The following is a 225891-nucleotide window of genomic DNA, read 5'->3' on the forward strand; positions in this document are numbered from 1 at the left end:
CAGTTTTGCAAAAAATTAAAACAGATAAATTTTATTCGAAATCTAAATCAGACGGGTCCTATCTACTCTGACCGGGAAAGTCTAACAACAGCGTTTACCAGTTACTAATGTCCGCCTCTGGCACAAAGCGGACTGATACACTGTCCGCTATGAGCGAGAAGCGGATATTGTGTTTAAGATAATATCGCCTGTCTCAAACGACCACCAGAACCTAACGCTCAAGTAGATGTGTGGCAATTCCCCATCTGAGCGCAGTGCATTTTCCATCCAAAAAATCGAAAACGGAGTAACTCGCATTGGGATGAGCGTACCGGGTAAAGTTATCGATAGTCCCTTCTTTAAGTATTGCCAGCACTCCCTGACTTACATGCCCATGCGACACGATACATACGCACTGATGTTCTTTGGTGCCTTGGAGATTTTGTAAGAAACTTATTACTCGTTGAGTTGCCTGTGCCAGTGACTCTCCCTCTGGCGGACAATACTCTGCATCAAATTTGAATAACGCATTTGCATCTTTCGGATGGTGTTGAAGGAGTTGTGCCGTTGACATGCCTTCAAACTGACCAAATGCTTGTTCTTTAAGGGCTGTTTCAGCTACCAGTGAGCAACTAAAGCACTCAGACAGGCTCTGTCCCATTTGCCAGGTACGACCAAGTGGAGAAGCGTAAACACGTTCAACCTGGTAATTATTCGCGTCAAATGCTGCCACTAAGGCTGAGGTTTGGCGCTCCCCCCGGAGGGTCAACGCACTATCGCTATGCCCCTGAATAAAACCGCTCTCATTCCACTCTGTTTCTGCGTGCCGAACAAGAATCACTTTCATTGTTAGTGGACCATGCATGTTTTTGATTTAAATGTCCCGATTCAAACATACCAGCCAGCTGCAGCGGAATGCTTTATGTTCCGGACGAAAAACAGGAAAAAGTTTAGCTGAATGCAAACCGGAATGGCCTGTCTCACGAAGGATGCATTGAGCGTAGATAATTTCCGCTCCTGGCACAAAGCGGACATGTGCAATAAACAATGTTCGCTTTGTGAGGAAATGAATGTTTTGTGTCTTTCATTCATAAATTGTGAATAAACACTGGAGATAAGTGCGTTTTACTGAATGATAAATAGCATCATTGGGTTTTAACGATAGCCAGAACGAAACCATCCCATCCCTTTTCCCCCACAGTCTGAACTGCCGTCGCTTCAAGGCGCTCATCCTCAGAAAGCATTTCGACAAATTTTCGCAGGCCTATAACGTTCGGATCTTCACTACCAGATTCGATGACATTGCCACCGCGCACGGTGTTATCTCCTACGATAACAGTGCCTGGTTTCGACAATCTGATAGCCCATTCAAGGTAGTGGGGGTTATTCACTTTATCGGCATCGATAAAAATCAGGTCAAAAGGCGCATCAAGCGTGGGTAAGACCTCAAGCGCAACTCCCCTGTGCAACGTGACGCGTTCAGCCAGCCCCGCTTTATTGATGTTCTGGCTGGCCACTTCTGCATGATGCTCGTTGAATTCAATTGTCGTTATGCTTCCATGGGGTGGAAGAGCTTTGGCCATCCATATGGTGCTATACCCCCCAAGCGTGCCTATTTCAAGAACACGAACGGCACGTGACATTTGCATGAAAATAGCCAGCATTTTTCCCTGCAAAGAGGATACGTCATGTGTCGGCAAACCTTGAGCTGAGTTATTAGCGAGAGCGTATTTTAAATCTGAATCTTCAGGGGCTAGCTTTTCAGAAAACCATGCATCTACCTGGGCCCATTTATCGGAATCTTGTGAAGGGTAATCCGGAATACGCATATGAATTTACTCTCCTTAAAAAACTTCAGTAATGAGCCAGCCCGCCATCTACAGCATACTGGCTGCCGGTAACATAGGATGCGTCATCGGACAGCAGGAAAAGTGCAACTGCAGCGGCCTCTTCTGCTGTTCCGGTTCGGCCTAAAGGAACCTGGCTTACCACAAAATCTTCAAACTGCTGACGTGACTCTTCTGGCATAAAGTGCCTGAAGTTGGTTTCAATCGGACCCGGCACCAATGTGTTAGCGCGGATACCGCGTTCAGCCAGCGCTGATGCCCAGCTTTTGACCATAGCGATAATGGCACCTTTAGTCGCTGCATACAGACTTGTCATCGCCGCACCTTCATAGACAGAGGAGGAAGAAGTTACCAAAATGGACGCGCCTGAATTGAGCGATTCGGACAGGGCTGCCAGCTGTAGCATTGGGCCTCGCACATTAACGTTCATCATACGATTGAAAGAATCTGCCGTTACAGATTCCGGGGAGCCTACTTCAGCATAACCGCCATTTAGCCATAATCCATCAAGTGAACCCCAGTCGTTAATAGCCTCACCAAGCCCGTGTATATCAGCTTCGCTTGCAGCATCGCTTTTCAGAATAAGCGAAGCTGCAGGAAGCAGACTGCGTGCACGCTCCAGTCTTTCTTCATTAAGACCGGTAAGGGCTACATGGCCACCTTCCGCGACAATACGCTGAGCGCCTGCCAGCCCCATGCCACTCGTGCCTCCAGTAATTAGTATCCGCTTGCCCTTAAATCTGCCCACGCTCACTCCCTTTCTCTGGTGGTGAAACCTGCATTTACCTTACGTAAATAAAACATGATTTGTCATCAGTTTCATCACGCAAAGATTGGCACAGCTGATAGCTGCTTGAATGTCTGCTTTTGGCACAAAGCGGACCGATACTTGCCAGTCCGTAGAGGGGGGCGGATCAGAATATCAGCGTGTCTCCGCACATGTAGGCAAGACTGCTGATGAAGGATGAAACGGGAAGTTTTTTCTTTAGCGGGAAGTTGATTAGCTTGATCCCATTAAGAAGGTGCACGTCGCAACGCCCTTCTGCTGTATGCAGAAACAGCTTATCTATGTGTCGGGCGGCGTAGTCACGGCATCGTTCACGGTTGCGCCTGTCGGCGAGGTTCAATGCGGCGATCCAATCTTTGGAACCTGCTACACCTCTGCTTCTGAGGGCGCGCAACTTCAGTTCACCCGCCCGTAGCTCTTTGCTCAGTTCCCGCACTTTCATTGCCAGCTCCGGAACGTCCGGAGCAATCTGGAGCGCGGCGATAAGCCGGTTGATGCTAAAGTTGAGTTCGACCAGACGGTTTTCTAGCCGACTGGCGGTGCCCACGACGGTTCCGTTTGCCTGCAGCATATCCATGCTGCACAGCAGGACGTCCACTAGGGCAGCATCAACGTGATCACGGCGTATGGCCGGTTCGTTGCAGCGTTTCAGGCGCCTCATTGGACAGGCGTAATAGCCCCGGCCCTTTTTGTCGACGCTGGTCAAAATGATGGAGTGCCCGCACGTTCCGCAGTACATCAGCGATCTGAAAATATTAATGAGGTAAGGATTGTCGCTGACGCCAGGGTTACCGAATCGGGCGAGACGGACGCCCTGCACGTCGTGGAAGAGTTTGTCCGGAACCACCTGAGGAAAATACCCGCTGATTTCGCTTACTCCTTTTGCCATCGTCTGATAAGACGGAGTAAACGTGCCTGTCAGGGCCTTATTGCCAAGCAGACTTTCAATGGTGCTGGGATTCCATCGCCCGATTTCCCCCGTCAAGGTTGGAACGCCGCGTTCATTGAGCGTTTTCGTGATGCCATTGAGTGAGGAGCCTTTAAGCCTGAGCCTGAATATCACATTAATGGTTCTGGCATGTTCTTCAATCACCTCAAACTTCTCACCGTCAGGCGAAACAGTCAGCCAGCGCGGGCAGCTGCGCGTAATGAGCTTTCCGGTTGCCGCCGCATCTTCCCGTTTTTTCTGCCAGGCGGCACGCATGCGTCGTGACTTCGTCTCGCTCTCTTCATTCGCACGTTGTGCGATGAGGATAGCTTTAATAAGGACATAGGGGTCATCAAGCGAGTCGATGCTGTAGTGGGTATGATCGCACAGCGTGACTACTTCGACGCCGGACCGCAGGATGCTCTTCAGCCGCTCGGTGGCATCGCTGATTTTTTCACGTGAAAGCCTGTCCAGGCTCTCTACCAGAAGAACGGTTCCTGCAGCAATGTAGCCGTGCTCTACAGCGTCCAGAAAGTCGTAAAGCGCGCCGCGGGTGGCGTTCATACCGCTGTAAGCACTGAGCCCCAGATCCTGGTAGGTTGTGTCATCGAGCTCATAATCCGGATGCTGGGACAACCACTCAGAAATGAGTGCGTTCTGACGCCGCAGGGAGTCACCGTACTGCTGGGAAGCATTTGAAAATCTCACATAAGCTATGGCTTCTTTATCATGATGATCTCCTTCATATCGTGACAGCATGACACTTGTGTCGCTCAGGTTATGTGAAGGCAGGCACATCATCAGTTTTAATAGTCTGGCGTTTTTATCGTTAAGGATGGCCTTGCAGGCGAGGACGGGACTTCTCTCTCTTGCACGGCTTAAACAAAGCTGGTTCACGAAGGCGGTCGTCGACATTTATAAACGGGTTTCTAACATGTCAGTCAAGTCGATGGCGAGGTGGTTTCAGCCGCTGCATATTCCATTAGTCATGAGTCAACGCTTGCTATCTACAGTCGAATTACCCCAAACGGGATAACTTAATGCCGGCCTGGTGCTTAACCGCTGCGAAAAAATTGAATGGCATTATATTAATAAAAGGAATGATATGGGCCAGTGTCTGCTTTGAGCGAGGAGCGGACCTCACGATCCTGTCTATAAACTCCTGAGCCCATTAATCCATGGCTATCCTGTATATTGAAACAGGCAACTCAGCGTACTAATGCACTAAATCATAAAAAAGATATTTACAATCAATGTGATACCCGAGTAAAACTTTATTAAATTATTGGAAAAGTCGCATAAACAGGAGAGGTATGAAGATTTCAAAAGAAAATGCAGAGCATTATGTCTGGGGCGAGGATTGCGACGGTTGGTATCTGGTAAACCGACAAGACATGTTGGTCATTCATGAAAAAATGCCGTCGGGTACTGCTGAAAACCGACACTGGCACGCCATCTCAAGACAGTTTATCTTTGTCCTCAATGGTGTTTTATCTATGGAGTTAGAGGGTGAAATGCACGATATTAAGCCCCTGCAAGGATTAGAGATTCCCCCGGGGGCAAAACATCAAGCCAGAAACGACACGGAGTCTCCCGTGGAATTTATTGTGATTTCTCATCCCACGACACGAGGGGATCGCACTGACCTTCTTTAATCCTGCTGCGAACTCACGAAAAATGGCTACGGCTTGTCATAACGTAGGTGACGCTAACGTACCTGAGTATTGGCAACGTCCACTTCTGGCACAAAGCGGATATTCTGCCCGAGCTTTCCTTAGTGAGCCTTAATGTCAGGTCAGCAGTGTATAAGCACGACCATTTAAACCTCTCTTGCCTCTCCCCACTTGCTACCCACTTTTTCAGTTCCCCACTTGCTCCCCACCTGTTTTTTTCAAAAACCTGCTCAGCCCAGTATTGATGCGGGTTTCAGGGGTTCTCCCCACTTTCCGCATATATACAGGGAAAAAGTGGGGAATCCGGGGGCACGCTCCCCACCTTCCCCACCGCCTCCCCATTTTTTTACCCACTTTTATGATGTGAATGGAGCGTAAGGTGATCACCGTTCTGGATAATCAGATCATCATCAGTCAGCTTCTGCAGCCAGCGGGTAAAGTGTTTGGTATTAATCCCCATTGCTTTAAGGTCGTCGCGTACAATCATTTTTGTACATGCCTCCTTGCTGGCAATACGACTGCGAATAGCCTGCCAGAGTGCCATATGATTTCCCGTAATATTCGGCACGCCGGCCAGTTCTGGTTCGCGCTCATCAGCCTCACGGGCAACATCCTGCACGGCCAGCGAATGGATTTCCTCTCCCTCTTCGTCCGTGAACAGCCTGACCGGCTGCAGGTCGTACGCCCGGCGCTTCGGCTCCTCCGCGTCCTTCATTTTGGTACAGGAAAGTATCAGGGCGATGTTCTCATCCTCGCGCTTCACCTGAAACTCAGCGTCCAGCGCCGCGCGGAACGCGCTGGAGCCCCGCGCCCCTCTGGCCTCGTCTTTCCCTGAGTGGTGAACCACCAGCACCGTGGCGCCGGTCTTCCGCTTGATATCGTCACAGCCCTCAATGAACGCCCCCATATCGCGGGCGTCGTTCTCATCGTTGCCGCCAAAGCAGCGCGCCAGGGTATCGATGACAATCAGCCGCACCGGCAGACCGCCCTCTGACGCAATCTGCCCCGCCGCCAGGATGACCTCCTGCACCTCTGACTGACGCACCGGAAAGACGGGGCGGTTTACCAGCCAGACGTTTTCCACGCGCTGCTGATAAACCTGCTCCCAGGCGCGGATGCGGCGCGGCACGCCGATGCCCCCCTCACCCACGATATACAGCACCGCGCCGCGGTTAACCCTGTGGCCTGCCCAGGGGAGGCCCGCCGAAATATGGCAGGCCCAGGAGACGGCGAGAAAGCTTTTGAACGAGCCGCTGGGGCCGTAGATGCTGCACAGCGCCTGCGCGGGCAGGACGTGCTTCATCACATAGTCCTGCCGGGCGTCGAAGCCCTCAGAGCCGCGCGACAGCGGCAGCCGGGTCCTCGTCGCGTCTGCCGCAGGAAAGACGCGCTGAATGCGCCCGGTGTCGCGCAGGCAGGCATTCAGCGCCTCCGTGCCGAGGATTTCCGCCACGACCGAGCGGCGGAGCGCCTTCACCTGCTCAGCGTCCGTGCCCAGGTAACCGGCGTCGCACAGGTCTTCGTAGGTCATGCCGTGCAGCTGCATCAGGCGCACCACCAGCCTGCCGCAGCGGGTTGCCGGGTCGTGATGCTGGCGGGCGGCCTTTTCCAGCTCAGAGCGGCAGCAGGGGCGTCCGTGCGCCCACAGATAGACGCAGGCAAAGAGCGCGTCGGAAAGCGGCTCAGTGAGCCGCAGGGGATGGCTCATTTCGGCAGGCCTCCGCTCATCTGGAATTTGCCAATCAGCGGGTGGTACCAGTACGCCGAGCCGTACTTCCGTTTGGCCGCACGCAGCACCAGACGGGCCGCTTCACGGAATTTCTCGTCCGGCACCAGGTAACCTCCGGCCCTGTGCCGCACCAGCATCACGCCGGCGTTTTTTGCCAGCTCCTCCGCCTTTTTGGTCGAGATGCCAAACTCCGCCGCCAGCGTGCTGACCGGCGCCATGCCGGGCGGAATGGTGCCGCCCTGTGAATCCACCAGCGCGTTCAGGCTGGCCTCCAGGTCCCCGACGCGCGCAGTGAGCGCCTCCACCCGGCTGGCCAGCTCGTTAAACTTCACGTTACTGATCATGGTGCTTTCCTCCGTCAGCCCTGAGCGCGCGGTAGATCTCAAAGTTGATGTCACAGGCCAGGCTGATAAGGTGACGCAGCTGGGGCGAGCACTCCTGACAGGCCTTGTCCATAATCACCTCAAACAGCGAGGTGGCCATCTCGGCCTGGAATTCAGCCTGATCTAAATCCATGGGCTCACGCATTTCGGGCCTCCTGAACGGGCAGCGGGTCCGCGGGGGAGAGGGTAAGGCAGCGGATATTCTGCTCTGAGCCGGCACCGGTGCAGAGACGGAACGGGGGCACAGACCGGTCCTGACGCGAAACGGCCAGGAAGCGGTGCTGATATCTGGGACGAGTTTGGGTATGCTTGTTCACAGCCATAACTGTTACTCCTATTAACGGTTTGGTCAGACGCCTCGGTACTGCTCCAACAGTCCGGGGCGTTGTCTCAATAGGTGCACACATGTTAGTGTGTACACCTAAAAGAGAACCTACATTCATAGGTGTGCACATGTCAACACGAGATAGCCAGTCCAGAGGTAACGGAAAGTCACCTCCATTCCATATGCGAATTAATCCGGAACTAAAAGAACAGCTTGAGGCTGCCGCTGCAAAAGATGGAACAAGCCTGGGGAACTGGTTTAAAGAACTGGCAAGGAAAGAATTGAAGCGACAGGGCATTGAGCCCAAAGGCTGACCCTGACAGAAAACACCAGCAAGTGCGTATATCCCGAAGCCATAACAAACTTATCCCGGATCATCTCAACGTTAGCTGAGACAGCTCAGATACATTCACGCGGTCTGAGTAAGGCGTGCAGACGTCAGAATTGCATCTAAACCTGACTGAACAGGTAAGGTTCCGCCAGCCGTAATGTCGGGTTATGCGAAAAGATTTGTATATTCACTGCACACATTTCTTTCTCTGCCGAAAATCCTTTTAAAGAGAGGGGAGCACAGATGAAGTGTGATGAGAAAGACGGTGAATTACCTGGAAAACCCGCACGCACCCATAACAGTAACAGAACAGACATGCAGCACGTTGAACAGGATAATGACTGGCTTACAGAGCTGGAACACGAGATGGAGGAGATGGCAAAAAAATGGCCTGGCTCAGGCCACGCATACTAACCCGCAGGCGTTATAGGGGATCATAACGCGCTATAAGTTATGACCAGCCGAAAAGACGGATACGGGCGGGCTTTGGAAGCCGGCCCCGGATTCTCCTCTTTAATCCAGCGTGCCTACGTCTCTTCACTGACCTGTCCTTTCAGACGTGGGAATTTGAACTTAGTTTGCTACGTCATATCCCGAAATGTTCAGGAGTATGATGTTCTGAAACAGAATACGGAAAAGTTCACATTATTAAAAAGTCATTTAAGAACTGAAATTATCTCATTTCTTCTTTATGTTTATGCTCAGTGTAAGTTCAACAATATTTAATGGTCCACCTTAAGAAGGTTCTTATAAAATAAAAACATCGATACAACCGGATGCGACAAGATGAAAAAAATTATTATTGGTAATGGTGTGGTTTTTTATCCTGGGAAAAGGGAAATTAAAAGTCACAACACAAATCTAAAGCTGCACTCTTCAGCCTCATATTGTTTTGAATTATTGATCGCGCGGCAGGGTGAAATTGTCGATCATGAAGCGTTTTATCAGTACGCCTGGCGTCGGTTTGGGATGGAGGTCAGCGCCAATGCGTTATATCAAAGTATTTCTCTAATCAGAAAAGCTCTGCTGGCATGCGACATTTGTCAGGATGTAATCAGGACAATTCCACGCCGCGGTTTTATGCTTTCCAATGCCATTCTCATTGAAGAGTCTGCAATTACACCTGAAGATTTGATTACGGATGAAGAAAGAGCGACTGGAGAAGGCGAACAGAAAAACGAAAAATGCAGTTTCGCCATAGATCCCGCCAATAAAAACGTGCTTTCAAAAAAGAATAAGGATCCAGAAACTCATAACACTGATGAGATTACAGACACCCTGATTAGTAACAAGCAGCATTCTGAAAAAGAATCTAAAATCACCAGCGGTAATCTTGAGCCTCCTGTATTGACTCTCAAAAAAGGTGTTAAGCGCCATACGATTTCTCTGCGCCATTTTTTTAACACAGGATTGGCAATGATGACAGTTCTGGTTTGCGGCTTTTCTATTATGACCTTTTCACTTTATCGCCAAAAAATGGATTTTGTTAAACGATTTGATATGAATGGATGCGAAATATATGGTAGTAAAAAAGCGGACAACAGCCTGATCGTGCGTGTTGCTAAAGGTATTCATACGGAATGTAGTGAGCGGCGAAATGTTTTCATCACAGCTTTTACTAATGGTGAGCGCATTTCAGTCTTACAGTGTAAGACCCCCCTCTCTCTTTTAGGTTCCCCGGACTGCATTTCGTATTATTACATAAGGAGAAAGTGGTGAGGTTAATGTTTTTACTAGCAGTAATGATAATGACAGCAACATGCATTGGTGAGTTTATTTTCCGACAGGATTCGATCCATTGCATTGCGAATATTAATTACATCAGAAGCAGCGATACTTTTTCAGCAATCGCCTCTCACGATATGCATGATGGTCAGGGTGTAATCTCCCTGACAGGACGTCTGGTTGATTCCGAGCATAATATGATTAGCCTGAGTAAAATTATCCGCTTTACTTACCATCGTGAGGGGGATTTATATTTAGCAAAATCAATATTTATAGAGTCCTCACCGGATAATCAAATGTCTCAGTACGTACAAAAAAAGTGGTTGCCCGACTTTTTCATTGATGTAGGGGCAACACTTCCATTTATTATTAAAAAAACCGGCATTAGTACGTGGGTTTTTTATTCAGGCCCGGTCCCCCTCTATCTTTGTGAAAAATAATTATTCAAAAGCAACAAATGCCGCCATAGCATGGCACTCCTGACCTGCCGTTATCTCAGGAATGCTCTTTCGCTGCAAAAAAGGGAAAACCTCATCCCATTGAAATAAAATAATTTTTTACTTGAAAGCCCCTTATTCAGATAAGGTCAGAACACTTCACACATGGTTCCTTCCTCTTACCCCTATAATTCCCGCCGCCAATGAGCATGTTTATTAACCAGATTCATAAGAGGGAATCAATGAAAGCCAGTTCTTTATCACTTTTTATGACACTTGCTTTGTGCAGTGCGAGCGTCATTACTTTTAATACGTTTGCAGCATCACAAAATACAATTCGCTTTCAGGGCGAAGTGAATGCGCAAACCTGTAACGTAAATGTTAATGATGCAACAGGCAGTCCGATCATCCTTCTGCCTACGGTTTCAACGGCGGCGCTGAGTACGGCGAAATCAACTGCCGGAAAAACCCCTTTTACGATTAATTTAACCGGTTGTGTCGCACCGACATCCGGATCAACGCAGGCAATTAATATCAATCTGGTTGGTAACAACATCTCTTCAACTGGCGATTTACTGAATACCGGGACCGCCAAAAATGTCACACTACGTTTGCTGGACAGCGGTGACAAAGCGATCAGTTTATCAGGCGGCTCTGCGACAGTAACAGGTATGAAACTGGCCAGCGGAAGCACCAGCGCATCGCAGGATTTCTCCGTTGAATATTACAGCGACTCAGGAAACGCGGGCGCCGGTACGGTTTTAAGCAGCGTTCAATATTCTGTCAGCTATCCATAATTTTCAGCCCCCCTTATTTTAGGGGGGCAGGAGAAACCTGTGTTTAAGCCTCTTTTTTTTCTATTCGTGACGTGTTCTGCCACGTTTTGTCAGGCAAGCGTCGTGTTGAATGGCACGCGCGTCATTGTAGACGGCACGAAAAACGAGAAAACACTTCAATTTACTAATGCTGGAGACCATCCAACACTGGTTCAGATTCAGGCGATCGATTTCAATAATCACTCTATCCCTCCATTTGTGGCGTTGCCGCAAATTTTCAGGATCGCCCCTGAAGCGGGTCAAACCGTGAAACTCAACGTGACCAATAATAATCTCCCTCAGGATCGAGAGTCACTCTTTTATATGGACTACACCGAGATCCCGTCGTTAAAAAAAGGGCTGGAAGATAAGAACAAACTCTATTTGATAATTAAAAACAGAGTAAAGGTTATCGTTCGCCCAACGGGCCTCAACTTCTCCATGGATAAACTGAAAAACGCGCTGTCATACCACTTTCAGGGACGGGAAATTGTCTTCAGAAATGCCTCACCTTTTTACGCCAATATTCGCGCGTTTACGTTGTTTAAAGGGAATAGCACCCTTCCCTGGAACGATGCTGTCACGCTGGCACCATTTAGTGAGCAGCGCATCACGTTGCAAAGCCGCTCATCACTCTCCGGATACGCGCTTGACGCCGTCCTGATAAATGATTTTGGCGCCGATGAAAAAATAAACGTGAACGAAAAATCGTAGAAATGAATAAAGCCTCCTTATTCTTATTGTTCGCTTTGAGTCTCATTCCCTCACGGGAGAGTCAGGCGGATGCGGGTCAGGATGACTATGTCTTTGATCCTGCTTTGGTGCGCGAAGTGATGCCTGGACAGATTGCGATGCCTGACAATGCGCAGGATGCCTGGTTTCAAGCCGGCCGTTATGATATTGAGCTTTACCTGAATGGTAAATTTCAGCAGTCCACGCCAGTTGAAATCATACGTGCCGACGGGCAGCTATCCGTTTGTCTTCCCCTGTCCTTTTATCACGCGTTTGGCGTTAAGGCGCACTATCTGACTGCGCTCAGCGAGAAAGGCTGTGCCAGGCCCGATACACTTTTAATGGGCGCGTCAGTTAGTGTGAATACGGGTAGCCTGCGTGTAGACGTTACCATCCCACAGGCGATGCTGATTCACCGGCCCGTCGGCTATATCGCGCCCGAAAACCTGACAGCGGGCACGACCATGGCGTTCGCAAATTACAATCTGAACCAGTTTTACTCCGATTATAAAAACGCGCAGCGTTTTGAATCCACCTATCTGGGCATCAACAGTGGCATCAATGCGGGCATGTGGCGTTTTCGTCAACAGGGAAACTTTAGTCATGATGATACCGGCAATCGCTGGCAAAGCGCCCGGGCATGGGTTCAACGTGCGTTGCCGTCATTACGAAGTGAGGCGGGCATAGGCGAGCTTTTCAGTAACGGCGACCTGTTTACTGCTGTGAGTTTCAACGGTGTCAGTCTGGACTCTGATGAACGTATGCTGCCGGATTCTGTTCGCGGTTATGCGCCGCTGGTGCGCGGTGTGGCGAACAGCAATGCCCGCGTGACGGTCTGGCAGGACAAACAGCGGCTATATGAGACAACCGTGCCGCCGGGGCCGTTTACGATTAATGACCTGAGCCCGGTTAGCTATGGCGGCGATCTGAGCGTGGAGGTCCAGGAGTCTGATGGTAGTCTGCATCGCTTTAGCGTGCCGTATGCGGTCTTACCGCAGTCACTGCGTCCAGGCCGGACAGATTACAACTTTGCGGTCGGTAAAGTCAGGGATTACAGCAAAGACAACGCATTTACCGAGCTGACCATGAAGCACGGCCTGACGAACGCCATCACGCTTAATGGCGGCGTCAGGTTGGGTGAACGCTATCATGCCATTCTGGCTGGTGGCGTCTGGGCCTCAGACCTGGGCGCGGTGGGATTTAACAGCGCATACTCTGACGCCATTCTGAATGGCGGCGAGTCGACTCAGGGATGGCGCTATGCTCTGAGTTACAGTCGAACCTTCCAGCCCACGAATACGACATTGACGTTTGCCGGCTACCAGTATTCCACACAGGGATACCGGGATCTGAATGACGTAATTGCGTTGAATAATGCAAAAACACCGGGTCTCAACAGTATCACCAGCGAGTATATGCAGCGTAACCGAGTGCAGATGACGCTTAATCAGACGCTGGGAAAGGCGGGCAATATCTATGTCTCTGGCTCGAAACAAAATTATTATGACAGCCGCTCGCACACGACCCAGTTTCAGGTCGGCTATGGCACGGTATTGCCCAATAACATTGCACTGAATGTTTCCCTGTCTCGCCAGTATTCGCGCAGATCGTCCCCCCGTGAGCCGCGGAGGGCCGTCATGACCCACTATGCAGACGAGACTTTTTATAAAGATACCCAACTGCAGGTCAGTGTCTCTGTACCGTTGGGCTCGGATGCCACCTCACCCTATCTGGCACTTAGCGGGATTCGGGGAAGCCAGAACGGCAGTAACTACACGGCCTCGCTCAGCGGGCTGAGCGGTGAGAGTGGCACCAGCTACAGCGTGAATATAAATCGCGATCAGCAGCAACGTGATACGACCCTCAGTGGCAGCCTGGGCAAAACTTTCTCAGAAGCCAGCGTGACTGGCACAGCGTCGACCTCTTCACGGTTTAATCAAATGTCCGTCAATGCGATGGGCGCGGCGGTGATCCATAGCGGTGGCGTGACGTTAGGCAATTATCTGGGCGATACATTCGCCCTCGTCGAGGCGAAAGGAGCCAGGGGGACACGCATCCTGAACAACCAGAGAAGTGAAATCGATCGCTTTGGTTATGCGCTGGTCCCTTCGCTCAACCCGTACCACTACAACACCATTACGCTAAGTGCCAGCAGCAGCGACGGCAATGTTGAGGTTCAGGATAGCGAAAAAAGTATCGCGCCCTATGCCGGCGCAATGGTGAAAGTGACCTTCCGGACATTGCGCGGTTATCCCGTGATGCTAAAGACCCGTACTAATCGTAATGACACAGTGCCGGTTGGTGCGGATCTGCTGGACGAAGCGGGCAATCGCGTGGGTACGTTTGGTCAGGGTGGCAATGCCTATTTACGTGTGGTGAAAACGCACGGTCGGCTGAAAGCCGTCTGGGGTGACAATGCGGAATCGTCCTGCTTGATGAATTACAGCATACCTCAACCGAAACCCGATGCGGTGATGACGTATGCGGATGCCGTTTGTCGTTTTTAAACTCAGAGATGTTATCAATGAAGCGCTATTTAGCAGCAATCATATTATTTTTTCTGGCGGCAGGATTCCCGGCTTTTGCGACATGCACTCGGATAAAGCCGGTGGATCATGGCTGCGATGCCTGCGGTGCGCCACTAAACCTCGGGAATATCGGATTGATGAATCTGCGTTATCAGCCTGCAGGTACGGTGCTGGCCCGCTCAGTCTTTCAGGTGGTACCGGCTGTCAAAAATGCCGATCCGGATCGCGTTTTGTACGAGTGTGATCTGGCGGATAAAGATCAGCTGTTTGAGGTCTTCGCCACCAATGGTGACAGTAACGTTGGCGGTGCCTGGGACATGGGCAACGGCTATTTCCAGACCTACTTTCCTTATACCGCATTAAAACTGGTTCACGTGCGCAGCGGTAAGCCTTTTACCCGTATCTGGCAAAAGGTGCCGCTCACACAGTATGAAATAAAGGGCAATAAAATCGAGATCAGGGGACGCGACTTCAGCCCCATCAGTGCGGAACTCATTCGTACAGATAAAAATAACCGCTCGCCCGGTTATAACACCTTTGGATGTTCCAGTGCTGCCGCAGATAACTACACTGGCGCGTATAATTGTAACCAGCCGAATGGCTATGTAGTGTTTATGGGGCCAGGCATGAATGTCCCCGAAGCAGGCCAGGACAGCTGGAATCATTACGATACATGGGGAACAGGTCGCTACATGGCCTTTGGAATGAATACCGCGCCGGTCGCAACCCTGACACAAAACATGACGCAGGGCTGCCGGGTAGAAAATTATACCGCAAACGTCATTTTTCCTGGCATCAGCATCAATGCTCTCAATGAAGGTCATGCTGTGACGGCACCGCTTACCATTACTCTGGCCTGTGCGAGTGAAACCGAAAATTTGTCTGGTATCAACTCAGGCCAGCTCTCTCTGGGCTTTCAGCCAAGCTACGCCGCGTGGCTGCAGGTCCAGCAGTTGGGGTTGACGTCAGGAGACGGACTTTCGCGCTACCTGGTGTCCGATCACTATGACAGCCAACCTTCGCTGGCGAAAGGCGTCGGTATTCAATTACAAACATCGAGTGGTCAGCCAGTGTCCTTTTTAAGCTGGAGCAGCTTTAGCGGTAATGCGGGCTGGCGACCGGTGCTGGAGGATGCGCAGGCTATCAGCGGCAGCCAGCAGAGTGACGAAAAGCTCTATCAGCGCAGGTTCAGTGCCCGTCTTACAAAGCTTCCCGGTCAGACCGTTACGGCTGGCCAGGTTGATGCAACAGCATCCATCCTGATTCGGCTGCAATAATATGAAAACGCTCTTTGGGTTATTTGTGTGCCTTTCGATTAACGCCCAGGCTGCGGTGATTCCGCAGCAAAGCCGACTGTTCTTCTACCCGGGCGAGGTGAAAATTCCGTTACTGCTGATCAACAGCGGCGATGCACCCGTTCTCATACAGACCTGGGTTGATGGAGGTTCACCGGAAAAATCGCCCGGCAGTAAAGCTTTTCCCTTTGTTGCACTTCCTGGCGTTTTTACGCTGAACAAAAACGAAAAAAAACAGATTGCGGTGCTACGTACCGAACTGGCCGCACACCTGCCAAACGATCGTGAATCTCTTTACTGGCTCAATCTTTACGAAATCAGCGCCGTAAAAAAAAGAACGGTACAGCAGGGCAACGATAAGATCAGCATGGCGCTGAATACCCAACTCAAGGTAATTAACCGACCGTTCAGGGAAGTGATGCCATTTGCGGCACGTGTCAACGCGGTGACCTTTTTGATCAGAGAAAAGCAGGGGCAGGCGTTCATTCATGCCACTAATGGCAGCCGCTATTTTTTCACCCCAGGCGAAATGACTATAGCAGTGGGAGGAAAACGTTACCCCGTTTATCTGGATGGTGATAAGACGCTCGCCCCGTTTTCCAGTAAAGATTATCCCCTTATTGGAAAATCGCCTCTGCCGGCGAGTCATATCCTTCTGGATTACACGGCACTGGACGATGAGGGCAACCCGCAGGCCTTCTCTGCCCGCGTTGGTACGCCGTCAGTATCATGGTAAAACAGACGTGCGGGTGCCCGTTGACAAGTTCCCGCAAGCGTCATCAGTAAACCGACGAATTTGAATAAATTGAATTAACACAAAAGCGCCTCGCGCCACTGCCGTTCTTTTGCAGCAGCTGATTTTTCCCTTTTCGATATCCGGTCATAACTGAAATAATTATGGACACCTAACGTACAACCATAAGGTCGCGCAGAAAATGGATGACAAATCAGGAATTCATGGACTTACACATTTCCCCTTCATCTGCAGGCTGCTGCCCCAACAAAGAAAGGATAAAGTATGGGGCCAGAATGCGGCGGGCTTCCTGTTCTGAATCCGCATCAATACAAAGACGGAACGGGAGAGCGGACCGGTCCTCGCGTGAGACAGCCAGAAAGCGATACTGGTACTTAGGGCGCGTCTGGATAGGTTTGTTCATAACCACAACGGTTGCTCCGGTTGACGGTCGGACAATTGGCCTGATGGCGATGGCCATACCTGCAAGCGTCACTGTTTTGAATCACATGTACTGGGTTTATGGTATCGACTCCCTGGAATAAAATCACCCCATCCCCCCTCCCGCGAAAGTCAAAAATCAGACGCACATTGCTGATTCGAACAGGACTGAAGCACTGCTGTCTGATGATGACACCGGGTGCAAATCGATGCGGATTTCCACAGCATTGCTAACACAGGCGTTAGCACATGCGTGATAATAATGACGGTATCGCACAGGCCCTAATGAATGTAAAAGGTCTTTCCAACAGTTATGTCATAGGGATCCGTCCCTTCCCGCGGGCACCCCGTTGATGGGCTCCCGCTTATTAACGGGGCTCAAGAACAGTGCCTTAATGGTGCAGCCAGCCAGTCATTCACGAATTAGCCAGATATTGTACGACGATCACCCTAATGATAATTAACCATGGGGGTGAATATCTATCTCCTGAGAGTCCGGTTATAGTCTACGGTCGTGCCGTTAAAGGTTGTTTCCACTTGCGCCGATAATGTAAGTCAGATCACCTGAACGTATAGCGTGCTACAACTCACTCTCACTCATCACTGCGGGTAGAATTTACGGCTGCAAGAGTGAGCAAACAGAATGCAGAATACGTCATTGCTCCTGCCGGAGCGTCACATAAAGAAAAATCCTCCCGCTCTTCCCATCTGGTTTTGGGGCAGCAATGCGGGTTACCGACGGCGGCACTGACGGAAATTGAGCGCGTTTAGTTTCGTCAACAAACATCGGAGACGATCATCCTGGACACTGTTATCACATCAACTTTTTCCGCTGTTTGGACCACGGACGACCAGGGCGTTTGCATTACCAGCCAGGAATACCCTGAAGGTCTGATACCCGCATTGAAAGGTGTCACGCTCAGCGCATGGCTGAAGTTTGCGCAGGCAGACGATGATGCAAAAATTGCACAGCAATTAACGGCTGCGCTTGAAGGCATTGCCCCGTTTCATATTGAAGTACCGATCCGTTGTCTCGACGGAAAAATGCGACGGGTGATTTTTTCTGGCCTTCCACATTGTCAGCCTTCGCCTGATTACTCTCATTATCAGGGGTTTATTCTGGATATAACCGGTCAGCGCAAAGCGCTTGAGGACGCACTGCGCACGGCAGCAGAATACCGCCTGTTAATTGAAAACAGTACTGACCTTATTGCCCATTGCGATGCCAGCGGCAGGTACGTATCTGTCTCACCGTCATACAGCGCAATGATGGGCTGGTCAGCAGATGAAATGAACGGGCAGCGGGTAATTGATTTTCTGCATCCTGACGATCGGGGCCCCGCGACAGAAGCACTGGAACACATCTTCAGTGGAGGTATCCTGCCAGACGTGGTGGAGGTCAGAAAACGGCATCGGGACGGTTACTATCTTACCCTTGGCACCAAAGCCTGCGGTGTCAGTAATCCGTCGACGGGCAAGAACATCGGCGCAGTGCTGGTCTCACGTGATATCACTCGCGATAAAGAGCGGATGGAAAGGCTGGAGAAAATGGCAACCCGCGACATGCTGACCGGGTTACCCAATCGTGCGTGGATCAATGCCCGAATTGAGCAGATGCTCGCACAACCCGAAGATGCAGACTACACAACCGTCCTTTTTCTTGATCTCAATGGGTTCAAGGCAGTCAATGATACGATGGGGCACGCCGCGGGCGATACGTTATTGCAGCAGGTCAGTAAGCGACTAAAGCAATGCATGCGCCCGGGCGACGCTGTGGCGCGCCTGGGAGGCGATGAGTTTGTCATAGCCGCGAGGTGCACTAACCGCAAGGCGGCATCCTCCATTGCCCAGCGTATTATTGAGAGCCTGGCAGAACCTTTCACTATCAATAAAATGGAAGTGCGCGTGGGAGCCGCAATTGGTATCAGTCTTGCGCAATTCGGCACGGCATCAGCAAAAACGTTACTGGATAACGCCGATGTCGCGATGTACCAGGCGAAAGCACGTCGTGATGGGTCTTATCAGTTTTTTGATGCTGCGCCACAGATTACGAATGTGCAGAAGTCAGACTGACATCCCTTATTCGTACCTGCCACTCAGCTCCTCTGCAGAAGAGCCCTTTCGCAACGTACAGGCAATAAGACGGCGAGAAAACGCGTTGATTTAACTACGGGGGGTCACGGTGACCTCCCGCCTCCTGTCTTAACGATGGTGGTTAACACACGCTTAAATGCACAGACAGAACCAGGATAACCCACCAGCCGGACCTGCCATGGCTGGCCCGTAATTATCACAGCATCACGTTGATATGGGGAAACGTCTGACTGGATGAACTGCATAACGGGTGAATGTTGCCATAATCATCCGACTCCCCTGTCCGGGCTGGGGCGGATAGTAGGCGTTTAATGTGACAGGTGGGAGTGAAAATCTTCAGCGTAAAAACAGGCAGCGCAAAAAAAACCCGCGCTGAGCGGGCTGTAAAGAGAGTACTGAAGGTCCATCATGCTTATCACTGCGGCATGGTATCTGAATAATAGTTCAGGCATGAAAACTGTCCAGCTCTATCCCCGAATACCGCCATGCCGGAGATTGCCAGGGACTCTCCATTATTTACGATTTTTCATACGTCCCGCTTTTCTCTCTGGGGCAAAACACTCAAATAAATGCTGCGTTTTAAACGGTAACTCAGGTTTAGACATTCGCTGTATGCTGGACCGGTCGTTTGTCCGTTATCTGTCCATCGCGACGACATCATTTATGTTCATATCCCTCTCAGCTATGATGATTCCTCTCCTCCGTTTTAATAATCTGCCTGCCGTAGTACACGCCGGATTTTGCTCTCCAGACGCATCAGCCACTGAAGGATTAAACGCAGATTCAGGGCACATTGGGGTAAATGGGATGACGGTCAGAAATCAAATTTTCTCTAGCTTTCAGTTTTTACTTTCATGAACTGATCGCAGGCAAACGGCACTAACCTTCCGGGACAAAGGCTTTATGGCCGGTATGCTCCTGAATCTGGCAACGTGTATTACGCCTTGCAGTGAGGGGGACTGGAGGCAAAAAAGGCCCGCCAGGGGCCGAAGTGGGGTGAAACATATTTTTGCTTTCACCGTTAATATTTGCTGCGTTGTTTATTTTGACAAGCGTAAGCGGTAAAAAAATGCGATTAGACGTTCACTTTGTCATGCTGAGTACCGTCAGTTACGTTCAGCCCAGGTCAACATCGCATAACTCTTCCCTGAGGTGCCTTATGCCGGGTCATCACATTTGCAAGCGCACAGCACCAGATGGTGGAAGCCATACAAAAATATTGCAACGGGTTCCGCGCGGTACGGGACAGTAATTGTTTGGCTATAACCTGACGCATGATTGCTCAGGTCTCTGAGGTCGTTACCGTACACCCTATTCTCACAACCGCACTAATCTGCAAGAGATCAATACCTCAGTGTCACATCCGGGTTGTGAGCGCGACGTAAATCGTAAGCCCCTGCCAGAGAAGTTGTGAAGTCATGCCCCCTCCCGGATATGAGATGGTCTGTGTCTATCCTGTAGGCAGTCCAGTCAGACCCACTGTTTATTGAAGTCTGCCGGTGAGTAGGCAGGAAAATCAGTATACCCCTGACCGTCACCGCCAAAGAAAGCATCACGGTTGTACGCAGCGAGAGGAAAAGCGTTTCTTATACGCTCTGGCAGGTCCGGATTGGAGGTAAAGAGACGACCAAAAGCAATCAGGTCGGCCTCACCTTTTTGCAGCGTAATTCCGGCATCCTCTGGTTTAAAGCCGCCCGCCGCAATAATTTTCCCCTGATAAAATGCGCGCAAATCGCGGCTGGCTACCGGCTCTGCATAATAGCCCGCCTCCCTGTCTTCCGGCCCCACGATGCGGGGTTCGATAACATGCAGATAGGCCAGGTCAAACACGTTCAGCTGCCCGACCAGATAACGGAAAGTAGCTGTCGGATCGCTGTCATGCATATCACCGTATATCCCGCTGGGAGAAATGCGCACAGCAACGCGCCCCGGCCCCCAGACATCAGTCAGGACGCTAACGGACTCAAGCAGAAAACGCGCACGGTTTTCAAGGGAGCCGCCATAACTGTCATTGCGCTGATTGCTGCCATCCAGCAGAAACTGTTCAGGTAAGTAACCGTTGGCGGCATGGAGCTCAACGCCATCGAATCCTGCGGTTCTGGCCCGAATGGCTGCCTGCCGCAACTCCACCATGAGATCATGAATTTCATCCAGTTCCAGAGCGCGAGGAACGGGAAAAAGCTTACCCTCATAGGATCCCAATTCATTTTTCACCACGCCATAAGTATCTCTGGCGATGAGCGCTGAAGGCGCGACGGGCTGACGTCCCGCTGACAGTTCAGGCAGGGACTGGCGACCCGGGTGCCACAACTGCAGTACAATCTGAGCGCCTCTGGCATGCACGGCTTCCACCAGACGCTGCCATCCAGCCTGTTGCTCGTCAGTAAAGATACCCGGTGCATCTTCGTAGGCATTCGCATAGGGCGAAACCGCCGTGGCCTCAGCGATAAGGAGCCCTCCGAGACTCGCTCGCTGGCGGTAATATTCTTTCATCAACTTGCCGGGAACACCGCCCGGTTCGGTCCTCATGCGCGTGGTGGGCGCCATAACGACGCGATGGTTCAGATGCAGTTTTCCTGCAGTCACAGGTGAGAATAAAGGGTTCATTAAATCTACCTCACGTTGAGCCAGAGCACACATGGGGGCCCTGGCGCAATATCAAATGAATTCAGTAATGCCAAATCTGAGTCAATATCCGACAGGCTTACTGCCGGGCCAGTGTGTGGGCAACCTGCGCGGCACTGATACCTTCCAGCGCCAGGCCATAACCCAGCCCCTCATCTACCAGACGCTTAAGACGCTGAGTCAGTGCAATCCGGGTGTAGCGCGAGGTCAGTGACGGAAGTGCAGCAATCCCGTCGGCAATTTCGTGAGCGCGGGCCAGCAGCTTATCAGCGGGCACAATTTCATTTACTACGCCCCAGTCTTTCGCCGTTTCCGCATCAAGCACCTGGCGGGTCAGCAAAAAGTGGCGGCCCCGGAGCGAGCCGATGACTTCTGGCCACAGAATGTGCACGCCGTCACCGGGGACGATCCCGAATTCGAAATGCGGTTTATCCTGAAAAACGGTTTCCGGGGTGGCCAGAATGGTATCCGTCAGCAGGGCATATTCGCTGTGAAGCAGCACCGGGCCGTTTAGCGCGGTAATCATCGGAACTTCGATATCCAGAATGTTGTTCAGCACCTTTCTGCCTTCGCGCAGAATTTTGTCGAAACCTGCCGGGGTGAAGAAATCAAATCCTTCCGGACTGATCGCGTCCATAAAGGCATCACCCGAACCGGTCAGGATCACTGCGCGGTTTTCACGGTCTTCGCCGATGGCATGGAAGAGCTCGACGAACTGCTCGTGGGTATGGCCATCGAAAACCAGTTTTTCACCGGCAGTATGGAATGTTACCTCCAGTACGCCATTGGGTTTACGGATCAGGCGGGCATTAGGAAAAGCATTTCGATAAGTTTCAAACGTAGACATGGTGGCGATCCTTGTTGTTACCAGTCCGGAGTGGCTGGCCATGAAACAACCATATTCCATTCCAGTAACATTGGGATCGCTTATAAATCAGATAACAGCTATTCCTGAATGGAATATCATGGTCTACCCTCCTCCCATAATGGTTTCAACAAAACCAGCAAACTGCCGGGCTTTGGCACTCGCCAGACGTCCGTTAGGGAATACGGCCCACAGGTCGATGTCAGGCAGTTGCCATGACGTCAGCACCTTCTGAACGGTTCCGTTTCTTAATTCCTCGGCAAACATCCAGTCGGAGGCAATACACAACCCCATATGGCTCAGCACGGCAGCTCGCTGACCTTCAGCGGCGCTGACGCGGATGCGACCGCTCACGGCGGTGGACACAACGGCACCCTGCCGGGTGAATGACCAGAGGCTGGGCTGTGGGTTATAGAGAATTGCCTGATGTTCTGCGAGTTCAGCCGGCGTTTTCGGCTCTCCCCTTTCTGAGAGATATTCCGGCGTGGCAATCACTGAGCGGGGTCCTGTTGCCAGCTTTCTGGCGACGACACCTGAGTCGGGCAGATTTCCCATGCGCAGTGAGATATCAATACCTTCAGCAATCAGGTCGATCACTCGGTCATCCAGGATCACGTCCACATCCAGCTCCGGATGCTCATCAAGGAACGCCGGGAGGCGGGGAATGATATGCAGCCGTGCAAAAGTGGTTGCGGCTGAAATCCGCAGCTTTCCGGACAGGCCTTTTCCTGCTCCCCGGGCGGCCAGTTCAGCCTCTTCGGCTTCCTGCAGGGCGGCCCGCGCACGTTCATAATAGCGCTGCCCGGCCTCAGTGGGCGTCAGGCCGTGGGTTGATCGGGTCAGCAAACGGGTCTGTAATCGCGACTCCAGCTGAGCAACAATTTTGGAGACCGCAGGCTGGCCCACGTTTAGCTGTCTGGCAGCTGCAGAGAAGGAGCCCGTATCCACAACCCGAACGAAAGTGGCCATTGCCTGAAAGCGATCCATTTTATTCCTCTGAAGAATAGATGTTATCCGTATAGCATATCTACCATTCCTGTCTCATGCCAGCCATTATCATTTTCAGCTTGCCGGGGCTGGCCCGGCAAACATCTCAGCAGGAAATGACCATGATTGATATTTATGCTTTCGCCACGCCTAACAGCATCAAGGTGCCTGTCGCGCTCGAAGAACTCGGTCTTGAATATGTTTTACACCCGGTGAACGTTCGTAAAGGGGAACAGAAGTCAGCTGAATTTCTGGCCTTAAACCCCAACGGCAAAGTCCCTGTGCTTGTTGATACTGACGCCTTATCTGAGCCGCTGGTATTGACGGAGTCGGCCGCCATCCTTATCTATCTTGCTGAAAAAACGGGGAAGCTTTTACCGGCTTCAGGCCCGGCCAGGTCTCGGGTGTTTGAGCAGCTGTTCTTTCATGCTTCAGGGCTGGGACCGGCATTCGGTCAGGCAGGTTTTTTCCAGCGTCAGGCATCCGAACCACAGCCGCTGGCAATTCAGCGTTTCACTACTGAAGCAGACCGCACCCTCAAGGTGCTGGATACCCTTCTGGCTGACCGCCAGTTTGTTGCCGGAAAGGAATACAGCATTGCTGATATTGCGCACTTCGGCTGGCTGTGGCGTCGGGAGTTTGCCGGGGTGAGTTTTGAAAACACACCCAATGTGGCTCGCTGGTTTGATGAAATGATTAACCGGCCCGCCGTACAGCGCGCCACAGAACGTATTAACGCGCTTGTCCCCCGGTAACTGACTGTTGTAAAGCCGCCCGAAAATAAAGAGATCACCCTAAATAACTTTTCAGAGAAATATCATGATGCTGCAGGCAAAGCTTGACGCTTTTAAGGCGGATTTTGAAGCAGGTAAGCCCCCCTATAATATCCCTCAACCGGTGGCGGAAATTATGCGCCGCGCGACGGATGAACTGATTCAGTCCGGCGCAGCTGCGCATGCGCTGAAGGCGGGAGATAAGGCGCCTCTGTTTACGTTAAACGATCCGCAGGGCCATGCCGTTTCCTCTGCAGGATTGCTGTCAAAAGGTCCACTTGTGTTGAGTTTTTACCGTGGAGTCTGGTGCCCTTATTGCAATATGGAACTGCAGGCGCTTAATGAAGCGCTTCCCGCATTTCAGGCGCTGGGCGCAGCGCTTGTCGCCGTCTCCCCCCAGACGACGGCTAACAGCCGTAAATCCATGCGTCACAATAACCTCAGCTTTCCGATTCTGTCTGACCCACACAACAGCGTGGCGGATGCCTTTGGGCTGCGTTTTAACCTGCCGGATTATCTGATTGAACTGTACAAAGGACTGAAGAACGACCTGCCTCTTTTCAACGGAGATGAGAGCTGGACGCTTCCTATGCCTGCCCGCTATGTCATCGATCAGAAAGGCACGATTATTTATGCTGAAGTGAATCCCGACTATACGCGCCGGCCGGAGCCGGAAGAGATGCTGCCCTCACTGCGTCGCATGCGCAGCATGTGAAATCATCGTGACCTCTTGCAAAAAAATGCCGGAGCGAATTAACAGGAGTCAAAAATGAAGAGAACATTTTTAATCACAGGCGCCAGCAAAGGCATCGGGCTGGCGCTTGCCCGCCGTCTCGCCAGGGCAGGTCATGAGGTGGTCGGTATAGCACGAGGTTCCCGGGACGATTTCCCTGGCACCTTAATCAGCGCAGATCTTTCCAACGCCAGACAGACACAACAGACTTTCGAAGAGTTAAGTCAGCGATTCGCATTTGACGGGATCGTCAACAATGTGGGTCTGGTTAAACCTCAGCGTCTCGGCGACATAGATTTAGCGACTTTCGAAGACGTTATACGCGTCAATCTCTATCCCGCTGTACAGGGAACACAGGCCATTCTCGCCGGCATGAAAGACCGGGGCTGGGGGCGAATCATTAATATTTCCAGCCTGACGGTGCTTGGCAGTGTTGAACGGACAGCTTATGCCGCTGCAAAAGCGTCTCTGATCAGCTTCACCCGTAACTGGGCACTGGAACTCGCTCAGACAGGTATTACGGTGAATGCGGTGGCGCCGGGGCCGACTGAAACGGAGCTTTTTCGGGCGAATAACCCGCCAGGCAGCGCAGGTGAAGAGCGCTATCTCAGGGGAGTGCCAATGAGGCGATTTGGCAAGCCAGACGAAATTGCGGCTACTGTTGCTTTTCTGATGTCAAAGGATGCCGGCTTTATAACCGGCCAGACCCTATATGTCGATGGCGGGGCATCAGTGGGTCAGCAGCTCTTTTAACGCGACAGTCATAAGGATTGAGTTTACTAAAACGCTTAAGGTGAGAAATGGCACCTGAAACTTTAGACGTTGCCGTTCACATCAGTCTCTAAGCGGGCTGACACCTAAGGCCTCTGATATTCGTAAAATTCAGAGCAGCAACGTTTTTCAAACGCACGAAAAAAAAGAATAGTGGTTTAAGTGTTCACCTGTTCACCTTTGCTGTTTTTATATTATTTATCAATAAATTAAATGGTGACGACTTTGAGTAATAGTATTCACCAGGTGTTCACCCTGGTGGTCACCCTGGGAGGCTTAAAGGTGAACAGGTGAACACCTGGTGAATACTTAAAGAAAAAGTATTCACCCCTTATACTTATGATAAATAGTCATTTTTTTGCAAGGTGAACACTGATGAACACTTTTTTAATTAACTTAATTTTTCTCCTGTTTTATCAATGCAACAAGGCAACCATTCTTCAGCCTCGGGTGTAAGCAGCAGGTTTGACCGCATGCCCTGCTTTGTCCTTTTCTTCTCATACAGTTTTCCATGTTCGGCAAGGGCGCCAGGCATGTCTGTGCCAAACCGCATGAGCGATACCGGCTTGCTCAGCGCGTTCGCCCGCATGTAAGCCATGTAGGCGTGATAGAGATAGCGACGCGGGCTGAACGGAACAATTTCTGCGTTGCCGATAAACATGCCGTCACACTGCGATGAAGCCGTCAGGTAACCGCAGAAATCCACCAGCGAATCGCACTCGCGCTTGATGGTCAGGGCCTCCTCAGACGTCTGCTGTTCAGACAGCAGCTGACGCGCCTCCTGCTGGTCCGTAAAGCGGGTAAGAAGGTGGCGGATGATGACCGGCAGCTCAGCCTCTATCTTTGCCGTCATCAGCGGATCGCGTTCGTCTTCCGGGATGACCCGTGAAAAGTTAAAAATGACCCGGCGCCGCGATATGCCCCCGCTGCGATCGCTGAAGGTCATGGCGTTATTGTTGACGGCCAGAATGACGGCCGGGATGCGCGTGGAGTACGGTGGCTTATGCTTGGGGTCGATCGCCACCTTGTCCCCGCCCGTAATGGCCTTGATGCCGGCACCGTCACCGGCATAGCGGGTCATGTCCGGCATGATGATGAGCGAGTACCCCACGATGAGCGCGCGCTCACGCGGGTTCTCCAGCGCGGCCATGCTGGCTGAGACGGTGTTGCCCTTACCCGCCAGCATGGTGCAGATTTCGGCCATCACGCTTTTCCCGCTTCCCCCCGCCCCCGTGACCTCAAGGAACAGCTGCCAGTCGTAGCGGTTGGCCATCACCATATAGAGGGCGGCCAGTATCCGGTCGGCCTTGCGCGGATGATGCCCGGCGCACCCGTTCAGCCACTGGTGAAAAACAGGCGCGTGCCCGGCCAGCGTCTCGTTCTGCACCGCCGCCGTGAAGGTGACGTCGCTGGCGATAAGCAGCCAGTCACCGGGGTCGTGCGGACGGAAAATCCCCTGCCGGGTGTCAAACACCCCGTTACGGAAACCGATAAGATGGCGGGACGTCACGCCCATCACCGGCAGGCTCAGCTTCATGGCGTCGACGGCATTCTTCATGGCCGGCATGGAGTAGGCCGTTTCGCTGTCAATAAAAATGGCCGCCATCTGGCGCGCCAGCGCCCGGTCGCTCAGCGGCTGCCAGACGATGCCGTTATAGTGATGCACCACGTCTGAATCAGCATCCAGCGCCAGCTGCCCGCTGTAATGCTCAAGAAGCACCCCGCCGCGCTGGCTGGGCCCCATCTGGGAAAGGGACAGCCCCGCCTGGCGGGGAGCTGCCGGCTGCTCTTTACCGGCGGGAAAAAGGCGGTTGATACGTTCTGAATCACACAGCAGCGCCTTAACGGCCTCCCCGCCCGTGTAACCGGCAATCAGGTTCATCCGCGTCTGACGCTGCTTCTTTGCGTCTGTCTGGCAGAAGCCTGCCTCACACAGGGCTTCATAGCTCATGCCGCTGCCCGGCACAAAGTCTTTCATTTTCTGCGCCAGCCGGCCGTAGCAGGAATGTTTATCGCGGTGCCGTGAAGCGGCCTCACGGGCCGCTTTTTTATCAACGGGATGACCGTTCACCCACAGGTAGATGCAGGTGAACAGCGCGTCAGACAGGGTTTCCGTTTCCGTCACGCTCATTTCGGTATCCCTCCGCTCATCTGGAACCTGCCAATCAGCGGGTGGTACCAGTACGCCGAGCCGTACTTCCTTTTGGCCGCACGCAGCACCAGACGGGCCGCTTCACGGAATTTCTCGTCCGGCACCATGTAGCCTCCGGCCCTGTGCCGCACCAGCATCACGCCGGCGTTTTTTGCCAGCTCCTCCGCCTTTTTGGTCGAGATGCCAAACTCCGCCGCCAGCGTGCTGACCGGCGCCATGCCGGGCGGAATGGTACCGCCCTGTGAATCCACCAGCGCGTTCAGGCTGGCCTCCAGCTCCCCGACGCGCGCAGTGAGCGCCTCAACCCGGCCAGCCAGCTCGTTAAACTTCACGTTACTGATCATGGTGCTTTACTCCGTCAGCCCTGAGCGCGCGGTAGATCTCAAAGTTGATGTCACAGGCCAGGCTGATAAGGTGACGCAGCTGGGGCGAGCACTCCTGACAGGCCTTGTCCATAATCACCTCAAACAGCGAGGTGGCCATCTCGGCCTGGAATTCAGCCTGATCTAAATCCATGGGCTCACGCATTTTGGACCTCCTGAACGGGCAGCGGGTCCGCGGGGGAGAGGGTAAGGCAGCGGACAGCCTGCTCTGAGCCGGCGCCGGTGCAGAGACGGGACGGGGGTACAGACCGGTCCTGACGCGAAACGGTCAGGAAGCGATACTGATATTTAGGGCGAGTTTGGGTATGCTTGTTAATAGCCATAACTGTTACTCCAACTAACGGTTTGGTGAGAAGCCCGGTTAGTGATCCACCACTGCCGGGCTTCGTTGTAATGACATTACTTTCGATATAACATGTAATGACACATAAATTATAGTAGTTAGGTGTAATTATCATGTCAACACAGAAGGACACGCGTAGGGGCAGCCAGCCTTTCCAGTTAAGGCTCGATAGTGATTTACGCTCAGCAATGGAAAAAGCACAAAAACAGGACGGCGACGAATCTTTAGCAGCCTGGATGAAGCGCATCATTCGCAAAGAGCTCCAGTCCAGAGGTATAGAAACCAAAGGCTGACCAGTTCTGGCAGCTGCCTTGATAACTGCAATGTTCTCTGTTGTGTCCTCCGGAGCCGCCTTATGGCTGGATGAAGGGTGAGTCTGGGCACTGCCAGTCAAGGCAGTCATTTTTTTACCAATCATTTCTTTTGCTCCAAATCAGTCTTTAATCAGAGCCGCCGCGACAGCGAGGGTGATAGTGCAATTAATTCATCGCAAGAGCGCGCAAGTTATTTTCATTCTGATTTAGAAGAGGCTTTGCATGCATTTGCGCTCCCGTTGTGTTGGGTTTTATCGGCGTTTAAAGATGGTGTAGCTGAGCGTGACGCATTGATGCGCTCTTCAATCCACGCATCGATCTCGCTTTCGATAAACGCAATCGCGCGGGCGCCAATTTTGACTGGCAAAGGGAAACGTTTTTCACTCATCAGGCGATACAGCCAGGCTTTGCTGTAGCCCGTGCGACGCTGAACTTCTGACAGGCGGATAAGTGATTCAGACATAGTGACTTCCTGATTCCTCGTGTGGTTTACAGGACTATTTCAGCAAGAAAAGAGAGGGAGATGTGGAAGCAGAGGTGAAATAACTGGAAATGGAAACAAGCAAACTGGAAGTGTTCTGCTGGTATTCCCGAAGTGAAAGCCGATTTGGAAGTCTGCATAAACAGTTTTGGAAGTCTCTCCGGCTTGATGAGTCGAAACTGGAAGTGTTCAGGGTTCTGTTTTAACAATATGGCTTTCCAGCGCCGCTCTGAGTAAATCTGTCATCGCTTTACTGGTTATCTCTGTCCCTTTTCCATAGTCATTGATCGCCTTTCTCGCGGCTTCAACGACTGCACTCTTGTTCAGTCTGGCCCCTCTCAAATAACGACCGCCGGATTGTTCAAGGGCTACAGCCAGACCAGCAATCATCATCAACGCCGTTTCCTTACCAGCGAAACGCCCCCATTTCACAGGCTCAGCGGCCAGAGCAGTTATAGCTTCGTCAGCCGACAGGGGATCGGCTGATGTATTATCCGCCCCTTTACGACTCAGTTTCTTATATTGCTCGTAGAGCTTAATCGCAGCAGAGAGACCGTCGGAGAATTCGACGGGAACAGCCATGTCATTATGGAGCAGAAAAAGGATCAGCTCTGTTTTTTTGAAATAGAACCCTTCGTATATCTGGAACCCGTCCACCAGATAAATATCGGGACCAAACCCAGCGGATGCCTGAGGAAACTTACACCCGCTCGCAATTTTGCTGAGAAATTTTAAACTTTTATTTTCCAGGTCTTTATCGGATGTAAAGCCCTGGTCACGCGAATAGCGGTAAAAGCGAAACTCACACAGGTTATGAGGATAATCACCTTTAAAGGCTCGCATAGCCCGCACCATTAACAGTGCACCCTCACACATTGTGCGTTTGCTGGCTTCAGCAATAACCTCAATGGCATCCGTGAAATGCACGGCTTCAGCGTGTTCTTTATCCAGTTCTTCGAAGTTAATCTTTTGCATATGACGCACAGCATTCGTCAGCGATAGTGAGTAGATGAGGGGGCAGATGTTCAAACGTTTTCTGATTTCAGCCACCACACTGTCTGGCTGTTTTTTGTTCTTATAAAGTCTACTATCGTCTACTCAATGGGTCTACGGGTTCGTTCAGAGCCAGCCATCCGTACTCTGAGGCATGCCTGCCGGAATTCGAGCTGTTGCCTTTTCCTGCGATTCGAGAAAGTCGGCATACCACTGAAGCATTGCCCGGCGCCCCTCCAGATACTGGGCATGGTTATAGACCCCCCGGATAGTATTTTTATCAGCATGAGCCAACTGCGTTTCAATCCACGCCGTGTTGTAGCCCCGCTCATGAAGAATCGTGCTCATGGTGTGACGGAAGCCGTGCCCGGTGGCTTTTCCGTGATAACCGATGCGCTTGATCACCTGATTGATACTGGCTTCGCTCATTGTTTTTCCTGCGTCATTACGCCCGGGAAAAACAAAGCGACCGCGCCCGGTCAGCTGTTTTAGCTCTTCAAGCAAAGCCAGCGCCTGACTGGACAGCGGAACGATATGCGGGCGACGCATCTTCATTCGCGCCGCCGGAATCTGCCACAGGGCTTTATCCGGATCGAATTCAGCCCATTCAGCCGCCCGTAATTCAATCGTGCGCGTGCCGGTCAGCATCAGCAGCCTTGTGGCATACTGCGTCACTCTGCTGCCTGTATAGCCGCTGAGCGCGCGCAGGAAGTCACCTAACTGGTCAGCGGTGAGATGAGGGAAATGCTTTTGCTTTGGCGCTTTCAGTGCGCCGGCGAGATCGGTAACCGGATTCTGTTCTGCCCTGCCGGTAATCACTGCATAGGTGAAAATCTGTCGGCATGCCTGCCGGGTTTTCTTCAGCTTATCCAGAACGCCACGCTGTTCCATCTTACGCAGTACGGAAAGCATGTCGGTCGTTTTGATTTCAGTAATGGCACGCCTGCCAATCCAGGGGAAAACATCTTTGCGCAGATATTCGAGAATGTCGTCCGCATAGCCCTGAGACCAGCCCTCACGCTTGTGCGCATGCCACTCCAGAGCCAGCTCTTCGAAACTGTTGGTGACAGCTACACGCTGTGCCTGCTTTTCAGCCTGCTTTACCTCACCCGGATCCTGTCCTGCAGCGAGCAGGCGCTTCGCCTCGTCACGTTTTGCCCGGGCATCAGCAAGAGAGACCTCAGGATATACCCCCAGTGATAACAGTTTTTCTTTGCCTGAGAATCGGTACTTCAGTCGCCAGTAACGTGAGCCGCCGGGATGAACGAGCAAATATAACCCACCGCCATCGGACAGTTTGTAGGGTTTATCTTTGGGTCTGGCAGCGCTGACCTGACGGGCGTTTAGCTTCATTTTGGGGGTATCTCATTTCATTGAACGGGAGATACCCCCAAATGTACCCCCAGAATGATGTAGATTCCAGCAGATAAGGCTATGCCTCAGCAGACGCTGATTTAGATAAGATGCTTGTTTTTAAGGGATTTTGTAGACTTCAGGAGAGGTTAAAAGAAGATAGAATGGCACGCCCTACAGGATTCGAACCTGTGACCTACGGCTTAGAAGGCCGGTGCTCTATCCAGCTGAGCTAAGGGCGCATAGAAGATGCGTCGGATTATACGTCGGCACGCTGGCGCGTCAACGTTTTTGCCGCCAACGGGCGGCAGAGTGTCGAGGGAATGAACAATTCGCCTTAATGACGCTGACGCCACTCGCTCAGCGAGACCAGATTACTCACCTCCGCGGATTCCCCTTCCAGTTCAATCCCCTGCGGCGTAAAGCGCGCATTATACTGCTCGCGTAACGCATTCAGCTCCTGGCTGTCCGGCTCCAGCTGGCGCAAAAAGCCCAGCGCCAGCAACAGCTGCTGACGTGAAATCAGGGCGGAGAAGCCGGCTTTCGTAAGGATGTGGTGCCAGCGCTGGGCGTTCTCATCGCTGCCATCGACAATCAGCACCTGCCAGATTAGCAACACCGCTGCACCGTTATTCAGGTGCACTTCATTGTCGCCGCGAATGTAATCGGTGAATTCGTTTGCCGCCTCTTTGCCCATCTGCGCAAGCAGCGATTCGACATGCACCGGCGGCAGCTGCAGCCGCTTGCTGAGCGCCTGCGCGGCGTGGCGCGAACCGGCGGTCAGCAGCTGAAATCCCACAACAAACACTATCGCCAGCGTGGCGAGCATCAACCAAATCATCACGTGTTCCACATCGTTGCCTGGCGGGCATAATACGCGCTAAGCCTGGCGCGCGCCACGGCGAAAAATCGGGAAACCGATGGCGTAAACGAATCTGTGACTGACAGCCGCACGCGCTTCTGACAGAATAGGCGCCATCCCCGATTCAACTCTCTACAGATGGATTTCCTCTCTGATGGCAGCAAAAATTATTGACGGTAAAACGATTGCGCAGCAGGTGCGCCTTGAGGTTGCCGAAAAAGTGCAGCAGCGTCTCGCAGCCGGTAAACGCGCCCCTGGCCTGGCCGTGGTGCTGGTCGGTGAAAACCCGGCGTCGCAAATCTATGTCGCCAACAAACGCCGCGCCTGCGAAGAGGTCGGTTTTGTGTCGCGCGCTTATAACCTGCCTGCCAGCACCAGTGAAGCTGAACTGCTGGAGGTGATCGATCAGCTGAACAATGACGACGCCATCGACGGCATTCTGGTGCAGCTGCCGCTGCCGGCCGGGATCGACAACGTCAAAGTGCTGGAGCGCATTACGCCGGACAAAGACGTCGATGGCTTCCATCCTTATAACGTCGGTCGTCTGTGCCAGCGCGCCCCTAAGCTGCGTCCGTGTACGCCGCGCGGCATCGTCACGCTGCTGGAGCGCTATAACATCGATACCTACGGCCTGAACGCCGTGGTGGTTGGCGCATCGAATATCGTCGGTCGTCCGATGAGCATGGAGCTTCTGCTGGCCGGCTGCACCACCACCGTCACTCACCGTTTCACTAAAGATCTGCGCCATCACGTTGAGCATGCCGATCTGCTGGTGGTGGCGGTCGGTAAGCCGGGCTTTATCCCGGGCGACTGGATCAAGCCGGGTGCGATTGTGATTGATGTCGGCATTAACCGTCTGGAAAGCGGCAAAGTGGTCGGCGATGTGGATTTTGCGTCAGCCTCTGAGCGCGCAGCTTACATCACGCCTGTACCAGGCGGCGTTGGCCCGATGACGGTCGCCACGCTGATTCAGAACACGCTGCTGGCGTGCGAGCAATATCACGATGTGGAGCAGGCATAATGGCGAGTTTTTCACTGGGTAAACATGCGCACGTTGATCTGTGCGATCTGCTGAAGCTGGAAGGCTGGGTCGAGAGCGGCGCGCAGGCCAAAGCGGTGATCGACGAAGGCGAAGTACGCGTCGATGGTGCCATCGAGACGCGTAAGCGCTGCAAGATTATTGCTGGTCAGACGGTTGAGTTTGCCGGTCAGCGCGTAACGGTTGTGGCCTGATTTTTACCAGGCAAATCCGGACCTGTAGCGGCGCAATTTATTGCGCAATGAATTGCGCCGCTACGATAAGTGCATCAGGTTAATTACCCATAAACAACGGGTTATATTTAACCGAATAAAAAGGGCGAACCGCGGTTCGCCCTTTTTGTTATTTACGGCGCCAGCTTGAGCCCTGCGGGCCATCTTCCACGATGACGCCCAGCTCGTTCAGCTTGTCACGCGCGATGTCCGCCTGCGCCCAGTCTTTCGCGGCGCGTGCATCGGCGCGGGTTTTCACCCAGTGTTCAATCTCTGCCACTTCATCGGCATTGACCTGTGCGCCACTCTGCAGGAATTGCTCCGGATCCTGCTGCAGAATGCCCAGCACATCGGCCAGCTGGCGCAGTTTCGCGGCCAGCGCATCGGCGGCGGCTTTATCTTCACCCTTCAGGCGATTGACTTCACGCGCCATATCAAACAACACCGAGTAAGCTTCCGGCGTATTAAAATCATCGTCCATAGCGGTACGGAAGCGGGCTTCAAACGCCTCACCGCCAGCCGGCGTCGCGCTGGCATCGGTATGGCGCAGCGCGGTGTACAGGCGCTCCAGCGCCGCGCGTGCCTGATTCAGGTTATCTTCGCCATAGTTGAGCTGGCTGCGATAGTGGCCGGACATCAGGAAGTAGCGCACGGTTTCCGCATCGTAGTGCTGCAGCACATCGCGCACGGTGAAGAAGTTGCCGAGCGATTTAGACATCTTTTCGCGATCGACCATCACCATGCCGGAGTGCATCCAGTAGTTTACGTACGGGCCATCGTGTGCACAGGTCGACTGCGCCACTTCGTTCTCATGGTGCGGGAACATCAGGTCTGAACCGCCGCCGTGGATGTCGAAATGAGTGCCAAGCTGTTTGCAGTTCATCGCCGAGCACTCAATGTGCCAGCCCGGACGGCCGTTGCCCCACGGTGAGTTCCATGCCGGCTCATCGGCTTTGGACATCTTCCACAGCACGAAATCCATCGGGTTGCGCTTCACTTCGGCCACTTCCACACGTGCGCCGGCCTGCAGCTGTTCGAGATCCTGGCGCGACAGCGCGCCGTAATCTTTATCGCTCAGCACATCAAACATCACGTCGCCGTTGTCCGCCACGTAGGCGTGGCCGCGATCGATCAGCTTGCCGACCAGTTCGATGATCTCCGTAATGTGGCGCGTGGCGCGCGGCTCAAGATCCGGCGGCAGAATGCCCAGCGCGGCAAAATCTTTGTGCATTTCAGCGATCATCCGGTTGGTCAGCGTTTCGATGCTTTCCCCGTTTTCGTTGGCACGTTTGATGATTTTGTCATCGATGTCGGTGATATTACGCACGTACTTCAGCGTATAGCCCACGTAACGCAGGTAACGCGCGACCACGTCGAATGCCACAAAGGTACGCCCATGGCCGATATGACAGAGGTCGTAAACCGTGATTCCACACACGTACATACCGATTTCACCGGCATGAATGGGTTTAAATTCCTCTTTCTGGCGACTCAGGGTGTTATAGATCTTTAGCATTGAACGATTCCGTTGTTTACGTGTGCGGGATACGCCTTCTTGATGTAGCCGGTTATTGTGCCGTATTTTTCCGACTTGTGCATCGCTCGCTTCGCAACTGCCGTTGCCTTACTGACGCGTTATTGGAAATTGTGATATAAGAGGCGTCTACAAAAATGCCCCGCCGCCTTGCCGGTGCGGCAGTTGATACTGACGACAACCTCCACAGGACGAATATAATGGTCACTTTCCAGACGAACCATGGCGATATCGTAATCAAAACCTTCGATGACAAAGCGCCGGCTACCGTGCAGAACTTCCTGGACTACTGCCGTGAAGGTTTCTACGACAACACCATTTTTCACCGCGTGATCAACGGTTTCATGATTCAGGGCGGCGGCTTCGAGCCGGGCATGAAGCAGAAAGCCACCAAAGCTGACATCCGCAACGAAGCCAACAACGGCCTGAAAAACACCAAAGGCACGCTGGCGATGGCGCGCACCCAGGCCCCTCACTCGGCCACCGCACAGTTCTTCATCAACGTTGCCGATAACGACTTCCTGAACTTCCGTGACGAAAGCCTGCAGGGCTGGGGTTACTGCGTGTTTGCTGAAGTGGTTGAAGGCATGGACGTGGTCGAAAAAATCAAAGCAGTGAAAACCGGCCGCAGCGGCATGCACCAGGACGTGCCGGTTGATGACGTGATCATCCAGAAAGTGACCGTCAGCGAGTAATGTCGCGCACGCTGTTTATCGCAGATTTGCATCTGTGTCAGGAAGAACCGGCAATCACTGCCGGTTTTCTGCATTTTTTGCAGCGGGAAGCACAGCAGTGTGATGCGCTGTACATCCTCGGCGATCTGTTCGAAGCGTGGATTGGCGATGACGATCCCAATCCGCTGCATCAGCAGATCGCTGACGCCCTGCGTGCCCTGCCGGTGCCAAAATTCTTCATTCACGGCAATCGCGACTTCCTGTTAGGTCAACGATTCGCCCGGGCCAGCGGCATGACGCTGCTGCCCGAAGAGCAGGTGCTGGAGCGCTACGGTCAGCGCGTGCTGATGATGCACGGCGACACGCTGTGCACTGACGATCACGGCTATCAGCGTTTTCGCGCCAAAGTGCATCAGCGCTGGCTGCAGCGGCTGTTTCTCGCGCTGCCGCTGCGTCTGCGCATGCGCATTGCCGCGCGGATGCGGGCTGACAGTCAGCAGGCCAACCAGCACAAGTCACTGAGCATCATGGACGTCAACCCGCAGGCGGTAGCCGCGGCAATGACACGCCAGCAGGTGCCGATCCTGATTCACGGCCACACCCATCGCCCGGCGATCCATTCGTTCGACCTCGCCGGCACGCCAGCGCAACGCGCGGTGCTGGGTGCGTGGCATGAACGTGGTTCGATGATTCAGCTGGATGCACAGGGCGTGCAGTTGATCGAATTTCCTTTCTGATTATTTGCGGCGGAAATGCCGGTTTTCCGCCGACGCAACCGTTTTCCTTGCCGTTGTCTCGTGCTATTCTCTGTGCCCTTCTTTACCTGCCCGCCCGGCCAGGTTCGTTTGATTATTCACAGGAGTTGACCGCATGTCATCCAACGCCGCCCCGGCCCGTATCGCCATCGTCATGGGTTCCAAAAGTGACTGGGCTACCATGCAGTTCGCCGAGGAAATCCTTAACAGCCTGGATGTCCCGTTCCACGTTGAAGTGGTCTCTGCGCACCGTACGCCAGATAAGCTGTTCAGCTTCGCAGAGCGCGCGGCTGACAACGGTTATCAGGTGATTATCGCCGGTGCCGGCGGCGCGGCGCACCTGCCAGGCATGCTGGCGGCGAAAACCCTGCTGCCGGTGCTGGGCGTACCGGTACAGAGCGCAGCGCTGAGCGGCGTGGACAGCCTCTACTCCATCGTGCAGATGCCGCGCGGTATTCCGGTTGGTACGCTGGCCATCGGCAAAGCCGGTGCCGCCAACGCCGCGCTGCTGGCCGCGCAGATCCTGGCGATTCAGGATCGCGAACTGGCTGCACGCCTGGCCGCCTGGCGTCAGAGCCAGACCGATGAAGTGCTGAATAATCCGGATCCGCGGGAGGACGCATGAAGCCAGTTTGCGTACTCGGCAACGGTCAGTTGGGCCGCATGCTGCGCCAGGCGGGCGAGCCGCTGGGCATCGCGGTGTATCCGGTCGGACTGGACGCGGAGCCGTCGGCACTGCCGATCGCGCAAAGCGTGATCACTGCGGAAATCGAGCGCTGGCCGGAAACCGCGCTGACGCGCGAGCTGGCTAACCATCCGGCGTTCGTTAACCGCGATATTTTTCCGCGCCTCGCCGATCGCCTGACGCAAAAACAGCTGCTCGACCAGCTTAACCTGGCAACCGCGCCGTGGCAGTTGCTGGCCGACAAAAGCGAGTGGCCGGCAGTATTTAACAGGCTGGGTGAACTGGCAATCGTCAAGCGTCGCACCGGCGGCTACGACGGCCGCGGTCAGTGGCGCCTGCGCGCCGATGAAACCGCAACGCTGCCAGCTGAGTGCTACGGCGAGTGCATCGTTGAGCAGGGCATTAACTTTAGCGGTGAAGTCTCGCTGGTGGGCGCGCGCGGACACGATGGCCGCACGGTGTTCTATCCGCTGACGCACAATCTGCATCAGGACGGCATTCTGCGGACCAGCGTTGCCTTCCCGCAGGCTGATGCCGCGCAACAGCAGCAGGCGGAAACGATGCTGAGCGCGATCATGCATGAGCTGAAGTACGTGGGTGTGATGGCGATGGAGTGTTTTGTCACGCCGCAGGGCTTGCTGATCAATGAGCTGGCACCGCGCGTGCACAACAGCGGCCACTGGACGCAGAACGGCGCCTCAATCAGCCAGTTTGAACTGCACCTGCGTGCAGTGCTCGATCTGCCACTGCCGCAGCCGGTGGTGTTTGCACCATCGGTGATGGTCAACCTGATTGGCACCGACCTCAACACCGACTGGCTGCAGCAGCCGCTGGTGCATCTGCACTGGTACGACAAAGAAGTGCGTGCCGGGCGTAAGGTCGGACACCTGAACCTGACCGACAGCGATCCGGCACGCCTCACCAACGCACTCAATGCGCTGGTGCCGCTACTGCCTGACGCCTACGCGAGCGGTATTGCGTGGGCAGTGGCAAAGCTGTAGTTCTGCGGTGTTCCCCTCACCCTTGCCCTCTTTCACAGGGAGAGGGGATTATGCGGTGCGATTTTCCGTTTGACGCCCACCTTAACATCCTGAAGTTACGGGCTCGATCGACTCCCTCTCCCATGGGAGAGGGAATTATGCGCTGCGATTTTTCCGTTTGACGCTCACCTGAACGTCCTGAATTTACGGGCTCGATCGACTCCCTCTCTCGTGGGAGAGGGAGTTATGCACTGCGATTTTTCCGTTTGACGCTCACCGGAACGTTCTGAAGTGCAGAATCACTCATACGGGCTCGATCGGCTCCCTCTCCCGTGGGAGAGGGCTGGGGTGAGGGCATCATGCCGCGTCAAAGCGCCTGAACAGCGCTTTCCCCTTCAGCAAGCGGACACCCAGCCAGCCGCCGCACAGCGACAGCAGCGCCGCGCCACACAGCGGCAGCGCCAGCCACAGCGTCCAGTCCGGCTGCCACGGGAAATCAAAAATCCGGCGCTGAAGTCCCCACAGTGCCGCTTCCGCCCCCAGCGCCGCCGCGATTCCCGCGACCACGCCAAGCAGCGCAAACTCACACCATAGCGTGCCGCGTAACAGGCGCTGGCTGGCACCCAGCGTGCGATACACCACCAGCTCCTGCCGGCGCTGGCGCATGCCGACCTGGATCTGCGCCAGCAGCAGCAGTACGCCGCAGACCGTCACCAGGATCACCATGATCTCCAGCGCCTGGCTCACCTGCGCCAGCACCTGACCAATCTGCTTCAGCATGCTGCCGACATCCAGCAGGCTCAGCGTCGGGAACGCGCGGTTAAGCTGCGCCAGCAGCGCCGGATCGTTCGCCATACGGAAGCTGGTCAGCCAGGTTTGCGGCTGCTGATCGAGCGCGCCCGGCGGGAAGATAAAGAAGAAGTTTGGCCGCAGACTCTCCCAGTCGACTTTGCGCAGACTGGTGATGGTCGCGCTGAACTGCTGTGTATCGCCGCTAAAGGTCAGCCTGTCGCCCAGTTTTACGCCCAGACGATCGGCCAACTCGACCTCCATCGAGACTTCACCGGCTTTCGGCGGCCAGCTGCCGGCCACCAGCGGATTGTGATCCGGACGCTCAGCCTGCCACGTCAGATTCAGCTCACGGTTCAGCGCATTATCCAGGTTGGGATCGGCCGGCTTGCCGTTCAGTTCCGTGAGTCGCGCCCGTACGATCGGATAGAACGTGCCAGCGTTGACCTGATGCTGATGCAGGAAATCGCGCACCTGCGGCACCTGCTGCTGGGTCAGATTGAGCAGAAAATAGTTAGGCGCATCCGCCGGTAACTGCTGCTGCCAGCGATCGAGCAGATCGCCGCGCATCACCAGCAGCAACGCCAGCAGCATAAAGGAGAGCGAAAACGCCGCAAGCTGGCTCAGAGTCATCACCGGCTGCCGCAGCAGACGATTGATCGCCAGGCGCAGCGCCAGATTACGCACCACCAGCTTACGCAGCAGAAGTAGCGTGCCCCAACCGAGCAGCGCCAGCAGCAGTGCCAGCATCACCACGCCAGCCAGCAGCGCCCACAGCATTTTGCTGCCGCCCATCAGCAGTGCCAGCAATGCCACCACCACCAGCGCCATCACCGGCAGATAGATGCGCAGCGGCCACAGCGTGGCTATCGCGTCACGACGCAGCACGCGCAGCGGCTGTGTGGCCATCAGCAGACGGTACGGACGCAACCCAACCAGCAGCGAGATCACCACCAGCGCGCCAATCGCCCACAGCCACGGCCAGACGCTGGCGGCCGGTAAGCTGGCAGGCAGCACCGGTTTCAGCATCATCAGCAGCGCGATTTCAATGCCCTGCCCCAGCGCACTGCCGGCGATGGCCGCCAGCAGCAGCACGGCCAGCCACTGACCGATAATCAGCCGCTGCAGCGATTTTCGTGTAGCGCCCAGCGTTTTCAGCACCGCTACCAGATCGTAACGGCTGCGGCAGTAATGACTCATGGCGACCGCCACTGCGGCAATCGCCAGCAGCAGGGTCAGCAGCGCCGACAGCAGCAGGAACTGCTGCGCCCGCTGCATTGAGCGGCCCAGTGCATCCTCGGAATTTTCCACGCTGATCCAGCGCTCGCCGGCCTGCAATTGCGGCTGAATCCAGCGGTCATAGCGCGCCAGCGCTGCCGACTCGCCGGAGAATTTGTAGCGCCAGCTCAGACGGCTCCCCGGCTGGATGGCGCCGGTTTTCTCTACGTCGGCAAGATTCATTAACAGACGCGGCGCCGTCTGGAACGGGTTAAATCCACCGTCCGGTTCCTGAATCACTTCGCCGGCAATGCGCAGCGTGGTATCGCCCACGTCAATGCGGTCACCGACCTTCAGGTTAAGCAGCGCCAGCAGACGCGGCGCGGCCAGCACCGTTCCGGCCACCGGACGCAGGCCGGGCGGATCCGTCTGCAGGGTGCCAAACATCGGATACGCATCATCGACCGCTTTGACATCGGCCAGCTGTGGCGTCTCCTGCGCAAAGGTCATGGTCATGAAGCTGAGCTGCCGGCTGACCGCCAGCCCCTCTTCGCGCGCGTTGTCCAGCCACGCTTCCGGTGCCGGTTTACTGCTGCGCAGCGTGCGGTCACCAGCCATAAAGTCACGGCTCTGCTGGCTCAGCCCTTTCTCCATGCGATCGCTGATTGAGCCCAGAGCCAGCACGCAGGCCACCGCCAGCGTCAGCGCCAGCCAGACAATTAGCAGCGAGGGCGAACGCCACTCGCGCCAGAACCAGCGCCAGATCATGCTTCCTCCCACAGCTTGCCGTCGCGCAGCCGCAGGCGACGATCGCAGCGTGCCGCCAGCTGCTCATCGTGCGTGACCAGAATCAGCGTGGTGGCGAAATCGCGGTTGAGCGAAAACAGCAGGTCGGCGATGCGATCGCCGGTTTTGCGATCGAGGTTACCGGTTGGCTCATCGGCAAACAGCAGGCCGGGACGACCACTGAAGGCGCGCGCCAGCGCCACGCGCTGCTGCTCGCCGCCGGAAAGCTGGGCCGGCAGATGATGCAGACGATCTTTGAGGCCGAGCTGGGTCAGCAGTTCCGTGGCCTGCACGCGGCTGTCGCGATCGCTGTCACCGCGCAGCAGCGCCGGGAGCTGCACGTTTTCCAGCGCGTTGAGCGTGGGCACCAGCATAAATGACTGAAAAACAAAGCCCACTTCACGCGCGCGCAGGGCGGCGCGCTGCTCCTCATTCATCTGGTGCAGCGGCTGGCCCAGCAGATGCACTTCGCCGCTGCTGCCATCATCCAGCCCGGCGAGAATCCCCAGCAGGGTCGATTTGCCGGATCCCGACTCGCCAATTAGCGCCAGCGTCTCGGCTGGTTTGACAACCAGCTCAACTCCGGTAAGGATGGTCAGCTGATGCTCTCCCTGACCGACGGACTTAGTAAGATGATGAACTGCAACAATGTTTTCCGCTGGCATTATTCCTTCCTGTTGTTGTTATTGCTGCTGGTGTCGCGCATCGCCGCCGCCGATACCCTGTTGATTCTTGGTGATAGCCTGAGTGCCGGCTATCGCATGTCCGCCACCGCCGCCTGGCCGAGCCTGCTTGGCAAAACCTGGCAGCAGCAGCCTGAAGTGATTAACGCCAGCATCAGCGGTGATACCGCGGGTCAGGGGCTGGCGCGGTTGCCGGGCCTATTAAAACAGCATCAGCCGCAATGGGTGTTAATCGAATTGGGCGGTAACGATGGGCTGCGCGGCTTCCCGCCGCAAAACATCGCCCAGGATCTGAGTAAAATCATCGAGCAGGTCAAAGCCGCTAACGCCCAGCCGCTGCTGATGCAGATTCGCCTGCCGGCTAATTATGGCCGACGCTACACGGAGGCATTCAGCGCGCTCTACCCGCGCCTCGCGCAGCAGTATCACATTCCGCTGGTACCGTTCTTTATGGAGCAGGTTTATCTGAAGCCGGAGTGGATGCAGCAGGACGGTATTCACCCCAATCCGGATGCGCAGCCGTTCATCGCTAACCTGATGGCGGAACAACTGGCTCCGCTAGTTAAGCATGATTAATGCCGGTGCGTGCCCAATGACAGGTAAAGAAATGCAAAAATCGATTTTAATTACCGGCTGCTCCAGCGGCATCGGTCTGGTGGCGGCCAACGATCTGCTGGCGCGCGGCTACCGCGTGCTGGCCGCCTGTCGTCGCGCTGAGGATGTGGCGCGCATGAATGAGCTGGGCTTCACCGGCATTCAGCTGGATCTGGACGATCCCGCCAGCGTGGATGCCGCCGCCGATCGCGTGCTGGAACTGACCGACTGCTGTCTGCACGGGTTGTTCAATAACGGCGGCTTCGGCCAGTACGGACCGCTGACCAGCGTGTCGCGTCAGCAGCTGGAGCAGCAATTCTCCACCAACTTTTTTGGCACCCATCAGCTGACGCTGCGCCTGTTGCCGGCGCTGCAAAACAGCGGTAACGGGCGGATTATTAATACCAGCTCGGTGCTCGGACTGATTTCCACGCCGGGCCGCGGCGCTTACGCCGCCAGCAAATGGGCGCTGGAGGCGTGGAGCGATGCGCTGCGCATGGAAGTGCGTAACAGCGGCGTGCGCGTCAGCCTGATTGAGCCGGGTCCGATTACCACCCGTTTTACTGATAACGTGCAGCAGGGCGAGCGCGACAAGCCCGTGCGCAATCCCGGCATCGCTGCGCGTTTCACCCTGCCGCCGGAGGCGATTCTGCCTAAACTTCGGCATGCCCTGGAGAGTAAACATCCGCGCCTGCGCTATCCGGTGACGCTGGTTGCCTGGACCATGAGTCTGCTCAAGCGACTGCTGCCGGGCTGGATGCTGGATCGCATTTTGCGCAGCAACTAAGCTGCAAGCCTGAATTGAACTTGAAGCCGGGGCGTTTGCCCCCATATCCTCAACACACTTTCTGCCAAGAGACGTATTCATGTCACACGCTTTGATTATCGACATCAACGAATCCAACCTGCAGCAGACGCTGGAGCAATCGATGCAGCTGCCGGTGCTGTTCTACTTCTGGTCGGAGCGCAGCCAGCACTGCCAGCAGCTGACGCCGGTGCTGGAGCGTCTGGCGCAGGAGTACGCCGGCCAGTTCATTCTGGCGAAGCTGGATTGCGATAAAGAACAGCTGGTGGCATCGCAGTTTGGTCTGCGCTCCCTGCCCACCGTCTATCTGTTCCAGGACGGGCAGCCGGTTGATGGCTTCCAGGGTCCGCAGCCGGAAGAGGCGATTCGCGCCCTGCTGGAAAAAGTGCTGCCGCGTGAAGAGGAGCTGAAAGCGCAGCAGGCGATGCAGCTGATGCAGGAAGGCAAGCCGCTGGACGCGCTGCCGCTGCTGAAAGACGCCTGGCAGTTGAGCAATCAGAACAGTGAAATCGGTTTTCTGCTGGCAGAGGTTCTGATCACCCTGAACCGCAGCGATGAAGCCGAAGCGGTGCTGGCGGTGGTGCCGCTACAGGATCAGGATACGCGCTATCAGAGCCTGATTTCGCAAATCGACCTGCTGAAACAGGCCGCCGATACGCCGGAGATCCAGCAGCTGCAGGCTCAGATGGCCAGCGAACCGGACAACGCCGGGCTGGCTGCTAAACTTGCGTTACAGCTGCATCAGGTGGGCCGCAATGAAGAAGCGCTGGAGCTGTTGTTCGGTTTTCTGAAGCGCGATCTCAGCGCCGGTGACGGCGAAGTGCGCAAAATGTTCCAGGAGATTCTGGCGGCCCTCGGCACCGGCGATGCCCTCGCCTCGCGCTATCGCCGCCAGCTCTACTCGCTGCTGTACTGACCGGTACCGCGCGGTAAACGGGCCGAAGCGACTCGGCCCGACAATCTGACAGCCAGGAGGTTATATGTTAACAGTGATTCCCGTCATCATCGTGCTCGCGCTGGTTACCGTGTGGGCCGGTGTCAAAATTGTGCCACAGGGTTACCAGTGGACGGTGGAACGCTTTGGCCGCTACACCAAAACGCTGCCGCCCGGCCTGAATTTAGTCGTGCCGTTCATGGATCGTATTGGTCGCAAAATCAATATGATGGAGCAGGTCCTCGACATCCCGTCGCAGGAGATCATTTCCAAAGATAACGCCAACGTCACCATTGACGCAGTGTGCTTTATCCAGGTAGTGGATTCAGCGCGTGCCGCCTACGAGGTCAGCAATCTTGAGCTGGCGATCATCAACCTCACCATGACCAATATCCGTACCGTGCTCGGCGGCATGGAACTGGACGAGATGCTGTCGCAGCGCGATAACATCAATACCCGCCTGCTGCACATCGTCGATGAAGCCACCAATCCGTGGGGCATAAAAATCACCCGTATCGAAATCCGCGACGTGCGCCCGCCGCAGGAGCTGATTGCGGCGATGAACGCGCAGATGAAGGCCGAGCGCACCAAACGCGCCGATATTCTCGCGGCTGAAGGTGTGCGTCAGGCAGCTATCCTGCGCGCCGAGGGTGACAAGCAGTCGCAAATCCTCAAGGCAGAAGGTGAACGAACCTCCGCGTTTCTGCAGGCGGAAGCGCGTGAGCGTCAGGCCGAAGCGGAAGCCAACGCCACGCGTATGGTCTCAGAAGCCATCGCCGCCGGGGATATTCAGGCGGTGAACTACTTCGTCGCGCAGAAATACACCGACGCGCTGCAAAAAATTGGCGAAGCGAATAACAGCAAAGTGGTGATGATGCCACTCGACGCCAGCAGCCTGCTCGGCTCGGTAGCGGGCATCAGCGAGTTGCTGAAAGAGAGCCGTCAGGAGCGCAAACCGTGATCCTGATGGAGCTGATTGCGCATCCGCACTGGTTCTGGTTCACGCTGGGCGGTTTACTGCTGGCGGCGGAGATGCTCGGCACCAGCGGTTACCTGCTATGGAGCGGGCTGGCGGCGGTGCTGGTCGGGATCATTGAGTGGCTGTTTCCGTTCTCGTGGACCAGCCAGGGCATGCTCTTTGCCGCCCTGACGCTGCTGTGCGTGTTTTTCTGGTACCGCTGGATGCGCTTCCGCGAACGAACGCAGCAGCCCAATACGCTCAATCAGCGCGGCAACCAACTGATTGGCCAGCACCTGACGTTAGACAGCGCGCTGAAAGAGGGGCTTGGCCATGTACGCATTGGTGACAGCAGCTGGCGCGTGCAGGCACAAGAGGACTTGCCAGCGGGCACCCCGGTGATCGTGACCGGCGTAGTCGGCATCACCTTGCTGATTCAGCCGCGTTTGCCGCCATCCTGATGACAGCAGCCCGCCAGGTGATTGATGATAGGACATTCAGCGCCGTCATCGCCCGGGCAGGCCGCCGCCAGTTCCAGCAGGCGCGCGCGCATCGCGTGCAGCTCTTCAATGTGCGCCGCGATCTCATCCGCCTTCTGCAGGGTGCGCGCTTTAACATCGGCACTGTGGCGCGCCGGGTTATTAAACAATGCCACCAGTTCGCGGCACTCCTCGAGTGTGAAGCCCACCTGCCGCGCCTGGCGCAGCAGGTTAAGCTCATCCAGATGGTGTGCAGCGTAACTGCGATAGCCGTTATCACTGCGTAACGGCGGCGTGACTACCCCTTTCTCTTCATAAAAACGAATCGCTTTGCTGGTCAGCCCGGTTTTTTTTGCTACATCGCTAATGTTCATCTCTGCCCCTTGACCTTCCCCTGAATGGAAGGTTTAGGCTCTATAACTAATGCAAACCTTGCAGCGAGTCAAACCTGATAAACGAGGAGTTGATGATGTCACACACACAATTACTGGCTCTGGACGGCTTGTCCTGTGGCCACTGTGTTAAACGCGTCAAAGAGGCGCTGGAGCAGCGCAGCGATGTGGAACAGGCCGAGGTAACGCAGCAGGAAGCGCGCGTCACCGGCGCAGCCAGCGCCAGCGATCTGATTGCCACCGTTGAGCAGGCTGGTTATCACGCAACGCTGAAAAATGAGGCGTCCAGCCCAAAGCCTGATCCGTTGCCAGCAGAGGAGCCGCAGCCGGAGGCGCTGACAACGGAGTCGCAGCCGGCAGAAGAGAATCTTGCGGTGCACCACCTGCTGATTGGCGGCATGAGCTGCGCCAGCTGTGTCAGCCGCGTCGAGCAGGCGTTACAGAAAGTGCCCGGTGTGAGCCAGGCGCGCGTTAACCTTGGCGAGCGCAGCGCGCTGGTGCTGGGCGATGCCGTACCGTCAGCGCTGGTCAGCGCCGTGGATCAGGCCGGCTATTCAGCGGAAGTGATCGAAGATGAACAAACCCGGCGCGAGCGCCAGCAGGTCAGCGCACAGCAGGCGATGCGCCGCTTCAGCTGGCAGGCCGCGCTGGCATTAATCGTCGGTGTCCCGATGATGGTCTGGGGCATGGTCGGCGACAACATGATGCTGAACGATGCCAATCAGACGCTGTGGCGCGGGCTCGGTGCCGTCACGCTGCTGGTGATGGCCCTCGCCGGCGGCCACTTCTATCGCAGCGCGTGGCGCAGCCTGCGGCATGCTACGGCCACCATGGACACGCTGGTGGCGCTCGGTACCGGTGCGGCCTGGATTTACTCGATGAGCGTCGCGTTGTGGCCGGCGTTTTTCCCGCCGCAGGCGCGCCATCTTTATTTTGAAGCCAGCGTGATGATCATCGGCCTGATTAACCTCGGTCATGCGCTGGAGCAGCGCGCCCGCCAGCGCGCGTCGCAGGCGCTGGAGCGGCTGCTGGATCTGACCCCAGCGCAGGCCTGCGTGATCACCGCCGAAGGGGAAAAACAGCTGCCGCTGAGCGAAGTGCAGCCCGGCATGACGCTGAAGCTGGTCACCGGCGATCGCGTACCGGTGGACGGCGAAGTTAGCCGCGGCGAAGCCTGGTTTGACGAAGCGATGCTCACTGGCGAAGCGCTGCCACAGTCGCGCCAGCCCGGCGATAAGATTTATGCCGGTACGCTGGTGCAGGACGGATCGCTGCAGTTTACCGCCCGCGCCACCGGCAGCCACACCACACTGGCGCGCATCATCAATCTGGTGCGTCAGGCTCAGAGCAGCAAACCGGAAATAGGTCGGCTGGCCGATCGCATCTCTGCGGTGTTTGTGCCGGTGGTGGTGGCGATTGCCCTGCTCAGCGGAGCGGTCTGGTATGTTGTCGGACCGCAGCCGCAGCTGGCCTATACGCTGGTGATTGTCACCACGGTGTTGATTATCGCCTGTCCGTGTGCGCTGGGCTTAGCCACGCCGATGTCGGTGATCGCGGGCGTCGGCCGCGCTGCCGAGCTGGGCGTGCTGGTGCGCGATGCCGATGCGCTGCAGCGCGCCAGCGAAGTCGACACCCTTGTGTTTGATAAAACCGGCACCCTGACGCTGGGCACGCCACAGGTCAGCGAAGTGCTGCTGTACAGCGACTGGGATCGTCAGCAGGTACTGCAGGCCGCCGCTCAGCTGGAACAGGGCTCCGGGCATCCGCTGGCGAAAGCGATCGTGGCGGCCGCGCCTGCCGTCGGCGATGCCGGCGTTGCGCAATTTCGTACAATACGTGGCAAAGGCGTAAGCGCTACAGTGGCAGACAGAACGCTGCTGCTGGGCAACACCGCGCTGCTGGAAGAGCAGCACATCGACCTGCGCGCCGCACAGCAGGATATCGCGCGTCTCGCCGCACAGGGCGCCACGCCGGTGCTGCTGGCGGATCGGCAGCAGCTGCTGGGTCTGATTGCTTTGCGTGACCAGCTGCGCCCGGAGAGCCGCGCAGCGCTGCAGCGGCTACATCAGCTGGGCTATCGTCTGGTGATGCTGACCGGTGACCATCAGAGCACCGCCGAAGCCATCGCTGCCGAAGCGGGCATTGATGAGGTGATCGCTGGCGTGCTGCCGGACGGTAAAGCGCAGGCGATTGCGCAGCTGCAACAGCAGGGGCGCAAAGTGGTGATGGTGGGCGACGGCATCAACGACGCCCCGGCGCTGGCGCAGGCGGACGTGGGTATCGCCATGGGCGGCGGCAGCGATGTGGCGGTAGAAACGGCGTCGATGGCGCTGATGCGCAACGATCTGCACTGTGTGGCCGACGCGCTGGCTATCGCCAGCGCCACGCTGCGCAACATGCGGCAGAATCTGCTGGGTGCCTTTGTTTACAATAGCCTGGGTATACCAATTGCTGCTGGCGTGCTCTATCCGTTTACCGGTCTGCTGCTCAGCCCGATTGTCGCCGGTGCCGCCATGGCGCTGTCGTCGATCACCGTGGTAAGTAATGCTAACCGGCTGCTGCGCTTTAAACCGGCGCAGCGGCAATAGCAGCCTCTGCCCTGTTTTTCATGGAGCGAAATCGCTAGCATGGATTTTTAACTTCATAAGGACAGGGCATGAGACGCAGTGTGTGGCACCGCCTGCAACAGCTGGCCAGCAGCCTTTTTCCCGCCAGCTACAGCTGGCCTGCCATGGACATCAGGCTGGGAGATCGCCGCTTGCACCTGGCCGGCAGTATTCATATGGGCACGCGTGATATGCAACCGCTGCCGGCCGGCTTGCTGCGCCAGTTGCAGAAAGCCGATGCGCTGGTGGTGGAAGCGGATATTACCCGCGGAGGTTCACCGTTCAGCCAGGGCGAAGCATATCCGCCGCTGACAACGCGGCTGACGCCCGAGACGCTACAGCAGCTGACGGCGCTGTGCGACGAACTGTCTCTGAACATCGCGCTGTTTGATAGCCTGCCGTTCTGGCAGATCGCGCTGATGCTGCAGGCCCAGCAGGCACAGCGACTGGGGCTGCGACCGCAGTACGGCATCGATTATCAGCTGCTGCAGGCAGCGCAGGCGGCAGGAAAGCGCATTATTGAGCTGGAAGGGCCGGATACGCAGATCGCGCTGTTGAAATCACTGCCGCAGGATGGCCTGGCACTGCTGCTGGATACGCTGGAACACTGGCACACCAACGCGCGGCTGCTGCAAACCATGATCAGCTGGTGGCTGGATGCGCCGCCCGCCAGCCAGCCGGTTGCGCTGCCGACCACGTTCAGTAGTGAACTGAACGATACCCTGATGCGCAACCGAAACCTGCACTGGCGCGATCTGCTGCTGGGTTTGCCGCGCGGGCGCTATGTGGTGGCGGTCGGTGCGCTGCATCTGTATGGCGAAGACAATTTGCCGCAGCTGCTGAAGGCATAAAAAAGAAGGCCAATATTGCTATCGGCCCGTCAAAGAGGAATTTGTTTATGATTTTGGTTATCGCCAGGGTGACTGGCGCCGGCCAATTTTCGCGCAAAGTTCAGAATTTCGCCAGTACTATTCACCAAAACCGAAATAAGAATTTTCGTAGCAAGGATCGAATATGACACCCGCCGTAAAACTGCTGGAAAAACAACAGGTCGCTTTTACCCTGCATCCTTACGAGCATGACAGCCATGAAACCCACTTCGGTGACGAAGCGGTGCGTAAGCTCAATCTGGATGCGCGTCAGGTCTTCAAAACCCTGCTGGTGGCGCTTAACGGCGATGCCAAAGCGCTGGCAGTGGCGGTGACGCCGGTCTCCTCGCAGCTGGATTTGAAAAAAGTGGCCAAAGCGCTGGGAGCAAAAAAAGCCGACATGGCCGATCCGCAACTGGCGCAGCGCGTCACCGGCTATCTGGTCGGTGGCATCAGTCCGCTGGGGCAGAAAAAGCGTCTGCCGACGGTGATCGATCAGCAGGCCAGCGAGTTTCCGACCATTTTTATCTCCGGCGGTAAGCGCGGGCTGGATATCGAACTGGCCGCGCAGGATCTGGCACGGCTGCTGGATGCCACGCTGGCTGACGTGGCGCGCCGCGATTAATCAGGCTGCTGCGCGCACAGCTGGTCGATCATCCAGCGGCCAGCCGGGCCCGGCGGATTGCGCCGCGACCAGATAACATCCACCGCGATATGCTGCGGCCAGCCGGGCACCGGCAACTCCCGCAAGACCTGATGACCAAACTGCTGCACCAGCCAGCGCGGCAAGACGCTCCAGCCAAATCCCTGCTCCGCCATCTCCAGCAATAACAAATAGGTCGGTGCCGACCAGGTACGTCCGGCGGGCAGCGGCTGGCGCGTTTCCACCCAGGTATTGAGCCGCAGCTGCCGCAATTCGCCAAGCTGTGCCTCACTCACCTGCGATCGGGCAGCCAGCGGATGATCCTGATGCAGGAAAATCGCCATTTGCGCTTCAACCTGCAGTCGCGCCACCGCCAGATCCGGCGGCAAACGCGGCTGGGCGCGCACCACGCCGAGATGCACCCGCCCGGCCTGCAGTAAATCCAGCACATCTTGATCTTCCGCAATCATGCATTCGAATTCGATATCCGGATAGCGCGCCTCAAAGCGCGTCAGCAGATTTTCATGGTGATCGGCCTGCCAGAAGTCGGATATGGCCAGACTGAGGCGCGGCTCAACGCCCAGCGACAGTCGAACTGCCAGCTCATCGAGCCGCTGGCTGGCAGCAAGAATTTGCTGCACCTGCGCCAGCGCGCGCTGGCCCTGAGCGGTCAGCACCGGCTGGCGACCGCTGCGATCAAACAGCGCAAAGCCCAGGTCATCTTCCAGATTCGCGACTGCGCTGCTGATGGTGGACTGACTTTTTGCCAGCGCCCGCGCTGCGGCAGAAAACGAGCCGCTGGCGACGGTCTGGACAAATGCCTCAAGGGATTCTGGTGAGTACTTCATGCTGAACCATCGCTTTTATCGATAGGTGATCATTTTATCTTAGCACTGCGCAGTGAGAAAATGCGCGGCATTGCTCAAAAGGAGGTTTATATGCGTACCCGTTCGCTGAAAGAACGTTTTTGTCATGCCGCAGGCTTTGAAGGGTTAGCGATCGTCACGGTTGCGCCGCTGGCCGCCTGGGTCATGGATAAACCGCTGTTTCAGATGGGCGCGCTGGCGATTATGCTGTCGACCGTCGCCATGCTGTGGAACATCATCTATAACAGCGGTTTTGACCGCCTCTGCCCGCCGCAGCGCAAGCGCGGTTTCGGCCTGCGTGCGCTGCATGCGCTCGGCTTTGAGGGCGGTTTTATCCTTATCGGCCTGCCGATTGCCGCCTGGATGCTGCACATTTCGCTGCTGGAGGCTTTCCTGCTGGAAGTGGCGTTCTTTCTGTTCTTTCTGCCTTACACCATGGCTTACAACTGGGCGTGGGATAAACTGCGCCAGCGCTGGGTGAGCCAGAAATCCTGCCGCGCCTGAAAAAGAACGGGCGGCTGATCAGCCGCCCGTATCGTCACTCGTGTGCCGCGCGCGGCCAAATCCACGCCAGAATCATCTGCGGATAGCTGCGCTTCTTTTGCTTCTCCAGCGCTTTGTCGCGCTCCTCAACCTGCTGCGGTGTCAGGTGCACAATCTGCGGTGGCGCATAATCGGCAACGCGCAGCGGTGAGTGCTGGCTGACGTAATCGCGCAGCACATCCGCATCGCGCTTACCGCTGTTGCGGAAACCGGCATGGCCGTCAATCACCGGGTAGCCGTCGCCGCCGCTGGCGTTGAAGCTGTTGGTGGCCATGCGATAGGTTTTATCCTGCTGCAGCGGCTCGCCATTGATTTTCACTGCACTAACGCTTTTACCATCGGCCACCAGGCTGATGTTGCTGAACTGCGCGAAACCGCCGGAATCGGCTTTGATATTCGCCACCGTGGCGAGGTAGTTCAGCAGCTCTTTGCCCGTCAGCGTCACGGACACCACCTGATTGCCAAACGGCTGGATCTGCAACAGATCGCGCCAGCTGATCTCGCCCTGCGCCAGCGAGGTACGAATACCGCCGCCGCTGATAACGGCAAAGTCGGCCTGAGTAGCCGCCATCTGCGCGCGCAGGATCAGCTGAGCCAGCGGCATTTGTTCAAAGCGCACCTTGCTGCGGTCGCCCTCAAACACGCTGTCGCTGCTGCCCACCTTGACCGCCAGCTGTTTGCCGGCGCGCAGCTGATAAGGCGTCAGCAGCTTCATCATCGCGCCGTTCTGCGCAATCGCTTCCTGATATGGCAGCCAGGTTTCGCTACCATCGAGGTTCTTCACCTTGTGCTTAAGGTTAACCGGAATCAGCTGATAGTTATCCAGCGTCAGCTCGCCGTTGCGGAAGGTGAAATCGCCGCGACCGACAAATTTGCCCCACTCCTTCGCCTGCATGATCCACACGCCGTTCTGGCGATCCGGCTGGCACGGCTGTCCGGGCTGATAATCCGCCACGCTGACATTGTCTTTTGCCATACACACCGCATCGTGCGAATGCCCGCCGACGATCACGTTAACCGTGCCCGGCGGCAGGCTGCGCGCCAGTTCAACGTCGCCCGGCGCGTTGCTGCCGTGCTGGCCGTCGTCGTAATGTCCCATGTGCGTCAGCGCGATAATCACATCTGGCTTGTCGCTGGCACGCAGTTCCGCCACCGCTTTTTCCGTCTCTTTCACCGGATCGCGAATCTCTATCTGCGCCACGTTTTGCGGATTGGCGATGCGCAGCGTGTCGGTGGTGGTCAGGCCGATCACCGCAATTTTCAGCCCCATGCGATTGAATATCGCCCACGGCTTAAATAGGCGTTTATCGCTGCCTTTGGCATAAATGTTGGCGGCCAGAAACGGAAACTTCGCCCATTTCTGCTGCTTTTGCAGCACGCTGAGCGGTTTGTCGAATTCGTGGTTACCGAGCGCCATCGCGTCATAGCCGATGAGGTTCATGCCGCGAATGTCCGGCTCGGCGTTCAGCACATCCGATTCCGGCACGCCGGTATTGACGTCGCCCGCCGACAGAATCAGCGCGCCGCCGCCTTTAGCCTGCACATCATAACGCTGCTGATCCATGAGCGTTTTTTGCGCGGCCAGACCATATTCACCCTGCGCGTTGACCCAGAAATGGCCGTGATGATCGTTGGTGTGCAAAATGCTGAAGCGGTAGCTGCGGTCCGGCTGCCACGCCTGCGCCAGTAGCGGCAGCAGTAACATAATCAGCGCCAGCCAGCGCCCTCTGTGCGGTGATAACAACAAAGCCGATCTCCTTATTCTGCATTTTTTACCGGGCGGTGCGCCTGATGTGCTTTTTCGCCCTTCTGTGTCGCACAGTTCGCCCTTTAACTCAAGGCCAAAGGCGAATAGAGTCATGCATGACGTAACAATCTGATAACGATATTCCCGCTCCTTCAGGATCTTTATGGCAAGTGAACAGACGTTAACCCCGCCGCGTCGCGTCGGGCGTACTGCTTTTGGCGTGCTTGGCGCCATCAGTCTCGCGCATCTGCTGAACGATATGCTGCAATCGCTGCTACTGGCGATCTATCCGCTGCTGCAGAAAGATTTCAGCCTCAGCTTTGTGCAAATCGGTCTGATTACCCTGACCTATCAGGTAACGGCTTCATTATTACAGCCGCTGATTGGCTATTACACCGACAAATATCCGAAACCCTGGTCGCTGCCGGTCGGGATGGGCTTTACCCTCATCGGGCTGGTACTGCTGACTTTCGCCAGCAGCTATCCGCAGGTGCTGCTGGCCGCAGCGCTGGTCGGCTGCGGTTCGTCGGTGTTTCATCCGGAATCGTCGCGCGTGGCGCGCATGGCGTCCGGCGGCCGTCACGGCCTCGCCCAGTCGCTGTTTCAGGTCGGTGGCAACTTCGGCAGCGCGCTCGGGCCGCTGCTGGCGGCGATCATCGTTGCGCCCTATGGCAAAGGCCATCTCAGCTGGTTCGTGCTGGCGGCACTGCTCGGCATCATTGTGCTGCTGCAGGTGAGCCGCTGGTACAGCCACCAGCAGCGCGCCACGCCAGCCGGCGCGGCCAGCACGCCGCGTAATACGCTGCCCCGTAACAAAGTGGTGCTGGCCATCAGCATTCTGCTGCTGCTGATTTTCTCTAAGTATTTCTATCTCACCAGCCTGAGCAGCTATTACACCTTCTATTTAATGCATAAGTTCGGGCTGTCCGTGCAGGCCTCGCAGTTCCATCTGTTTGCCTTTCTTGGCGCGGTGGCCGCCGGCACCATTATCGGCGGACCGATAGGCGATAAAATCGGGCGGAAATATGTCATCTGGGGATCGATTCTCGGCGTGGCGCCTTTTACCCTGCTATTACCGCACGCCAGCCTGATGTGGACCAGTGTGCTGAGCGTGATTATCGGCCTGATCCTTGCCTCGGCATTCTCTGCCATTCTGGTTTATGCCCAGGAGCTGTTGCCGGGACGTATCGGTATGGTTTCCGGACTGTTTTTCGGTTTCGCCTTTGGCATGGGCGGCCTCGGCGCGGCGGTGCTGGGCGTGGTCGCCGATCACACCAGTATCGAATGGGTGTATCAAATCTGCGCCTGGCTACCACTTATTGGCCTGTTGACCGCTTTCTTACCTGATCAACAGCAGCGCTGAGTCCTTTCGGGGGGCAACGGTTTTTCCTGGCCCCCCTCTATTCTGCATAAATCCTGCCGATATACTGAGATAACTGAGGAAAATAGCGCTTCGGCTGCGTTTTTGTCTCATTTTTTCAATTTTTTCCCCTTTCACCGCTCAAATGTTTAAACGCGGCGAAGCTTTGTGCATTACACTAGGTTGTTACAAGCGGATACATTTGCACACAAGGAGACTGGCATGCATCACACTACCCCGTTGATCACCACCATTGTCGGAGGTCTGGTCCTCGCGTTTCTCCTTGGTATGCTGGCGAATCGCCTGCGCATCTCGCCGCTGGTCGGCTATCTGCTGGCCGGCGTGCTGGCAGGGCCGTTTACACCGGGCTTCGTCGCGGATACCAATCTGGCGCCGGAACTGGCGGAACTCGGTGTGATCCTGCTGATGTTTGGCGTCGGTCTGCACTTCTCGCTCAAGGATCTGATGTCGGTAAAGTCGATCGCCATTCCCGGTGCCGTCGCGCAGATTGCGGTCGCCACGCTGCTGGGAATGGGACTCTCCTGGGCGATGGGCTGGTCATGGATGACCGGTCTGGTGTTTGGCCTGTGTCTCTCCACCGCCAGTACCGTGGTGCTGCTGCGCGCGCTGGAGGAACGTCAGCTGATTGACAGCCAGCGCGGGCAAATCGCTATCGGCTGGCTGATCGTCGAAGACTTAGTGATGGTGCTGACGCTGGTGCTGCTGCCAGCCATCGCCGGTATGCTGGAACAGGGCAACGCCAGCCCGACGCTGCTGGCGTGGGATCTGCTGCTGACCATCGGCAAGGTCGCAGCCTTTATGGTGCTGATGATGGTGGTCGGCCGCCGCGTGGTGCCATGGATTCTGGCCAAAAGCGCCGCCACCGGTTCACGCGAGCTGTTTACCTTGTCGGTACTTGCGCTGGCGCTGGGTATCGCGTTCGGCGCCGTCGAATTCTTTGATGTCTCCTTTGCCCTTGGCGCCTTCTTTGCCGGCATGGTGCTGAATGAATCAGAACTCAGCCACCGTGCGGCGCACGATACGCTGCCGCTGCGCGATGCATTTGCGGTGCTGTTTTTTGTCTCGGTCGGCATGCTGTTCGACCCGATGATTCTGCTGGAGCAGCCGCTGGCGGTGCTGGGTGCGCTGGCGATTATCGTGCTGGGCAAATCGATTGCCGCCTGGCTGCTGGTCACGCTGCTCGGCCATTCGCGTCGCACCGCGCTGACCATTTCGGTCAGCCTGGCGCAGATCGGCGAATTTGCCTTTATCCTTGCCGGTCTGGGAATCTCGCTCGGCATGCTGAGCGAAGAAGGCCGTAACCTGGTGCTGGCGGCGGCGATTCTCTCCATCATGCTCAACCCGATTCTGTTTACCGTGCTGGAGCGTTACCTCGATAAAACCGAGACCATGGAAGAGCAGACGCTGGAAGAAGCGATCGAAGAAGAGAAACAGATTCCGGTCGATATCTGTAATCACGCGGTGATTGTCGGCTACGGCCGTGTCGGCAGCCTGCTGGGGCAAAAATTAATGGAAGCCGATGTGCCGCTGGTGGTAGTGGAAAACTCGCGCCCACGCGTCGAAGCACTGCGCGAGCAGGGCATCAAAGCGGTGCTGGGCAATGCGGCGCGTGTCGATACCATGGATTTAGCCCGTCTTGACTGCGCGCGCTGGCTGCTGCTGACCATTCCCAACGGTTACGAATCCGGGGAAATTGTCACTGCCGCGCGCGAAAAGCGCGCTGATATTGAGATCATCGCCCGGGCGCATTATGACGACGAAGTGACGTATATCATGGAGCGCGGCGCCAATCGCGTGGTGATGGGCGAGCGTGAGATTGCCAACAGTATGTTGCATGTGTTGCAGGAAGAGATCGCGCAAAACCCGATTGTGCGCGAGTGCCCGATTTAAAGACATTATTACACCGTAGCGGCGCAATTTATTGCGCATACTAAAGCCATATCACGGCTGAAGAATGCGCAATAAATTGCGCCGCTACGGGTTCGTTATTACCTGTCCCAGTAAGACTCTTCTAAACTGTCTTCCCGCTCCGGCAGGCCGCGCGTCAGGCGCGGTGAGTGCTGGTTCAGCACCTGATAACTGACGCGGTTGGCATATTTACACACCTGCGCCAGCGAGGAATAGGTCAGATATTCGCGCGCGTGCTTGCTGGAGTTCGGCACTTTCTGACGGTGGAAATTGTTGGCGGTGATGTCATGCAGCAGCGCCGCCAGCGCACCATCGCCGGCACCGTTGGTGTTCATGATCTTTTCCGGACCGCCCATGTACGGCGCGATGTGCGAGAAGATGCGCAGCGGCTGCTGGCAATCCTGCTGACGCATGGCGCGGCTGAATTCGTACTGGTTGAACTCGGCGATCGCCCCCGGCAATAGCGGATGGTTGGTTTTGCGCTTAAACGCCTCTTCGGTGAAACCGGCCATATAGAGCCCGGTCGGTCCGGCGGTGCACAGCACCAGATCGACCCAGTCCAGCGCCATGTTGGATGCCAGCAGCGGATCCGCTTCGCCGGTCAGCGCGAACGCTTCCTCTTCATTCATCGCCACAATTGATACGTGATCGCGCAGGAAATCGCGCCAGAACTGCGGGTTATCCTGAATCACGTATTTAGTGCCGAGCGTCAGTACCACCGGCACGTTGTGCTTTTTGGCGAACGCAATGGCACGCAGCGTCGCGTCCGGCATCGGTTCGCCTGGCTGGCAGCGCACCAGATAGGACGTCAGCACCAGCGCGGAGGCACCGGCAATCACCTCTTCCGGAATACTGACGGCCTGCAGCTGATTCATCAGGCCGGGGCTGATGGCAAAGGTGCGCTCGCCCTGCTCGCCAATCAGCGTAAAGCAGCGGCCAATCGCGCCGTCGACGCCCTGCAGGAAGTTAAGATCCATGCGGCTGGAGGTGTTGCACAGGTAGCGATAGGCGTAACCGCCAATCTGGATGTTGTTGCACATCACGCCGAGCAGTACCGAACGGTCATCGGCCAGCACCGAGTAGTTGTGCAGGGTATTACCGATGGTACCGCCGGCAAACTGGTGGCTGATCAGCTGCTCGCGCATCAGCTCGTCATACAGCGCTTCGGCGACCGCATCGTCGATCACCAGCGAGTGGCCGGCACTCAGGCCATAGCGCTGCAGGAAGTCATCATCGACTTTGGCTTCGATATCCACCAGCGTCTGGTCGATACCCACCACCCAGCTGCCCTCTTCCTGCTCCTGCTGGGAAGCCTGCAGCAGCGGATCGCGCGCGTTGACGGGGAAATAGTGTTTGGATTTGCGTTTGCCGGGAAATTTCATGAAAGCTGCCGTCAGGGAAAATCAGGCAGAGAATGATATCACATTCTCTGCCACACCCTTAACGGCGCGCTTGCACCAGTTGCACCATCATCTCGATGTGCTCATCATCCGCGTTAAGCGCCGGAATATACTCAAATTTCTCGCCACCGGCGTGCAGGAAAATTTCGCAGTTTTCACCACTGATCTCCTCCAGCGTTTCCAGACAGTCCGCCGCAAAGCCCGGGCTCATCACCTGCACATGTTTAATGCCTTTGGCCGGCAGGCTTTTCATGGTCTCATCCGTGTACGGCATCAGCCATGGCTCGCGACCAAAGCGCGACTGGAAGGTCATCATGATTTTGTGCGGCGCGATGCCCAGCGCGGCAGCCAGGGCGTCGGTGGTGTCTTTGCAGCGCAGCGGATAGTCGTCGCCTTCATTGGCGAAGCGCTGCGGAATGCCGTGGTATGAAAGCACCAGCAGATCCGGCTCACCATGCCGGGCAAACGAGCGCTCCACAGAGGCCTTCAGCGCAGCGATATAGGCCGGATGTTCGGCGTAATCGCGGATAAACGCCACTTCCGGCAGCGAACGCAGCGGTTTAAAGCTGGCCGCCAGGCCATCCCACACCGCCGCCACCGTGGAGCAGGAGAACTGCGGATAGAGCGGCAGCACGATGAATTTGGTGACGCCCTGCGCCAGCAGACGCTCCACCGCGCCATTGAGGCTCGGCTGGCCGTAGCTCATGCCCAGCTCTACCGGCATATCCAGCCGCTGCGCCAGCGCGGCACACTGCCGTTTGCTGAACACCATCAGCGGCGAGCCTTCTTCCATCCATACCGATGCGTACAGCTTTGAAACGCGCGGCGAGCGGAACGGCAGAATGATGAAATTGAGGATCGGCCACCACAGCCAGCGCGGCGTATCTACCACGCGCGGATCGCCGAGGAATTGTTTCAGATAGCGTTTCACCGCAGCAGTGGTCGGTGCGTCTGGTGTACCTAAGTTAACCAGTAAAACCCCGGGCTTATCTTGCCTCATTGTATTTCCTTGATGTCGCAAACAATGGTTCTGAATCGGGGGAAATTGTAGCGGAAAAAGCGGAGGGGGAAAGCAATTGCTGCAAAAGGGCCGGACAACCGACCCTCTGAATCACTTAGCCGAGGATTTCGGCCAGCTGCGCACTCACTTCAGCAACCTGGCGGGTGCCGTCGATTTTGTGGTATTCGGTGTTACCGGCTTCGGCTTCTTTGCTGTAGTAAGCAATCAGCGGCGCGGTCAGCTGATGGTACTCCACCAGACGCTTACGCACGGTCTCTTCCTGATCATCTTTGCGCGTGGTCAGCTCTTCGCCGGTCACGTCATCCTGACCTTCCACTTTTGGTGGATTGTATTTGATGTGGTAAACGCGGCCTGATGGCGCATGCACGCGGCGGCCGACAATGCGATCGACGATCAGTTCGTCCGGTACGGCGAACTCGAGCACGTAATCCACCTTGATGCCCGCCTCTTTCATGGCGTCGGCCTGCGGAATGGTGCGTGGGAAACCATCGAGCAGGAAGCCGTTTTTGCAGTCTTCCTGCGCGATACGCTCTTTAACCAGCGCAATCACCAGTTCGTCCGTTACCAGTTTACCGGCATCCATGATGGCTTTCGCCTGCTGACCCAATTCGGTGCCGGCTTTCACTGCCGCACGCAACATATCGCCCGTGGAGATCTGCGGAATACCGTATTTCTCCATGATGAATTGAGCCTGAGTGCCCTTACCTGCGCCCGGTGCCCCGAGCAGAATAATACGCATTGCGTAATTCCCCTTGCGAATCGCATTGATCAATCTGAGAAGGCCAAGAACATACCATTATGACCCGCACACCACAAGGCAACGGGCACCCCGGCGCTGAAAGGTCTACTTTGACCTGCTTTGACGTCGGGCGCCAGTAGCGCACGCGTTTTTAAGAATTTCGACTGCCTTTCAACACCTCGCGCAGGCGCTTTTTCAGCGTGGCGGTGACGTTCTGCTGCTTGTTACCGTTACCGCGTACGTTAACGGGCAGATACAGGCGGTGCGGTGCCGCCAGCAGCTGCATATCCGCCGGCAGCGGCGGCAGCGCACTACCGGCGGGCAATGGCAACACAGCAAACGGCAGACCAGGCTGCTGGATGGACTGCAGCGTCAGCGGGGCATCGAGCGCCAGGCTATCGACGCTGGCGACGTTAAACGGCAGCCAGTCATCCTGCGCCATGCAATCCAGCGCGCGTTCCGGCGCATCGCCCAGCGCCAGGCCCTGCTCAAACAGCCGCAGTTCGCTACGCACCAGCGTACTGAAATCGTGCGTACGCAGTGCGATCAGCACCAGATCGTCGCTCAGCATCGCATGCTGATTCAGTTGGGTGACAAACAGTCGCGCCTCGCTGATCAGGCGTTTATGCAACACGCTGGCGAAGGAGGCGGAGGCGTGCGTCACGCCCTGACTCTGGCAGGCACTCAGGCTGCGCACCCGGCCCTGCTGCATATCGATGTGATCGACCAGCGCGATATTGCCCGCCATCATCGGCAGCGCAGGCAGCACGCTGAGTTCGCTGACCGGATATTGCGCGGCGTAGCGCGTTTGATTACGCGCCTGCTCCTGGCGCAGAAACAGTTGTGAAAGCAGCACCCGCGCGATGTGCAGTGAAGGGGCAAAAAACAGATCGTAGTTTTCCAGCCGATAGTGACGGGACAGCAAGCCGCGCAGCCGATCGCGCGCCGCCGCCCTGGCAGTAGCCTGTTGTGAAGTCATCACGTGACATTTCTCTGTATTATTGTGCTGTGTGAAGGTGGCGATCGCGGCGGACATCGCCGTTGCTGTACACAGCGAGGCCTGTCCGTCAACCCGCCAGATTAAGCAGGAAAGGTTAGGTTAATGCGGCTGGACATTAAAATGATATAAACTGACAATCCCTGTTAGGTTTTTACACAGGGGATGAGTATGACCGCGCTTCCGTCGTTACGTGCACTGCACTATTTTCATCAGGCGGCGCTGCACTGCAGCTTTAGCGTCGCGGCCGAAGGTCTCCATGTCACCCACAGCGCCATCAGCCATCAGATTCGCCAGCTGGAGAGCTGGATGGGCAAGCCGCTGTTTATCCGCACCAACGGGCGCGTGCGCTTAACCTCACACGGCGAACGCCTGCTGGTGAGCTGCCAGAAAGCCTTCAGTGAACTCTCCACCACCTGTGAAAGCATCCGCACCGGTATGCGCAACCATCTCAGCGTTGCCTGCGCGCCGAGTTTTTTGTCCCAGTGGCTGATTCCACGCATCAGCAGTTTTTACCAGCGCTATCCCGATATTGAAGTGCAGTTTCAGCCACAGGGCGATATCGCTCAGCTGCGCAGCGAGCACAGTGATGTGCTAATCCTCAGCTACGAACAACCGCCCGACGACGACATTGATGCCACGCTCATCAGCGATGATTACATTGGCCCGCTGTGCGCCCCGCAGTATGCGGCGCGTTTTCACAGCGAACAGGATCTGGCTGCGCTGCCGTTGCTGCACGCCGATACCCGTCTGCAGGCCTGGGCCGAATGGGCGAAGATCAGCGGCGCGCGCGGTAATTATTGGGTGGGCAAACATTTCGATAATCTGACGCTGGGTATTCAGGCGGCGAGAAACGGTCTGGGCGTAATTGTGGCGCCGCGTCTGCTGGTACGCCAGGAGCTGAATGACGGCACGCTGATCGCGCCGCTGGGGTTCGTGCGCGTCGATCGTGCCACCTGGATGATGACCAAGCGTTCGCGCCAGCACGATGCCGAGATTACGTTGTTTCGCGATTGGTTGCGGGATGAAGCGCTGAAGTAAGCAAGGGCGGTATAAATAAAAAAGGTCGTCATTAATGACGACCCTACGGATAGATGACCAATAAGGTCGTCATCAATGACGACCTTATGGATGACGGTGAGAGGGTAACCTGCAAGGCCGGCATTCATACCGACCGGTCAGATTACCGCTCCGCGTTACGCCGTCAGCAGCTGATTCATGCGGCGGATGAACTGGTTAGGATCGTCCAGCGTGCCGCGCTCGGCCAGCAGCGCCTGATCCAGCAGCAGCTCGACCCATTCCGCAAAGCGTGCTTCGTCCTGCGTGTCAGCCACGCGTTTCACCAGCGTATGATCCGGGTTGATCTCAAAGATATACTTCACTTCCGGCACGTCCTGACCGGCCGCAGCGAACAGCTTCGCCATCTGCGTGGTCATTTCGTTGGCGTCGGTGGTGACAATCGCCGGCGTGTCGGTGAGGCGATGAGTCAGACGCACCTCTTTGACGCGCTCGCCCAGCAGGGTTTTCACACGATCGACGAACGGCTCCAGCGCTTTTTCCGCTTCTTTCTGCTCTTCCGTCTCTTCGTCCGCCAGCTTGCTCAGCGACTCATCGGCTTTGCTCACCGACTGGAAGGCTTTGCCATCAAACTCGGTCAGATAGCTCATCATCCACTCGTCGATACGATCGGACAGCAGCAGGACCTCGATGCCTTTCTTACGGAACAGCTCCAGATGCGGGCTGCTTTTCGCTGCGGCGTAGCTGTCGGCAGTGATGTAGTAAATCTTCTCCTGCCCTTCAACCATGCGGCTGACGTAGTCTTCCAGCGAAATGGTCTGCGCCGCGCCTTCGCTCTGGGTGGTCGCAAAACGCAGCAGCTTGGCGATCGCCTCCTGATTCGCATGATCTTCCGCCGGGCCCTCTTTCAGCACCAGACCGAACTCTTTCCAGAACTGCTGATATTTTTCTGCGTCGTCTTTCGCCAGTTTTTCCAGCATCTGCAGGCTGCGTTTGGTCAGCGCGGCGCGCAGGCTCTGCGTAACGCGGCTGTCTTGCAGAATCTCGCGTGACACGTTGAGTGGCAGATCGCTGGAGTCAATCAGGCCGCGCACAAAGCGCAGATAGTTCGGCATGAACTGTTCCGCGTCATCCATGATGAACACGCGCTGCACGTACAGCTTCAGGCCGTGCTTGCTGTCGCGGTTCCACATATCGAACGGCGCACGCGACGGAATGTAGAGCAGGCTGGTGTACTCCTGCTTGCCTTCCACGCGGTTGTGGCTCCAGATGGCCGGATCGCTGAAATCATGAGCGATGTGTTTGTAGAATTCGTTGTACTCTTCGTCGCTGATTTCGCCTTTGTTGCGCGTCCACAGCGCCTGGGCTTTGTTGATCTTCTCCCAGGTGACGGTGTCGTTCTCTTCGTCTTTGCTCTCGATCTCCACCGGCAGCGCGATGTGATCGGAATATTTGCTGATCACGTTACGCACGCGCCACGCGTCGAGGAAGTCATCTTCGCCTTCGCGGAAGTGCAGCGTGATTTCGGTGCCGCGATCCGCTTTCTCAATTTCCGCCAGCGTGTACTCGCCTTCGCCAGCGGATTCCCAGAACACCCCTTCGTCGGCTTTGGCGCCGGCAGCACGGGTGCGCACGGTCACTTTATCGGCCACGATAAACGCCGAGTAGAAGCCGACACCGAACTGACCGATCAGCTGGCTGTCTTTCGCCTGATCGGAACCCATCGATTCCAGAAACGCTTTGGTACCGGATTTCGCGATGGTGCCGAGGTTCTCAATCACCTCATCACGGCGCATACCGATACCGTTGTCGCTCAGCGTCAGCGTGCGTTTTTCCTTGTCGACCGAGATACGCACGCGCAGATCGCCGTCGCCTTCGTACAGATCCGGCGTCGACAGCGCGCGGAAGCGCAGCTTGTCAGCGGCATCGGAGGCGTTGGAAATCAGCTCACGCAGGAAAATCTCTTTGTTTGAATAGAGGGAATGGATCATCAGGTGCAGAAGTTGTTTTACCTCTGACTGGAAGCCACGCGTCTCTTGTCCTTTCATGGTCATTGCTACCTCAACAGAATCGGGGTTGATCAATTGTTGAGAGAGAAATGGGGATGGCGGGAAAAATTTCAAGCCGGTATCGCAGCAGGATACCGGCAAGTGGTCAGAATTTAATCTTGTGGCGTCCGGCGAGCGAGTGCGACAGCGTTGTGCCGTCGACCATTTCCAGCTCACCGCCGACCGGTACCCCGTGCGCGATGCGGCTGGCGTCAACGCCATACTGGCCGCACAGCTCGGCGATATAGTTAGCGGTGGCTTCACCTTCCACCGTGGGATTGGTGGCGAGAATCACTTCCTGCAGCGTCTCCCGTTCGAGGCGCTGCTCCAGCCGATCCAGACCAATATCCTGCGGGCCGATGCCGTCGAGCGGCGAAAGATGGCCCATCAGCACAAAGTAGCGGCCGCCAAACTGGCCGGTCTGCTCAATGGCATGGATATCCGCCGGGCTCTCCACTACGCAAATCTGGCCGTTTTGCTGACGGCGCGGATTGGCGCAAATGGTGCAGATCTCCTGCTCGGTGAAAGTACGGCAATCGGCGCAATGGCCGATCTCCGCCATGGCGCGAGTCAGCGCCTGCGCCAGACGCATGCCACCGCTGCGGTCGCGTTGCAACAGATGAAATGCCATACGCTGCGCCGATTTCGGGCCAACGCCCGGCAGACAGCGCAGCGATTCCATCAAAGCTTCAAGCAGTGGACTGGTTTGCATCAGAACGGCATCTTGAAGCCAGGCGGCAGCTGCATACCGGCAGAGACGGACGCCATCTTCTCTTTCTGCGTTTCATCAATACGGCGCGCCGCATCGTTGAACGCTGCAGCGATCAGATCTTCCAGCATCTCTTTGTCATCTTCCAGCAGGCTGGGATCGACTTCCACGCGACGGCAGTTGTGCGCACCGTTAATGGTGACTTTGACCAGGCCAGCCCCTGATTCGCCGGTGACTTCCAGCGCAGCGATCTCTTCCTGAACCTTAGCCATTTTGTCCTGCATCTGCTGGGCCTGTTTCATCAGGTTGCCCAATCCGCCTTTACCAAACATAGTTTTCTCTCTCTGCTGGGGCTGCGCGCAACCTCTGCGCGACAGCATGATCATACGGGTCGGATACTCTCTTCATCCAGGTCCGCATCAAAGAAGCGACGCAGCGTCTGAATGTGGGTATCACTTTCGATCGACTGACGCGCCTGCGCCAGCTTCTCTTCATAAATGGCCTGACGCCACTCCAGCGGCGTCAATACCGCCGGATTATCGTCTTCCACGATGGTCAGTTCAACCGTCTCGCCGGCCGCCTGGCTCAGCGCATCCTGCAGGGTCTGACGTGCCGAAGCGGAGTTGAGATGACGCTGGCTGCTGCGCAAATGCAGCGTCACGCCCTGCGCGTTCACCTCTTTCCACGCGTTCAGCGCGACCTGCTGGACCAGCTTTGGCAGCGTCAGCGTGGCGATTTCCGCCGCCCAGGCATCGCGTTGCAGCGCTTCTTCCGCCAGCCTGAGCGCCAGCTCTGGCGTTTTCTCATGCTCCAGCGCAGAACGCAAGGCTTTTGGCGTCGCCACTGGCTCCGGCTTCACCACTTCCTGCTGCTGCGCTTTCCAGCGATAGGCTTCCGGTTTCGCCGGCGCTTTTACCGCCGGCTCAGACGCGCGCTGCTGCACGCGATCGGTGACGCTAGCCAGACGTTCCAGCGCCGGGTTTGCCGGCCGCGCGGAACGCGCTGCCGGCTCACTCTTTTTTGCTTTGCCGGCTCCCTGACGCAGCAGCTGCGTCCGCGCCTGTAACAGCTGACTGGTGGCATCGGGCAAATGATCGGATGCCGGTGCCATATCGGGATAATCATCAGCCGGTGGCGGCGACTCGCCCATCGGCGGTGCCATCTGCGGCTGCGCGGCAGCAGCGGGTGCGGCTTTGGCACCCGGCGCCGGTGCAGCCGGAGCGGGCGCGGTCACCGCCGGTGCGGCTTGTGGCGTCAGTGACGGACGCGCCACCGGCTCAGCAATGGTGGCCTGTGGATGGAACGCCAGCGCGCGCAGCAGCGTCATCTCCACGCCCAGCCGGCGATCCGGTGCCAGCGGCAAATCTTTGCGCCCCATCAGCAGCGTCTGATAGTAAAGCTGAACATCAGCAGGCGGCAGCACGCGCGCCAGTTCGCGCAGGCGCTGCGCCTGGCTGGCATCGTCTTCACCCAGCGAGCCCGGCAGCAGCTGCACCATGGCGATGCGGTGCAGTAAACGCAGCATCTCCACCAGCAGCGCTTCCCACTCCACACCGCGCGATGCGGCCTGGTTCAGCAGCGCCATCACCTGCTCGCCGTTGCCTTCCACCAGCGCTTCAATCAGCGCCAGCGGCTGTTCGTCATCCAGCGTGCCCAGCATCTGCGCCACGCAGTCGCGCGTGACGCTGCCCTGCCCCATGGCGATCGCCTGATCGGTGAGGCTGAGCGCGTCGCGCATACTGCCGTCGGCGGCGCGCGCCAGCAAATGCAGCGCACGCGGCTCGGCATCAATCTGTTCCTGCTGCAGCACGTGCGCCAGCTGCTGCTGAATCTGTTCGACATCCAGCGCTTTAAGGTGAAACTGCAGGCAGCGCGACAGGATGGTCACCGGCAGCTTCTGCGGATCGGTAGTCGCCAGCAGGAATTTCACGTGCGACGGCGGCTCTTCCAGCGTTTTCAGCAGCGCATTGAAGCTGTGACGCGACAGCATATGCACTTCGTCGATCAGATAGACCTTGAAGCGCCCGCGTGCTGGCGCGTACTGCACGTTATCCAGCAGGTCGCGCGTGTCTTCCACTTTGGTGCGCGAGGCAGCATCGATCTCGATCAGATCGACGAAGCGTCCCTGTTCGATCTCGCGACAGTTATCGCACTGTCCGCAGGGCGTGGCGGTAATGCCGGTTTCGCAGTTGAGGCCTTTGGCCAGCAGGCGCGCAATCGAGGTTTTCCCCACGCCGCGCGTGCCGGAAAACAGATAGGCATGGTGGATTCGTCCCAGCGACAGTCCGTTGGCCAGCGCCGTCAGCACATGTTCCTGACCGACTACGTCGGCGAAAGCCTGGGGACGCCATTTTCGCGCAAGTACCTGATAGCTCATGTGGATTAAATCACTGGAGTTGATTAACCTGGCACAGCAGCGCGCGCAGTTGCGCCGATTCTGCCGTGAGACTTAGGGGAAAAATGCGGTGACGCAAACCCTGTTTATTTTGACAGGAGTGTAACAGCCGTAGCCGGATATGCCTATACCCGTGATACGTTGCGCGCTGCGCTTAAGGGCGTCGTTTGGCTGTCCGGGCGTGCGAAGAGGTGCGCCGCCCGACGCGGAGGTCGGCGGCGCGGTTGCCTTAGTGGCCGGGGAAGTTGACCAGGCTGTAGCAGTCGATACCCAGCGCGGTCAGGCGCGCTTCGCCGCTCAGATCGAACAGGTTAATGACGAACGCTGCGTCTTTTACTTCACCGCCCGCACGACGAATCAGTTTCACCGTGGCTTCAATTGTGCCGCCGGTGGCCAGCAGATCGTCCACCACCAGCACCACATCACCCGGCTTGATGGCATCTTTGTGCAGTTCCAGCGCATCTGAACCGTACTCCAGTTCATAGCTTTCGCTGAAGGTTTCACGCGGCAGTTTGCCCGGCTTGCGCACCGGCACAAATCCCACGCCCAGACCCAGCGCAACGGGCGCTCCGAACAGGAAGCCACGCGCTTCGGTGCCCACCACTTTGGTGATGCCTTTGTTACGATAACGCTCCACCAGAATGGCGATCGCCGCGGCATACGCCTGCGGATCTTCCATCAGACTGGTGACGTCACGGAACAGGATGCCCGGCTTCGGATAGTCAGGAATGCTTTTGATGCTGTTTTTGATCAGTTCAAGCTGCTGCGCAGTTGCGGTCATAAAGGTTACGCCTGGAAAAAAATCTAAAACGCGCAGCTTCAACAGCGCCAATACCCGGAAACCGGGTTAAGCGAAGTCGTTTCTCAAAGGGAAGCCACGCACGAAGATGCCCAAATCTAAGCAAACAGCCGGCTAAATGCAACCCTGACGCTACGGTTCGTGCGGGTTCGCACTTTCTGCCACAACCGGAATGCGCCACAGCATGAGCAGCAACAGCGCCAGCATCCCGCCGAGCAGGATGCGCAGCCACAGCAGTTTTACCAGCCAGATGGAGATCGCAAAGGTGATGACAATCAGCAACATGGCGCGCCCTTTAGCGCCGGGTGGCATGGCGCGATGCTGCTGCCAGTGGCGCAGATAGCGGCCAAACGGCGAGCGCCACAGCAGCCAGTGGTGGAAGCGCGGCGACGAGCGGGCAAAACACCAGGCGGCCAGCAACACAAATGGCGTGGTCGGTAGTAAAGGTAATACAATGCCCAGCGTGCCCAGCACAATCGCCAGCCAGCCAAGGCTTAACAGTAAAATGCGCTGCATGCCGGATGCCTGAATAATCTCACAACAGCGCTACGTTAACACAGACGGAATCGAAGTGATGCCTCAACTGCCCGCCCACCAGCGCCTGCAGGCGATAATCGACACGCTGCGCCAGCAGATTGCGCAGCAGCCGGACGGCGACTGCCGCCAGCCACGCTTTGACGCGCAGCTGTTTCGCTGCAAAGGCACGCGGCTGGCTGACTATCTGCATGAGCTGCAGCACAACGTGGCGCAGCTGGCGGCGGCCGACACCGACACATCGCGTCGCCAGTGGCTGGCGCACAAGGTGCTGGATCAGATTGCCGCGCTGCAGCGTGAGTGCCACAGCCAGCAGCTGCGCGTGGCACGTGAACGGCCGCGCCGCGATCCGCTGCAGCCAAAGCGCGATGAGTACCGCGGCTATGAAACGCGACTGCTGGCGATGCTGCAGCAGCGTGAACAGCATCTGGCTCGCGCCGAAACGCTGAGCGTGCAGCAGCAGCTGATGCGCGAGGTGGAGATTCTGCGAGAGCGCCTGGCGCGCTGCCGCGCCGCGCTGCACAAGCTGGAGATCGCGGCGCAGCCGTAGACCGTTCACTTTCCTCTATACTGGACACAGCATTGACGGGAGAAGCCGCATGACCTTAATCATCTGGATTGCGATTGGACTGGCCGCTGGCTGGCTTAAAAGGATGATATTTCCCGGTCGTCCTGGGGGATTAGTGCCAACGCTGGTGCTGGCGGTGATCGGCGCGCTGATTGGCGGCTACATTGCCACTTACTTTACCACGGGCGACCTCGGTACGCTGCACCCGGCGGGTTTTGCTGTGGCGCTGGCTGGCGCTCTGCTGATGCTGCTGGTCGCCGCTAAACTACGCATTTAGGAGACATTATGACGCTGGACACCGCGCCGGACGACATCAAACTGGCGGTCGATTTAATTCAGCTGCTGGAGGAGAATCAGGTGCCCGCGGCCACGGTGCTGGCAGCGCTGGCGATAGTCCAGCGCGATTATGAACAGAAACTGGCGGCGGAACGCAGCGCTTAGCGCGTGCCGGCCAGCGTCGGGCTGAGGCGCAACATATCAATGAAGGCTTCAACCAGCTGTGGCGCTTCACTCACCAGATCAAAACTTTGCGGATTGAATAACCAGCTTTCCATCATGCCGCTGATGTAGCCACGCATCAGCAGCGCTGCCTGGCGGGTGTTGAGGCTGGCCGGTAGCTGCCCGGCCTCAATACAGCTGCGCAGCACTTCTTCAATGCGGTCATAGCACGCCTGCAACAGCCCCTGCTGCATCGCCATCAACGTCGACATTTCGCCAACGAACTCACACTTATGGAAGATAATCTCCATTAATGCGCGTCTTTGTGGATCCTTTGCTGTGGCTTCAAGGATATAGATCAGCATCGAACGCATTACAGAAAGTGGATCGCCGGGGTATTTTGTCTGATACTCAAGTTCCACATCATCAAGCCCGGCGTCACATCGCAGCCAGATCTCCTGTAGCAGATCGGCTTTATTTTTAAAATGCCAGTAGATTGCGCCACGCGTGACGCCAGCGGCCGTGGCAATATCCGCCAGTGAGGTGGCAGCCACACCGTGTTCTGAAAAGTGAGCTAAAGCGGCATCCAGAATTTGGTGTCGCGTTTCAAGTGCTTGCGCTTTGGTTTTTCGTGCCATAGAGGACTGTTTTTACAAACTGGCAAGTTTACATACATTTGTGAATGTATGTACCATAGCACGACCCGTGTTTTAACGCAGCAATGGGTTTAACGGTTTGTGATCCATTGATCATTTGATATCGGACACTAGAGGTTTATTTATGAATAAAAACAGAGGATTAGCGCCTCTGGCGGCCGCCGTGATGCTTACAGGCAGCTTTTTGTTAACAGGATGTGATGATAATAAATCCCAGCAAGCCGCCCAGCAGCAGCCCCCGGAAGTGGGTGTTGTCACGTTAAAAAACGAGCCCCTGAAAATTACCACCGAACTGCCAGGCCGTACGTCGGCATTCCGCGTGGCTGAAGTGCGTCCGCAGGTGTCAGGTATCATTCTGAAGCGTAATTTTGTTGAAGGCAGTGATATTAAAGCCGGCGAGTCGCTGTACCAGATCGATCCCGCAACCTATCAGGCGGCATACGACAGCGCCAAAGGCGATTTAGCTCAGGCTCAGGCCAACGCGCGCGTCGCTCAGCTGACGGTGAACCGTTATAAGCCGCTGCTGGGGACCAAATATATCAGCCAGCAGGACTACGATAACGCTGCCGCAACCGCGGCGCAGACCGCGGCTGCCGTGCAGGCGGCGCAGGCCAATGTGGAAAGCGCCCGCATTAACCTGGCGTACACCAAAGTGACCTCGCCGATTAGCGGCCGCATTGGTAAATCCTCCGTGACCGAAGGAGCGCTGGTGTCTAACGGTCAGACCACTGCCCTGGCGACCGTACAGCAGCTCGACCCGATGTACGTCGATGTGACCCAATCCAGCGACGATTTCCTGCGCCTGCGCGGCGAGCTGGAATCCGGTCAGCTGAAACAGGTCGATGGCAAAGCCAACGTGACCCTGCTGATGGAGAACGGTAGCGCATACAGCCAGCCGGGCACATTGGAATTCTCTGATGTCACGGTCGACGAGACGACGGGTTCGATTACCCTGCGCGCGATTTTCCCGAACCCGGATCACCGTTTGCTGCCGGGCATGTTCGTGCGGGCGCGTCTGGATGAAGGCACCAATCCTACGGCGCTGCTGGTACCACAGACCGGTGTAACCCGTACGCCAACCGGAGAAGCCTCGGCGATGGTGGTGGGCGCAGATAATAAAGTCGAAGTGCGTAAGATTACCGCGAATCAGGCGTTTGGCGACAAATGGCTGGTCACCGAGGGCCTGAAAGAGGGCGATCGCGTGATTACCGTCGGTATTCAGCGTGCTAAACCGGGTGCTCAGGTGACGCCGCAGGAAGTCAAAGATGATGCCAAAGCCGCACCGGAATCTCAGTCTGCTAAATCATCGTCATAAACAGGAGCCGTTGATACATGGCTAAGTTCTTTATCGATCGCCCCATTTTTGCCTGGGTGCTTGCCATCATTATTATGCTGGCGGGTGCGCTATCGATTATCAATCTGCCGATTGAGCAATACCCCAATGTTGCGCCGCCGGCTGTTGAAATCCAGGCATCTTATCCGGGTGCAGATGCGAAAACGCTACAGGATTCGGTAACCCAGGTTATCGAACAGAACATGAACGGCATCGACGGGCTGATGTATATGTCCTCGAGCAGTGATTCATCCGGTACGCTGACGCTGACGCTGACTTTCCAGTCCGGTACTGACGCCGACATTGCTCAGGTGCAGGTGCAGAACAAGCTGCAGCTGGCAATGCCGCTGTTACCGCAGGAAGTACAGCAGCAGGGGATTCAGGTGAAAAAATCCTCCAGCAGCTTCCTGATGGTCGCCGGTTTCGTGAGCGAAGACGGCAGCATGACGCAGAACGACATCTCGGACTACGTCGCGTCGAATATCAAAGATCCGATCAGCCGTACGCCTGGCGTCGGCGATACCCAGGTGTTTGGTGCGCAGTATGCGATGCGTATCTGGCTCGACCCGCACAAGCTCAACAACTTCCAGCTGACGCCGGTCGATGTAATCAGCGCGCTGCAAACGCAGAACACCCAGGTGGCCGCGGGTCAGCTGGGCGGAACGCCGCCGGTGCCCGGTCAGCAGCTGAATGCTTCGATCATCGCTCAGACGCGTCTGACCTCGACCAAAGAGTTCGGCAACATCATGCTGAAGGTCAATCAGGACGGCTCACAGGTGCGCCTGCGCGATGTCGCGAAGATTGAACTCGGCGGTGAAAACTACGAGATCATTGCCCGCTATAACGGCAAACCGGCTTCCGGTATCGGCGTTAAACTGGCAACCGGCGCCAACGCACTGGATACCGCCGACGCGGTGAAAGCGGAGCTGGCCAAGCTGGAGCCGTTCTTCCCGGCCGGCATGAAAACCGTTTATCCGTACGACACCACGCCATTCGTTAAGATCTCTATTTTCGAAGTGGTGAAAACGCTGTTCGAAGCCATCGTGCTGGTGTTCCTGGTGATGTATCTGTTCCTGCAGAACTTCCGCGCAACGCTGATTCCGACCATCGCCGTACCGGTCGTGCTGCTGGGAACCTTTGCCATCATCAGTGCCTTCGGCTATTCGATAAACACCCTGACGATGTTCGGCATGGTGCTCGCCATCGGCCTGCTGGTGGATGACGCCATCGTCGTGGTCGAGAACGTTGAGCGCGTGATGGCGGAAGAAGGTTTACCGCCGAAAGAAGCCACCAAACGCTCGATGGAACAGATTCAGGGCGCACTGGTGGGCATCGCGCTGGTGCTGTCGGCGGTATTTATCCCGATGGCATTCTTCGGCGGCTCAACCGGGGTGATTTATCGTCAGTTCTCGATCACCATCGTGTCGGCGATGGCGCTGTCGGTGCTGGTGGCGTTGATTCTGACGCCAGCGCTGTGTGCCACCATGCTGAAGCCGATCAAAAAAGGCGATCATGGTAAAACCACCGGCTTTTTTGGCTGGTTTAACCGCCTGTTTGATAAGAGCACCAACCACTACGTCGACAGCGTCGGCCACATTGTGCGCAGCACCGGCCGTTATCTGCTGATTTATCTGCTGATTGTGGTCGGCATGGCTTACCTGTTCCTGAAACTGCCTACCTCGTTCCTGCCGGAAGAGGATCAGGGTCTGTTACTGGCGCAGGCGCAGCTGCCTGCCGGTGCGACGCAGGAACGTACGCAGAAGGTGCTGGATCAGGTTACCGACTACTTCCTGACCAAAGAGAAAGACAGCGTGAACTCGGTGTTTACCGTTAACGGCTTCGGCTTTGCCGGTCGTGGACAGAACACCGGTATCGCCTTCGTCAGCCTGAAGCCATGGGATGAACGTGGCGATGCCAGCCTGAAGGTGCCGGCAATTGCCGGACGCGCCATGCAGGCGCTGGGTCAGATCAAAGACGCCATGGTGTTCCCGTTCAACCTGCCGGCCATTATCGAACTGGGTAACGCCACCGGCTTCGACTTCCAGCTGATCGACCAGGGTAACCTTGGCCATGAGAAGCTGACCGAAGCGCGTAACCAGCTGTTTGGCATGATCGCCCAGCATTCAGATACGCTGGTGGGCGTGCGTCCGAACGGTCTGGAAGATACACCGCAGTACAAACTGATTATCGATCAGGAAAAAGCGCAGGCGCTTGGTGTGTCGCTGTCTGACATCAACACCACGCTGGGTGCAGCCTGGGGTGGTTCTTACGTCAACGACTTCATCGACCGCGGTCGCGTGAAGAAAGTGTACGTGATGGGTCAGGCCGACTCGCGCATGCTGCCGGACGACATCAGCAAATGGTACGTGCGCAACAGCGTCGGCACCATGGTGCCATTCTCCGCCTTCTCATCGGCGAAATGGCAGTATGGTTCACCGCGTCTGGAGCGTTACAACGGTCTGCCATCCATGGAGATTCTCGGTCAGGCGGCACCGGGCAAGAGTTCGGGTGATGCCATGAACCTGATGGAAAGCCTGGCGTCGAAACTGCCTGCGGGTATCGGCTACGACTGGACCGGCATGTCCTATCAGGAGCGCCTGTCCGGTAACCAGGCACCAGCGCTGTACGCCATTTCACTGATTGTGGTGTTCCTGTGTCTGGCTGCACTGTATGAGAGCTGGTCGATTCCGTTCTCCGTCATGCTGGTGGTCCCGCTGGGTGTGATTGGCGCCCTGCTCTTCACCACGCTGCGCGGTCTGAGTAACGACGTCTACTTTGTGGTAGGTCTGTTGACCACCATCGGGTTGTCGGCGAAGAACGCCATCCTGATCGTTGAATTCGCCAAGGATTTGATGGAGAAGGAAGGCAAAGGACTGGTCGAGGCGACGCTGGAAGCTTCACGTATGCGTCTGCGTCCGATTCTGATGACCTCGCTGGCGTTTATCCTCGGCGTACTGCCGCTGGCAATCAGCAGCGGTGCCGGCTCCGGCGCACAGAACGCCGTGGGTACCGGCGTGATGGGCGGTATGGTGACCGCGACCGCGCTGGCGATCTTCTTCGTGCCGGTGTTCTTTGTGGTGGTGCGCCGCCGTTTCAGCAAGAACAAGTCTGAGCTGGAACAGGGCCATCCGGCCGATCACACTCACTGATATTTTCTCTCTGCTAAAAGGCCGCGCAAGCGGCCTTTTTTATTGCGCACTCTCCTGCCCGCGGGTTGCCTGACAAATCCTCAGCGCCAGCGTGGTTGCAATCCTCCTGCCGCGGGTTCATAATATTGTTATATTATAACATTACATGAGGGCACTATTATGAAACCGAACATTCATCCGCACTACCGTCCTGTGGTGTTCCACGACACCACCGTTGACGAATACTTCAAAGTCGGCTCGACAATTCAGACCGACCGCACCATCCAGTTTGAGGGCGAAGAGCTGCCGTACGTCACGCTCGACGTGTCGTCAAAATCACACGTTTACTACACCGGTAAACAGAAAGAGTTCGCCAAAGAAGGCAGCGCCGCACGCTTCAACAAGCGCTTTGGCAGCTTCCTGACGCGCAGCAAGTAAGCGGAGTTCATCACCATGCAGGTCGTCAGTTCATTACGGTCAGCAAAGACCCGTCACAAAGATTGCAAAGTCGTGCGGCGTAAAGGTCGTATTTATGTGATTTGCAAAACCAACCCGCGCTTTAAGGCGGTTCAGGGAAGAAAGAAAAAACGTTAGGAAAGTGTCGTGATAATTGGCCGGGATGCTCCCCGGCCTTTTTTTTACTTCATGCTGTGCAGCAGGGTTTCGACGTTGTGCTTGAACGCCGCCTCATAGGTAGGTGCCGGCCCGTTCGCCGCTGACAGCGCTTCCGGGTAAAGCTCGCCACCCGGTTGCGCGCCGGTCTCGCTGGCGATCTGTTTCACCAGACGTGGATCGGTCTGATTCTCCATGAAATAAGTGGTGATGTGCTGCGTCCGCAGCTGTTTGATGATGGCGGCGACATCGCTGGCGCTGGCTTCTGCTTCAGTCGAGAAGCCAACCGGCGCGAGGAAAGTCACGCCATAGCGCTGGCCAAAGTAGCCAAAGGCATCATGGCTGGTCAGCACCTTGCGCTTAGCGGGCGCCACGCCGGCGAATTCGGTTTTGGCCCAGCTGTCCAGCTTCTGCAACTGTTGAATGTAGCGTTCACCGCTGTGACGGATATCGGCGGCATCGTCCGGATCGGCCTTAATCAGCGCGTTCATCACATTGGTGGCGTAGATCACGCCGTTATGCATACTGTTCCACGCGTGCGGATCGGTGATGGTTTTGCCATCCTCCTCCATTTTGCGCGTGTTGACGCCGTTCGACGCCACCACCACCGTGCCTTTGTAGCCGGACGCGCTAATCAGCCGGTCCATCCAGCCTTCCATGCCCAGCCCGCTAACGAATACCACATCGGCCTGCGCCAGCGCCTGGCTATCCTGCGGCGTCGGTTCAAAGGTGTGCGGATCGCCGTCCGGTCCCACCAGCGACTTCACCTTAACGTGATCGCCCCCAACCTGCTTCACAATGTCAGCCAGCACGGTAAAACTGGCTACGGCATCCACGGTTTTTGCCAGCGTCAGCGGGCTGATCAGCATCGCGCCGATCGCCAGACTCAGCGGTAATTTCTTCATCACTATCCCCTTTTCATCTTGTTATCGACGGCGCAGCAGGCCGCCACATGGTCCTGTCAAAACAGACAGCAAAAACAGTACGGCGGCGCTCAGCACCACGGCCGGTCCGGCGGGCAGCGAATAGTGCCAGGAGAGCATCAGGCCGGTAAAAGCAGCAATCAGCGCCAGCAGCATGGCAATCGCCAGCATGCTGGCAAGGTGACGGCTCCAGAAGCGGGCACTGGTGGCGGGCAGCATCATCAGCCCGACCGACATCAGCGTGCCGAGCACCTGAAAACCGGCCACCAGATTCAGTACCACCAGCGTGAGAAAAATGCCGTGCACCAGCGGCGCACTCCATTTGCCCTGAGCACGCAAGAAATCGGGATCAAAGGCATCGATCACCAGCGGCCGGAAGATCATCGCCAGCATCAGCAGCGTAAACGCGGCAATGCCGCCCACCAGCACAATCGCGCCGTTATCCACCGCCAGCAGCGAACCGAACAGCACGTGCAGCAGATCGACGCTGGAACCGCGCAGCGATACCAGCGTGACGCCAAGCGCCAGCGAACCGAGATAGAAGCCGGAGAAGCTGGCATCCTCTTTCAGGTGGGTATAACGGCTGACGGCACCGGACAGCAGTGCCACCGCCAGTCCGGCAATCAGTCCGCCGATGCCCATCGCCACCAGCGATAAGCCCGAGACCAGATAGCCGATGGCGGCGCCCGGCAGCACTGCATGCGACAGCGCATCGCCGACCAGACTCATCCGGCGCAGCGAGAGAAAAACGCCGAGCGGCGTAGCACTGATCGCCAGCGCCATACAGGCCACCAGCGCACGGCGCATAAAGCCGAATTCAATAAAGGGATAAAGTAACGTCACGATGCCACCCGGCACAGCGGCGGCTGCGCGCTGTCGCGCGCATCCAGCGACAGCACGTCGCGAAAATAACGTGTCACCAGCGGTTTATCGTGCAGCACCACCAGCAGCGTGGTGCCTGCTCGCTGCTGCTGTTCGAGAATCGACATCAGCAGGGTTATCGTCGGTGTATCAATGCCGTTGAAGGGTTCATCCAGCAGCCACAGCCGGCTGCGCTGCAGCATCAGGCGCGCAAACAGCACGCGCTGCAGCTGCCCGCCGGAGAGCATGGAAGGCTGCGCAGTGGCGAAGTCGCGCATCTGCACGGCTTCCAGCGCCGCGTCAATTTCCCGACGCAGCGCGCGCGTGATGCCGCCGAACCAGCCGCAGCGCGGCCAGCAGCCCATGGCAACTAATTCATAGACCGTGAGAGGAAAACGCGTATCGAGTTCGCTGCGCTGCGGCAGCCAGCCCACGGCGTTGCGCGGAAGCTGCAGTTCACAGCGGCCAGCCACCGGCGGCAACAATCCGGCAATGGTTTTGAGCAGGGTCGATTTTCCGGTGCCGTTAGCGCCCACCAGCGCCGTCATGCTGCCGGCAGCCAGTTCTCCGTTGACCACCGGCGTAACCGCCCTGCCCTGATAGCCGCCCTGCAAACGATGAAATCGCATCATTTTTGCAGACCCCATAAGATGGCGCAGGCCAGCAGGCTACCCAGCAGCAGCGCGACCAGCAGGCGTCCGCCGAGCGAAAGCAGTAATCCACTGTGATTCATAATATGCAACCAAAATGTTATAACATAACAATATACTAGCCGATTGCCGGACCGGGATGCGCGGCCGAAAGTGTTTCAAAAGTTAACCATCCGCGGAACGAGCTGTGGTTTTTAGTGCGGTGACGTTAGCGCCCATCACAGCAATCGCCCATTCTGTTTACCGATGACTTGCAATGTCGCGCCGGAAGCTCAATGATGGAACTCTCCTCGCTTTTTTACGGGAAGCCGAATGCAGTCTATTATTCATAGTGATATTGACGTGGATGAAGAGGATTGCGACAAGCTACGCAATCTTATCCAGGGGAATATTCTCAAAATAGCCAAAGACCTGGCCGGCGATTTACAGTGGTATTCGCAAAACGCGCAATTAGTTCCGGACAGCTTTACTCTTATTTCCATTCAACCCGTCGGCAACAAACGATTTAAAATGCTTTACGATTTCAGGTGGGATTTATTTAATCCCTGCCTTGATCTAAATGAAACCTTTACCCAACGTGAAGAAGTTGTGTTTGCGATAACGCCCGGTGCGCTGGTGTTCGAGGTGATCGACAATACCCGCCCGTCACCGAGCGATGAATTGTAATATTTAGTAATTGGGTGAGCAAAACTAATGATTGTGGATTATATTTAACAGGTCGCTGAATTCTTCTTTATTCGTGATCGCTCCCTGGTAGCTTTTCCAAATCTCGCCGCCTCGCGGTAACTGTGCTCGCTATGGAGGGGAAAAAGATGGACGAATACTCACCGAAACGGCATGATATTGCCCAGCTTAAATTTCTGTGTGAGAACCTGTTTGACGAAAGTATGGCGACGCTGACCGACAGCCATCACGGCTGGGTTAATGATCCCACTTCGCCAGGCAATTTACAGCTCAACGATTTGATTGAGCATATCGCCTCTTTCACAATGAATTACAAAATTAAGCATGTTGAAGATGAAGCGCTGATTACGCAAATCGATGAATATCTTGACGATACCTTTATGCTGTTTAGCAGTTATGGAATCAACACTCAGGATCTTCAACGGTGGCAACGTTCAGCTAAACGCTTATTTAATCTGTTCGCCGAAGAGTGCGCTTATCTCCAGCAACCCAGCCATTCCTTTTAGCATCAGAGTGAGACCGGTTTATTTATGAACAACCCAACCTTAACTAAAACAGACTATTTGATGCGACTGCGTCGTTGTCGCTCAATAGACACCCTCGAACGGGTGATTGAAAAGAACAAGTATGAATTATCTGATGACGAGTTAGCGGTATTCTACTCCGCAGCCGATCACCGTCTGGCCGAGCTCACCATGAACAAGCTCTACGATAAAGTGCCGGGATCTGTCTGGAAGTTCGTCCGCTAATTTTTACTCCGCAGTCGTTTCGTAACTCTCCCCTTTTACATGGATGATACGCTGGCAAAGGAGTGCCGATACGGTGCTGTGCGGCGTGGCGCGCTGGGATTTTGGCGGTGCGGAAATGGTGGAGGCCCTGCCAGCTACATCCCGGCACACGCGTCGCCTGCTGCGGCTGCTTCCTTCCGGACCTGACCGAGTTCACAAGTTAGCGTTGCGGGAGAACCAACAGGGCCCCCATTGACGAGCTCTCATGTTGAGAGCGCTGGCATTATCGGGGAAGCCCCTGGCAATTGCAAGCGCAGGCCGGGCAACCGTTGGTTTCTTGAACAGGTCAGCGCCAAAACCCTGCTGAGCACTGCAACCGCATGTTAGAGTGACGCTTTTCCGACTGACAAGGTGATGTCGATGGGCGAACAGAGCAATTTTTCCGAGCGCGTCTGGCAAATTGTCGCCGCAATCCCGGCCGGTAAAGTGACCACCTATGGCGATGTCGCCCTGCTGGCCGGTTCACCGCGCGCGGCGCGCCAGGTGGGCGGCGTGCTGCGGCGCCTGCCGCCGGGCAGTAAGCTGCCGTGGTTCCGCGTGATTAATCGACAGGGTCGTATTTCGCTGCAGGGCGACGATCTTTTCCGCCAGCGCGATGCGCTGGAAGCCGAAGGCATTGAAGTGAGCGATGCAGGAGAAATTGAGCTGGCGAAGTATCGCTGGGCGTATTGATGCAAGCGGTGCAAAATGCGACCCCCGCGCCCGCAGCCGTTACGTAAAGCCGCTGTCTCGTCCCTGATCGCTCGGCACACGCCATCCCTGGCGTGTGACGCTTTACTTCACGGCAGCGGGCCCGTGAGCCCGTCTGCTGCGATGGGTGCGTTAAGCCTTACAGACTGGTCGGAGCCGGCACGGATGCTGACGGCGTCACCTGCGTTGGCGACGTCGAAGGCACGGTGGTGGCAGCGCCCGGCTGGGTTGGCATCGCCATGTTGGTCACCGGCACCAGCAGCAGTTCCGCTTTAGTACCCCCCTGGTTAATCACCGGTTTCACCGTATCAGTGATAAACGCCAGCTTGCCGTCGATGGTGATTGCCGCGCTCAGCAGGATGCGCGCATTCGGCTGAATATCGGCCGGGTTAAATGGCAGCACGAACTGGAATGGTGCCTGCTTGCCCTCGGTGCGTACCACACGCTGTGACAGCACTTTAGATGGCGCATCTGCCAGTGACGCATCGGCCAGCGTCACGGTCAGCACGGCATCCGGCGGCAGCGCAATACGCTGGCGAATGTAAACGGAACCGCTTACGTTGGGCTGGGCTATCGCCGACGGCTGCCCGGCCACGCTGGCGCCTAAGGTTGGCGTCGGCACGGGTTTACTGTGATCGGCACAGCCGGTGATTGCCACCGCCAGAGTCATACCGCTAATTACATGCCAGAGTTTCATCGATGTCGTCTCCTTATGAACACTATGATTGTCGGCGGTAAATTGACTGGCTGGATTTTCAACCGCCGATTGTTGTTAATTCTGGCACAAAAATCCGCATTGCGCCTGAAGCCGCGCCATGCCACTGAAATCAGAGTAAAAGCGTTGCGCAAACTGGTCTGATCTTTCACACTGGCGCTATCGGCAACACTGAGGAATCCGTTATGAGCCAGGCACTGCACAACCTGCTTAATTTATTGAATCTGGAAAAACTGGAAGAGGGTCTGTTTCGCGGCCAGAGCGAAGATCTCGGTCTGCGTCAGGTGTTCGGCGGTCAGGTGGTTGGCCAGGCGCTGTACGCGGCGAAACAAACCGTGCCGGAAGCCCGCATTATTCACTCGTTTCACAGCTACTTCCTGCGCCCGGGCGACAGTCAGAAAGCGATTATTTACGATGTGGAAACCCTGCGCGACGGCAAAAGCTTCAGCGCCCGCCGCGTCAGCGCCGTGCAGAATGGTCAGCCGATCTTCTATATGACCGCCTCTTTTCAGGCACCGGAAGACGGCTTTGAGCACCAGAACAGCATGCCGCCGGTGCCGGGACCGTACAATCTGCCGTCCGAGCAGGATCTCGCCCACCGGCTGGCTGCACACCTGCCGCTCAAGCTGAAAGAAAAATTCCTCGCCGAGCGCCCGCTGGATATCCGCCCGGTGCAGATTCACAACCCGCTCAAAGGTCACGTTGATGAGCCGCTGCGCCAGGTCTGGGTGCGCGCTAACGGTCAGCTGCCGGACGATCGCCGCATTCATCAATATCTGCTTGGCTACGCCTCCGATCTCAATTTCCTGCCGGTTGCGCTGCAGCCGCACGGTAAGGGCTTTCTTGAGCCGGATATGCAGGTGGCGACGATTGACCACTCGATGTGGTTCCACCGTCCATTCGATCTCTCCGAGTGGCTGCTGTACAGCGTGGTGAGCACTTCGGCGTCCGGTGCTCGCGGTTTTGTGCGCGGAGAATTCTTCAGCCAGGACGGCACGCTGGTGGCGACCACGGTGCAGGAAGGCGTGATGCGCCAGCGCGAAGCATAAAAAAAGGGGCGATTATCTCGCCCCTTTTTCATCATTATAGTTATAGCGCACTGCTCTTCTGTCAGCCGGCACTCACTTACTGGTTGTAAGCATTCTCGCCGTGGCTGTTCACATCCAGACCTTCACGTTCCTGTTCTTCCGGTACGCGCAGGCCAACAATCATATCTGCCAGCTTGAAGCCCACGAAGGCTACCACGCCAGACCAGACGATGGTCAGGCCACAGCTGAACAGCTGTACCCAAACCTGATGGCCCATGGTCACGCCTTCCGCGTAGCCCACGCCGCCCAGTGAAGAGGAGGCGAACACGCCGGTCAGGATACAGCCAAGGATACCGCACACGCCGTGCACACCAAACACATCACACGGGTCATCAACACGCAGCCATTTCTTCAGCGTGGTCACGCCCCAGATCCCTGCCAGGCCACCTGCCAGACCGATAATCAGTGCACCGCCGACGCCGACATAACCACAGGCTGGCGTGATGGCGACCAGACCCGCGATGAAGCCAGAAGACGCACCCAGCAGCGAAGGCTTGCCGCGCAGCGCCCACTCACCAAACACCCACGACAGCACCGCACCGGCGGTAGCTACCACGGTATTCAGGAAGGCCAGCGCCGCGATTTCGTTAGCGGACGAAGCGGAACCGGCGTTAAAGCCGAACCAGCCCACGTACAGAATCGCTGTACCGGTGAAGACCATTGGCAGGTTGTGCGGTTTAAACGCTTCTTTACCGAAGCCAGCACGTTTGCCCACCAGGTAAGCACCAACCAGACCGGCAACAGCGGCGTTGATGTGCACCACGGTACCGCCAGCGAAGTCCAGCGCGCCATCCTGTGCCAGGAAGCCGCCTGCCCACACCATATGTGCAATCGGCAGATAGGCCAGCGTCAGCCATACCAGCACGAAAATCAGCACCGCTGAGAAGCGAATACGCTCAGCCAGCGAGCCAACAATCAGCCCCACGGTGATACAGGCGAAGGAAGCCTGGAACGCCACGTGAATGTACTGATAGAAGCTGCCCATCACGGCTTTCAGCTCGATATTTTTCAGCATCGCCCACTGGAAGTTACCGAAGAAGGCATTGCCTTCACTGAACGCCAGCGAGTAGCCGTAAACGATCCACAGTACGCAGACCAGAGCGAACGTCACCGCGACCTGGGTCAGCATGGACAGCACGTTCTTACCGCGAATCAGGCCGCCGTAAAACAGGGCGATGCCGGGAATTGTCATGAACAGTACCAGCGCGGTACAAATCATCATAAACGCGTTATCGGCTTTATCCGCTACGGCAGGCGCAGCTGCCATCGCGAGAGACGGTAACAGCGCCAGGCTGGTGAGGCCCAACTTCGTCATTACTTTATTCATTTCTTTCCATCCCATCACAATTCAGAGCCCCAGTTACAGTGCTGCTTCGTCGGTCTCGCCGGTACGAATACGAATCACGCGCTGCAGTTCCGCGACGAAAATTTTGCCGTCGCCAATTTTGCCGGTGTACGCGGCTTTGCTGATCACATCCACCACTTCATCCAGCTGATCGTCCGCAATCGCAATATCGATTTTTACTTTTGGCAGGAAGTTCACGCTGTACTCGGCACCGCGGTACAGTTCTGCATGGCCTTTCTGACGACCGAAGCCTTTCACTTCCGTCACGGTCAGGCCCTGAATGCCAATGGAGGATAAAGCTTCACGCACGTCCTCCAGCTTAAATGGTTTGATTACCACGGTAACCAGCTTCATACGTTCCCCTCCGGATATAAAAATAGGTGAGTCTTCGCGGACACGCAGAGAGTTAAGCAAAGGCTGTGCCACAAATGGCAAAAGCAGGCGTTAAGGCTGCCGGGCGCAGATTGTCGCGCTCCGGTATGGGGTAACAGGGACGGTTTTCATCTGAGAAAACAGAAAGGTGGGACTTTACTGCACTCCTTTGGTGCTTACGGCCTCAAAGGAGTGCATCAATACAGAACATTCCGATAAATCTGCGCAAAAAAGGTGCAAATTACCCTTCTGCTGCTGCGGGTATGCCCGCCGCAAGTTCATCGCCGGCCTGCTGCAGCTGATACATCTGCCAGTAACGGCCCTGCTGGGCCAGCAACTGCGCGTGCGTGCCGCGCTCCACGACCTGGCCACGATGCAGCACCAGAATCTGATCGGCTTCGATGATAGTGGAAAGGCGATGGGCGATCACCACCAGCGTACTGTGCTGACGCAACGTGCGCAGCGCCTGCTGAATCGCCTGTTCCGTGCCCGAGTCGATATTGGCGGTAGCCTCATCGAGGATCAGAATCTGCGGCAGCGATACCAGCACGCGCGCCAGCGCCAGCAACTGCTTCTGTCCGACTGACAGCGTGTTGCCCTGCTCGCCGAGCCGGGTATGAATACCGTCCGGCATGGCGCGCGCCAGCGCGGCCAGCTGCACGGTTTCCAGCGCGCGCCACACATCAGCTTCGGCAATATCACGCCCGAGGCGCACGTTGGCCAGCAGCGTATCAGCCAGCACTACCGGATCCTGCTGCACCATCGCCACGCTGCCGCGCAGCGCATCATGCGTCAGCTGACGCAGCGGACGACCGTCCAGTTCAATGCTGCCGCGCGTCACCGGATAGTAGCCCATCAGCAGATTGGCTAAAGTGCTTTTGCCGCTGCCGGTATGACCGACCAGCGCGACAAAGCCACGCGCCGGCACGTCGAGATCGATATGGCTGAGCACGTCACGATCGTCGCGATAGGCAAAGCTGACGTCACGCAGGCAGATACGCCCGGAAGCCAGCGGCTGGTTATCACTGCCGTAGCCCTGTTGCGCCGCATCCATCAGTTCAAAAATACGCTCGCCTGACACCACCGCCTGCTGCAGCATTGATTGCTGCGTGGTGAGCTCGATCAGTGGCTCGTTAAGACGGCCAAGATAAGTGATAAAGGCATAGAGCACACCAACCTCAAACACGCCCGGCGTGGCAAAGCTGAACAGCATCAGCAGACCGCACAAAATCAGTGCAGAAAACAGGCTGAGCAGCGGACGCAGCAGAAAGCCGTCCAGCCGCAGCGTCTGCATGCGCGCCAGATAGTGCGAACGGCTGGCTTCGCCTATGCGCTCGCCAAAGCGCGCCTGCTGGCGAAACTGCTGGATCACGCTCATGCCGTTGATCACTTCGTTGAAGCCATTGTTAATGTCGGCCAGATAGCTGCGCACGCGGCGCGCAATCGGCGTGCTGTAGCGCTGATAAATCAGCATCACCGTCAATACCTGCGGGAAAATCACCAGCGCCACCAGCGCCATGCGCCAGTCGAGCGCAAACATCGCCACCAGCATCGCACCAATCAGCGCTGCGCTGCGCAGCACGGTGGCCACCACCGTCACATAGAGATCTTTGATCACTTCGGTATCATTGGTGACGCGCGAAATGATCTGCCCTACCGGCTGCGTATCAAAGGCGCTGAGCGGCTGACGCAGCGCTGCATTCATCACGTCGACGCGCAGTTGCTGCACCACACCAATCGCCGCGCGGTTAAACAGCAGCGCCTGCAAATAGTGCAGGCCGGCCGCCAGCAGCTGCAGCAGCACAAAGCCCACCAACAGCCCGGCCACGATGCCCCACGGCATCTGGTGCTTCGCCACCAGGTTATCGATAAAATAGCTCACCAGCACCGGGCCGGTGACTTCGGCGGCGGCGGCAATCCAGAGCATGCCAACGGCCAGCCACAGCGACTTACGCCACGGTTTGCCATACGCCAGCAGGCGTTTCAGCGTTGGCCATAAGCGTTGTGATTTAGCCATGGTCGGCTCCTTCTGCTGCTTCGTCCTCATCCAGCGCGGCTTCCAGCTGCTGATAGCGATACATATCGCGGTACCAGCCCGGCTGCGCCGCCAGCGTATCGTGGTCGCCACGCTGCGCCACCGCGCCCTGCTGCAGCACCAGAATTTCGCTGGCCTCGGTCAGCGCTGACAGACGGTGCGCGCTGATAATCAGCGTGCGCCCTTTTCCCCAGATGCGCAGGTTGTGCAGGATTTCATGCTCGGTACGGCCATCGACCGCCGACAGCGCATCGTCGAGGATCAGAATCTCCGCGTTGAGCAGCAGCGCGCGCGCAATGGCGATGCGCTGTTTCTGCCCGCCAGAGAGCATCACGCCGCGCTCGCCCACTTCCGTCTGGTAACCCTGCGGCAGGCGCAGAATGTCATCGTGCACGCAGGCCATCTGCGCCGCGCGCTCAATCTCTTGCTGCGTCGCCTCCGGCCGGCCCAGCGCCAGGTTATTCGCAACGGTATCGGAAAACAGGAACGGCGTCTGGCTGACCACGGCCAGCCGGCTGCGCCAGCTATCCAGCCGCAGCTGCGGCAGCGGAATATCGTGATAGCGGATGTCGCCCTGATCGATATCGAAGTGGCGCTGAATCAGGCTCAGCAGCGTACTTTTGCCGCAGCCGGTGGGGCCGCACAGCCCGAGCATCTGCCCCGGTTGCAGCTGAAAATTCACCTGGCTCAGCACCGGCGCGGCGCTCGCCGGATAGTGAAATTCGCGGATCGCCACCTGCAGGACGCCCGCTTCCGCTGGCAGTAGCTGATTGCCGTCCTCTACCGCCGGCGCTTCCGCCAGCAGCGCGCGAATGCGGCTCCACGCCGCGCTGCCGCGCTCAACGATGTTAATCATCCACGCCAGCGCCAGCATCGGCCAAATCATCAGCCCTAAGTACATGACGAAACTGGTGAGCTGCCCGAGCGTCAGAGAGCCATGCCACACCATCCAGCCGCCACCGGCAATCGCCAGCAGGTTAGAGAAGCCGACGGCGATGTAAATGATCGGATCGAAACGCGCATCGACGCGCGCCACGTGCAGATTCTTGCGGCCGGTGTCGCTGGCGATCCCGGCAAACTGATTGGACTGATGATCTTCCAGGCCAAAGGCTTTGATCATGCGGATGCTGGTCAGGCTCTCCTGCGTTTGGTCGTTCAGGCTGGAGAACGCTGCCTGCGCCACTTTGAAGCGCTGATGCAGACGTGCACCATCTTTCTGGATCGCCAGCGCCATCAGCGGCATCGGGATCAGGGCCAGCAGCGTCAGCTCCCAGCTGATCTGCACGCTCATTACCGCCAGTACCACCAGCCCCATCACCAGCGAATCCACCAGCGTTAGCACGCCTTCACCGGCGGCAAACACCACACGGTCGACATCGTTGGTGGCGCGGGCAATCAGATCGCCGGTGCGGTGGCGCAGGTAAAATGCCGGATGCTGGCGACTAAGCTGGCGGTAAAAATCTTCGCGCAGTTCCACCGCCAGCTGGTAAGAGGCACCAAACAGCAGCACGCGCCACACGTAGCGCAGCAGATAGACGATGACAGCGGTCACCAGCATCACGCCGATCCACAGGAAAATCTCGCCGCGCGTCAGCGTGTGCTGGGTGACGCCGTCGACAATCACGCCGACCAGATGCGGTGGCAGCAGCTGCAGCAACGCAATGATGATCAGCAAGCTGATGGCGCCCAGATAGCGCCGCCACTCGCGCAGAAAATACCAACTTAACTGGCTGAATAATCGCACAAAACAATCTCTTGTGATGCCCGCTCAGGGCGCTACCGGCAAGGCGGTGGTGTATTTAATCTCTTCCATAGCGAAGCTGGAGGTGACGTCAATCAGCCCCGGTACGCCGTTAACCAGACGCTTGTAAAACGCATCGTAGCTCTTCATATCGGCCACCTGGATGCGCAGCAGGTAATCGTATTCGCCCGCCATGCGGTAAAAAGCCATCACCTCCGGCATCTGCTGCACGACCGCGACAAACTGCTGAAACCAGTCGCTGCTGTGCTGCTGGGTTTTGATCAGCATAAAGGCGGTGAGCGACAGGCCGAGCTTTTCACCATCCAGCAACGCGACGCGCGCCCGAATAATGCCATCATCTTCCAGCTTTTTCAGGCGTTTCCAGCACGGCGTGGTAGTGAGGTTCACCGCATCGGCCAGCGCCTGCAGCGACAGCGTGCAGTCTTTTTGCAGCAGCGCCAGCAGGGTGCGGTCAGTTTTATCTAACATTCGCCACCTCAGGAGAAAATTTTTCTCTTATTGGCCCATTATAACCAAATTTTAGCAACCCCTTTTTCCTGCCAGTGCCTTACACTGAGCGCATTCTCGCTGCCGGAATCGCATCATGCAAACGCCCTGGGTTCGCCACGCTATTAATGAAATCAACGCCGATTTTCAGCGCTCTGCTGACACGCATCTGATCCGCTTTACGCTGGACGATTTTCCCGGCATTCGCTTCTATTTAAAGGATGAAAGCACCCATCCAAGCGGCAGCCTGAAACATCGCCTGGCGCGCTCGCTGTTTCTCTATGGTCTGGCTAACGGCTGGATTGGCGAAAACACGCCGATCATTGAAGCCTCATCCGGCAGCACCGCGGTCTCTGAAGCCTATTTTGCCCGCCTGCTTGGCCTGCCGTTTATCGCCGTGATGCCGGCCAGCACCGCACGGCGCAAAATCGAGCTGATCCGCTTTTACGGCGGCGAGTGCCATTTCGTCGCCGATCCCTGCCAGCTTTACAGCGAATCCGAGCGCCTGGCACGTGAACTCAACGGCCATTTTATGGACCAGTTTACTTACGCCGAGCGCGCCACCGACTGGCGCGGCAACAACAACATCGCTGAGAGTATTTTCCGCCAGATGGCGCATGAACCGTTTCCGGTGCCGCATACCCTGATCATGAGCGCCGGCACCGGCGGCACCTCGGCCACGCTGGGGCGCTATATCCGCTATCAGGGCCACGACACGCGCCTGCTAGTGGTCGATCCGCAGCATTCGGTGTTTTTCGATTACTGGCACAGCCGCGATCGCACCCTGCGCAGCGAGCGCGGCAGCCTGATCGAAGGCATTGGCCGCCCGCGCGTTGAACCGTCGTTTTTACCCGACGTGATTGACGAAATGATGAAAGTGCCGGACGGTGCCACCGTGGCAGCCATGCTAAGGCTGGAGCAGATTCTCGGCCGGCGTCCGGGCGCTTCTACCGGCACCAATTTCTGGGGCATGCTGCAGGTGGCGAAACGCCTGCGCGCGCAGGGGCAAGCCGCCTCGCTGGTGACGCTGCTGTGCGACAGCGGCGAGCGCTATCCGGATACCTATTACAATCCGCAGTGGGTCGCTGAGCAGGTCGGTGATATTCAGGCGTGGCAGCGCGAGCTGCAATAAAAAACCGGACATCCTGTCCGGTTCACTGTAAGCCTCAGCATTCGGGGGAATAATCGAGGTGTGGTGTGGTCATCCAGTGATTTAAGTAGTGAGACACTGCCTGTGTCTCGCAATGGCCAATAATCGGTAAATGGGGCAGCGAGGTTTTCAGCTGGTGCATGGCGTTGCCCATGATGAAGCCGCGCCCGACGCGCTCCAGCATCTCGCGATCGTTCATCGCATCGCCAAACGCCATGCAATCCGCCAGCGACAGCGACAGGTGCTGGCACAAGCGCGCCAGCGCGGCGCCTTTGTGACAATCAACCGGCAATACTTCCAGACACTCTCTGGCGGAGAAGCACAGGCTGGCGCGATCGCCGAGCGCCTGTTGCAGTTCAATCTTCAGCGCCAGCAACATCTCATGCGGTGCAATAAAACAGATCTTAGTGACTTCATGCGCTGGCATGCGGCGCAAATCACGCAGCTGATAGTGAAACCCGCTCATCGCATGCGCTTCCAGTAAACCCGGTAGCGGTTTATCGGTAAACCAGCCTTCATCGTTGAAGATATGGATCGACGCGGGCGTTTGCCAGTGGCTGTGCAGTACCTCTTCCGCCACCGACGGCGCTAAATCACAGCCGTACAGCTGCCTGCCCTCGACATCGTGAATGCGCGTGCCGTTGCCGGTGATCAGCCAGGCGGGCAAGGTGATCTGCTGACGCACCGCCTGCATATCCAGCAGATGGCGGCCAGTGGCAAACGTCAGCGTAACGCCGCGCTGGTGTAGCGCATTAAGGCTGTGCAGCGTTTCCGCACCTAAGCGGTGGGTGGGCAGCAGCAGCGTACCGTCCATATCAAATGCCGCGAGGCGGGCCATGGCAACTCTCCTGTCTGAATGAGGTGCCTACTATCGCCTGGTAATTACGGAACTAATAGTGAATACTTTTCTAAAAACTGTTCCGGGTTTAATCATGCGACAGCTACATCGGGTTAATCAGTTTCAGCGCCTGTGGCAGCTAAGCCAGGGCGAAGCACAGCGCACCAGCGTTGCGGCCATGGCGCAGCACTGTTTTTGCAGTGAGCGCCATGTGCGCACCCTGCTGCGCCAGTGGCAGCAGGCGGGCTGGCTGCAGTGGCAAGGCGAAGCGGGACGCGGCAAACAGGGCGAACTGCGCTTTCTGCTCTCTCCCGAGCAGCTGCGTCAGCAATTGCTCAGCCAGCAGCTGGCAGCCGGTGAAGCGGTGCAGGCGCTGCAGGTGCTGGATGTCCCGCCTGAGCGGCTGGTAAAGATGCTGCGCCCGCTGATGGGCGGTCAGTGGCAGAACCAAGCCCCGGTGCTGCGCATTCCCTATTATCGCGCGCTGGCGTCGCTGAATCCGCTGCAGCTGACCGGACGCGCGGAGCAGCACCTGGTGCGGCAGATTTTTTCCGGCCTGACGCGCTTTAACGCCGATGATGTCGAGGGCGACCTGGCGCATCACTGGCAACACGATGCGCAGGGCCGCGAATGGTATTTCTGGCTGCGGCCGCTGCTCAGCTGGCACAACGATGAACCGGTGCAGGCGGCGCAGCTGGTCCAGCAGCTGCAGCGCATCATGCAGACGCCGCAGGGCGGCCGCCTGCTGGCGGCGGTGGAACACATCGATGCGCCTCATCCGCTGGCGCTGCGCATCCGGCTGCGCACCAGCGATTACTGGCTGCCGCAGCGGCTGGCGCATCAGTTTTGCCTGCTGCCGCACCCGGAGCATGCTGATACCGGCAGCGGACCGTGGCGCCTGACGCACTTTACCCGCGAGCTGGTACGGCTGGAGAGCCATGCGCGCTGGCACCATCAGCATCCGCTGATTCAGGTGGTGGAATACTGGATTACCCCACAGCTGTTCGATCGCGGGCTCGGCACCAGCTGCCGCCATCCGGTGCAGATCGCTATTGGCGACCCCGACGAACTCGACACGCTGCGTCCGGTGGATCGCAGCATCAGCCTCGGTTTTTGCTACCTGGCGCCGCGCATTTCGGCCCGCTTCAGTCAGGCGCAGGTCAAAACGCTGCTCGCGCTGATCCAGCACAGCGGCGTCATCCAGCAGCTGCCGCTGGATGAAGGCTTAATTACGCCCAGCGAGGAGCTGCTACCCGGCTGGCCGCTGCCCGCTCCGCATCAACCTGATGCCACGCTGCCCACCACGCTGACGCTGCATTATCATCTGCCCACTGAACTGCACGTGATGGCGCAGGCGCTGGTGCCGCTGCTGGCGGCGCACGGCTGTACCCTCACCTGCGTATTTCATGACGTCAAAAACTGGCGCGACGATAGCGATCTGAGTGACGCCGATATCGTGATGGGCGACCGTCTGATTGGTGATGCGCCGCAGTTTACCCTGGTGAACTGGCTGGAAAATGATGCAGCCTGGCAACCGCTGCGTCCAACGGTCCTGCAGGCACCGCTGCAGGCTATCGCCCGCCAGGCCAGCCCGGCGCTACGCAGCGCTGCGATTCATCAGCTGTTTCAGCAGCTGATGCGCGACGGCCATCTGCTGCCGCTGTTTAATTATCGCTATCAGGTGTTTGCCCCGCCCGGCGTTGAGGGTATTCAGCTTAACAGCATGGGCTGGTTCGACTTTACCCGCGCCTGGATCCCACCGCCTGCCGCAGGCGGTGCTGTTCAGCCCGCGCCGGAGCCAGTACCATAGGCGCACTGATTTATGGGGAAGAAAACATGAAACGAGCCGTTGTCGTATTCAGTGGTGGACAAGATTCCACCACCTGTCTGATTCAGGCGCTGCAGCAGTATGATGAAGTGCACTGCGTGACCTTTGATTACGGTCAGCGCCACCGCGAAGAGATCAGCGTCGCTGCAGAGCTGGCGCACAAGCTGGGCGCGCGGGCGCATAAAGTGCTGGACGTGACGCTGCTCAATGAACTGGCGGTCAGCAGCCTGACGCGCGATAACATTCCGGTGCCGGCGTACAATCCGCAGGCCAGCGGCCTGCCCAGCACCTTCGTGCCGGGGCGCAATATCCTGTTTCTGACGCTGGCGTCGATTTATGCTTATCAGGTGGAAGCCGAAGCGGTGATTACCGGCGTGTGCGAAACCGATTTTTCCGGTTATCCGGATTGCCGCGATGAGTTTGTCAAAGCGCTGAACAACGCTGTCAGCCTCGGCATGGCGCGCGAAGTGCGTTTCGAAACGCCGCTGATGTGGCTGAACAAAGCGGAAACCTGGGCGCTGGCAGATTACTGGCAGCAGCTGCCGCTGGTGCGTGCCGAGACGCTAACCTGCTACAACGGCGTCAAAGGCGACGGCTGTGGTGAGTGTGCGGCCTGCCATCTGCGCGCGCGCGGCCTGGCAGATTACCAGGCCAATGCCGCCAGCGTGATGGCGGCAATGAAGCAAAAAAGCGGCCTGCGCTGATCCTGGCCGTGCTGTGGACTGGCGTGCTGTCACGGCATGCCAGCTCAGGAAGTTTCGGTCATTAATGCCGCCAGGCGCGCACGTAATTCCCCTTCCAGCGGCACAGCTTTTTGCGTGCGTAAATCGATGCAGACGAAGGTGAGCGCCGCATCCGCCACCAGCGTGTTGTCTCCTGCCAGCATCACCCGTTGTAATATCACGCCACTTTTGCCGTTGAGCTGCGAGACTTCGCTCTCAACGTGCAGCACGTCGCCCAGCACCGCCGGACGACGATAGTTGATATTGATGTTCACCACCACAAACGCCAGTTGCTGCTGCTGCAGCCAGTGGAAGGCATCGGCATCCTCCAGCCACTGCCAGCGCGCCTCTTCCAGAAACTCAAGGTAGCGCGCGTTGTTCACATGCTGATAGACGTCAAGATGATAGCCGCGCACTTTGATGGTGGTTTGCATGATTGCTCCTGTTCAGGCTGTGAATGACAACTGGTTGGACCTGTTGAGCATAGCACAGCCTGATGGGCCGCTTTAGCAATCCTTCAGAGTCGCGAGCCGCTTCACAATTTCAGCCGCGCGCTGTTGCGCTCCACCAGCGCACTGCCAATACCCGGTACTTCTTTCAGCTGCTCGATGGCGCTGAAGGGCCCGTACTGCTCACGATAGCTGACAATCGCCTGCGCTTTTTTCAGCCCAATACCGTTCATGGCGGCGGCCAGCTGCTCGGCCGTGGCCTGATTGATGCTGACCTGTTCCTGCTGCGGCGTGGACACCTGCGTCGCCTGGGTTTCACTGGGGCTTTGCGCCGCCGCCAGTCCGCTGGTCCAGAGCGCGCCGCCCAGCGCCAGCGTGATGCAAAAGGCACGAAATGTTGAGTTAACCATGCTGTGTTTCTCCTTGTGTTTGACAGCCACTGCAGGGTGGCACAAGCGAGAAAAGCACTCAAAAGGCGATGATCAGAAATGGAAAAGGCCGCAGAAGCGGCCTTTAGGTGTTGCAGTCATTTAACTTTTTTTGTGAGGCTTACTGGTTTTGTGCGGCGGCACCGTACTTAATCTTCGCCGCTTTGCGCAGGTTTTCCAGCAGCGCTTCGAAGGCAATCTGCGCGTTGTTTTGCGTCACGCCTTTCACCATTTCGTCGATCTGCGCCTGCGGCATGTTGCCCGCGCTCACTTTATCCAGCGCGACCAGCACGACGTTACCCTGCATATCTTCGCTGACGCCCCACGACGGCTTGTTATCCGCTGGCTGCGGCAGATTGAATGCCGCCTGCGCCACCGGATCCTGCGCGTTGCGATCAACGGTTTTGCTGGCGCTCAGCGTCAGGCCAGCCGCCTGCAGCGCGTCCTGTTTGCCCGCTTTCAGCTCGGTCAGCAGTTTGTCTGCCTGCGCCTTGGCCTGCTGCGTGGCTTTGTCATGCTTCAGGCTGTCGGTGATCTGCGCCTTAACCTGATCCAGCGGCTTAACCGCTTCCGGCTTATGCTCGCTGATGCGCAGCACAAACGCCCGATCGCCATCAACGCTGATGATGTCAGAGTTGTTGCCCGGCGCGCCGTTCTGGCCGGTCAGACCACCATTAAAGATTGCCTGTTTAACCGCATCGAAATCGAGATCGGCCGGCACGTTGTCGCGCGTAATCCAGCCGGTTTCCACCACTTTCAGACCAGAGGCCTGCGCAGCGCCAGCGAGGGATTCGTTGTCATTGCTGGCGGCTTCGCTCACCTTCTGCTGCATCTTATAGAAGGCATCAACGGCTTTTTCCTGCTTCACTTTATCCGCCACTGCCGCGTGCACTTCCGCCAGCGGTTTCACCTGCTCTGGCTGGATATCATCCAGACGCACCACCAGGAAACCCACTGACGATTTGATCACGCCAGACAGCTGGCCTTTTTGCGTCAGGCCGGCGTTTTTGAGCTCATCCGGCGTGGTGTTCGGCTCCAGCCAGCCCATGTCGCCGCCTTTACGCGCGGAAATCGGGTCGATTGATTTGCTCTTCGCCAGCGTGGCGAAATCTTCGCCTTTTTTCAGCGCATCCAGCACCGCGTTGGCATCGGCTTCGGTTTTGGTCTGAATGATGCTGTAGCGGTTACGCTGCGGCTGAGAATAGTCGGCTTTATGCTGATCGTACCAGCTCTGAATATCGGCTTCGCTGGCGTTCTCCTGCAGGCTGGCCGCATCCATTTTCAGGTAGCTGACGCGGAACTGCTCAGGTGCCATAAAGCTGCTCTGATGCTGCTGGTAGTATTGATTAATTTCATCATCGCTGACCGTTTGCTTCGCGGCCAGCGCATTGACGTCAATCACCGCCTGACGGATTTCGCGCTGCTGCGAAACCAGATCCACCAGCTTGCTGGTTTCTCCTTTCAGCATGAAGTCAGTATTGGCGATAGCGTTGATCAACTGCTGGTTCGCCAGCTGCTTGCGCAGCGCTTCAGCATACTGATCGGCACTGAAGCCCATGCTGGCGATCAGGCCGTTGTATTTCGCGTTGTCGAACTTACCGTTGGTCTGGAAAGCCTGCTGATTGAAGATCGCCTGCTTCACCTGATCGTCGCTGATGCCAATGTGCAGATCTTTGATGTACTGATCGAGCAGCGTTTGATCGATCAGCTGCGACAGCGCCTGCTGGCGCATCTGCTGCATGTAGCCATCGTTGCTGGCCAGCTGTGAGAACTGATCGCCCAGCATCTGCTGCTGACGGTTGCGCTCGTTGTTAAACGCCTGCTCCAGCTCACCGCGGCTAATTTCATGGCCGTTCACTTTGGCAGCGTAATCGCTGTTACCGCCAATCAGGTAGTTGCCCACCCCGGTCAGAACGAATGACAGGATGATCAATCCCAGAATAATCTTGAGCACGACATGGTTCGACGCCGCGCGTAAATTGTCCATCATGGTATGACAACACTCCGCTGTAGTGTGAATGTAAAGCTCTGACACGATGTCATCATCGTGCAGCTGCGGTTCAGGCTGGCAGCTGGCAACCATGCGGAGACTGAAGCCAGCGGCTAAAGTCGCGCATCAAGATAAAAAAAGGCACATCAAAAATGATGTGCCCGTATGTTACATGAGAACGTCTTTTTCGTCCTCAATCCACGGAAGAAAATGCTTCGATGGACAGATTCGCGGTCATTAATTGACGGCGTCTTTCAGTGCTTTACCCGCACGGAAGCCCGGTACTTTACCAGCCGGGATGGTGATTTCTTTACCGGTTTGTGGGTTCCGACCGGAGCGGGCAGCACGTTCGCGTACTGAGAATGTACCGAAACCGACCAGTGCCACTTCGTCGCCGCCTTTCAGCGCGTCAGAAACGGAGCCCATGAATGCATCTAATACACGTCCCGCTGCCGCTTTAGAAATGTCAGCGTCTGCAGCAATTTTGTCGATCAACTGTGACTTATTCACTCTCTTCATCCCCTCTTTTATTATTCACTCGCACCCGCGCTTCCCGCCCGGTGCGAACGCGCAGCCAGTTATATCAAGCCTGTGGAGCTGAAACAACGGTATTCATCTTATTCGTTGATCCAGCAGCCCCCTAAATTAGCGGCACAAAAAAAAGCTGGCAAGCCCGATTTGGCCTGCCAGCTTCGCTTTTTAGCGCTTTTTGCCGCTAATCACTATTTTGCCGTGGCAACCTGCATCCCGTACGGGGCATTTTCCAGCGCCAGGCTCAGCACTTCTTCAATACGCTTCACCGGATGGATCGACAGATCGGCAATCACGTTCTGCGGAATCTCTTCCAGATCGCGCTTGTTTTCGTCCGGGATCAGCACGGTTTTGATACCGCCGCGATGCGCCGCCAGCAGCTTCTCTTTCAGGCCACCGATGGGCAGCACCTGGCCGCGCAGCGTGATCTCACCGGTCATCGCCACGTCCGAACGCACCGGGTTACCGGTCAGACAGGAGACCAGCGCGGTACACATGGCGATACCGGCACTCGGACCATCCTTCGGCGTCGCGCCTTCCGGCACGTGCACGTGGATGTCGCGCTTCTCGTAGAAATCACCGTTGATGCCGAGTTTCTCCGCGCGGGCGCGCACGACAGTCAGCGCCGCCTGGATTGACTCCTGCATCACCTCACCGAGTGAACCGGTGTAAGTCAGCTTGCCTTTGCCCGGCACGCAGGCGGTTTCGATGGTGAGCAGATCGCCGCCCACTTCGGTCCACGCCAGGCCGGTAACCTGACCGACACGGTTTTCGCTGTCGGCGCGGCCATAATCAAAGCGCTGCACCCCAAGGAAATCCTTGAGGTTTTCGCCGTTGATTTTGATGCTCTTCTTCGCTTTGTCCATCAGCAGCGCTTTCACCGCTTTACGGCACAGCTTGGAGAGTTCACGCTCCAGGCTACGCACGCCCGCTTCACGGGTGTAATAGCGGATGATGCCGATGATGGCGCTATCGTCGACGCTGATCTCTTTCTCTTTCAACGCGTTACGCTCAATCTGCTTCGGCAGCAGGTGCTGTTTAGCGATGTTGAGCTTTTCATCTTCGGTGTAGCCAGAAAGACGAATCACTTCCATACGATCCAGCAGCGGTGCCGGAATGTTCATGGAGTTGGACGTCGCGACAAACATCACGTCGGAGAGATCGTAATCCACTTCGAGATAGTGATCGTTGAACGCAATGTTCTGCTCCGGATCCAATACCTCCAGCAGCGCTGAAGCCGGATCGCCACGCATGTCGGATGACATTTTGTCGATCTCATCCAGCAGGAACAGCGGGTTTTTCACGCCCACTTTCGCCATTTTCTGGATCAGCTTGCCCGGCATCGACCCGATGTAGGTACGACGGTGACCGCGGATTTCCGCTTCGTCACGCACGCCGCCCAGCGCCATACGCACGTATTTACGGCCGGTGGCTTTGGCGATGGACTGACCCAGCGAGGTTTTACCCACGCCTGGCGGTCCGACGAGGCACAGAATCGGCCCTTTTATTTTGCTGACGCGACTCTGCACCGCAAGATACTCAAGGATGCGATCTTTCACGCGCTCCAGACCATAATGGTCGGTATCCAGCGTTTCCTGCGCTTTACGCAGATCTTTTTTCACCTTGCTGCGCGCGTTCCATGGCACCTGTACCATCCAGTCGATATAGCCACGCACTACGGTGGCTTCCGCTGACATCGGTGACATCATCTTCAGCTTCTGCAGCTCGGCTTCCGCTTTCTCGCGTGCCTCGGCCGGCATTTTCGCTGCGTCGATTTTACGTTTCAGCGCTTCGTATTCATCCGGCGCATCGTCCATCTCACCCAGCTCTTTCTGAATCGCTTTCATTTGCTCATTCAGATAGTACTCGCGCTGACTTTTCTCCATCTGCTTTTTGACGCGGTTGCGAATACGCTTCTCAACCTGCAGCAGATCGATTTCCGATTCCATCATCGCCATGAGATATTCCAGACGCTCATTGATGTCGGACATCTCCAGCACGGACTGTTTGTCAGCCAGCTTCAGCGGCATGTGCGCCGCCACGGTATCGGCGAGACGCGCCGCGTCGTCGATGCTGTTGAGTGAAGTCAGCACCTCCGGCGGGATTTTTTTGTTCAGCTTGATGTAGCCTTCAAACTGATTGATGGCGGTACGCACCAGCACTTCCTGCTCGCGCTCTTCAATTTCCGGCGAGATCAGGTATTCGGCCTGGGCAACAAAGTGGTCGCCATTGTCCGCTAAAGTGGTGATGTGTGCGCGCTGAAGACCTTCCACCAGCACCTTAACGGTGCCGTCTGGCAGTTTCAGCATCTGCAGTACGGAAGCAACGGTCCCTACCGCGAAGAGATCGTTAATACCAGGTTCATCCGTTGAAGCCTCTTTCTGGGCAACCAGCATGATCTTCTTGTCATGATCCATCGCCGCTTCGAGGCAACGAATCGATTTTTCCCGACCAACAAACAACGGAATTACCATGTGCGGATAAACCACCACGTCGCGCAACGGCAACACGGGGATTTCAATGCGTTCAGAACGCTCAGGATTCATAGAGCTCTCTCTTAGTTTAATGTCCGCCAGGTGATGGGAACCGCGTGATACAGGCTGTATGCAGTTAGACCCACAGGATTATGAGTATATGGGGATGCTTGCACGACATTCAATGTCACAGAGGTGAGAAAAATAAAAGGGGAAAACATTTTCCCCTTTTTTAAGATAACAACGTGGTGTGATTGATTATTTATTCGCCAGAAGCCTGGGCTTCATGCTTACCGTAGATCAGCATGGGTTCAGATTGCCCCTCAATCACCGACTCATCGATCACCACTTTTTCCACACCTTCCATCGAAGGCAGGTCATACATGGTTTCGAGCAGCGCCGCTTCTACGATAGAACGCAGGCCACGTGCACCGGTTTTACGCGAGTTGGCTTTTTTCGCGATCGCCGTCAGCGCTTCATCACGGAATTCCAGCTCCACGCCTTCGAGGTTAAACAGCGCCTGATACTGCTTAGTCAGGGCGTTTTTCGGCTCGCGCAGGATCTGAATCAGCGCTTCTTCGCTCAGCTCGTTGAGCGTTGCCACCACCGGCAGACGACCAATGAACTCCGGAATCAGACCAAATTTGATCAGATCTTCCGGCTCAACCTGCGACAGCAACTCGCCTTCGCTGGCTTTCTGCGATTTGCCTTTCACGGTCGCGCCAAAGCCAATACCGGAGCCGGTTTCAACACGCTGCGAGATCACTTTATCGAGGCCGGCAAACGCACCGCCACAGATAAACAGGATCTTCGAGGTGTCGACCTGCAGGAATTCCTGCTGCGGGTGTTTACGTCCACCCTGCGGCGGCACGGCAGCCACGGTACCTTCAATCAGCTTGAGCAGCGCCTGCTGCACACCCTCGCCCGACACATCACGGGTGATAGAAGGGTTGTCTGATTTACGGGAAATCTTGTCGATCTCATCGATGTAGACAATGCCGCGCTGCGCTTTCTGTACGTCGTAGTCGCACTTCTGCAGCAGTTTCTGGATGATGTTTTCCACATCTTCGCCCACGTAACCGGCTTCGGTCAGCGTGGTGGCATCCGCCATGGTAAATGGCACATCCAGCAGGCGCGCCAGCGTTTCCGCCAGCAGGGTTTTACCGCTACCGGTTGGACCAATCAGCAGGATGTTACTTTTGCCCAGCTCGATACCATTGCTGGTGTCGCCGTTACGCAGACGCTTGTAGTGGTTGTAAACGGCCACCGCAAGCACCTTTTTCGCCCGCTCCTGACCAATCACATAGTCGTCAAGGTGATGGCGGATCTCGTGCGGCGTCGGCAGTGCACTACGCTCGCGATGCGGGGCCACTTCTTTAATCTCTTCGCGAATGATGTCATTACACAGATCGACACACTCGTCGCAAATATACACTGACGGCCCGGCAATCAGCTTACGGACTTCATGCTGGCTTTTGCCGCAGAAAGAGCAGTACAGCAACTTACCTGAACCGTCTTTGCGCTTATCTGTCATCAGCTAACCTCTTTTCGTTCTCAGACCTAATTGGTGTACGGCAATGGCCGTACAGCAACGGCCGATATGCATGCAACTCACCTGTCTGCACCCGTTAACTATAGCGTAAGGGGCAGACAGATGTGTCTTATTGGCGATGCGTCAGGATGGAGTCGACCAAGCCATACTCTACCGCTTCGCTGGCAGAGAGGAAACGATCGCGCTCGGTGTCGCGTTCAATCTGCTCCAGCGATTTGCCGGTATGTTCAGCCATCAGCTCATTCATGCGCTGCTTCACTTTCAGGATTTCACGCGCGTGGATTTCAATGTCCGTCGCCTGGCCCTGATAACCGCCCAGCGGCTGGTGGATCATCACGCGGGAGTTCGGCAGGCAGAAGCGTTTGCCTTTGGTGCCTGCCGTCAGCAGGAAGGCGCCCATTGAACAGGCCTGGCCCATACAAATGGTGCTCACGTCCGGCTTGATGAACTTCATTGTGTCATAGATCGACATACCGGCGGTAATCACACCACCCGGCGAGTTAATGTAGAGGTAAATGTCTTTTTCAGGATTCTCAGCTTCCAGAAACAGCATCTGCGCCACAATCAGGTTCGCCATATGATCTTCAACCTGACCGGTCAGGAAGATCACACGCTCTTTAAGCAGGCGGGAGTAGATGTCGTAAGAACGCTCGCCGCGCGAGGTTTGTTCGACCACCATTGGCACCAGCGCATTGGTTGGTGCAGTAAATTCACGATCGCCACTGTATGACATTACCGTCTCCTGATAAATTTCATTGGCAACATTCTGTACCGATTTTACGCGAGGCGCGCGGCGAAAACTATGCGCAGCGGTCTCGTTCCGACATTACAGGACGGTTAATCAGCCAGTCTTACTGTTTTCACGCATTCTCCCTGTATCTGGGGATGCAGCCCAGTTGTTTCAAGCATAACAACCTTTTCCCCATTCGCTAACACGGAAAAACAGCTTAACGAAGAATTTGCCGATTAATTAGTCAAATAGCGCACAAATGTGGTTGGTTTCTGTCAGAAACGAAAAAGCCCGCGACTTTGCGGTCGCGGGCTTTAGCACTCAGGGTTAACTAACGAATCAGGCCGCAGAGGTCTGGTTCATCAGTTCCTGGAAATTGGTGGCTTTGTCGGTGACTTTAGCTTTCGCCAGTACCGCTTCAACCGCCTGCTCTTCCAGCGCAACGTTGCGCATGTTGTTCATCAGCTCGCTGTTTTTGCTGTAGAACTCGATCACTTCCTGCGGATCTTCGTACGCAGAAGCCATCTCTTCGATCAGCGCTTTAACGCGATCTTCGTCTGCTTTCAGCTCGTTGATGCGAATCACTTCGCCCAGCAGCAGACCGACCACAACGCGACGTTTTGCCTGCTCTTCGAACAGTTCACGTGGCAGTTCCAGCGCCTGCTTCTCGTTGCCGCCGAAACGCTGTGCCGCCTGACGACGCAGTACGTCGATTTCGCTGTCGATCAGTGCCACTGGCACGTCGATTTCGTTAGCCTCAACCAGGCCGTCAATCGCCTGAGTCTTCACGCGGTTACGGATAGCGCCTTTCAGCTCGCGCTCCATGTTCTTACGCACTTCAGCGCGCAGACCGTCGATAGAGCCATCTTCCACGCCAAAACGCTTAATGAATTCAGCGGTCAGCTCCGGCAGTTCGCGGGTTTCCACTTTCTTCAGCACGATGTCGAACTTCGCGTCTTTCCCTTTCAGGTTTTCCGCGTGGTAGTCATCCGGGAATTTCACGTCGATGGTGAAGGTGTCGCCGGCTTTCTTGCCCACGATGCCCTCTTCGAAGCCTGGGATCATACGACCCTGGCCCATCGCCAGCACGAAGTCAGACGCTTTGCCGCCTTCGAACTCTTCGCCGTCTACCGAGCCGGTAAAGTCGATGGTCGCGCGATCTTCTGCAGCCGCAGCGGCATCAGTCTCTTTCCAGGTGGCCTGCTGCTTCTGCAGGGTTTCCAGCATGGTGTCGACGTCAGCATCGGTCACTTCAACCACTGGCTTCTCAACTTCGATCGCATCCAGGCCTTTCAGCTCAACTTCCGGATACACTTCGAACTCGACCGCGTAGGTGAAGTCTTCGCCTTCTTTATACTCACCTGGCACGTAGTTCGGTGCGCCAGCTGGGTTGATCTTCTCTTTGATGATGGCGTCAACGAAGTTACGCGTCATCAGCTCGCTCAGAACGTCCTGACGAACAGAGGCACCGTAGCGCTGATTAATGATGGTAGCCGGCACTTTGCCTTTACGGAAACCGTCGATACGGACTTTCTTAGCCACTTCCACCAGTTCTTTCTTCACTGCGCTTTCGATGCTGTCCTTAGGAACAGTAATCGAAATGCGACGGCCCAGACCCTGAGTGGTTTCTACTGAAACTGTCATCTTGTTACCTCAAAAAATCACGTGCTCGGTCAACTTCAGACACCACACAATTAATGCGCCGTATCCAACAACCGGGACGGCCTCTGCAGGCAGAACCTAATCCCTGTCACCAGAAGCGTCCCGAAGACATTCCGGAAAAATAGACGCCGCATTATAGCGGCATCCCCGGAATGAGTCGAGGCTGCAAACTCACCACTTTTTAACGGTTTTGCTGCTTTTTTGCGCCGCAGATCGCGTTTGTGCATCATTGAGGTAAGAAAAAACGGCCCGCAGGCCGTTTTGGAGAAAGCGGAACGAAGCACTCAGGCCAGCGTACCGGCACCGCGACAGTTTGGTGAAGCGAGCACGGTATCCTGCAGTCCATCCCACTCTTTGCGGGTGTAGGTATGCAGTGCCAGCGCATGAACGCTGCCTGCCAGCTCGGTCGCCAGCTCGCCATAAATGGCGCGGTGACGCTGCAGGAAGCGCTGTCCGGTGAAAAGGTCGCTGACGATCACCACTTTGAAGTGACTTTCAGACCCGGCAGGCACGTTATGACGATAGCTTTCGTCATGCACTTCGAGATGTGCAGGCTCAAAAGCGTTACGCAGCTTTTCTTCTATTTGTTCGCGAATCATTGTTAACACTCCTCTACGGCGAGCGCTGTGCCCCATCTGTTTAAATATTAGTAGGTTTTTTACCTTTCCCGCACTCGGGCAGCAAAAAAATCCTGCTGCGCTGCGCATCTTAGCCTGCTCAGGCTGGCGGTCAATCGGTTAGCGCATCCGGCGGTCCGAAAAAATCCTTTACAATCAATTTCCCCTGGTCCGGGGCTTTTTTCGCCGTGCCGCAATGCTATGATGGCCGCAGTTTTGCAAACCAACCCATATGCTAACGAGAATGAGTATGTTGAAAAAACTGTTATTCCCTCTGCTGGCTGCCTTTATTTTGGCCGGCTGCGCCAGCAATAACACCACGCTGAACATCCAGCCAAAAATCCAGCTGCCACAGCAGGATCCGAGCCTGATGGGCGTTACCGTCAGCGTTAACGGTGCCGATCAGCGCAGCGATCAGGCTCTGGCCAAAGTGAACCGCGACGGCCAGCTGATCACCCTGACCCCGTCACGCGACCTGCGTTTCCTGCTGCAGGAAGTGCTGGAGAAGCAGATGACCTCGCGCGGCTACATGATTGGCCCGAACGGCGCGGTGGATCTGCAGATCGTGGTTAATGGCCTGTACGCCGATGTCACGCAGGGCAACGTGCGTTACAGCATCACCACCAAAGCGGACATTTCCATCATCGCGACGGCGAAGAACGGCAACAAGCAGGTGAAAAACTACCGTCAGACTTACAGCGTAGAAGGTGCCTTCAGCGCCACTAACGATAAGATCACCAACGCGGTTAACTCGACCCTGAGCGACGTGATTGCCGATATGGCGCAGGACACCAGCGTCAACAACTTCATCAAGCAAAACGCGCGTTAATCTTCCGCAGTAATCTGCCCGGTCAGCGCTGACCGGGCTTCATCTCAGGCTGGCTATGACATTTCACTATCTGCGTATTTTTACCCAACGTAACGCTGCGGTCCTGCTGCTGCTCGGTTTCGCTTCCGGTCTGCCGCTGGCGCTCACCGCCGGTACGCTCCAGGCGTGGATGACGGTAGAGAATGTCGACCTGAAAACCATTGGCTTCTTCTCCCTTGTCGGTCAGGCTTACGTGTTTAAGTTCCTGTGGTCGCCGATGATGGATCGCTACACGCCTCCTTTTCTTGGCCGGCGGCGCGGCTGGCTGTTGATCACGCAATTCGCCCTGATTGCCGGCATTGTGGCGATGGGCTTTATGCAGCCGTCACGCGATCTTACCCTGCTGGCGGCACTGGCGGTGCTGGTGGCCTTCTGCTCTGCTTCACAGGATATTGTGTTCGATGCGTGGAAAACCGATGTGCTGCCGCCAGAAGAGCGCGGCAGCGGCGCGGCGATTACCGTGCTCGGCTACCGGCTGGCGATGCTGATTTCCGGCGGCCTGGCGCTGTGGCTGGCGGATCGCTATCTCGGCTGGCAGGCCACCTACTGGCTGATGGCGCTGCTGATGGTGCCCGGACTGATTGCCACGCTGCTGGCGCGTGAACCGGAGATGCCGGCGCGCGAACCGCACTCGCTGCGTCAGGCCGTGGCGTTTCCGCTGAAGGATTTCTTTCAGCGCAACAACGCCTGGCTGCTGATCACCTTGATCATCCTTTATAAGCTGGGCGACGCGTTCGCCGCTTCGCTCACCACCACCTTCCTGATTCGCGGCGTGGGCTTCAGCGCCGGGGATGTCGGGCTGGTGAACAAGACGCTCGGCCTGCTGGCGACCATTATCGGTGCGCTGTACGGCGGCGTGCTGATGCAGCGCCTGAGCCTGTTCCGCGCGCTGATGATCTTCGGCGTGCTGCAGGCGGTGTCTAATTTTGCCTACTGGCTGCTGGCGGTGACGCCACCGCATCTGTGGAGCATGGCCAGCGCGGTGTTTATCGAAAACCTGTGCGGCGGCATGGGCACCGCCGCCTTTGTCGCGTTGCTGATGACGCTGTGCAACAAATCGTTCTCGGCCACGCAGTTTGCGCTGCTGTCAGCGCTGTCGGCGGTCGGACGCGTGTATGTCGGTCCGGCGGCTGGCTGGCTGGTCGAACTGTGGGGCTGGCCGGTGTTTTATGCCTTCACCGTGGTGGCCGCCGTGCCAGGCCTGTTGCTGCTGTGGGCGTGTCGCGGCACGCTGCAGGCAATGCAGCACAGCGGTGAGTTCATCAAGCGCAGCCTGTGGCCGCAGGGCTATCGCTGGACGGTACGCCTGTTTGCGGCGGGCTGTGCGCTGCTGGCGCTGTGGCTGCTGGCGCTGGCGCTGAGTGCGGCGGATGTCTGGCACAGCGCGATGCTGCCGACGCATCTGTTTGAGGCCGGCATGACACTGGCGCTGCTGGCGGTGCTGCTCGGCGTGATGCTGGACTGGCTGGCATTAAGAAAAACAGCGTCAAATCGTGCACATTAACGCTGCGCTATTTGCCAGACGGGGATAAATCGCTTAAAAATAGCTCCCGGCGAATTTTAAGCGATAGCATTTTTTTTAACGCGAAATAGAAACATTAAATTAACAATCCTGCGCAATATTTAAATCCGGTGAGCAATTAATTTGTAGAAATTTCATCGCCAAAATGATGCAGAATTGTTAAATAAATGAGTATTAAAACTCCGGTTTATGCTTTCCCTGATTTCTCTGCGGTTAATGTCATTGGTTTTTGTTATATTGCCGCCAACTGCTTGTCACAGTTAATAATTTGTCACCCTGCGCAACATCTGTGACACCCTTAGCAAAAGGTGTCAACAGGCTTCTGACACATCCTTAAGCTGGTTTACACTGCATAAACCTTCCCGTAAAATGCGCGCACACTTAAACGACAATAGAGCCCTTTGTCATTGAGGTCGTTAAATGAGACTCAGGAAATACAATAAAAGTTTGGGGATTTTGTCATTAATTGCAGGCGCTGTATTACTCAGCGGCTGCGATAGTGCGTTGTTAAATCCCAAGGGACAGATTGCACTGGAGCAACGTTCACTGATTCTGACAGCTTTCGGCTTGATGATGATCGTCGTTATTCCGGCAGTCTTAATGGCTGTTGTGTTCGCCTGGAAATATCGGGCAACCAATACCAACGCGAAGTATAGCCCTAACTGGTCACACTCTAACAAAGTGGAAGCCGTGGTCTGGACCATTCCGATCCTGATCATTCTCTTCCTCGGCGTGCTGACCTGGAAATCAACCCACGCGCTGGAGCCGAGCAAACCGCTGGCCTCTGACGTGAAACCGGTTGAGATCGACGTAGTGGCACTGGACTGGAAATGGCTGTTCATCTACCCGGAACAGGGTATTGCAACCGTCAACCAGATTGCCTTCCCGGCAAATACTCCGGTGAACTTCAAGATCACCTCGAACTCCGTCATGAACTCCTTCTTTATTCCTACGCTCGGCAGCCAGATCTACGCCATGGCGGGTATGCAGACCAAACTGCACCTGATCGCCAATGAGCCAGGTACGTTCGACGGTATCTCTGCTAACTTCAGCGGTCGCGGTTTCTCTGGCATGAAGTTCAAAGCCATTGCCACCAAAGACGATGCGGAATTCCAGCAGTGGGTTGCCAAAGTTAAAGCGGCACCTAACACGCTGACCACCATGGATGATTTCGAAAAACTGGCTGCGCCAAGCGAAAATCACCCGGTGGAATATTTCTCAACTGCGAATCCGGAACTGTTCAAGCAGGTTATTGATAAGTTCATGATGAGCCACGGGAAAATGGACATGTCGCACGAAGGCATGGACATGAATCACGCCGCAGCTGCGGGAGCCGAGGAATAATACGATGTTCGGAAAATTAACACTGGATGCAGTGCCCTACCATGAACCCATTATCATGGTTACGGTCGCCGGTATCATCATTGGTGGTCTGGCGCTGATCGCTGCTATTACCTATTTCGGTAAGTGGCAGTATCTGTGGTCTGAATGGTTAACCTCCATCGACCACAAAAAACTGGGTATCATGTACATTATCATGGCCTTCGTCATGCTGCTGCGCGGCTTTGCCGATGCGGTAATGATGCGTACCCAACAGGTTATGGCTTCCGCCGGGGAAGCAGGCATACTGCCACCGCACCACTACGACCAGATCTTCACCGCCCACGGCGTGATCATGATCTTCTTCGTGGCGATGCCTTTCGTGGTGGGTCTGATGAACATCGCGGTTCCGCTGCAAATCGGTGCCCGTGACGTTGCCTTCCCGTTCCTGAACAACCTGAGCTTCTGGTTCACCGCTATCGGTGTAATCCTGGTTAACCTGTCACTGGGTGTGGGCGAATTCGCGCAGACCGGCTGGCTGGCTTACCCACCGCTTTCGGGGGCAGAATACAGTCCTGGCGTCGGGGTCGATTACTGGATCTGGAGTCTCCAGCTCTCCGGTATTGGTACTACGCTGACCGGTATCAACTTCTTCGTGACCATCCTGAAGATGCGTGCACCGGGCATGGACCTGTTCAAGATGCCGGTGTTCACCTGGGCAGCACTGTGTACTAACGTCCTGATTATCGCTGCGTTCCCGGTTCTGACCGTGACGCTGGCTCTGTTGACGCTTGATCGTTACCTCGACTTCCATTTCTTTACCAATGATATGGGCGGTAACATGATGATGTACGTCAACCTGATCTGGGTCTGGGGTCACCCGGAAGTGTACATCCTTGTTCTGCCGGTGTTCGGTGTCTTCTCTGAAGTCACGGCTACCTTCTCGAAAAAGCGTCTGTTCGGTTACACCTCGCTGGTGTGGGCGACCATCGCTATTACCGTTCTGTCGTTCATCGTTTGGCTGCACCACTTCTTCACCATGGGTGCCGGCGCGAACGTAAACGCCTTCTTCGGTATCATGACGATGATCATCGCGATTCCGACCGGGGTGAAAATCTTCAACTGGCTGTTCACCATGTATCAGGGTCGTATCGAGTTCAACTCGGCGATGCTGTGGACCATCGGCTTCCTGGTTACCTTCTCCGTTGGCGGGATGACCGGCGTACTACTGGCGGTGCCAGGCGCAGACTTCGTGCTGCACAACAGCCTGTTCCTGATTGCACACTTCCACAACGTTATCATCGGTGGTGTGGTGTTCGGTTGTATGGCTGGCGTGACCTACTGGTTCCCGAAAGCGTTCGGTTTCACCCTGAACGAAACCTGGGGCAAACGCGCATTCTGGTTCTGGATCATTGGCTTCTTCGTTGCCTTTATGCCGCTATACGCGCTGGGCTTCATGGGGATGACCCGTCGTCTGAGCCAGGACATCGATCCGCAGTTCCACTCTCTGCTGGTGGTTGCAGCAGGCGGTGCGGCGCTGATCGCCTGCGGTATTCTGTGCCAGCTTATCCAGTTCTGGGTATCGGTGCGTGACCGTGAGCAGAACCGCGATCTGACCGGTGACCCGTGGGGCGGCCGTACGCTGGAGTGGGCAACCTCTTCACCTCCGCCGTTCTACAACTTTGCTGTGATCCCGCATATCCACGAGCGTGATGCGTTCTGGGAAATGAAAGAGAAAGGCGAAGCGTACAAGCAGCCAGAAAAATATGAAGAAATTCATATGCCGAAAAACAGCGGCGCGGCCATTGTTATCGCAGCCTTCATGACAGTCTTCGGTTTTGCCCTGATCTGGCACATCTGGTGGCTGGCAGGTCTTACTTTCCTTGGCACCATCGTGACCTGGATTGTGAAGAGCTTCGATGAAGACGTGGATTACTACGTACCGGTTGCTGAAATCGAGAAGATCGAGAAGAAGCACTTTGATGACATCAGCAAAGCAGGTCTGAAATAATGTCAACTGAAACCGTGAAACACCACCACGACGCCCATGCGGAGCATGGGCATCACGATGCGGGAGCCAATAAAGTCTTTGGCTTCTGGATCTACCTGATGAGTGACTGCATTATCTTCGCAACCCTGTTTGCGACCTATGCGGTCATGGTTAACAACACTGCCGGTGGCCCGGCAGGTAAAGATATCTTCGAACTGCCGTTCGTGCTGGTTGAAACCGCGCTGCTGCTGCTGAGCTCCATTACTTATGGCATGGCAGTGATCGCGATGAACAACCAGAACAAAGGTTCGGTCATCAGCTGGCTGGCGTTGACCTTCCTGTTCGGTGCCGGATTTATCGGGATGGAAATCTATGAATTCCATCACCTGATAAAGGAAGGTTTCGGTCCTGACCGCAGCGGCTTCCTGTCTGGCTTCTTTACGCTGGTCGGTACGCACGGTCTGCACGTGACCTCTGGTCTGATCTGGATGGCCGTGCTGATGTTCCAGATCGCTAAACGCGGTCTGAGCGCCACCAACCGCACCCGTATCATGTGTCTGAGCCTATTCTGGCACTTCCTGGATGTGGTGTGGATCTGCGTATTCACCGTTGTCTATCTGATGGGGGCCATGTAATGAGTCATTCTGTAAACGAACATGGTGCATCTCACGGTAGCGTGAAGTCGTACATGATCGGCTTCATCCTTTCAATCATCCTGACGGCGATCCCGTTCTGGATGGTGATGGATGGCAGTGCTTCTCACGGCACCATTCTGGGTGTGGTTCTGGTGTGCGCAGTGGTTCAGGTGCTGGTGCACCTGGTCTACTTCCTGCATCTGGACAGCAAATCCGAGGGTGGCTGGAACATGGTGGCCATTGTCTTCTCCGCAGTCATTATCCTGATTGTGGTGATCGGCTCACTGTGGATTATGTGGAACCTCAACTACAACATGATGGCCCACTAAAGAGTCACGCGTAATGATTAAGCAATACCTGCAAGTAACAAAACCAGGAATTATTTTCGGCAATTTAATTTCTGTGATCGGTGGATTCCTGCTGGCTTCAAAAGGCAGCATTGATTACCCCCTGTTTCTCGTCGCTTTGGTGGGCGTTTCGCTGGTGGTCGCATCCGGTTGTGTATTCAACAATGTGATTGACCGCGACATCGACATCAAAATGGAGAGAACGCGGAACCGTGTTCTGGTCAAAGGCCTGATCTCGGCGAAAGTAAGCCTGGTTTATGCAACCGCATTGGGTATTGCTGGCTTTGCGTTGCTGTATTTTGGCGCTAACCCGCTGGCCATGTGGCTGGCGGTGATGGGCTTCGTCGTCTATGTCGGCATTTACAGCCTCTACATGAAGCGTCATTCGGTCTATGGCACGCTGATTGGCAGCCTCTCCGGCGCAGCGCCGCCGGTAATTGGCTACTGCGCGGTGACCAACCAGTTTGATGCCGGCGCGTTAATCTTACTGGCTATCTTTAGCCTGTGGCAGATGCCGCACTCGTACGCGATTGCCATCTTCCGCTTCAAAGATTATCAGGCCGCCAACATTCCGGTTCTGCCGGTGGTGAAAGGCATCTCGGTGGCGAAAAATCATATTACGCTGTATATCCTGGCGTTCATGATTGCCACCCTGATGCTTACGCTGGGCGGCTATGCTGGCTACAAATATCTGGTGGTCGCTGCCGCGGTAAGCGTGTGGTGGCTCGGCATGGCACTGTCAGGTTACAAAACCTCAAACGATAAAGTTTGGGCACGTAAGCTGTTTGTGTTCTCGATTGTCGCCATCACTGCACTGAGCGTGATGATGTCGGTGGACTTTATGGCCCCGGCCTCCAAAGACCTGCTGACTTACGTCTGGTAAGTCAGACCGTCACTCCGGACAAGGGCGCGAATTTCGCGCCCTTTCTTTTTGTTACCACTGCTTAAAAACAATTGTTTTACCCGCCCTGCCCCGCTTCCTAAAATAAGCGCTGCATGTTCCGGTGATTCGGGTGGCAGATAAGGGCGCGCAGCCTGCGCCTCTGCAACCTGAAGTGCCAGGGGCATAAACTTACAGAGGTTGGAATGAACGATAATAGAATGACACCAGTTGAGCTTCGGGCAACATGGGGTTTAGGCACAGTTTTTTCCCTGCGCATGCTGGGAATGTTTATGGTCCTGCCGGTGCTGACCACCTACGGCATGGCTTTGCAGGGCGCCAGCGAAACGTTAATCGGTCTGGCAATTGGTATTTATGGTCTGGCGCAGGCGGTGTTTCAGATCCCCTTTGGTCTGCTGTCCGACCGTATTGGCCGCAAGCCGCTGATTGTCGGTGGCCTGCTGCTGTTTGTGCTTGGCAGCATCATTGCCGCCACCACCAGCTCCATCTGGGGCATTATCCTCGGCCGGGCGCTGCAGGGCTCCGGGGCGATTGCCGCGGCGGTGATGGCGCTGCTGTCAGACCTGACCCGTGAACAGAACCGCACCAAAGCGATGGCGTTTATCGGCATCAGCTTCGGCGTCACCTTTGCGATCGCCATGGTGGTCGGCCCGATTGTCACCCACGCGCTCGGTCTGCACGCGCTGTTCTGGATGATCGCCCTGCTTGCCAGCCTGGGCATTGTCATCACCCTGCTGGTGGTGCCGAATGCGCCGGGCCACGTGCTGAACCGCGAATCCGGCATGGTCAAAGGCAGCATTCGCGCGGTACTGGCCAATCCCAAATTGCTGAAGCTAAATATCGGCATTCTCTGCCTGCACATTTTGCTGATGTCGAGCTTCGTCGCGCTGCCGGGCCAGTTTGAACAGGCCGGCTTCCCGGCGGCTGAACACTGGAAAGTGTATCTGGTGACCATGCTGGTGGCGTTTGTCGCCGTGGTGCCGTTTATTATCTATGCCGAAGTGAAACGCCGCATGAAGCGCGTGTTTGTCGGCTGTGTGGCGCTGATCATCATCGCCGAAATCGTGCTGTGGGGCGCCGCAGGTCACTTCTGGACGCTGGTGATTGGCGTCCAGCTGTTTTTCCTCGCCTTTAACCTGATGGAAGCCATTCTGCCGTCGCTGATCAGCAAAGAGTCGCCGGCGGGCTACAAGGGCACGGCGATGGGGATTTATTCCACCAGCCAGTTTATTGGCGTCGCGATTGGCGGCAGCCTGGGCGGCTGGATCTTCGGCCACGTCGATGCGCAAACGGTGTTTCTGGTCGGCGCGATAGTGGCAGCGGCATGGCTGTTTGTCGCCATGTCAATGCAGGAACCGCCGTATGTCAGCAGCCTGCGCCTGGTGCTGAGCGATGCGGTGCTGGCAGTACCGAATCTGGAGAAGCGGCTGCGCGCGCAGCCCGGTGTGGCATCGGTGTTTATCGTGCCGGAAGAGAAAAGTGCCTACATTAAAATTGACAGCAAAGTGACGAGCCGCGTGGAGCTGGAGGCGCTGCTCGCCAGCAGTTAATGCTTTAGCCATAGCGGACCGCGATGCTCTGGCTCCACGCGGTCCGCTCAGTGTCACTACAGCGACATATCCACCACAATACGCCCTTCAATTTTGCCGGCGTGCATGCGCGCAAAGATATCGTTGATGTTAGTCAGCGGCTCAACCGCGACATTCGCTTTCACCTTATGGCGACCGGCAAAATCCAGCGCTTCCTGCAGATCTTTACGCGTGCCGACAATCGAACCGCGCACCGTAATGCCATCCAGCACCATGTCGAAAATCGACAGATCGAATTTACCCGGCGGCAGGCCATTAAGCACCATGGTGCCGCCGCGACGCAGCGTGCCGATCGCCTGTTCAAACGCTTTTGGCGATACCGCCGTCACCAGCACGCCGTGCGCACCGCCAAAGCTCTCCTGAAACACTTTCGCCGGGTCAACCTGCTTCGCATTGGCAACCACGCTGGCCCCGAGCCGTTTGGCAAACGCCAGCTTGTCGTCGTCGATGTCGACCGCCGCCACGTTGAGCCCCATCGCCACCGCATACTGAATAGCCATGTGCCCCAGGCCGCCGATGCCGGAAACCACCACCCAGTCACCCGGTTTGGTATCGGTCATCTTCAGGCCTTTGTAGACCGTCACGCCGGCACACAGAATCGGCGCGACCTCGTTGAACTCAACGTTGTCCGGAATGATGCCGACGTAGTTCGCATCCGCCAGGCAGTACTCGGCAAAACTGCCGTTGACCGAATAGCCGGCATTCTGCTGCGACAGACACAGCGTCTCCCAGCTGTCGAGGCAGTGCTCGCAGTGACCGCAGGCCGAATAGAGCCACGGCACACCGACGCGATCGCCCAGTTTGAGATGTTTCACGCCCTCGCCAATGGCTACCACCTGCCCGACGCCTTCATGGCCGGGAATGAACGGCGGATTAGGCTTGATCGGCCAGTCGCCTTCGGCGGCGTGCAGGTCGGTGTGACACACGCCGGTGGCGGCGATTTTCACCAGAATCTGCCCCGGCCCGACGGACGGCACCGGCACCTGCTCGATCACCAGCGGTTCGCCAAACGCCTTTACAACGGCGGCTTTCATGGTGGTTTTGATTTGCATATTCATCTTTCACTCTCCATTTGATCGGATGCGGACTCAGAACAGCCCCAGTGGCGCTGTGCCATAGCTGACCAGCAGATTTTTGGTTTGTTGATAGGCGCTGAGCGCCATTTTGTGGGTCTCACGCCCGACGCCCGACTGCTTGTAGCCACCGAATGCCGCATGGGCGGGATAGATGTGATAGCAGTTGGTCCAGACGCGACCGGCTTTAATGCCGCGGCCCATGCGATACGCCAGATTGGTATCGCGCGTCCACACGCCCGCGCCCAGACCAAACTGGGTTTCATTGGCGATCGCGAGCGCCTCTGCCTCATCGTGGAACGTGGTGACGCCAATCACTGGCCCAAAAATCTCCTCCTGGAAACAGCGCATTTGGTTGCTGCCCTTAATCAGGGTGGGCTGGATGTAGAATCCGTTATCCAGCTCTGCGGCGATGTGTGCACGCTCGCCCCCAGTCAGAATCTGACCGCCTTCTTCACGGGCGATGTTGATATAGGACAGGATTTTGTCGAGTTGCTGGCGCGAAGCCTGAGCGCCGATCATGGTGTCGGTATCGAGCGGATCGCCGCGGCGAATGGTGGCAACCTTCGCCAGCACCCGCTCCATAAAGGGTTGATAAATTGATTCATGAATCAGCGCACGCGAAGGACAGGTACAGACTTCGCCCTGATTGAAGAAGCCGAGCACCAGCCCCTCAACCGCTTTCTCGATGAATTCCTCTTCGCCCGACATCACATCCGCGAAATAGATATTGGGCGATTTGCCGCCCAGCTCGACGGTGCAGGGAATGATGTTCTCCGCCGCGCAGGCCATGATGTGGCGCCCGACCGGCGTGGAGCCGGTAAAGGCAATTTTGGCGATGCGCTTACTGGTGGCCAGCGCTTCCCCGGCTTCGCGCCCAAAACCCTGCACCACATTCAGCACGCCCGGCGGGAACAGATCGCCAATCAGCTCCATCAGCAGCGTAATACCGAGCGGCGTCTGTTCGGCTGGTTTCAGCACCACGCAGTTACCGGCGGCCAGCGCCGGTGCCAGCTTCCACGCCGCCATGAGCAGCGGGAAATTCCACGGGATGATCTGCCCGACCACGCCGAGCGGCTCGTGGAAGTGATAGGCCACCGTGGTTTCGTCGATCTCGGCGGTGCTGCCCTCCTGCGCGCGCAGGCAGCCGGCAAAGTAGCGGAAATGGTCAACCGCCAGCGGCAGGTCGGCGTTGAGCGTCTCGCGAATCGGTTTACCGTTATCCCAGCTCTCCGCTACCGCCAGCCTTTCGAGATTGGCTTCCATGCGATCGGCCACCTGCAGCAGCAGGTTGGCGCGCTGCTGCACGCTGGTTTTGCCCCAGGCATCCGCCGCCTGATGCGCCGCATCCAGCGCCAGATCGATGTCACGCGCGTCGGAGCGCGGGAACTGAGCGATATCGCTGCCGTCAACCGGCGAGGTGTTCATAAAGTACTGGCCGCTCAGCGGCTCGGTGAAGTTGCCGGCGATATAGTTGCCGTAGGTCGCCGGGAAAGAGACCAGCGCGCCGGGCGTACCGGGATGTGCATAACGCATCGCAAACTCCTTATTATCAGGTCAGAGGGTCTGAACAGGCAGCGCAACTGCCTGCATCGGTTATTGCAGCACGCGTGCCAGTTTTTTCTCACTCATCGACTCTGCTATAAAAGCAATATTTTTCAATAAGCTATGATTTTACCTCGCCACAAAAATCGCCCATCGCCCAGGACAAACGCCGTATCTGTGTTGCGTATCGCAACAGTGCAGAAACCCGAGCGCTACAATGTTGCAACACTTTCACGCCGTTCTGAGGTCACTCATGCAGGGAAATTCTGCCGCGTCTGCCGTGCACGCCAACCCGCTGTTAAGCGACTCCTGGTTCCGCAGTCAGCTGTATGGGCTGGAGCGCAGCGCCGACGATTTCCCGCGCGTGCGCCAGGGCGAGCTGGCCGATGTACTGGCCAGCAACGCCGGCCTGCAGCAGTTTGCGCAACCGGTGATTCGGCAGCTGGCGCAGCAGATGGCCGACACGCAGTCGGTGGTGATCCTGTCCGATGCCAGCGGACTGGTGCTGAACACCTTTGGCGATATGCAGGCACTGGAGAAAGCGCAGCGCTTTGCCCTCGCGCCGGGGAATTTATGGAGCGAATGCGGACGCGGCACCAACGCGATCGGCACCGCGCTGGCGATTGATGATGGCTGCGAAATTGACGGCCAGCAGCATTTCCTGACGCGCAATCAGGGCCTGTACTGCGCCGCGATGCCGCTGCAGATGCCCAACGGCCAGATTGCCGGCGTGCTGGATATCTCCGGCCCGGCGCACTTTTCCCATCCGCATACGCTGAACCGGGTGAAAGCGGCGGCCAAACAGATCGAGTATCTGTGGGTGAAGCAGAGCCTGCATCCGCAGCAGTGGCTGCTCAGTCTGCATCCACAACCGCAGGGCATCGATACCAGTGATGAACTGCTGCTGGTGTTCTCGGATAACGTGCTGACAGCGGCCAACCGGCTGGCGATGCGTGAGCTGGCGCTCAGCGCCGACCGCTTTGCCAGCCTGACGTTTCAGCAGCTGTTTCCGCAACTGCCGCAGCAGGCCAACAGCGTTCCCGCTGCAGTCGATATTGGCACGCAGCGTTACTGGTTCCGGCTGCGTGCGCCGCAGCGCAGCCACGTCAGCGTGTCGGACAGCCGCGCGCAGGACCTGCCCTGCGCGCTGCGGGGCGACGGTGCAAAAATGGTGCGGCTTCTGGATGCCGGCGTTTCGCTGTGCATTTATGGCGAAACCGGCAGCGGCAAAGAATATGTCAGCCGCGCGCTGCATCAGCAGAGCCGCTGGCGCGCCGGCAAGTTTGTCGCCATTAACTGTGCAGCCATCCCGGAAGCGCTGATTGAATCCGAACTGTTTGGCTACCAGCCTGGCGCGTTTACCGGTGCCAGTAAAAATGGCTACATTGGCAAAATTCGTGAAGCGGACGGCGGCGTGCTGTTTCTGGATGAAATTGGGGATATGCCGCTGGCGCTGCAAACCCGTTTGCTGCGTGTGCTGCAGGAAAAAGAGGTGGCACCGCTCGGCTCCAGCCGCAGCTGGCCGGTGAATTTTGCCGTGATTTGCGCCACGCATCGCGATCTGGCCCAGCGCGTCGCCGCCGGCGAGTTTCGTGAAGATTTGCTCTATCGTCTGCAGGAGTTTGCGCTGACCATTCCGCCGCTGCGCGACTGGCCGGATGTTGCTGGCTTCATCCGCAATTTATGGCAGGAGCTGGGAGCCGATCAGCGTGGTGTTGCGCTGTCTCCGGCGCTGCTGACGGCGCTGGCACAGCAGCCATGGCCGGGCAATGTGCGTCAGCTCCGCAGTCTGCTGCGCGTGCTGCTGGCGCTGGCCGATGAAGGCGAAGTGCTGACGGAAAGCCATTTGCCGGCGGAGTATCGCCGTGCGCCGGCATTGCCGCTGCGTGAACGTCACGATGAACAGCTGATCAGTGACACGCTACAGCGCTATGAAGGCAATATCAGTAAAGCAGCGCAGGCGCTGGGCGTCGCGCGCAGCACGCTGTATCGTCGTGCGGCACGCGACAAAGGGGATTAGTCGCGGAAGTTTTTGAACTGGAACGGCTGGCCAAGGTTGCCACCGCGCACCAGCGCCATCGCACCCTGCAGATCGTCGCGTGATTTACCGGTGACGCGCAGCTCTTCACCCTGAATCTGCGTCTGTACCTTCAGCTTGCTGTCTTTGATCAGCTTAACGATCTTTTTCGCGACATCGCTCTCGATGCCCTTTTTCAGCTTCGCTTCCACGCTCCAGCTTTTACCGCTGTGCACAATCTCTTCCGGCACTTCAATCGCCGCGCCTTCAATGCCGCGCTTCAGCAGCTTTTCACGCAGAATATCCACCAGCTGCTTCACCTGAAAATCAGATTCGCTGGTGACTTTGATGGTCTCATTCTTTTCGTTGAGCTCAATGCTGGCGCTCACGTTGCGGAAATCGAAACGGGTTGAGATCTCGCGGTTGGCATTCTCCACCGCATTACGCACTTCCGGCAGTTCGACTTCGGAAACGATATCGAAAGATGGCATCTTTTCTTCTCCTGATACTAAAGTGACATGCATAATACGCGTCTTGTCGCACTAAGAAAACACGCGACGCGGAAAGCTATAATTAAGGGTGTGACATCCATTCACCCACCCGCCAGCGGGAGGCACAATGAAAATTACCGTGTTGGGTTGCGGTGCCCTGGGTCAGGTCTGGCTCGCGGCCCTTGCACGCCAGGGACATGAGGTTCAGGGCTGGCTGCGCGTACCGCAGCCGTACTGCTCGGTCAACGTGGTCGACCCGCAGGGCCACGTCAGCAATCACACCTTCATCGCCAACGATCCGCTGTTTCTGGCCGACAGCCAGTTGCTGCTGGTTACCCTGAAAGCACCGCAGGTATCCCCGGCAGTGAAAAATCTGCAAAGCGTGCTGCCGCGTCACGCGCCAATCCTGCTGCTGCACAACGGCATGGGCACGGTTGAAGAGCTAAAAGAGATACAGCAGCCGCTGCTGCGCGGTATTACGACGCATGCGGCGATGCGCGACGGCACGGTGATCAAACACGTGGCGCAGGGTGTGACTCACATCGGGCCGACCGGACGCGAAAGCGCGGCGCTGAGCGATATCGCCGATATCCTGCACCAGGCATTGCCGGATGTGGCGTGGCACGACAACATCGCGTCGGCCAGCTGGCGTAAGCTGGCGGTCAACTGTGTGATTAATCCGGTAACGGTTGAGCACGACTGCCAGAACGGCGCGCTGCGCGCCTGGCCGGAACAGATCAACCGGCTGTGTGAAGAGCTGGTCTGGGTGATGGAGCGCGAGGGCCAGCATATCGCGCTGGATAACCTGCGTGACATCATTTACGACGTTATCGACAGTACCGCCGCGAATGTCTCCTCAATGCTGCAGGATGTGCGCGCGCAGCGTCAGACTGAGATTGATTACATTACCGGCTACCTGCTGCGCCGCGCCCGCGCGCAGGGCATCGCACTGCCGGAAAATACCCGTTTGTACGACCTGATTAAACGCAAGGAGTCCCAATATGAGCGCGAACGCATCAGTGCTGGTTTGCCTGGCCCATGGCAGTGAAGAGACCGAAGCGGTCACCACCATTGACCTGCTGGTCCGCGCCGGCCTGAAGGTCACCACCGCCAGCGTGGAGAGCGACGGCACGCGCGAAATCGTCTGCTCGCGCGGCGTGCGTCTGCTGGCTGATGCGCCGCTGGTTGAGGTGGCGGATAACGATTTTGCCGCCATCGTCCTGCCGGGCGGTATTAAAGGTGCTGAAACCTTCCGCGACAGCCCGCTGCTGGTGGAGACGGTGCGTCAGTGCCATCTGGCAGGCAATATCGTCGCGGCGATTTGTGCCGCGCCGGGCACGGTGCTGGTGCCACATGATCTGTTTCCGGTGGGTAACATGACCGGTTTTCCGGGTCTGAAGCACACCATTCCGGAAGGAAAATGGATGGAGCGCCGTGTGGTGTGGGATCCGCGCGTTAATCTGCTGACCAGTCAGGGACCGGGCACGGCGATCGATTTTGCCCTGAAGCTGATTGATTTGCTGGTGGATAAAGAGACGGCGCGCGACGTGGCGTCACAGCTGGTGCTGGCGGCAGGGATTTATAATTATCAGGAATTTGAAGAGCGCGAATAAGAAAAGGTCGCCATCAATGGCGACCCTGCAGGACGATTGCGCGTTAAGTGTTGGGTGCGCACCCGGTTTGGCGTGCACCCGATTTTATCTGCACCAGGCTTAACGCACGCCGCGGTTATGGACGGTAAACCTTCACGTTCTTAAAGCCCTGCTCATGCAGATACAACGCCTGCAACCGGCTCATCACGCCGCGATCGCAGTACAGCAGCCAGGTTCTGCTCTGATCGAGATCGCCGAACTGGGTGCTCAGCTTATAGAACGGCAGCGATTTCACCTCAACGCCTGACAGCGCCAGCGGCTTGTCGTCCTGCTCATCAATCGCACGGATATCCAGCACCACATCGTTGCCGCTGAACGACGCGACGGTTTCTACTTCCACCACCTCTTCTTCGGTCTGCTCAGCGATTTCGCGGATATCGACGTTAGTGGCTTCCTGCACCACGCGCTGCAGAATATCGAAATCGAAGTTCTGCTCTTCGGCTTCAATCTTCGCCTTCACCGCTTTCACCGTCGGGCTTTTCGAAATCACGCCGCAATATTCCGGCATGGTGCGAGCAAAGTCTTCGGTGCCGATCTGACGCGCAATATTGATGATGTGCTCTTTATCGTGCGAGATCAGCGGGCGCAGAATCAGCGTGTCGGACGCGTTATCAATTAAACGCAGATTAGTCAGCGTCTGGCTGGAGACCTGGCCCAGCGCCTCACCGGTCACCAGCGCCTGCACGCCATAGCGCTCAGCCACCATCGACGCCGCACGCACCATCATGCGCTTCAGCACCACGCCCATCTGACCGTCGTCGACTTTTTCCAGAATCTCGCCCACCACCGGTTCAAAGTTGATGGCGACAAAGCGCACGCGATGCGAACGGCCGAAACGCTGCCATAGATAGTGTGCTACCTGGCGCACGCCAATTTCATGCGCCGCACCGCCGAGGTTAAAGAAGCAGTAGTGCACGCGACAGCCGCGGCGCATCAGCATGTAGCTGGAAACGCCGGAGTCAAAGCCGCCGGAAATCAGCGACAGCACATCTTCCTGGGTACCGATCGGGAAGCCGCCCAGCCCTTCATAACGGCCGGTGATCAGCAGCAGGCGATCGTCTTCAATCTCCAGATTCACCGTCACATCCGGGTGATTCAGTTGCACGCGCGCGCTTTCAATGTGCTGGTTGAGGCCGCCACCGACGTAGCGCTCCACATCCTGCGAGCTAAAGCTGTGCTTACCGCGACGCTTCACGCGCACGCAGAAGCTCTTGCCTTCCAGCCGCTCACGGTTAAGCGCCAGCGTCTGCTCGAAGATATCGTGCATGTCGGTGTAGGCACGGTCTTCAACTGCCAGCACGTGATGAATACCGGGAATACGCGTCAGCTCTTCCGTGACGGTGGCGCGCAGGGCTTCCTTCTTCGCGCGCACTTCGATGTGATCCCAGTGGCGCACCACGGCGATCTCGTCGTCAAGGGTACGCAGGGTATTACGGATGTTACCGGTCAGAATTTTGATAAAGCGCAGGCGCACCGACTGACTTTTGATGGTGATTTCAGGGAAGAGCTTGATGATAAACTTCATGGCGACACAGCTTCGTTGGGCAAATAAGTGCTAAAATCATCAGCACTTAGCTGGTAAAATCATATAATTGCGGGTTGGCTTCAGCCACCGCATCCGAGGCGCGCAAGTATATCACCTTTGTCGGGTGACTGCTGTAAGCAACCTTCGCCGCATTGATTATTTTGCTAATCAATGCCCGTCGGCTACCATGACCGATTGCAACATAATGTCCCAACCTGTGAGTCGACACTGATTATGCCGAAAAAAGCCGAAGCGCCTGTGAGTTTTGAAAACGCACTGCAGCAGCTGGAACAGATTGTCAGCCGTCTGGAGAGTGGCGAACTGCCGCTGGAAGAGGCGCTGAATGAATTCGAACGCGGCGTACAGCTGGCACGCAGCGGCCAGCAAACCCTGCAGGCGGCAGAACAGCGCGTGCAGATTCTGCTGAGCGACGACAAAGACGCCCCGCTCACCCCTTTCACGCCGGAAAATGAGTGATGGATTTCGTGCAACTGCAGCGCGCCTACCATGAGCGCGTGAACCAGGCGTTGACGCGCTTAATAGATCCACTTCCTTTTCAGAGTTCTCCTCTGGTGAACGCCATGCAATATGGGGCACTATTAGGCGGTAAGCGCCTGCGCCCGTTTCTGGTGTATGCCACCGGCGAAATGCTGCGGGCCGAGGCGTCCAGCCTGGATGCACCGGCCGCAGCGGTGGAGTGCATTCACGCGTATTCTTTGATTCACGATGATCTGCCGGCGATGGACGACGATGCGTTACGTCGCGGGCAGCCAACCTGCCATATCAAATATGGCGAAGACACGGCGATTCTGGCCGGCGATGCCCTGCAAACCCTGGCGTTTACCATCCTCGCGGACCAGCCGATGCCCGGCGTCAGCCCGCAGGATCGCATTGCCATGATTTCCGAACTGGCGCAGGCCAGCGGCGTGGCCGGCATGTGCGGTGGCCAGGCGCTGGATCTCGCCGCCGAAGGCAAATCCGTCGATCTGCACCAGCTGGAGCAGATTCATCGCCACAAAACCGGTGCGCTGATCCGCGCCGCTGTGCGTCTCGGCGCACTGACTGCTGGGGCTGCGGGCCGCGATGCGCTGCCGCAGCTGGATATCTACGCCAACGCCATCGGACTGGCGTTTCAGGTGCAGGATGACATCCTCGACGTGGTCGGTGATACCGCCGTACTGGGCAAAACCCAGGGAGCCGATCAGGCGCTGGGGAAAAGCACTTATCCGGCGCTGCTGGGACTGGATAACGCGCGGGCCAAAGCGCAGGATCTCTATCGCGAAGCACTGGGCGCGCTGGAGGTGCTGGCGGCACAGTCATATGACACCACCGCGCTGCAGGCTCTGGCCAGCTTTATAATTGAACGCGATAAATAACTTATATAATGAGTCTCTGATGAGTTTTGATATTGCAAAATACCCGACACTGGCATTAGCAGGCACGGTTCAGGAATTACGTTTACTGCCAAAAGAGCAACTTCCGGACCTGTGCGATGAGCTGCGTCAGTATCTGCTGGACAGCGTAAGCCGCTCGTCTGGCCACTTTGCTTCGGGTCTGGGCGTCGTCGAGCTGACCGTCGCGTTGCATTATGTGTACAACACCCCGTTTGATCATCTGGTGTGGGACGTTGGCCATCAGGCCTATCCACATAAGATTCTCACCGGCCGCCGCGATCGCATCGGCACTATCCGGCAGAAAAATGGCCTGCATCCGTTCCCGTGGCGCGGTGAAAGCGAGTACGACGTATTGAGCGTGGGCCACTCGTCGACCTCCATCAGCGCCGGTCTCGGCATGGCCGTGGCCGCCGAACGTGAAGGGAAAGGCCGGCGCACCGCCTGTATCATTGGTGACGGCGCGATTACCGCCGGCATGGCGTTTGAAGCGATGAACCACGCCGGTGATATCAAGCCGGATATGCTGGTGATCCTCAACGACAACGAAATGTCGATCTCCGAGAACGTGGGCGCGCTCAACAATCGCCTGGCGCAGATTCTGTCGGGGAAAACCTATTCACGCCTGCGCGAAGGCGGCAAGCGCGTGCTGGGCGGGCTGCCGCCGATCAAAGAGCTGGTAAAGCGCACCGAAGAGCACCTGAAAGGCATGGTGGTGCCGGGCACGCTGTTTGAGGAGCTGGGCTTTAACTATATCGGTCCGGTCGACGGTCACGATGTACTGACGCTGGTCAGCACGCTGAAGAATATGCGCGATCTGAAAGGGCCGCAGTTCCTGCACATCATGACCAAAAAGGGCAAAGGCTACGCACCGGCGGAAGAAGATCCGATCACCTGGCACGCGGTACCGAAATTCGATCCGGCCAGCGGCTCGCTGCCAAAAAGCGCGCCGGGCCTGCCGAGCTACTCAAAGATTTTTGGTAACTGGCTGAGCGAGATGGCCGCCGACGATGCGCGGCTGATGGCGGTGACGCCGGCCATGCGCGAAGGCTCTGGCATGGTGAGCTACTCGCGTGATTATCCGCAGCAGTATTTTGACGTGGCGATCGCCGAGCAGCATGCGGTGACGTTCGCCGCGGGCATGGCCATCGGCGGTTACAAGCCGGTAGTGGCGATCTACTCGACCTTCCTGCAGCGCGCCTACGATCAGGTGATTCACGACGTGGCGATTCAGCAATTGCCGGTCCTGTTTGCTATCGATCGCGGCGGTATTGTCGGTGCTGATGGCCAGACGCACCAGGGCGCATTTGATATCGCTTATCTGCGCTGCGTGCCAGGCATGGTGATCATGACGCCAAGCGATGAAAACGAATGCCGCCTGATGCTTTACACCGGCTATCACTATCAGGACGGCCCAAGCGCGGTGCGCTATCCGCGCGGTACCGGCACCGGTGCCACGCTGGAACCGCTGGCCAGCCTGCCGCTTGGCAAAGGGGTAATTAAGCGCCGCGGCGAGCAGCTGGCGATCCTCAATTTCGGCACCCTGCTGCCGGAAGCACAGGCTGCTGCCGACGCGCTCAACGCCACGCTGGTTGACATGCGCTTTGTTAAGCCGCTGGATGAAGCGCTGATTAGCGAGCTGGCGGCCAGCCACGACGCGCTGATTACGCTGGAAGAAGGCGCGATCAAAGGCGGTGCCGGCAGCGGCGTCAACGAATACGTGATGGCAAAACGCCTGCGCGTGCCGGTGCTGAACCTCGGCCTGCCGGATGAGTTCATTCCGCAGGGGACGCAGGAAGAAGTGCGTCAGGATTATCAGCTCGACGCCGCCGGCATCCAGCAGCAAATCGCCGCCTGGCTGGCGCAGTAACCGCCCGTCCCCCGCTCCTGCTGCTATGCTTGAGGGTAAAACCCCACGCATAAGAGCAGGAGCCCTTCATGAAAACCGTTCGTTTAGGCCAGACCGATCTGCAGGTTTCACGTCTCTGTTTAGGCTGTATGACCTATGGCGATCCGCTGCGCGGTAATCACGCCTGGACGCTGCCGGAAGAGAGCAGCCGACCGCTGATTAAGCAGGCGCTGGACGCGGGCATCAACTTCTTCGACACCGCTAACAGCTACTCCGACGGCAGCAGTGAGGAGATCCTCGGTCGCGCGCTCAAAGATTATGCGCAGCGCGATCGGGTGGTGGTGGCGACCAAAGTCTACTTTCCGCTGAGCAACCTGTCGCAGGGGCTGTCACGCAACAATATTTTGCAGTCGATTGATGACAGCCTGACGCGGCTCGGCATGGACTATGTCGATCTGCTGCAGATTCACCGCTGGGATTACGCCACGCCGATCGAAGAGACGCTGGAAGCGCTCGATCAGGTAGTGCGGTCAGGCAAAGCGCGTTACATCGGCGCTTCCTCGATGCATGCCACACAGTTTGCGCAGGCGCTGCAGTTACAGCAGCAGAATGGCTGGGCGCGTTTTGTCAGCATGCAGGATCAGTACAACCTGATTCAGCGCGAAGAAGAGAAGGAGATGCATCCGCTGTGTCAGCGCGAAGGTATCGCGGTGCTGCCGTGGAGTCCGCTGGCGCGCGGTAAGCTGACGCGGCCGTGGGGAGAAACCACCGCGCGTTCGGTGTCCGATAACGTGATGGAAAAACTCTATACCGGCACCGAGGAGAACGACGCGGCGATTGCGGAACGGCTGGCAACGGTGGCCGCAGACAAAGGCGTGACGCGCGCACAGGTGGCGCTGGCGTGGCTGCTGCACAAACCGGCCGTCACCGCACCGATTATCGGCGCCTCGCGCGAACAACAGTTTGCCGAACTGGTGAAAGCCGTCGACGTGGAGCTGAGTTCAACTGATATTGCCGAGCTGGAAACAGTGTATCAGCCGCATCCGGTGGTAGGATTCGAATAACTGTTTAACCAGGTCGCCTTCAGGGCGACCTGATGTCACTGGGTGGGCATTAAAGCACCAGCCCCAGCCCATACAAAATCGCCGCTGAAATCACCCCGGCGATAATGTCATCGACCATAATGCCCATGCCACCGTGCACGTTACGGTCGAACCAGCGGATTGGCCACGGCTTCCACATGTCAAAAATGCGGAAAATCACAAAACCGGCCAGCACCCATTGCCAGCTCATCGCCGGTATCGCCATCAGCGTAATCCACATGCCGATGAACTCATCCCACACGATACTGCCGTGGTCATGCACGCCCATGTCACGCGCGGTGCGGTGACACAGATAAACGCCGACGCTAATGCCAATCAGCACCAGCAGCGAATAGATCTGCAGCGGCAGCTGCGTCATCAGCCACCAGAAAGGAATCGCCGCGATCGAACCGGCGGTGCCCGGCATAATCGGGCTCAGGCCGCTGCCAAAGCCGGTCGCCAGCAGGTGCCACGGGTTGGCCATGCGCAGGCGGCTTTTGGCCACATCTTTATTTAGCGTCAAAATGATCAAATCCCTTGTGATGGAAACTGCGCGGCTTGCCGTGCTCCAGCAGCGTCAGCCCTTCTGACTCCGGCGCAATCTGGCCGATGCAGGTATACGCCACGCCAAAATGGCCCAGCGCCACGTCCAGCGCACCGCGATTGACCTCCGGTACCGTGAAGCACAGCTCATAATCTTCACCGCCGCTCAGCGCCCAGCGCAGCACCTGCTCAGGCTCGAAGTGGTCACGCAGCGCCGCCGACAGCGGCAGCGCATCCAGATTGATGCGGGCACCGACGCGGCTGGCGGTCAGAATGTGGCCGAGATCGGAGATCAGCCCATCGGACAGATCGATGGCCGACGTCGCCAGATTACGCAGCGCCTGACCCTGCAGCACGCGCGGCATCGGGCGCAGATGGCGCTTAATCAGCACTTCGTGCACGGCCGGATCGTTGAGGCGATGGTGATGTTGCAGCAGCGACAGGCCGGCAGCGCTGTCGCCCAGCGTGCCAGTGACGAAAATCCAGTCACCCGGTTTGGCTCCGGAACGCTTCAGCGCACGGCCCGCCGGCACTAGGCCGTGAATGCCCAGCGTCAGGCTGAGCGGCCCGCGCGTGGTATCGCCGCCAATCAGCTGCATATCGTAGTAATCCAGCAGCTCAAACAGGCTGTCGCTGAACGCCGCCAGCCAGGGTTCATCCACCTCAGGCAACGTCAAAGCCAGCGTTAACCATGCCGGATCGGCGCCCATGGCAGCCAGGTCGCTCAGGTTAACCGCCAGCGCTTTGTAGCCGAGATCGGCCGGATGGATATCACGTAAGAAATGCACGCCCGCCACCAGCGTATCGGTGCTAATGGCCAGCGTCTGTTTTTCCGGCACGTTAAGTAACGCGCAGTCGTCACCAATTCCCTTCTCCACATCGCGGCGGGAGCTGGTGACGCGGTTAAAATAACGTGCAATCAGTTCGAATTCACCACAGGACATAAATCAGGTCTCAATGAAAAAAGGCCGGTGAGCCGGCCTTTTGCACTTATTTTCTGTTCGGTCGAATTTGCGGAGCGGCTTTATCCAGCACGCCGTTAACAAATTTGTGGCTGTCTTCAGCACCAAACACTTTAGCCAGTTCGATACCTTCGTTGATCGCCACTTTGTACGGCACATCGTCACGCTTGCTCAGTTCATAGAGCGAAATGCGCAGGATGGCTTTTTCTACCTGGCCCAGCTCTTCCAGCTGGCGCGACAGGTAAGGCTTCATCAGGCCGTCCAGGAACGCGCTGTTGGTCGCCACACCGGCCAGCAGTTCGCGGAAATAGCTAATATCGACGTCTTTGACGTCTTGTTCCGCCAGAAACTGGTATTCCACATCGGCAATGTCGTTGTTGGACAACTGCCAGGAGTAAAGCGCCTGGACAGCGCACTCACGGGCGCGACGACGAGCAGCAGGTTTCACAAAATTCCCCTTACAAAAATCAGGCTTTGATGGCTTTCAATACGTTAATCATTTCTAGTGCGGTCAGGGCCGCTTCGGCGCCTTTGTTACCCGCTTTGGTGCCGGCGCGTTCAATCGCCTGCTCGATGTTCTCGGTGGTCAGGACGCCGAAAGTCACCGGAATCTCGCTGTTCATCGCCACGTGAGCAATGCCGGAGCTGGCTTCACCCGCCACGTATTCGAAGTGCGCGGTACCGCCACGGATCACCGTGCCCAGTGCAACGATCGCGTCGTGCTTGCCGGTTTTCGCCAGGGCGCGTGCCGCCAGCGGCAGCTCGTAAGCGCCCGGTACCCAGACCACGGTGATGTTTTCCGCTTTGACCTGGCCAATACGCTTCAGCGCGTCAACCGCACCGTCCAGCAGGCTGTCATTGATGAAATTGTTAAAACGCGCAATAACGATGGCAATGTTGGCATCAGGCGTGGCAACAGCAGCTTCGATAACTTTCATACATATCCTTTGGGTGTTTGTTTTATGGCCCCGCAGAAGGGGGCGGATTCTATCATACTCTTCGGCAACGCGCTCAGGCTTTTCCGTGCATGCTCAGCGTGGTGTCAGGGTCAGCCGTAAATCCTCGCCAACCTGACGCACGTCGCTAAAATTCAGTGCAGGCGCATCGGCCAGCGTTTCCAGTCCCGGCAGCGCACACAGGCCGCGCGCGGCATTACCCAGCAGTTTCGGCGCCAGATAAACAATCAGTTCATCCACCAGCCCGGCCTGCAGCAGCGCACCGGCCAGACCGGCACCGGCCTCGACCCACACGCTGTTGATTTGACGCTGACCGAGCAGCATCATCATCGCCACCAGATCCAGCTGCTCACCGCGCGGCGGCACTTCAATCTGGCTCACGCCCGGTGGCCAGCGTTGTGCATCAGCCTCGGTGCGCATCAGCCAGGTTTCGCCGGGCTGGGCGATCAAACGATGCTGTGGCGTCACGCGCTGCTGGCTGTCAATCACCACCCGCACCGGCTGACGCAGCTGGCTCTCATCCAGCTGCTGGCGCACCGTCTCACTCAGTTCATCCCAGCGCACCGTCAGCGACGGGTTGTCCGCCAGCACGGTGGCGCTGGTGGTAAGGATAGCTGAACTGTGGGCACGTAAACGTTGCACATCGCGCCTTGCCGCTGCCGAAGTGATCCACTGGCTTTCGCCGCTGGCCATGGCGGTACGACCATCCAGCGAGGCGCCAAGTTTGAGCTGAATCCACGGAAAACCGGTGCGCATGCGTTTGAGAAAACCGCGATTCAGTGCTTCCGCGTCGTTGATCATCAGGCCGTGACTCACGTCGATGCCGGCCTGCTGTAAACGATACAAGCCGCGCCCGGCCACCTGCGGATTGGGATCCTGCATCGCCGCGACCACCCGGCTGACGCCGGCGGCAATCAGCGCATCGCAGCACGGCGGCGTACGACCGTGATGGCTGCAGGGTTCCAGCGTGACATACGCGGTCGCACCGCGTGCGTGGTCGCCCGCCATGCGCAGCGCGTGCACTTCCGCGTGCGGTTCACCGGCGCGCTGATGCCAGCCTTCGCCCACGATCGCGCCGTCGCGCACGATAACGCAGCCGACGTTAGGATTTGGGGTGGTGGTATATTGTCCGCGCCGCGCCAGTTCCAGCGCGCGCGCCATGTAATGCGCATCGGTCATGGATTAATCCTGTAAGCGGGCGATCTCTTCGCCAAAATCACGAATATCTTCAAAACTGCGGTACACCGATGCGAAGCGAATATAGGCAACTTTATCCAGCTTCTTCAGCTCTTCCATCACCAGATTACCGATCAGCTTGCTGGGAATTTCACGCTCGCCGGTGGCGCGCAGCTGAGTTTTGATGTGATTGACCGCGTTGTCGACGGCATCCGCGCTCACTGGCCGTTTCTCCAGCGCCTTCATCATGCCGCTGGCCAGCTTATCTTCGTTAAAGGGTTCGCGCACGTCGTTGCTTTTCACCACGCGCGGCATTACCAGCTCGGCCACTTCAAAGGTGGTAAAACGCTCATGGCACACCAGACACTGGCGGCGACGACGCACCGAGGAGCCCTCACTAACCAGACGTGAATCAATCACTTTGGTGTCCACAGCGGAGCAGAATGGGCAATGCATGACGTTTCCTGTCGCGAGAATTGGGGGCAGATAGTGTAGCGCGTTCCCGGTTGCAACAAAATACAGGGCGCAGAATCGCCACCTGGCTCACAGCGACGCCTGCCGTTTACAGCAAACCGTAAAAAGTTACTAAGCTTAGAGAGCCAATCCGGCTTAATGACAGGAGGATGTATGGGTTTGTTCAATTTCGTCAAAGAAGCGGGTGAAAAACTGTGGGATGCGGTGTCAGGCGGCGATGACCAGAGCAAAAAGCTGCAGGAGCACATCAATCAACTCGGCCTGCCCGACAGCGACAAAGTGAAAGTCGATGTGCAGGGCGATACCGTGAAGGTCAGCGGGGATGGCATCTCGCAGGAGCTGAAAGAGAAGATTTTGGTGGCGGCCGGTAACGTGGCGGGCATTACCAAAGTAGAAGATAACGTGACCACTAGCGACAGTGCTGCGCAGGCCGAATTCTACACGGTGAAAAAAGGCGATACCCTGAGCGCCATTTCGAAACAGGTGTACGGTACGCCGAATGAATACAACAAGATCTTTGAAGCGAACAAGCCAATGCTGACGCATCCTGATAAGATCTATCCCGGCCAGGTTTTACGTATCCCTAAATAACCGGAAGGACATTGCATGACGTTCAGGATGATTTGGGTACCGGCAGCGCTCGCTGCGCTGGTGCTCAGTGGTTGCAGCTCCACCCCCGCTTCACCTCAGGTCAAAGCGCTGCATCAGGAAGTGAGCCAGCTCAACCAGCAGATGCGCAAACTGACCAGTCAGGCCAGCGCGCTGGAGATTCAGGGCCAGCTCAACAGCCAGTCGACGCAGGGTGCATGGTTACTCCCGCAGGCGAATACGCCGGTAGAGCTGCAAACGCAGCTGGGTAAACTGCGCCTGTCGCTGTCGCACGTTGAGGGGGAAGCCAGCGGCAGCCGTGCTAACCTGAATATCCGTTCAACCGATGATAAGCCGGTGCCGGCGCTCAGCGCCCGCGTGGTATGGGGGGCGCTGGATCCCGCCAGTGGCAAGCCACTGAACGCCGACAGTCTGAGCCAGACCATCACGGTGCCTGCCAGCCTGATGCCGCGCAGTTCGGTCAGCGTGCCGCTGCGCCTCAGCGGGCTGGCACCGGGCCAGCCCGGCTACGTGCGCGTGCACGATGTGCAGGCGGTGCCGGACCCCAGCGGTGCGGCCGTTTCAGGCCAGTAATTCTGGCGTCAGGCATAAAAAAACGGGCTGCACTCAGGCAGCCCGTTTCATTTCTCCGGCACAATTACGGCAGAATCGAAGGCTGATCGGCGCCCTCTTTCTCCACTTTCTGCACCAGCATGTGTTCACGCTTCATGCCCAGCTTCAGCGCCAGCGCGGACGACACGTAGATCGACGAAATGGTACCGATGGTGACACCGATCAGCATGGTCAGCGAGAAGCCTTTCAGCAGCGCGCCACCAAAGATGAACAGGATCAGGATCATCGCCAGCGTGGTGATCGAGGTAATCAGCGTACGGCTCAGCGTCTGGGTCAGCGACACGTTAGTGATATCGTAAGAAGAACCGCGACGGATTTTGCGGAAGTTCTCACGAATACGGTCGGACACCACGATCTTATCGTTGAGCGAGTAACCAATCACCGACATCAGCGACGCCACGATCGTCAGATCGATCTCGATGTGGAACAGCGACAGGATGCCGCAGGTGATGATCACGTCGTGCGCCAGTGCCAGCACGGTGCCAAGCGCCAGACGCCACTCAAAGCGGAAGCCGATGTAGATCAGAATCGCAATCAGCGCCGACAGCAGCGCCATCGCGCCGGCCTGCGCCAGATCGCTGCCCACGCTCGGGCCCACGAACTCAATCCGCTTCACGGTCGCGTTCTGCTGCGTCGTCTGGTTGATCGAAGCGACCACTTTGTTGCCCAGCTCCTGGCCCGCATTGCCGGTGGTCGGTGGCATACGCACCATCACATCACGGCTGCTGCCAAAGTTCTGTACCAGCGGCTCCTCAAAGCCTGCCTTCACCAGCCCGTCACGCAGCGCATCCAGATCCGCCGGCTTCTCAAGGTTGATCTCAATCACCGTACCACCGGTGAAATCGAGGCCCCAGTTAAAGCCGCGCACGCCGATAATGGCGATGGACGCCACAATCAGCAGGCCGGAGATGATAAAGGCCAGCGTGTCCCAGCGCATAAAGTCGACGACTTTACGCCCATGGTTCAGCTGTTCAATACTATATTCCTGTGCCACAACGCACTCCTCAGATAGACAGCTTATTGATGCGTTTGCCGCCGTACACCAGGTTAACGATGGCACGGGTGCCGACGATAGCGGTGAACATGGAGGTCGCGATACCGATAGCCGTGGTAATCGCAAACCCTTTGATCGAGCCGGTACCGACCGCATAAAGAATGATAACTTTAATCAGCGTGGTGACGTTGGCGTCGACGATACTGGAGAAGGCGCCTTTATAGCCTTCATGAATCGCCTGCTGTACCGAGCGTCCGTTACGCAGTTCTTCTTTAATACGTTCGTTAATCAACACGTTAGCATCCACCGCCACCGCCAGTGTCAGCACGATACCGGCAATGCCCGGCATGGTGAGCGTCGCGCCCGGTAACAGTGACATGATGCCGACAATCAGCACCAGGTTGCACAGCAGTGCGCTGGTGGCGATCAGACCAAACTTCTTGTAGAACACCACCATAAAGATGATGGAGGCGATCAGACCCCACAGACAGGCTTCGAGACCCTGCGTGATGTTCTGCTGACCCATGGTTGGACCGATGGTCCGCTCTTCCACAATCTGGATAGGCGCAATCAGCGCACCGGCACGCAGCAGCAGCGACAGCTGACGCGCTTCGTTCGGGTTGCTGATACCGGTGATACGGAAGCTGTTACCCAGGCGCGACTGAATGTTCGCCACGTTAATCACTTCTTCCTGCTTCACCAGGATCGCACGACCGTTGGCATCTTTCTTACCGCTGTCCTTGTACTCTACAAACAGGGTCGCCATCGGCTTGCCGATGTTGTCCTTGGTAAAGTTGGACATGATGTTACCGCCCGCGCCGTCCAGCGAAATATTCACCTGCGGCTGGTTGTACTCATCCATGCTCGACGTCGAGTCGGTGATGTGGTCACCGGTGAGAATCACGCGCTTGTACAGCACCACTGGCTGACCTTCACGCGTCTTTTTCACTTCCGAGTCACCCGGCACGCGGCCGCTGGCGGCAGCGCTCGGATCCACCGAGGTGTTGACCAGGCGGAACTCCAGCGTCGCAGTCGCGCCCAGAATCTCTTTGGCACGCGCGGTATCCTGAATACCCGGCAGCTCAACCACGATGCGGTCAGCACCCTGACGCTGCACCAGTGGCTCAGCCACGCCCAGCTGGTTCACACGGTTACGCAGGATATTGATGTTCTGCTGCACCGCATATTCGCGCGCTTCGCTCAGACGGGCATCGGTCATCACCGCACGCAGCGCATCGCTGCCGGTGCTGGTGATCACCAGATCGCGATGGCGTGGCGTCAGATAGCTGATGGCTGCATCGCGGCTGGCGCCGTCACGGAAGCGTATTTCGGTGCCGTAGTTAGCGATTTTGCTAACGTTGGTGTAAGGGATATTTTTTTCGCGCAGATCGCTGCGCAGGCCGTCAGCATTCTGCTCCTGCAGCTTGCCGAGGGCAGTATCCATGTCGACTTCCATCAGGAAGTGCACGCCGCCGCGCAGATCGAGGCCGAGTTTCATCGGTTCTGCGGCCAGCATGGTCAGCCAGCGCGGTGTGGCAGGGGCCAGGTTCAGGGCCACAACGTAATCTTCGCCCAGCGCATTGGTGATGGCTTCACGTGCGCGCAGCTGAATATCCGTGTTAGCGAAACGGGCCAGAATGGCACCATTTTCCAGCGCGAGGGATTTGCTCTGGATATTGTCTTGTTTTAATACGGTCTGGATCTGATCCAACGTTTGCTCACTGGCGGCGCCACCGCGCGCACCAGTGATCTGAACGGCCGGATCCTCACCATAAAGGTTAGGAAGCGCATACAGCAGGCCGACGAGAATCACGACGACCAGCATGATGTACTTCCACAAAGGATAACGGTTTAACACGGCAGTTCCCTTCGGGAAGAATAAATTACAGCGCCTTCATTGTACCTTTCGGCAGAACGGCGGCCACGAAATCACGTTTAATCACTACTTCAGTGGTGTCGTTCAGGGCGATAGCGATGTAGCCAGTTTCAGCCACTTTCGTCACGCGGCCGACCAGGCCACCGTTGGTCAGCACTTCATCACCTTTAGAGATGGAATCCATCAGCTTTTTGTGATCTTTAGAGCGCTTCTGCTGTGGACGCAGGATCATGAAGTAGAAAATCAGACCAAAAACCACCAGCATGATCACCAGAGAATACGGACTTCCCTGAGACGGAGCGCCCGCTGCGGCCACGGCGTCAGAAATGAAAAAGCTCATTAAATTTCCCTCATTGATAGAATTATCAGACGTTTAACGGTGGAACCGCTTTACCCGTCCGTTGGTAGAACTCGCTAACAAAGTGCTCTAATTTACCCTCTTCGATGGCCTGGCGTAAACCCGCCATCAGACGCTGGTAATAGCGCAGATTGTGGATGGTGTTCAGACGTGCGCCCAGTATTTCGTTACAGCGATCAAGATGATGCAAGTAGGCGCGCGTATAATTGCGACAGGTGTAACAATCACACTCCGCATCCAGCGGTGCGGTGTCATCTTTGTATTTCGCATTACGGATTTTCACCACGCCGTCAGTGACGAACAGATGGCCGTTGCGCGCGTTACGCGTTGGCATGACGCAGTCAAACATATCGATACCGCGGCGAACGCCTTCCACCAGATCTTCCGGTTTGCCGACGCCCATCAAATAACGCGGTTTGTCTTGCGGAATTTGCGGACAGACGTGTTCCAGGATGCGGTGCATGTCCTCTTTCGGTTCACCCACCGCCAGGCCGCCCACAGCGTACCCATCAAAGCCAATCTCTACCAGACCTTTAACCGAGACATCACGTAAATCTTCGTAAACCCCGCCCTGGATAATGCCAAACAGCGAATTTTTGTTACCGAGCGCGTCAAAGCGGTCGCGGCTGCGCTGCGCCCAGCGTAGTGACATCTCCATCGAGCGTTTAGCGTAATCCCAGTCCGCCGGATACGGCGTACATTCGTCGAAGATCATCACAATATCGGAGCCGAGATCGTACTGAATTTCCATCGATTTTTCCGGATCGAGGAAAATCGGATCGCCGTTGATCGGGTTGCGGAAATGCACGCCGGCTTCGGTGATCTTGCGGATATCGCCAAGGCTGAACACCTGGAAGCCGCCGGAGTCAGTCAGGATCGGTCCCTGCCAGTGCATGAAGTCGTGCAGATCGCCGTGCAGCTTCATGATCTCCTGCCCCGGACGCAGCCACAGGTGGAAAGTGTTACCCAGCAGGATCTGCGCGCCGGTCTCTTTCACTTCTTCCGGCGTCATGCCTTTGACCGTGCCGTAGGTACCGACCGGCATGAACGCCGGGGTTTCCACAACGCCGCGATCAAAGACCAGACGGCCACGGCGCGCGCGCCCGTCGGTGGTATCTAATTCAAATTTCACATTAACCTCATTCGATAATCAGAGAAACAGTCTGATTACTCAGCCACCAACCACTTCGTCGGGAGCCTGTGGATTACGGGTGATGTACATGGCATCCCCGTAGCTAAAGAAACGGTACTGCTCCGCCACCGCGCTCTGATAAGCCGCCATGGTGTGTTGATAACCGGCAAACGCCGAGACCAGCATAATCAGCGTCGATTCCGGCAGGTGGAAGTTGGTGATCAGCGCATCGATCACCTGATAGTGATAGCCCGGATAGATAAAGATCTGCGTGTCATCGAAAAACGGCGCGATCAGTCCATCCTGACAGGCCTGCGCTGCGCTCTCCAGCGAACGCACCGAGGTGGTGCCCACCGCCACCACTTTGTTGCCGCGCGCTTTGCACGCCAGCACCGCATCCACCACGTCCTGCGGCACTTCGGCATACTCCGAGTGCATGATGTGATCGTTGATGTTCTCAACACGCACCGGCTGGAAAGTGCCGGCGCCGACGTGCAGCGTGACAAACGCCATTTCCACGCCTTTCGCCTTCAGCGCCGCCAGCAGCGGCTCGTCGAAGTGCAGACCGGCGGTCGGTGCGGCTACTGCACCGGGGCGCGCGCTGTAGACCGTCTGGTACAGCTCGCGGTCGGCTTCTTCATCCGGACGATCGATGTACGGCGGCAGCGGCATATGGCCGACGCTGTTGAGGATATCCAGCACGGCGCGATCGTCCGCAAACTCGATTTCGAACAGCGCATCGTGGCGCGCCACCATGGTGGCTTTGACGCTTTCGTCGTCGCCCAGCAGTAATTCAGTGCCCGGCTTCGGTGCTTTGGAGGCGCGCACGTGCGCCAGCACGCGTTTGTCATCCAGCATGCGCTCAACCAGCACCTCAATTTTGCCGCCGCTGGCTTTACGGCCATAGACGCGCGCCGGAATCACCCGGGTATTATTGAACACCAGCAGGTCGCCCGGATTGAGCTTATCCAGCACATCAGTAAACACGCCATGGTTCAGCGCCCCGCTCGGGCCATCCAGCGACAGCAGGCGACAACCGCTGCGCTGCGCCTGCGGATAGTGGGCGATCAAAGATTCCGGTAATTCAAAGGCAAAATCGGCTACACGCATGCATCACTTCTTCAGAACTCAAAAAACAGGCGGCATAGTTTAGCGGAAAAGTGGGCAATTCTGAACAACTGGCTGCGCCGTGGTGATTCTGCCTATAATGCGCCATGAACTTTCTTGCTCACCTTCATCTCGCAACCCTGGCTGACAGCTCACTGCTGGGGAATCTGCTGGCCGACTTCGTGCGCGGCAACGTTGAGACGCAGTGGCCGCAGCCGGTGGTGGCCGGTATTGCCCTGCACCGCCGCATTGATGTGCTGACCGACAACCTGCCGGAAGTGCGCAGCGCGCGTCAGCTATTCCGCGCCGAAACGCGCCGCGTCGCGCCAATCACCCTCGACGTGATCTGGGACCACTTCCTTGCGCGCCACTGGGATCAGCTGCACCCGGCGCAGTCGCTGTCCGCCTTTAGCGCCGCCGCCGAACGCACCATTGTGCCGCAGCTGCCCGGCACGCCAACCGATTTTATCGAGCTGAACGCGGTCATGTGGCGCGAACGCTGGTTTGAACACTACGCTGAGCCGGCGCGGCTGGCGCGCGTGCTGAGTGGCATGGCGCATCGCCGGCCACGGCTGGCGGCGCTGCGCGACTCTTATCAGGACTTCGTCGACAACTACGCGCAGCTCGAACCGCTGTTTTTCCAGTTCTATCCCCGTCTGATGGCCAGCGCGCGCGCGCAACAGCTGTAATCCTTTTCCAGACCTGTCTCCTGGACAGGTCGCCTCCTCTCTCTCTACCCTGCGGCGCTTTACATCACGTCAACCCCAGGAAACGTTATGCAACAACAGATTGCTCACTGGCTCGCACAAGCGGGCCTTCACTACACGCCAATCCTTGCGCTGCTGGCAGTGCTGGCGATCATCATCATCATCTCACTGCTCACTCACGTACTGCTGCACCGCGCGCTGCTCCCCCTGCTGCGACGCCAGGCCGAAAAAAGCAGCCGCCAGTGGCCTAAGGCGCTGTTCCATAATCGCCTGTTCAGCCGCAGCGTCTGGCTCATGCAGGGCCTGTTATTCAAACTGCAGACCGAACTGTTCCTGCACGACAGCAGCCAGTTCTACCTCGTGCTGGTGATTTTTGCGCAGCTGTGGATGATGATCTTTGCGCTGCTGATGTTCTTCTCGCTGCTGGATATGCTGCAGCAGCTCAGCGCCAACAGCCAGCTGGCACAGCAACTGCCGCTGCGCGGTATTTTCCAGAGCCTGAAGCTGATTGCCGCGATCCTGATGGTAATCATGGTCATCTCGCTGCTGTTGGGGAAATCGCCCGGCGTGCTGATCACCGGACTGGGCGCCATGACGGCCGTCCTGATGCTGGTATTCAAAGATCCGATTCTCGGCCTGGTAGCCGGTATACAGCTTTCGGCCAACAACATGCTGAAAATGAACGACTGGCTGGAGATGCCCAAATACGGTGCCGATGGCGCCGTGATTGATATTTCGCTCACCACCGTGAAAGTGCGCAACTGGGATAACACCATTGTCACCATTCCGGCCTATGCGCTGATCTCCGACTCGTTTAAGAACTGGCGCGGCATGTCTGAGTCCGGCGGACGCCGTGTCAAGCGCAGCCTTCATATTGATACCAGCAGCATCCACTTTCTGGATGCGCAGCAGCTGGAGCAGCTCAATAAAGCGCATCTGTTAGCGCCGTATCTCGCTGTGAAAACCCGTGAGGTGGCGTCATGGAATGCTCAGCTCGATTGCGATCTGAGTTCGCCCCTGAACGGTCGTCGTCTGACCAACCTCGGGACCTTCCGCGCCTGGCTGCAGAACTGGCTGGAGCAGCATCCTTTTATTCATCAGGACATGACGCTGATGGTGCGCCAGCTGTCGCCAGGCGAGCATGGGCTGCCGCTGGAAATTTACGTGTTCACCAACACCACGGTGTGGCAGGAATATGAGAATATTCAGGCCGATATCTTTGATCATGTTTACGCCGTTCTGCCTGCCTTTGGCCTGCGCGTGCACCAGTCTCCTACCGGTTATGATATGCGCCAGATCGGTGCGCCGGCGCGCGCCTGACGCTGCTAAGCGCGCCTGCCGTGCGGATTGTCCGCATTTAGCACCAACCGCACGGTCCACCCTTGCCAGCCGCAGCCATCTGCGGCTTAATGAAGCCTTTCTTAACTTTTGTTAAGCCGATCACATCGTCGTAGCGCCTTATCCGGCGTTATTTGCCACGTCGATTGCCAGTGAATGATAAGAGGGAAAAATGTCATCAGCTACGCTAACCGAATTAGAAGCCCGTTATCACTATGCCTGTGAAGTGGCAAAAGCTGCCGCCAGCCGCGCGCTGGCGTGGTATCAGCAGCGCCACCAGCTGGTGGTAGAGCACAAGAAGGATTTGCAGGACGTAGTCAGCGAGGCAGATCGCAACGTAGAGCAGCTGGTCAAACATCTGATTCACGAGCGTTTCCCCGACGATGCGGTGCTGGGTGAAGAGAGCGGCGGTGAGGTCAGCGGCGCGCGCTTTATCTGGGTCATCGATCCGATCGACGGCACCAGCAGTTTCCTTAACGGCCTGCACAACTGGTGCGTGTCGCTGGCGGTGGTCTGTGACAATGAACCGGTGATTGGCGTGGTCAGCGATCCTAACCACCATGAAACCTTTCATGCCTGCCGCAGCAAAGGCGCCTGGGTGAATGACAAGCGCATTCAGGCACACAGCGCGCAGCGGCTCGATCAGGGGCTGCTCGGGCTCAGCAGTTCCAACAGCCAGCCGATTGAACCGCTGGTCACCTTCATCAGCCAGCTGCTGGCGCAGGGCGGCATGTTTATCCGCAACGGTTCCGGCGCGCTGATGAGCGCCTGGGCGGCGGCTGGCCGGTTGATTGGCTATTACGAAGCGCACATGAATCCGTGGGATGGCCTGCCCGGCATTGTGCTGATGCGCGAAGCGGGCGGCGTGACCAACGATTATCTCAGCCACCACGGCCTGCAACAGGGCAATCCGGTGCTGCTGGCCAATGCGGTGCTCTATCCGCAGCTTAAAGCGCTGCTGCCGGCACAGCAGACGCTATGACACGTCTGCTGCTGTCGCTGCTGATGCTGCTGGCGCTCACCGCGCAGGCCCAGCCGCGCTATCAGCTGGAAAAAGTGGTAGAGATCAGCCGTCACGGCGTACGTCCTCCCACCGCAGGTAACCGCGCGGAAATCGAAGCCGCCACGCTGCGCGCCTGGCCGCGCTGGCGCAGTGCCGATGGCGACCTCACCGCACACGGTTATGCGGCGGTCGTGAATAAAGGTCGCTGGCAGGCGGAACACTATCGTCAGCTCGGCCTGCTGCACGCCGGCTGTTCCGCTGCCGGGCAAATCTACGTGCGCGCCAGCCCGCTGCAGCGTACCCGTGCTACGGCGCAGGCGCTGATGCAGGGCGCCTTTCCCGGCTGCGATGTGGTGATTCATCACGTCGCGGGTGCGGTCGATCCGCTGTTTCAAAGCGAAAAACTGCCGTTCGGCCACACCGATGCCGCCACCGAGCGGGCAGCGGTCGCGGCGCGCGCCGGCGATCTCGCCGCACTGCAGCAGCGTTTGCAGCCCGCGGTGCAGCAGCTCAGGCAGGCAGTGTGCGCGGCAGATTGCCCGTTCTTTGATCGTCCCTGGCAGCTGAAGCAGAACAAAAGCGGCCATACCTACGTGCAGGGACTCAGCGTGCTGGCCAGCATGGTGGAAACCTTACGGCTCGGCTGGAGTGAGAATCTGCCGTTCAGCCAGCTGGCGTGGGGCAATATCACGCATGCGCAGCAAATCACGGCGCTGCTGCCGCTGCTGACCGCCAACTACGATCTCAGTAACGATGTGCCGTACATCGCGCAAAAACGTGCGTCGATTCTGCTGGATGCGGTGATCAACGGCCTGCAGGACGATGCGGCAACGCCGCCTGCCCGCTGGCTGCTGCTGGTGGCTCACGACACCAATATCGCCATGTTACGCACGCTGATCGGCTTTAGCTGGCAGCTGCCCGGTTATGCGCGCGGTAATATTCCGCCCGGCAGCAGCCTGGTGTTTGAACGCTGGCGCGATAACCAGACGCAAACGCTGCTGCTGCGCGTCTATTTTCAGGCGCAAAGTCTCGATGCCCTGCGCCAGTTGACGCCGATTGATGAGCAACATCCGCTGCTGCGCCAGGAGTGGCATCAGCAAAACTGTCGCCAGACCGCGGTGGGCACGCTGTGTCCTTATCAATCCGTGCTCGATCGCTGGCGCGCAGCCCTTGATCAGCGCGCCATAATCCCCGTGCACTATCCCTGACGCCAGCCGCCGGGTTAAGCCAGACAGATTACGCTGGCTTATTCCTGCCGCCAGATTGCAGTAATAAATTGCACGCTGATGCGAGTGGTTATCTGAGACTATTCTTTTTTTTGCCTTAAACGCGTTAACACCGAAAAAAGTGCGATATGCTGCCCGGGTCAATCATCCCTTAGTAATACCTTAGTAAAACCTTTCTCTATTTTTAGTTTTTTTCGGCGCCAGGATGCGCCGAGCTATTTTTACCCGCAGTAATACACCTTTAAATTAACGCTGAATCACTGGGATCCTGTTATGTCTGCACCTGTCTCGCTGCGCTATCGTCCGGATATCGATGGTCTGCGCGCTGTCGCCATTATATTGGTTGTGCTGTTCCACTGCGGCGTCAGCGCCGTGCCGGGCGGCTTTATTGGCGTCGATATTTTTTTCGTTATTTCCGGCTTTTTAATTGGCGGTATTATCAGTAAAGAAATTACCGCCGGCACCTTCTCGTTTTATCAGTTTTATTTACGCCGCATCCGGCGTATTGCGCCCGCCCTCTTTTTCATGCTGATGGTGTTGCTGCTGCTCGGTTATCTGCTGTTATCACCGCTGGAATTAAGCCAGCTGGCTAAATACAGCATGGCAGTGTTTCTCTCGGTGCCCAATATGCTGCTCCTCAAGAGCGGTGACTATTTCAGTGCCGATGCCGATCTGAATCCGCTGCTGATGACCTGGTCACTGGGCATTGAAGAGCAGTTCTATATCGTGCTGCCGTTTATTCTGCTGCTGGCGGTGCGACTGCGGCGCGCAATGACGGGCGTGGTGCTGGTGCTGAGCCTGCTGTCGCTGCTCGCCTGCCTGTGGCTGACGCCAGTCGCCAGCACTCAGGCGTTTTACCTGCTGCCAACCCGCGCCTGGGAACTGGGGGCCGGCGTGCTGCTGGCGCTGTGGCAACTGCGGCCGATCACCGGCCGGCTGGCCAGCGTCTGTCATCTTGCTGGCTGGCTGCTGATCATCAGCGCCACGCTGTTACTCAGCCATAGCGATCGCTTTCCCGGCTGGCTGGCTTTGCTGCCGGTGCTGGCGGCCTGTCTGATGATTGGTGCGCGCAGTACGCTCAATCAGTGGCTGCTGGAAAATGCGCCGATGCGCTTTATCGGCAAAGTTTCTTACTCGTGGTATCTGTGGCACTGGCCGCTGCTCAGCCTGGCGCGCATCTGCAGCGATCGGCCGCTTAGCGTCTGGCAGGCGTTGAGCATCAGCGCCGTTGCGCTGGTCATCGCCTGGCTCTCCTGGCGCTACGTCGAACAGCCATTCCGTCAGGCGCGCAGCGGTACGCGCTGGCTGATCCCGGGCTACTGCGCCTCGTCGCTGCTGGCGGCCGGTGCCATGGTGCTGCTGTGGCAGAGCGGTGGCCTGAAATCGCGCGTCAGTGAAGCAGTGATGCTGGGCGACGCATGGAAAGTCGCCGCCCAGCGCGATCCCTGCCTGCTGGATTACGGTGCCACCCGGCCCGCACGGCATGCGCAGTGCCAGCCACAGAGCGACACGCCGGCGATAGCGCTGATTGGCGACAGCCATGCCGCCGCGCTGGCGGCTAACGTCGCCGATTACGCCCGCCGGCAGCAGAAACCGCTGTTTCAGCTGACCAAAGCCTCCTGCCCTTTCCTGCTTGACGCGACGCGCGTGATGCCGCAGAAACCGCAGCATGCGCAGCAGTGCCTCGATTTTAATCAGCAGGTGCTGCCGATTGTCCTGAGCGATCGCATCGACGAAGTGGTGATCAGCGCGTTCTGGGCCGCCGGCCTCAGCGAGCAGCCGGGTACGGGCTTCCGCAGCCTGAACGATCCGACGCAGGACAATTTGCAGGCGCTGAAAACCGGTCTGGATGCCGTGGTGGCGCAGTTGCTGGCGGCGGGGAAAACCATCACCCTGATTGACGACGTGCCGACCATCACGCTCGATCCGCTGCGCTACAGCCATAACCGCAATATGCCGCTGCGCCGCACGCTGAACAGCTGGCTCAGCGCGCAGGATGCTGAACAGCTGGCGGCGGAACGCACGCAGCAGTTGCAGATGCCGCACGTCGCGGTAGCCGCGTTATTGCAGGATTATCAGCAAAACGGCGTGCGCGTGATGTCACTGCAGGAGAAGTTGTGTAATGCGCAGGGCTGTCTGGTTACTCATCAGGGCATGCCGCTTTATTACGACAACAATCACCTGAATCCGTACGGCGGGGAGATGGCGCTGGGGAAAAACTGGTAATGCACAGCGGGCGAAGCCGGTCTTCGCCCGCTGTCATGTTGCTTAGGCTTTACGTTTCTTCGCCAGCGGCCACGCCAGCAGCAGCAGCGCAATCCACGCAAAACCGACGTACAGCGAGATGCGCGTATCCGGGAAATAGCCAATCAGCGCGATGATAAAGGCGAGGAACAGCACGCCGACCCACGCGGTAGCGCTGCCGCCCGGCAGGGCAAACTGCAGCTTACCGGCCTGCTCTTTGCCGATTTTGTGGCGGAACGCGATCTGCGACAGCAGAATCATAATCCACACCCACACGGTGGCGAACGTGGCCAGCGAGGCAATCACCAGGAACACTTTTTCCGGCATCAGATAGTTGAGGTACACCGCCGCCAGCATGGCGAGCATCATCACCAGCACCGTGACCCACGGAATGCCGCGATCGGACACCTTCTGGAACATCTTCGGCGCATGGCCCTGCTGCGCCATGCCGTGCAGCATGCGACCGACGCCAAACACATCGCTGTTAATCGCCGACAGCGAGGCAGTCAGCACCACAAAGTTCAGAATCGAGGCGGCGGCGGCGATACCGAGGTGCTGGAAAGTCAGCACGAACGGGCTGCCAGCGGTGCCGACCTGGTTCCACGGGTAAATCGACATGATCACAAACAGCGTGCCGACGTAGAACACCAGAATGCGCAGCGGCACAGAGTTGATGGCGCGCGGGATCGATTTCGCCGGGTCTTTGGCTTCACCGGCGGTGATACCGATAATCTCAATACCGCCGTAGGCAAACATCACCATCTGCAGCGACAGCAGCATGCCGACGATACCGTGGGCAAAGAAGCCGCCGTTGGTCCACAGGTTGTGGATGCCGGTTGGCTGGCCGCCATTGCCGATGCCCCAGAAAATCATACCGAAACCGGCCAGGATCATGATGATGATGGTGGCGACTTTGAAGAAGGAGAACCAGAACTCCACTTCGCCAAACACCTTCACGCTCATCAGGTTGATGGCGCCGATGATCAACACCACCGACAGCACCCAGATCCAGTGCGGCACGTCCGGGAACCACACGCCCATGTAGATACCAAAAGCCGTGACGTCGGCAATCGCCACAATCAGGATTTCAAAGCAGTACGTCCAGCCGGTGATATAGCCCGCCAGCGGCCCAAGATAATCCTGCGCGTAGCGTGAGAACGAACTGGCCTGCGGATTGTTCACCGACATCTCGCCCAGCGCGCGCATGATGATGTACGCCACGGCGCCGCCGATGATATAGGCCAGCAGTACGCTGGGGCCTGCCATTTTGATGGCATCCGCTGAACCGTAAAACAGCCCGGTGCCAATCGCCGATCCCAGCGCCATAAAACGGATGTGGCGCGTGCTCAGTCCGCGTTTGAGCTTATTGGTTTCTTGCATAACAAACAGTACCTGTGGAAATGAAAAAACCACGGGCAAGCCCGTGGTCGGAATTAACAGCGATGTCGCTTACTGGTGAACGGCAACCTGCTCACGCCCTTTCACCCGGTCAACCACCGCAGCAATCACCAGCATCGCCAGCGACGGCGGCAGCCAGGAGAGTCCCTGATCGGCCAGCGGCAGATGCTGGCTAAACAGCGGCAGCGCATCTTTGAAGCTGGTGGTTTTGATGGCATCAACAATACCAAACAGCAGGCTGATCAGCATGGTTGGCGCAATGATGCGCGTGCTGCGATTCCACCAGCTCAGGGTAAAGCTCAGTACCACCAGCACGATGCACGGCGGATAAATCGCCGTCAGCACCGGAATCGAAATCTGAATCAGGTGGCTAAGACCGAGGTTCGACACCAGCATGGCGAACAGGCCGAGAATAAACACCAGCGCTTTATACGACAACGGCAGGTATTGCGCAAAGAATTCTGCGCAGGCGCAGGTCAGGCCGACCGCCGTCACCATACAGGCGACAAAAATCAGTGCCGCGAGGAAGACGCTGCCCATGCCGCCGAAGGTCTGCTGCACGTAAGCGTGCAGAATCGCCGCGCCGTTGGCGTTCTGATCGACAATCGCGCCGCTGCCGGAGCCCAGCTTGAACAGGCTGAGGTACACCAGCGTCAGGCCAACACCGGCGATCACGCCAGCCAGCATGGTATAGCGGGTCAGCAGTTTGCTGTCCTCAACGCCGCGTGAACGCGCCGCATTGACGATAACGATACCGAACACCAGCGCGCCCAGCGTATCCATGGTCAGATAGCCGTTCACGAAACCGCTGGAGAAGGCCGCACGCTGGTAGTCCGCGGTGGCCGGCGAAATGCCGCCTGCCGGCCACAGCAGCGCAGCCACGCCCAGAATGGTCAGCGCGACAATTTTCAGCGGTGCAAGGAAATGGCCGACGGTGTCCAGCAGCTTGCCCGGATAGAGCGAAATGCCAATCACCAGCGCGAAGTACACCAGGCTATAGATGAACAGCGGCAGCGGGCCGTCGCCGGTCAGGGGCGCAATCCCGACTTCAAAAGAAACGGTGGCGGTGCGCGGCGTCGCAAACAGCGGGCCGACGGCGAGATAGCACACGGTGGCGAGCAGCAGACCGGCCGCTTTACCAATCGGTGAGCTGAGCGCGTCAATACCGCCGCCGACGCGCGCCAGCGCGATCACGGTCATCACCGGCAAACCAACCGCGGTGATCAGGAAGCCGAAGGCGGCAATCCAGACATGTTCACCAGACTGAATACCGACCATAGGCGGGAAAATGATGTTTCCTGCGCCAACGAACAGGGCAAAGGTCATGAAGCCCAGCGCCAGGATATCCCTGGAGGTTAAACGATGTGTCATAAACTTCTGTACTGCCTGTAGCTGATGTTGCGGTGGAAGTTGGGTTTGTGTTGTCCCCTGAATGCGCGAAAACAATGGCTTAACTGGCAAGACCAGTGCGTTATGCGGGCCGAATCGGTACAGCGCAGGTGATTTAAACTGCTTTTCTTCTGTTCACAGAGGGATGAATTGACAACGGCGCAAATTAAAACGTTTATAGCGAAGAAAGGCAATACGGGATCGGAAAACCAGAAGGATATAACAGGAAAACGTCAGAATGCAGTGGATAAGCAGGAAATAGTCGGAAAACACCTGAGATGATTTGCTTAAAGTTTCCGCAAAGCGGGCGTTCTCCTTGCACAAAGTGCCAGACAAATGCACAAAAGGCGCGATTTACGCGCCTGTTTGCACAACTTTACAGCATCACCACACCTGTTGTGCGATGTCGACAACCAGACGAATCTTCTGCCACTGCTGCGCTTCGGTCAGGCTGTTGCCCTCTTCCGTTGACGCAAAGCCGCACTGCGGGCTGAGGCAAATCTGGTCGAGGCTGACAAACTGCGCCGCTTCCTGCAGGCGCGCCTTCACCTGTGCAATGTCTTCCAGCTCGCCGGTTTTGGTGGTGATCAGCCCTAACACCACCTGCTGATGGCCCGGTTTGATGAAACGCAGCGGCTCAAAGCCACCGGAGCGCGCGTTATCGTACTCCAGGAAGAAAGCGTCGATGTTTACGCTGCCAAACAGAATTTCCGCCACCGGCTCGTAGCCGCCTTCCGAGATCCAGGTTGAGCGGAAGTTACCGCGGCACACGTGCAGGCCGACGGTGAGATCGGCCGGTTTACCTTCCAGCGCGCGATTCAGCACCTGCGCATAAATGCGCGCCAGCTGCTGCGGATCTTCACCGCGATCGCGGATTTGCTGCTGCTGCTCGCCGGAACACAGATACGCCCACACGGTGTCATCCAGCTGCAGATAGCGGCAGCCAGCGTCATAGAACGCCTGAATTGCATCTTTATAGGTCTGCGCCAGATCGGCGAAGTACTGTTCCAGATCCGGATACACCGTGGCATCAATCACTTTGCGCCCGCCGCGGAAGTGCAGCACGCTAGGGCTGGGAATGGTCATTTTCGCCACCGCATCGCCGGCCACGCTTTGCAGGAAGCGGAAATGGTCCAGCATCGGATGCTGCGGGTTAAAGGCGACTTTACCGGTGACCTTCACGCCATGCGCTTTGGTCTGCACGCCGTTGAACTGAATGCCCTGATCGGCTTCGAACAGCTCGACGCCGTGCAAATCGCCGAAGAAATCGAAGTGCCACCAGGCGCGGCGGAATTCACCGTCGGTCACCACCTGCAGACCGTTGGCGCGCTGCTGCTCCACCACCTGACGAATGGCGTCGTCTTCAACCTGACGCAGCTGGTCGGCGCTGATGGCACCACTGGCGAACTGTTCACGAGCCTGTTTAATGGCGGCGGGACGCAGAAAGCTGCCGACGGTATCGGCGCGGAACGGGGCGGTGTTGCGTTGCATATTCACTCCTGCACTGACACATAATTGCGTCAGGGTATAATTGCGTACGGTTATCTTTGGCCATCTGGATGGCTATATGTCCATAAGAGTGACATGCCGCCCCACCTGCGGCAATGGAAGAAAATTCAGGGGACGTGAAAAAAATTCATGATCGCGCGGCAGACCTTAATTCTGCTCAATGGCGGCGCGTGCCTGCGCCATCTGGCTGTCGGACAGCGGCAGATAGCCGGCCTCCGTGACGCGGCGCTGGCCCTGCGCGGAAAGCACCTGGTGCAGAAAGGCCGCGACCAGCGGCGGCAGCGGCTTGCCGGGCGCCTTATTGACGTAGATGTAAAGCGGGCGCGACCACGGATAGCGGCCGCTGCGGATCGATTCGGCATCCGGCAGCACGCTGTCGCCGCTGGCGGTGACAATCGGCAGGGTTTTCACGCCACTCAGATGAAAGCCGAAGCTGGCATAGCCGATGCTGTTTGGCGTGCTGGCGACTGCCTGCACCACCGCTGCTGAGCCGGGAAACTCCGCCACGTCAGCGCGGAAGTCACCGCGACACAGTGCCTGCTGCTTGAAGAAGCCCCAGGTGCCGGACGCGGAGTTACGGCCAAAGCGCTGAATACTGCGCGTTGCCCAGCTCGCCGCCTGCACGCCGAGATCGCCCCAGCGCTGCGGCACCTGCTGCGCACCGCACAGCCGGGTCACGGAGAACAGCGCGTCCAGCTGCGGCTGGCTGATGTGCGGCAGCGGATTGTCCTGATTGACCACCACTACCAGCGCATCCATCGCCACCGGCACCGCCAGCGGCGGATAGCCATAGCGCGCGATGAACAGCTGACGCTCATCCGCCTGCATCGGACGGCTCATGGCGCCAAGCTGAGCGGCGCCGGCGGCCAGCGCGGTCGGCGCGGTCGACGATCCCGCCGCCTGCACCTGCACGTTCACGCCCGGTGACTGACGGCTGAAGTCTTCGCCCCACAGCGTCATCAGATAGCCGAGCGTGTCCGAGCCCACGCTGCTCAGGTTGCCGGTCAGCATGGTTTGCTGTGCCGCCGCCAGCGCCGGGCACAGTAATAACAGAGAGAGCAGCAGCGATTTCATCACAGGGTCCGGTGGCGTTTACTGCGCCACATTCTCGCGGATTCCGTTCGCCACAATCAAGCGCGGCGGCAGCACGAAGCGGAAGCAGGTTTCCTGATGGGGCGTGCTGCTGATCTCCAGCCGCGTGGTGTGATGGCCGAGCGCGTGCTTCACGATTGCCAGCCCCAGCCCGCTGCCGCCGGTGGCGCGCGAGCGCGCTTTATCCACGCGGTAGAAGCGTTCGGTGAGGCGCGGCAGATGCTCTTCGCTGATGCCGGGTCCGTTGTCACACACTTTAAATTCGGCGCCCTGCTTCGTGCGCAGCCAGCTGATGTCGATGCGCGTGCCGTCCGGCGTGTGATTCACCGCGTTATACACCAGGTTGGAAATCGCGCTGCGCAGCTGTTCATCATTGCCGAACACTTTGAGGTGCGGGTCGGTGTGAAAATGGATGCTGTGACGGCCCTGGCTGAGGGTTTCCGCCTCGCGCTGTAACAGCAGCAGCATAGTCGGCACGTCCACCGTCTCTTTCAGATCGATGGCCGGTGCCGCTTCGATGCGCGACAGCGTCAGCAGCTGTTTCACCAGGCTGTCCATGCGCCGCGTCTGCTCCTGCATGGTGCTGAGCGCCTTGCTGCGGGTGCGCTCATTCATCCCGGCGTCGTCCATCATCTCCAGATAGCCCTGCAGTACCGTCAGCGGCGTGCGCAGCTCATGGCTGACATTGGCAAAGAAGTTGCGTCGCGCCCCTTCCAGCTGATGCATCTGGGTAACGTCACGCGCCACCATCAGCCACTGCCCTTCGCTGTAAGGCATGACGCGGAACTCCATTTGATGCTGATTATTGAGCACCAGCGTCAGCGGCTTATCGAAGTCGCGCTGGCGGATATAGCGGGAGAACTCAGGGTAGCGCAGCAGATTAAGGATGTTCTGGCCGTTGTCTTCCGGCCAGCGCAGCCCGAGATGCTGCTGGGCCAGGCCGTTACACCAGAAAATGGTGCCCTCTTCAGTGGTCAGCACCACCGCATCCGGCAGCGACTCAGCCCCGCTGCGAAAGCGTTTGATCAGATTGCCCAGCTCGCGCCGGCGGCGGCGATTGCGCAACTGCATCTGATACAGGCCATAAAACAGCGGTTCCCAGCTACCGCGCCCGGTGGGCGGCGTCATCGAACGGTCGACCCACAGCCAGTGCGACAGGCGCATCAGATTTTTGAAGTGCCAGAACAGCACGCCGCACACGGCCAGTAACAGCCACCACGGCAGATAGCCAACCAGCAGACCCAGCACCAGTGCAGGCAGACACACCAGCACCAGCTCGGTCAGTAATCTCTTCCAGGAGAGGCGTTCCAGCACGGTAAAAGACTCCGTTTAGTAGCGGGCAGAGAAACGATACCCTGTTCCGCGAACGGTTTGTACCATGCGATCGTGACCGGAAACTTCCAGTGCTTTACGTAAACGACGGATATGCACATCCACGGTGCGGTCTTCCACATACACGTTGGTGCCCCACACGTGATTCAGCAGCTGTTCACGGCTGTAAACGCGCTCCGGATGCGTCATAAAGAAGTGCAGCAGTTTGTACTCGGTTGGCCCCATTTCCAGCGGCGTGGTTTCAGACATCACGCGATGTGAGGAGGGATCGAGGCTCAGCCCCTGCATCTCAATCACTTCTTCCACCGCCATCGGCGAGATGCGGCGCATTACGGCTTTGATGCGCGCCATCAGCTCTTTGGGTGAGAACGGCTTGGTGATGTAATCATCCGCGCCCACTTCCAGCCCGCGCACGCGATCTTCCTCTTCGCCGCGCGCCGTCAGCATCATCACCGGAATATCGCGCGTCATGGCTTCACGCTTCAAATGTTTAATGAACTGGATGCCGCTGCCGCCGGGTAACATCCAGTCCAGCAGAATCAGGTCGGGCCAGGGTTCGATCAGCTTGCCAATCGCGCTGTCATAGTCTTCAGCCTCAATCGGCTGATAGTCGTTTTGTTCCAGCACGAAACATAACATTTCACGGATGGGAGCTTCGTCTTCCACAACCAAAATGCGCTTAGCCATTATTACTCCTGCGATTGTGACGGCATGTCACGGGGGTTTGCGGCGCCATTATGCGTCAGTTTTGTGACACTTTTATGAAAAACCCGCCTCATGATAATCAGATAAAAAGCGCAATTGTGACAACCGGTTTCGCTTTTTTTTCATTGCCTTGTTAAGCGGTTATACTGCCGCTTTGCGATAGCAGGCACGGAGCATTCATGCGCATTATTCACACCGCTGACTGGCATCTCGGTCAGTTCTTTTACAGCAAAAGCCGCGCCGCCGAGCACCAGCAATTCCTCGACTGGCTGCTGGCCGCGATTGTGCAGCATCAGGTGGATGCGCTGATCGTCGCCGGCGACCTGTTTGATACCGGTTCGCCGCCCAGCTACGCGCGCGAACTGTTTAACCGTTTCGTGGTGGCGCTGCAGCCCAGCGGCTGCCAGCTGATTGTGCTGGCCGGCAACCATGATTCGGTCGCCACGCTGAATGAATCGCGCGAACTGCTGGCCTGCCTCAATACCCGCGTGATCACCAGCGCCACGCCCGACGGCGAGCAGCAGGTGCTGACGCTGCAGCAGCGCGACGGCACGCCGGGTGCGCTGCTGTGCGCCATTCCCTATTTGCGTCCGCGCGATATTCTGCGCAGCCAGGCGGGTCAGTCCGGCCGCGAGAAGCAGCTGTCGTTGCTGCAGGCGATTGAGCAGCACTATCAGCACTGCTATGCCGCCGCCGTGGCGCAGCGCGAAGCCATGGGCAGCGCGCTGCCGATCATCGCCACCGGGCATCTCACCACCGTAGGCGTCAGCAAGAGTGATTCGGTGCGCGATATCTATATCGGCACGCTGGATGCCTTTCCGGCGCAGGCCTTCCCGCCAGCCGACTACATCGCGCTGGGTCATATCCATCGCGCCCAGCGTATCGCCGACAGCGATCACATCCGCTACAGCGGCTCGCCGATTGCGCTCAGTTTTGATGAGCTGGGGCGCGAGAAAAGCGTGTTTCTGCTGGAGTTCAGCACCCGGCTGGAGTCCGTCACACCGCTGGTTATTCCGTCATTCCAGCCGATGCAGATGCTGAAAGGCGCTATGGCGGAGATCGAACAGCAGCTGGCCGCGTTTCACGATTATCAGGGGGAACAGCCGGTGTGGCTGGACATCGAAATCACCACCCAGGAGTACCTGAGCGACCTGCAGCGCCGCATCGAACAGCTGACCGATGCGCTGCCGGTTGAAGTGCTGCTGGTGCGCCGCAGTCGCGATCAGCGCCAGCGCAGCCTGGCGCAGCTGGAGAACGAAACCCTGAGCGAACTGAAAGTCGAAGAGGTATTTGCGCGCCGGCTGGCACTGGAGGAACAGCTGGATAGCGTACAGTGTGCGCAGTTAACCCAGCTGTTTCGCAGCACGCTGGCGACGCTGGAGGATCCGGGCGCATGAAAATTCTGACGCTGCGTTTCAAAAACCTCAATGCGCTGCGCGGCGAGTGGTTTATCGATTTCCGCCGCGAGCCGTTTGCCAGCAACGGACTGTTTGCTATTACCGGTGCCACCGGCGCGGGCAAAACCACGCTGCTCGATGCCATCTGCCTGGCGCTCTATCACCAGACGCCGCGCCTTGGCGGGCTGTCGCAGAGCGAAAACCAGCTGATGACGCGCGACACCGCTGAGTGCCTCGCCGAAGTGGAGTTCGAAATCAAAGGGGAAGCCTGGCGCGCCTTCTGGAGCCAGAACCGCGCACGCGGCCTGGCGGAAGGCAAACTGCAGGCACCGCGCGTCGAACTGGCGCGCGTGGCGGACAACCAGATTGTCGCCGATAAAGTGGGCGATAAGCTGAAAACCATTGAAACCCTGTCGGGGCTCGATTTTGCCCGCTTTACCCGTTCCATGATGCTGTCGCAGGGGCAGTTTGCCGCCTTCCTCAACGCGAAGCCCGGCGAGCGCGCCGAACTGCTGGAGGAGCTAACCGGCACCGAAATCTACGGTCACATCTCCATGCAGATCTACGAGCGCTGGCGCACGGCGCGTGCGGCACTCGACACGCTGCGCGCCCGCGCGGGCGCAGTGCTGCTGCTTGATGACGCACGCCGTGCCGAACTGGCGCAGCAGCTGGACCAGCTCACCCGCACCGAACAGGATCTGAGCGAGCAGCTGGCACAGGCCCAGCAGCAGCAGCAGTGGCTGACGCAGCAGCAGCAGCTCCACGCGGAGCAGCAGCAGGCGCAGCAGGCGTTGCAGACTGCCGCCAGCGCCTGGCAGCAGGCGGAAGGCGACCGCCAGCGGCTGGCGCGTGCCGAACCGGCGGAGAAACTGCGTGACAAACTGCAGCAGCGCGAGCAGCTGCAGCGCGACCAGCAGGCACTGGCGCAGCAGGCACAGCAGTTACAGCAGCAACAGCAGCAGGCGCAAGTCGCGCTGCAGCAGGGCGAAAGCCATTATCAGGCCGCACAGCAGGCGCGTGAACGCGCGCTGGCCGACCAGCAGCAGCTGGAAACGCTGATGGTCGAGCAGGTGATTCCGCTCGACCAGCAGATCGCCAGCCGTGCACAGCAGCTTGAGCAGCAGCAGGCACAGCTGAGCGCGCAGCAAAAAGCGCTGCAGCTCAGTCAGCAGGCGCTGGACCAGCATCAGCAGGAGAGTGAACGCTTACAACAGCAGCTGGCGCAGCAGCAGGCGTTGCGTGAAAGTGAAGCCGCCGTTGCTCACTGGGGCGGCGAGCTGGCGCGCTGGCAGGCTGAACTCGCCCGCATTGAAGAGCGCGAGCAGACGCTGACGCAGCTCAGTGCGCAGCGGCAACAGCAACAAAACCAGCTGGAACAGCAGCAGCAGGCGCTGCAGGCGCGCGAGCAGGCGGCACAGCCGCTGCAACAGGCAGAAACCGCGGCGCAGCAGCAGCGTCAGCAGGCAGAGCAGGTGCTGACTTCGCTTGAAGCGGAGATCGCCAGCCCGGCGCTGCGTACGGCGCTGGCACAGCATCAGCATCAGCGCGGCATACGCCAGCAGCTCAGCCTGCTGGCGGCTCAGTGGCAAACGCTCCAGCCGCAGCGCCAGCAGCGCCAGCTTAAATTGCAGCAGTTACAGCAGCATGCTGCGCAGGAAGCGCTGGCGTTGCAGCAGCTGCGCGAGGAGTACAAACGCGAGCATCAGACGCTGCTGGACGTGCGTCGCCTGTGTGAACTGGAGCGCACCATCATTCAGCTGGCCGATGAACGGGCGAAGCTGCAGCCGGAACAGCCCTGTCCGCTGTGCGGCTCCTGCCAGCATCCGGCCATCGACCGCTATCAGCAGTTGCAGCCGGATGAAAACCAGCAGCGGCTGGCGGCGCTGGAAACGCACGTGGCGCAGCTCAGGGAGGCCGGCACCGCCCGGGGCGAACTGCATAAACTGGCGCAGCAGCAACAGCTGGCGCTGCAACAGGAAATCGCCGATCTTGACCAGCAGATCGCCGCCGCCAGCGAGCGCTGGCAGGCGCTGTGCGGTGAGCTGGCGCTTACCTTCCGCGCTGAACAGCACGCAGAATTCAGCGCCTGGCTGCAGCAGCAGGACGCGCTCGAAGCCCGCCAGCAGCAGCAGTTGCAGGCGCGCGAGCAGGCGGCCGCAGCCCTGCAGCAGGCCAAAGACGCGCACCTGCTGCAGCAGCAGCGCTGGCAGCAGCATCTGCAGCAGCAACAGCTGGCGCAGCAGCAGCTCACCAGCGCCCGACAGCAGCGCGATGAGCTCGACCAGCGCATCAGCGGTGAACGTCAGGCGTGTCAGCAGCAATTGCAGCAGCTGGAACAGCAGCTGGCTGCTCATCAGCTTAGCCTGCCCGCCGCGCCCGAGCGCGCCGGCTGGCTGCAAACGCTGCAGCAGCGCTGGCAGCAGTGGCAGGAAAGTGAGCGGTTACTTGCGGAACTGCAGCCGCAGCTGGCGAAAATGGAAAGCGAAGGCAGCAGCCTGCAGCACAACCTGGCGCGTGAACAGCAGCTGGTCGCCAGTTTGCAGCAGGCCCTTAACCACCTGCAGCAGCAGCAGCAGGACCAGCAGCAGCAGCGCCAGCAGCTGTTTGGCGACCGCCGCGTGGCAGAGGCGCGTCAGCAGCAGCACGCCGCGCTGCAACAGCATGAACAGACGCTGGCGCAGCAACTGCAGCGCTGGCAGCAGGCGCAAAGCCAGCTGCACGGCCTGCAGGGGCAGTATGAACAGATTGTCAGTCAGCAGCAGACGCTGGCGCAGCGCGCGGCCGACGCCGAAAGCGCCTTCCGGCAGGCGCTGCTGCACAGTGACTTTGCTGACGAAAGCGCCCTGCGCGCCGCGCTGCTGGCGGAAGCGGAGGTGCAGACGCTGCGCCAGCAGCTGCACACGCTGGAGCAGCAGCATCAGCAGCACATCGCCCTGCACGCCCGCCTGACGCAGCGGCTGAGCGATCACCAGCAGCAGCGCCCGGCCGCGCTCAGCGATGCCGATGCAGACTCCATTGCTGCCCGGCTGGAGCAACTGCGCGTGGCGCTGCGAGACAACGCCCGTCAGCAGGGCGAAGCGCAGCAGCAGTTGCACAGCGATGCGCAGCAGCGTCAGCAGCAGCAAACGCTGCTGGCGCAGATCGCCGCTGACGACGCTGAGCTGGCGCAGCTGAGCCGCCTCAACGATCTGATCGGGTCAGCCAAAGGCGACAAGTTCCGCCGCTTTGCTCAGGGCTTAACCCTCGATCATCTGGTGTGGCTGGCTAACCGCCAGCTCGATCGCCTGCACGGTCGCTATCTGTTGCAGCGCCGCGTCAGCGATGAGCTGGAGCTGGAAGTGGTGGATACCTGGCAGGCTGACGCCACGCGCGACACGCGCACGCTATCCGGCGGCGAGAGCTTCCTCGTCAGCCTCGCGCTGGCGCTGGCGCTGTCCGATTTGGTCAGCCACAAAACGCGCATCGAATCGCTGTTTCTCGACGAAGGCTTCGGCACGCTGGATGCCGAAACGCTGGATACCGCGCTGGACGCGCTGGATGCGCTCAACGCCAGCGGGAAAACCATCGGCGTGATCAGCCACGTGGAAGCGATGAAAGAGCGCATCCCGGTGCAGATCCGGGTGCGTAAAATGAACGGGCTCGGCTACAGCAAACTGGAGCTGCCGGGCGAGTAATAAGTGAAGTGGCGCGGCGATCGGCCGATCGCCGCGCCAGCGAACTTAACGCGTAACCGGCGCTTTGTAGCGCGGACCGGCCAGCAGACCACCCTGCTCGTTCTGCGCTAACAGACGTGCGCTGGTGACACCGGCAATGGTGTGCGCTTTGTCGCCCACGTTGCTGGCGATCTGTTTGATCGCCGCCGACACCAGCATGCCGATAATGCCGCCGTTGTTATTGTTGCTGTTCTCAGAATCATTGGCGGTGGCCATGCCCTGCCACAGCTCTTTACCGCTACGCAGATCGACCAGACGGGCAGTGGCCGAGACCGTGGTCACCGAATCAACCACCAGATAGCTGCTGCCGTAATCGGTAATCGAAATGTACAGTGCGCTATCTGCGTTGAAGATGTCATGCAAGCGCTTCGTGCTCACCGCCTGAATTTCGTGGCCGTTGCTCAGGCCGTTTTGCTGGAAGGTCTCTTCCACCACCGCCACCGGGAACACGTAGTAGCCCGCTTCCGCCAGCGGCTGTGTCACCAGCGAGGTGAAGCTGTGCGATGCGTTGATATCCGGCGCACGGTTATCGGCAGGCAGCACCAGAATTGACGCCGGCTTACTGGCGCGGAAGGCGCTGTAGTCATACGGTTTCTTATTCTGGGCACAGCCGGTCAGCAGCAGCGCCGCGAATACGCCGCACACGGCAATCAGTTTTTTCATTGGTTCACTCCTTTTTTCTTCATCAGAAAGTCCATGTACGGGGCCGATTCCGGAAACAGCTGCTTTTCAAGGGCGAACTGGCTGAAGGCTTTATCGGTGTTGCCATTTTTGGCGTACAGCAGGCCCAGCTGGGCGTGCACACCGGGTGCCACCGGCTTGTTCACCGCTTTGGCTTTTTCGATGTCCAGGTTCAGCGCATCAATCTGCTTCTGCGGATCGCTGTCTTTCTGGTAATAGCTGTACACCTGCTGCTGGTAATCACCCCAGTAGTAGATCGGCTCCGGTCCTTTTGGCGCACAGCCGGCCAGCACGCCTGCCGCGATCAGCGCGGCGCTCAGTGGCAGTAATTTCATCGTCAATATCCTTATTTTACCGGGCGCCATGCGCCGTTATTGATGCCATCCACCAGGTGGTCGACCGCTTCACGGATCGCCAGCTCCATCACTTTGCCGTTCAGGGTGGAGTCGTAGCTGGCGGTGCCGCCAAAGCCGATCACTTCGCGCGCTGACAGCTGGTATTCACCCGCGCCCTGCACGCTGTACACCACTTCGGAAGTGGTCACATCCACTACATTCAGGTTCACTTTGGCGTAAGCGATCTGGCTTTTACCGCGCCCGAGGATGCCCCACAGCTGCTGATCGCCCACTTCTTTGCGACCGAACTCGGTGATGTCACCGGTGATGATGTAGTTAGCGCCCTTGATGTTCTGCTGGCTGTGTTTGAAGTCGGCTTCCTGCTGCAGCTCTTTCAGGTTGCTGCGATCCAGCACGTTGAAGCGATTGGTCTGCTGCAGGTGCGTAATCAGAATGGTTTTGGATTGGTTACCCAGACGATCAACACCGTCGGAGAAAATCCCATTCATGTATGACGAACGGTTATCAAACTGACCGACCGCGATAGGGCTGCGTACACCCTGATAAGCCGGCTGGCTCGCGGCGCGAACCTGGGGGGCGTCGATAGCGCGCGACGATTCAGTGGCACAGCCACTGAGCAGCGCGGCGCTTAACAGGGAGAGTGCCGCAAAGGCATATTTCTTCTGCATTTCTGGTCCATGAATAAAGGAAGGGATAACACCGCCACCGGGCGGCAAATTCTGGTTATGCCGACAGTCAGAGTAATGCCATAGCATTCCCTGCTGCGGTCTGTAGACTGTCGGCAGCAGTGCCGGGAACCTTTAGCAAAAATGCAGGCTTATTAATGAATTTAATTAATCGATTGGCGAGACTATCAGGTGGGTTAGCGTTAACGGTGGTGCTCAGCGCCTGTCAGCAAACCCCTGCACCGGCCCCCCATCTGGCTAACCAGTGCCAGCCGCAGGGCGATGCACACAGTGCCGCCTGTCAGTGGAGCGAAGCGCTGCAGCAGAAGCTTAATAAGCAGTTTCAGGATGCGGCGCGCTATGCCGGCCAACACTGCTGGGTGCGGCTGGAGTGGCAGAACAGCGGACGCTTCGCGGTGACGCAGACGCAGGGCGACGAAGCACTGTGTTTGCGCGCCTGGCAGTTGATTGGTCAGTCACGCGGCTTACCGCCACCGCCGCAGCGCGACCAGCCGGCGTGGTTTGGCTTTGCGCCTACCCGGCCTGGCTTGCCAGCCCATCCTGGCGCCACTGGCGCGGGCTGATGCCGAACCAGCGGCGGAAAGCGCGGGAAAAGGCGCTGACCTCAGAATAGCCGAGCAGCAGCGCCATCTCCGAGATGGGCAGCTGCTTCTGCTGCAGGTAATGGGTGGCCATTTCGCAGCGCACCTTGTCCACCAGCGCACTAAAACTGATGCCCTCTTCACGCAGACGCCGCTGCAGCGACCAGCTCGACAGCCCCATTTTGCCGGCAACCTCTTCCAGCACCGGTTCGCCCTGAATCAGCGTCAGACTGACCTGCGAACGCGCCAGTTCGACCACGCTTTGCATGCTGGCGCAGCTGTTAAGGCGACGAATCGCATCCTGCATCACCATCAGCAGCATCGCATCCTGCTCCGGCATGGCGCGCTGCAGGTCGCGTTTGGCGATCAGCAGCGAGTTAAACGGCTGATCGAACCAGACCGGCGCATCAAACACTTTGCAGTGCTCGTGCCACTGCTCCGGACGCGGATGTTCAAAGTGCACCTCGCGCGGTGCCCAGTTTTTCCCCGCCACGTGGCGAATCAGGTTGAGGAACATGCCGAGCGTCAGCTCCGCATCCTGACGCCGCGCCAGGATCGCTCCGTGGCGCACCTGATAATCAAGCCGCCAGCAGTCGCCCTTGTCGACCAGCCGCGTCAGCGTATCGTGCTGGTGCCACGGAAACGCGTTCACCACATTGTGCAGCGCCTGCTCCAGCGTCGGTGAGCACAGCCCGATGTAGCCAATTAACCCTAATGACTGCGGTTTGAACTGCCTGCCGTAATGCAAACCGAAGTTATCAAAGCCGGAGTGGCGCGCCGCTTCTTCCATCACGCGGCAATAGTTGACCAGCCCGAGACTGAGCGTCGGGCTGGCCAGCAGTTCGGAATCGATGCCACTGATGCCAAAGATGCGATCGACATCGCCGCCTTTGTCAGTAATGAAGGCGCTCAGACCGGTCGCCGCCGCGGCCAGAACGCCACGGTTGCTGGCCGGCGTGGCCAGCGCGCTGAAGGCATCAGCAGCAGAGATGAGTGATTGCATGGGAACCTCTCAGGGATCGCGCGGATAACAGAATGAAGGGATCCAGCAATTTTCATACCAGCGTCACCGCGCCCGCGTAAGCGCCTGTAACCGCCGGCGCGCGCTATCTGCAGGCACCCAATCAGCACATCAGCGCGCGCCGCTGCCCTGTGCTGGTGCAGCTCACGCGCCAACCGGCAGCTGGCTGCTCTCAAGATAGCGACGGCACAGGCGCACCGAGTGGCTGGCCCAGTGTGGCCCGAGGCTGAGCGCCATCTCGGTATCAGCGTGCGTGCCCATCCACGCCGTCATCTGAATACGACGCTGAATCAGCAGCGTCGGCACCAGCGCCATCTCGGCATCGCTGATGTGTGCCACACGCTCATAGCCGAGGATCCAGTTATCCACCCATTCCGCCGCCCGTGGATGGTGCTCGACGAAACTGATCGCGGCCGCCAGATCGTGCAGATACCAGCCCATGCCGCAGTCATCGAAGTCGATCACCCGGGTTTCGCCTTTGTGCAGCAGCAGGTTAGTCAGGCGCAGATCGGCGTGGATCAGGCCGTAGCGATCGCTCTGTTTGCCAAACTCCGCCAGCGCCAGCCCGGCGCGATCCACCGCCGCTGCGATAATGCCGTGATCGGCCGGATCGAGATGGGGCGCATCCTGCCAGCGGCCCCAGTGGCTGTGCTCGCTGACCATGGTGTGGTGATCCCAGATAATGCGCTGAAAACCCGCGGGTTTCTGCCAGCTGCGACTGTGCTGATGCAGGCGCGCAGTGATGGTACCGAGCTGCTGAAAGGCTTTGGGATCGACGTCGGTGGTCGGCATCTCGCCGTCAATCCAGTGGAACAGCACCGCGTGACGCGTGCTGCCGTCCGCCAGCGTCAGCGTCAGCACGCTTTCGCCGTCGCGCGCCGGAATGGCCTCTGGCACCATGATGCCGGTTTCACGCAGCGCATCGAGCCACATCAGCTCACTGAGAATGTCCGCTTTGCTGTGGTAATCCGGACGGTGCAGGCGCAGCGCATAGCGTTTGCCGCCGGCACGCAGCAGAAAGGTGGCGTTCTCCGAACGGCACAGCAGCTGCAGTTCACCGTGCAGCGCAGCGGGATAGCAGGCCAGCGCGCGCTGCGCCAGCAGGGTGATCTCGGCATCGGTCAGGGTTTCGGCTTGTTTGGCGCTCATTCATCACTCTCCAGCATCAGTCTCGTTAAGCAAGTGTTATCAGCATGGGATGAGGTCGTCCTGACTGCCTGACCGCAGAACAGCAAAAGTTGACCGCAGCGTGCAGCCGCCGCTTTTTTTGCTGGCGAGTTGACCGTGGAGGACAAAACTCACTGCGCCTGCGTCAAGTTTTCCCGTCTCGGGCAGCGGCATTATCCCTTCACTGTAGCGCAAACCCACAATAGCGCGGTGCCAACGCCGCACAACAAGCATGACGGGGAGATGAAGATGACAGGCAAACTTAAACCCACGCTGGGCACCCTGCATTTATGGGGGATTGCGGTTGGTCTGGTGATTTCCGGCGAGTATTTCGGCTGGAGTTATGGCTGGGGCGTCGCCGGGACGCTGGGATTCCTGATAACCACCGCACTGATCGCCACGCTCTATACCTGCTTTATTTTTAGCTTTACCGAACTGACCACGGCAATTCCGCACGCCGGCGGTCCGTTCGCCTACAGCCGCCGGGCGTTTGGCGAGACTGGTGGCCTGATTGCCGGTCTGGCGACGCTGATTGAGTTCGTGTTCGCGCCGCCGGCCATCGCTATGGCGATTGGCGCCTACCTCAACGTGCAGTATCCCAATCTCAACCCGAAAACCGCGGCGGTCGGCGCGTATCTGCTGTTTATGGGGCTGAATATTCTCGGTGTGAAGCTGGCCGCGATGTTCGAACTGGTGGTGACGGTGCTGGCGGTGCTGGAACTGCTGGTGTTCATGGGTGTGGTGTCGCCAGGTTTCAGCGTCGCGAACTTTGCCGCCAACGGCTGGGCCGGCAGCGATCATTTTGGCATGCCTGCGCTGTCCGGCATCTTTGCCGCCATTCCGTTCGCTATCTGGTTCTTCCTCGCCATTGAAGGCGCGGCGATGGCGGCCGAAGAGGCCAAAGATCCCAAACGCACCATCCCGAAAGCCTACATCAGCGGCATTCTCACCCTGGTGGTGCTGGCGATTGGCGTGATGCTGCTGGCTGGCGGCGCGGGCGACTGGCGCAAGCTGTCGGACATCAACGATCCGCTGCCGCAGGCGATGAAGATGATTGTCGGCGAGCACTCTAACTGGATGCATATGCTGGTGTGGATCGGCCTGTTTGGCCTGGTTGCCAGCTTCCACGGCATCATCCTTGGCTATTCGCGCCAGTTCTTTGCCCTCGCCCGCGCCGGCTATCTGCCGCCCAGCCTGGCGAAACTGTCACGCTTCCAGACGCCGCACCGGGCGATTATCGCCGGGGGTGCCATCGGTATCGCCGCCATTTACAGCGACGGGCTGATTAATCTGCAGGGCATGACGCTGACGGCGGCGATGATCACCATGGCGGTGTTCGGCGCGATTGTGATGTACCTGATGAGTATGCTGAGCCTGTTTAAGCTACGTCGCAGCGCACCGGATCTGGAGCGCAGCTTCCGCGCGCCAGGCTACCCGCTGGTGCCGGGCATTGCGCTGGTGCTGTCGCTGGTGTGCCTGGTGGCGATGCTGTGGTTCAATCCGGTAATCGGCGGACTGTTTATAGCGATTATGGCGCTCGGCTACGTTTACTTCCTCGCCACCAAAGCCCAGCGCGCACGCGCACCGCAGGATTCCATGCTGGTCGGCGAGTAACAAACGCATTGCCCCTGTCCTTCAGGCAACGGATGCGGGTACACAGAGCCCTCTGTGTACCCGCGCTTTTCTGCCACTCGCGATAACTCCCTCCCACCACAGCACCGCTCAGGCCTTGCTGCTGTGATACCTTTTTTGCATGACGAAAAAGACAATTCATTACGCGTAATCGGGGTGCAACAATCAAAAAACCAGACAAAGGAGCCACTATGCACACCCGACATTTATCGCAAACCCTCGCTGTCAGTTCGATCGGCTATGGTGCCATGGGACTGAGTGAATTTTATGGGCAGACCGACGACACCGCTTCACTGCAGCTGTTGCACGCGCTTATCGACCTGAACATCACCTTTATCGACACCGCGGATATGTACGGCCGGGGCCATAATGAGCGGCTGATCGGCCACTTTCTTGCCGGACTGGATAACGCCACGCGCAAGCAGTTTAACATTGCCACCAAGTGCGGAATCGATCGCCCTGCTGACCAGGCTTATGCCCGGACGATTAACAACCAGCCCGACTACATCACCCGCAGCTGTAATGAATCGCTTCAAAGGCTTGGCGTTGAGCGCATCGATCTGTTCTATCTGCACCGCGTGAGCCAGACAACGCCGATTGAAGAGAGCATGGAATGCCTGAGCGGCCTCGTTAAAGCGGGTAAGATCAACCACATTGGACTGTGTGAGGTTTCTGCGTCAACCCTGCGTCGGGCCCATGCCATCCACCCGCTCACTGCCCTGCAAACCGAATATTCACTGTGGACGCGCGATATCGAAGCTGAGATTCTGCCGGCGGTGAAAGAGCTGGGTATAGGTTTAGTTCCCTACTCTCCGCTGGGCAGAGGTTTTCTGACCGGAAAGTATCGTCATAACAGCGACTTCGCTGAGGGTGATTTCCGCAAAAATAATCAACGCTTCAGCCAGTCCAGTCTCGATCACAACGCCCAGCTTCTTGACGCGGTGCACCCGCTCGCTGAAAAGTACAGCTGCACGCCAGGGCAGATTGCGCTGGCCTGGCTGCTGGCGCAGTACGACAAGCTGATCCCCATTCCGGGGACGAAACAGACCCGTTATCTGGCGGAAAATGCGCAGGCCGCCGATATCGTGCTGGAGCAGGCAGATATCGCCTTACTGAACGCTATCCCCCAGCATATTGAGATCAGGGGCGAGCGCTATTCTCAGGAAGGGATGAAAAGCATTAATGCCTGAAGCCCTGGCCGGGTAACGCCCGGTCGGGGCATCTGACGTGGCGCCAGCCAGAGCGGTTAACCTCCTGTCCTGCTGTCATTTTGCTGCGTAGAATAGCGTTTTTGATTATCCGGATGGACTCTATGGCGACGGCAGAGCACCTTATCAGCAACCATCTCCCGAGCGTGAAACAGCTGCAATGCTTTCTCGCGGTTGCGCACGAGCTCAACTTTCGCCGGGCCGCCGAACGGCTCAGCATGACTCAGCCTCCGTTAACCCGGCAGATTAAGCGCCTTGAAGCCGTGCTGGAGCAGCCTTTATTTAGCCGCAGCACCCATGACGTCAGCCTGACGGAAGCTGGCCGGGCGCTGGTAACAAAAGCGGAAAAGATCCTTCAGGAACTGAATGACCTGAAAACCGGCTCGCTGTCATCAGAAAAGCGCGTGCGCATCGGCCTGACGCGCACGCTGAATTTTGCACGGATTGCGCCCATTCACCAGCAACTGCTAAAACTGGACGCCGCCGACGATGTGGAAACGCCCGAACTGACGTCGGCGCAGTTGCTGCAGTGTCTGGCAAAAAACCGCCTCGACCTGGTGCTGACGGGCGAAAAAGCAACCGGCCACGAAGATACCGTGCAGTACCAGTGGATCGGGCGTGAGCCGTTGCTGGTAGCAATGCCGGCCAGACATCCGGCCAGCCTGAAGGAAAACGTTTCGCTGGACGCGATCGGCGATTTACCGCTGTTCTGGTTTGCCAGAAGCGCAAATCCGTCATTCTACGATAAGTGTGAACAGCTGTTTTCCCAGCTGCGCACCCCGCTCAGGCGAGTCAAAGAGCCAGATGATTCACTGGTTATGCTGACGCACATTGCCCGAGGCAAAGGCTTTGCCCTGATGCCGCAGTCGAAATGTACCTTTCATCAGGAAGGGTTGTGTTACCGCGCACTGACTGACGATGCAGCGCAACATCTGCATATCGATATTTATGCAGCCATCCGACTGAATGAAAACCGGCCAGCCGTACTGCATGCGCACGATATCGTGTGTCACGCCGTTCAGTTAAGCCAAAACTGACCCCTCTTCCGCCGGAAGAGGGGGTTAAGCACGCATAAAGCGCCGTGACGCTACGCTTTCACCGGCCATAGCCAGGCGGCGCCGCGCACGCCGCTGGAGTCACCGTGCACCGCTTTCAGCACCGGTGTCTCGCACTCGCGGCCGAACACCCACTGTTTCATCAGCGTCGGCACCGTCTGGTACAGCCGATCGTTGTTGCTCATGCCGCCGCCGAGCACGATCACATCCGGATCGAGCAGGTTGACCACCTGCGCCAGCGATTTGGCCAGCCGCATTTCATAGCGGCTCATCGCCAGCTCGGCCACCGGATCCTGCTGTTCGATCAGCCGGATGATCTCCGCGCCCTTCAGCGCCTGTCCGCTGAGACGCTGATAATCAATGGCGAAGCCGGTGCCGGAGACAAAGGTTTCGATGCAGCCCTGCAGCCCGCAGTAGCACGGCACTTCCGCGCGATAACGCAGCTCGTCTTCGTCCATCCACGGCAGCGGATTGTGTCCCCACTCACCTGCGTTACCGTTACCGCCAATGCGTGATTCACCGTTGATGGCCACGCCCGCGCCGGAACCGGTACCAATGATCACCGCAAATACCAGCGGCTGGCCTGCACCTGCGCCATCCACCGCTTCGGAAACCGCCAGGCAATTCGCGTCGTTGGCGATGCGCACGTCACGATTCAGCGCCTGCGCCAAATCTTTATCCAGCGGCTGTCCGTTGAGCCACGTCGAGTTAGCATTTTTTACTCGCTGGGTGTAAGGAGAAATCGTGCCGGGAATGCCCACGCCGACCGTTCCCTGCTGCCCGGTCTGCGCTTCCGCCAGCAGCACCAGATCGACAATCGCCTGCACCGTGGCGGCGTAGTCGTCACGCGGGGTATTCACGCGATGGCGGAACAGCTCTTCGCCCTGGTCAGACAGCGCAATCACTTCAATCTTGGTGCCGCCTAAATCAATACCAATACGCACGATTTATTCCTCATTATTCGTTCAGGTGACAGATACAGTAGAAGGCGGAATCGGGAAAGGCAATGAAACCGCTCCGATGTTTCGCTATCATGCGCGCTGACTGTTTTAGACTTGTGCGCCCGATCGCACCCACGGTAAGGAATCCTGATGTTGTGGTTTAAAAATATGATGGTTTATCGTCTGAATCGGGACATCCCGCTGTCCGCAGACGATCTGGAAAAACAGCTCGACGCCTTTACCTTCACGCCGTGCGGCAGCCAGGACATGGCTAAAACCGGCTGGGTCTCGCCGATGGGCAACCGCAGCGAAGCGCTGACGCATATGATTAACGGCCAGATAGTGATCTGCGCCCGCACCGAGCAGAAAATTCTGCCATCGCCAGTGGTGAAGCAGGCGCTGGAAGCCAAAATTGAGAAGCTGGAAGCGGAACAGAGCCGCAAGCTGAAAAAGACCGAAAAGGATTCGCTGAAAGATGAAGTGCTGCACAGCCTGCTGCCGCGCGCCTTCAGCCGTTTCAGTCAGACCTTTATGTGGATCGACACCGTCAATAACCTGATCATCGTCGACTGCGCCAGCGCGAAAAAAGCGGAAGATACGCTGGCGCTGCTGCGTAAGAGCCTCGGCTCGCTGCCGGTGGTGCCGCTGACGCTGGAAAATCCGATCGAGCTGACGCTGACCGAATGGGTGCGCTCCGGTGAGCTGCCTGCCGGCTTTACCCTGATGGACGAAGCCGAGCTGAAGGCGATACTGGAAGATGGTGGCGTGATCCGCTGTAAAAAGCAGGATCTGGTTTCCGACGAGATCGCCACCCATATCGAAGCCGGTAAAGTGGTCACCAAACTGGCGCTCGACTGGCAGGAGCGTATTCAGCTGGTGATCGCTGATGATGCTTCGGTGAAGCGTCTGAAGTTCAGCGACACGCTGCGCGAGCAGAATGACGATATCGATCGCGATGATTTCGCCCAGCGTTTTGATGCCGATTTTATTCTGATGACCAGCGAGCTGGCGGCATTGATCAGCAACCTGGTGGAAGCGTTAGGCGGCGAAGCGCAGCGTTAAGCGGCTATCGCAGGCTGGAAGGATAGTACAGGTGTGTTTAACCATGAATGGCGCCCCTGCGAACAGAACACACCACCTATGCCGGCCATTAAAAAAACCGGTAACGCCGCACAGGCTTTACCGGTTGATAATGGATGCTGCTATAACGCTTAAAGATAGCGGCACAGGTAAGACGTTGGCTCCGCCACCTGCAGGTGGAATTCGCTGTGGCCCGGCACGTTAAATACCGATCCGGCTTCGTACCATTTCCACTCGGCTTCGCCCGGCAGCAGCACTTTCAGCGCGCCGCTCACTACCGTCATCTCTTCCGGCTGGCCAGTACCAAAGGTGTATTCGCCTTCTGCCATCACGCCAACGCTGGCCCGGCCAATGGTCACGCTGTCGAAACCAATGGATTTCACTTTTCCGTCGAAATACTCACTTACGTTGAGCATGTTACTTCCTCACAGCACATTAGGGTTACCGGCAGATTACAAGGGAACTCGCTGATCTGTCACGTGAATTAGCGCCGCCGATCGCAAGTTGTGATCGGCCTCGATCAGACGATCAGTTCAGCCGCCAGTTTCGCTACCAGCACATTCGACAGCAGCACCGGAATGCCCAGCATATTCTGCAGAAAATCACGGTGTTTCTGGTGATATCCAATACAGTCGAGCACCACCACATCAGCGCCCTGCTCCTGCAGGGTCAATCCGGCTTCAATCAGTTCACTCTGCTGCGCCAGATAAGGGCTGGCAACGGCGAAACAGGGCGCGCTGTGCAGGTTGCGCCATTTGCTGGCCTGCTCGGCGATCTGCTCCTCAACCGGCACCACGATGCCGATTTTATGCTGCTGCACGATGGCGCTGACCAGCGGCGGAATGATGCGTTCCGGCTCCAGCAACAGCGCCGACGCGGTGTTCAGCGTGCCGAACTCACCGGTGCACAGCAGCAGAATGATGTCGTACCCCTGCTGCTCCAGCGCGGTAATTTTACCCTGCAGCCCCTGCTCCACTTTCGCTGCGGCCAGCCGCACCTGCTCGCCGCTGCTCATGCGCGACACCAGCACTTTATCGCCTGGCGCGGGCGCGTATAACTGCTCCACTTCGGCCAGCGTCAGGCCGTCCAGCAGACCGGCATGCGTCACGGCCCCGGCCGGCAAATACGCCTCCAGCAGCGGCAGAATATCGCTCCGCGGCGACTGCCCAATGGTTAAAGTGACAAGGGACGGTTTCATGATCAGGCTTTCCGGCTGCGCAGATGGCTGAGGCTACCATACAAAGATAGCAGCAGCGCGTACTCCTGCGGGTCATAAAACGAACAGGTCTCACGGCCAAACTCCTTGGCCACTTCCACTGCAAAGCGCACCGTCGCCGCGATATCCACTTCATGGCTGGCGCCGGTACCGCAGCCAGGCACTACGGATTGCGCACAAATCGCCACGCCGACCACCGGCACATCGGTGGCGGTAGACGGCTGCAGAATGCTGTTGAGGTGATAGACGCCGTTGCCGTAAGGGGTGATGTCCTGCGTGGTGATCGGGAACGTGACCGCAGGCTGGCCGCTGGTCATCTCCATGATGCGCAGCAGATCTTCCGACACGCGCAGGATGTAGCCCTCTTTCACCGTCGGTGACAGCGCATAGCCCTTATGGTTGAGGATGCGGTTTCCTTTGGTGGTATCAATGGAGAGAATCGCGTCCACGCCGTCGACCACTTCGTTGTCGTTCATGGTGATGTCGTCGCAGGGCGAATCCATGAAGTCCACCGGCTCATGCGGACGGGTCGGCGCATCCGGACAAATATGCGTGGTCACGATCACGTCACCGGCCAGCACGTCGCCTTTGGTCTGCATCTGTGCCAGCTTCAGCGCGCTGCTCACCGCGGCCACCGCGCCGTCGGCGTCGGACACCATGCCGATGCGCGTCGGACGCGCACCGATGCCGCCGAGACGGCCAATGATCCCCAGCGTCGGCGCGCTGCCGCCACGGCTTTTGCCCTGAGCACCGGGAATGTCGATGCGCACGAAATCGGTACGCCCTTTTGGTCCACTGACGCGCTTAAAGCTGGCGCTGACGCCGGGATAAGCGGCGAACAGGTCGACCACCTGCTGGCCATCCACATAGGCGCTGTCGAGTAATTCAAAAACCTGAAGTGTCTGCTGTAAACTCATCGCTGAATCCCTGGATTATTTTTTACTGCTGCTGGCAAAAAGTGAGTGGAAGAAGCTGTACAGCGCGTCGCCCGCAATGAAACCCGCGGCCATCACCTCCATCGGTGAACGTCCACGCTCGCCCCACACGCGCAGGATCAGGACACGTAACGCAATCCCGACCAGCACCGCCCAGCCGGCGGCGGCGTTGTTGATTAACAGACCGGTGGCTAACAGCACGCCGAGCTGGCGCTTAGGTCCGCCGATCAGCTGAATAATCGCTCCCGGAATCGCCCACATCAGCAGGCTGCCGGCAATGCCCGGCTCCGCGCCGGCCTGAATGGTTTTGGCGTAGACGCGCGCCACCGGCGGCAGCAGGTTGTCGACAAAGAACAGGTTGTGCGCATACCACACCACCGGGATTGAGATAACAAAAGCAATCATCGCGGCGATCAGCTGGATGCGGCGGCCCCACAGCTCCTGCTGCACATCGGCGCCGTTGCCGCGCAGAATAAAGCCGGCCTTCAGGTCGTAACCCATATCGGCGAAGGCCGGACCGGTGGCCGCGGTGAAGCCGCACAGCAGGCACAGCGCCAGCGGCGGGAAGCCGAGCAGGATGCCGAGGATCAGGGTGATCAGTGCCACCGCGAAGGCCGGGAACCAGCCCGAGTGCATGGCGGCGATACCGACAATCAGCTCATGTACGAAGGCGGCAAAGGCCGCGTAGAGAATAAATAGCAGCAGCATCGGCAGGCCCATCTCGCTCCACAGGCCGCCGCCCAGCGCCAGCAGCGCCGAGATGACGATGTAGCCGACGCTCCCCAGGCCGAGCGCGCGCCTGACTTCGCTGTCGCTGCGGCTGACGTTGAGGTTGTCGTGGCGGCGGCTGCGAATCACCTGCACCACCTGAATCAGCGCCACTAACCCGGCTCCGACCATCACGCCGTGCGGAATGTACAGCGCGTTGATATCGATACCGGCAACCGGTTGCGCATAGGCACGCAGCAGGAAACCGATGCCGAGCATGGTCAGCGCCCAGATATTGCCAATGAATGCGGTACCAAAAGCGGACATCGGGATTTTCAGCATCGCGCCCGCGACGCCACCCACGATTCCAGCCACCAGCAGCCACGCCTGGCGACCGCCCTTATCACCGGCTTTGATCGCTTCTGCCGCCGCCACGCCCGGTGGCCAGGCGTTGCTGGCCGGGAACACGCGCGTATCAAACAGACGATACAGCAGCCACGCATCCAGCAGCATCGCCGCGCTGACGCCGATAAACAGCGGCAGCACCAGCTGCGGCTCGCCCAGCGCCCACGGTACGGCGATCGGCATCAGCAGGCTGTTAGCGGCACCAAAGGTAGCGGAAGAGATGGCGGTCTGTGCCAGGTTTTGCACTTCAACCGAACGGTAGCGGCGAAACCACTGTAGCGGAATGCGCGCCAGCAGCATGGCAAATAGCGCGCCGATAATAGAGGTATTGGGCGTTACCCCAATAGTTGTGATCAGCTGTACCCCAATGATGGCCCCTGCAACCGACAGCAGAACCAGCATCAGGCCGACGCCAATATTCTTTATTGGATTATCCAGACGCATATTATCCCCGTATTTTCACCCTGTAGAAAACGCGCAATGACGTTAAGCCCGACACGCGGAACCTCAACGTTTAATTCATCGTTCCCTGATTATTGAAATAAGCAGGTCCGAAGACCTGCTATTTCCCCGGTGTGGCGCGAAGTATTACGCCTTGAAATCAAATTAGGGTTGTCCTGGTTTATTCAGGACGCTGCGCCGTATTTTTCGGCCATCAGTGCAGCCGTTGCGCGCAATTCGCTGAGCAGCGCTTCCGGATAGCCCGGGGCCGCTTCCTGCGAAAGGAATGAGAGACACAGCGCGGCACTTTCGCCGCGATGCTTATTGGTAACCGCGACCGCTAGTGAACTGATACCCGGCAGCGTTTCATTGCGTGCCAGAGCCCAGCCCTGCTGACGAATCAACGCCAGCTCTTTGCACAGCGCATCGATATTCAGCGGTGAATTGATCGACGCGGTGTGCCAGTTAGCGCTAAAGCGCGCACGTACCTCGTCATCGCTCAGCTGCGCCAACAGCACGCGGCCGGTCGAGGTGCCGGTAACCGACACGCGCGTACCGGGCGGCGTCACCAGCTGCGTAAAAAAGCGTCCGTGATACATGCGCATCACCAGCACATCGTCGCCGTCCAGCACCGAGATGTAGCCCATGCAGCCGCTGCTGGCGGCCAGGCGCGCCATCGGCGCCGATGCGCTGTCAATCAGCGGTGTCGAGAGATAATGCCCGGCGACGGACAGCAGCACGCGGCCAATCTGAAAACAGCGGCTGTCGGGATCGCGCTCCAGCAACCCTTCGCTTTCCATGGTCGCCAGCAGGCGCGACACGGTACTTTTCGGCAGCCCCAGCGCCTCCACCACCTCGGTAAAGGTCAGGCCGGGATGGCCCTGCGTCACGCCAAAGCGCTGAAACAGCTTAAGCACGGCGGCGGCATTTTCGAGTGTGGTCATGGCGTGGGTTTCACTATATGGAACTTAGTTCCTTTATCGTTAACCCGAAAGTAAAACGCGACGGTTTATTGGTCAAGCGCAAATTTTGCACCGGACAAGCCGCAGGAAATTTAAGGCAGCAGAAAATAAGGGCTAAAGGCAAAATAAAAAGACGTTATCAGGCAGGAGTGCGATTGTTCAGAAAAGACGGCAACTTTTATCACCGTAATTAGCGCATCAGGGAAAATAAAAAAATCTATTTAGCGACCGGACGTAATTAAGCGAAAGCGGGCATCCGTGCCCGCCTGGATTATTCTTTTTCCACATCTTCATAGCGGTCTTTGGCATCCTGCGCTTCCGCTTCCGATTTATGTTCGCTAATTAAGGTATCCGGACGTGGATGGTCAGCCCGTAATTCATACCAGGTGACGGTATTGCCCGCCTGCCCTTTTTCTACGGCAACAATGCGCGCTTCTCGCGGATAGGGTGGTCTGGTTGGCATCGTATTCCCTCTTATGTCAGGTTTCCACACAGACAGCGGTGATCCTCTGCCTGTCATTCAGTATAGACAATCGAGGATCGCTGTAAAAAAGAGGGAGAATTCTTAAGCAGTTAGCTGGCGCGGGCCAGAGACAGCGATTGCAGAATAAGATCGACAACCTGCTCCGGCGCCTGCATGGCGTTGACTTCATGGTGCGCGGCCTGACGGTAGAGCTGCGCGCGCTCGCGCAGGATATCTTCCATCTCTTCCGCGATCGGCCGGCCGGTTAAGGTCGGGCGCTGTGCCGCTTCCGGCTGGCGCTCCAGCCGATCGGCCAGCACGCCAGAGGGCGCGTTGAGCCAGATGACCTGGCCATGCTCACGCATAAAGTGGCGATTGACGTCGGCCAGCACCATGCCGCCGCCGGTGGCGATCACGCTGCCGGGTGCGGTAACCGCACGCAGCGATTCACTTTCACGCGCACGAAAGCTGTCCCAGCCTTCCGCTGCCACAATTTCTGCCACGCTGCGCTGTGTGGTGAGCTGCAGGTGGTGGTCGGTGTCACGAAAGGCATAGCCCAGCGCTTGCGACAGCGCCTGGCCAATGGTGGTTTTACCGCAACCGCGTGCGCCGATCAGATAGATGGGTAATGACATCCGGGCTCATCCTCCGCCGTAGTCTGCCGCGCGGGCAACGTCATCAGGTCAATAATGCGTCGCATGATACCTGGATTTTATTTTATCAGCCAGCCGCGAAGCACGAATTACGCGTATTTCAGCGATAGCCAGAGCCAGTCAGTTGATTTAACACGGAAAAAGCATGCGCATTTCGTGCATCAGACAATTTGTAAGCGCGGGCAACATTTGCTTACCAGGCCATTGATTTACTTTCTGTCACGCAGCCCGCATATACGCTTTATAGTTCAGGCAACGGACGTCCTGTTGGTCGCCTGAAGAACAACACGCTAAGTCTAACCGGAGGTTCACCATGCAGAGCCAGGAACAACAACTTATTGAAAGCCTGTTCAGCCGTCTGAAACAGGCAGAAAGCCAGAGCGGCCCGCGTGATGCCGGTGCCGAACAGTTAATCAGCCAGCATTTACAGAGCCAGCCGGGTGCGCCTTATTACATGGCGCAGGCGATTCTGATTCAGGAAGCGGCGATGAAAAAGCTCAACGCGCAGGTGTCTGAGCTGGAAAGCCGTCTGGCGCAGGCGCAGCAGCAACAGGCACCGCAGCAAAGCAGCGGCGGTTTTCTCTCGAGCCTGTTTGGCGGCGGTTCGCGCCCGTCCCAGCCGCAGCAGCAGCCGGCATGGAACAGCGCACCGCAGCAGCCACAATATGCGGCACCGCCTCAGCAGCAGTATGCTGCCCCGGCGCGCGGCACCGGTTTCCTGGGCGGCGCACTGCAGACGGCCGTTGGCGTAGCCGGTGGTGTGGTAATGGCGGACATGCTCACCAGCCTGTTCCACCACTCGCAGCCGGAAGAGATCGTCAACATTATCAACGAACCGGCGCTGCCGCAGGTGGATGACAATCTGAACACCTTCAACGGCAACGACAGCAATAACGCTTTCCTTGACAACAATGCTGGCTGGGACAACAACAGCTTCGCCGATAACAATGATTTCAATGACTTCGGCAGCGGTGGCGATTTTGACGACGACGACAGCTTCGTCTGATTAGCGCTGACGTAACCACTTATCCAGTTCGTTAGCAAACTGCTGGCGGTCACGTGGGCTTAATGCTGACGGGCCGCCGCTCTGAATGCCGCTGGCGCGCATCGTTTCCATGAAATCACGCATGGTCAGGCGCTGGCGAATGGTATCGCTGCTGTAGCGCTCCCCGCGCGGATTCAGCGCCGCCGCCCCTTTCTCCAGCACTTCAGCTGCCAGCGGAATATCGCCGGTAATCACCAGCTCGCCGGGCTGCACGCGCTTCACAATCTCGTTATCGGCCACGTCAAAGCCGGCGGGCACCTGCAGCGTTTTCAGAAACGGTGACGGCGGCACGCGCAGCGGCTGGTTGGCAACGAAGGTCACGGTGACGCTGGTGCGCTCAGCCGCGCGATACAGCACCTCTTTGATGACATTGGGACACGCATCGGCATCCACCCAAATCGACATGTTTAATCCTTATTAACGGGCAATGCCAGCGATCTTGCCGCGCTGACCGCGAATGGCAAATGTTATTTGTGCGCGACTTGTTATTCACTGCCGCTGACGTAAGCTAATCCACTGAGAAAAGCGAACCACGTTAAGGATAAAGCGATGCTGGAGAAGAAAATCGGGTTTGTCGGCTGCGGCAATATGGCGAAAGCCATCATCAGCGGCCTGGTCAACAGCGGGCAGATCGCCCCGGCCAATATCTGGGTGCACGATCATAAACCTGATACCAATCAGGCCATGGCGCAGCAGTACGGCGTGACGGCGGCAGAGAGTGTCGAGAGCCTGGCGCGTGAAGTGGATATTCTGTTCGGCGCGGTAAAACCCAATGTGATTCTCAAAGTGCTGAAGGATCTGGCTGGCCAGCTGAAGAAAGATGCGCTGGTGGTATCGATTGCCGCCGGCGTGACGCTCGATTCGCTGGCGGCGGTGCTGGGTCACGACCGTAAAATCGTCCGCGTGATGCCGAATACGCCGTCGCTGGTCAATGAAGGCATGACCTCCATTACGCCGAACGTACTGGTGGAGCCGCAGGAAGTGGACGAGGTGGTGACCATTTTTGAGAGCTTTGGCAAAGCGGCGGTGGTGAATGAATATCTGATTCATGCCGTGGTCGGCGTTAGCGGCTCAGCACCGGCTTATGTGTTTATGTTTATCGAAGCGATGGCCGACGCCGCCGTGCTGGGCGGCATGCCGCGGGCGCAGGCTTATCAGTTTGCGGCGCAGGCAGTAAAAGGTTCCGCCCAGATGGTGCTGGAGACCGGCAAACATCCTGGCGAACTGAAAGATATGGTGTGCTCACCGGGCGGTACCACCATTGAAGCGGTGAAGGTGCTGGAAGAGAAAGGCTTCCGCGCCGCGGTGATGGGCGCGATGCAGCAGTGCATGGCGAAGTCCGAGGCGCTGAGTAAGCAGTGATGGTGCGGGTTTTCCCTCACCCTAACCCTCTCCCGCAGGCGGGAGAGGGGACTGTTGGGTGCGGACTTGAACCTTAACCCTGATACGCTTCAAACAGCGCCAGGCCTTGCTCCAGCGTCATTGGCTGCTGCATCTCGTGCACCAGCGCGGCGGTCAGCGTGTACATGCCGGCTGAGCACACGGCAGCGATCATGCCCTGCTGGCAGTAAAAGGCGATAAAGCGCTTGTCCTGCAGCGATCCCAACAGGCGATAATCATCCCACTCCTCTGCATGCCCCAGATACTCATAGCGGGTGCCGTAATGCGCAGTCCAGAAGAACGGCACGCGATCGTACATGATGCGTTTGCCCAGCATATTCAGCGCGGCAATGCGCCCCTGCTGATGCGCCACGCGATAGTGCTCAATGCGCTGCACGCCGCGCGGCGTGAGATAGCTGGCGATATCCCCCGCCACCCAGATGTTTTCACTGACCCGCAACTGGCCGTCGGCCAGCAGGCTGCCATCCTTCTGTAATGGCAGGTCGTGAATGAAGTCGGTGGCCGGTACAATGCCGGTGGCAAACAGCACCTGGCTGGCGGGTACGGTTTTGCCATCTTTGAGTCGCACGCCACTCACTGCCCCTTCGCCGGTCAGCGCTTCCGGTTCACCCTCGACGAATTTCACGCCGTTGCTGCGGTGCAGCTCATAAAAATAACGGCCAATCTCTTCGCCGAACTGACTGGCAAACGGCAGCGGATGACGCGCCACCACCGTGACGTCAATGTCGCGATTGCGCAGCGCACCCGCCACTTCCATACCGATAAAGCTGTTGCCGATAATCACCAGCTGCTGCGCCTCATCCACCTGAGAGATCAGCGCATCGGCCTGGCGCAGCGAGCGCAGCAGATGCACGCCGTTCAGATCCTTGCCCGGGATATCCAGCGGCTGCGGCACGCCACCGGTCGCGATCAGCAGCTGGTCAAACTTCACCTGCTGCCCGTCTTTCAGCACCAGCATCTGCGCCTGCGCCTGCGCCTTGAGCTGCACCACTTCACCCTGCAGCCACTCCACCGGTCCCAGCACATCCTGTTTCAGCAGCTTTGGCACCTCGTCGATGGCCATTTTTCCGGAGGGCACAAATTTACTCAGCGTGGTGCGATCGTAAGGCGCAGCGCTTTCGCGCTCAATGCGCACGATGCGACCGTTAAAGCCCTCATCGCGCAGCGTCCAGATGGCGGCGCTGCCTGCTGCGCCGGAGCCGAGAATCACGCACACCGGCGTTTCTCCCTGGGTCACCGGCGCGCTGGCCTGCGACATCGCCTGCGGATTGATCAGCACCTGCCCCTGTTCAATGCGCACCGGATAGCGCTTCAGATTGGCCAGCGCCAGCGGTTCGCACATTTTGCCATCGCGCAGCTCAAACACCGCCTTATGCCACGGACACACCAGTTTGTCGCCGCACACCGCGCCCTGCTCCAGCGGCGCGCCCGCGTGCGGACATTTCGCCTGCAGCGCCTGCACGCGGTCGCCGTCGCGAATCAGCACCATCTCCGTTTCGCCGACGGTCACTTTAGTGGGTTTACGCTGCGCCAGCGCCTTGAGTTCCACGACAGATTGATAGCTCACGGTTCGCCTCCTTCGGGGTTATTCGTCTGATACGACAATTCCTTACAAAGAGTAAGTGTGGCAAAGCGTGAGGATTTAGCAGGAGAAACAAAGCGAAACGGCGGTTAACTGACTGTTAAACCGCCGTTTTAAGCGGCACGAAAGGATCAGAAGAAGACGCTGGGCACGATGATCAGCGCGAAAATCGCCACAATCAGTCCATGTTTGACCCAGTAATACAACCGGCGATTACGTTTCTTCAGGTTCTGACCGGCATCGCGCAGCGCATAAACGTATTTGAAGATGCGGTTGAGGAAGCCGGTACGATCGTTTTCGTCGTTGGGCGATGCCGCTGCTGACATTAACGTCGAGCCCACGCAGTGATTGACCGCCTGCGCCCAGCGCCATTTCATTGGCCGCTCGATATCGCAAAACAGGATAATACGCGTCTGCTCGCTTTCATTCTGCGCCCAGTGCACGTAAGTTTCGTCGAAGATCACCGCCTGACCGTCGCGCCAGCTGTGGCGCTGACGATCCACTTCAATAAAGCAGCGATCGTCGTTGGGCGTTTGCAGCCCGAGGTGATAGCGCACCGAACCGGCATAAGGATCGCGGTGTTTGCCCAGATGGCTGCCCGGCGGCAGTTCAGCAAACATGGCCGCTTTAACGCCGGGAATGTTGCTCACCAGTTCGGTGGTTACCGGACAGAGTTCGCGCGCTGACGGATGTGCATCGCTATACCATTTTAAATAGAAACGCTTCCAGCCACGCTTGAAGAAGGTATTAAACCCGGCATCGTTATGCGTCTGCGCCGCTTTAATGTGATCCTGCAGGCGAATGGCTTCATCGCGAATCACCTGCCAGTTATCGGTCAACTGACGCAGCTCAGGAAAATCCTCAACCGGAAAATAGGGCTGTTTAGCCGGCAGTCGCGACAGCCCGGTCATAAACATATTGATCGGCGCCATAAAAGTGGAGTGATCAAATAACTGACGGGAAAACTTTTGCTTTTCCACGCCGCGTGAGTGGGCGTAAAGCACACTAACAATAAATACACCAATAATGATCGCAGCGACCATACAACAGGTTCCTTATGTTGCACGTAAAGCCGCTCTGGCCACGGTTAAGCGTCAGAGAGACTGGATGGGGAGAAATGGAATTTTATGTAAGGATTTTGTAAAGTTTTGGCAACGCGTGCCGTTTATGACAGAAAAAATACGTCGCGCATTAACCCTGCGAGTGCGGACACAAAAAAGCGGCCCGCAGGCCGCCAGAGGTTTAAGCACTCTTCTTCAGACAGCTGCTCATAAAGGTTTTACGCGCATCGCCGCTGAGTTTTTTCTCTCCTGCTTCGCTATTACAGCTTTTCATTTTCATCTGCTGCGGCGTCATATTGCCCATTTTGCTGTCTTTCTTCAGGCATTCGCTCATAAAGCTTTTACGCGCATCGCCTTTCAGATTTTGCGCGCCTGCATGCTGATTACACAGCGTCATTTTTTCCTGCTGCGCGGTTTTCTCCGCCGCGCCCGCACCGCCAGCCAGCAGCAGGCCTGCTGCCATTATTGCCACAAGACACGATTTCATTGCCGGTTTCTCCGTGTGATTATTGCCTGTTAAGCATGGCACGGAATAAGCAAAGCGGAAAAAAATCTATGCGTGTACGGCGGGATTATTCACGCGGGTGGTTGAGCAACTTTTCGACGTAATTGCGCAGCATCAGCGCGTCCGGATTTTCCTGCACGGAAGCAGCGGGCGGCATTGCGCGATCAATACCCGCCGCGATGTCGCTAACCTGGGCGGCATCCAGTCTGCGCAGCATGGCGGTGAGCACGATTTCCAGCGCCTCAACCTGGACCACTAATTCTTTAGACTCTTCTTCTTTTTCTGCCAGCTTAAGCAGGAGTTCCGCAATCAGGTTTTTCATGCGATGGACTCAGTCAGAATGGGAAAACAAAAATTAGCATTGGCAGGATTAAAACAACAAGAATTTTTGCCGGCCAGAGGAAAAATAATGGTTAGCCGAAGCGTAAAAAAAGTGGCTGAAATTCAATATATAACGGCGAAACGTTTCACTGACAAAATACGCCGCAGATAAAACGTTTCGCATCGCTGCATTAATTATGCACTGGCGCTAAATTAACGCGGCCCCTGATACCCATGGCCGGGACCGCCACCGCCAGGGCCACCCCAACCTCCTCCGCCGCCGCCCGGCGGCGGAAAAAGACAACCGCTTAACGCGGACACCAGCGCCACAACGGCAGCGAGCTTAACGATACGGATCATATTGACCTCAGGTTGCTGAAATTGCGCTGAGTGTATGAAGCGGCGGTTAACACGACAATACAGAATGCTCCGCAACCCGGCGCTATTCATGCCTGCTCACCACGCTTAACGTTTTAGTGGCAAGAAACCGCTAAAAAAGCCTCACAGACCGCGCAATACACCAGCTTAAGTTACAGCGAACGCTATGCCGCAAACGTCAGTGCTGCTCGCTGTGCGCGCAGTAACAAAATTGCGCGCTGCGTCTTTACAGCTAAGGCCATTTCACGCAATGTGAGCGCAATACAATTAATGAGATCTCACTATGACCTTAGCGGCTGTTTCTCTGAGTGAAGTGCTGGCGCGCCGTGACTGGGAAAACCCGGTGATCACCAGCCTGCATCGTCTTGATGCCCATCCACCGTTTGCCAGCTGGCGTGATGAAGCCAGCGCGCGCGATGGCCATCTCTCACCTGCGCAGCAGTTACTGAACGGCCAGTGGGCCTTCAGCTATTTCACTGCGCCGGAAGCCGTGCCGCACAGCTGGCTGTTGCAGGACCTGCCAGATGCCGCGACGCTGCCGGTGCCCGCCAACTGGCAGTTGCACGGCTACGACGCGCCGATTTACACCAACGTGCAGTACCCGATTCCGGTCAATCCCCCTTTGGTGCCGCGCGAGAACCCCACCGGATGTTACTCGCTCACATTTAAAGTTAATGACAGCTGGTTACGCCACGGACAGACGCGCATCATCTTTGATGGCGTAAGCTCGGCCTTTTACTTGTGGTGTAACGGACAGTGGATTGGCTATTCACAGGATAGCCGCTTACCGGCGGAATTTGACCTCAGCCACGTGCTGCAGCCGGGGATCAATCGTCTGGCGGTGATGGTGCTGCGCTGGAGCGACGGCAGCTATCTGGAAGATCAGGACATGTGGCGCATGAGCGGCATTTTCCGCGACGTGACGCTGCTGCACAAACCGGACACCCGCCTGAGCGATGTGCAGATCGAAACCGCACTCAGCCCGGAATATCTGCGCGGCGATCTGCGGGTAAGCGTCAAAATCCATGCCGGCGCGCGCCCGCTCAGTGCGTGTCGGGTGCGCGTCACGCTATGGCGCAACGGTGACTGTATCGCACAACACGAACAACCGCCGGGCAGCGCCATCATTGATGAACGGGGGCACTATCCGGAACGTGCGCTGCTGGTGCTACCGGTCACGCAACCGCTGTTGTGGAGCGCTGAAACGCCGCATCTCTACCGCGCGGTGGTGTCGTTGCTCGACAGCGCTGGCGAGGTGATCGAAGCCGAAGCTTACGACGTGGGTTTCCGTCGCGTCAGCATTGAACATGGCCAGCTGTGCCTCAATGGCAAGCCGCTGCTGATACGCGGCGTCAACCGCCATGAGCACCATCCCGAGCGCGGTCAGGTGGTGGATGAAGCCAGCATGCGTCAGGACATTGAGCTGATGAAGCGCCACAACTTTAACGCGGTGCGCTGCGCCCACTATCCTAACCATCCGCTGTGGTATCGGCTGTGTGATGAGTACGGCCTGTACGTGGTGGACGAAGCCAATATCGAAACGCACGGCATGCAGCCGATGAACCGCCTCTCCGACGACCCGCGCTGGTTTGCCGCCTATAGCGAACGCGTAACGCGCATGGTGCAGCGCGATCGCAATCATACCTGCATCATTATCTGGTCGCTGGGCAATGAGTCCGGCCACGGCAGCACGCACGATGCGCTCTACCGCTGGGTGAAAAGCAGCGACAGCACGCGCCCGGTGCAGTATGAGGGCGGCGGTGCCAACACGGCGGCCACCGACATTTTGTGCCCGATGTATGCGCGCGTCGATCAGGACCAGCCCTTCCCGGCGGTGCCGAAGTGGTCGCTGAAAAAGTGGATCGGCCTGCCGGATGAAGCGCGTCCACTGATTTTGTGCGAATACGCTCATGCGATGGGAAACAGCTTTGGCGGCTTTGCCAAATACTGGCAGGCGTTTCGTCAGTTCCCGCGTCTGCAGGGCGGCTTTGTCTGGGACTGGGTCGATCAAAGTCTGACGCGCTATGACGAACATGGCCAGCCGTGGCAGGCGTACGGCGGCGATTTTGGGGACACGCCCAACGATCGTCAGTTCTGCATGAACGGGCTGGTATTCGCCGATCGCACGCCGCATCCGGCGCTGTTCGAAGCGCAGCGTGCCCAGCAGTTTTTCCAGTTTGCACGCCATCCCGACGATGCGTATCGCGTGACCGTTACCAGCGAATACCTGTTCCGCCGCAGCGATAACGAACGGCTGCGCTGGTGGATTGAGCAGGACGGCGTCACGCTCTGCCACGGTGAATTCGTACTGGATCTCGATGCAGAGGGCAGCCACACCTTCACGGTGCCCGCGCCGGATGCGTTGCAGGGTGAAGCGTGGCTTAATCTCGCGGTGCACCAGATTGCTGCCACGTCCTGGTCAGCGGCGGATCATTGCGTGGCGTGGGATCAGTGGGCGCTGCCCGCAGCCCTGCCCGCGCCGCTGCCGCAGCTCAGCGCCAGCGCCCCGCTGCTGGAAACCAATCACAATCTGGTGGCGGTAGTGCTGCCGACCCAGCGCTGGCACTTCTGTCGCCGCAGCGGCGTGCTGCTGCAGTGGTGGGTGAACGATCGTGAAACCATGCTGACGCCGCTGGAGGAGTGTTTTGTTCGCGCGCCGATCGATAACGATATCGGCACCAGTGAAGCCGCCAGTATCGACCCTAACGCCTGGGTCGAGCGCTGGAAACGCGCAGGCTACGATCGGCTGCAAACAGAGTTGCTGGCGATGCAGGTCGACAGCCTGCAGCACGGCGTGCAGATTGAAACCTGGCATCGCGTACTGGGTGACGGCCAGCACCTGTTTACCAGCCACAAGCGCTACCTGATCAGCGGCAGCGGCGAACTGACCCTCAGCGTTGATGTTCAGCAGGCCGCCGGTTTGCCGCCGCCGGCGCGCATTGGCCTGCGCTGCCAGCTGGCTCACGTCCCGCAGCAGGTGAGCTGGCTGGGACTGGGGCCCCATGAAAACTATCCGGATCGTCAGCTGGCGGCGCAGTTTTCACGCTGGCAGCTGCCGCTCGCGGCGCTCAGCACCGGCTATGTCTTTCCCGGCGAGAATGGCCTGCGCTGCGGCACGCACCAGCTGGACAGCGGCAGCTGGCAGGTGAGCGGCAACTTTGCCTTCTCGATCAGCCGTCATAGCCTTGAGCAGCTGCGCGCCGCCTCGCACCGCCATCTGCTGCAGGACGAACCCGGCTGCTGGCTGCATCTTGACGGCTTCCACATGGGCGTTGGCGGCGACGATTCGTGGAGTCCGAGCGTCAGCCCGGAGTTTTTGCTTTCTCAGCGGCGCTGGCACTATGCGCTGACGCTGCGTCAGCCGGTTTAGTGGCGGCCGGGCTGAGCGGCTTTAGCTCCGTTTTCGGCCGGCGATAGAAGCGCTGCAGCAGCAGCACGTTGAGCAGCACGACAATCGCGGTGGCGAAAAATACCCAGCGGTAACCGCTGACGGCAGAAACCGCGGCGCCCAGCAGCGGTCCGGCAACGTTACCCAGGTACATAAACGACTGGTTGTAGCCGAAGATGCGCCCGGTAACGTTATCGCGCGAATGGCGCACCAGCAGGGTTTGCACCGCCGGCATCATCGCGCCATCGGCAAAACCAAGCAGGAAACGCAGCACGCCGAGCTGCGTGGCGCTGGTGACAAACGACATGGCAATCAGCAGCAGCAGCGAGGCGATCATCGTCGCCAGCAAAATACGCTGGGTACCGATGCGATCGCCGAGCTTGCCGAGGCGCGGTGCGGCAATCAGCGCCGACACGCCGGGCAGCGCAGCAATCACGCCGCTAAGAAAGGCGATGTTCTGCGCATCCGGTGCCAGCTCACGCACGAACAGCGTCAGGATAGGATTCACCGAGCCGTTACACATCTGAATCACCATGGTGGTGACGAACAGGCAGAACATCAGGCGTGGATTATCGAGGCTGCGAAACACTTCGCGGCCGCTGAGTTTGTCCTGCTTGCTCACCGGCGTGTAGCCGGTCTCCTTAATCAGAAACAGCGTTACCAGAAAGCTGACCATCAGCAGCACCGCGGTAACGATAAACACCATGCGCAGGCCCAGCCAGTCGGCCAGCAGACCGCCAATCATCGGCCCGAGGATCACGCCGCCAATTTGTCCGGTCGACACGCAGCTCAGCGCCCAGCCGCTGCGCTCACGCGGTACCTGAGCCGCCACCAGCGCCATGGCGTTAGGTATATAACCGGACGTCAGTCCCATCAGCGCGCGCAACAGCAACAGCTGCCACGCCTGGGTGACAAACGCCTGCAGCAGAATCACCGCGCCCATGCCAAACGAGGCGCGCAGCAGCATCAGCTTGCGGCCTTTGCGATCGGCGAGACTGCCCCATAGAGGGGCCACGGCGGCGGAGACAATAAAGGTGACGCTGAAGGTCAGGCCTGACCAGATACTCAACGCGTTGCCGCCACGAATCCCCAGCTCTTCGACGTAAAGCGGCAGGAAAGGAATGATTTGGCTGATGGCCAGGCCGGTAAAAAAGCAGCCAAACCAGACGGATATCAGGTTGATCTTCCAGGATTCGATGGAGCGTAACATGGGCGCTGAAGTCAGAAAATGAAATGAGGTTTCAGTCTAACAATCTCGTAACATTACCGGACGGCAAAACATGGCATCGGGCTAAAAACGCAGTTTTACGCTGCCGGGCGTGATTCTGCTCACAGCAAATAGGGAAATGCGGCGCTTTTGTAGTGTCTTTATGTGCGGTTAACCACAACACGGCTCAATAAGCGCATCGCGGGAGGGAGGAAACGTGAAAAAATATGACGATTCGTTACTGACAATATTCCACACCGCATCTATGTTTAAAAAATCACCAGTTATCCCTGGCGACGCGCTGCCCGTCCTGGACAGTCCGCATGCTTAACTCAGGTTTTCAGTGGCTACCCGTCGCGGGTGGCAGGCTTCGTTGTCTCTGCGGAGGTCGGCTATGAGAACGCACCATGACAGCGCCAGTCGGGCGATTACCGACTACTTCAACAGTCCCGCCTGGCACGCGCCGCACGAGAGCGATTTGCTGGCGGCCATCATGCGCGAGTTGATGGATGACGGCCAGCCCGCGACCAATAAGGCGGTGATTGCGCGCGTGATTACCCGGCTGGAGGTTGAGGGTGACGAGCAGCGCTTGCAGAGTTATCGCAACCTGCTGGCGCAGCTGCTGGAAGCGGGGCCGCAAACGTAGCGGCCACCGCGCTTATTTTACCGCGCGCAACTGGTCGGCTTCGCTGACCACCGCTTTACCGCTCTGACGCTGATACAGGCACAGTTCACGCCCCAGCTGATTTTTCATGTGCTTCTGCGGATAACGGCCTTCCAGCAGCAGCGCGTCATAACCGATGCTGTCGTCATACATGATCGGCTTGCCCACCACTTTTACCGCTTTAAGACCGCTGGCCTGCAGGCAGGCCTGCTGCAGGTTTTTGTCGTGCTGCTGCCATGCTGCTTCGCTTGAGGCCTGTGCCAGCGGGCTGAGCAGCACGGTTAAACACAGTGTTCGGGTCAGGTATTTCATCGTCACTCCTGATTAATGTTCAATCTGTTGATTTGCCAGCCGTTGAGTCGCGACGCTCAATACATGACGGTGATACAAGCGTGGCGGGCAAACGACAGCGAAAAAAATTCCCGCCGCAGCGGGAAGAAACAAGACGAGCATTGCATATTCGAGAGTGACGAGGAAATCTTCGTAATGCGCAGCTATCCTCGCCCGCCGTCATGACAGCCCGATGACAATGCCGTGTCTGTTTGCTGTTATCCGCAGTAGACCCGGGAAATTTTCCCGCTCTGATCGCCGAGGAAATTCAGACGACGCAGATTAAAGTCCATGGTGGCAGCACCGTTCCATGGAATGGCGCGCACCGGTACCGCAAAACGCTGGGTATCGAGCGAGCTCAGCGGCTGGCCGAGGGTGTTCTGGTACTGCGAGGCGCCGCACTGGTCGGCTTCCGGATCGTGGCTGGCGGCGTGACTGCTGTCCGTTTTACTGGCCGACTGACAGGCCGTTAAGGCGAGCATCGCTGTCAGCAGCAGCGCTTTTCCATAATGGTTCACAATTTTCTCCTCCTGGATAATGAACAAGCGGGTTCCTGAGAGTAACAAAGCGTGCCGCCGATGCGAAAATTTTTCCAGCAGACTGGTCGCATTGCGTGACAAAAAGCGCGATCTTCCGCTCACTTTTTCGGATTAATCGCACGCTCTGTCTAAAAATCACCCTCTCAGACGCTACAATTATCTAAGATTTTTCTGAGGATATAATGATGGAACTGGCTATTTTTATCGGCTTTGCCATCGTGATGACCTTCGTGGCCGTCCGGGTGCGTTAAGCCTCGCTGATTTTTGCGTTCTGCAGTTGCGCAATGAACGCCGCAAGCGGCATGGGTCGTCCCAGAAAGTAGCCCTGCCCTTCTTCGCAGGAGAGCGCCTTCAGCGCGTCCAGTTGCGCAGCTGTTTCCACCCCTTCCGCCGTGATGGTGAGGGCAAAAGCGCGCGCCAGCCCGACAATGCCTGCCACCACCGACTGCGCCTGCGTCGATTCCGGGAACTCTTTCATCCATGAGCGATCAATCTTCAGTCCGTTAAACGGGAAGGTTTTCAGATAACCCAGCGCGGCATAGCCGGTGCCAAAATCATCAACCGTTAGCCGTACGCCCAACGCGCGCAGCCCCTGCATAATTTCCAGCGCGCGCTCGGGATTCTCAAAGGTTACGTTTTCCGTGATCTCCAGTTCCAGCCGCGTGGCCGGCAGGCCGCTGGCTGCCAGCGCATGGGCGACGCGTGCCACCAGATCGACATGACGAAACTCCACTGGCGAGATATTCACCGACACATAGCGCTGCTCGCCCCAGTCGCGCGCATCCAGACAGGCGCGCATCAGCACCCAGTCACTAATGGCGGCAATCAGCCCGTTCTCCTCGGCCAGCGGGATAAAGCGATCCGGCGTGATCCACACATCTTCTTCCACCTGCCAGCGAATCAGCGCTTCGGCGCCCACCAGCTGACCGCGCTGCAGCTGATAGCGCGGCTGATAATGCAGGGTAAAAGCGTCACTGCGCAGCGCCGCCTCGATCGCCTGCACCATGTCGCGCTTTGACTGTAAATGGCTGGCCATATCCGTGGAGTACCACTCCCAGCGATCGCGCCCGGCGCTGCGTGCCTGGTCGAGCGCAATATCCGCCAGCCGCAGCAGTGCTTCCGGCTGGCTGGCATCCTGCGGCGCACACACAATCCCCATGCTGGCGCTGAGGTTCAGCTGGTGCAGCTGGCAGACAATTGGCTGATGTAACGCATGTTGCAGGGAGCGGCAGCGCGACTCCAGCGCCGCCCGGCTGGCTTCGCGCAGGATCAGGATAAATTCATCGCCCCCCAGCCGTGCCGCCAGCTCGTCCGGGCCGATCAGATTCTGCAGCCGCTGCGAAATCTCGTTCAGCACCGCATCACCGACCGCGTGGCCCCAGGTGTCATTGATCGGTTTGAACTGATCGAGATTGAGGTTGATGACAAACAGCGGTTGCTGCTCGCTGGCGCTCTCCAGATGCAGCGTCAGGAACTCCTGCAACTGCATACGGTTGGCGAGGCCGGTCAGCAAATCGTGGCGCGACAGGAACTGGATGCGCGCTTCGGCATCGACTTCCTGCGTCACGTCCGATACCGTGCCGCGAAATCCGGCGCGCAGGCCGTTACGCCGGATCACCCGCGCCGCCAGCTGGCCAATGCGCCGCTCGCCGCTGGCGGACAAAAACTGACAGCGCAGCGGCAGCGACTGTCCCTCCTCGCCGTGCCGCTGCAGCCACGCCACCAGCGAATGGCTGGGATGGCTGAGCAGCTGGTCGAGAGGACGGCCGAGCCAGCGCTTCACGTCGTGGCCGGTGACATGGGTAAAGCGCGACGATAAATAGCACAGCCGTCCCCGATCGTCCGTTTCCCAGATCCAGTCCGAGGCGGCTTCCGCCAGATCGCGAAAGCGCTCTTCGCTGTTAGCCAGTTCGCGCTGACTCAGCGTCAGCATTTCAAAGCGGCGATCGGAGATGGCGGCGTTGCGCAGCGCATGGCGAACCACGCGACGCGTCACCAGCGCGATGGTCAGCGCAGTGAACAGCAGCAGCGGTAGCAGCAGCCAAACCAGGCCGTTGCCCGGCTGCCGCGCCTGCCAGCGAAGCACCACCGATTCTCCCTGCATCGCCGCTTCCATCATCCGCGGTTCCGCCTGCGCATCCTGCGGGTTGCGGGCGACACGCGGCGCCAGGATATTGAGCTGCTGTCCCAGCGCCTGCAGCTTGTCCGGCGTCACGACGTTAACGAACACCATGACCGACGCCGGACCGGAAAGCGTTGGCAGATGCGGCACTTTACCGACGCTAATCGGCATCGCCGCCACCATTGCCGGCTGCTGGTTAATCAGCACGTTGCGCGTCACGCCGTCCAGCGGCTGGCTGCGCGCGGCGGCGATCAGCGGCGTGCCCGGCATGCCCAGCCAGTTGTCGAGCGTGGTCTCACTCAGTGCTCCCTTTACCAGCGCATAGCGCGTCTTCCCTGTCCCATCAATCACGAACACGCCGTCATAGTGATATTCGCGAAACAGCGCAGCGCCAAAATTTCCCTCATCCCACGCCCAGTGTTTATTAACCCTGAGATGCAGGTTTTTCCACGCTTCGCCCCAGCTGGCGTAATCGCGCAGGTTAATCAATATTTCATGCTGCCCGGTCCGCCACGCCTGCCGCAGCAGATTTTCGTCCTGACGCATGGCATCGCCGTTCTGCCGGTGCGCAATCAGCAGCACCATCAGCATCGAGAGCAGCATCACGCCAAACAGCAGTGACGTCAGCGTGCGCAGGCTGCGGCGCGTTGCGCGCACGGTATGTGCTTCCATGTTGGCGCTGGCAGGCAGCGTGGCGTGCCGGTGATACTCAGAATTCATGCGTCATGCTCGCGAAACAGAGGCCATAAAAGAGGTGAAAGCGGGAGCCATCATGTTGCCGCATCGCCTGTTGTTATGTGTTGGGTTATCGGCGCAGCTGGCAGCAGATTTAGTCTTAATGGTGGAATATTTGACCAGGCGAAAATGTCCGCACACGCACCTCGACAGCACCGATAGCCATTGCTACTATGCGTCTTCCTCTGCCCGCTGAGTCGCCTATGGACACCCAATCCGACAAAGTTACGTTAACGCTGTTTTACGTGGGTAGCTTTGTGGTTTATTACCTCGTGACCATGCTGATTACGCTGTTTCCCAATTACGGGGCGCTGCGCAATAACGGCTTGCTGGTGCCCGTATTGTGTCTGTTCGAGTTTGCGGTGATCTATCCGCTGTACCGTTTCTACTGCCAGCGCCGCAACGACATTCCGCTGGGCTTTCTGCGCCCCGGCCAGACGCTGCTGTTTATCACTGCGCTGTTTGTGCTGATGGTTGCGCAGACGCAATTCCTGCAGCCGGAAGGCTGGCTGATTGAACAGAGCCAGCAGGGGCGCAGCTCGATGCTGATCCTGCTGCTTACCGCCGTGCTGCTGGCGCCGGTGTTTGAAGAAGTGCTGTTTCGCGGCTTCCTGCTGCAGGCGTTTCTGCTGTGGGCCCCCAGAAGCCGCTTTGCCTGTATGCTGCTCACTTCGCTGCTGTTCGCCGCGTTACACACGCAGTACGTGCACTGGGAAACCATCGTTGCGCTGACGCTGTTCTCGCTGCTGCTTTGCTATGCACGTCTGCGCAGCAACAGTCTGGCGCTGCCGATTTTCCTGCATACGCTGAATAACCTGATCGCCATCCTGCCCGCCTGGTTCTACGCCTGATCCCCTTCACTGTTTGTTAACGATGCCATCAATTTCCCTGCGTTTTCAGGTACTATCGCCTTTTAGCCCGCAGAAATGATGGTCGGAAGCGCTAATGATTACCATGCTGGATGTGGCCCGCAAAGCGGGTGTTTCTAAAGCCACCGTGTCGCGCGTGCTGGCGGGCAACCGCTACGTCAGCAAATCCACGCAGCAGAAAGTGTTTCAGGCGATAGAGGAAACCGGCTACCGCCCGAATCTGCTGGCGCGCAGTCTGGCGACGCAGAAATCGCAGAATATCGGCCTGATCGTCACCCATTCACTGTTTAACGGCCCCTATTTCAGCGAGCTGCTGTATCAGACCGCCACGCTGACCAATAACTATGGCCGCCAGCTGATTCTGGCCGATGGCAAAACCTGCGCGGACGATGAGCGCGCGGCGATTGAGTTTCTGCTCGATTTACGCTGCGACGCCATCATCATTTACCCGCGTTTCCTCGATACCGCCGCGCTGGAAGCGATTATCGACCAGCACGACATCCCGATCATGGTGGTGAACCGCCGTCTGACGCAGCACGCGGCAAACTGCGTCTGGGCCTCGCACCAGCAAAATACCCGCGATGCGGTGAACTACCTGATTGCGCGCGGTCACCATGACATCGCCTTTATTACCGGCCTGTCGGGATCGCCGACCGCCGACGCGCGTCTGGCTGGCTATCGTCAGGCGCTGGCCGACCATCAGCTACCGTATGAAGCGGCGCGGATATTGCCGGGCGCGTGGACGCCGGAGAGCGGTCAGGCAGCGGCGCGCCAGCTGCTGAGCGCCGGCGTGCCGTTCAGCGCGCTGATGGCCAGCAATGACGATATGGCGATTGGGGCCGCGCTGGCGCTGAGTGCGGCGGGCAAACGGCTGCCGCAGGATGTGTCGCTGATGGGCTTTGACGATATTCGCATGGCCGAATTTTTCCTGCCGCCGCTCACCACGGTTCACGTGCCGGTGGCGGAGATGATTCAGCACACGCTGGCGCAGCTGGTGGCGATGCTGGAGGGCGAAGCCATTGCGCCGCTGCCGCCGTTCAGCGGACGGCTGATTGAGCGCGCCTCCGTGGCCGATGGGCCATTTCGCCGCTCATAACGCCTGATCGCCGTCATCATGTTTGACCAGCCACTGCTCCAGCCGCTGCAGCGTGGCAGCCTTAACGCTCTCCTGCGGGCGCACCAGATAATAGGTGTGCCCGCCACAGTCCAGCTGATAATCCTCCATGGCGATCAGCGTGCCGGCCTTCAGCTCCGCTTCCACCAGCACGCGCTGCGCCAGCGCAATTCCCTGCCCTTCAATGGCGGCCTGATAGGCCAGCGCCGAACTCTCCATCTGCCGCCGGTGCGGCAGCGCGTCCATTTCCACGCCGAACGCTTCGCACCAGCGCTGCCAGTCATCGGGCCGTCCGCGCACCAGCAGCAGCGTATGCTGCGCCAGCCCGGCCAGGTGCATGCTGGCGCGCCGGTCAGCCGTCGGACGGCACACCGGCACCAGCACGTTTTTCACCAGCGGCGTGGCGTGCTGCTGCGGCCAGTTGCCGTCACCAAGCCGGATCGCCGCATCGCAATCCACCGTATCGTCCCAGTCAGACGCGGTCGTCAGGCGCACGTCAATCGCCGGATGCGCCAGCTGAAACTGTGCCAGCCGCGGAATCAGCCAGCGGGTAGCAAACGTGGTGAACGAGTGCAGCCGAATCACTGCCCGGCCAGCATTACGCTGCAGCGTGCTGCTTGCCAGGCGAATACCGTCGAGGTGCTGGCTGATTTGCAGAAAATAGGCGTTGCCGGGCAGCGTTAATACCAGCCCGCGTCCCTGACGCTGAAACAGCGCCGTGCCAAAGTACTCTTCCAGCAGGCGAATCTGACGACTCACCGCGCCTGGCGTCACCGACAGGCCATCAGCCGCCGCCCGCACGCTGCCGCTGCGGGCGACATATTCAAACGCCAGCAAGGCATTCAGGGGTGGCAAATCACGCATCAGTTAACCGTTCAGTTTTTCTCAATGGTGGAGCAATTTTAATCGATTGTGGCGAAAAGGCCAGACGCGCATCATTTCTGCACATGGGCAGTCGGCCCGACAACGCTGGCTGCTAAGCATCAATTCTGACACCGGAGCATACCCAATGATTAAAGTCACCAATCCTGCCGACGGCAGCCTCGTCGGCGAAGCGCCGTTCATGCACCACGACGAGGTCGCGGCCGCCATCGATCGCACCTGTGCCGCGTTTCCGGCATGGGCGGCAAAAAGCGCGAAACAGCGCAGCGACCTGCTGCGCGGCTGGTACGATCTGGTACGCGCCGATAAGCACCTGTTTGCTGAACTGATGGTCAGGGAGAACGGCAAATGCCTGAGCGAAGCGCTGGGCGAAATCGAATACGGCCTCGGCTTCATTGAGTGGTATGCGGAAGAGGCCAAACGCGTCAACGGTGATACTTTGCCGTCGCACGATGCCAGCGCCTCCGTGCTGGTGGTGAAGGAGCCGGTCGGCCCGACCGCCGCCATCACGCCGTGGAACTTCCCGTTCATGATGATCACCCGCAAAATCGCCACCGCGCTGGCGGCGGGCTGCACCATGATCATCAAACCGGCAGAAGAGACGCCGCTCACCGCGTATAAGCTGCTGGAGTATGCGCGTCAGGCCGGCATTCCCGCTGGCGTGTTTGAGATGGTGACCGGCGACCCGCAAGCCATCGGTGAAGCTTTTACCAGCGATACGCGCATCCACAAAATTTCTTTCACCGGTTCCACCCGCGTCGGCAAACTGCTGGCACAGCAGTGCGGCGCCACGCTGAAAAAGATGACCATGGAGCTGGGCGGCAACGCACCGTTTATCGTCTTCGCCGACAGTCCGCTGGAGGAGAGCGTGGCCGGGCTGGTCAGCGCCAAACTGCGCAACTCCGGCCAGGTGTGTATTTCACCTAACCGCATCTTTGTGCATGACGCGATTTACCATGCCTTTGTGGAGCAACTGGTGAACGCGGTCAGCGAGATCCGCGTTGATCAGGGCATGCAGCAGGAATTTGTGGTTGGCCCGCTGATTAACCGCATGGCGCTCGATAAAGTCACCGCGCTGGTGGACGATGCGCTAGCGCAGGGGGCGACGCTGCGCCTCGGTGGCAAGCCACACGCGAAGGGCGGGCTGTTCTATGAGCCCACCATCCTGTGCGATCTGGACGCTTCGTTTGCCGTGCACAACACCGAGATTTTCGGGCCGGTGTTTGCTGTTTACCGCTTCAGCGATGAAGAGCAGGTGATTCGCTGCGCTAACGACACCGAATACGGCCTGGTGGCTTATGCGTGGACGCGTGACGTTGGCCGCGCTTTCCGCCTGGCGAAAAAACTGGAAGCCGGCATGGTGATCCTCAACTCCGGCTCGGTCGGGACGGCATCGGTGCCGTTTGGCGGCATCAAGCAATCCGGCTACGGTCGCGAAGGTGGCCATTACGGTATCGAAGAATATGTCCAGGTGAAATATGTGCTGATGGCGGGACAGCACCGTTAATCAGCCTGCAGCGCGGCGATGCCTCCAGTGAGGTGCCGCCGCGCCGCGCGTTAGTATTCCACCTCCGCATCCGGCTGTGCGCCGTTGTTGCGGATCAACTGCTGATACCAGAAAAAGCTCTTCTTGCGATAGCGCGCCAGATCGCGCAGATCGTGCTCATCACGGTTAACGTAGATAAAGCCGTAGCGCTTGCTGATGCCCTGATGGGTGCTGACCAGATCGATCGCCGACCACGGACAGTAGCCAAACAGCTCCACGCCATCGGCAATCGCCAGCCGCAGCTGAACGATATGCTCGCGCAGATAGGCTATGCGGTAATCGTCGTACACTTTGTTGCCCGCCTCCAGCGTGTCGAACGCACCCAGACCGTTTTCCGTCACAATCAGCGGCAGGCGATAGCGTGCGTAGATCTCGCGCGCGGTGATGCGGAAACCGACCGGATCGATATACCAGCCAAACTGATTCTGCTGCAGATGCGGATTGTTGCAGCCGACGTACACCGACTTGTCGATGCCGGCCATCTGCTGGTCAGCCTGCTGCTTGCTGTTGAGCTCGCCGCGCGCGACCTCAGGCATGTCGGCACTGACGGTGGCCGACGCATAGTAGTTGAAGGCGATAAAGTCCGGCTGGCCAGCGGCGATGGTCGCCATATCCTCCGCCTCAATGTGCGGCAGCCAGCCGCGCTGCTGCAGAAACGCCCACACCACATTGTTGTAATGGCCATGCACCGCCAGGTCGAGATACAACCAGTTGCGGATCGCCGAAAAGTTATCGGCGGCCAGTACATCTTCCGGTCTGGCGCTGGCGGCATAGATACAGGAGATGTTCGGTGCCGGGCCAATTTTGGCCTGCGGCAAAAGCTGATGACAGGCGATCATCGCTTTGGCCTGCGCCAGCATCATATGGTGGTTCTGCTGATAGAGCGTCTTCTGCGCATCCCCGGTGCCCGCCGGCAGCGTGCCAATCACTTCGCCTTTGAGGATCATCATGTTCTGTTCATTGATGGTCAGCCAGTATTTCACCTGGTCGCCGAAGTGCTCAAAACAGGTGATGGCGAAGCGCTCAAAAGCGGCCACGGTGCGCCGGTTCGACCAGCCGCCATCCTGCTGCAGCGCCCACGGCAGGTCGAAGTGATAGAGCGTGACCAGCGGCTCAATGCCGTGACGGCAAATCTCATCAATCAGCTGCTGATAAAATGCAACGCCCGCCGGATTAAGCTCGCCGTCACCCTGCGGATAGATGCGGCTCCAGGCGATGGAGAATCGGTAGGTTTTTAACCCAAGCTCCGCCAGCAGCGCGATATCTTCCCGGAAGCGATGATAGTGATCGCTGGTGACGGTAAAGTCCGTCATGCCCTCAGGAAAGTGGCTTTTATCGATCACCGACGGCCCTTTGCCGTCCTCGTTCCAGGCGCCCTCCACCTGATACGCCGAGGTTGAAGCGCCCCACAGAAAGCCCTGCGGAAACGCACCGGGATTGTGATGTTGCATACTGCCTCCTTGTTAGTCTGCAGCCAGCTCGCGCCGCAGCTGGATAATCTCTTCCGCCAGTTCACGGCACAGCATGGCGTTCATCAGGTGATCCTGCGCGTGGACCATGATCAGATTGACCGGAATTTTGCCGCAGCCTTCGTCGGCACCAATCAATTCAGTCTGGATTCGGTGTGCGGCTTTGGCAGCCGCGCTGGCTTCGGTCAGCAGCGCATCGGCGCGCGGCCACTCTTTGCGGCGTGCCGCGCGCAGTGCCTCCATCGCACAGGAGCGCGCCTCCCCCGCCTGAATAATCAGCTCCATGACCGTGCTCTCATCAATTTCCATCATGCCTCCTTAAGCGGTTGCGCTGCGGCGGCCTGCTCCAGCTCCTGCTGCAGCAGCTGCCGTTCGTAAATTTTGAAAAACGGGTAGTAAATCAGCGTGGCGATGGTCACCAGCACGGCAATCAGCACGATGACGCGCCAGTCCCAGCCGGTTGACCAGGCCGCCCCGATGGGTGCCGGCGTGGTCCAGGGGGCCAGCGACACCACGTGGTTAATCAGGTGGGTTTTGGTGGCTGTCCAGGCGAGCGTGGCGTTGACTAACGGCGCGCAGATAAACGGAATGAACAGAGTCGGGTTCATTACCACCGGCGAGCCGAAGATCACCGGTTCGTTGATATTGAACATGCTGGGCACAATGCTCAGCTTGCCAATGGAGCGCAGATGCGCCGACTGGCTGCGCAGGTAGAGCAGCACCAGCCCCATGGTGGAACCGGAGCCGCCGATAACGATGAAGAACTGCCAGAACGGCTCGATAAACACGTGCGTGATCGGCTCTCCGGCGTTGAGGGCCTGCTGGTTGAGGCCAAGGTTTGTCAGCCAGAACGCCTGCAGAATGCCACCAACAATCACCGCACCGTGAATACCGGCGAACCACAACATATGGCACAGCAGCACCGCCACCAGCACCGCTGGCAGGGAATCCGAGGCAGAGATAATCGGTGCAAACAGCGCCATGATCGCCTGTGGCAGCAGCAGACCAAACTGCGCCTGCACCCACAGGCTGAGCGGAAACAGCGTGATGAAAATAGCGATGATGGGAATCAGCAAATCGAACGACTGACGGATTTTGGGCGGTACCTGTTCCGGCAGCTTGAAACCGATGTTGTGCTTTTGCAGAAAGTGCATCAGCTCGGTGGTGAACAGCGCCACCAGAATCGCGGTAAAAATGCCCTCGCCTCCGAGTGAACCGACCGGCAGCGTGCCGTTGCTCTGTGGCGCGGCCACCACCAGAAACGCCATCAGCGCCAGGCTGGCCGCCATGAAGCCGTTCATTTTGTAGCTGTTCGCCAGGTTATAGGCGATAGCGCTGGCGATATACAGCGCCATGATGCCCATGGTCATGTTATACGGCATCATGATTTGCGCTTCATGCGCCCGCACCATGCCGAGCCACCACTGCGCAAACGCCCACGAGCTGTCGGCCGAGAACGGCGGATGGGCGAACAGCAGCATAAACGAGCCGACAATCAGAAACGGCATCGAGGCGATAAACCCATCGCGGATAGCAATCACGTGACGCTGGCTGGAGAGACGTCCGGCCAGCGGACTGATGCGGTTTTCAATCACACCAAATAACGATTCGCTTATGCTGCTCATCGGCGAGCTCCTTGCATCAGGCAACAACAGAATAAGCCTGTGCTACAGCGCACAGGCGCAAACAATTATTTTGTTTTCAGATAAATCGTCAGGCGTGAATCAGCTTTAGCGAATCGTCTAATATTTTCGCGCCATTCATCATGCCGTAATCCATGCTATTTATCACTGAGATAGGTTTATTTAGCTGCTGCGCCAGCGGCTGGAAGTCGGCCAGTTTGTATTTAATCTGCGGGCCGAGCAGGCAACAGTCATAGTGGGCGATCTGATCGGTAAACTCTTCAATGCCAACGGCTTTTATCTCAACCTCGACGCCCTTCTCTTTGGCGGCCTTCTCCATTTTTTGCACCACCATGCTGGTGGACATCCCGGCGGCACAGCAGAGTAAAATCTTTGGCATCATTAAATCCTCAGTGTGGGGTTTAATTAACGAATACTCGTGCTAAAGATTTTCTGCAACCGGTTTCAGATTTGCGTTACGGATCTGTGAGAAATATCAAAAAGCGCGCTGCAAATTTAATCGGGATGCAATAATAAATGGAAGGGATTATGTAAAAATCGCGGGGACAGTGGCGCAGCCTGGCACGGCGCGCCACCGGGGCAGAACATCAGGAAATGGCAGAATCTTTTTGCTTATCGGCTTCGAAGTGCGCCTTGAACTGCTCGTAGATGGAGATCATGTTGGAGGCATCGCCGTGCAGCGGGCTCAGTTTACCGGCGCGCACCAGTTCGATGACCAGTTGCAGGGCGGCTTGTTTCGGGCTGCTGGCCGGATGGGCAATTTCATGAGACATCGGTTACTCACTCCTTCTTGTTGTCAGTGCCGCACAGTTTAGCCCAGATTGTGCTGCTAATGGGCACGGCGCTGGTTATCATCATGCTGTCCGGACAAAAAAGCCGCTCAGGCTGTTCATTGACGCCTGAGGCGTTTAGCTATAATGGATCAAAAAAAGGAACACACCGCCACGCATTCCGTACCACGGGAATGGTGCAGAAGGAGTCGGTTATGTTGATTGGTTTTGTCTTGTTAGTGAGCGCCTGCGGCCACGATGCCTGTGATGCCCTGCCGGTGTCGGAGCGGATTTATCCCACCAAAGTGGCGTGTGAACAGATGGCCGATCGCATCCATAAAGTCCGGCCGAACGTGGTGCTGCTTTGTGGTGAAGTGCACCGTTAATTTGGGGCCAGCGAGCGATCAACTGCACAAAAAATAGCCAGACGGCATTGCAACCTGGGCCCGCAGCGTTCAAAATATAAGCTGCTTTACACTATTACAGTTGTGAATCCCATGAAAAAAACTCGCACCCGTCGTCCCAACGGACGCTGGGTTTATTACATTTTGTATGACGGCATTCTCTGGCCCTGCCCGGTACGCTGGGAGTGGGAGAGCGGCTTCGGCGGCTGGCTGCCGTATTACTATTCGCCGACCTTTGAGTTTATCGCGGGCGACCCGCGCAAGGCCTATCGCATTGCGCGCAGCAGCGTGCGCAATCTGCGTCAGCATGAGCACGACGGCGAATATGCCTGAGGCGTCAGATCAGAACTGCCACGGCAGCCATGAGGCCGTCAGCAGGTAGTGCACCAGTTCCAGCACCAGAATAATCATCACCAGCACGCCGAGCTTGTGGCGGCACACCCAATCCTTTAGCCCCATATCATCGCCGCCCAGCGAATCAGCATCAGCGCGCCGCAGATGCACAGCAGCACCACAATCATCTTCCAGTGTTTTGTCGCAGCCAGTTTTTTTGCCACGTCTCCTCCAGACAGCAGAAAGCAACGATGCGCCCGCAGGCGCATCGCATAGTCTACCGCTGGTCACCCGTCAGGGCGATTAATTATTCAGCGTATAGTCGAGGGTGATTTCGGCATTCAGCACCTGTGAAACCGGGCAGCCGGCTTTGGCTTTCTGAATGATTTCATCAAATTTGGTGTTGTCGATGCCCGGCAGCGCAATGGTGCTGTTAAGCGCGATTTTGGTGATGGCGAAACCGTCGCCTTTTTTGTCCAGCGAAACATCGGCGGTGGTGTCGATGCTTTTCGGTGGATGACCGGCCTGGCCCAGCATCAGCGACAGCGCCATGGAGAAGCAGGCAGCGTGCGCCGCGCCAATCAGCTCTTCCGGATTGGTGCCCTTCTCGCCTTCAAAACGGGTGTTAAAACCGTATGGCTGGTTGCTCAGCACGCCGCTCTCGGTGCTTACCGTGCCTTTGCCTTTGATGTCGCCTTCCCAATGGGCCGATCCTTTCTTATGAATGGTCATGTCATTCCTCCTGTTAGTCAGACAGCTATTCAGTATAGACAACACCCGGCGCTTTGCCTGGCTCAGCGCACCGCGTGCGGGCGCGCCGGGCTGAGTCCGGGGCTTCACTCAGCAGCGCATTCGCCTGCACCAGCGAATCCTGGGTGATGTCCGCAATGGTTTTCGCGCCGGTCAGCGTCATCGCCACCCTCATCTCTTTCTCAACCAGACTCAGCAGATTCTCCACGCCGCGCTGGCCGTGCGTCGCCAGCGCATAGATAAACGCGCGTCCCAGCAGCACGCTGTCAGCCCCCAGCGCAATCATGCGCACCACATCCAGCCCGTTACGAATGCCGCTGTCGGCCAGAATGGTGATGTCGCCCTTTACCGCGTCGGCGATGGCCGGCAGCGCGCGCGCCGACGACAGCACGCCGTCCAGCTGCCGTCCGCCGTGGTTGGAGACCACGATGCCATCGGCGCCAAACCGCACCGCATCGCGCGCATCTTCCGGGTCGAGAATGCCTTTGATCACCATCGGCCCTTCCCAGAATTCGCGAATCCACTCCAGATCCTGCCACGAGATCGACGGGTCGAAATTGTTCGCCAGCCAGCCGATATAATCTTCCAGTCCGGTAGGGTTACCAAGGTACGTGGAGATATTGCCGAGATCGTGCGGACGCCCGTGCAGCCCGACGTCCCACGCCCACTGCGGATGGGTGACCGCCTGCCAGTAACGGCGCAGCGCGGCATGCGGGCCGCTCATGCCGGAGTGCGCATCGCGGTAGCGCGCGCCCGGTGTCGGCATATCGACGGTGAACACCAGCGTCGAACAGCCTGCCGCTTTGGCCCGCTCCAGAGCGTTGCGCATAAAGCCGCGATCGCGCAGCACATACAGCTGAAACCACATCGGGCGGTTAATCGCCGGTGCCACCTCTTCTATCGGGCACAGCGACACCGTCGACAGGGTAAATGGAATACCGCGATTGGCTGCCGCACGTGCCGCCTGCACTTCACCGCGTCGCGCGTACATGCCGCACAGGCCGACCGGCGCCAGCGCCACCGGCATCGACAGCGTTTCATTGAACAGCCGCGTTTCCAGACTCAGCTCAGCCATGTTTTTCAGCACGCGCTGACGCAGCGCCACGTCAGAGAGATCGGCCACGTTGCGCTTTAGGGTATGTTCTGCGTAGGCCCCGCCGTCCAGATAGTGAAACAGGAATGGCGGCAGGATACGTTGCGCCGCGGCGCGATAGTCACTGGCAGCAGAAATAATCATCAGTTGTCTTCCTTACGGGTAGCCTGCGTGGCGCCCGGTAACCGCGTGATGCGGGCCTGGCGCGCTTCGTCTTCATGCAGCGTTTTCATGGTGGTGTGAACAAAGCCGAGGTGATCCATCGCCGCCTGGCGCGCCGCGTCGGCGTCGCCCGCCATCACCGCATCGAACATCGCCTGATGCTGGGCGTTGAGCTGGTTGAAAATCACCGGCTGGGTGTACATACGCTGGCGGCTGTGCAGCACGGAGGATTGCAGCAGATCGAAAAATCCGCGCATGGTCTGCAGCAGCACCAGATTATGCGAGGCTTCGGCAATGGCGAGGTGGAAGCGCAGATCCGCCTGCGCGGCCAGTTCGGGATCGTCGCAGTCGTTCAGTTGCATCAGCGCGTCAAAGGCGTAGCGCAGCCGCTCTTTATCCGCCTCGGTGGCGCGCTGCGCGGCGTGCCAGGCGGTGCTGGCCTCAATCGCGTGGCGCGCCTCAAGAATATCCCAGCGGTAGTCAGGATCGGCGGCCAGCAGCTGACGAATCGGCTCGACGATGCGCTGTTCTGACCACGGCTCCTGCGGCTCGCACAGCCAGGTGCCACCGCCGCGTTTACTGATCAGCACGCCACTGCTGATCAGCTGCTGGATGGCCTCACGCACCGACGAGCGCGACGCGCCGAAGCGGGCGGCCAGCGCACGCTCCGACGGTAAACGCATGCCGGGTTTCAGCTGATGCTCTTCAATCCAGGCGCTAAGACGCGCGCGCAGCGTATCCGCCAGCCGCGGTGTGGGTTCAGTCATGGAATCATCCAGGTGAAGACATACGCCTGCAGCGTGGTGATCACGCCGACCATACAGGTAAAAATCAGGCTGTGTTTAACGGTAAACCGGAACAGATCGGACTCGCGCCCCACCAGCCCCACGGCGGCGCAGGCGATGGCGATCGACTGCGGCGAAATCATTTTACCGGTGACGCCACCGGTGGTATTGGCGGCCACCAGCAGCACATCCGACACACCAATCTGCTGCGCGGTGGTGGCCTGCAGCGCGGCGAACAGCGCGTTGGAAGAGGTATCGGAGCCGGTCAGAAAGACGCCCAGCCAGCCGAGGAACGGCGAGAAGAAGGTGAAGGCCTGGCCGGTGTGCGCCAGCGCCAGGGCCAGCGTGGCCGATAGCCCGGAGTAGTTTGAGATGAACGCAAAGGCCAGCACCATGCCGATGGAGTAGATCGGCAGCGCCAGCTCCTTCAGGGTTTCGCCAAAGGTGCGCAGCGCCGCCGCCGGCTTCATACGCAGGAAAATCACCGAAATCACCGCTGCCAGCAGAATCGCAGTGCCGGTGGCGGAGACCACGTCAAATTTGAACAGCGCCGCATACGGCGTTGCTGCGCTCACTACCGGCGGCATGCGTGCCACCAGCTCGTGCAGCAGCGGCACCGGCACGCTAAACACCCAGTCATACAGCGCGCCGCCTTTAGCGAACAGCGCTTTAAACGGCGGAATACTCCACAGCGTAACGGTCGCGGTAAGGAACAGGAACGGCATCCAGGCACGCACAATCTGGGGCAGCGTGTAGCGCGGTGCGTCAGCGGAGGCAGTTTCCGCGGCCGGCTGTTCAAAGCGGAAGATGCGCACCGGCTGCCAGCGGCGCAGAAACAGCGTCAGGCAGATCAGCGAAGCCAGCGACGAAATGATGTCCGGCAGCTCCGGGCCAAGGAAATTGGAGCTGAGGTACTGGGCGATGGCAAACGAACCGCCCGCCACCATCACCGCCGGCCAGGTCTCTTTGATGCCGCGCCAGCCATCCATGATCGCCATGATCCAGAACAGCACGATGAGGGTGAGAAACGGCAGCTGACGCCCCGCCATCTGGCCAATCTGGAAGCTGTCCAGCCCGGTGACCTGGCCGGCGACGATGATCGGAATGCCCATCGCGCCGAACGCCACCGGCGCGGTGTTGACGATCAGGCACAGGCCGGCGGCGTAGAGCGGATTAAAGCCCAGCCCGACCAGCAGCGCGGCGGTGATCGCCACCGGCGCACCAAAACCCGCCGCACCCTCTAAAAACGCGCCAAACGAGAAGCCGACGATCAGCATCTGCAAACGCTGGTCTGGCGTGATGGAGAGAATCGAGGCGCGAATGATATCGAACTGGCCGGTTTTGACCGAGATCCTGTAGACAAATACCGCCGCCACAATGATCCAGGCAATCGGCCACAGGCCGTATAAAAAGCCGTAGGCCACCGACGCCAGCGCTTGCGGCACCGGCATGCCGTACAGCAGCAGCGCCACCAGCAGTGCCAGCACCACGGTGATCGTACCGGCCTGATAGCCCTTCAGCTTGAGCTTAATCAGCGCGAAGAAGAAAAACACGATGGGAATCACCGCCACCAGGCTGGAAAGCCACAAATTATTCAGCGGATCGTAGTTTTGTTGCCACACCTGCATGCCGTTTCTCCAGAGGTCACCAGAGGGATGCGGCGCAGCAGCACAACAGGTCTACGCCGCAGGTTGTCGCCCGGTTCCGGCTCGCAATTGGTAGGACCACATTACGGCTGGCGGGCTTTCTGGTTCCAGATAGTTAACGCATTGTTAACTCAAAGCAACGCAGCAGGGGCGATTTTTCCTGTTATGTGACCATACGGCTACATTTCGATAACGTTGGTAGGACCAATTAACGCGCAGCTGAACCAAAAGCGCGCGCATAGCTGCGCGGGTGAAAGCGCAGATTGAGCCCGATCAGCCCCAGCGTTACCGCGCCCTGCATCAGCCAGACGCTGGCAAAGCTGTGGGTCAACACCTGCAACTGGCCGGCAATAAACGGCATGCAGCCGGCGATGATAAAGCCTGCGCCCTGCATAAACGCGACCAGCCGCGCGCCAGCCTGCGGCTGCGGCAGATGATCGAGCGCCAGCACCATCGCCAGCGGGAACGCGGCACCGAGACCAAAGCCGGCGATGGCGGCCCACAGCCACGGTGCCAGCAGCGGCGCAAACAGAAACCCGCTCATCCCAGCCAGCTGACACAGCAGACTGACCACCAGCTGCGGACGGCGATCGGCACCGCGCGCCAGCAACGGCATCAGCAGCGCGCCGGCAACCTGGCACAGAATCATCACACCCAGTAGCGAGCCGCCGGCCTGTGCCGACCAGCTCAGCCGGCGATACGCATCCGGCAGCCAGGCAACGCAGGTGGCATAGCCGCCGTTGACCAGGCCAAAGCTCAGCGCCAGCGACCAGGCGCGCGGCTTACGCCACAGCGGCGGCAGCGTTACCGGCGCGGCATCCGGCGCGGCGGGCACGCGCACCAGTAGCCACAGCAGGATGGCCAGCAGCACCGGTAGTGCCCAGCCGCTGAGCGCCAGCGGTACGCCCAGCTGCGCGCTGAGCCACGGCGACAGCGCCGCACCCAGCCCGCCCCCGCCCATCAGCGCGCCCGCCCACAGCCCGGTGACCGCTGCACTGCGCCGGCTAAACCGCTGGCGAATCAGGCCCGGCATCGCCATCTGCACCACGCCGACGCCGATGCCGGCAAACAGTGCGCTGAGCACCAGCCCGCTGCCGCTGTCGATCACGGCGCGCGCCGCCAGTGCCAGCAGCAACAGCGTCAACCCGACCAGCAGCAACTGCCTGAGGGCCACGCGCTGCATCAGCCTGGCGCTGAACAGCGCCACCGCACCCATCATCACCATCGGCACCGCCGGCAGCAGCGACGCCGCCAGCGCTGACAGATGCAGGCTGTGGCGCAGTTGCCCCAGCAACGGACTGACGGAAGTCAGTAACGGGCGCATGTTCAGCCCGGCCAGCACCAGCGCGGCCAGCGTTAACGTAGTGGCATGTCGGTTCATAACCCATCCTGCAGTGAAAAGGTTGTCAGCATCGCAGCAGCCGGTACTATTTGGAAATGAAATAACACCATGATGGGCAGTGGATAAATGAATCGTCAGCCAATGTTTACGCCGCAGCAGCTATTGAGCTTTGTGGCGGTGTGCGAAACCGCCAGCTTTACCCGCGCCGCCGAGCGTGTGCACCTGTCGCAGTCAACGGTCAGTCAGCAGGTACGCCGGCTGGAAGAGATGGTGGGTAAAGCGCTGTTACAGCGCACCTCGCATCAGGTGGCGCTGACCGAAGAGGGAGAAAAGCTGCTGGGCTATGCGCGGCGCATCATCGCCCTCAACGGCGAAGCGCACGATGTACTGAGCGATAAATGGCGCGACGGCATTGTACGCATTGGCGTGCCGGAGGATTTTGCTGCCCCGACCGCCAGCCTGCTGGCCGGATTCAGCCGACAGCATCCGCAGCTGCGTCTTGACGTGATGAGCGGCATGTATGTCGATCTGCACCGCGCGTGGCAGCGCGAAGAGCTGGATCTGATGCTGATCAAGCAGCCGGGCGGCGATCGCCCGCTGGCCGCCCGACCCGAGCCGCTGCTGTGGCTGGACAGTGCCGAACATCCCTGCTTTGACCAGACGCCGCTGCCGCTGGTGGTGTTTCCGCAGCAGGGGCTGTATCGGGAAGAGATGTGTCAGACGCTGGACGCGCTCGGTCGCGGCTGGCGTATCAGCTACAGCAGTGCCAGCCTGGTGGCCCTCGCCAGCGCCAGCGCCGCCGGTCTCGGCCTGACGCTGCTGCCCGCCAGCTGCCGCCTGCCCGGTCATCGCGTGCTGGGCAGCGCCGAAGGCTTACCGGTGATCAGCCATTTCGAGTTGGCGCTGTTCTGCCGTAAACCGCAGGATGCGCTGCAGCAGGCGCTGGCCGCCGCGCTGGTGCAATTCTGCCAGCTACAGTGGCAGTGATTTTTCCACTGCCAGGCAGTGGGAAATATCGCAGCGCGGCGGCGTCGGTTTTGCCAGATTAGGTTTTTTCCTTTTGCCAGGAGTTTCCGATGCCTCTGACCGCTTCCAGCCGACGTGATTTTCTCAGCCACGGCGTGCGCCTTTTTGCCGCAGGCAGCCTGATGATGGCTGGCATGAGCAGCGCCGCCCGCCCCGATACGCAAGCTGTTTCATCCTCGCCGCCGCCTGCGGTGGCGCACTATCAGTTGCTGAATGTGCGTCTCGAAGAGGGATTTGAGCGCGACGGCGCAGAGATCGTCGCCACCCGCACCGCGCTGTACGACATCACCATCAAAGAAGGTAAATTCAGCGCCATCAGCATCGCCGGCCAGGCGCGCCAGCCGACCCTGCCGCAGTGGGATGCCGGGGGCGCGCTGCTGCTGCCGCGCACGCGGGACATGCACATCCATCTGGATAAAACCTTCTATGGTGGACCGTGGCAGGCGCCGCGCCCGCGCCAGGGCAAAACCATCATGGATATGATTGCGCGCGAGCAGGTGCTGATTCCCCAGCTGCTGCCGACCTCGCAGGCGCGCGCCGAAGCGCTGATTGGTCTGCTTCAGAGCAAAGGCAGCACCGAAGCGCGCAGCCATTGCAACATCGATCCGGTCAGCGGGCTGAAAAGTCTCGAACACCTGCAGCTGGCGCTGGCCAACCAGCCGGCGTTTCGCTGCGAGATCGTTGCTTTTCCGCAGCATGGTTTGCTGCATTCACAGGTCGATGGCCTGATGCGCGAGGCGATGCAGCTCGGCGTGCAGTATGTCGGCGGACTGGATCCCACTAACGTGGACGGCGCCATGCAGGCTTCACTTGATGCGATGTTCCGCATCGCGCTGGATTACGATCGCGGCGTGGATATTCACCTGCATGAGACCAGCGCCGCCGGCGTGGCAGCCATTCAGTACATGATCGCCACCATCGCCCGTAACCCGCAGCTGAAAGGCAAAGTGACGCTGAGCCACGGTTTCGCGCTCGCCACGCTGGAAGGTAAGGCGCTGGATGAAATTATCGCCGGCATGGCCGAACAGCAGATGAGCGTGGCGTCGACGATTCCGATCGGCAAACTGACGATGCCACTGCCGCAGTTGCAGGCGGCGGGCGTGACGGTGATGACCGGCACCGACAGCGTGATCGATCACTGGTCGCCGTTTGGCACCGGCAGCATGCTGGAGAAAGCCAACCTGTATGCCCAGCTGTATCGCGGTTCGGATGAGTTTGGCCTGAGCCGCGCGCTGCATATCGCCACCGGCGGCATTCTGCCGCTCGCCAACAGCGGTGCGCGCCAGTGGCCGCAGCTGCAGGATGAAGCCAGTATGATGCTGGTCGACGCCAGCTGCTCGGCGGAAGCGGTGGCGCGCATTGCGCCGGTGCGCGCCACGTTCCAGAACGGCACGCCGGTGTTCAGCGTCTGAGTGCGCATCGTAGCCGGCAAAACCCGGGCACAAAAAAGCCTCCCGCAGGAGGCTTTGGAAAGTGACACCGGCGCGGCGCGTCCGGTGAAAATGCTGGATTTAAGACAACATCTGAATCGCCAGCGCATACAGGCGCTGGTGCTCATCGTCATTGACAGGCTCTTCTTCCGCATAACAGGCAATCATGGAGCTGACTTTATCGGAAGATAACGTCTCTCCATGCAGATGCAGCGTTAATACGGCGCGGCCGACGATTTTCAGAACGTCTTCGTTTTGTCCCTGGACATAGTGACTCAATGAGGTGACCTCTGAAGTAATCATTAATTGCCAAATGGCGCGCTAAATATAAAGCAAAGCGGTTAGGATTATTACTCAGATTTTACGCATAACGCGTAACATATAAGCGAAATCTCACTGAAAATCACCGCAACGTGCCGCGATAATGCCGTATCGCTACGGCTAATATCATTTTTTCCCTCGAAAAAGCGTTTTCGCCGTTCGTGCTGCCCGGTGTGAAATTCGGAACATTCATTAAAACTTTGCGATAGTTGCCAGCCATAATTGCCCTGACAAAGCGCAACGGCTGACTGGTTTCACTGCGTGATTATTGCCGCGATTGCCGTTGCCGAGGGCCGCCCTTTCTGCCAGACTGACCGCCGCTATTCCTGCCACTACCTGAGATGCTCCTGTGACTGCTTTTTCTACCCTGACGCAACTGCCTGCCAGCCAGCTCGACAACCTGCGCGAGATGGGCTTCGACGCCATGACGCCGATTCAGGCCGCTTCCCTGCCGGCCATCCTTAATGGACGCGATGTGCGGGCGCAGGCGCAAACCGGTAGCGGCAAAACCGCCGCCTTTGGTATTGGCGTGCTGAACCGCATCGACAGCGGCCGTTTTCATACCCAGGCGCTGGTGCTGTGCCCGACGCGCGAACTGGCCGATCAGGTCAGCAACGTGCTGCGTCAGCTGGCGCGCTTCACCCGCAATATTAAGATCCTGACGCTGTGCGGCGGCCAGCCAATGAGTGCGCAGCGCGACTCGCTGGTGCACGCGCCGCATATCGTGGTCGGCACGCCGGGGCGCATTCTCGATCATCTCAAGCGTGACAATCTCGATCTCAGCCAGCTGCAGAGCCTGGTGCTGGACGAAGCCGATCGCATGCTGGAGATGGGCTTTCGCGACGACATGGAAGCCATCATTGGCTTTACGCCGGATTCGCGTCAGACGCTGCTGTTCTCCGCCACCTGGCCGGATACCATTGCCAGCCTGAGTCAGCGCTTTCAGCGCGATGCGCTGGCGGTGGCGACCGAAGCAAAGTCGGAGCTGCCGGCGATTGAGCAGCAGTTTATTGAAGCCAGCGCCAGCGAGCGTATCAACCTGCTCAGCGCCCTGCTCAGCCAGCAGCAACCGGCTTCCTGCGTGGTGTTCTGTAACACCAAACGGGAATGCGATGAGATTGCGGCCGCGCTCAACGATCGCCAGATCAGCGCGCTGGCGCTGCACGGCGATCTGGAACAGCGCGATCGCGAACGCGTGCTGATTCGCTTTGCCAACGGCAGCATCCGCGTGCTGATCGCCACCGACGTCGCCGCGCGCGGTCTGGACATTAAATCGCTGGCGCTGGTGGTGAACTTCCAGCTGGCGTGGGATCCGGAAGTGCACATTCACCGCATTGGCCGTACCGGCCGTGCCGGCGAACAGGGGCTGGCGGTCAGCTTTGTGGCGGCCGATGAAATGGTGCGCGCCCATGCGCTGGAAGATTACCTGCAGCAGAAACTCAACTGGCAGCCAGCCAGCACGCTGAAAGGCAAAGGCGCACAGCCGCTGCCGGCAACGATGATGACGCTGTGCATCGACGGCGGGCGCAAAGCCAAGATGCGTCCCGGCGATATTCTGGGTGCCCTGACCGGTGAAGCCGGCTTCAGCGGCGATCAGATCGGTAAAATCGATCTGACGCCGACCCATGCATATGTCGCCATTGACGCCGCGCAGGCGAAGAAAGCGCTGATCAAGCTGAAAGAGGGCAAGATAAAAGGCAAAAGCGTGCGCGCCATTCTGCTGAAGTAACGGTCGTGAGCGTGAGGGCGATCGCCCTTACGCTAAATTTTCATCACCCTTCCCTTCATTTTTTTCCTCCGCTGCCGATAAGTTAATCATGGCGCTATTGCCCTGCCCTTTACTCCGCCCAGATTCTGCCCCGAGGCCACAATGGATAATTTTCAGAAAGAGATCGATGAACGCGCCAACCTTGCGCTTTCTAATAAATTCGAGCTGCTGCTGTTCCGGTTGGGTTCCGATCGGCTGAAAGGCAAGTCTGAGCTGTACGGCATCAACGTATTTAAACTGCGTGAAATTGTGCCGATGCCGACCATTACCCGCGCGGCCGGCATGAATTCCCCGCTGCTCGGCATGGCCAGCATCCGCGGCCAGTTTATTCCGGTGATCGATCTGCCGGCAGTAACCGGCTGTAAACCGGAAACCGGCCTCAACCTGCTGCTGGTCACCGAATACGCGCGCAGCACTCAGGCATTTGCCGTGGAATCGGTAGAGAACATTGTGCGTCTCGACTGGAACCAGGTGCACACGGCGGAAGCGGGTATCGGCAGCCGCAACATCACCAGCATCGCCTGTCTGGATACCGACGGTCAGAGCAATAATCTGGCGCTGGTGCTCGACGTCGAGCAGATTCTGTATGACATCATTCCGTCGGTGCGCGGCGTTGAGCCGAGCGAAGAGACGGCGAAGAATTTCAACCTCAAGCCGGGTCAGGTAGCGATTGTCGCCGAAGATTCCAAAGTGGCGCGCCAGCTGCTGGAACAGGGGCTGAAAAGCATGGGCATTCCGGCCATCATGCACAATACCGGGCTTGAAGCGTGGATTAAAATCAGCGAGATGCAGAAAGAAGCACAGGCTAACGGTGAGTCGATTCACGACAAAATCGCGCTGGTGCTGACCGACCTCGAAATGCCGGAGATGGACGGCTTTACCCTGACGCGTAACATTAAGCGCGATGACGTGCTGCGCCACATTCCGGTGGTGATCCACTCGTCGCTGTCCGGCAGCGCCAACGAAGATCACGTGCGCAAAGTGGGCGCTGACGGCTACGTTGCCAAGTTTGAAATCAACGAGCTGTCCAGCGTGATTTATCGCGTGCTGGAGAAGAAGCGCTAAGCGCTTGCCCCGATAATCCCCTCAGGCGCGATGTTCGCGCCTTTTTTGTGCCCGCTCACCTGCCAACCGCTGCATTAGCGTAACGGCGTATTTATTATGTATGGCTGGTCAGTTAATCGTTCCAGGTCACCATGAATGGTGACCCTACAGGTTCTCTGCGTTTTTTCAGGGGGGTAATTTATTGCGCGTTCCGCCACGGTGCGGAAAATGAAATGCGCGATGAATCGCGCCGCTACGATTTGTGCGACGGGATAATGCCGATATCCCATCCGCAATGCATCATGATGACGCGACGTATCGCGCAGATATTCCTTTCATGTGATACCGCTGATAATCGCACGGGTGACTGATATTCCTTCCATGTGATGGCGCTGATAACCGCACGGGTGGTAGCGGCGCAATTTATTGCGCGTTCCGCCGCGGTGCGGGAATTGAAATGCGCGATGAATCGCGCCGCTACGGTTTGTGCGACGGGATAATGCCGATATCCCATGCGCAATGCATCATGATGGCGCGACGTATCGCGCAGAAATCCTTTCACAGGATGCCGCTGATAACCGCACGAGCGGTAGCGGCGCAATTAATTGCGCGATACCTTATAGTTGCGCTTCTCAGGTCACCATGAATGGTGACCCTACAGGTTCTATGCGCGTTTTTTCAGGGGTGTAATTTATTACGCGATGCCTTGCAGTTGCGCGTCTCAGGTCATCATGAATGGTGACCCTACAAAGTCTCTGCGCGTTTTTGTAGGGTACGCAATTTTGCGCACCGGCATGTGCCGTGACGCCAGCTAATTACGACCAGTGATTAATCAACCTTAAGCCCTCTTAACCGTTTTGTGACAAATCCCTAAAAAATTAAAGTTAAAACATTAGCAACCGATAACTTTAGCGCCTGCGCTGGTGGCGCCAGACCCGTCTCGCCGCAACGGCAAAAAATCTTTCCTTTACACATCATCCACCTATTGCAGATCCATGGTCTGCGTTTCCATTTTAATACAACAGCATTCTGGCATTGCGGGGAGATCCAATGTTGAGCTTAAAGAATATGAAGGTGGGCGTCCGCCTGGGCATCGCCTTTGGTTTAGTGGTGGCACTGCTGGTGGTGATCGGCATCACTTCGATCATGAAGATCAACAACATTAAGAGCGGCATTACCTCAATCGTGGAAGATCGCTATGTGAAAGTGCGCCTCGGCTTTGACGTGCGCGATGGCGTCAACGATCAGATCAAATACCTGCGCGGCATCGTCATCGATACCACCCGGCCGCAGTTCAACGTGCAGCGCTTTCAGCAGCTGGCGGACGCCACCGCCCGCACCAACTCGGCGATGAAGAAGATCGAAGCGATTCAGATTACCGCCGTGGGCAAGAAGAAAATTGCCAGCCTGCTGGCTGCCAGTCAGCAGTTTGAACAGCAGAAAAATGAGGTGCTGGATCTGGTGCGCGCCGGTAAAGCCGATGACGCCAGTTACTACGTGCTGAAAAAAATTACCGCCGTGCAGAATGCCTACCTCGACCTGGCGGTGGCGTTTGCTGATTCCCAGTCCTCGCAGCTGCAGCAGGAAGGCGCCGGCATTATCGACGATGGCACTACGGCGATTGAAGTCACGCTGGTGTTCTCTGCGCTCGCCATTGTCGCCGCCGTGGTGATGGGCTGGCTGCTGACCCGTTCGATTGTGCATCCGCTGAATGAAGCGGTGACCATCGCCAGCAAGGTAGCCGCCGGCGATCTCAGCTCGCGCATTGAAATCCGCAGCAAAGATGAAACCGGCGCGCTGATGCAGGCGCTGCAGGCGATGAACGATAATCTGCTGACCATTGTTTCTGACGTGCGCGCCGGTTCCGACACCATCGCCGTGGCGTCTAACCAGATCTCCAGCGGCAACATCGATCTCTCCTCACGCACCGAACAGCAGGCCAGCTCGCTGGAAGAGACAGCGTCCGCGATGGAGCAGATGACCGCTACCGTCAAGCACAATGCCGACAACGCGCGCGAAGCCAACTCGCTGGTGGCGAAAACCTCCGGCGTTGCTAAAGAAGGCGGCGAAGTGATGGAACAGGTGATTGTGAAGATGGAGGCAATTGCCCACTCTTCGAAGAAGATTGTCGATATCATCAGCGTGATTGATTCCATCGCCTTCCAGACCAACATTCTGTCGCTTAATGCGGCGGTCGAAGCGGCGCGCGCCGGCGAACAGGGACGCGGTTTTGCCGTCGTCGCCACCGAAGTGCGTAACCTGGCGCAGCGTTCTGCCTCGGCGGCGAAAGAGATCAAAGTGCTGATTGAAGATTCGGTGGCGAAGGTGGATGAAGGCAGCCGTCTGGTGACGCACGCCGGTTCAACCATTGGTGAAGTGGTTAACAGCGTGACTAGCGTGGCAGAGATCATGAGCGAAATCACCATCGCCAGCAGCGAACAGAGCAGCGGCATCAGTGAGATCAATCAGGCAATTACCCAGATGGAAGCGGTGACGCAGCAGAACGCCGCGCTGGTGCAGGAAGCCTCTGCCGCCTCTCAGGCGCTGCAGGAACAGGCCGATCGTCTGGCGCAGTCGATGAGCGTGTTTAAAACCGCTGCCGTGTAAAGCAACCAGCCCCGTTCTGCATCCGTCAGACGGGGCCGTTCAGCGTCGCGATGGTTGTCAGGGCGGTGCGCAGAGTATTCGGCGCACCGCAGCCTTCCCTTAACTCATCAGCGAATAAGCGATAGACGAAATCGCCAGAATCCCCACCAGCACCACAAACAGGTTGCTGATTTTGCCGCTGTACTGGCGCATCGCCGGGACTTTCTGAATGGCATACATCGGCATCAGGAACAGAATCATGGCGATCACCGGTCCGCCCAGCGTCTCAATCATGCCGAGAATACTCGGGTTGAGCGTGGCAACCAGCCAGGTGGTCAGCAGCATAAACAGCGTGGTCAGGCGATTCATCTTCTGCGGCGTGATGGTTTTGCCGCGGCTGCGCAGCGACTTCACCACCATGCCGTCGAAGCCTTCCCGCGCGCCCAGATAGTGGCCGAGGAACGATTTGGTAATCGCCACGATGGCGACAATCGGCCCTAACCAGGCAATCATCGGCACGTTAAAGTGGTTAGCCAGATAGGACAGAATGGTGATGTTCTGTGCTTTTGCTGCCTGTAAATCGGCGGGCGACAGGCTCAGCACGCAGCTGAACACAAAGAACATGACGGTCACCACCATCATCAGATGGGCGCTGGCCAGAATGCGTGAACACTTCTTATCTGCACCGGCGCCGTACTCGGCGCGTTTCGCCACGGCAAAAGACGAGATAATCGGCGAATGGTTGAAGGAGAACACCATCACCGGAATCGCCAGCCACAGCGTCATCCAGATACTGCTGTCGCTGCCGCTCTGCGAGAACGACAGGGTCTCCAGCGCCGCGCCGTGCCAGTGCGGCACCAGATACGCAGCCAGCAGCATCAGCACCGCCACAAACGGGAACACCAGCACGCTCATCGCTTTAACAATCATCTGCTCACCGAAGCGCACCACCGTCATCATGCCGACGATCAAAAGCAACGACAGCAGCGCACGCGGCGGCGCCACCAGCCCAAGCTGGTGCACGATAAAACTGTCTACGGTGTTAGTGATCGCCACGCTGTACATCAGCAGGATCGGGTAAATAGCAAAGAAGTAGAGCAGCGTGATGATCTTACCGGCGCCCACACCAAAGTGCTCTTCCACCACATCGGTGATATCCGCTCCGGGATTTTTACCGGACAGCACAAAGCGCGTCAGCGCACGGTGCGCAAAGAAGGTCATCGGGAAGGCGAGGATCGCCATGATGATTAACGGCAGCAGCCCGCCCGCGCCGGCATTAATCGGCAGAAACAGCACCCCTGCGCCAATCGCGGTGCCGTACAGGCCCAGCATCCACACCGTGTCACTCTTGCGCCAGCCGGTCGCTGACGCCTCCACCGTACCAAGGGTACCGGTTTGTGAGTTATCCATCTGTCTCTCCAAAATGGTTTCAAATACAGCCGGAACGACGGCTAAAAAATTCGCGGCGGCCTGCAGCGTTCGGTCGCTTCACAAAACGCGCCTATGCTACCGGTTTTTGGCCAGCGTGGATTGCCGCAACGCAAGACATGCATCACAAAGGCGGAAAAAATGCGCGAGATGGCGATAAAAGCAACAATAACGCACAAAACACGCACGCAATCGATTGCATGGGGCGCTATTTGACCTGAGAAGCGTCAGGAGTGCAAGACACAGAGCGAAGTGAACGTTAGCGGGAGAAGGACGTGCGGATTGTTGCCAGCAGCAGAGCGCGGAGGAGGAAACTCCCCCGGCAGCTAGCCTCGGGTGACGCAGCAGGTCACCAGAGGATAACGCCGGGAGAATTGAAAATCAGAACGCCCGCATTCTGTAGAGGGCATAAAGGAAATAGTACGCTGTGATAGTATTCAAATTCATAATCATGTACTTCAGTTTTTCATTTTTATTCAGCAGCGTAAAAATACCTTTAGAATACTTCCCGCGCTTGATTTGATTAATTTCCTGCGCAATATCGGCAGGTGAAAACGAGGCGTGATACATGGCGGTGACAATCTGCATATCCAGTGCCAGCACGCGTTTTGAAATCGCTTTTAAAAAATGCTCGAGATTACCGGACGCGTATTTCTCCACAATCGAGTCGTACAAATCGGTAAGCGACTGTTTGCGCACCTTCAGTTCGCTGTACTGCACTTTGCGTTTCGACAGCGATCCCGCCACATCTTCGTAATGATAAGCCGCGCCGGGCGTAATCAGGAAATTGCTGACGCAGCTGAAATACTTCAGATTAAACAGCAGGTCCTCACTCATCGAGACGCCTTCCATGAAGCGCAGATTGAGATCGTCAATAATCTGGCGGCGATAACATTTGTTGTGCAGATAACCGATGTTATCGCTCATTTCCAGTTCACCCAGCACGTAAGGAATGTCCTGCTGGCTGAAGAATCCCGCCTGCGAAATCTTACCGATGCGGTTGTCGTTGAGATTTCCCACCATTAAGTCCACCGACTCGGCCGGCCAGGCATTGAGATTCAGCTTGAAACTCATCAGGAAATTATCGTCGACCCAGTCGTCGGCATCGAGAAACAGAACATATTCTCCCTTCGCCTGCTGCAGCCCGCTATTACGTGCCGCACTGACGCCCGCGTTAATCTGGTTAAGCACCGCAACCTGCGGATAGTGCGCAAACGCCTGCAGTATTTGTGCACTATTATCACGACTGCCATCATTCACCACAATGACTTCATAGCTGCTGAAGGTTTGATTTAATACGCTTTGCAGCGTACGCCGGATGGTATTTTCCGCGTTATAGACCGGAATGATAATACTAAATAGCGGTTTTTCATTCATGATAAACTCTCTTTACTGTCTGAGGTTTTGATAGTGCTAAAGAGCTGCCATAGTTTCCTGGGGTTGAAAAAGATCAGATGAATACGCATGACCGGCTGCGCCGGGAAAAAGTAATTCAGCAGGGAAAACGATAAAAACTCGGTGATGACCACGCTCATGGCAGCACCGGTTAAACCAAAATGCGGCACCAGCATCAGCGACGACAGCAGGCAAATAACCAGCACGGCGAAAGTTTTCTTCACCAGATAGCGGTAGCCGTTATATTTAATGATGAAGCGATCCATTACGCTGCTCAGCACCGCGCACATTGCGCCGAGGCTGAGTAATAACGTTGGTGCGACCGCATCAAGATATTGCTCACCGTAAAAGTCACGAATAAACCAGCCCGACAGCAGCCAGATCGCCACAATTACCGTGGCGGAAACGCCGATCACCAGCAGATGCAGCTTCTGCGCTTTGACGATTGCCTGCTGGTCATTACGTTCGGCAAAAAACGCCGGATAAAATGACGCCAGCAGCGCGCTGGGTAAAAACACCCAGGCGGTGGACAGCGTCAGCGCCACGGAAAAAATGCCCGCCTCTTTCACGCCGAGAAAATAAGAGACGCTGATTTGATTCACGCGGGTATACAGCGCAACGGCAATGGCAGAAAAGATCAGCGACATGCCGGAAACCAGCATGTAGCGCGAATACTTTTTCACCTGGCGCAGCGCCGGCAAGGGTGCACGTCGCTCATACAGCAGAAACAACGTCAGCTTGATGGTGAAAGGAATAAAGGTGGCGAGCACAATCGGGATCGCCAGATAAGCCGGTGCCAGCTGGTAATACGAAATCAGAAAACGCACCGTCAGGCTGATTGCCAGGCCAATGACGTTGGCGATGACATTGAGGCGCGCGTTAAGCCTCGCTTCGTTATAAATATTGACCAGGTCAATGGACGAAAACAGGCAGGCAATGGCTGCCGCGCAGATAAAGACCAGCGCGTCGGCGCTCCACTCCTCTTCCATAATCACCATGCCGACGACCGACAGCACGCAATACAGCACCAGCACCAGCAGAAACGTCGCCATCATCAGCCGCAGCCCGGAGTGATGATTTTGCGCAATGCGTTTCAGCAGAATCACATCGCTGCCCATCAGCGAGATGGTTTGGATGAACTGAAATACCAGCATGGCGATGGAGATAATGCCGAAGGTGGTGGGCCCGACATATTTCGCCACATAGGAGGTGACAAAGATCAGACCGAATACCGCAATCAGCTTTTCGGCAATCATCCACATGGAGTTTTTTAATTTGTCTTTCACAACGCCTCCGGTGCGATTATTTCTCTGCCAGCCGGCGCAGCCGTGAGACCAGGCGCGGGCTAATGAAAAACAGCGCAAAGTACAGGCTCCACGGATTCAATAGCGGTCCGGCGGAGCACCAGCTGCGGAAACTGCGGCGATACAGCGTGATGTATTCATCAATGAAGGCGCGGCTCAGGCTGTTGCTGTGCAGCCCTTTGTGGATGTAAGACGCCGTGACTTTTAAATAGAGGTGGTAATAACAGCGATAGTGCTGGGTTGATAAAAACGCCTTCATGCCGCTGAACGAGCGGGCAAACGAGAAATGTTTTTCGCGCAGCGCCGAGCGCGTGGCGGAATGCGGGGATTTAACATAGTGATAAACCACCCGCTGCGTCATCACTACCTGGCGATCCTGCTGCAGATGCAGGTAATTCATGACGAACAGCAGATCTTCGAAATTGGCGATCTCTTCGTTGAACAGCAGCTGATGCTGACGAATGACATCGCCGCGAAACGCTTTGTCGCAGATGCCGTGGCGCGGGTGAAAATAGAGCAGATCGTTAATCGCCGCCGACACCGTCAGGTGTTGTGCCTGCTCGCGGTCGGGCGGAAAATCCAGCGGCGCGCCGTCCGGATTGAAGTGTTGTGACTCCCCCACCACCATCGCCGTTTCGTCACGCATCAGCCGCGCGTAAGTCGAGAACGCCTGCGGCGGCAGGAAATCATCGGCATCTAAAAAACACAGCAGCCGGCCGCGCGACGCGCGAATGCCACGGTTGCGCGCCGCCGACACACCCGCATTCGCCTGGTTAATAATGTGAAACTGCGGATACCCGGCGTAGCGCTGCAGGATCGCCAGCGAGCTGTCGCTGGAACCGTCATTAATAAATATGGCCTCAAAACGCGCTTCATCCTGCTGCAGCAGGCTGTCGATGCACCTTTCCAGATAAGCTGCGGCGTTAAACACCGGCACAATGACGCTGATCAGCACGTCGTTAACGGGAGTTTGCATATGACCTCAAAACATAATTTATCGGGAGTTAAAACCGCCGTGACGAAAAAAAATCGCTGCGGCAACGTTAATATTTAACGTTTACCAGGGCTGGCTTTCGTCCGGCTTAACATTAATACGCCGCTGTTTTCAGAGTTTCCTCAGCAAAAGAGCGCTGGCGGAAAAACAGTATTTAGCGCGGGCGCAAGATAAGAATTTCGCCATATATTCAGGACAGCTTTATCTGGCGATTTAAACGTTAACATTGCAGGCTACCGCCCCTGGCTTACAGCTACCAGCGTACTGAAAAAATGTCCGGGTGGTTTTTCAGGCATAAAAAGGGTGCGCTGCACTCCGCAGAGTTCAGTGATTTATCAGCCAGTTAGCCTTAAACCTTATCCTGACAGCGCCGTTATTTTGTTACTGCCGGGTAAAACCATTATCAGGGATATTTTTAATCGTTTTCCTCAGCAGCGATAACTCTCCAGCTATTTTTGTGCCGCATCAGAAGAACGGGAAATGCCGACCGCGGTTGAAAAGGTGCATCTTTCGACGGGCCTTCGCAACGAGCGTCACGACATTAACGATATTTGCTGTATGCCCTGCACTTTTATTACGTCGCGACGTCTGTTGCGCGGCGTGAGGTGCAAGTGGCGTTAATTCAGTCCGGCTATCGCAGCCAGACTGCAAGTGGCACAAAGCCAAAAATTGCGATCTGATTCAAAACTTTTACCGCATTCTTACCAGGTGCGGTTATAAGGTCAATGCCTTCCAGACCAAAACGGAATTTACTCACTCAGCCTGCCCCATTATTTCGCGATGACTGATTAGCATTGATAAAGCGCAATAGTCACAATTGATAAGAACGGCGCGCGTTGCTGGCCAGGAATAAGAGCAGGGAAAGCGGCGGATAAGTCCAGCGATGTCCTAAGCGTTTGTTATCGCAGCGGGTTGCGCCTTTCTCCGCTCCGCTTAAGCAGTAATAATCTTAATTCATGCCGCCGACCTGCTATTTTTAGTAGTCGTCAAGTGCGGGCTGTATAAATGCGCGCGCGGTGAAAAAATACAGATCGTTATCGCATTACAAACGCAACTTAACGCTATTTCATGCTGCTGATTTTAACAATCAGCGCTTCGCTGACGTGACTTAGGCCAAATATTTTTTTAAAGAAAGCCGGTAAATGCCGATAACACTATCAGTGTATTTATCAGTGAGCCTGGAAATGATCAGCCTGCAAACCAATCTGTCCGCCCTCAACGCCAGCAAGCAATCCGCCAGAAGTGGCGCGGCGCTGGGCGACGCGATCCGACATTTATCGTCGGGCATGCGCATCAACAGCGCGCGTGACGATGCGGCCGGTCAGGCAATAGGTAACCGTTTTAGCAGCCAGCAGAACGGCCTGGCGGTGGCGCAGCGTAATACCGGTGACGGCCTGTCACTGGTCGAAACCGCCGAAAGCGCGCTGGATGAGATAAATAACCGTCTGCAGCGGATTCGCCAGCTGGCGGTTCAGGGGTTGAACAGCACCAACTCGCAGAGCGACTCGGACGCCATTCAGGCAGAGATTAACCTCAACCTGAAAGAGATTGACCGGCTCAACAGCAGCAGCAGCTTTAACGGCATCCGGCTGCTGGATGGCAGCGCCGGTAAGCTGGGATTCCAGGTTGGCGCTAATGACAACGAGAAAATCAGTCTCGACCTGTCAGCGCCCGGCTTCAGTGTAGAAGCGCTGGGACTCAAGGATTTGGTGATCAGCGGCATCAGCGGCAAAGTAACCAATGTCACTACCCTCACCGGCCTTGCCACCAATATGGCGTTCAGCAACCCGGCGATTACCGTGAACTATGTGCCCGCCAGCGGCGCACCGCAGTTGGTGCGCAGCAGTGGCGATAACCGCCAGTACGTGCAGAGCAGCGATGCCGACGGCAAGCCGGTCTATTATCTGGCCGCCGTCAGTGCGCGCTGGGACACCCCCACGGCGGCCGGTAACGTCTCGATTAGCCGCAGCAATCCGGCGCCGCTGTACAGCAACGTCAGCAGCATTGCGTCGCGCACCATCCCGGCGGTTAATTTTCAGGACAGCAGCGGCAGCGCGCTGGGCACCACGCCCGCAGCCACGCTGACGCAGGACAATGGCCAGTATTATATTGAGCAGAACAACAGCTGGTATCCGGCCACACTCAGCTTTGGCAGCAGCGGCGCGGTAACGGCACGCATGACCGGCGGTGCCGCCAAAACCGACAGCGATTTCGCGACCCTGCCGACCACGGTGACCGACACGCCGGCGATCGACACCAGCACCGCCAGCCTCAGCTTCAGCGATGCCAGCGGCAACGCGGTGAGCAATGGCCGTCTGCTGCGTACCAGCGGCGGGCAGTATGTGATGGAAGTGGATAACGGCGGCGGTAGCTACCAGTATTACAACGCGGCTGTCAGCGCGACTTCAGACGGCACCAGTAATGCCCTGAGCATCACCGCGACCAGCGCCAGCAGCATTAACAGCTTCAGTGCGGTGAACAGCGTGACCGGCACCTCTTACATCACGCTCGATCCGGCCAATGTCGATGTGCGCTATACCGATGTCGATGGCAATAGCAGTAACGATGTGCTGAAACTCGACGCCGACGGCAATTACTACATGGATGTGCCGAACGGCAATCTGGATAAAACCGCCACCTTCGTCCGCAGTGACAGCAGCGGCAACCTGATGCTGAAAACCCTGCAGGGCGTCGGTGATGTGCAGATCTATTTCCAGGCAGCTGTGTCGTCGGTTACCGATGCCTCCACCAATTTCACCACGCTACGCGTGGCCGAGACCGGCTCAGAGATCCGCCTGAAGCATCCGGACGATCCGCTGGCCACGCTGGATCGCGCCATCGGGCAAATCGACAGTCAGCGCACCCGTCTCGGCGCCGTTGCCAACCGGCTGATCTCGGCGCAAACGCTGCAGGGCAACGCGACCGCCGCAATTGCGGCATCGCGTTCGCGTATTGAAGACGCGGATTACGCCACGGAAGTTTCCAGCCTGTCGCGCCAGCAGATTCTGCAGCAGGCCAGCAGCGCCCTGCTGGCGCAGGCTAATCAGCTACCGCAGCAGGTGCTGAAATTACTCAACGCACAATAAAGAGAATCATCCGCCTCAGGGTGAAAGCGAACTCTCACGCTGTTCGCGCACAAATTCGGTGAGCGCCCGCAGCGCCGGCGGCACCAGCCGGTGTCCCGGATAGTAGAGGCACAGCGTACCGAGTGGCACCTGCCAGCCGGGCAACAGGTGCACCAGCCGGCCAGCCTGCACATCCGCCGTAACATGCTGTTCCGTAATGCAGGCGATACCCAGGCCCGCCAGCGCCGCCTGATGGATAGCGCTGATGTCGCTGACCGCCATGCGCGGCTCACCCTGCAGACGATAACGCTGCTGCTGCTGGCTCAGCTCCCAGCGGTAAACGCTGCCGTCTGACATGCGCATGCACAGGGTTTGATGCTGATCGAGCGCCTGCGGCGTCTGCGGTGTGCCCGCGTGTGCGAGGTAAGCTGGCGCGGCCACCACAATCATGCGCATTTCCGGCGTCAGCTTTACGGCAACCATATCGCCCGGCACATCCTCCAGCAGCCGCACGCCAGCATCGAAGCCGTCGGCGACGATATCGACCTTCTCTTTCTGGCTGTAGATGTCGACGCGAATGCGCGGATAGCGCTGCAGGAATGGCAGCAGAATTGATGCATACCACAGCGCACTGCTTTCCGGCGGCACGTTGAGACGCAGCATGCCGCCCGGATCGTCCGCGTCGCTGCGCACTTCCTCGGCCGCGCTGCGGATCATCGCCAGCGCCGGGGCAATTTTCTCGCTGAAACGCCGTCCGGCATCGGTCAGCGCAACGCTGCGCGTGGTGCGGTTGAAGAGCCGCACGCCCAGCCGTTTCTCCAGCGCGGCGATGGCATTGGTCACCGCCGAGGGCGACATTTCCAGCTCGCTGGCCGCCGCTTTAAAGGTGCCGCGCCGCGCCACCGCCAGCACAATTTCCAGTTCAGTCAGACCTGTCCGGTTCATCAATTATTCCGTTTTGCGCAATACCCTTTGCAGGCGGAGGCGGATTATCGCCGCCGGTGGTGCGTGCTACTTTGCCGCCACACAACATGCAAAGGAGCATTGCCATGCACATGATTGAACATATCTATATCAACGGCCAGTTTGTCACGCCTGCCGGCGATGAATGGCTGGATATTATCAAACCTGCCGACGGCAGCGTAATCGGTAAAGCGCGTCTGGCGAATGCGCAGGATGCTGAACGCGCGATTGCAGCGGCAGCGGCGGCGTTTCCCGCCTTCGCAGCGACCACGGTGGCACAGCGCATCGCCCTGCTGGAGCAGATGTATCATGCGGTACACAGCGTCGAAAGCGAGCTGCGCGCGGCGATTCTGGAAGAGTACGGCGCGCCCACCGCACGTTCCGAGTGGATGAGCCGCTATCCGGCTGACGTGATTCTGCAGGTAATAGAAGAGCTGAAGCGCTACCCGTTTGTACAACAGGCAGGCCGCGCGCAGGTACAGATGCTGCCGCTCGGCGTTGCTGGCCTGATCACGCCGTGGAACAGCAACGCGGGCTTTATCTGCCACAAACTGGCGACCGCGATTGCCGCAGGCTGTACCGCCGTGATCAAACCCAGCGAGTTCAGCCTGCTGCAGACCCAGGTGATTACTCAGGCGCTGCACAAAGCCGGTTTGCCTGCGGGCGTGTTTAACATCGTCACCGGACGCGGTGCCAGCGTCGGCGAAGCCCTGAGCCGCAGTCCGCAGGTGGCGAAAATTTCCTTTACCGGCTCGACCGCCACCGGCAAAGCGATTCTGCGCAGCGCCGCTGACACCTTTAAACGCGTCACGCTGGAACTGGGCGGTAAATCACCGACACTGATTTTGCCGGATGCCGATGCCGCGCAGGCGGCCGGGCTGGCGGTTCAGGCCGGCTTTATCAACAGCGGCCAGGCCTGCATTGCCGGCACGCGTATTCTGGTGCCGGAGCAGCGCAAGGCCGAGTTCGAACAGGCGCTGACGGCGGCGGTCGCTGCGGAGATCTCCGGTGATCCGGCTGATGCGCGCACCACCATCGGGCCGATGGTCAACGAGAAACAGTGGCAGCGCGTACAGCACTATATTGCACTTGGCGAACAACAGGGCGCGCGCCTGCTGACCGGCGGCAGCGGTCGCCCGGACGGGCTGCACCACGGCTGGTATATCCGCCCGACGCTGTTCAGCGATGTCACCAATGAAATGCCGCTGGCACGCGAAGAGATTTTTGGCCCGGTGCTGAGCATCCTGACCTACCGCGATGAAGCCGAAGCCATCGCCATGGCCAACGACAGCGATTACGGCCTGTCGGCCCTGGTGATCGGAGCGGATGAACAGCATGCGCGCAACGTAGGCGAACAGCTGATCGCCGGCCGCGTAATGATCAACACGCTGGCACACGAACCGCGCGCGCCGTTCGGCGGTTTCCGCCACTCCGGCATAGGCCGGGAGATGGGTCAGGCGGGTATCAGCGCGTTTCTGGAACCGCGGGCGCTGATTGCTGGTTAAGGAGGATGTGAGCGCCGCAGTTGATCGCACTGCGGTGCAGTAGTCGTGTCGGAGCAATATGCCTCTTTCTAGATTGTGACGATCCTGACGCCCATCACCTTTCTGCGCACGCAAAAAAGCGACAAGCTTATGGATGCTTCGGTCCCAAATCTGTCACACAGGCTGAATCGGGACGGTAAGAATATTAGCTAAGGGATTGATTTAACTGGTGCCGGAAACAGGAGTCGAACCTGCGACCTTCGCATTACGAATGCGCTGCTATACCAACTGAGCTATACCGGCATTGAGGCGGGAACTACGGGGAGTAAACATAGAAAAATCGGGGGGATGAGTCAAGATGGTGCCGGTTAAGTGCTGCGTTTTTCAGCATCACCCACGCTGGCTTTAAGATGTGAAGGCGGATTAGCGCCCTCTCGCGCCAGGCACAAAAAAAGGCGAGGCCGCAGCCTCGCCAAAACGTGCTGGCTTCAATCGTAATAAGGAAGCTTACGATCGACACCGTTGATATTGACCAGCACAAAGCCCGTCGGCGTGGTTTTATTGGTCGGCGTACCTGCTGCCGTCGCGACAGTAAGCACGCCTTTCTCGTTCGCCCCAATGCCCGCGACGCCATTGTGCAGGCCAAAGCGCGCCGCCGGTTTGAGGGTGCCCATTTTGGTGGTATCCGTGACCACCGAGAAGTCTGGCTGGAACAGCGAACAGGAGCCGGCTTCAAAACGCGTCGGACCGGTGGTCTTCAGGTTAATCAGCGTGTCGCCACTGTTAGCCCGCAGCTTCACCCACACCACGGCATACGTGGTGCCGACGCGGCTGTAGCGAATATCCAGCACCGCCGGCTGCCCCATGTGGCAGGCGTCAGCCCATACCGTTTCTAGCCGCTGCAGGTTAATCCACGTTTTCCCGGTGCCCGCCAGATTGACCGGCGAAGCGGCCGTTCCGGTTGGCTGGGTAGCGTCGGCTTTACCAATCAGCTCCATCACCCACTGCTGATTCGCCGTCGGGAAGAACAGCTGGCCGAGGCGATACCAGTTATCGGTGTCGGTATTGTTGGTAACTTTGTGGCCGCTGTAATAGCCCGCGCGGAATGAGCCGGTGATCAGCGTGCCGTGGTGCTCTTCGCGGCGATAGCCATAGTCAAAGGTCGACAGCCAGCGTGTGCCGGCCAGATCGTTCGAGATCTTCGCACCGGACTGCAGGCCAATCTGGCGCATGATGACGCGCGCATTATTGAGATTGAACGGCGTGCCGCAATCCTCAATGTTCAGCGTATCAATGCTCCAGGCACCGTCCGAGAGATCACCCGGATTACGCGTGTGCTCGATCCACACGTTGCGCATGATGCCCTGCGTCACGCGCGGCATGTACAGCGTGGCGTCGCCGTAGCCGGTCTGGAAATTACAGTTGCAAACTTCGATAGCGGTTGAGTGGTCCCACTTGCCGTTTGGCGAGTTCGACCAGCCAATATCAAACACCCGACCATAGGTCCACAGCGAGTAGATCTGGTCAAATTTACTGTCGAGCGTATCCAGCGCTTTAATCACCGTGCCGCCGCTGTTTTGCGCACGGAAACAGTAAATATTTAACGTGGTGCCTTCGATACAGGTGTTTTCGAAGAACGGCTGCACGTTGGTGCACATCTCGGCGGTAATGGTGCCTTTGTTGGTGGTGACGTCGGCCGATGCCTGACCGTGCCAGGTAATGCCTTTGATCGCGGTTCGCCGCGCCTTCACTTTGAACACCGTGTTGGCACTTTTGTCGGAGATAATGGTGGTGCGCGGCAGCGAACCCAGCTCCACGTCATCCCCCTGCAGGCCAAAAAAGGCGATCTCGGTGGCGCTGATGTCGATCGGGTTGATCAGGAATTTACCGCCGGGGAAACGCACCGGCAGGTCACGGATATTACCGCTGTAGCCCTGCGTCCATGCCAGCATGCGGTTAAAGGCATCGGTGTCGTTGGCGTAACCGTCCCCTTTCGCGCCAAAGTGGTAGACGTTGACGTCAGCCGGATCGTTGATCACGCGTTTCCAGTAAAAGCCATTGCCGACCGCCAGCGTACCGCCGTCATCGGCGGCCGTGGTGGTGCCGATAAAGCCGGTGAAATCCCCGCCGCCACGGAAGGTAGAGTCCGGGTTGTAGCGGCGCAGGAACGCCAGATCGCCGTTTTTGGCCGGCGCAGTGGTACGCAGTTCAGCAAAAGAGTTAACTTCGATCATCTTAGCCTCCTCGGCATTTCAGGTTTGCAATACAAAGCGTGAGAACAGCGTCAGTGCGCCGCTGGACGGCAGTGCTGATCCCAGAGATCGTTGTGGTTGTTGATGGCGCGCACGGTGCGAATGTCCATGCGTTCGGCGTCATTGCCGTGGGTGTAAATCGGGGAAAAGAGTGAACAGGCGGAGTCGATCACGACGGGCGCCTCAGGGCTGGTGATATTTCGACTGCTGCAGCTTGTCACGAGCAGCAGCGTCATCAAGATTACCGTTGCGGGTTTCCACACGTTTGGCCTCCTCGCGCAGCTGTTGCTGCTGCTGATTGATTTCAACCGCCTGCGCGGCGGTCTTTTCGGCGTGGGCGACATCGGCTTTCGCCTGCTGCTGCACCTTGCCGATTTTCTTGCCGCCGGCGTAGCTGGCGATCAGCGCGGCAATCACGCCGCCAATCGCTGCCAGCCAGTGCCAGCTGCCCGCAAGCTGAGAAAGAAGAAAGCTCATGGTTTGTCCTCCAGCGTTTTTTTCTGCTCCACCAGATTCTTCTGCCGGATGAACTGCGCCAGCACGCCCATCGCCACCATGAAGGCGCCGATCAGGCCGAGATAGTTGTGCGGCAGAATCTCTTTGATATCCGGCGGTAACGCGTTCCACGCATCGAGCGCCGAAGAGGGAAACGACTGCACCCAGGCGCTGAGCATCGACCCCAGCGAGGCCAGCCACACTGACCAGGTTTTAAACAGCAGGCGCGCGTGCTTAACAAACTCCAGCGTGGTGAAACGCTGCAGCAGCAGCATCAGGATGATGGCCGCCAGCACGGCGATGATGAATAACAGCCAGCGCATGTTCATAGCAGCCCCCGGTAGATGTCGTAGGTGCCGCTGCGCATCACTTCGGCATGCCGCCGCGCACGACCGGCGGTTTGCCGCGCCCACAGGCTGTCGAGCATGGCGTTCGCCGCCGCGTCGAAATCGCGTTGCGTCATGGCGGTGAGCATGCCGCGAAACAGTGCCAGACCGTCGACGCCCATCTGGTAGGCCATGCTGATCAGCACGTCGCTGCGCGCCTCATTGCATTGACTCAGCGCCTGCTGCACCAGCGCGCGCTGCTGCATCTCCTGCACCTTGCCCTCAACGATGCACTGCTTCCACACGTCGCCGACGCGGCGCGGCACGCGGAAAATATAGTGACTGAGCGACGCGCCCTTCGGCCCGATGCGAATACCGCCCGCAACGGTGGGAAACCCCTGCGTGTCGAGGTAAGGCGCCTCGCGGTATCCCTCTTCGAAATTCAAAATGGCAATAATCTGGCTCATAACGGTTCCTCTTTGACGGGCGCAACGGCATGAAAAGCTGCGCAAATAGCCACAACACATAAACCTCGCTGATCGGTTGCGCCGGACGGCAGGCAGCCGTTAAGCGCAACGCTCAAGCGCAACTAAACAGTCAGGAAAGGTGAAACGTTCCGTTCAGAACTGGAAAAACAGCAGAGAATTAACGCACGGCGTACAGATGAACGTGGGGCAAACAGCAGTTGTCAAAGCTGGGGTTGTCGTTGCAGGACCGCGTGGGCGCCAGTACCGCGCGGTCCACCCGCGAACGGGTTTCACGCTGGCAGATGCGCTCGGCGGTGCGCAGGGTGATCTCTTCACACTCCAGGCCCAGGGCACTGTCGATGCTGCGCTTCAGGCGGCTGAGCGGCTGACGCCGCCGGTGGCGACGGGTGCGCGCGTTACCGCTGAAGACTGATTTGCCATATTGAATAATCGCCATAACTCCTCCTGTGAATGAGTCTTTGGCGATGGGGTGGTGAGCACGGCGATTCGGCACAGACCGGGACGTCCGTGGCACCACTGAAATCACCCGCAACTGGCTGGCCCGGCCGTAAAAAGCGGCCAGGCGTAAGCAGAGGAGAGTGAAAGCAGAGGACAACTGACGACGCTGCTAAGTGCGTATCCACCCCATCCCAAAATTCACTGACTTTGGGTGGGTTGTCTCGCGCTTGTGCAGCGCCTCAATTGTTTAAGAGCGGGCTCATCCGGGAGCAGTGATGTCGTCCATCTATGGTCAAATTATTAACAGATTCTAATGCATTGGCAAACACTGACGGTTAATTTTTTATTTACCGCCAGTTAAATTTTTGATTTCAGCCGGATTATTTTTTTCGCCGTTTTGCGTACTGGCGTTCAGCCCAGAATCTGATAATCGCGCGCCTGACTCATGATCACCCGCGCAATCACCTGCAACGACGCCGCTTCGTCGAGCGTCAGATACCAGGTTTCGTAGCGCTTGTTGTCGGAGATCACCGCTACCTTCTTGTGCTGTAGCTGCAGCCGCTTGAGGTAGAGCTGGTTGTCGAGGTTGAACAGGTAGATACCGTCGCCGTCGAAGCGGTGCACGCTGATGTCGACAAACAGCTGGTCGCGCGGCGCAAAGGTGCCGGCCATGGAGTCACTGTTCAGGGCAATCAGCCGGATGTTTTCTGCCGGGCGGCCGTTAAACAGCACGCGCGCCTCATCCAGACCGTATTCAATCGCCTGAATGGTCTCGACCAGTTCGTCACGCGCCATGATGCCCTGTGCGCTGCGTTGCCCGATATCCAGGCTTTCGACGCGGAACATGTGCTGTGCATCGATCAGGCGATGGCGCGCCAGCGCCGCATCCGGTTTTTCCATGCCGAACTGCAGCCACTCCACGCGCACGCCTAACAGCTGGCTGAGCGCCAGCAGGTTACTGTCATCCGGTATGGATTGGGCGTTAAACCATTTCCAGACCCCCGGTGTAGAGATCCTGCATCCCCGTTGCTGCAGTGCTTGTGCAACCTGTTTGTTCCGTCCATGTCCGACAATTCCCGCGCTATCGCACGCGGCAATCAGCCTGGCAGTAAAAGCTTGTCTGGTACTCTCTTTTTTAACCATCAGTTAATAGTCTGCCATCAGTAAAAGACTGAATGTTATTTTCATTTTTGCTACCAGTTCATTTTATATTACCGCTAGTTTACTACCCAACCGCTTTTATCAATAAAGCTGGACGATCATTATCCTCTTCGCCCTGGTGGAAACCAGTAATGAATGTCTGACAGCTTGTTCTGACAGGGGTTTTCAGGATTGTTCTGTAACGCTGAGACCAGCACCCACAGCAAAAAATGGGCGAAAAGCCGCGCGCGCGCCACAGATGACAGGAATAAAACGAAAAGCTCTGGAAATAACTGGATCGAAAGCGACAAAAAAAGGCACCGTATCAGGTGCCTGTTTTGATGCCGGAGAGAAAAACTAACGGCGCAGCGTATCGTCGCCCCAGCCAATCCATTTGTAGGTGGTGAGCGCTTCCAGCCCCATCGGACCGCGCGCATGCAGTTTCTGCGTGCTGACCGCCACTTCAGCGCCGAGACCAAACTGGCCGCCGTCGGTAAAGCGGGTGCTGGCGTTCACGTACACCGCCGACGAATCGACTTGGTTCACAAAGCGGTTGGCGTTGCTAATGCTGCGCGTCAGAATGCCGTCGGAGTGCTGCGTGCCGTGCTGACGAATGTGAGCGATGGCCTCATCGATGTCCGCTACCAGTTTGACGTTCAGATCGTTCGACAGCCACTCATCGTCGTAATGGTGCATCTGCACCGCCACCACGCTGGCCGGGCCCTGCTGCAGCCGCGCCAGCACGTTTTCATCGGCGTGCAGCGCAATGTTCTCCTGCGCCATACGCTGCAGAAACGCCGGAATGAAGCGTTCGGCCTGATCGCGATGAATAAGCAGAGTTTCCAGGGAGTTACAGGCGCTGGGACGCTGCTTCTTGGCGTTGACGATCACCTCCAGCGCCGCGTCCGTCTCCATGGTTTCGTCGAGATAGAGATGGCACACGCCGATGCCGCCGGTGATCACCGGAATGGTGGAATTTTCGCGGCACAGCTTGTGCAGCCCGGCACCGCCGCGCGGGATCAGCATGTCAACGTAGCGATCCAGCTTCAGCAGCTGATTGACCAGTTCGCGATCCGGGTTCTCAATCGCCTGCACCGCCGCCGCCGGCAAATCGTGCTGGACGAGCGCGTTCTGGATCACCCGCACCGTGGCAGCGTTGGTGCGGTAAGTCTCTTTGCCGCCGCGCAGAATCGCCGCGTTGCCGGTTTTCAGGCACAGTGACGCCACATCGACCGTGACGTTAGGGCGCGCTTCGTAGATCACGCCGATCACGCCGAGCGGCACGCGGCGTCGCTCAATGCGCAGACCGCTGTCGAGCTGTCCGCCGTCAATCAGCTGGCCAACCGGATCGGCCAGACGGCACACCTGGCGCACGTCGTCCGCAATGCCTTTCAGACGCTGCGGGTTGAGTGTCAGACGATCGAGCAGCGCCGCGCTCATGCCGTTATCGCGCGCATCGGCCAGATCCTGCTGGTTGGCCGCCAGAATGTCGGCACTTTCCGCTTCCAGCCGATCGGCGATGGTCAGCAGTACCTGATTTTTTTGTTCGGTGGAGAGCTCCGCCAGTTTGTACGACGCCTCACGCGCCGCTTTACCCATCTGTTCTAACATCATCCGCTCCTTAACTGACGATCATATCGTCGCGGTGCACCGCAACCGGGCCATATTCGTAACCGAGGATCTCACCAATCTCCTGACTGTGATGACCGGCGATCATGCGCATCGCATCGCTGTTATAGCGCGTGACGCCGTGGGCG

Annotated in this window: 218 protein-coding genes, 2 tRNA genes, 1 other RNA gene, 1 pseudogene and 1 other annotated feature (1 of these 223 only partly in view); of the genes and pseudogenes, 94 read left to right on the forward strand and 128 right to left on the reverse strand. The window is 57.7% G+C overall.

Annotation, left to right across the window (positions count from 1 at the left end):
• Positions 1 to 211: 211 nt before the first annotated feature.
• The 4 genes from MXF20_RS15585 to MXF20_RS15600 form a co-directional block, all read right to left on the reverse strand.
• The gene (locus tag MXF20_RS15585) at positions 212 to 826 is read right to left on the reverse strand and encodes a histidine phosphatase family protein (RefSeq protein ID WP_110957526.1); all 615 of its coding nucleotides are present in this window, start codon (positions 824 to 826) and stop codon (positions 212 to 214) included.
• A 298-nt stretch (positions 827 to 1124) separates the two neighbouring features.
• Positions 1125 to 1808, reverse strand: coding sequence for an O-methyltransferase (locus tag MXF20_RS15590; protein ID WP_136545602.1), 684 nt, complete (start codon positions 1806 to 1808; stop codon positions 1125 to 1127).
• Positions 1809 to 1833: 25 nt separating this feature from the next.
• A complete protein-coding gene (locus MXF20_RS15595; RefSeq protein WP_136545601.1) occupies positions 1834 to 2574 on the reverse strand; it encodes an SDR family oxidoreductase in 741 nt (246 codons plus the stop codon).
• 166 nt (positions 2575 to 2740) lie between these two features.
• Entirely contained in the window at positions 2741 to 4456 is a 1716-nt protein-coding gene (locus MXF20_RS15600) for a recombinase family protein (protein ID WP_325970183.1), read from the reverse strand.
• A 398-nt stretch (positions 4457 to 4854) separates the two neighbouring features.
• Between MXF20_RS15600 and MXF20_RS15605 the strand changes: the two genes are divergently transcribed.
• Entirely contained in the window at positions 4855 to 5196 is a 342-nt protein-coding gene (locus tag MXF20_RS15605) for a cupin domain-containing protein (RefSeq protein ID WP_325970185.1), read from the forward strand.
• Between the two features lie 364 nt (positions 5197 to 5560).
• Here MXF20_RS15605 and MXF20_RS15610 read toward each other — a convergent pair whose 3' ends face one another.
• Genes MXF20_RS15610 through MXF20_RS15620 form a run of 3 tightly spaced genes read right to left on the reverse strand, consistent with a single transcriptional unit; the run spans position 5561 to position 7471 of the window.
• Positions 5561 to 6922, reverse strand: a complete 1362-nt coding sequence (locus tag MXF20_RS15610) for a helicase RepA family protein (RefSeq protein ID WP_325970186.1) — start codon at positions 6920 to 6922, stop codon at positions 5561 to 5563.
• Positions 6919 to 7287: a hypothetical protein gene (locus MXF20_RS15615; protein ID WP_159378402.1), complete on the reverse strand. Its 369-nt coding sequence runs from the start codon at positions 7285 to 7287 to the stop codon at positions 6919 to 6921. Before MXF20_RS15615 ends, MXF20_RS15610 begins: the two co-directional genes overlap by 4 nt.
• A complete protein-coding gene (locus tag MXF20_RS15620; protein WP_021509672.1) occupies positions 7277 to 7471 on the reverse strand; it encodes a hypothetical protein in 195 nt (64 codons plus the stop codon). The genes MXF20_RS15615 and MXF20_RS15620 overlap by 11 nt, the downstream gene beginning before the upstream one ends.
• A gap of 308 nt (positions 7472 to 7779) precedes the next feature.
• Between MXF20_RS15620 and MXF20_RS15625 the strand changes: the two genes are divergently transcribed.
• From MXF20_RS15625 to MXF20_RS15660, 8 genes are all read left to right on the forward strand, one after another.
• On the forward strand, positions 7780 to 7965 hold the full coding sequence (locus MXF20_RS15625) for a toxin-antitoxin system HicB family antitoxin (RefSeq protein WP_264441546.1): 186 nt from the start codon (positions 7780 to 7782) through the stop codon (positions 7963 to 7965).
• An 803-nt stretch (positions 7966 to 8768) separates the two neighbouring features.
• Positions 8769 to 9701: a winged helix-turn-helix domain-containing protein gene (locus MXF20_RS15630; RefSeq protein WP_325970189.1), complete on the forward strand. Its 933-nt coding sequence runs from the start codon at positions 8769 to 8771 to the stop codon at positions 9699 to 9701.
• A 5-nt stretch (positions 9702 to 9706) separates the two neighbouring features.
• Positions 9707 to 10147, forward strand: coding sequence for a hypothetical protein (locus MXF20_RS15635; protein ID WP_325970190.1), 441 nt, complete (start codon positions 9707 to 9709; stop codon positions 10145 to 10147).
• A 239-nt stretch (positions 10148 to 10386) separates the two neighbouring features.
• The gene (locus MXF20_RS15640) at positions 10387 to 10941 is read left to right on the forward strand and encodes a fimbrial protein (protein ID WP_325970191.1); all 555 of its coding nucleotides are present in this window, start codon (positions 10387 to 10389) and stop codon (positions 10939 to 10941) included.
• 39 nt (positions 10942 to 10980) lie between these two features.
• Positions 10981 to 11673, forward strand: coding sequence for a molecular chaperone (locus MXF20_RS15645; protein WP_325970192.1), 693 nt, complete (start codon positions 10981 to 10983; stop codon positions 11671 to 11673).
• A gap of 2 nt (positions 11674 to 11675) precedes the next feature.
• Positions 11676 to 14198: a fimbria/pilus outer membrane usher protein gene (locus tag MXF20_RS15650; protein WP_325970193.1), complete on the forward strand. Its 2523-nt coding sequence runs from the start codon at positions 11676 to 11678 to the stop codon at positions 14196 to 14198.
• Positions 14199 to 14215: 17 nt separating this feature from the next.
• Positions 14216 to 15496, forward strand: a complete 1281-nt coding sequence (locus tag MXF20_RS15655; protein ID WP_325970195.1) for a fimbrial protein — start codon at positions 14216 to 14218, stop codon at positions 15494 to 15496.
• A 1-nt stretch (position 15497) separates the two neighbouring features.
• Entirely contained in the window at positions 15498 to 16250 is a 753-nt protein-coding gene (locus MXF20_RS15660; protein WP_325970196.1) for a molecular chaperone, read from the forward strand.
• A 211-nt stretch (positions 16251 to 16461) separates the two neighbouring features.
• On the opposite strand, the gene MXF20_RS15665 is transcribed toward MXF20_RS15660, so the two are convergent.
• Positions 16462 to 16728, reverse strand: a complete 267-nt coding sequence (locus MXF20_RS15665) for a host cell division inhibitor Icd-like protein (RefSeq protein WP_325970197.1) — start codon at positions 16726 to 16728, stop codon at positions 16462 to 16464.
• Positions 16729 to 17489: 761 nt separating this feature from the next.
• On the opposite strand from MXF20_RS15665, the gene MXF20_RS15670 reads away from it, so the two are divergent.
• Positions 17490 to 18761 (forward strand): sensor domain-containing diguanylate cyclase, encoded by a 1272-nt coding sequence (locus MXF20_RS15670; RefSeq protein ID WP_141497180.1) that lies wholly within the window; start codon positions 17490 to 17492, stop codon positions 18759 to 18761.
• A 1491-nt stretch (positions 18762 to 20252) separates the two neighbouring features.
• On the opposite strand, the gene MXF20_RS15675 is transcribed toward MXF20_RS15670, so the two are convergent.
• The 3 genes from MXF20_RS15675 to MXF20_RS15685 form a co-directional block, all read right to left on the reverse strand.
• Positions 20253 to 21389, reverse strand: a complete 1137-nt coding sequence (locus tag MXF20_RS15675) for an alkene reductase (RefSeq protein ID WP_325970199.1) — start codon at positions 21387 to 21389, stop codon at positions 20253 to 20255.
• Between the two features lie 97 nt (positions 21390 to 21486).
• Positions 21487 to 22254, reverse strand: a complete 768-nt coding sequence (locus MXF20_RS15680; RefSeq protein WP_325970201.1) for an enoyl-CoA hydratase/isomerase family protein — start codon at positions 22252 to 22254, stop codon at positions 21487 to 21489.
• Positions 22255 to 22377: 123 nt separating this feature from the next.
• Entirely contained in the window at positions 22378 to 23259 is an 882-nt protein-coding gene (locus tag MXF20_RS15685) for a LysR family transcriptional regulator (RefSeq protein WP_325970203.1), read from the reverse strand.
• A 122-nt stretch (positions 23260 to 23381) separates the two neighbouring features.
• Here MXF20_RS15685 and MXF20_RS15690 point away from each other — a divergent pair, with 122 nt between their 5' ends.
• From MXF20_RS15690 to MXF20_RS15700, 3 genes are all read left to right on the forward strand, one after another.
• Positions 23382 to 24014, forward strand: a complete 633-nt coding sequence (locus tag MXF20_RS15690; RefSeq protein WP_325970204.1) for a glutathione S-transferase family protein — start codon at positions 23382 to 23384, stop codon at positions 24012 to 24014.
• A 64-nt stretch (positions 24015 to 24078) separates the two neighbouring features.
• Positions 24079 to 24747, forward strand: coding sequence for a peroxiredoxin-like family protein (locus MXF20_RS15695; RefSeq protein WP_325970205.1), 669 nt, complete (start codon positions 24079 to 24081; stop codon positions 24745 to 24747).
• A 54-nt stretch (positions 24748 to 24801) separates the two neighbouring features.
• The gene (locus tag MXF20_RS15700; RefSeq protein ID WP_141497201.1) at positions 24802 to 25518 is read left to right on the forward strand and encodes an SDR family oxidoreductase; all 717 of its coding nucleotides are present in this window, start codon (positions 24802 to 24804) and stop codon (positions 25516 to 25518) included.
• A 409-nt stretch (positions 25519 to 25927) separates the two neighbouring features.
• Here the strand turns inward: MXF20_RS15700 and MXF20_RS15705 are convergent, their stop codons facing one another.
• The 3 genes from MXF20_RS15705 to MXF20_RS15715 are packed head-to-tail and all read right to left on the reverse strand — an operon-like array spanning position 25928 to position 28216.
• Positions 25928 to 27667 carry a DNA primase family protein gene (locus MXF20_RS15705; protein ID WP_325970208.1) on the reverse strand — a complete coding sequence of 580 codons (1740 nt, stop codon included), beginning with the start codon at positions 27665 to 27667 and terminating at the stop codon, positions 25928 to 25930.
• Positions 27664 to 28032 (reverse strand): hypothetical protein, encoded by a 369-nt coding sequence (locus tag MXF20_RS15710; protein ID WP_325970210.1) that lies wholly within the window; start codon positions 28030 to 28032, stop codon positions 27664 to 27666. Before MXF20_RS15710 ends, MXF20_RS15705 begins: the two co-directional genes overlap by 4 nt.
• The gene (locus tag MXF20_RS15715; protein ID WP_325970211.1) at positions 28022 to 28216 is read right to left on the reverse strand and encodes a hypothetical protein; all 195 of its coding nucleotides are present in this window, start codon (positions 28214 to 28216) and stop codon (positions 28022 to 28024) included. Before MXF20_RS15715 ends, MXF20_RS15710 begins: the two co-directional genes overlap by 11 nt.
• A gap of 311 nt (positions 28217 to 28527) precedes the next feature.
• On the opposite strand from MXF20_RS15715, the gene MXF20_RS15720 reads away from it, so the two are divergent.
• Entirely contained in the window at positions 28528 to 28707 is a 180-nt protein-coding gene (locus MXF20_RS15720) for a hypothetical protein (protein ID WP_325970213.1), read from the forward strand.
• 301 nt (positions 28708 to 29008) lie between these two features.
• Here the strand turns inward: MXF20_RS15720 and MXF20_RS15725 are convergent.
• From MXF20_RS15725 to MXF20_RS15745, 5 genes and pseudogenes are all read right to left on the reverse strand, one after another.
• Positions 29009 to 29191 (reverse strand): annotated as a pseudogene (locus MXF20_RS15725) (helix-turn-helix transcriptional regulator); the annotation flags it as partial.
• Positions 29192 to 29398: 207 nt separating this feature from the next.
• A complete protein-coding gene (locus MXF20_RS15730) occupies positions 29399 to 30259 on the reverse strand; it encodes a hypothetical protein (protein ID WP_325970215.1) in 861 nt (286 codons plus the stop codon).
• Positions 30260 to 30328: 69 nt separating this feature from the next.
• Positions 30329 to 31555: a tyrosine-type recombinase/integrase gene (locus MXF20_RS15735; RefSeq protein ID WP_325970217.1), complete on the reverse strand. Its 1227-nt coding sequence runs from the start codon at positions 31553 to 31555 to the stop codon at positions 30329 to 30331.
• Between the two features lie 165 nt (positions 31556 to 31720).
• A tRNA-Arg gene (locus MXF20_RS15740) sits at positions 31721 to 31797 on the reverse strand.
• A gap of 95 nt (positions 31798 to 31892) precedes the next feature.
• Positions 31893 to 32396: a DUF1198 family protein gene (locus tag MXF20_RS15745; RefSeq protein ID WP_058769413.1), complete on the reverse strand. Its 504-nt coding sequence runs from the start codon at positions 32394 to 32396 to the stop codon at positions 31893 to 31895.
• Between the two features lie 175 nt (positions 32397 to 32571).
• Here MXF20_RS15745 and folD point away from each other — a divergent pair, with 175 nt between their 5' ends.
• Entirely contained in the window at positions 32572 to 33438 is an 867-nt protein-coding gene (gene folD, locus MXF20_RS15750) for a bifunctional methylenetetrahydrofolate dehydrogenase/methenyltetrahydrofolate cyclohydrolase FolD (RefSeq protein ID WP_166709707.1), read from the forward strand.
• Complete coding sequence (gene ybcJ, locus MXF20_RS15755) at positions 33438 to 33650, forward strand: ribosome-associated protein YbcJ (RefSeq protein ID WP_058781236.1); 213 nt, start codon at positions 33438 to 33440, stop codon at positions 33648 to 33650. The genes folD and ybcJ overlap by 1 nt, the downstream gene beginning before the upstream one ends.
• A 148-nt stretch (positions 33651 to 33798) precedes the next feature.
• Here the strand turns inward: ybcJ and cysS are convergent, their stop codons facing one another.
• Positions 33799 to 35184 (reverse strand): cysteine--tRNA ligase, encoded by a 1386-nt coding sequence (gene cysS / locus MXF20_RS15760; protein WP_325970218.1) that lies wholly within the window; start codon positions 35182 to 35184, stop codon positions 33799 to 33801.
• Positions 35185 to 35402: 218 nt separating this feature from the next.
• Between cysS and ppiB the strand changes: the two genes are divergently transcribed.
• The 4 genes from ppiB to purK all read left to right on the forward strand — a co-directional run bounded on the left by ppiB (position 35403) and on the right by purK (position 38317).
• Positions 35403 to 35897, forward strand: a complete 495-nt coding sequence (gene ppiB, locus MXF20_RS15765) for a peptidylprolyl isomerase B (RefSeq protein WP_021508631.1) — start codon at positions 35403 to 35405, stop codon at positions 35895 to 35897.
• Positions 35897 to 36613: a UDP-2,3-diacylglucosamine diphosphatase gene (locus tag MXF20_RS15770; protein WP_325970219.1), complete on the forward strand. Its 717-nt coding sequence runs from the start codon at positions 35897 to 35899 to the stop codon at positions 36611 to 36613. Before ppiB ends, MXF20_RS15770 begins: the two co-directional genes overlap by 1 nt.
• Positions 36614 to 36746: 133 nt before the next feature.
• The gene (purE, locus tag MXF20_RS15775) at positions 36747 to 37256 is read left to right on the forward strand and encodes a 5-(carboxyamino)imidazole ribonucleotide mutase (RefSeq protein WP_325970221.1); all 510 of its coding nucleotides are present in this window, start codon (positions 36747 to 36749) and stop codon (positions 37254 to 37256) included.
• Entirely contained in the window at positions 37253 to 38317 is a 1065-nt protein-coding gene (gene purK, locus MXF20_RS15780) for a 5-(carboxyamino)imidazole ribonucleotide synthase (protein ID WP_325970224.1), read from the forward strand. Before purE ends, purK begins: the two co-directional genes overlap by 4 nt.
• Positions 38318 to 38653: 336 nt before the next feature.
• On the opposite strand, the gene ybbP is transcribed toward purK, so the two are convergent.
• Both ybbP and ybbA read right to left on the reverse strand, forming a co-directional pair.
• A complete protein-coding gene (gene ybbP, locus MXF20_RS15785; RefSeq protein ID WP_325970226.1) occupies positions 38654 to 41071 on the reverse strand; it encodes a putative ABC transporter permease subunit YbbP in 2418 nt (805 codons plus the stop codon).
• Positions 41068 to 41754, reverse strand: coding sequence for a putative ABC transporter ATP-binding protein YbbA (ybbA, locus tag MXF20_RS15790; protein WP_325970229.1), 687 nt, complete (start codon positions 41752 to 41754; stop codon positions 41068 to 41070). The genes ybbP and ybbA overlap by 4 nt, the downstream gene beginning before the upstream one ends.
• Between ybbA and tesA the strand changes: the two genes are divergently transcribed.
• The 5 genes from tesA (at position 41722) to MXF20_RS15815 (ending at position 45524) form a co-directional block, all read left to right on the forward strand.
• The gene (tesA, locus tag MXF20_RS15795; RefSeq protein WP_325970231.1) at positions 41722 to 42348 is read left to right on the forward strand and encodes a multifunctional acyl-CoA thioesterase I/protease I/lysophospholipase L1; all 627 of its coding nucleotides are present in this window, start codon (positions 41722 to 41724) and stop codon (positions 42346 to 42348) included. The two genes, ybbA and tesA, sit on opposite strands and share 33 nt — an antisense overlap.
• Before the next feature lie 31 nt (positions 42349 to 42379).
• A complete protein-coding gene (locus MXF20_RS15800; RefSeq protein WP_325970232.1) occupies positions 42380 to 43153 on the forward strand; it encodes an SDR family oxidoreductase in 774 nt (257 codons plus the stop codon).
• Positions 43154 to 43232: 79 nt separating this feature from the next.
• Positions 43233 to 44087, forward strand: a complete 855-nt coding sequence (locus tag MXF20_RS15805; RefSeq protein ID WP_325970233.1) for a co-chaperone YbbN — start codon at positions 43233 to 43235, stop codon at positions 44085 to 44087.
• Positions 44088 to 44151: 64 nt separating this feature from the next.
• Complete coding sequence (locus MXF20_RS15810; RefSeq protein ID WP_325970234.1) at positions 44152 to 45066, forward strand: SPFH domain-containing protein; 915 nt, start codon at positions 44152 to 44154, stop codon at positions 45064 to 45066.
• Positions 45066 to 45524 carry an NfeD family protein gene (locus tag MXF20_RS15815; protein WP_325970396.1) on the forward strand — a complete coding sequence of 153 codons (459 nt, stop codon included), beginning with the start codon at positions 45066 to 45068 and terminating at the stop codon, positions 45522 to 45524. Before MXF20_RS15810 ends, MXF20_RS15815 begins: the two co-directional genes overlap by 1 nt.
• On the opposite strand, the gene cueR is transcribed toward MXF20_RS15815, so the two are convergent.
• Positions 45500 to 45916: a Cu(I)-responsive transcriptional regulator gene (gene cueR / locus MXF20_RS15820; RefSeq protein ID WP_325970235.1), complete on the reverse strand. Its 417-nt coding sequence runs from the start codon at positions 45914 to 45916 to the stop codon at positions 45500 to 45502. The two genes, MXF20_RS15815 and cueR, sit on opposite strands and share 25 nt — an antisense overlap.
• Positions 45917 to 46011: 95 nt before the next feature.
• On the opposite strand from cueR, the gene copA reads away from it, so the two are divergent.
• The 3 genes from copA to ybaK all read left to right on the forward strand — a co-directional run bounded on the left by copA (position 46012) and on the right by ybaK (position 50034).
• The gene (gene copA, locus MXF20_RS15825) at positions 46012 to 48522 is read left to right on the forward strand and encodes a copper-exporting P-type ATPase CopA (RefSeq protein ID WP_325970397.1); all 2511 of its coding nucleotides are present in this window, start codon (positions 46012 to 46014) and stop codon (positions 48520 to 48522) included.
• A 68-nt stretch (positions 48523 to 48590) separates the two neighbouring features.
• Positions 48591 to 49391, forward strand: coding sequence for a TraB/GumN family protein (locus tag MXF20_RS15830; protein WP_325970236.1), 801 nt, complete (start codon positions 48591 to 48593; stop codon positions 49389 to 49391).
• Between the two features lie 163 nt (positions 49392 to 49554).
• Complete coding sequence (ybaK, locus tag MXF20_RS15835) at positions 49555 to 50034, forward strand: Cys-tRNA(Pro)/Cys-tRNA(Cys) deacylase YbaK (RefSeq protein WP_325970237.1); 480 nt, start codon at positions 49555 to 49557, stop codon at positions 50032 to 50034.
• Here ybaK and MXF20_RS15840 read toward each other — a convergent pair.
• Entirely contained in the window at positions 50031 to 50900 is an 870-nt protein-coding gene (locus tag MXF20_RS15840) for a LysR family transcriptional regulator (protein ID WP_325970238.1), read from the reverse strand. The genes ybaK and MXF20_RS15840 overlap by 4 nt on opposite strands.
• A gap of 90 nt (positions 50901 to 50990) precedes the next feature.
• Between MXF20_RS15840 and MXF20_RS15845 the strand changes: the two genes are divergently transcribed.
• Positions 50991 to 51422, forward strand: coding sequence for a multidrug/biocide efflux PACE transporter (locus MXF20_RS15845; RefSeq protein WP_325970239.1), 432 nt, complete (start codon positions 50991 to 50993; stop codon positions 51420 to 51422).
• A 34-nt stretch (positions 51423 to 51456) separates the two neighbouring features.
• On the opposite strand, the gene ushA is transcribed toward MXF20_RS15845, so the two are convergent.
• Positions 51457 to 53208, reverse strand: a complete 1752-nt coding sequence (ushA, locus tag MXF20_RS15850; protein ID WP_325970240.1) for a bifunctional UDP-sugar hydrolase/5'-nucleotidase UshA — start codon at positions 53206 to 53208, stop codon at positions 51457 to 51459.
• Between the two features lie 163 nt (positions 53209 to 53371).
• Between ushA and MXF20_RS15855 the strand changes: the two genes are divergently transcribed.
• Together MXF20_RS15855 and ybaL are read left to right on the forward strand one after the other, a co-directional pair.
• Positions 53372 to 54571: an MFS transporter gene (locus tag MXF20_RS15855; protein ID WP_325970241.1), complete on the forward strand. Its 1200-nt coding sequence runs from the start codon at positions 53372 to 53374 to the stop codon at positions 54569 to 54571.
• Positions 54572 to 54790: 219 nt separating this feature from the next.
• Entirely contained in the window at positions 54791 to 56479 is a 1689-nt protein-coding gene (gene ybaL, locus MXF20_RS15860; RefSeq protein WP_325970242.1) for a YbaL family putative K(+) efflux transporter, read from the forward strand.
• 98 nt (positions 56480 to 56577) lie between these two features.
• Here the strand turns inward: ybaL and MXF20_RS15865 are convergent, their stop codons facing one another.
• The 4 genes from MXF20_RS15865 to MXF20_RS15880 all read right to left on the reverse strand — a co-directional run bounded on the left by MXF20_RS15865 (position 56578) and on the right by MXF20_RS15880 (position 60636).
• The gene (locus tag MXF20_RS15865) at positions 56578 to 57879 is read right to left on the reverse strand and encodes an inosine/guanosine kinase (protein ID WP_325970243.1); all 1302 of its coding nucleotides are present in this window, start codon (positions 57877 to 57879) and stop codon (positions 56578 to 56580) included.
• 58 nt (positions 57880 to 57937) lie between these two features.
• A complete protein-coding gene (gene hemH, locus MXF20_RS15870) occupies positions 57938 to 58897 on the reverse strand; it encodes a ferrochelatase (RefSeq protein WP_325970244.1) in 960 nt (319 codons plus the stop codon).
• A 115-nt stretch (positions 58898 to 59012) separates the two neighbouring features.
• A complete protein-coding gene (adk, locus tag MXF20_RS15875) occupies positions 59013 to 59657 on the reverse strand; it encodes an adenylate kinase (RefSeq protein ID WP_325970245.1) in 645 nt (214 codons plus the stop codon).
• 151 nt (positions 59658 to 59808) lie between these two features.
• Positions 59809 to 60636, reverse strand: a complete 828-nt coding sequence (locus tag MXF20_RS15880; RefSeq protein WP_325970398.1) for a DUF6024 family protein — start codon at positions 60634 to 60636, stop codon at positions 59809 to 59811.
• A 189-nt stretch (positions 60637 to 60825) separates the two neighbouring features.
• Between MXF20_RS15880 and MXF20_RS15885 the strand changes: the two genes are divergently transcribed.
• Positions 60826 to 61695 carry a LysR substrate-binding domain-containing protein gene (locus tag MXF20_RS15885; protein WP_325970247.1) on the forward strand — a complete coding sequence of 290 codons (870 nt, stop codon included), beginning with the start codon at positions 60826 to 60828 and terminating at the stop codon, positions 61693 to 61695.
• Positions 61696 to 61850: 155 nt separating this feature from the next.
• Here MXF20_RS15885 and htpG read toward each other — a convergent pair whose 3' ends face one another.
• The 6 genes from htpG to MXF20_RS15915 form a co-directional block, all read right to left on the reverse strand.
• A complete protein-coding gene (gene htpG, locus MXF20_RS15890; RefSeq protein ID WP_325970248.1) occupies positions 61851 to 63719 on the reverse strand; it encodes a molecular chaperone HtpG in 1869 nt (622 codons plus the stop codon).
• A 106-nt stretch (positions 63720 to 63825) separates the two neighbouring features.
• The gene (gene recR, locus MXF20_RS15895; protein WP_325970249.1) at positions 63826 to 64431 is read right to left on the reverse strand and encodes a recombination mediator RecR; all 606 of its coding nucleotides are present in this window, start codon (positions 64429 to 64431) and stop codon (positions 63826 to 63828) included.
• A complete protein-coding gene (locus tag MXF20_RS15900; RefSeq protein ID WP_010616869.1) occupies positions 64431 to 64760 on the reverse strand; it encodes a YbaB/EbfC family nucleoid-associated protein in 330 nt (109 codons plus the stop codon). The genes recR and MXF20_RS15900 overlap by 1 nt, the downstream gene beginning before the upstream one ends.
• A gap of 50 nt (positions 64761 to 64810) precedes the next feature.
• Positions 64811 to 66805 (reverse strand): DNA polymerase III subunit gamma/tau, encoded by a 1995-nt coding sequence (gene dnaX, locus MXF20_RS15905; protein WP_325970250.1) that lies wholly within the window; start codon positions 66803 to 66805, stop codon positions 64811 to 64813.
• Positions 65408 to 65469: a sequence feature (DnaX frameshifting element), on the reverse strand. Its footprint overlaps the gene before it by 62 nt.
• Positions 66806 to 67052: 247 nt before the next feature.
• Complete coding sequence (apt, locus tag MXF20_RS15910) at positions 67053 to 67604, reverse strand: adenine phosphoribosyltransferase (RefSeq protein ID WP_325970251.1); 552 nt, start codon at positions 67602 to 67604, stop codon at positions 67053 to 67055.
• A gap of 150 nt (positions 67605 to 67754) precedes the next feature.
• Entirely contained in the window at positions 67755 to 68138 is a 384-nt protein-coding gene (locus tag MXF20_RS15915) for a DUF454 family protein (protein WP_325970252.1), read from the reverse strand.
• Positions 68139 to 68196: 58 nt separating this feature from the next.
• Between MXF20_RS15915 and priC the strand changes: the two genes are divergently transcribed.
• The 3 genes from priC to rsmS are packed head-to-tail and all read left to right on the forward strand — an operon-like array spanning position 68197 to position 69165.
• On the forward strand, positions 68197 to 68706 hold the full coding sequence (gene priC, locus MXF20_RS15920; protein WP_325970254.1) for a primosomal replication protein: 510 nt from the start codon (positions 68197 to 68199) through the stop codon (positions 68704 to 68706).
• Positions 68707 to 68755: 49 nt separating this feature from the next.
• The gene (locus MXF20_RS15925; RefSeq protein ID WP_325970255.1) at positions 68756 to 69001 is read left to right on the forward strand and encodes a hypothetical protein; all 246 of its coding nucleotides are present in this window, start codon (positions 68756 to 68758) and stop codon (positions 68999 to 69001) included.
• 8 nt (positions 69002 to 69009) lie between these two features.
• Positions 69010 to 69165 carry a pleiotropic regulatory protein RsmS gene (gene rsmS / locus MXF20_RS15930; protein ID WP_325970256.1) on the forward strand — a complete coding sequence of 52 codons (156 nt, stop codon included), beginning with the start codon at positions 69010 to 69012 and terminating at the stop codon, positions 69163 to 69165.
• Here the strand turns inward: rsmS and acrR are convergent.
• Positions 69162 to 69800, reverse strand: a complete 639-nt coding sequence (gene acrR, locus MXF20_RS15935) for a multidrug efflux transporter transcriptional repressor AcrR (protein ID WP_325970257.1) — start codon at positions 69798 to 69800, stop codon at positions 69162 to 69164. The two genes, rsmS and acrR, sit on opposite strands and share 4 nt — an antisense overlap.
• Positions 69801 to 69942: 142 nt before the next feature.
• On the opposite strand from acrR, the gene MXF20_RS15940 reads away from it, so the two are divergent.
• The 4 genes from MXF20_RS15940 to ykgO all read left to right on the forward strand — a co-directional run bounded on the left by MXF20_RS15940 (position 69943) and on the right by ykgO (position 74873).
• The gene (locus MXF20_RS15940) at positions 69943 to 71133 is read left to right on the forward strand and encodes an efflux RND transporter periplasmic adaptor subunit (RefSeq protein WP_325970258.1); all 1191 of its coding nucleotides are present in this window, start codon (positions 69943 to 69945) and stop codon (positions 71131 to 71133) included.
• A 17-nt stretch (positions 71134 to 71150) separates the two neighbouring features.
• The gene (locus MXF20_RS15945) at positions 71151 to 74300 is read left to right on the forward strand and encodes an efflux RND transporter permease subunit (protein ID WP_325970259.1); all 3150 of its coding nucleotides are present in this window, start codon (positions 71151 to 71153) and stop codon (positions 74298 to 74300) included.
• A 159-nt stretch (positions 74301 to 74459) separates the two neighbouring features.
• On the forward strand, positions 74460 to 74717 hold the full coding sequence (locus MXF20_RS15950; protein WP_021507208.1) for a type B 50S ribosomal protein L31: 258 nt from the start codon (positions 74460 to 74462) through the stop codon (positions 74715 to 74717).
• Positions 74718 to 74732: 15 nt separating this feature from the next.
• Positions 74733 to 74873 (forward strand): type B 50S ribosomal protein L36, encoded by a 141-nt coding sequence (gene ykgO, locus MXF20_RS15955; RefSeq protein ID WP_010616859.1) that lies wholly within the window; start codon positions 74733 to 74735, stop codon positions 74871 to 74873.
• A 44-nt stretch (positions 74874 to 74917) separates the two neighbouring features.
• On the opposite strand, the gene MXF20_RS15960 is transcribed toward ykgO, so the two are convergent.
• The 3 genes from MXF20_RS15960 to MXF20_RS15970 are packed head-to-tail and all read right to left on the reverse strand — an operon-like array spanning position 74918 to position 77307.
• Entirely contained in the window at positions 74918 to 75796 is an 879-nt protein-coding gene (locus tag MXF20_RS15960) for a metal ABC transporter substrate-binding protein (protein WP_325970261.1), read from the reverse strand.
• Between the two features lie 21 nt (positions 75797 to 75817).
• Positions 75818 to 76657: a metal ABC transporter permease gene (locus tag MXF20_RS15965; protein ID WP_325970262.1), complete on the reverse strand. Its 840-nt coding sequence runs from the start codon at positions 76655 to 76657 to the stop codon at positions 75818 to 75820.
• Positions 76654 to 77307, reverse strand: coding sequence for an ABC transporter ATP-binding protein (locus tag MXF20_RS15970; RefSeq protein WP_325970263.1), 654 nt, complete (start codon positions 77305 to 77307; stop codon positions 76654 to 76656). Before MXF20_RS15970 ends, MXF20_RS15965 begins: the two co-directional genes overlap by 4 nt.
• A gap of 330 nt (positions 77308 to 77637) precedes the next feature.
• On the opposite strand from MXF20_RS15970, the gene MXF20_RS15975 reads away from it, so the two are divergent.
• The 3 genes from MXF20_RS15975 to MXF20_RS15985 all read left to right on the forward strand — a co-directional run bounded on the left by MXF20_RS15975 (position 77638) and on the right by MXF20_RS15985 (position 78758).
• A complete protein-coding gene (locus tag MXF20_RS15975; RefSeq protein ID WP_325970264.1) occupies positions 77638 to 77991 on the forward strand; it encodes a hypothetical protein in 354 nt (117 codons plus the stop codon).
• A 146-nt stretch (positions 77992 to 78137) separates the two neighbouring features.
• Positions 78138 to 78515: an Hha toxicity modulator TomB gene (tomB, locus tag MXF20_RS15980; RefSeq protein WP_021313568.1), complete on the forward strand. Its 378-nt coding sequence runs from the start codon at positions 78138 to 78140 to the stop codon at positions 78513 to 78515.
• Positions 78516 to 78539: 24 nt separating this feature from the next.
• The gene (locus tag MXF20_RS15985; RefSeq protein ID WP_325970265.1) at positions 78540 to 78758 is read left to right on the forward strand and encodes an HHA domain-containing protein; all 219 of its coding nucleotides are present in this window, start codon (positions 78540 to 78542) and stop codon (positions 78756 to 78758) included.
• Between the two features lie 125 nt (positions 78759 to 78883).
• Here MXF20_RS15985 and ffs read toward each other — a convergent pair.
• Positions 78884 to 78980: signal recognition particle sRNA small type (ffs, locus tag MXF20_RS15990), an RNA gene on the reverse strand.
• 177 nt (positions 78981 to 79157) lie between these two features.
• Here ffs and MXF20_RS15995 point away from each other — a divergent pair.
• Entirely contained in the window at positions 79158 to 79469 is a 312-nt protein-coding gene (locus MXF20_RS15995) for an MGMT family protein (RefSeq protein ID WP_325970266.1), read from the forward strand.
• 157 nt (positions 79470 to 79626) lie between these two features.
• On the opposite strand, the gene MXF20_RS16000 is transcribed toward MXF20_RS15995, so the two are convergent.
• Positions 79627 to 80184, reverse strand: a complete 558-nt coding sequence (locus MXF20_RS16000) for a YbaY family lipoprotein (protein WP_021507201.1) — start codon at positions 80182 to 80184, stop codon at positions 79627 to 79629.
• A gap of 15 nt (positions 80185 to 80199) precedes the next feature.
• Here MXF20_RS16000 and MXF20_RS16005 point away from each other — a divergent pair, with 15 nt between their 5' ends.
• Positions 80200 to 80346 carry a hypothetical protein gene (locus MXF20_RS16005; RefSeq protein WP_325970267.1) on the forward strand — a complete coding sequence of 49 codons (147 nt, stop codon included), beginning with the start codon at positions 80200 to 80202 and terminating at the stop codon, positions 80344 to 80346.
• Positions 80347 to 80387: 41 nt separating this feature from the next.
• Complete coding sequence (gene tesB / locus MXF20_RS16010) at positions 80388 to 81251, forward strand: acyl-CoA thioesterase II (protein WP_325970268.1); 864 nt, start codon at positions 80388 to 80390, stop codon at positions 81249 to 81251.
• Between the two features lie 76 nt (positions 81252 to 81327).
• Here the strand turns inward: tesB and amtB are convergent, their stop codons facing one another.
• From amtB to MXF20_RS16035, 5 genes are all read right to left on the reverse strand, one after another.
• Positions 81328 to 82617 (reverse strand): ammonium transporter AmtB, encoded by a 1290-nt coding sequence (gene amtB / locus MXF20_RS16015; RefSeq protein WP_021507199.1) that lies wholly within the window; start codon positions 82615 to 82617, stop codon positions 81328 to 81330.
• Positions 82618 to 82650: 33 nt separating this feature from the next.
• The gene (glnK, locus tag MXF20_RS16020; protein ID WP_007886947.1) at positions 82651 to 82989 is read right to left on the reverse strand and encodes a P-II family nitrogen regulator; all 339 of its coding nucleotides are present in this window, start codon (positions 82987 to 82989) and stop codon (positions 82651 to 82653) included.
• 259 nt (positions 82990 to 83248) lie between these two features.
• On the reverse strand, positions 83249 to 85024 hold the full coding sequence (locus MXF20_RS16025; RefSeq protein ID WP_325970269.1) for a SmdB family multidrug efflux ABC transporter permease/ATP-binding protein: 1776 nt from the start codon (positions 85022 to 85024) through the stop codon (positions 83249 to 83251).
• Positions 85017 to 86786, reverse strand: coding sequence for a SmdA family multidrug ABC transporter permease/ATP-binding protein (locus tag MXF20_RS16030; RefSeq protein ID WP_325970270.1), 1770 nt, complete (start codon positions 86784 to 86786; stop codon positions 85017 to 85019). The genes MXF20_RS16025 and MXF20_RS16030 overlap by 8 nt, the downstream gene beginning before the upstream one ends.
• Positions 86787 to 86810: 24 nt before the next feature.
• Complete coding sequence (locus tag MXF20_RS16035; RefSeq protein WP_021507196.1) at positions 86811 to 87272, reverse strand: Lrp/AsnC family transcriptional regulator; 462 nt, start codon at positions 87270 to 87272, stop codon at positions 86811 to 86813.
• Positions 87273 to 87387: 115 nt separating this feature from the next.
• Here MXF20_RS16035 and MXF20_RS16040 point away from each other — a divergent pair, with 115 nt between their 5' ends.
• Positions 87388 to 88422: a PLP-dependent cysteine synthase family protein gene (locus tag MXF20_RS16040; protein ID WP_325970271.1), complete on the forward strand. Its 1035-nt coding sequence runs from the start codon at positions 87388 to 87390 to the stop codon at positions 88420 to 88422.
• A gap of 34 nt (positions 88423 to 88456) precedes the next feature.
• Here MXF20_RS16040 and cof read toward each other — a convergent pair whose 3' ends face one another.
• The gene (gene cof / locus MXF20_RS16045) at positions 88457 to 89278 is read right to left on the reverse strand and encodes an HMP-PP phosphatase (RefSeq protein ID WP_325970272.1); all 822 of its coding nucleotides are present in this window, start codon (positions 89276 to 89278) and stop codon (positions 88457 to 88459) included.
• Between the two features lie 94 nt (positions 89279 to 89372).
• Between cof and MXF20_RS16050 the strand changes: the two genes are divergently transcribed.
• Together MXF20_RS16050 and queC are read left to right on the forward strand one after the other, a co-directional pair.
• On the forward strand, positions 89373 to 91088 hold the full coding sequence (locus tag MXF20_RS16050; protein ID WP_325970273.1) for an SgrR family transcriptional regulator: 1716 nt from the start codon (positions 89373 to 89375) through the stop codon (positions 91086 to 91088).
• A 26-nt stretch (positions 91089 to 91114) separates the two neighbouring features.
• On the forward strand, positions 91115 to 91810 hold the full coding sequence (queC, locus tag MXF20_RS16055) for a 7-cyano-7-deazaguanine synthase QueC (protein ID WP_325970274.1): 696 nt from the start codon (positions 91115 to 91117) through the stop codon (positions 91808 to 91810).
• Positions 91811 to 91854: 44 nt separating this feature from the next.
• Here queC and MXF20_RS16060 read toward each other — a convergent pair whose 3' ends face one another.
• From MXF20_RS16060 to bolA, 9 genes are all read right to left on the reverse strand, one after another.
• Positions 91855 to 92262 carry a YbgC/FadM family acyl-CoA thioesterase gene (locus MXF20_RS16060; RefSeq protein ID WP_325970275.1) on the reverse strand — a complete coding sequence of 136 codons (408 nt, stop codon included), beginning with the start codon at positions 92260 to 92262 and terminating at the stop codon, positions 91855 to 91857.
• Between the two features lie 101 nt (positions 92263 to 92363).
• Positions 92364 to 92687: a ComEA family DNA-binding protein gene (locus MXF20_RS16065; RefSeq protein ID WP_325970276.1), complete on the reverse strand. Its 324-nt coding sequence runs from the start codon at positions 92685 to 92687 to the stop codon at positions 92364 to 92366.
• A 139-nt stretch (positions 92688 to 92826) separates the two neighbouring features.
• The gene (ppiD, locus tag MXF20_RS16070; protein ID WP_325970277.1) at positions 92827 to 94695 is read right to left on the reverse strand and encodes a peptidylprolyl isomerase; all 1869 of its coding nucleotides are present in this window, start codon (positions 94693 to 94695) and stop codon (positions 92827 to 92829) included.
• A 237-nt stretch (positions 94696 to 94932) separates the two neighbouring features.
• A complete protein-coding gene (hupB, locus tag MXF20_RS16075) occupies positions 94933 to 95205 on the reverse strand; it encodes a nucleoid-associated protein HU-beta (protein ID WP_325970278.1) in 273 nt (90 codons plus the stop codon).
• 212 nt (positions 95206 to 95417) lie between these two features.
• Positions 95418 to 97772: an endopeptidase La gene (gene lon, locus MXF20_RS16080; RefSeq protein ID WP_021507187.1), complete on the reverse strand. Its 2355-nt coding sequence runs from the start codon at positions 97770 to 97772 to the stop codon at positions 95418 to 95420.
• A 190-nt stretch (positions 97773 to 97962) separates the two neighbouring features.
• On the reverse strand, positions 97963 to 99234 hold the full coding sequence (gene clpX / locus MXF20_RS16085; RefSeq protein WP_325970279.1) for an ATP-dependent protease ATP-binding subunit ClpX: 1272 nt from the start codon (positions 99232 to 99234) through the stop codon (positions 97963 to 97965).
• 127 nt (positions 99235 to 99361) lie between these two features.
• Positions 99362 to 99985 carry an ATP-dependent Clp endopeptidase proteolytic subunit ClpP gene (gene clpP, locus MXF20_RS16090; RefSeq protein WP_010616837.1) on the reverse strand — a complete coding sequence of 208 codons (624 nt, stop codon included), beginning with the start codon at positions 99983 to 99985 and terminating at the stop codon, positions 99362 to 99364.
• Positions 99986 to 100321: 336 nt separating this feature from the next.
• Positions 100322 to 101626: a trigger factor gene (tig, locus tag MXF20_RS16095; RefSeq protein WP_325970280.1), complete on the reverse strand. Its 1305-nt coding sequence runs from the start codon at positions 101624 to 101626 to the stop codon at positions 100322 to 100324.
• 302 nt (positions 101627 to 101928) lie between these two features.
• On the reverse strand, positions 101929 to 102243 hold the full coding sequence (bolA, locus tag MXF20_RS16100) for a transcriptional regulator BolA (RefSeq protein ID WP_058757958.1): 315 nt from the start codon (positions 102241 to 102243) through the stop codon (positions 101929 to 101931).
• 268 nt (positions 102244 to 102511) lie between these two features.
• Here bolA and MXF20_RS16105 point away from each other — a divergent pair, with 268 nt between their 5' ends.
• The 8 genes from MXF20_RS16105 to MXF20_RS16140 all read left to right on the forward strand — a co-directional run bounded on the left by MXF20_RS16105 (position 102512) and on the right by MXF20_RS16140 (position 111394).
• Positions 102512 to 103090, forward strand: coding sequence for a lipoprotein (locus MXF20_RS16105; protein ID WP_021507183.1), 579 nt, complete (start codon positions 102512 to 102514; stop codon positions 103088 to 103090).
• Positions 103091 to 103145: 55 nt separating this feature from the next.
• Positions 103146 to 104633: a muropeptide MFS transporter AmpG gene (ampG, locus tag MXF20_RS16110; RefSeq protein WP_325970281.1), complete on the forward strand. Its 1488-nt coding sequence runs from the start codon at positions 103146 to 103148 to the stop codon at positions 104631 to 104633.
• A 438-nt stretch (positions 104634 to 105071) separates the two neighbouring features.
• Positions 105072 to 105995 (forward strand): cytochrome o ubiquinol oxidase subunit II, encoded by a 924-nt coding sequence (gene cyoA, locus MXF20_RS16115; protein ID WP_031279652.1) that lies wholly within the window; start codon positions 105072 to 105074, stop codon positions 105993 to 105995.
• A gap of 4 nt (positions 105996 to 105999) precedes the next feature.
• Positions 106000 to 107982: a cytochrome o ubiquinol oxidase subunit I gene (gene cyoB / locus MXF20_RS16120; RefSeq protein ID WP_325970282.1), complete on the forward strand. Its 1983-nt coding sequence runs from the start codon at positions 106000 to 106002 to the stop codon at positions 107980 to 107982.
• Complete coding sequence (locus MXF20_RS16125) at positions 107982 to 108596, forward strand: cytochrome o ubiquinol oxidase subunit III (RefSeq protein WP_021507179.1); 615 nt, start codon at positions 107982 to 107984, stop codon at positions 108594 to 108596. Before cyoB ends, MXF20_RS16125 begins: the two co-directional genes overlap by 1 nt.
• On the forward strand, positions 108596 to 108925 hold the full coding sequence (locus MXF20_RS16130; RefSeq protein WP_022549333.1) for a cytochrome o ubiquinol oxidase subunit IV: 330 nt from the start codon (positions 108596 to 108598) through the stop codon (positions 108923 to 108925). The genes MXF20_RS16125 and MXF20_RS16130 overlap by 1 nt, the downstream gene beginning before the upstream one ends.
• Positions 108926 to 108938: 13 nt before the next feature.
• Positions 108939 to 109826 (forward strand): heme o synthase, encoded by an 888-nt coding sequence (gene cyoE / locus MXF20_RS16135; protein ID WP_325970283.1) that lies wholly within the window; start codon positions 108939 to 108941, stop codon positions 109824 to 109826.
• A gap of 203 nt (positions 109827 to 110029) precedes the next feature.
• Positions 110030 to 111394 carry an MFS transporter gene (locus tag MXF20_RS16140; RefSeq protein WP_325970284.1) on the forward strand — a complete coding sequence of 455 codons (1365 nt, stop codon included), beginning with the start codon at positions 110030 to 110032 and terminating at the stop codon, positions 111392 to 111394.
• A 56-nt stretch (positions 111395 to 111450) separates the two neighbouring features.
• Here the strand turns inward: MXF20_RS16140 and adhP are convergent, their stop codons facing one another.
• Positions 111451 to 112491, reverse strand: a complete 1041-nt coding sequence (gene adhP / locus MXF20_RS16145; RefSeq protein ID WP_390975618.1) for an alcohol dehydrogenase AdhP — start codon at positions 112489 to 112491, stop codon at positions 111451 to 111453.
• 30 nt (positions 112492 to 112521) lie between these two features.
• Positions 112522 to 114042 carry an aldehyde dehydrogenase family protein gene (locus MXF20_RS16150; protein WP_325970285.1) on the reverse strand — a complete coding sequence of 507 codons (1521 nt, stop codon included), beginning with the start codon at positions 114040 to 114042 and terminating at the stop codon, positions 112522 to 112524.
• Between the two features lie 262 nt (positions 114043 to 114304).
• Between MXF20_RS16150 and MXF20_RS16155 the strand changes: the two genes are divergently transcribed.
• Entirely contained in the window at positions 114305 to 116071 is a 1767-nt protein-coding gene (locus MXF20_RS16155; RefSeq protein WP_325970286.1) for a sigma-54-dependent Fis family transcriptional regulator, read from the forward strand.
• Here MXF20_RS16155 and MXF20_RS16160 read toward each other — a convergent pair.
• Positions 116068 to 116559, reverse strand: coding sequence for a YajQ family cyclic di-GMP-binding protein (locus MXF20_RS16160; RefSeq protein ID WP_325970287.1), 492 nt, complete (start codon positions 116557 to 116559; stop codon positions 116068 to 116070). The genes MXF20_RS16155 and MXF20_RS16160 overlap by 4 nt on opposite strands.
• Positions 116560 to 116686: 127 nt before the next feature.
• On the opposite strand from MXF20_RS16160, the gene panE reads away from it, so the two are divergent.
• Both panE and yajL read left to right on the forward strand, forming a co-directional pair.
• A complete protein-coding gene (panE, locus tag MXF20_RS16165; RefSeq protein WP_325970288.1) occupies positions 116687 to 117607 on the forward strand; it encodes a 2-dehydropantoate 2-reductase in 921 nt (306 codons plus the stop codon).
• Positions 117561 to 118172 (forward strand): protein deglycase YajL, encoded by a 612-nt coding sequence (gene yajL / locus MXF20_RS16170; protein ID WP_325970289.1) that lies wholly within the window; start codon positions 117561 to 117563, stop codon positions 118170 to 118172. The genes panE and yajL overlap by 47 nt, the downstream gene beginning before the upstream one ends.
• A gap of 115 nt (positions 118173 to 118287) precedes the next feature.
• Here yajL and thiI read toward each other — a convergent pair whose 3' ends face one another.
• Positions 118288 to 119736: a tRNA uracil 4-sulfurtransferase ThiI gene (thiI, locus tag MXF20_RS16175; RefSeq protein ID WP_325970290.1), complete on the reverse strand. Its 1449-nt coding sequence runs from the start codon at positions 119734 to 119736 to the stop codon at positions 118288 to 118290.
• Between the two features lie 234 nt (positions 119737 to 119970).
• Between thiI and xseB the strand changes: the two genes are divergently transcribed.
• The 4 genes from xseB to MXF20_RS16195 all read left to right on the forward strand — a co-directional run bounded on the left by xseB (position 119971) and on the right by MXF20_RS16195 (position 124040).
• Complete coding sequence (xseB, locus tag MXF20_RS16180) at positions 119971 to 120213, forward strand: exodeoxyribonuclease VII small subunit (RefSeq protein ID WP_021507169.1); 243 nt, start codon at positions 119971 to 119973, stop codon at positions 120211 to 120213.
• Positions 120213 to 121112, forward strand: a complete 900-nt coding sequence (ispA, locus tag MXF20_RS16185) for a (2E,6E)-farnesyl diphosphate synthase (protein ID WP_325970291.1) — start codon at positions 120213 to 120215, stop codon at positions 121110 to 121112. The genes xseB and ispA overlap by 1 nt, the downstream gene beginning before the upstream one ends.
• Positions 121113 to 121131: 19 nt before the next feature.
• Positions 121132 to 122997, forward strand: a complete 1866-nt coding sequence (dxs, locus tag MXF20_RS16190) for a 1-deoxy-D-xylulose-5-phosphate synthase (protein WP_325970292.1) — start codon at positions 121132 to 121134, stop codon at positions 122995 to 122997.
• 68 nt (positions 122998 to 123065) lie between these two features.
• On the forward strand, positions 123066 to 124040 hold the full coding sequence (locus MXF20_RS16195) for an aldo/keto reductase (RefSeq protein WP_325970293.1): 975 nt from the start codon (positions 123066 to 123068) through the stop codon (positions 124038 to 124040).
• Between the two features lie 49 nt (positions 124041 to 124089).
• Here MXF20_RS16195 and pgpA read toward each other — a convergent pair whose 3' ends face one another.
• The 6 genes from pgpA to nrdR form a co-directional block, all read right to left on the reverse strand.
• Positions 124090 to 124581: a phosphatidylglycerophosphatase A gene (gene pgpA, locus MXF20_RS16200; protein ID WP_325970294.1), complete on the reverse strand. Its 492-nt coding sequence runs from the start codon at positions 124579 to 124581 to the stop codon at positions 124090 to 124092.
• Positions 124568 to 125545, reverse strand: coding sequence for a thiamine-phosphate kinase (gene thiL, locus MXF20_RS16205; RefSeq protein WP_325970295.1), 978 nt, complete (start codon positions 125543 to 125545; stop codon positions 124568 to 124570). The genes pgpA and thiL overlap by 14 nt, the downstream gene beginning before the upstream one ends.
• 46 nt (positions 125546 to 125591) lie before the next feature.
• On the reverse strand, positions 125592 to 126011 hold the full coding sequence (nusB, locus tag MXF20_RS16210; RefSeq protein ID WP_325970296.1) for a transcription antitermination factor NusB: 420 nt from the start codon (positions 126009 to 126011) through the stop codon (positions 125592 to 125594).
• A 19-nt stretch (positions 126012 to 126030) separates the two neighbouring features.
• A complete protein-coding gene (ribE, locus tag MXF20_RS16215; RefSeq protein ID WP_021507162.1) occupies positions 126031 to 126501 on the reverse strand; it encodes a 6,7-dimethyl-8-ribityllumazine synthase in 471 nt (156 codons plus the stop codon).
• A gap of 93 nt (positions 126502 to 126594) precedes the next feature.
• A complete protein-coding gene (gene ribD / locus MXF20_RS16220) occupies positions 126595 to 127698 on the reverse strand; it encodes a bifunctional diaminohydroxyphosphoribosylaminopyrimidine deaminase/5-amino-6-(5-phosphoribosylamino)uracil reductase RibD (protein WP_325970297.1) in 1104 nt (367 codons plus the stop codon).
• Between the two features lie 3 nt (positions 127699 to 127701).
• Entirely contained in the window at positions 127702 to 128151 is a 450-nt protein-coding gene (gene nrdR / locus MXF20_RS16225; protein ID WP_031279647.1) for a transcriptional regulator NrdR, read from the reverse strand.
• Between the two features lie 171 nt (positions 128152 to 128322).
• On the opposite strand from nrdR, the gene lysM reads away from it, so the two are divergent.
• Together lysM and MXF20_RS16235 are read left to right on the forward strand one after the other, a co-directional pair.
• On the forward strand, positions 128323 to 128760 hold the full coding sequence (gene lysM / locus MXF20_RS16230; RefSeq protein WP_058769381.1) for a peptidoglycan-binding protein LysM: 438 nt from the start codon (positions 128323 to 128325) through the stop codon (positions 128758 to 128760).
• Between the two features lie 15 nt (positions 128761 to 128775).
• On the forward strand, positions 128776 to 129351 hold the full coding sequence (locus tag MXF20_RS16235) for a DUF3251 domain-containing protein (protein WP_325970298.1): 576 nt from the start codon (positions 128776 to 128778) through the stop codon (positions 129349 to 129351).
• Positions 129352 to 129415: 64 nt separating this feature from the next.
• Here MXF20_RS16235 and secF read toward each other — a convergent pair whose 3' ends face one another.
• From secF to queA, 5 genes are read right to left on the reverse strand one after another with little or no spacing between them, the layout of a single operon-like run.
• Positions 129416 to 130384: a protein translocase subunit SecF gene (gene secF / locus MXF20_RS16240; RefSeq protein WP_058769379.1), complete on the reverse strand. Its 969-nt coding sequence runs from the start codon at positions 130382 to 130384 to the stop codon at positions 129416 to 129418.
• Between the two features lie 10 nt (positions 130385 to 130394).
• A complete protein-coding gene (secD, locus tag MXF20_RS16245; protein ID WP_325970299.1) occupies positions 130395 to 132242 on the reverse strand; it encodes a protein translocase subunit SecD in 1848 nt (615 codons plus the stop codon).
• A 25-nt stretch (positions 132243 to 132267) separates the two neighbouring features.
• Complete coding sequence (yajC, locus tag MXF20_RS16250; protein ID WP_128600108.1) at positions 132268 to 132600, reverse strand: preprotein translocase subunit YajC; 333 nt, start codon at positions 132598 to 132600, stop codon at positions 132268 to 132270.
• Between the two features lie 25 nt (positions 132601 to 132625).
• Complete coding sequence (gene tgt / locus MXF20_RS16255) at positions 132626 to 133750, reverse strand: tRNA guanosine(34) transglycosylase Tgt (RefSeq protein WP_325970300.1); 1125 nt, start codon at positions 133748 to 133750, stop codon at positions 132626 to 132628.
• 39 nt (positions 133751 to 133789) lie between these two features.
• Positions 133790 to 134860, reverse strand: coding sequence for a tRNA preQ1(34) S-adenosylmethionine ribosyltransferase-isomerase QueA (gene queA / locus MXF20_RS16260; protein WP_325970301.1), 1071 nt, complete (start codon positions 134858 to 134860; stop codon positions 133790 to 133792).
• A 104-nt stretch (positions 134861 to 134964) separates the two neighbouring features.
• Between queA and MXF20_RS16265 the strand changes: the two genes are divergently transcribed.
• The 5 genes from MXF20_RS16265 to MXF20_RS16285 all read left to right on the forward strand — a co-directional run bounded on the left by MXF20_RS16265 (position 134965) and on the right by MXF20_RS16285 (position 141357).
• A complete protein-coding gene (locus MXF20_RS16265; RefSeq protein WP_325970302.1) occupies positions 134965 to 135546 on the forward strand; it encodes an ACP phosphodiesterase in 582 nt (193 codons plus the stop codon).
• An 87-nt stretch (positions 135547 to 135633) separates the two neighbouring features.
• Positions 135634 to 136884: a mechanosensitive ion channel family protein gene (locus MXF20_RS16270; protein WP_325970303.1), complete on the forward strand. Its 1251-nt coding sequence runs from the start codon at positions 135634 to 135636 to the stop codon at positions 136882 to 136884.
• 190 nt (positions 136885 to 137074) lie between these two features.
• Positions 137075 to 137884 (forward strand): inositol monophosphatase, encoded by an 810-nt coding sequence (locus MXF20_RS16275; RefSeq protein WP_325970304.1) that lies wholly within the window; start codon positions 137075 to 137077, stop codon positions 137882 to 137884.
• The gene (locus MXF20_RS16280; protein ID WP_325970305.1) at positions 137881 to 139113 is read left to right on the forward strand and encodes a histidine-type phosphatase; all 1233 of its coding nucleotides are present in this window, start codon (positions 137881 to 137883) and stop codon (positions 139111 to 139113) included. Before MXF20_RS16275 ends, MXF20_RS16280 begins: the two co-directional genes overlap by 4 nt.
• Before the next feature lie 291 nt (positions 139114 to 139404).
• Positions 139405 to 141357 (forward strand): acyltransferase family protein, encoded by a 1953-nt coding sequence (locus tag MXF20_RS16285; protein WP_325970306.1) that lies wholly within the window; start codon positions 139405 to 139407, stop codon positions 141355 to 141357.
• A gap of 42 nt (positions 141358 to 141399) precedes the next feature.
• Here MXF20_RS16285 and proY read toward each other — a convergent pair whose 3' ends face one another.
• The 6 genes from proY to phoB form a co-directional block, all read right to left on the reverse strand.
• Positions 141400 to 142755, reverse strand: a complete 1356-nt coding sequence (gene proY / locus MXF20_RS16290) for a proline-specific permease ProY (RefSeq protein WP_325970307.1) — start codon at positions 142753 to 142755, stop codon at positions 141400 to 141402.
• A 69-nt stretch (positions 142756 to 142824) separates the two neighbouring features.
• The gene (brnQ, locus tag MXF20_RS16295) at positions 142825 to 144144 is read right to left on the reverse strand and encodes a branched-chain amino acid transporter carrier protein BrnQ (protein WP_021507147.1); all 1320 of its coding nucleotides are present in this window, start codon (positions 144142 to 144144) and stop codon (positions 142825 to 142827) included.
• A gap of 402 nt (positions 144145 to 144546) precedes the next feature.
• Positions 144547 to 145653 (reverse strand): cobalamin-independent methionine synthase II family protein, encoded by a 1107-nt coding sequence (locus MXF20_RS16300; protein ID WP_325970308.1) that lies wholly within the window; start codon positions 145651 to 145653, stop codon positions 144547 to 144549.
• A gap of 165 nt (positions 145654 to 145818) precedes the next feature.
• A complete protein-coding gene (locus MXF20_RS16305; RefSeq protein WP_325970309.1) occupies positions 145819 to 146745 on the reverse strand; it encodes a PstS family phosphate ABC transporter substrate-binding protein in 927 nt (308 codons plus the stop codon).
• An 18-nt stretch (positions 146746 to 146763) separates the two neighbouring features.
• Complete coding sequence (gene phoR / locus MXF20_RS16310; RefSeq protein WP_325970310.1) at positions 146764 to 148077, reverse strand: phosphate regulon sensor histidine kinase PhoR; 1314 nt, start codon at positions 148075 to 148077, stop codon at positions 146764 to 146766.
• A gap of 15 nt (positions 148078 to 148092) precedes the next feature.
• Entirely contained in the window at positions 148093 to 148782 is a 690-nt protein-coding gene (phoB, locus tag MXF20_RS16315; protein ID WP_021507143.1) for a phosphate response regulator transcription factor PhoB, read from the reverse strand.
• Positions 148783 to 148979: 197 nt separating this feature from the next.
• On the opposite strand from phoB, the gene sbcD reads away from it, so the two are divergent.
• Together sbcD and MXF20_RS16325 are read left to right on the forward strand one after the other, a co-directional pair.
• Positions 148980 to 150197 (forward strand): exonuclease subunit SbcD, encoded by a 1218-nt coding sequence (gene sbcD / locus MXF20_RS16320; RefSeq protein WP_325970311.1) that lies wholly within the window; start codon positions 148980 to 148982, stop codon positions 150195 to 150197.
• Positions 150194 to 153871: an AAA family ATPase gene (locus MXF20_RS16325; protein ID WP_325970312.1), complete on the forward strand. Its 3678-nt coding sequence runs from the start codon at positions 150194 to 150196 to the stop codon at positions 153869 to 153871. Before sbcD ends, MXF20_RS16325 begins: the two co-directional genes overlap by 4 nt.
• A gap of 45 nt (positions 153872 to 153916) precedes the next feature.
• Here the strand turns inward: MXF20_RS16325 and MXF20_RS16330 are convergent, their stop codons facing one another.
• The 3 genes from MXF20_RS16330 to MXF20_RS16340 are packed head-to-tail and all read right to left on the reverse strand — an operon-like array spanning position 153917 to position 155615.
• Positions 153917 to 154573, reverse strand: a complete 657-nt coding sequence (locus MXF20_RS16330; protein ID WP_325970313.1) for a DUF799 domain-containing protein — start codon at positions 154571 to 154573, stop codon at positions 153917 to 153919.
• The gene (locus MXF20_RS16335; protein ID WP_325970314.1) at positions 154570 to 154926 is read right to left on the reverse strand and encodes a DUF4810 domain-containing protein; all 357 of its coding nucleotides are present in this window, start codon (positions 154924 to 154926) and stop codon (positions 154570 to 154572) included. Before MXF20_RS16335 ends, MXF20_RS16330 begins: the two co-directional genes overlap by 4 nt.
• A gap of 11 nt (positions 154927 to 154937) precedes the next feature.
• Positions 154938 to 155615 (reverse strand): CsgG/HfaB family protein, encoded by a 678-nt coding sequence (locus MXF20_RS16340; RefSeq protein WP_325970315.1) that lies wholly within the window; start codon positions 155613 to 155615, stop codon positions 154938 to 154940.
• 173 nt (positions 155616 to 155788) lie between these two features.
• Here MXF20_RS16340 and MXF20_RS16345 point away from each other — a divergent pair, with 173 nt between their 5' ends.
• Positions 155789 to 156196: a cell envelope integrity TolA C-terminal domain-containing protein gene (locus tag MXF20_RS16345; RefSeq protein ID WP_325970316.1), complete on the forward strand. Its 408-nt coding sequence runs from the start codon at positions 155789 to 155791 to the stop codon at positions 156194 to 156196.
• On the opposite strand, the gene MXF20_RS16350 is transcribed toward MXF20_RS16345, so the two are convergent.
• Both MXF20_RS16350 and MXF20_RS16355 read right to left on the reverse strand, forming a co-directional pair.
• The gene (locus MXF20_RS16350) at positions 156147 to 157217 is read right to left on the reverse strand and encodes an AraC family transcriptional regulator (protein ID WP_325970317.1); all 1071 of its coding nucleotides are present in this window, start codon (positions 157215 to 157217) and stop codon (positions 156147 to 156149) included. The genes MXF20_RS16345 and MXF20_RS16350 overlap by 50 nt on opposite strands.
• 162 nt (positions 157218 to 157379) lie before the next feature.
• Positions 157380 to 158384 carry a phosphotransferase enzyme family protein gene (locus MXF20_RS16355; RefSeq protein WP_325970318.1) on the reverse strand — a complete coding sequence of 335 codons (1005 nt, stop codon included), beginning with the start codon at positions 158382 to 158384 and terminating at the stop codon, positions 157380 to 157382.
• 267 nt (positions 158385 to 158651) lie between these two features.
• Between MXF20_RS16355 and eat the strand changes: the two genes are divergently transcribed.
• The 3 genes from eat (at position 158652) to MXF20_RS16370 (ending at position 162279) form a co-directional block, all read left to right on the forward strand.
• On the forward strand, positions 158652 to 160016 hold the full coding sequence (gene eat / locus MXF20_RS16360) for an ethanolamine permease (protein ID WP_325970319.1): 1365 nt from the start codon (positions 158652 to 158654) through the stop codon (positions 160014 to 160016).
• Positions 160017 to 160225: 209 nt separating this feature from the next.
• The gene (locus tag MXF20_RS16365; protein WP_325970320.1) at positions 160226 to 161224 is read left to right on the forward strand and encodes an aldo/keto reductase; all 999 of its coding nucleotides are present in this window, start codon (positions 160226 to 160228) and stop codon (positions 161222 to 161224) included.
• A gap of 122 nt (positions 161225 to 161346) precedes the next feature.
• On the forward strand, positions 161347 to 162279 hold the full coding sequence (locus tag MXF20_RS16370) for a LysR family transcriptional regulator (protein WP_325970321.1): 933 nt from the start codon (positions 161347 to 161349) through the stop codon (positions 162277 to 162279).
• Between the two features lie 50 nt (positions 162280 to 162329).
• Here the strand turns inward: MXF20_RS16370 and mak are convergent, their stop codons facing one another.
• Positions 162330 to 163241, reverse strand: coding sequence for a fructokinase (mak, locus tag MXF20_RS16375; RefSeq protein ID WP_325970322.1), 912 nt, complete (start codon positions 163239 to 163241; stop codon positions 162330 to 162332).
• 147 nt (positions 163242 to 163388) lie between these two features.
• Between mak and rdgC the strand changes: the two genes are divergently transcribed.
• The gene (rdgC, locus tag MXF20_RS16380) at positions 163389 to 164300 is read left to right on the forward strand and encodes a recombination-associated protein RdgC (protein WP_325970323.1); all 912 of its coding nucleotides are present in this window, start codon (positions 163389 to 163391) and stop codon (positions 164298 to 164300) included.
• A gap of 149 nt (positions 164301 to 164449) precedes the next feature.
• On the opposite strand, the gene ppnP is transcribed toward rdgC, so the two are convergent.
• The 7 genes from ppnP to aroL all read right to left on the reverse strand — a co-directional run bounded on the left by ppnP (position 164450) and on the right by aroL (position 170083).
• Entirely contained in the window at positions 164450 to 164734 is a 285-nt protein-coding gene (gene ppnP, locus MXF20_RS16385; protein ID WP_010616577.1) for a pyrimidine/purine nucleoside phosphorylase, read from the reverse strand.
• A 104-nt stretch (positions 164735 to 164838) separates the two neighbouring features.
• Positions 164839 to 165516 carry an AroM family protein gene (locus tag MXF20_RS16390; protein ID WP_325970324.1) on the reverse strand — a complete coding sequence of 226 codons (678 nt, stop codon included), beginning with the start codon at positions 165514 to 165516 and terminating at the stop codon, positions 164839 to 164841.
• A gap of 2 nt (positions 165517 to 165518) precedes the next feature.
• On the reverse strand, positions 165519 to 166451 hold the full coding sequence (locus MXF20_RS16395) for a DUF1177 domain-containing protein (RefSeq protein ID WP_325970325.1): 933 nt from the start codon (positions 166449 to 166451) through the stop codon (positions 165519 to 165521).
• Between the two features lie 15 nt (positions 166452 to 166466).
• Complete coding sequence (locus tag MXF20_RS16400) at positions 166467 to 168026, reverse strand: OPT/YSL family transporter (protein WP_325970326.1); 1560 nt, start codon at positions 168024 to 168026, stop codon at positions 166467 to 166469.
• A gap of 182 nt (positions 168027 to 168208) precedes the next feature.
• Positions 168209 to 168967 (reverse strand): IclR family transcriptional regulator, encoded by a 759-nt coding sequence (locus MXF20_RS16405; RefSeq protein WP_325970327.1) that lies wholly within the window; start codon positions 168965 to 168967, stop codon positions 168209 to 168211.
• 289 nt (positions 168968 to 169256) lie between these two features.
• On the reverse strand, positions 169257 to 169448 hold the full coding sequence (locus MXF20_RS16410; RefSeq protein ID WP_021507229.1) for a YaiA family protein: 192 nt from the start codon (positions 169446 to 169448) through the stop codon (positions 169257 to 169259).
• Positions 169449 to 169558: 110 nt separating this feature from the next.
• Complete coding sequence (gene aroL / locus MXF20_RS16415; RefSeq protein ID WP_325970328.1) at positions 169559 to 170083, reverse strand: shikimate kinase AroL; 525 nt, start codon at positions 170081 to 170083, stop codon at positions 169559 to 169561.
• Between the two features lie 331 nt (positions 170084 to 170414).
• On the opposite strand from aroL, the gene MXF20_RS16420 reads away from it, so the two are divergent.
• Positions 170415 to 171107 carry a DUF2076 domain-containing protein gene (locus MXF20_RS16420; protein WP_325970329.1) on the forward strand — a complete coding sequence of 231 codons (693 nt, stop codon included), beginning with the start codon at positions 170415 to 170417 and terminating at the stop codon, positions 171105 to 171107.
• Here the strand turns inward: MXF20_RS16420 and MXF20_RS16425 are convergent, their stop codons facing one another.
• Complete coding sequence (locus tag MXF20_RS16425) at positions 171108 to 171551, reverse strand: YaiI/YqxD family protein (protein WP_325970330.1); 444 nt, start codon at positions 171549 to 171551, stop codon at positions 171108 to 171110. It abuts the gene before it with no gap.
• Between the two features lie 144 nt (positions 171552 to 171695).
• Between MXF20_RS16425 and proC the strand changes: the two genes are divergently transcribed.
• Positions 171696 to 172508 carry a pyrroline-5-carboxylate reductase gene (gene proC / locus MXF20_RS16430; RefSeq protein WP_325970331.1) on the forward strand — a complete coding sequence of 271 codons (813 nt, stop codon included), beginning with the start codon at positions 171696 to 171698 and terminating at the stop codon, positions 172506 to 172508.
• 73 nt (positions 172509 to 172581) lie between these two features.
• Here the strand turns inward: proC and MXF20_RS16435 are convergent, their stop codons facing one another.
• The 4 genes from MXF20_RS16435 to iraP all read right to left on the reverse strand — a co-directional run bounded on the left by MXF20_RS16435 (position 172582) and on the right by iraP (position 176017).
• Positions 172582 to 174114 carry an FAD-dependent oxidoreductase gene (locus tag MXF20_RS16435; protein ID WP_325970332.1) on the reverse strand — a complete coding sequence of 511 codons (1533 nt, stop codon included), beginning with the start codon at positions 174112 to 174114 and terminating at the stop codon, positions 172582 to 172584.
• 146 nt (positions 174115 to 174260) lie between these two features.
• Positions 174261 to 175172, reverse strand: coding sequence for a lipid A hydroxylase LpxO (lpxO, locus tag MXF20_RS16440; RefSeq protein ID WP_325970333.1), 912 nt, complete (start codon positions 175170 to 175172; stop codon positions 174261 to 174263).
• Positions 175173 to 175371: 199 nt separating this feature from the next.
• Entirely contained in the window at positions 175372 to 175677 is a 306-nt protein-coding gene (locus MXF20_RS16445) for a PsiF family protein (protein WP_058757988.1), read from the reverse strand.
• A gap of 85 nt (positions 175678 to 175762) precedes the next feature.
• Positions 175763 to 176017, reverse strand: coding sequence for an anti-adapter protein IraP (gene iraP, locus MXF20_RS16450; RefSeq protein WP_021507236.1), 255 nt, complete (start codon positions 176015 to 176017; stop codon positions 175763 to 175765).
• Positions 176018 to 176035: 18 nt separating this feature from the next.
• Here iraP and MXF20_RS16455 point away from each other — a divergent pair, with 18 nt between their 5' ends.
• Together MXF20_RS16455 and MXF20_RS16460 are read left to right on the forward strand one after the other, a co-directional pair.
• On the forward strand, positions 176036 to 176188 hold the full coding sequence (locus MXF20_RS16455; RefSeq protein WP_155519908.1) for a hypothetical protein: 153 nt from the start codon (positions 176036 to 176038) through the stop codon (positions 176186 to 176188).
• Positions 176189 to 176677: 489 nt separating this feature from the next.
• Positions 176678 to 179764: a beta-galactosidase gene (locus tag MXF20_RS16460; RefSeq protein ID WP_325970334.1), complete on the forward strand. Its 3087-nt coding sequence runs from the start codon at positions 176678 to 176680 to the stop codon at positions 179762 to 179764.
• Here MXF20_RS16460 and MXF20_RS16465 read toward each other — a convergent pair.
• Entirely contained in the window at positions 179697 to 180992 is a 1296-nt protein-coding gene (locus MXF20_RS16465) for a multidrug efflux MFS transporter (protein WP_325970335.1), read from the reverse strand. The two genes, MXF20_RS16460 and MXF20_RS16465, sit on opposite strands and share 68 nt — an antisense overlap.
• Before the next feature lie 391 nt (positions 180993 to 181383).
• On the opposite strand from MXF20_RS16465, the gene MXF20_RS16470 reads away from it, so the two are divergent.
• Entirely contained in the window at positions 181384 to 181635 is a 252-nt protein-coding gene (locus MXF20_RS16470) for a biofilm development regulator YmgB/AriR family protein (protein ID WP_325970336.1), read from the forward strand.
• A gap of 12 nt (positions 181636 to 181647) precedes the next feature.
• On the opposite strand, the gene MXF20_RS16475 is transcribed toward MXF20_RS16470, so the two are convergent.
• The 3 genes from MXF20_RS16475 to MXF20_RS16485 form a co-directional block, all read right to left on the reverse strand.
• A complete protein-coding gene (locus MXF20_RS16475; RefSeq protein ID WP_325970337.1) occupies positions 181648 to 181965 on the reverse strand; it encodes a hypothetical protein in 318 nt (105 codons plus the stop codon).
• 236 nt (positions 181966 to 182201) lie between these two features.
• Complete coding sequence (locus tag MXF20_RS16480) at positions 182202 to 182501, reverse strand: I78 family peptidase inhibitor (protein WP_325970338.1); 300 nt, start codon at positions 182499 to 182501, stop codon at positions 182202 to 182204.
• Between the two features lie 268 nt (positions 182502 to 182769).
• Positions 182770 to 185364: an EAL domain-containing protein gene (locus MXF20_RS16485; RefSeq protein ID WP_325970339.1), complete on the reverse strand. Its 2595-nt coding sequence runs from the start codon at positions 185362 to 185364 to the stop codon at positions 182770 to 182772.
• Between the two features lie 218 nt (positions 185365 to 185582).
• Here MXF20_RS16485 and MXF20_RS16490 point away from each other — a divergent pair, with 218 nt between their 5' ends.
• Positions 185583 to 186230 carry a type II CAAX endopeptidase family protein gene (locus MXF20_RS16490; RefSeq protein ID WP_325970340.1) on the forward strand — a complete coding sequence of 216 codons (648 nt, stop codon included), beginning with the start codon at positions 185583 to 185585 and terminating at the stop codon, positions 186228 to 186230.
• 94 nt (positions 186231 to 186324) lie between these two features.
• Entirely contained in the window at positions 186325 to 187344 is a 1020-nt protein-coding gene (locus MXF20_RS16495) for a LacI family DNA-binding transcriptional regulator (RefSeq protein ID WP_325970341.1), read from the forward strand.
• On the opposite strand, the gene MXF20_RS16500 is transcribed toward MXF20_RS16495, so the two are convergent.
• Complete coding sequence (locus tag MXF20_RS16500) at positions 187339 to 188226, reverse strand: LysR substrate-binding domain-containing protein (protein WP_325970342.1); 888 nt, start codon at positions 188224 to 188226, stop codon at positions 187339 to 187341. The two genes, MXF20_RS16495 and MXF20_RS16500, sit on opposite strands and share 6 nt — an antisense overlap.
• 145 nt (positions 188227 to 188371) lie before the next feature.
• Between MXF20_RS16500 and MXF20_RS16505 the strand changes: the two genes are divergently transcribed.
• Positions 188372 to 189751 (forward strand): NAD-dependent succinate-semialdehyde dehydrogenase, encoded by a 1380-nt coding sequence (locus tag MXF20_RS16505; RefSeq protein ID WP_325970343.1) that lies wholly within the window; start codon positions 188372 to 188374, stop codon positions 189749 to 189751.
• A gap of 50 nt (positions 189752 to 189801) precedes the next feature.
• On the opposite strand, the gene MXF20_RS16510 is transcribed toward MXF20_RS16505, so the two are convergent.
• The 5 genes from MXF20_RS16510 to MXF20_RS16530 form a co-directional block, all read right to left on the reverse strand.
• The gene (locus MXF20_RS16510) at positions 189802 to 191241 is read right to left on the reverse strand and encodes a glycoside hydrolase family 1 protein (protein WP_325970344.1); all 1440 of its coding nucleotides are present in this window, start codon (positions 191239 to 191241) and stop codon (positions 189802 to 189804) included.
• A gap of 12 nt (positions 191242 to 191253) precedes the next feature.
• Positions 191254 to 191568 carry a PTS lactose/cellobiose transporter subunit IIA gene (locus tag MXF20_RS16515; protein WP_325970399.1) on the reverse strand — a complete coding sequence of 105 codons (315 nt, stop codon included), beginning with the start codon at positions 191566 to 191568 and terminating at the stop codon, positions 191254 to 191256.
• The gene (locus tag MXF20_RS16520) at positions 191568 to 192884 is read right to left on the reverse strand and encodes a PTS sugar transporter subunit IIC (RefSeq protein WP_325970345.1); all 1317 of its coding nucleotides are present in this window, start codon (positions 192882 to 192884) and stop codon (positions 191568 to 191570) included. The genes MXF20_RS16515 and MXF20_RS16520 overlap by 1 nt, the downstream gene beginning before the upstream one ends.
• Positions 192885 to 192972: 88 nt before the next feature.
• A complete protein-coding gene (locus MXF20_RS16525; protein ID WP_325970400.1) occupies positions 192973 to 193281 on the reverse strand; it encodes a PTS sugar transporter subunit IIB in 309 nt (102 codons plus the stop codon).
• A gap of 208 nt (positions 193282 to 193489) precedes the next feature.
• A complete protein-coding gene (locus MXF20_RS16530) occupies positions 193490 to 193675 on the reverse strand; it encodes a hypothetical protein (protein WP_021507248.1) in 186 nt (61 codons plus the stop codon).
• 212 nt (positions 193676 to 193887) lie between these two features.
• Between MXF20_RS16530 and MXF20_RS16535 the strand changes: the two genes are divergently transcribed.
• Positions 193888 to 194058, forward strand: coding sequence for a hypothetical protein (locus MXF20_RS16535; protein ID WP_007887091.1), 171 nt, complete (start codon positions 193888 to 193890; stop codon positions 194056 to 194058).
• Positions 194059 to 194169: 111 nt separating this feature from the next.
• Positions 194170 to 194409, forward strand: a complete 240-nt coding sequence (locus MXF20_RS16540) for a hypothetical protein (RefSeq protein ID WP_325970346.1) — start codon at positions 194170 to 194172, stop codon at positions 194407 to 194409.
• A gap of 116 nt (positions 194410 to 194525) precedes the next feature.
• On the opposite strand, the gene yniD is transcribed toward MXF20_RS16540, so the two are convergent.
• The 6 genes from yniD to MXF20_RS16570 form a co-directional block, all read right to left on the reverse strand.
• Positions 194526 to 194633, reverse strand: a complete 108-nt coding sequence (gene yniD / locus MXF20_RS16545; RefSeq protein ID WP_021507251.1) for a small membrane protein YniD — start codon at positions 194631 to 194633, stop codon at positions 194526 to 194528.
• Between the two features lie 79 nt (positions 194634 to 194712).
• On the reverse strand, positions 194713 to 195141 hold the full coding sequence (locus MXF20_RS16550) for an OsmC family protein (RefSeq protein WP_325970347.1): 429 nt from the start codon (positions 195139 to 195141) through the stop codon (positions 194713 to 194715).
• Positions 195142 to 195166: 25 nt separating this feature from the next.
• Positions 195167 to 196396, reverse strand: coding sequence for an FMN-dependent L-lactate dehydrogenase LldD (lldD, locus tag MXF20_RS16555; RefSeq protein ID WP_325970348.1), 1230 nt, complete (start codon positions 196394 to 196396; stop codon positions 195167 to 195169).
• Positions 196396 to 197181 carry a transcriptional regulator LldR gene (gene lldR, locus MXF20_RS16560; RefSeq protein ID WP_325970349.1) on the reverse strand — a complete coding sequence of 262 codons (786 nt, stop codon included), beginning with the start codon at positions 197179 to 197181 and terminating at the stop codon, positions 196396 to 196398. The genes lldD and lldR overlap by 1 nt, the downstream gene beginning before the upstream one ends.
• Complete coding sequence (gene lldP, locus MXF20_RS16565) at positions 197178 to 198827, reverse strand: L-lactate permease (RefSeq protein ID WP_325970350.1); 1650 nt, start codon at positions 198825 to 198827, stop codon at positions 197178 to 197180. The genes lldR and lldP overlap by 4 nt, the downstream gene beginning before the upstream one ends.
• 226 nt (positions 198828 to 199053) lie before the next feature.
• Positions 199054 to 200226 carry a cyanate transporter gene (locus MXF20_RS16570; protein WP_325970351.1) on the reverse strand — a complete coding sequence of 391 codons (1173 nt, stop codon included), beginning with the start codon at positions 200224 to 200226 and terminating at the stop codon, positions 199054 to 199056.
• Between the two features lie 87 nt (positions 200227 to 200313).
• Here MXF20_RS16570 and MXF20_RS16575 point away from each other — a divergent pair, with 87 nt between their 5' ends.
• Entirely contained in the window at positions 200314 to 201174 is an 861-nt protein-coding gene (locus tag MXF20_RS16575) for a LysR family transcriptional regulator (protein ID WP_127833727.1), read from the forward strand.
• An 89-nt stretch (positions 201175 to 201263) separates the two neighbouring features.
• Positions 201264 to 202625, forward strand: coding sequence for an amidohydrolase family protein (locus MXF20_RS16580; RefSeq protein WP_325970352.1), 1362 nt, complete (start codon positions 201264 to 201266; stop codon positions 202623 to 202625).
• A 99-nt stretch (positions 202626 to 202724) separates the two neighbouring features.
• Here MXF20_RS16580 and MXF20_RS16585 read toward each other — a convergent pair whose 3' ends face one another.
• Positions 202725 to 202922 carry a hypothetical protein gene (locus MXF20_RS16585; RefSeq protein ID WP_010618157.1) on the reverse strand — a complete coding sequence of 66 codons (198 nt, stop codon included), beginning with the start codon at positions 202920 to 202922 and terminating at the stop codon, positions 202725 to 202727.
• A gap of 391 nt (positions 202923 to 203313) precedes the next feature.
• Here MXF20_RS16585 and dbpA point away from each other — a divergent pair, with 391 nt between their 5' ends.
• A complete protein-coding gene (gene dbpA, locus MXF20_RS16590) occupies positions 203314 to 204693 on the forward strand; it encodes an ATP-dependent RNA helicase DbpA (protein WP_325970353.1) in 1380 nt (459 codons plus the stop codon).
• 141 nt (positions 204694 to 204834) lie between these two features.
• The gene (locus tag MXF20_RS16595) at positions 204835 to 205797 is read left to right on the forward strand and encodes a chemotaxis protein (protein ID WP_325970354.1); all 963 of its coding nucleotides are present in this window, start codon (positions 204835 to 204837) and stop codon (positions 205795 to 205797) included.
• Between the two features lie 232 nt (positions 205798 to 206029).
• Here the strand turns inward: MXF20_RS16595 and MXF20_RS16600 are convergent, their stop codons facing one another.
• The gene (locus MXF20_RS16600) at positions 206030 to 206338 is read right to left on the reverse strand and encodes a hypothetical protein (protein WP_325970355.1); all 309 of its coding nucleotides are present in this window, start codon (positions 206336 to 206338) and stop codon (positions 206030 to 206032) included.
• Between the two features lie 488 nt (positions 206339 to 206826).
• On the opposite strand from MXF20_RS16600, the gene MXF20_RS16605 reads away from it, so the two are divergent.
• Positions 206827 to 208383, forward strand: a complete 1557-nt coding sequence (locus MXF20_RS16605) for a methyl-accepting chemotaxis protein (protein WP_325970356.1) — start codon at positions 206827 to 206829, stop codon at positions 208381 to 208383.
• A 99-nt stretch (positions 208384 to 208482) separates the two neighbouring features.
• Here MXF20_RS16605 and MXF20_RS16610 read toward each other — a convergent pair whose 3' ends face one another.
• The 4 genes from MXF20_RS16610 to MXF20_RS16625 form a co-directional block, all read right to left on the reverse strand.
• On the reverse strand, positions 208483 to 209772 hold the full coding sequence (locus MXF20_RS16610; RefSeq protein ID WP_325970357.1) for an HAAAP family serine/threonine permease: 1290 nt from the start codon (positions 209770 to 209772) through the stop codon (positions 208483 to 208485).
• Positions 209773 to 210171: 399 nt separating this feature from the next.
• Positions 210172 to 211167 (reverse strand): glycosyltransferase family A protein, encoded by a 996-nt coding sequence (locus tag MXF20_RS16615; protein WP_325970358.1) that lies wholly within the window; start codon positions 211165 to 211167, stop codon positions 210172 to 210174.
• Positions 211164 to 212471, reverse strand: coding sequence for an oligosaccharide flippase family protein (locus tag MXF20_RS16620; protein WP_325970359.1), 1308 nt, complete (start codon positions 212469 to 212471; stop codon positions 211164 to 211166). Before MXF20_RS16620 ends, MXF20_RS16615 begins: the two co-directional genes overlap by 4 nt.
• Before the next feature lie 16 nt (positions 212472 to 212487).
• The gene (locus MXF20_RS16625) at positions 212488 to 213465 is read right to left on the reverse strand and encodes a glycosyltransferase family 2 protein (protein ID WP_325970360.1); all 978 of its coding nucleotides are present in this window, start codon (positions 213463 to 213465) and stop codon (positions 212488 to 212490) included.
• A 1202-nt stretch (positions 213466 to 214667) separates the two neighbouring features.
• Between MXF20_RS16625 and MXF20_RS16630 the strand changes: the two genes are divergently transcribed.
• Positions 214668 to 216569: a flagellin gene (locus MXF20_RS16630; protein WP_325970361.1), complete on the forward strand. Its 1902-nt coding sequence runs from the start codon at positions 214668 to 214670 to the stop codon at positions 216567 to 216569.
• Positions 216570 to 216584: 15 nt separating this feature from the next.
• Here the strand turns inward: MXF20_RS16630 and MXF20_RS16635 are convergent, their stop codons facing one another.
• Complete coding sequence (locus tag MXF20_RS16635) at positions 216585 to 217493, reverse strand: LysR family transcriptional regulator (RefSeq protein ID WP_325970362.1); 909 nt, start codon at positions 217491 to 217493, stop codon at positions 216585 to 216587.
• A 104-nt stretch (positions 217494 to 217597) separates the two neighbouring features.
• On the opposite strand from MXF20_RS16635, the gene MXF20_RS16640 reads away from it, so the two are divergent.
• Entirely contained in the window at positions 217598 to 219016 is a 1419-nt protein-coding gene (locus tag MXF20_RS16640) for an aldehyde dehydrogenase family protein (RefSeq protein WP_325970363.1), read from the forward strand.
• A gap of 206 nt (positions 219017 to 219222) precedes the next feature.
• Here the strand turns inward: MXF20_RS16640 and MXF20_RS16645 are convergent.
• From MXF20_RS16645 to proB, 10 genes are all read right to left on the reverse strand, one after another.
• Positions 219223 to 219298, reverse strand: a tRNA-Thr gene (locus MXF20_RS16645).
• 185 nt (positions 219299 to 219483) lie between these two features.
• Positions 219484 to 221229 carry an amylovoran biosynthesis protein AmsF gene (locus tag MXF20_RS16650; RefSeq protein ID WP_325970364.1) on the reverse strand — a complete coding sequence of 582 codons (1746 nt, stop codon included), beginning with the start codon at positions 221227 to 221229 and terminating at the stop codon, positions 219484 to 219486.
• A gap of 50 nt (positions 221230 to 221279) precedes the next feature.
• Positions 221280 to 221420, reverse strand: coding sequence for a hypothetical protein (locus tag MXF20_RS16655; RefSeq protein WP_021507269.1), 141 nt, complete (start codon positions 221418 to 221420; stop codon positions 221280 to 221282).
• A gap of 10 nt (positions 221421 to 221430) precedes the next feature.
• Complete coding sequence (locus MXF20_RS16660) at positions 221431 to 221724, reverse strand: hypothetical protein (RefSeq protein ID WP_325970365.1); 294 nt, start codon at positions 221722 to 221724, stop codon at positions 221431 to 221433.
• Positions 221721 to 222065, reverse strand: a complete 345-nt coding sequence (locus MXF20_RS16665; protein WP_325970401.1) for a hypothetical protein — start codon at positions 222063 to 222065, stop codon at positions 221721 to 221723. The genes MXF20_RS16660 and MXF20_RS16665 overlap by 4 nt, the downstream gene beginning before the upstream one ends.
• Before the next feature lie 2 nt (positions 222066 to 222067).
• Complete coding sequence (locus MXF20_RS16670) at positions 222068 to 222535, reverse strand: glycoside hydrolase family protein (protein ID WP_325970366.1); 468 nt, start codon at positions 222533 to 222535, stop codon at positions 222068 to 222070.
• A gap of 178 nt (positions 222536 to 222713) precedes the next feature.
• On the reverse strand, positions 222714 to 222992 hold the full coding sequence (locus MXF20_RS16675) for a hypothetical protein (protein ID WP_325970367.1): 279 nt from the start codon (positions 222990 to 222992) through the stop codon (positions 222714 to 222716).
• 413 nt (positions 222993 to 223405) lie between these two features.
• Positions 223406 to 224137: a S24 family peptidase gene (locus tag MXF20_RS16680; RefSeq protein WP_325970368.1), complete on the reverse strand. Its 732-nt coding sequence runs from the start codon at positions 224135 to 224137 to the stop codon at positions 223406 to 223408.
• 354 nt (positions 224138 to 224491) lie between these two features.
• Complete coding sequence (gene proA / locus MXF20_RS16685; protein WP_325970402.1) at positions 224492 to 225745, reverse strand: glutamate-5-semialdehyde dehydrogenase; 1254 nt, start codon at positions 225743 to 225745, stop codon at positions 224492 to 224494.
• 10 nt (positions 225746 to 225755) lie between these two features.
• Positions 225756 to 225891 carry the 3' portion of a glutamate 5-kinase gene (gene proB, locus MXF20_RS16690; protein ID WP_058758012.1) on the reverse strand. The gene runs 968 nt beyond the window's last position, so only the last 136 of its 1104 coding nucleotides appear in the window; its start codon lies off the right edge, out of view; its stop codon occupies positions 225756 to 225758.

Origin of the sequence: Pantoea dispersa (assembly GCF_035783935.1) — a bacterium.
Classification (GTDB): Bacteria; Pseudomonadota; Gammaproteobacteria; order Enterobacterales; family Enterobacteriaceae; genus Pantoea; species Pantoea dispersa_C.

What these genes read in the sequence shown, in the direction of transcription:
- MXF20_RS15585 (WP_110957526.1), bottom strand. Translation starts at nt 826, where the DNA reads ATGAAAGTGATTCTTGTTCGGCACGCAGAAACAGAGTGGAATGAGAGC.
- MXF20_RS15590 (WP_136545602.1), bottom strand. Translation starts at nt 1,808, where the DNA reads ATGCGTATTCCGGATTACCCTTCACAAGATTCCGATAAATGGGCCCAG.
- MXF20_RS15600 (WP_325970183.1), bottom strand. Translation starts at nt 4,456, where the DNA reads ATGTCGACGACCGCCTTCGTGAACCAGCTTTGTTTAAGCCGTGCAAGA.
- MXF20_RS15605 (WP_325970185.1), top strand. Translation starts at nt 4,855, where the DNA reads ATGAAGATTTCAAAAGAAAATGCAGAGCATTATGTCTGGGGCGAGGAT.
- MXF20_RS15610 (WP_325970186.1), bottom strand. Translation starts at nt 6,922, where the DNA reads ATGAGCCATCCCCTGCGGCTCACTGAGCCGCTTTCCGACGCGCTCTTT.
- MXF20_RS15615 (WP_159378402.1), bottom strand. Translation starts at nt 7,287, where the DNA reads ATGATCAGTAACGTGAAGTTTAACGAGCTGGCCAGCCGGGTGGAGGCG.
- MXF20_RS15620 (WP_021509672.1), bottom strand. Translation starts at nt 7,471, where the DNA reads ATGCGTGAGCCCATGGATTTAGATCAGGCTGAATTCCAGGCCGAGATG.
- MXF20_RS15625 (WP_264441546.1), top strand. Translation starts at nt 7,780, where the DNA reads ATGTCAACACGAGATAGCCAGTCCAGAGGTAACGGAAAGTCACCTCCA.
- MXF20_RS15630 (WP_325970189.1), top strand. Translation starts at nt 8,769, where the DNA reads ATGAAAAAAATTATTATTGGTAATGGTGTGGTTTTTTATCCTGGGAAA.
- MXF20_RS15635 (WP_325970190.1), top strand. Translation starts at nt 9,707, where the DNA reads ATGTTTTTACTAGCAGTAATGATAATGACAGCAACATGCATTGGTGAG.
- MXF20_RS15640 (WP_325970191.1), top strand. Translation starts at nt 10,387, where the DNA reads ATGAAAGCCAGTTCTTTATCACTTTTTATGACACTTGCTTTGTGCAGT.
- MXF20_RS15650 (WP_325970193.1), top strand. Translation starts at nt 11,676, where the DNA reads ATGAATAAAGCCTCCTTATTCTTATTGTTCGCTTTGAGTCTCATTCCC.
- MXF20_RS15655 (WP_325970195.1), top strand. Translation starts at nt 14,216, where the DNA reads ATGAAGCGCTATTTAGCAGCAATCATATTATTTTTTCTGGCGGCAGGA.
- MXF20_RS15660 (WP_325970196.1), top strand. Translation starts at nt 15,498, where the DNA reads ATGAAAACGCTCTTTGGGTTATTTGTGTGCCTTTCGATTAACGCCCAG.
- MXF20_RS15665 (WP_325970197.1), bottom strand. Translation starts at nt 16,728, where the DNA reads ATGGCCATCGCCATCAGGCCAATTGTCCGACCGTCAACCGGAGCAACC.
- MXF20_RS15675 (WP_325970199.1), bottom strand. Translation starts at nt 21,389, where the DNA reads ATGAACCCTTTATTCTCACCTGTGACTGCAGGAAAACTGCATCTGAAC.
- MXF20_RS15680 (WP_325970201.1), bottom strand. Translation starts at nt 22,254, where the DNA reads ATGTCTACGTTTGAAACTTATCGAAATGCTTTTCCTAATGCCCGCCTG.
- MXF20_RS15685 (WP_325970203.1), bottom strand. Translation starts at nt 23,259, where the DNA reads ATGGATCGCTTTCAGGCAATGGCCACTTTCGTTCGGGTTGTGGATACG.
- MXF20_RS15690 (WP_325970204.1), top strand. Translation starts at nt 23,382, where the DNA reads ATGATTGATATTTATGCTTTCGCCACGCCTAACAGCATCAAGGTGCCT.
- MXF20_RS15695 (WP_325970205.1), top strand. Translation starts at nt 24,079, where the DNA reads ATGATGCTGCAGGCAAAGCTTGACGCTTTTAAGGCGGATTTTGAAGCA.
- MXF20_RS15700 (WP_141497201.1), top strand. Translation starts at nt 24,802, where the DNA reads ATGAAGAGAACATTTTTAATCACAGGCGCCAGCAAAGGCATCGGGCTG.
- MXF20_RS15705 (WP_325970208.1), bottom strand. Translation starts at nt 27,667, where the DNA reads ATGAGCGTGACGGAAACGGAAACCCTGTCTGACGCGCTGTTCACCTGC.
- MXF20_RS15710 (WP_325970210.1), bottom strand. Translation starts at nt 28,032, where the DNA reads ATGATCAGTAACGTGAAGTTTAACGAGCTGGCTGGCCGGGTTGAGGCG.
- MXF20_RS15715 (WP_325970211.1), bottom strand. Translation starts at nt 28,216, where the DNA reads ATGCGTGAGCCCATGGATTTAGATCAGGCTGAATTCCAGGCCGAGATG.
- MXF20_RS15720 (WP_325970213.1), top strand. Translation starts at nt 28,528, where the DNA reads ATGTCAACACAGAAGGACACGCGTAGGGGCAGCCAGCCTTTCCAGTTA.
- MXF20_RS15735 (WP_325970217.1), bottom strand. Translation starts at nt 31,555, where the DNA reads ATGAAGCTAAACGCCCGTCAGGTCAGCGCTGCCAGACCCAAAGATAAA.
- MXF20_RS15745 (WP_058769413.1), bottom strand. Translation starts at nt 32,396, where the DNA reads ATGATTTGGTTGATGCTCGCCACGCTGGCGATAGTGTTTGTTGTGGGA.
- folD (WP_166709707.1), top strand. Translation starts at nt 32,572, where the DNA reads ATGGCAGCAAAAATTATTGACGGTAAAACGATTGCGCAGCAGGTGCGC.
- ybcJ (WP_058781236.1), top strand. Translation starts at nt 33,438, where the DNA reads ATGGCGAGTTTTTCACTGGGTAAACATGCGCACGTTGATCTGTGCGAT.
- cysS (WP_325970218.1), bottom strand. Translation starts at nt 35,184, where the DNA reads ATGCTAAAGATCTATAACACCCTGAGTCGCCAGAAAGAGGAATTTAAA.
- ppiB (WP_021508631.1), top strand. Translation starts at nt 35,403, where the DNA reads ATGGTCACTTTCCAGACGAACCATGGCGATATCGTAATCAAAACCTTC.
- MXF20_RS15770 (WP_325970219.1), top strand. Translation starts at nt 35,897, where the DNA reads ATGTCGCGCACGCTGTTTATCGCAGATTTGCATCTGTGTCAGGAAGAA.
- purE (WP_325970221.1), top strand. Translation starts at nt 36,747, where the DNA reads ATGTCATCCAACGCCGCCCCGGCCCGTATCGCCATCGTCATGGGTTCC.
- purK (WP_325970224.1), top strand. Translation starts at nt 37,253, where the DNA reads ATGAAGCCAGTTTGCGTACTCGGCAACGGTCAGTTGGGCCGCATGCTG.
- ybbP (WP_325970226.1), bottom strand. Translation starts at nt 41,071, where the DNA reads ATGATCTGGCGCTGGTTCTGGCGCGAGTGGCGTTCGCCCTCGCTGCTA.
- tesA (WP_325970231.1), top strand. Translation starts at nt 41,722, where the DNA reads ATGATGAACTGCAACAATGTTTTCCGCTGGCATTATTCCTTCCTGTTG.
- ybbA (WP_325970229.1), bottom strand. Translation starts at nt 41,754, where the DNA reads ATGCCAGCGGAAAACATTGTTGCAGTTCATCATCTTACTAAGTCCGTC.
- MXF20_RS15800 (WP_325970232.1), top strand. Translation starts at nt 42,380, where the DNA reads ATGCAAAAATCGATTTTAATTACCGGCTGCTCCAGCGGCATCGGTCTG.
- MXF20_RS15805 (WP_325970233.1), top strand. Translation starts at nt 43,233, where the DNA reads ATGTCACACGCTTTGATTATCGACATCAACGAATCCAACCTGCAGCAG.
- MXF20_RS15810 (WP_325970234.1), top strand. Translation starts at nt 44,152, where the DNA reads ATGTTAACAGTGATTCCCGTCATCATCGTGCTCGCGCTGGTTACCGTG.
- cueR (WP_325970235.1), bottom strand. Translation starts at nt 45,916, where the DNA reads ATGAACATTAGCGATGTAGCAAAAAAAACCGGGCTGACCAGCAAAGCG.
- copA (WP_325970397.1), top strand. Translation starts at nt 46,012, where the DNA reads ATGTCACACACACAATTACTGGCTCTGGACGGCTTGTCCTGTGGCCAC.
- MXF20_RS15830 (WP_325970236.1), top strand. Translation starts at nt 48,591, where the DNA reads ATGAGACGCAGTGTGTGGCACCGCCTGCAACAGCTGGCCAGCAGCCTT.
- ybaK (WP_325970237.1), top strand. Translation starts at nt 49,555, where the DNA reads ATGACACCCGCCGTAAAACTGCTGGAAAAACAACAGGTCGCTTTTACC.
- MXF20_RS15840 (WP_325970238.1), bottom strand. Translation starts at nt 50,900, where the DNA reads ATGAAGTACTCACCAGAATCCCTTGAGGCATTTGTCCAGACCGTCGCC.
- MXF20_RS15845 (WP_325970239.1), top strand. Translation starts at nt 50,991, where the DNA reads ATGCGTACCCGTTCGCTGAAAGAACGTTTTTGTCATGCCGCAGGCTTT.
- MXF20_RS15855 (WP_325970241.1), top strand. Translation starts at nt 53,372, where the DNA reads ATGGCAAGTGAACAGACGTTAACCCCGCCGCGTCGCGTCGGGCGTACT.
- ybaL (WP_325970242.1), top strand. Translation starts at nt 54,791, where the DNA reads ATGCATCACACTACCCCGTTGATCACCACCATTGTCGGAGGTCTGGTC.
- MXF20_RS15865 (WP_325970243.1), bottom strand. Translation starts at nt 57,879, where the DNA reads ATGAAATTTCCCGGCAAACGCAAATCCAAACACTATTTCCCCGTCAAC.
- hemH (WP_325970244.1), bottom strand. Translation starts at nt 58,897, where the DNA reads ATGAGGCAAGATAAGCCCGGGGTTTTACTGGTTAACTTAGGTACACCA.
- adk (WP_325970245.1), bottom strand. Translation starts at nt 59,657, where the DNA reads ATGCGTATTATTCTGCTCGGGGCACCGGGCGCAGGTAAGGGCACTCAG.
- MXF20_RS15880 (WP_325970398.1), bottom strand. Translation starts at nt 60,636, where the DNA reads ATGACTTCACAACAGGCTACTGCCAGGGCGGCGGCGCGCGATCGGCTG.
- MXF20_RS15885 (WP_325970247.1), top strand. Translation starts at nt 60,826, where the DNA reads ATGACCGCGCTTCCGTCGTTACGTGCACTGCACTATTTTCATCAGGCG.
- htpG (WP_325970248.1), bottom strand. Translation starts at nt 63,719, where the DNA reads ATGAAAGGACAAGAGACGCGTGGCTTCCAGTCAGAGGTAAAACAACTT.
- recR (WP_325970249.1), bottom strand. Translation starts at nt 64,431, where the DNA reads ATGCAAACCAGTCCACTGCTTGAAGCTTTGATGGAATCGCTGCGCTGT.
- MXF20_RS15900 (WP_010616869.1), bottom strand. Translation starts at nt 64,760, where the DNA reads ATGTTTGGTAAAGGCGGATTGGGCAACCTGATGAAACAGGCCCAGCAG.
- dnaX (WP_325970250.1), bottom strand. Translation starts at nt 66,805, where the DNA reads ATGAGCTATCAGGTACTTGCGCGAAAATGGCGTCCCCAGGCTTTCGCC.
- apt (WP_325970251.1), bottom strand. Translation starts at nt 67,604, where the DNA reads ATGACCGCAACTGCGCAGCAGCTTGAACTGATCAAAAACAGCATCAAA.
- MXF20_RS15915 (WP_325970252.1), bottom strand. Translation starts at nt 68,138, where the DNA reads ATGCAGCGCATTTTACTGTTAAGCCTTGGCTGGCTGGCGATTGTGCTG.
- priC (WP_325970254.1), top strand. Translation starts at nt 68,197, where the DNA reads ATGCCTCAACTGCCCGCCCACCAGCGCCTGCAGGCGATAATCGACACG.
- MXF20_RS15925 (WP_325970255.1), top strand. Translation starts at nt 68,756, where the DNA reads ATGACCTTAATCATCTGGATTGCGATTGGACTGGCCGCTGGCTGGCTT.
- rsmS (WP_325970256.1), top strand. Translation starts at nt 69,010, where the DNA reads ATGACGCTGGACACCGCGCCGGACGACATCAAACTGGCGGTCGATTTA.
- acrR (WP_325970257.1), bottom strand. Translation starts at nt 69,800, where the DNA reads ATGGCACGAAAAACCAAAGCGCAAGCACTTGAAACGCGACACCAAATT.
- MXF20_RS15940 (WP_325970258.1), top strand. Translation starts at nt 69,943, where the DNA reads ATGAATAAAAACAGAGGATTAGCGCCTCTGGCGGCCGCCGTGATGCTT.
- MXF20_RS15945 (WP_325970259.1), top strand. Translation starts at nt 71,151, where the DNA reads ATGGCTAAGTTCTTTATCGATCGCCCCATTTTTGCCTGGGTGCTTGCC.
- MXF20_RS15950 (WP_021507208.1), top strand. Translation starts at nt 74,460, where the DNA reads ATGAAACCGAACATTCATCCGCACTACCGTCCTGTGGTGTTCCACGAC.
- ykgO (WP_010616859.1), top strand. Translation starts at nt 74,733, where the DNA reads ATGCAGGTCGTCAGTTCATTACGGTCAGCAAAGACCCGTCACAAAGAT.
- MXF20_RS15960 (WP_325970261.1), bottom strand. Translation starts at nt 75,796, where the DNA reads ATGAAGAAATTACCGCTGAGTCTGGCGATCGGCGCGATGCTGATCAGC.
- MXF20_RS15970 (WP_325970263.1), bottom strand. Translation starts at nt 77,307, where the DNA reads ATGATGCGATTTCATCGTTTGCAGGGCGGCTATCAGGGCAGGGCGGTT.
- MXF20_RS15975 (WP_325970264.1), top strand. Translation starts at nt 77,638, where the DNA reads ATGCAGTCTATTATTCATAGTGATATTGACGTGGATGAAGAGGATTGC.
- tomB (WP_021313568.1), top strand. Translation starts at nt 78,138, where the DNA reads ATGGACGAATACTCACCGAAACGGCATGATATTGCCCAGCTTAAATTT.
- MXF20_RS15985 (WP_325970265.1), top strand. Translation starts at nt 78,540, where the DNA reads ATGAACAACCCAACCTTAACTAAAACAGACTATTTGATGCGACTGCGT.
- MXF20_RS15995 (WP_325970266.1), top strand. Translation starts at nt 79,158, where the DNA reads ATGGGCGAACAGAGCAATTTTTCCGAGCGCGTCTGGCAAATTGTCGCC.
- MXF20_RS16000 (WP_021507201.1), bottom strand. Translation starts at nt 80,184, where the DNA reads ATGAAACTCTGGCATGTAATTAGCGGTATGACTCTGGCGGTGGCAATC.
- MXF20_RS16005 (WP_325970267.1), top strand. Translation starts at nt 80,200, where the DNA reads ATGAACACTATGATTGTCGGCGGTAAATTGACTGGCTGGATTTTCAAC.
- tesB (WP_325970268.1), top strand. Translation starts at nt 80,388, where the DNA reads ATGAGCCAGGCACTGCACAACCTGCTTAATTTATTGAATCTGGAAAAA.
- amtB (WP_021507199.1), bottom strand. Translation starts at nt 82,617, where the DNA reads ATGAATAAAGTAATGACGAAGTTGGGCCTCACCAGCCTGGCGCTGTTA.
- glnK (WP_007886947.1), bottom strand. Translation starts at nt 82,989, where the DNA reads ATGAAGCTGGTTACCGTGGTAATCAAACCATTTAAGCTGGAGGACGTG.
- MXF20_RS16025 (WP_325970269.1), bottom strand. Translation starts at nt 85,024, where the DNA reads ATGGCTAAATCACAACGCTTATGGCCAACGCTGAAACGCCTGCTGGCG.
- MXF20_RS16035 (WP_021507196.1), bottom strand. Translation starts at nt 87,272, where the DNA reads ATGTTAGATAAAACTGACCGCACCCTGCTGGCGCTGCTGCAAAAAGAC.
- MXF20_RS16040 (WP_325970271.1), top strand. Translation starts at nt 87,388, where the DNA reads ATGCAAACGCCCTGGGTTCGCCACGCTATTAATGAAATCAACGCCGAT.
- cof (WP_325970272.1), bottom strand. Translation starts at nt 89,278, where the DNA reads ATGGCCCGCCTCGCGGCATTTGATATGGACGGTACGCTGCTGCTGCCC.
- MXF20_RS16050 (WP_325970273.1), top strand. Translation starts at nt 89,373, where the DNA reads ATGCGACAGCTACATCGGGTTAATCAGTTTCAGCGCCTGTGGCAGCTA.
- queC (WP_325970274.1), top strand. Translation starts at nt 91,115, where the DNA reads ATGAAACGAGCCGTTGTCGTATTCAGTGGTGGACAAGATTCCACCACC.
- MXF20_RS16060 (WP_325970275.1), bottom strand. Translation starts at nt 92,262, where the DNA reads ATGCAAACCACCATCAAAGTGCGCGGCTATCATCTTGACGTCTATCAG.
- MXF20_RS16065 (WP_325970276.1), bottom strand. Translation starts at nt 92,687, where the DNA reads ATGGTTAACTCAACATTTCGTGCCTTTTGCATCACGCTGGCGCTGGGC.
- ppiD (WP_325970277.1), bottom strand. Translation starts at nt 94,695, where the DNA reads ATGATGGACAATTTACGCGCGGCGTCGAACCATGTCGTGCTCAAGATT.
- lon (WP_021507187.1), bottom strand. Translation starts at nt 97,772, where the DNA reads ATGAATCCTGAGCGTTCTGAACGCATTGAAATCCCCGTGTTGCCGTTG.
- clpX (WP_325970279.1), bottom strand. Translation starts at nt 99,234, where the DNA reads ATGACAGATAAGCGCAAAGACGGTTCAGGTAAGTTGCTGTACTGCTCT.
- clpP (WP_010616837.1), bottom strand. Translation starts at nt 99,985, where the DNA reads ATGTCATACAGTGGCGATCGTGAATTTACTGCACCAACCAATGCGCTG.
- tig (WP_325970280.1), bottom strand. Translation starts at nt 101,626, where the DNA reads ATGACAGTTTCAGTAGAAACCACTCAGGGTCTGGGCCGTCGCATTTCG.
- bolA (WP_058757958.1), bottom strand. Translation starts at nt 102,243, where the DNA reads ATGATTCGCGAACAAATAGAAGAAAAGCTGCGTAACGCTTTTGAGCCT.
- MXF20_RS16105 (WP_021507183.1), top strand. Translation starts at nt 102,512, where the DNA reads ATGTTGAAAAAACTGTTATTCCCTCTGCTGGCTGCCTTTATTTTGGCC.
- ampG (WP_325970281.1), top strand. Translation starts at nt 103,146, where the DNA reads ATGACATTTCACTATCTGCGTATTTTTACCCAACGTAACGCTGCGGTC.
- cyoA (WP_031279652.1), top strand. Translation starts at nt 105,072, where the DNA reads ATGAGACTCAGGAAATACAATAAAAGTTTGGGGATTTTGTCATTAATT.
- cyoB (WP_325970282.1), top strand. Translation starts at nt 106,000, where the DNA reads ATGTTCGGAAAATTAACACTGGATGCAGTGCCCTACCATGAACCCATT.
- MXF20_RS16125 (WP_021507179.1), top strand. Translation starts at nt 107,982, where the DNA reads ATGTCAACTGAAACCGTGAAACACCACCACGACGCCCATGCGGAGCAT.
- MXF20_RS16130 (WP_022549333.1), top strand. Translation starts at nt 108,596, where the DNA reads ATGAGTCATTCTGTAAACGAACATGGTGCATCTCACGGTAGCGTGAAG.
- cyoE (WP_325970283.1), top strand. Translation starts at nt 108,939, where the DNA reads ATGATTAAGCAATACCTGCAAGTAACAAAACCAGGAATTATTTTCGGC.
- MXF20_RS16140 (WP_325970284.1), top strand. Translation starts at nt 110,030, where the DNA reads ATGAACGATAATAGAATGACACCAGTTGAGCTTCGGGCAACATGGGGT.
- adhP (WP_390975618.1), bottom strand. Translation starts at nt 112,491, where the DNA reads ATGAATATGCAAATCAAAACCACCATGAAAGCCGCCGTTGTAAAGGCG.
- MXF20_RS16150 (WP_325970285.1), bottom strand. Translation starts at nt 114,042, where the DNA reads ATGCGTTATGCACATCCCGGTACGCCCGGCGCGCTGGTCTCTTTCCCG.
- MXF20_RS16155 (WP_325970286.1), top strand. Translation starts at nt 114,305, where the DNA reads ATGCAGGGAAATTCTGCCGCGTCTGCCGTGCACGCCAACCCGCTGTTA.
- MXF20_RS16160 (WP_325970287.1), bottom strand. Translation starts at nt 116,559, where the DNA reads ATGCCATCTTTCGATATCGTTTCCGAAGTCGAACTGCCGGAAGTGCGT.
- panE (WP_325970288.1), top strand. Translation starts at nt 116,687, where the DNA reads ATGAAAATTACCGTGTTGGGTTGCGGTGCCCTGGGTCAGGTCTGGCTC.
- yajL (WP_325970289.1), top strand. Translation starts at nt 117,561, where the DNA reads ATGAGCGCGAACGCATCAGTGCTGGTTTGCCTGGCCCATGGCAGTGAA.
- thiI (WP_325970290.1), bottom strand. Translation starts at nt 119,736, where the DNA reads ATGAAGTTTATCATCAAGCTCTTCCCTGAAATCACCATCAAAAGTCAG.
- xseB (WP_021507169.1), top strand. Translation starts at nt 119,971, where the DNA reads ATGCCGAAAAAAGCCGAAGCGCCTGTGAGTTTTGAAAACGCACTGCAG.
- ispA (WP_325970291.1), top strand. Translation starts at nt 120,213, where the DNA reads ATGGATTTCGTGCAACTGCAGCGCGCCTACCATGAGCGCGTGAACCAG.
- dxs (WP_325970292.1), top strand. Translation starts at nt 121,132, where the DNA reads ATGAGTTTTGATATTGCAAAATACCCGACACTGGCATTAGCAGGCACG.
- MXF20_RS16195 (WP_325970293.1), top strand. Translation starts at nt 123,066, where the DNA reads ATGAAAACCGTTCGTTTAGGCCAGACCGATCTGCAGGTTTCACGTCTC.
- thiL (WP_325970295.1), bottom strand. Translation starts at nt 125,545, where the DNA reads ATGTCCTGTGGTGAATTCGAACTGATTGCACGTTATTTTAACCGCGTC.
- ribE (WP_021507162.1), bottom strand. Translation starts at nt 126,501, where the DNA reads ATGAAAGTTATCGAAGCTGCTGTTGCCACGCCTGATGCCAACATTGCC.
- ribD (WP_325970297.1), bottom strand. Translation starts at nt 127,698, where the DNA reads ATGACCGATGCGCATTACATGGCGCGCGCGCTGGAACTGGCGCGGCGC.
- nrdR (WP_031279647.1), bottom strand. Translation starts at nt 128,151, where the DNA reads ATGCATTGCCCATTCTGCTCCGCTGTGGACACCAAAGTGATTGATTCA.
- lysM (WP_058769381.1), top strand. Translation starts at nt 128,323, where the DNA reads ATGGGTTTGTTCAATTTCGTCAAAGAAGCGGGTGAAAAACTGTGGGAT.
- MXF20_RS16235 (WP_325970298.1), top strand. Translation starts at nt 128,776, where the DNA reads ATGACGTTCAGGATGATTTGGGTACCGGCAGCGCTCGCTGCGCTGGTG.
- yajC (WP_128600108.1), bottom strand. Translation starts at nt 132,600, where the DNA reads ATGAGCTTTTTCATTTCTGACGCCGTGGCCGCAGCGGGCGCTCCGTCT.
- queA (WP_325970301.1), bottom strand. Translation starts at nt 134,860, where the DNA reads ATGCGTGTAGCCGATTTTGCCTTTGAATTACCGGAATCTTTGATCGCC.
- MXF20_RS16265 (WP_325970302.1), top strand. Translation starts at nt 134,965, where the DNA reads ATGAACTTTCTTGCTCACCTTCATCTCGCAACCCTGGCTGACAGCTCA.
- MXF20_RS16270 (WP_325970303.1), top strand. Translation starts at nt 135,634, where the DNA reads ATGCAACAACAGATTGCTCACTGGCTCGCACAAGCGGGCCTTCACTAC.
- MXF20_RS16275 (WP_325970304.1), top strand. Translation starts at nt 137,075, where the DNA reads ATGTCATCAGCTACGCTAACCGAATTAGAAGCCCGTTATCACTATGCC.
- MXF20_RS16280 (WP_325970305.1), top strand. Translation starts at nt 137,881, where the DNA reads ATGACACGTCTGCTGCTGTCGCTGCTGATGCTGCTGGCGCTCACCGCG.
- MXF20_RS16285 (WP_325970306.1), top strand. Translation starts at nt 139,405, where the DNA reads ATGTCTGCACCTGTCTCGCTGCGCTATCGTCCGGATATCGATGGTCTG.
- proY (WP_325970307.1), bottom strand. Translation starts at nt 142,755, where the DNA reads ATGCAAGAAACCAATAAGCTCAAACGCGGACTGAGCACGCGCCACATC.
- brnQ (WP_021507147.1), bottom strand. Translation starts at nt 144,144, where the DNA reads ATGACACATCGTTTAACCTCCAGGGATATCCTGGCGCTGGGCTTCATG.
- MXF20_RS16300 (WP_325970308.1), bottom strand. Translation starts at nt 145,653, where the DNA reads ATGCAACGCAACACCGCCCCGTTCCGCGCCGATACCGTCGGCAGCTTT.
- MXF20_RS16305 (WP_325970309.1), bottom strand. Translation starts at nt 146,745, where the DNA reads ATGAAATCGCTGCTGCTCTCTCTGTTATTACTGTGCCCGGCGCTGGCG.
- phoB (WP_021507143.1), bottom strand. Translation starts at nt 148,782, where the DNA reads ATGGCTAAGCGCATTTTGGTTGTGGAAGACGAAGCTCCCATCCGTGAA.
- sbcD (WP_325970311.1), top strand. Translation starts at nt 148,980, where the DNA reads ATGCGCATTATTCACACCGCTGACTGGCATCTCGGTCAGTTCTTTTAC.
- MXF20_RS16325 (WP_325970312.1), top strand. Translation starts at nt 150,194, where the DNA reads ATGAAAATTCTGACGCTGCGTTTCAAAAACCTCAATGCGCTGCGCGGC.
- MXF20_RS16330 (WP_325970313.1), bottom strand. Translation starts at nt 154,573, where the DNA reads ATGAAAAAACTGATTGCCGTGTGCGGCGTATTCGCGGCGCTGCTGCTG.
- MXF20_RS16335 (WP_325970314.1), bottom strand. Translation starts at nt 154,926, where the DNA reads ATGAAATTACTGCCACTGAGCGCCGCGCTGATCGCGGCAGGCGTGCTG.
- MXF20_RS16340 (WP_325970315.1), bottom strand. Translation starts at nt 155,615, where the DNA reads ATGCAGAAGAAATATGCCTTTGCGGCACTCTCCCTGTTAAGCGCCGCG.
- MXF20_RS16350 (WP_325970317.1), bottom strand. Translation starts at nt 157,217, where the DNA reads ATGCAATCACTCATCTCTGCTGCTGATGCCTTCAGCGCGCTGGCCACG.
- MXF20_RS16355 (WP_325970318.1), bottom strand. Translation starts at nt 158,384, where the DNA reads ATGAGCGCCAAACAAGCCGAAACCCTGACCGATGCCGAGATCACCCTG.
- eat (WP_325970319.1), top strand. Translation starts at nt 158,652, where the DNA reads ATGACAGGCAAACTTAAACCCACGCTGGGCACCCTGCATTTATGGGGG.
- MXF20_RS16365 (WP_325970320.1), top strand. Translation starts at nt 160,226, where the DNA reads ATGCACACCCGACATTTATCGCAAACCCTCGCTGTCAGTTCGATCGGC.
- MXF20_RS16370 (WP_325970321.1), top strand. Translation starts at nt 161,347, where the DNA reads ATGGCGACGGCAGAGCACCTTATCAGCAACCATCTCCCGAGCGTGAAA.
- rdgC (WP_325970323.1), top strand. Translation starts at nt 163,389, where the DNA reads ATGTTGTGGTTTAAAAATATGATGGTTTATCGTCTGAATCGGGACATC.
- ppnP (WP_010616577.1), bottom strand. Translation starts at nt 164,734, where the DNA reads ATGCTCAACGTAAGTGAGTATTTCGACGGAAAAGTGAAATCCATTGGT.
- MXF20_RS16390 (WP_325970324.1), bottom strand. Translation starts at nt 165,516, where the DNA reads ATGAAACCGTCCCTTGTCACTTTAACCATTGGGCAGTCGCCGCGGAGC.
- MXF20_RS16395 (WP_325970325.1), bottom strand. Translation starts at nt 166,451, where the DNA reads ATGAGTTTACAGCAGACACTTCAGGTTTTTGAATTACTCGACAGCGCC.
- MXF20_RS16400 (WP_325970326.1), bottom strand. Translation starts at nt 168,026, where the DNA reads ATGCGTCTGGATAATCCAATAAAGAATATTGGCGTCGGCCTGATGCTG.
- MXF20_RS16405 (WP_325970327.1), bottom strand. Translation starts at nt 168,967, where the DNA reads ATGACCACACTCGAAAATGCCGCCGCCGTGCTTAAGCTGTTTCAGCGC.
- MXF20_RS16410 (WP_021507229.1), bottom strand. Translation starts at nt 169,448, where the DNA reads ATGCCAACCAGACCACCCTATCCGCGAGAAGCGCGCATTGTTGCCGTA.
- aroL (WP_325970328.1), bottom strand. Translation starts at nt 170,083, where the DNA reads ATGTCATTACCCATCTATCTGATCGGCGCACGCGGTTGCGGTAAAACC.
- MXF20_RS16420 (WP_325970329.1), top strand. Translation starts at nt 170,415, where the DNA reads ATGCAGAGCCAGGAACAACAACTTATTGAAAGCCTGTTCAGCCGTCTG.
- MXF20_RS16425 (WP_325970330.1), bottom strand. Translation starts at nt 171,551, where the DNA reads ATGTCGATTTGGGTGGATGCCGATGCGTGTCCCAATGTCATCAAAGAG.
- proC (WP_325970331.1), top strand. Translation starts at nt 171,696, where the DNA reads ATGCTGGAGAAGAAAATCGGGTTTGTCGGCTGCGGCAATATGGCGAAA.
- lpxO (WP_325970333.1), bottom strand. Translation starts at nt 175,172, where the DNA reads ATGGTCGCTGCGATCATTATTGGTGTATTTATTGTTAGTGTGCTTTAC.
- MXF20_RS16445 (WP_058757988.1), bottom strand. Translation starts at nt 175,677, where the DNA reads ATGAAATCGTGTCTTGTGGCAATAATGGCAGCAGGCCTGCTGCTGGCT.
- iraP (WP_021507236.1), bottom strand. Translation starts at nt 176,017, where the DNA reads ATGAAAAACCTGATTGCGGAACTCCTGCTTAAGCTGGCAGAAAAAGAA.
- MXF20_RS16455 (WP_155519908.1), top strand. Translation starts at nt 176,036, where the DNA reads ATGGGAAAACAAAAATTAGCATTGGCAGGATTAAAACAACAAGAATTT.
- MXF20_RS16460 (WP_325970334.1), top strand. Translation starts at nt 176,678, where the DNA reads ATGACCTTAGCGGCTGTTTCTCTGAGTGAAGTGCTGGCGCGCCGTGAC.
- MXF20_RS16465 (WP_325970335.1), bottom strand. Translation starts at nt 180,992, where the DNA reads ATGTTACGCTCCATCGAATCCTGGAAGATCAACCTGATATCCGTCTGG.
- MXF20_RS16470 (WP_325970336.1), top strand. Translation starts at nt 181,384, where the DNA reads ATGAGAACGCACCATGACAGCGCCAGTCGGGCGATTACCGACTACTTC.
- MXF20_RS16475 (WP_325970337.1), bottom strand. Translation starts at nt 181,965, where the DNA reads ATGAAATACCTGACCCGAACACTGTGTTTAACCGTGCTGCTCAGCCCG.
- MXF20_RS16485 (WP_325970339.1), bottom strand. Translation starts at nt 185,364, where the DNA reads ATGAATTCTGAGTATCACCGGCACGCCACGCTGCCTGCCAGCGCCAAC.
- MXF20_RS16490 (WP_325970340.1), top strand. Translation starts at nt 185,583, where the DNA reads ATGGACACCCAATCCGACAAAGTTACGTTAACGCTGTTTTACGTGGGT.
- MXF20_RS16495 (WP_325970341.1), top strand. Translation starts at nt 186,325, where the DNA reads ATGATTACCATGCTGGATGTGGCCCGCAAAGCGGGTGTTTCTAAAGCC.
- MXF20_RS16500 (WP_325970342.1), bottom strand. Translation starts at nt 188,226, where the DNA reads ATGCGTGATTTGCCACCCCTGAATGCCTTGCTGGCGTTTGAATATGTC.
- MXF20_RS16505 (WP_325970343.1), top strand. Translation starts at nt 188,372, where the DNA reads ATGATTAAAGTCACCAATCCTGCCGACGGCAGCCTCGTCGGCGAAGCG.
- MXF20_RS16510 (WP_325970344.1), bottom strand. Translation starts at nt 191,241, where the DNA reads ATGCAACATCACAATCCCGGTGCGTTTCCGCAGGGCTTTCTGTGGGGC.
- MXF20_RS16515 (WP_325970399.1), bottom strand. Translation starts at nt 191,568, where the DNA reads ATGGAAATTGATGAGAGCACGGTCATGGAGCTGATTATTCAGGCGGGG.
- MXF20_RS16520 (WP_325970345.1), bottom strand. Translation starts at nt 192,884, where the DNA reads ATGAGCAGCATAAGCGAATCGTTATTTGGTGTGATTGAAAACCGCATC.
- MXF20_RS16525 (WP_325970400.1), bottom strand. Translation starts at nt 193,281, where the DNA reads ATGCCAAAGATTTTACTCTGCTGTGCCGCCGGGATGTCCACCAGCATG.
- MXF20_RS16530 (WP_021507248.1), bottom strand. Translation starts at nt 193,675, where the DNA reads ATGTCTCATGAAATTGCCCATCCGGCCAGCAGCCCGAAACAAGCCGCC.
- MXF20_RS16535 (WP_007887091.1), top strand. Translation starts at nt 193,888, where the DNA reads ATGTTGATTGGTTTTGTCTTGTTAGTGAGCGCCTGCGGCCACGATGCC.
- MXF20_RS16540 (WP_325970346.1), top strand. Translation starts at nt 194,170, where the DNA reads ATGAAAAAAACTCGCACCCGTCGTCCCAACGGACGCTGGGTTTATTAC.
- MXF20_RS16550 (WP_325970347.1), bottom strand. Translation starts at nt 195,141, where the DNA reads ATGACCATTCATAAGAAAGGATCGGCCCATTGGGAAGGCGACATCAAA.
- lldD (WP_325970348.1), bottom strand. Translation starts at nt 196,396, where the DNA reads ATGATTATTTCTGCTGCCAGTGACTATCGCGCCGCGGCGCAACGTATC.
- lldR (WP_325970349.1), bottom strand. Translation starts at nt 197,181, where the DNA reads ATGACTGAACCCACACCGCGGCTGGCGGATACGCTGCGCGCGCGTCTT.
- lldP (WP_325970350.1), bottom strand. Translation starts at nt 198,827, where the DNA reads ATGCAGGTGTGGCAACAAAACTACGATCCGCTGAATAATTTGTGGCTT.
- MXF20_RS16570 (WP_325970351.1), bottom strand. Translation starts at nt 200,226, where the DNA reads ATGAACCGACATGCCACTACGTTAACGCTGGCCGCGCTGGTGCTGGCC.
- MXF20_RS16575 (WP_127833727.1), top strand. Translation starts at nt 200,314, where the DNA reads ATGAATCGTCAGCCAATGTTTACGCCGCAGCAGCTATTGAGCTTTGTG.
- MXF20_RS16580 (WP_325970352.1), top strand. Translation starts at nt 201,264, where the DNA reads ATGCCTCTGACCGCTTCCAGCCGACGTGATTTTCTCAGCCACGGCGTG.
- MXF20_RS16595 (WP_325970354.1), top strand. Translation starts at nt 204,835, where the DNA reads ATGGATAATTTTCAGAAAGAGATCGATGAACGCGCCAACCTTGCGCTT.
- MXF20_RS16605 (WP_325970356.1), top strand. Translation starts at nt 206,827, where the DNA reads ATGTTGAGCTTAAAGAATATGAAGGTGGGCGTCCGCCTGGGCATCGCC.
- MXF20_RS16610 (WP_325970357.1), bottom strand. Translation starts at nt 209,772, where the DNA reads ATGGATAACTCACAAACCGGTACCCTTGGTACGGTGGAGGCGTCAGCG.
- MXF20_RS16615 (WP_325970358.1), bottom strand. Translation starts at nt 211,167, where the DNA reads ATGAATGAAAAACCGCTATTTAGTATTATCATTCCGGTCTATAACGCG.
- MXF20_RS16625 (WP_325970360.1), bottom strand. Translation starts at nt 213,465, where the DNA reads ATGCAAACTCCCGTTAACGACGTGCTGATCAGCGTCATTGTGCCGGTG.
- MXF20_RS16630 (WP_325970361.1), top strand. Translation starts at nt 214,668, where the DNA reads ATGATCAGCCTGCAAACCAATCTGTCCGCCCTCAACGCCAGCAAGCAA.
- MXF20_RS16635 (WP_325970362.1), bottom strand. Translation starts at nt 217,493, where the DNA reads ATGAACCGGACAGGTCTGACTGAACTGGAAATTGTGCTGGCGGTGGCG.
- MXF20_RS16640 (WP_325970363.1), top strand. Translation starts at nt 217,598, where the DNA reads ATGCACATGATTGAACATATCTATATCAACGGCCAGTTTGTCACGCCT.
- MXF20_RS16650 (WP_325970364.1), bottom strand. Translation starts at nt 221,229, where the DNA reads ATGATCGAAGTTAACTCTTTTGCTGAACTGCGTACCACTGCGCCGGCC.
- MXF20_RS16660 (WP_325970365.1), bottom strand. Translation starts at nt 221,724, where the DNA reads ATGAGCTTTCTTCTTTCTCAGCTTGCGGGCAGCTGGCACTGGCTGGCA.
- MXF20_RS16665 (WP_325970401.1), bottom strand. Translation starts at nt 222,065, where the DNA reads ATGCGCTGGCTGTTATTCATCATCGCCGTGCTGGCGGCCATCATCCTG.
- MXF20_RS16670 (WP_325970366.1), bottom strand. Translation starts at nt 222,535, where the DNA reads ATGAGCCAGATTATTGCCATTTTGAATTTCGAAGAGGGATACCGCGAG.
- MXF20_RS16675 (WP_325970367.1), bottom strand. Translation starts at nt 222,992, where the DNA reads ATGGCGATTATTCAATATGGCAAATCAGTCTTCAGCGGTAACGCGCGC.
- MXF20_RS16680 (WP_325970368.1), bottom strand. Translation starts at nt 224,137, where the DNA reads ATGGTTAAAAAAGAGAGTACCAGACAAGCTTTTACTGCCAGGCTGATT.
- proA (WP_325970402.1), bottom strand. Translation starts at nt 225,745, where the DNA reads ATGTTAGAACAGATGGGTAAAGCGGCGCGTGAGGCGTCGTACAAACTG.